Origin of the sequence: Larkinella humicola, from assembly GCF_008727875.1 — a bacterium.
In the GTDB taxonomy this organism is placed as follows: Bacteria; Bacteroidota; Bacteroidia; order Cytophagales; family Spirosomataceae; genus Larkinella; species Larkinella humicola.
This window is the reverse complement of record NZ_VTWS01000005.1, coordinates 519,044-700,530: the sequence shown is the minus strand read 5'-3', so window position 1 is coordinate 700,530 and position 181,487 is coordinate 519,044. Positions and strand designations below refer to the sequence as shown.

115 protein-coding genes and 1 riboswitch (1 of these 116 cut by a window edge) are annotated in these 181,487 nt (G+C 53.4%); of the genes, 65 read left to right on the top strand and 50 right to left on the bottom strand.

Annotation, left to right across the window (positions count from 1 at the left end):
- The first annotated feature begins 276 nt into the window (after positions 1-276).
- Entirely contained in the window at positions 277-618 is a 342-nt protein-coding gene (locus F0P93_RS21550; protein ID WP_150879770.1) for a hypothetical protein, read from the top strand.
- Between the two features lie 99 nt (positions 619-717).
- On the opposite strand, the gene F0P93_RS21545 is transcribed toward F0P93_RS21550, so the two are convergent.
- Positions 718-1,065 (bottom strand): hypothetical protein, encoded by a 348-nt coding sequence (locus tag F0P93_RS21545; protein WP_150879768.1) that lies wholly within the window; start codon positions 1,063-1,065, stop codon positions 718-720.
- A 416-nt stretch (positions 1,066-1,481) separates the two neighbouring features.
- Here F0P93_RS21545 and F0P93_RS21540 point away from each other — a divergent pair, with 416 nt between their 5' ends.
- The 11 genes from F0P93_RS21540 (at position 1,482) to F0P93_RS21490 (ending at position 19,213) form a co-directional block, all read left to right on the top strand.
- Entirely contained in the window at positions 1,482-2,108 is a 627-nt protein-coding gene (locus F0P93_RS21540; protein WP_150879766.1) for an RNA polymerase sigma factor, read from the top strand.
- Positions 2,109-2,190: 82 nt separating this feature from the next.
- Complete coding sequence (locus F0P93_RS21535) at positions 2,191-3,294, top strand: FecR family protein (protein ID WP_150879764.1); 1,104 nt, start codon at positions 2,191-2,193, stop codon at positions 3,292-3,294.
- Positions 3,295-3,420: 126 nt separating this feature from the next.
- Positions 3,421-6,918 carry a SusC/RagA family TonB-linked outer membrane protein gene (locus tag F0P93_RS21530; RefSeq protein ID WP_150879762.1) on the top strand — a complete coding sequence of 1,166 codons (3,498 nt, stop codon included), beginning with the start codon at positions 3,421-3,423 and terminating at the stop codon, positions 6,916-6,918.
- A gap of 129 nt (positions 6,919-7,047) precedes the next feature.
- A complete protein-coding gene (locus tag F0P93_RS21525; RefSeq protein ID WP_150879760.1) occupies positions 7,048-8,562 on the top strand; it encodes a SusD/RagB family nutrient-binding outer membrane lipoprotein in 1,515 nt (504 codons plus the stop codon).
- Between the two features lie 28 nt (positions 8,563-8,590).
- The gene (locus tag F0P93_RS21520; protein ID WP_150879758.1) at positions 8,591-9,379 is read left to right on the top strand and encodes an HpcH/HpaI aldolase family protein; all 789 of its coding nucleotides are present in this window, start codon (positions 8,591-8,593) and stop codon (positions 9,377-9,379) included.
- 115 nt (positions 9,380-9,494) lie between these two features.
- Positions 9,495-10,928 carry a GntP family permease gene (locus F0P93_RS21515; RefSeq protein ID WP_150879756.1) on the top strand — a complete coding sequence of 478 codons (1,434 nt, stop codon included), beginning with the start codon at positions 9,495-9,497 and terminating at the stop codon, positions 10,926-10,928.
- A 118-nt stretch (positions 10,929-11,046) separates the two neighbouring features.
- On the top strand, positions 11,047-11,919 hold the full coding sequence (locus tag F0P93_RS21510) for a 2-hydroxy-3-oxopropionate reductase (RefSeq protein ID WP_150879754.1): 873 nt from the start codon (positions 11,047-11,049) through the stop codon (positions 11,917-11,919).
- 158 nt (positions 11,920-12,077) lie between these two features.
- On the top strand, positions 12,078-13,196 hold the full coding sequence (locus F0P93_RS21505; RefSeq protein ID WP_150879752.1) for a mannonate dehydratase: 1,119 nt from the start codon (positions 12,078-12,080) through the stop codon (positions 13,194-13,196).
- A 30-nt stretch (positions 13,197-13,226) separates the two neighbouring features.
- Positions 13,227-14,549, top strand: coding sequence for an enolase C-terminal domain-like protein (locus F0P93_RS21500; RefSeq protein ID WP_150879751.1), 1,323 nt, complete (start codon positions 13,227-13,229; stop codon positions 14,547-14,549).
- A 102-nt stretch (positions 14,550-14,651) separates the two neighbouring features.
- Entirely contained in the window at positions 14,652-18,791 is a 4,140-nt protein-coding gene (locus F0P93_RS21495; protein WP_150879749.1) for a hybrid sensor histidine kinase/response regulator transcription factor, read from the top strand.
- 74 nt (positions 18,792-18,865) lie between these two features.
- The gene (locus F0P93_RS21490) at positions 18,866-19,213 is read left to right on the top strand and encodes a helix-turn-helix domain-containing protein (protein ID WP_191908884.1); all 348 of its coding nucleotides are present in this window, start codon (positions 18,866-18,868) and stop codon (positions 19,211-19,213) included.
- A gap of 136 nt (positions 19,214-19,349) precedes the next feature.
- Here F0P93_RS21490 and F0P93_RS21485 read toward each other — a convergent pair whose 3' ends face one another.
- Positions 19,350-20,552: a glycoside hydrolase family 88 protein gene (locus tag F0P93_RS21485; protein WP_150879746.1), complete on the bottom strand. Its 1,203-nt coding sequence runs from the start codon at positions 20,550-20,552 to the stop codon at positions 19,350-19,352.
- Positions 20,553-20,565: 13 nt separating this feature from the next.
- Positions 20,566-21,738 carry an alginate lyase family protein gene (locus tag F0P93_RS21480; protein ID WP_150879744.1) on the bottom strand — a complete coding sequence of 391 codons (1,173 nt, stop codon included), beginning with the start codon at positions 21,736-21,738 and terminating at the stop codon, positions 20,566-20,568.
- 429 nt (positions 21,739-22,167) lie between these two features.
- Here F0P93_RS21480 and F0P93_RS21475 point away from each other — a divergent pair, with 429 nt between their 5' ends.
- Together F0P93_RS21475 and F0P93_RS21470 are read left to right on the top strand one after the other, a co-directional pair.
- A complete protein-coding gene (locus F0P93_RS21475) occupies positions 22,168-25,212 on the top strand; it encodes a SusC/RagA family TonB-linked outer membrane protein (RefSeq protein ID WP_150879742.1) in 3,045 nt (1,014 codons plus the stop codon).
- 26 nt (positions 25,213-25,238) lie between these two features.
- A complete protein-coding gene (locus F0P93_RS21470; protein ID WP_150879740.1) occupies positions 25,239-26,678 on the top strand; it encodes a RagB/SusD family nutrient uptake outer membrane protein in 1,440 nt (479 codons plus the stop codon).
- A gap of 214 nt (positions 26,679-26,892) precedes the next feature.
- On the opposite strand, the gene F0P93_RS21465 is transcribed toward F0P93_RS21470, so the two are convergent.
- Both F0P93_RS21465 and F0P93_RS21460 read right to left on the bottom strand, forming a co-directional pair.
- Positions 26,893-27,669: a hypothetical protein gene (locus F0P93_RS21465; protein ID WP_150879738.1), complete on the bottom strand. Its 777-nt coding sequence runs from the start codon at positions 27,667-27,669 to the stop codon at positions 26,893-26,895.
- Positions 27,670-27,693: 24 nt separating this feature from the next.
- Positions 27,694-28,488: a hypothetical protein gene (locus tag F0P93_RS21460; RefSeq protein WP_150879736.1), complete on the bottom strand. Its 795-nt coding sequence runs from the start codon at positions 28,486-28,488 to the stop codon at positions 27,694-27,696.
- A gap of 157 nt (positions 28,489-28,645) precedes the next feature.
- Between F0P93_RS21460 and F0P93_RS21455 the strand changes: the two genes are divergently transcribed.
- From F0P93_RS21455 to F0P93_RS21435, 5 genes are all read left to right on the top strand, one after another.
- Entirely contained in the window at positions 28,646-28,972 is a 327-nt protein-coding gene (locus tag F0P93_RS21455; protein ID WP_150879734.1) for an ArsR/SmtB family transcription factor, read from the top strand.
- A gap of 69 nt (positions 28,973-29,041) precedes the next feature.
- Positions 29,042-29,929, top strand: a complete 888-nt coding sequence (locus tag F0P93_RS21450; protein WP_150879732.1) for an arsenite methyltransferase — start codon at positions 29,042-29,044, stop codon at positions 29,927-29,929.
- Between the two features lie 28 nt (positions 29,930-29,957).
- Entirely contained in the window at positions 29,958-30,410 is a 453-nt protein-coding gene (gene arsN2, locus F0P93_RS21445; protein ID WP_225309585.1) for an arsenic resistance N-acetyltransferase ArsN2, read from the top strand.
- Positions 30,407-31,471, top strand: coding sequence for an ACR3 family arsenite efflux transporter (gene arsB / locus F0P93_RS21440; protein ID WP_150879730.1), 1,065 nt, complete (start codon positions 30,407-30,409; stop codon positions 31,469-31,471). Before arsN2 ends, arsB begins: the two co-directional genes overlap by 4 nt.
- A complete protein-coding gene (locus F0P93_RS21435) occupies positions 31,468-32,271 on the top strand; it encodes a metallophosphoesterase family protein (protein WP_150879728.1) in 804 nt (267 codons plus the stop codon). Before arsB ends, F0P93_RS21435 begins: the two co-directional genes overlap by 4 nt.
- A 143-nt stretch (positions 32,272-32,414) precedes the next feature.
- On the opposite strand, the gene F0P93_RS21430 is transcribed toward F0P93_RS21435, so the two are convergent.
- Complete coding sequence (locus F0P93_RS21430) at positions 32,415-33,095, bottom strand: class I SAM-dependent methyltransferase (RefSeq protein ID WP_150879726.1); 681 nt, start codon at positions 33,093-33,095, stop codon at positions 32,415-32,417.
- Between the two features lie 477 nt (positions 33,096-33,572).
- Here F0P93_RS21430 and nhaA point away from each other — a divergent pair, with 477 nt between their 5' ends.
- Together nhaA and F0P93_RS21420 are read left to right on the top strand one after the other, a co-directional pair.
- Positions 33,573-34,763, top strand: a complete 1,191-nt coding sequence (nhaA, locus tag F0P93_RS21425) for a Na+/H+ antiporter NhaA (protein WP_150879724.1) — start codon at positions 33,573-33,575, stop codon at positions 34,761-34,763.
- 24 nt (positions 34,764-34,787) lie between these two features.
- On the top strand, positions 34,788-35,846 hold the full coding sequence (locus tag F0P93_RS21420; RefSeq protein WP_150879722.1) for an ArsO family NAD(P)H-dependent flavin-containing monooxygenase: 1,059 nt from the start codon (positions 34,788-34,790) through the stop codon (positions 35,844-35,846).
- A 46-nt stretch (positions 35,847-35,892) separates the two neighbouring features.
- On the opposite strand, the gene F0P93_RS21415 is transcribed toward F0P93_RS21420, so the two are convergent.
- Together F0P93_RS21415 and F0P93_RS21410 are read right to left on the bottom strand one after the other, a co-directional pair.
- Positions 35,893-37,665 (bottom strand): ABC transporter ATP-binding protein, encoded by a 1,773-nt coding sequence (locus F0P93_RS21415; protein ID WP_150879721.1) that lies wholly within the window; start codon positions 37,663-37,665, stop codon positions 35,893-35,895.
- A gap of 70 nt (positions 37,666-37,735) precedes the next feature.
- Positions 37,736-39,985, bottom strand: a complete 2,250-nt coding sequence (locus F0P93_RS21410) for a monovalent cation:proton antiporter family protein (protein WP_150879719.1) — start codon at positions 39,983-39,985, stop codon at positions 37,736-37,738.
- Between the two features lie 107 nt (positions 39,986-40,092).
- Between F0P93_RS21410 and F0P93_RS21405 the strand changes: the two genes are divergently transcribed.
- The 5 genes from F0P93_RS21405 (at position 40,093) to F0P93_RS21385 (ending at position 45,388) form a co-directional block, all read left to right on the top strand.
- Complete coding sequence (locus tag F0P93_RS21405) at positions 40,093-41,112, top strand: Gfo/Idh/MocA family protein (RefSeq protein ID WP_150879717.1); 1,020 nt, start codon at positions 40,093-40,095, stop codon at positions 41,110-41,112.
- Between the two features lie 227 nt (positions 41,113-41,339).
- Positions 41,340-42,692: a Gfo/Idh/MocA family protein gene (locus F0P93_RS21400; RefSeq protein ID WP_150879715.1), complete on the top strand. Its 1,353-nt coding sequence runs from the start codon at positions 41,340-41,342 to the stop codon at positions 42,690-42,692.
- Between the two features lie 50 nt (positions 42,693-42,742).
- Positions 42,743-44,065 carry a sugar MFS transporter gene (locus F0P93_RS21395; protein ID WP_150879713.1) on the top strand — a complete coding sequence of 441 codons (1,323 nt, stop codon included), beginning with the start codon at positions 42,743-42,745 and terminating at the stop codon, positions 44,063-44,065.
- A gap of 184 nt (positions 44,066-44,249) precedes the next feature.
- Positions 44,250-44,807, top strand: a complete 558-nt coding sequence (locus F0P93_RS21390) for a cupin domain-containing protein (RefSeq protein ID WP_150879711.1) — start codon at positions 44,250-44,252, stop codon at positions 44,805-44,807.
- Positions 44,808-45,157: 350 nt separating this feature from the next.
- Positions 45,158-45,388 (top strand): hypothetical protein, encoded by a 231-nt coding sequence (locus F0P93_RS21385; protein WP_150879709.1) that lies wholly within the window; start codon positions 45,158-45,160, stop codon positions 45,386-45,388.
- 92 nt (positions 45,389-45,480) lie between these two features.
- On the opposite strand, the gene F0P93_RS21380 is transcribed toward F0P93_RS21385, so the two are convergent.
- Positions 45,481-46,587 (bottom strand): DUF5700 domain-containing putative Zn-dependent protease, encoded by a 1,107-nt coding sequence (locus F0P93_RS21380; protein WP_225309584.1) that lies wholly within the window; start codon positions 46,585-46,587, stop codon positions 45,481-45,483.
- Positions 46,588-46,690: 103 nt separating this feature from the next.
- Between F0P93_RS21380 and F0P93_RS21375 the strand changes: the two genes are divergently transcribed.
- Positions 46,691-47,239 (top strand): hypothetical protein, encoded by a 549-nt coding sequence (locus F0P93_RS21375; protein WP_150879707.1) that lies wholly within the window; start codon positions 46,691-46,693, stop codon positions 47,237-47,239.
- 21 nt (positions 47,240-47,260) lie between these two features.
- Here the strand turns inward: F0P93_RS21375 and F0P93_RS21370 are convergent, their stop codons facing one another.
- The 5 genes from F0P93_RS21370 to F0P93_RS21350 all read right to left on the bottom strand — a co-directional run bounded on the left by F0P93_RS21370 (position 47,261) and on the right by F0P93_RS21350 (position 57,924).
- Positions 47,261-48,562 carry a vanadium-dependent haloperoxidase gene (locus F0P93_RS21370; protein WP_150879705.1) on the bottom strand — a complete coding sequence of 434 codons (1,302 nt, stop codon included), beginning with the start codon at positions 48,560-48,562 and terminating at the stop codon, positions 47,261-47,263.
- Between the two features lie 85 nt (positions 48,563-48,647).
- Positions 48,648-52,016: a VCBS repeat-containing protein gene (locus F0P93_RS21365; protein ID WP_150879704.1), complete on the bottom strand. Its 3,369-nt coding sequence runs from the start codon at positions 52,014-52,016 to the stop codon at positions 48,648-48,650.
- A 37-nt stretch (positions 52,017-52,053) separates the two neighbouring features.
- Positions 52,054-52,788 carry a hypothetical protein gene (locus F0P93_RS21360; protein ID WP_150879702.1) on the bottom strand — a complete coding sequence of 245 codons (735 nt, stop codon included), beginning with the start codon at positions 52,786-52,788 and terminating at the stop codon, positions 52,054-52,056.
- A gap of 86 nt (positions 52,789-52,874) precedes the next feature.
- The gene (locus F0P93_RS21355) at positions 52,875-54,722 is read right to left on the bottom strand and encodes a RagB/SusD family nutrient uptake outer membrane protein (RefSeq protein WP_150879700.1); all 1,848 of its coding nucleotides are present in this window, start codon (positions 54,720-54,722) and stop codon (positions 52,875-52,877) included.
- Positions 54,723-54,744: 22 nt separating this feature from the next.
- Positions 54,745-57,924 (bottom strand): SusC/RagA family TonB-linked outer membrane protein, encoded by a 3,180-nt coding sequence (locus tag F0P93_RS21350; RefSeq protein ID WP_225309583.1) that lies wholly within the window; start codon positions 57,922-57,924, stop codon positions 54,745-54,747.
- A gap of 932 nt (positions 57,925-58,856) precedes the next feature.
- On the opposite strand from F0P93_RS21350, the gene F0P93_RS21345 reads away from it, so the two are divergent.
- A complete protein-coding gene (locus F0P93_RS21345; RefSeq protein ID WP_150879696.1) occupies positions 58,857-61,250 on the top strand; it encodes an ABC transporter permease in 2,394 nt (797 codons plus the stop codon).
- 38 nt (positions 61,251-61,288) lie between these two features.
- On the opposite strand, the gene F0P93_RS21340 is transcribed toward F0P93_RS21345, so the two are convergent.
- On the bottom strand, positions 61,289-61,756 hold the full coding sequence (locus tag F0P93_RS21340; protein ID WP_150879694.1) for a Uma2 family endonuclease: 468 nt from the start codon (positions 61,754-61,756) through the stop codon (positions 61,289-61,291).
- 43 nt (positions 61,757-61,799) lie between these two features.
- Between F0P93_RS21340 and F0P93_RS21335 the strand changes: the two genes are divergently transcribed.
- From F0P93_RS21335 to F0P93_RS21325, 3 genes are all read left to right on the top strand, one after another.
- A complete protein-coding gene (locus tag F0P93_RS21335) occupies positions 61,800-64,154 on the top strand; it encodes an ABC transporter permease (RefSeq protein WP_150879692.1) in 2,355 nt (784 codons plus the stop codon).
- Positions 64,155-64,225: 71 nt separating this feature from the next.
- Positions 64,226-64,831 carry a hypothetical protein gene (locus F0P93_RS21330; protein ID WP_150879690.1) on the top strand — a complete coding sequence of 202 codons (606 nt, stop codon included), beginning with the start codon at positions 64,226-64,228 and terminating at the stop codon, positions 64,829-64,831.
- 173 nt (positions 64,832-65,004) lie between these two features.
- Complete coding sequence (locus tag F0P93_RS21325) at positions 65,005-67,470, top strand: ABC transporter permease (protein ID WP_150879688.1); 2,466 nt, start codon at positions 65,005-65,007, stop codon at positions 67,468-67,470.
- A 283-nt stretch (positions 67,471-67,753) separates the two neighbouring features.
- Here F0P93_RS21325 and F0P93_RS21320 read toward each other — a convergent pair whose 3' ends face one another.
- A complete protein-coding gene (locus F0P93_RS21320; RefSeq protein ID WP_191908883.1) occupies positions 67,754-68,233 on the bottom strand; it encodes a Uma2 family endonuclease in 480 nt (159 codons plus the stop codon).
- 133 nt (positions 68,234-68,366) lie between these two features.
- Positions 68,367-68,459: riboswitch (TPP riboswitch) on the top strand.
- Positions 68,460-68,543: 84 nt separating this feature from the next.
- Here F0P93_RS21320 and thiM point away from each other — a divergent pair.
- The 4 genes from thiM to F0P93_RS21300 all read left to right on the top strand — a co-directional run bounded on the left by thiM (position 68,544) and on the right by F0P93_RS21300 (position 71,527).
- On the top strand, positions 68,544-69,332 hold the full coding sequence (gene thiM / locus F0P93_RS21315) for a hydroxyethylthiazole kinase (protein WP_150879684.1): 789 nt from the start codon (positions 68,544-68,546) through the stop codon (positions 69,330-69,332).
- A 103-nt stretch (positions 69,333-69,435) separates the two neighbouring features.
- Entirely contained in the window at positions 69,436-70,062 is a 627-nt protein-coding gene (gene thiE / locus F0P93_RS21310; protein ID WP_150879682.1) for a thiamine phosphate synthase, read from the top strand.
- Positions 70,059-70,880, top strand: coding sequence for a bifunctional hydroxymethylpyrimidine kinase/phosphomethylpyrimidine kinase (gene thiD, locus F0P93_RS21305; RefSeq protein WP_150879680.1), 822 nt, complete (start codon positions 70,059-70,061; stop codon positions 70,878-70,880). Before thiE ends, thiD begins: the two co-directional genes overlap by 4 nt.
- Complete coding sequence (locus F0P93_RS21300) at positions 70,877-71,527, top strand: TenA family protein (protein WP_150879678.1); 651 nt, start codon at positions 70,877-70,879, stop codon at positions 71,525-71,527. The genes thiD and F0P93_RS21300 overlap by 4 nt, the downstream gene beginning before the upstream one ends.
- On the opposite strand, the gene nhaD is transcribed toward F0P93_RS21300, so the two are convergent.
- Positions 71,528-72,823: a sodium:proton antiporter NhaD gene (gene nhaD / locus F0P93_RS21295; protein ID WP_150879676.1), complete on the bottom strand. Its 1,296-nt coding sequence runs from the start codon at positions 72,821-72,823 to the stop codon at positions 71,528-71,530.
- Between the two features lie 90 nt (positions 72,824-72,913).
- A complete protein-coding gene (locus tag F0P93_RS21290; RefSeq protein ID WP_150879674.1) occupies positions 72,914-74,215 on the bottom strand; it encodes a M20/M25/M40 family metallo-hydrolase in 1,302 nt (433 codons plus the stop codon).
- Between the two features lie 277 nt (positions 74,216-74,492).
- Between F0P93_RS21290 and F0P93_RS21285 the strand changes: the two genes are divergently transcribed.
- The 5 genes from F0P93_RS21285 (at position 74,493) to F0P93_RS21265 (ending at position 85,923) form a co-directional block, all read left to right on the top strand.
- A complete protein-coding gene (locus F0P93_RS21285; RefSeq protein WP_150879672.1) occupies positions 74,493-76,931 on the top strand; it encodes an ABC transporter permease in 2,439 nt (812 codons plus the stop codon).
- A 143-nt stretch (positions 76,932-77,074) separates the two neighbouring features.
- Positions 77,075-79,453 carry an ABC transporter permease gene (locus F0P93_RS21280; protein ID WP_150879670.1) on the top strand — a complete coding sequence of 793 codons (2,379 nt, stop codon included), beginning with the start codon at positions 77,075-77,077 and terminating at the stop codon, positions 79,451-79,453.
- A 466-nt stretch (positions 79,454-79,919) separates the two neighbouring features.
- Positions 79,920-80,936 carry an OmpA family protein gene (locus tag F0P93_RS21275; protein WP_225309582.1) on the top strand — a complete coding sequence of 339 codons (1,017 nt, stop codon included), beginning with the start codon at positions 79,920-79,922 and terminating at the stop codon, positions 80,934-80,936.
- A gap of 151 nt (positions 80,937-81,087) precedes the next feature.
- Positions 81,088-83,436 (top strand): ABC transporter permease, encoded by a 2,349-nt coding sequence (locus tag F0P93_RS21270; RefSeq protein WP_150879668.1) that lies wholly within the window; start codon positions 81,088-81,090, stop codon positions 83,434-83,436.
- A 69-nt stretch (positions 83,437-83,505) separates the two neighbouring features.
- The gene (locus tag F0P93_RS21265) at positions 83,506-85,923 is read left to right on the top strand and encodes an ABC transporter permease (RefSeq protein WP_150879666.1); all 2,418 of its coding nucleotides are present in this window, start codon (positions 83,506-83,508) and stop codon (positions 85,921-85,923) included.
- A 95-nt stretch (positions 85,924-86,018) separates the two neighbouring features.
- On the opposite strand, the gene F0P93_RS21260 is transcribed toward F0P93_RS21265, so the two are convergent.
- Together F0P93_RS21260 and F0P93_RS21255 are read right to left on the bottom strand one after the other, a co-directional pair.
- Entirely contained in the window at positions 86,019-86,462 is a 444-nt protein-coding gene (locus tag F0P93_RS21260; protein WP_150879664.1) for a hypothetical protein, read from the bottom strand.
- A 34-nt stretch (positions 86,463-86,496) separates the two neighbouring features.
- Positions 86,497-86,946, bottom strand: coding sequence for a hypothetical protein (locus tag F0P93_RS21255; RefSeq protein ID WP_114409862.1), 450 nt, complete (start codon positions 86,944-86,946; stop codon positions 86,497-86,499).
- A 54-nt stretch (positions 86,947-87,000) separates the two neighbouring features.
- Here F0P93_RS21255 and F0P93_RS21250 point away from each other — a divergent pair, with 54 nt between their 5' ends.
- Together F0P93_RS21250 and F0P93_RS21245 are read left to right on the top strand one after the other, a co-directional pair.
- Entirely contained in the window at positions 87,001-89,382 is a 2,382-nt protein-coding gene (locus F0P93_RS21250) for an ABC transporter permease (RefSeq protein WP_150879662.1), read from the top strand.
- Positions 89,383-89,466: 84 nt separating this feature from the next.
- On the top strand, positions 89,467-91,875 hold the full coding sequence (locus F0P93_RS21245; RefSeq protein WP_150879660.1) for an ABC transporter permease: 2,409 nt from the start codon (positions 89,467-89,469) through the stop codon (positions 91,873-91,875).
- Positions 91,876-91,896: 21 nt separating this feature from the next.
- Here the strand turns inward: F0P93_RS21245 and F0P93_RS21240 are convergent, their stop codons facing one another.
- Complete coding sequence (locus F0P93_RS21240; protein ID WP_191908882.1) at positions 91,897-92,484, bottom strand: DoxX family protein; 588 nt, start codon at positions 92,482-92,484, stop codon at positions 91,897-91,899.
- Positions 92,485-92,667: 183 nt separating this feature from the next.
- Between F0P93_RS21240 and F0P93_RS21235 the strand changes: the two genes are divergently transcribed.
- Together F0P93_RS21235 and F0P93_RS21230 are read left to right on the top strand one after the other, a co-directional pair.
- Positions 92,668-95,031, top strand: a complete 2,364-nt coding sequence (locus F0P93_RS21235) for an ABC transporter permease (RefSeq protein ID WP_150879658.1) — start codon at positions 92,668-92,670, stop codon at positions 95,029-95,031.
- A 119-nt stretch (positions 95,032-95,150) separates the two neighbouring features.
- Positions 95,151-96,284, top strand: a complete 1,134-nt coding sequence (locus F0P93_RS21230) for a mannonate dehydratase (RefSeq protein WP_150879656.1) — start codon at positions 95,151-95,153, stop codon at positions 96,282-96,284.
- Between the two features lie 70 nt (positions 96,285-96,354).
- Here the strand turns inward: F0P93_RS21230 and F0P93_RS21225 are convergent, their stop codons facing one another.
- On the bottom strand, positions 96,355-96,825 hold the full coding sequence (locus F0P93_RS21225; RefSeq protein ID WP_150879654.1) for a hypothetical protein: 471 nt from the start codon (positions 96,823-96,825) through the stop codon (positions 96,355-96,357).
- 118 nt (positions 96,826-96,943) lie between these two features.
- On the opposite strand from F0P93_RS21225, the gene treF reads away from it, so the two are divergent.
- The gene (gene treF / locus F0P93_RS21220; RefSeq protein ID WP_150879652.1) at positions 96,944-98,518 is read left to right on the top strand and encodes an alpha,alpha-trehalase TreF; all 1,575 of its coding nucleotides are present in this window, start codon (positions 96,944-96,946) and stop codon (positions 98,516-98,518) included.
- A gap of 96 nt (positions 98,519-98,614) precedes the next feature.
- On the opposite strand, the gene F0P93_RS21215 is transcribed toward treF, so the two are convergent.
- Positions 98,615-99,850 (bottom strand): alpha/beta hydrolase family protein, encoded by a 1,236-nt coding sequence (locus tag F0P93_RS21215; RefSeq protein WP_191908881.1) that lies wholly within the window; start codon positions 99,848-99,850, stop codon positions 98,615-98,617.
- A gap of 215 nt (positions 99,851-100,065) precedes the next feature.
- Here F0P93_RS21215 and F0P93_RS21210 point away from each other — a divergent pair, with 215 nt between their 5' ends.
- The 8 genes from F0P93_RS21210 to F0P93_RS21175 all read left to right on the top strand — a co-directional run bounded on the left by F0P93_RS21210 (position 100,066) and on the right by F0P93_RS21175 (position 118,655).
- Complete coding sequence (locus tag F0P93_RS21210) at positions 100,066-100,404, top strand: PadR family transcriptional regulator (RefSeq protein ID WP_138993641.1); 339 nt, start codon at positions 100,066-100,068, stop codon at positions 100,402-100,404.
- A gap of 121 nt (positions 100,405-100,525) precedes the next feature.
- Positions 100,526-103,162, top strand: coding sequence for a permease prefix domain 2-containing transporter (locus F0P93_RS21205; protein WP_225309581.1), 2,637 nt, complete (start codon positions 100,526-100,528; stop codon positions 103,160-103,162).
- A 129-nt stretch (positions 103,163-103,291) separates the two neighbouring features.
- On the top strand, positions 103,292-105,898 hold the full coding sequence (locus F0P93_RS21200) for an ABC transporter permease (RefSeq protein WP_225309580.1): 2,607 nt from the start codon (positions 103,292-103,294) through the stop codon (positions 105,896-105,898).
- A gap of 108 nt (positions 105,899-106,006) precedes the next feature.
- Entirely contained in the window at positions 106,007-108,652 is a 2,646-nt protein-coding gene (locus tag F0P93_RS21195) for an ABC transporter permease (protein WP_150879648.1), read from the top strand.
- Positions 108,653-108,726: 74 nt separating this feature from the next.
- On the top strand, positions 108,727-111,330 hold the full coding sequence (locus F0P93_RS21190; RefSeq protein ID WP_150879646.1) for an ABC transporter permease: 2,604 nt from the start codon (positions 108,727-108,729) through the stop codon (positions 111,328-111,330).
- 115 nt (positions 111,331-111,445) lie between these two features.
- Positions 111,446-114,097, top strand: a complete 2,652-nt coding sequence (locus F0P93_RS21185) for an ABC transporter permease (RefSeq protein ID WP_225309579.1) — start codon at positions 111,446-111,448, stop codon at positions 114,095-114,097.
- 120 nt (positions 114,098-114,217) lie between these two features.
- On the top strand, positions 114,218-117,526 hold the full coding sequence (locus F0P93_RS21180; RefSeq protein WP_225309578.1) for a PAS domain S-box protein: 3,309 nt from the start codon (positions 114,218-114,220) through the stop codon (positions 117,524-117,526).
- Between the two features lie 37 nt (positions 117,527-117,563).
- On the top strand, positions 117,564-118,655 hold the full coding sequence (locus F0P93_RS21175) for a hybrid sensor histidine kinase/response regulator (RefSeq protein WP_150879644.1): 1,092 nt from the start codon (positions 117,564-117,566) through the stop codon (positions 118,653-118,655).
- A gap of 129 nt (positions 118,656-118,784) precedes the next feature.
- Here the strand turns inward: F0P93_RS21175 and F0P93_RS21170 are convergent, their stop codons facing one another.
- The 5 genes from F0P93_RS21170 to F0P93_RS21150 form a co-directional block, all read right to left on the bottom strand.
- Positions 118,785-121,442 carry a permease prefix domain 2-containing transporter gene (locus F0P93_RS21170; RefSeq protein WP_150879642.1) on the bottom strand — a complete coding sequence of 886 codons (2,658 nt, stop codon included), beginning with the start codon at positions 121,440-121,442 and terminating at the stop codon, positions 118,785-118,787.
- A gap of 142 nt (positions 121,443-121,584) precedes the next feature.
- Positions 121,585-124,257 carry an ABC transporter permease gene (locus F0P93_RS21165; protein WP_150879640.1) on the bottom strand — a complete coding sequence of 891 codons (2,673 nt, stop codon included), beginning with the start codon at positions 124,255-124,257 and terminating at the stop codon, positions 121,585-121,587.
- A 113-nt stretch (positions 124,258-124,370) separates the two neighbouring features.
- On the bottom strand, positions 124,371-127,025 hold the full coding sequence (locus tag F0P93_RS21160; protein ID WP_150879638.1) for a permease prefix domain 2-containing transporter: 2,655 nt from the start codon (positions 127,023-127,025) through the stop codon (positions 124,371-124,373).
- Between the two features lie 102 nt (positions 127,026-127,127).
- Complete coding sequence (locus tag F0P93_RS21155) at positions 127,128-129,791, bottom strand: ABC transporter permease (protein WP_150879637.1); 2,664 nt, start codon at positions 129,789-129,791, stop codon at positions 127,128-127,130.
- Between the two features lie 123 nt (positions 129,792-129,914).
- On the bottom strand, positions 129,915-130,253 hold the full coding sequence (locus F0P93_RS21150; RefSeq protein WP_114409941.1) for a PadR family transcriptional regulator: 339 nt from the start codon (positions 130,251-130,253) through the stop codon (positions 129,915-129,917).
- Positions 130,254-130,590: 337 nt separating this feature from the next.
- On the opposite strand from F0P93_RS21150, the gene F0P93_RS21145 reads away from it, so the two are divergent.
- The 3 genes from F0P93_RS21145 to F0P93_RS21135 all read left to right on the top strand — a co-directional run bounded on the left by F0P93_RS21145 (position 130,591) and on the right by F0P93_RS21135 (position 137,897).
- Positions 130,591-132,975: an ABC transporter permease gene (locus tag F0P93_RS21145; RefSeq protein WP_150879635.1), complete on the top strand. Its 2,385-nt coding sequence runs from the start codon at positions 130,591-130,593 to the stop codon at positions 132,973-132,975.
- 4 nt (positions 132,976-132,979) lie between these two features.
- A complete protein-coding gene (locus tag F0P93_RS21140; RefSeq protein ID WP_150879633.1) occupies positions 132,980-135,379 on the top strand; it encodes an ABC transporter permease in 2,400 nt (799 codons plus the stop codon).
- A gap of 91 nt (positions 135,380-135,470) precedes the next feature.
- The gene (locus F0P93_RS21135) at positions 135,471-137,897 is read left to right on the top strand and encodes an ABC transporter permease (protein WP_150879631.1); all 2,427 of its coding nucleotides are present in this window, start codon (positions 135,471-135,473) and stop codon (positions 137,895-137,897) included.
- A gap of 5 nt (positions 137,898-137,902) precedes the next feature.
- Here the strand turns inward: F0P93_RS21135 and F0P93_RS21130 are convergent, their stop codons facing one another.
- Positions 137,903-140,227: a tetratricopeptide repeat-containing sensor histidine kinase gene (locus F0P93_RS21130; protein ID WP_150879629.1), complete on the bottom strand. Its 2,325-nt coding sequence runs from the start codon at positions 140,225-140,227 to the stop codon at positions 137,903-137,905.
- A gap of 513 nt (positions 140,228-140,740) precedes the next feature.
- Here F0P93_RS21130 and F0P93_RS21125 point away from each other — a divergent pair.
- From F0P93_RS21125 to F0P93_RS21115, 3 genes are all read left to right on the top strand, one after another.
- Positions 140,741-141,781 carry a DUF4097 family beta strand repeat-containing protein gene (locus tag F0P93_RS21125; RefSeq protein WP_150879627.1) on the top strand — a complete coding sequence of 347 codons (1,041 nt, stop codon included), beginning with the start codon at positions 140,741-140,743 and terminating at the stop codon, positions 141,779-141,781.
- Positions 141,782-141,997: 216 nt separating this feature from the next.
- Positions 141,998-144,379, top strand: a complete 2,382-nt coding sequence (locus F0P93_RS21120) for an ABC transporter permease (protein WP_150879625.1) — start codon at positions 141,998-142,000, stop codon at positions 144,377-144,379.
- Between the two features lie 120 nt (positions 144,380-144,499).
- Positions 144,500-145,192 (top strand): ABC transporter ATP-binding protein, encoded by a 693-nt coding sequence (locus F0P93_RS21115; protein ID WP_150879623.1) that lies wholly within the window; start codon positions 144,500-144,502, stop codon positions 145,190-145,192.
- A 9-nt stretch (positions 145,193-145,201) separates the two neighbouring features.
- Here the strand turns inward: F0P93_RS21115 and F0P93_RS21110 are convergent, their stop codons facing one another.
- Positions 145,202-146,023 carry an aminotransferase class IV gene (locus F0P93_RS21110; protein WP_191908880.1) on the bottom strand — a complete coding sequence of 274 codons (822 nt, stop codon included), beginning with the start codon at positions 146,021-146,023 and terminating at the stop codon, positions 145,202-145,204.
- Between the two features lie 67 nt (positions 146,024-146,090).
- Here F0P93_RS21110 and F0P93_RS21105 point away from each other — a divergent pair, with 67 nt between their 5' ends.
- The 3 genes from F0P93_RS21105 to F0P93_RS21095 all read left to right on the top strand — a co-directional run bounded on the left by F0P93_RS21105 (position 146,091) and on the right by F0P93_RS21095 (position 150,318).
- Positions 146,091-147,605 carry a TolC family protein gene (locus F0P93_RS21105; protein ID WP_150879619.1) on the top strand — a complete coding sequence of 505 codons (1,515 nt, stop codon included), beginning with the start codon at positions 146,091-146,093 and terminating at the stop codon, positions 147,603-147,605.
- A gap of 109 nt (positions 147,606-147,714) precedes the next feature.
- Positions 147,715-149,133, top strand: coding sequence for an efflux RND transporter periplasmic adaptor subunit (locus F0P93_RS21100; protein ID WP_150879616.1), 1,419 nt, complete (start codon positions 147,715-147,717; stop codon positions 149,131-149,133).
- Between the two features lie 186 nt (positions 149,134-149,319).
- Entirely contained in the window at positions 149,320-150,318 is a 999-nt protein-coding gene (locus F0P93_RS21095; protein ID WP_150879614.1) for an NAD(P)H-dependent glycerol-3-phosphate dehydrogenase, read from the top strand.
- A gap of 1 nt (position 150,319) precedes the next feature.
- Here F0P93_RS21095 and F0P93_RS21090 read toward each other — a convergent pair whose 3' ends face one another.
- The gene (locus tag F0P93_RS21090) at positions 150,320-150,709 is read right to left on the bottom strand and encodes an HIT family protein (RefSeq protein ID WP_150879612.1); all 390 of its coding nucleotides are present in this window, start codon (positions 150,707-150,709) and stop codon (positions 150,320-150,322) included.
- Between the two features lie 96 nt (positions 150,710-150,805).
- Positions 150,806-151,279: a transcription elongation factor GreA gene (gene greA / locus F0P93_RS21085; RefSeq protein ID WP_150879610.1), complete on the bottom strand. Its 474-nt coding sequence runs from the start codon at positions 151,277-151,279 to the stop codon at positions 150,806-150,808.
- A gap of 297 nt (positions 151,280-151,576) precedes the next feature.
- Here greA and fmt point away from each other — a divergent pair, with 297 nt between their 5' ends.
- A complete protein-coding gene (gene fmt / locus F0P93_RS21080) occupies positions 151,577-152,503 on the top strand; it encodes a methionyl-tRNA formyltransferase (protein WP_255472306.1) in 927 nt (308 codons plus the stop codon).
- A gap of 3 nt (positions 152,504-152,506) precedes the next feature.
- Positions 152,507-153,001 carry a dihydrofolate reductase gene (locus F0P93_RS21075; protein ID WP_150879606.1) on the top strand — a complete coding sequence of 165 codons (495 nt, stop codon included), beginning with the start codon at positions 152,507-152,509 and terminating at the stop codon, positions 152,999-153,001.
- 3 nt (positions 153,002-153,004) lie between these two features.
- On the opposite strand, the gene F0P93_RS21070 is transcribed toward F0P93_RS21075, so the two are convergent.
- From F0P93_RS21070 to rimP, 6 genes are all read right to left on the bottom strand, one after another.
- Positions 153,005-153,604: a Uma2 family endonuclease gene (locus tag F0P93_RS21070; RefSeq protein WP_150879604.1), complete on the bottom strand. Its 600-nt coding sequence runs from the start codon at positions 153,602-153,604 to the stop codon at positions 153,005-153,007.
- Between the two features lie 36 nt (positions 153,605-153,640).
- Positions 153,641-155,716, bottom strand: a complete 2,076-nt coding sequence (locus F0P93_RS21065) for a BatA domain-containing protein (protein ID WP_150879603.1) — start codon at positions 155,714-155,716, stop codon at positions 153,641-153,643.
- A gap of 115 nt (positions 155,717-155,831) precedes the next feature.
- Complete coding sequence (locus F0P93_RS21060) at positions 155,832-156,569, bottom strand: metallophosphoesterase (RefSeq protein WP_150879601.1); 738 nt, start codon at positions 156,567-156,569, stop codon at positions 155,832-155,834.
- Positions 156,570-156,643: 74 nt separating this feature from the next.
- Positions 156,644-160,081: a translation initiation factor IF-2 gene (gene infB, locus F0P93_RS21055; RefSeq protein ID WP_150879599.1), complete on the bottom strand. Its 3,438-nt coding sequence runs from the start codon at positions 160,079-160,081 to the stop codon at positions 156,644-156,646.
- A 103-nt stretch (positions 160,082-160,184) separates the two neighbouring features.
- Positions 160,185-161,429: a transcription termination factor NusA gene (gene nusA, locus F0P93_RS21050; protein ID WP_150879597.1), complete on the bottom strand. Its 1,245-nt coding sequence runs from the start codon at positions 161,427-161,429 to the stop codon at positions 160,185-160,187.
- Positions 161,430-161,532: 103 nt separating this feature from the next.
- Positions 161,533-162,012, bottom strand: a complete 480-nt coding sequence (gene rimP, locus F0P93_RS21045; RefSeq protein ID WP_150879595.1) for a ribosome maturation factor RimP — start codon at positions 162,010-162,012, stop codon at positions 161,533-161,535.
- Between the two features lie 243 nt (positions 162,013-162,255).
- On the opposite strand from rimP, the gene F0P93_RS21040 reads away from it, so the two are divergent.
- Positions 162,256-163,425, top strand: a complete 1,170-nt coding sequence (locus F0P93_RS21040) for an endonuclease/exonuclease/phosphatase family protein (protein WP_150879593.1) — start codon at positions 162,256-162,258, stop codon at positions 163,423-163,425.
- 193 nt (positions 163,426-163,618) lie between these two features.
- Here the strand turns inward: F0P93_RS21040 and F0P93_RS21035 are convergent, their stop codons facing one another.
- The 12 genes from F0P93_RS21035 to F0P93_RS20980 form a co-directional block, all read right to left on the bottom strand.
- Positions 163,619-165,274, bottom strand: a complete 1,656-nt coding sequence (locus tag F0P93_RS21035) for a glycoside hydrolase family 28 protein (RefSeq protein WP_150879591.1) — start codon at positions 165,272-165,274, stop codon at positions 163,619-163,621.
- 60 nt (positions 165,275-165,334) lie between these two features.
- On the bottom strand, positions 165,335-166,981 hold the full coding sequence (locus tag F0P93_RS21030) for a RagB/SusD family nutrient uptake outer membrane protein (protein WP_150879589.1): 1,647 nt from the start codon (positions 166,979-166,981) through the stop codon (positions 165,335-165,337).
- Positions 166,982-167,000: 19 nt separating this feature from the next.
- Entirely contained in the window at positions 167,001-170,252 is a 3,252-nt protein-coding gene (locus F0P93_RS21025) for a TonB-dependent receptor (protein WP_225309577.1), read from the bottom strand.
- A gap of 114 nt (positions 170,253-170,366) precedes the next feature.
- Complete coding sequence (locus F0P93_RS21020; protein WP_150879585.1) at positions 170,367-171,404, bottom strand: FecR family protein; 1,038 nt, start codon at positions 171,402-171,404, stop codon at positions 170,367-170,369.
- Positions 171,405-171,576: 172 nt separating this feature from the next.
- Positions 171,577-172,173: an RNA polymerase sigma-70 factor gene (locus F0P93_RS21015; protein ID WP_225309576.1), complete on the bottom strand. Its 597-nt coding sequence runs from the start codon at positions 172,171-172,173 to the stop codon at positions 171,577-171,579.
- Positions 172,174-172,392: 219 nt separating this feature from the next.
- Entirely contained in the window at positions 172,393-172,803 is a 411-nt protein-coding gene (locus tag F0P93_RS21010) for a molybdenum cofactor biosynthesis protein MoaE (protein ID WP_150879581.1), read from the bottom strand.
- Between the two features lie 80 nt (positions 172,804-172,883).
- Positions 172,884-173,132, bottom strand: coding sequence for a molybdopterin converting factor subunit 1 (gene moaD / locus F0P93_RS21005; RefSeq protein WP_150879579.1), 249 nt, complete (start codon positions 173,130-173,132; stop codon positions 172,884-172,886).
- Positions 173,133-173,179: 47 nt separating this feature from the next.
- Positions 173,180-174,079, bottom strand: coding sequence for an FHA domain-containing protein (locus F0P93_RS21000; RefSeq protein ID WP_150879577.1), 900 nt, complete (start codon positions 174,077-174,079; stop codon positions 173,180-173,182).
- 19 nt (positions 174,080-174,098) lie between these two features.
- Positions 174,099-178,082: an FtsW/RodA/SpoVE family cell cycle protein gene (locus tag F0P93_RS20995; RefSeq protein ID WP_150879575.1), complete on the bottom strand. Its 3,984-nt coding sequence runs from the start codon at positions 178,080-178,082 to the stop codon at positions 174,099-174,101.
- A 16-nt stretch (positions 178,083-178,098) separates the two neighbouring features.
- Positions 178,099-179,397, bottom strand: coding sequence for a serine/threonine-protein kinase (locus F0P93_RS20990; protein WP_150879573.1), 1,299 nt, complete (start codon positions 179,395-179,397; stop codon positions 178,099-178,101).
- Between the two features lie 7 nt (positions 179,398-179,404).
- On the bottom strand, positions 179,405-180,991 hold the full coding sequence (locus F0P93_RS20985; protein ID WP_150879571.1) for a serine/threonine protein kinase: 1,587 nt from the start codon (positions 180,989-180,991) through the stop codon (positions 179,405-179,407).
- A protein-coding gene (locus F0P93_RS20980; protein WP_150879569.1) for a PP2C family protein-serine/threonine phosphatase crosses the window boundary here: on the bottom strand, positions 180,991-181,487 show its end. The gene runs 955 nt beyond the window's last position; 497 of the gene's 1,452 nt are visible here — the last part of the coding sequence; its start codon lies beyond the right edge, outside the window; it ends in the stop codon at positions 180,991-180,993. Before F0P93_RS20980 ends, F0P93_RS20985 begins: the two co-directional genes overlap by 1 nt.

Here is a 181,487-nt window from a genome sequence, read left to right as displayed (position 1 = left end):
GCCCCCCAGCCCCCTAAAGGGGGAGTTTTCTCGCGCTCCAAGCTCCCCCTTTAGGAGGCTGGGGGGCAAAAGCGCGGCAGAACGGACCAACCCGGCCCTTGAGAGGGAGCCTTCAGGAGGGCAGAACGGAACAGCCGTGCCTAACACCGAATCACGGGAATATTCAAAATGGTTACCATTCTTTAATTCCCGGTAGCTAAGAGTTCGCGATCAATTCGGGGTTAAAAACAATATTGTGTTACCGATTTGCGTAGAGTGGTAAACACCACCAGCACAATGATGACACCCCTGAAGCCCAATCGATACTATGTTGTTCAGAAAGAACCGGTTTTATTGACTGAAAAACACATCAAAGAGCTCCAGCCGCCGAATGAACCCCAGCCGATCAAACTGACCAAACCGTGGCTGCTGGCCTTCGGATTTGAACCCGATAAAGCATCGAACGTGTGGAATTTCGAAAATGCGCGCCTGGTAGCCGGGATGAACTGCTGGCTGTGCGTCAAGTCGCGCCGGTATATTCAGTTCGTTCACGAGCTTCAGGATCTGTTTGAGGAACATTTCCGGGAAACGACTTTGGTCCTCAAATCGCACAGTTTCTACATTTCCGGCCCGGTTTAGCCCCGGTTTTCCGGTCATACAAAACCCCGACACGAGCCGGGGTCTGTACGATTATATCCTAGTATGTATGAAGTTTTGCGTTATGCATTCGTTGACTGACTAGTCATCGTCTTCATCCGTGCTTTCGTCCGCGGCATCCCGCATCACCTGATACAGACTGACCAGGTCATCCGTTGAAAGCTCGTCCAGTTCAACGTCGCTGTCGTCGCTGAAACTGAGCGTCAGCGGATCGCTTTCGTCGTCGTTCAGGGTGATGGCCGTTATTTCCAGATCGGATTCGGCGAGGGTTAGCGGCAAAAACCGCAGATCGAAATCGGACGCATCGGCATCGTCGCCCAACTCCGTCACCACCTGCACAATGGCGTCTTTAATTGTATCGCGGAAATCGTCCAGCCGGGACACGAGTTCGTCGGCCGTTGGTAAAGCAGAAAAATCGGAAGTAGCCATAAAATCGAAAGTTGAGGGAGAAGTTGTCCGTTCGAATATCACGGGCCGAAGTTCCGGCGAATCCCCCAATTCCGGCCTTTTCCGAGGTTATGTTTTCGTGAAATTTTAACTGGCGACAAGAGAGCAAAGACAAGAGAATAGAGACGCGGATGGAATGATGCGAATTTATGCTATTCAGGGTTATAACCGATACGAAGGGAAAATGAAGAATGAATATCGAATAACGAATGTTGAATAACGAATATCGAAAGCGGGCCGGATCTTTCTTCTCTACTTCGATATTCGTTATTCAACATTCGTTATTCGATATTTTTCTTTCTTCATATCGGTATTCTCTAACTTTTTAAAAAAATAATCTTAAAACAGAGGTTAGGTTTTCCGGAAAAGAGGCTCTTGCAGGTATAGCATCTGAAACTATGAGTAGACGGCTACCTTCGGAAGAAGCACAACAACTGTGGCAGGAATACCGGGCAGGGGATATGTATGCGCTCGCGAAGATCATGCAGAGCTATTATGCCGACCTCTTTCACTGGGGAATGCGGCTGCATGCCGACCGGGAGTTTGTGAAAGACTGCATTCAGGAGTTGTTCCTTAATCTGTGGAAACGGCAGGATTCCGTTTGTTCGGTCGACAACGTCCGGGCCTATCTGCTCGTCGTACTCAAAACCCGCGTCCTGCGGGAGCTTTCCCGGAAACACACGACGCACCAATCAACGCTTTCGGACGAATACGCGTTTTCGGTCGAGTTTTCGGCCGATGTGCAGTGGATCGAAGAAGAAAACGAGGTCTACCAGATTCGTAAACTGGAGCGTGTGATCAATCACCTGCCCGACCGTCAGAAGGAACTGATCTACCTGCGGTTTTACCAGAACCTGAGTTTCGAACAAATTGCGGATGTGATGCACCTGGGCCGCCAGTCCGTCTATAATCTGCTCCAGAAGTCCCTGACCAGCCTGCGGAAAAACTGGACCGTGCAAGGCGTCGGGTTGCTGTTAGCTCAGTTTACGGTATACGGTTTTCAGTCTACGGTATTCGGTAGCTGACGCATTCTGGCTCACAACTACCGAATACCGTAAACTGAAAACCGTAGCGACGGCCCGGCGTATACCGAATACCGATACACTTATGAAAAACTACGAAACCTATACCGTGGAGGATTTTATTCGGGACGAAGATTTCCAGGACTGGGTGCGGGGTCGTGGGAGTCGGGATGAGTTCTGGCGCTCTTTTCTAAAAAACTACCCTGGAAAACAGACGGCTTTTCAGCAGGCCGAACAGTTCATCCGGGCTATCAACGTGGCTCCCGAGCGACTCAGCGAAGCGGAGATCCGAAAAGAAACGGAAACGTTCATTGACAAAGCCAGTGCGTATAGTCCAAAGCGTTATGCTTTTCCAGAACCAGAGCCGGTAGCCAGCCGACCCGATAATCCAGTTCGCTGGCTCCCGGCGATTGCCGCCGTTTTCGTGGCGGTGATGGGATTTGGCTGGTATTTTTTCGATAAAAAACCGGAACAGCCAGCCGCTCAGGTGTCGGGTAACTCCGCCATTCAGTTGGTAGAAACCACCAATGATTCTCACCAACTTTTGCGGGTAGTGCTCAACGACAGTTCGGAGGTGTTGCTGAGTCCCCAAAGCCGCCTTCGGTATCCGTCCCAGTTTTCCGGGAATTCCCGCATTGTGTATTTGCAGGGCGAAGGCAGTTTTTCGGTCAAGCGTCAGCGTCAGCCGTTTATGGTCTATACCGGCGAAATGATCACGCAGGTGCTCGGCACGCGTTTCGTCGTGAGAGCCTTCGACCGCGACCAGAAAATTACAGTGCAGGTATTGTCGGGGAAAGTGTCGGTTTACAAAAAAAAACCGGAGCAGGTTCCGGATAATAAGGAAGTCAACGGGCTGATTTTGAACGCGAATCAGGCGGCTATTTTTGAGAAAAGCGATGGGAATCTGACCAAAACGCTGGTGGCCAAACCGTTGCTGATTGCGAAAAGAGCCAAAGAAATTCCCTTTGTCTACGATGAAGTTCCCCTGCCGGTGATTCTGCACGAACTCGAAAAGAGCTACGGAATTCCGATCCAGTTCGACGAACAGCTGTTCGAAAGCAGCAAGATTACCGCCATTCTGTCGAGTGAGTCGCTCTACGAAAAGCTGGATCTGCTTTGCAAGGCCTCGTCGGCGAGTTACGAAATAACCGATGGTCAAATTGTCATTAGCCGAAAGGGATACCGATAAAACCGTAAAAAGAATTGGCAGTGACAACGCCACTGCCAACCGGTCTATTCACTGAGTGTCGCTCGCCAAAGTAACCGCTCAGGGAAAAACGTTCCGAAAACAGAACTAGTCAACCTTAACAAAACTATGAAAAAACACCTTGCCGGACAACTCTGGTTGAAGCTTATGCGGTTTTCATTAACACAAAGTTTGGTTATGTTATCGCTGGTGGGCGTGTCGTATGCCCACACGAGTAACGCTCAGGAATACCTGAGCCGACGCCTGACGTTACACGCTGATAACCAGGATATAAAAAGGGTGTTGGCGGATATTGAAAAAGCAACGGATGTACAGTTTGTGTACAGCTCGCAGGTGATTGAGAAGCGGCAGAAGATCAGCATTCAGGCCAACAACTCGACGCTGGAGGAGGTGCTTGTGAAGTATTTCAAACCGCTGCCGGTCAACTACGAACTGGTCGGCCGAAAGGTGGTTCTATCGGCCAGCACCGCGCCGGTCTACGAATCCGGCCTGGTTGATCTCATCGAAAAAGCCGCAACACTGGCTCCCAAACGCATGGTGTCGGGCAAGGTGACTGACGAAACCGGCGCGGGCTTGCCGGGTGTCAATGTACTGATCAAAGGCACGCAAAAAGGAACCACCACCAACGCCAGTGGCGCGTTTCAACTCGATGTGCCGGATGGTTCGACGGTATTGGTTTTTAGTTATGTCGGCTACGTGAACAAAGAACTGTCCGTCGGCAATCAAACCACCATCCAGATTGCGCTGACGCCGGAAAGCAAGGCGTTGAACGAGGTGGTAGTGACGGCTTTGGGAATTAAGAAACAGACCAAAAGCCTGGGCTACGCAACGGCAACGGTGGGTTCGGACGAGATGACGATTAACCGGACGGCGAACTTCATGAATGCCTTGCAGGGGAAAATGGCGGGTGTCAACATCACCTCGCTGGGTTCGGGACCGGCTGGCACCAGCAAAATCCGGATTCGCGGGCAGTCGTCGTTTGGGGGTAACAACTCGCCCCTGATCGTGGTCAATGGGGTGCCGATCGACAATACGAACTACGGGGCGCGGGGCGATGCGTCGGACCGGGGCAGCAACCGGACGTCGGACAGCGGGGATGGTCTGAGCAGCATCAACCCCGACAACATCGAAACCATGACAGTTTTGAAGGGGGCGGCCGCTTCGGCCCTCTACGGGTCGCGCGCCAAAGACGGTGTGATCATGATTACGACCAAAACCCGGGGCAGCGGCAACGGAATTGGTCTGGAATACAACTCCAATTTTACGTCCGACACGCCCCTGGATTACACCGATTACCAGTATGAATACGGACAGGGCGAGAACGGCGTCCGTCCGACAACGCCCTTCCCGACGTCGGGGCAGTGGAGTTTCGGGGAAAAATTCCAGCCCGGCATGACGCAGGTTTTGTTCGACAACATCACGGTGCCTTACCAGCCGGTGCGGAATCAGATCACCGATTTTTACCGGAAAGGCAGCACCTGGACGAACACGCTGACGCTGTCGTCGGGAAATGAAAATGGCGGTTTTAGCCTGTCGCTTTCCAATCTGGACAACACCGCCATCCTGCGCGGGTCGAACTACAACCGCAGAACCGTCAACCTGGGCTTCACCCAAACACTGGCCAAAAAACTGACGGTTTCGGGGAATATCAACTACTCCAAAGAATTCCGGAAAAACCCGCCCAACATCGCCGAGCAGGATTACAGTCCGGTAATCATCTTTAGCATGGCGAACTCCATGCCGTTGGATATTCTGGAAAAATACGCGTCGGATGCCAATGGCAACGAGACGGTCTGGTCGCGGTTCACGAACCGAACCAATCCGTATTTCGCCCTGAAACGCTTCGAAAACATCAGTACCGACCGGGTTTTCGGCAACCTGACGGCCAAATACAATTTCACGAACTGGCTGTTTCTGCAAGCCCGGATCGGGCAGGATTTCTACGCCCGCGAACAGGATTACAACCTGCCGACCGGTACGCAGCGGCAACCCGCAGCACCCGCCGGTTTTGTCAATGGGCAGTATGTGCAGGACGTTCGGCACGTTCGCGAATTGAATGCCGATTTCCTGCTGAATGCCAACAAAACCTTCGGCGTTTTTGGCATCAATGTGAACCTGGGCGGCAACCAGATGTACCGCAAAATCAGCCGTCACAATGTGCTGGTGCAGGATTTTTACGTCCGGGATTTGTATACCATCGGCAACGGCCGGCAACGCGATGCCATTTACGACTTTTCGGAACGGCAGGTGAATTCGCTCTACAGTTCGGCGGAAGTCTCGTTTAAGGATTATTTATTCCTGAACGGAACCGTCCGCAATGACTGGTTCTCTACCTTGTCGCCCGAAAACCGGAGCATTCTCTATCCGTCCATCACCGCCAGCTTCGTGTTTTCTCAGGCTTTTGCCAGTTCGTTACCCACCTGGCTAACGTTTGGGAAAATCCGGGCTGCTTACGCGGAAGTTGGCAGTGACACCGATGTGTCGCCTTACGCCAATAACCTGTTCTACGGCATCAACGCCCAGCAGTTTCCGTCGCCGAGCGGAACGGCTCAGCCCCTGGCCAGCATCAGCGGAACCACCGTTCCCAACGCCGATTTGCGTCCGATGCGGGTTTCCGAAAAGGAATTCGGTCTGGAGCTGAGGATGTTCAACAACAACCTCAGTCTGGATCTGACGTATTACGACAAACTGTCCTCCGATCAGATCCTGCGCGCCCAAACCTCCGACGCGGGCGGTTATCAGACCCAGTTGATCAACGTGGGCAAAAGCAGCAACAAGGGGCTGGAAATGCTGGTGACCATTTCGCCGGTGAAACGGCCGAATTTTAGCTGGAACACCACCTTCAACGCGGCCTATAACGTCACGAAAGTGCTCGACCTGGGGTCGAGCGTCAGCGACAACATGATTACCGTCGGAACCGGCGATTTCACGGGCGAACTCCGGCAGGTGGTTGGCCTGCCGATGGGCCAGCTTTTCGGCTTCGGCTATCTGCGGGATGCGCAGGGTCGGCAGGTTTTCGACGCCGGAAACGGACGTCCGCTGCGCACGCCAACGCAAATCAGTTTTGGCAGCGCCCTGCCCAAGTGGGTGGGCGGGATTACCAACAGCTTCAGCTACAAAGGCATCAATCTGTCGTTCCTGATCGACTTCAAACTGGGGCACAAGATGATTTCCGGAACCAACCACAACGCCTGGCGGCACGGGTTGCACAAGGCCACGCTGGTGGGTCGGGAGCAGAATTTCGTGATTGGCACGGGCGTCAACCCGAACGGGGAAGTCAACCAGACCAAGTCGGGCGTGCAGGCCTATTACGAAACCGTCCGTTCGCAGAACATTGCCGAAGAGTTTGTCTACAACGCCGGGTTGTGGCAGTTGCGGCAGATTACGCTGGGCTACGACTTTACTAAATTTCTGCCGACCAATGCCAAGTTTATCAAAGGACTGCGGCTCAATGCTGTGGCTAACAACGTGGCCGTCATCAAGAAATGGGTGCCGAACATTCACCCCGAACAGTTCGGGTTCCCGTCTGATAACCTCGTCGGTCTCGAAGCCACCGGTTTGCCGGTTACGAGGAGCATTGGTTTTAACTTGAATGTGAGATTTTAAGTATCAAAAAAGTTTCGCAGAGTTAAGCGGAGAAAATCAGAGTTAAGCAGAGAAATAAATAACTCCGCTAAACTCTTTTTAGACTCCGCTCAACTCCGCGAAACGAAACAATTCTCTAAATCACTAACAATGAAAAAGATACCTGTTTTTCTGATAGCTCTTCTCCTCAGTGCCTGCGACGACGGTTTCGATGAAATGAATGTCAACCCCATTGCCCTGACGGCGGTGGAACCGGCTTTTCAACTGAACACGGCCATCGTGTCGAGTGCGCCGGGCTATGGCAACCTGAGCTACGAAACCACCATCGTGAAGCAGATGATCACGCCGTTCAGCGGTTCGGGCTCGGCGGCCAACTTTAACCAGGACAACCGCACCGTCTCAAACGGCAACTGGAACACCTATTACCGCACTATTATCCGGGAACTGGTCGATGTCATTGCCCAAACCAAAGACGATCCGGCGCGTGTCAATCTGTACAACATGACGCGGATCTGGAAAGCGTACTCGTTTATGGTGATCACCGATACGTACGGCGACATCCCGTACGCTCAGGCCGGAAAGAGCTATCTGGAGGGCATTGTCAAACCGGTTTATGACACCCAGGAGTCGGTTTATACCGATATTCTGACCGAACTGGATGCGGCTTCGGCGGCTCTCGACGCATCGAAACCCAAAGTCGCCAGTGATGTGCTCTACGACGGTGATGTGGTCAAATGGAAGCGGCTGGGGTATTCGCTGCTGCTGCGGGGCGCCATGCGGCTTTCCAAAGTGAACCCGACCAAAGCCGCCGAATACGTGGCCAAAGCGGTGGCCGGTGGCGTGATGCAGTCCAACGCCGACAATGCAATCATCCGGCACACCGCCAGTTTTACCAACCCCGTGGGCAGTCAGTTGAACGGGGGGCAGTCGGCGTTTTTCTACCTGGATCAGGAGTTTGTGAATTTCCTCCAGAAAAACAACGACCCGCGCCTGGCCTCCATTGCGGTCCGGTATGTCGGTGCCATCAGCGGGGCGCAGCAGGTGGAGTCGCGGGCCAACCGGACCCCGGCGGTTCAGATTGGCGCTCCGCAGGGATTCGACAATACGACGATTGGTACGGCTGTAACGGCCAGTAAATTAGCCAGTTTGTGGGATTACAGCCAGCTCGACAAAACCCGGATGGCGGGCCTGACCGCGCCCAGTTTTCTGGTAACCCACGCCCAGACGCAGCTTCTGCTGGCCGAAGCGGCTTTTCGGAAATGGACGACGGGCAATGCCGCTACGCTCTATGCCAACGGGATTCGGGCGCACATGCAGCAACTGGCGACCTACGGAGCCAACACCGCCGTGGCGGAAAGCGCCATTACGGCGTATGTGGACGCCAATCCGCTGGCGGCAGGCAAAGAACTGGAGCAAATCAACACGCAATACTGGGTGGCGTCTTTTCTGGTGGGTCCTGAAACCTGGGCCAATTTCCGCCGGAGCGGTTTCCCGGTTTTGACGCCCAATCCGTATCCCGGCAGTGATCTGAAAACGGAGGGCTTCATTCGCCGGTTGACCTACACCGATGCGGAGTTGAACGTGAATAAAGCCAATGTCGATCAGGCCATTAGTCGACAGGGGGCCAATCTGCTGGACACGCGCATTTGGTGGGATAAGAAGTAAAGTACCCTTTTTTTCGCCTTTCCTGTACATGAAAAATCTAAAAAAACGACTGAAACAAGGCGAAACCCTCAACGGGTGCTGGTTAAATCTGGGAAGTTCACTCACGGCAGAAATTGTCGGTCAGTCCGGTTTCGACTGGGTGCTGATCGATCTTGAACACGGGGCAGGTTCGGAAAAAGACGTTTTGTATCAGTTGCAGGCGCTGGAGCATACCGCTGCGGGGGCTATTGTGCGGGTCGAAAGCTCTGAAAGCCAGCGCATTCACCGGGTGCTGGACATGGGCGCGGAAGGCATCATGTGTCCGAAAGTTCACAATCCGGAAGAAGCCCGAAAAGTCGTACACGGGTTGCATTATCCGCCCCACGGTGGTCGGGGGGTGGCCAAAATGGTACGGGCGACCGGTTTTGCGCAGAACTTTCCGCAGTATTATGCGGAGGCTCAGGAAACCATTCTGGGCGTGGTGCAGATCGAAACCGTGGAGGTGCTGAATCACCTGGACGAAGTGGCGGCCATCGATGGCGTCGATGTGCTGTTCATCGGTCCCGCCGACCTGTCGATGGAACTCGGTATTTTCGGGCAATTCGATCATCCGCGTTTTAAGGAAGCCTTGCGGGAAACGGTCAACGCTGCCCAAAAAGCCGGGAAAGCCACCGGTATTCTCTTTTTCAACCCCGACGATTACAAACTATATCATGACCTCGGCATCCGGATGATTGCCTGCGGGGCTGACGGAACCTTCGTCGCCGACGGTGCCCGCAATCTGGCGAAAAAGCTGGATGCATTCCGGGCGGTTGAAAAAACTATTTCGCAGAGTTAAGCGGAGAAAAAAGGGAGTTAAGCGAAGAAATTAATAATAAAACTCTGCTTGACTCTCTTTTTCCTCCGCTCAACTCTGCGAAACAACTCCTTAAATCCTAAACCTGAAACTCTGAATGTCTGATCCCCTGTTAATCTTAGCCGTAGGTGTTTTAATTGTCGTCGGTGGCATCATCGGATTGAAGTTGCATCCTTTTCTGGCACTGTTGCTCGGTGCGTTTGTCGTCGCGCTGATGACGCCCGCGTCGGCCATCGAGCAGTTTGCCCTGGCGAAGGGAACCGCCCCGGCGGCTGCGCAGGCCCTGGCCAAAAAAGGCATTGGCGAGCGGATTGCCACGGAGTTTGGGGCCACCTGCGGCAAAATCGGCATCCTGATTGCCATGGCCGCCATCATCGGCAAGTGTATGCTGGAAAGCGGGGCCGCCGAGCGCATCATCCGTTCCATGCTGAAACTGACGGGCATCGGCAAAGCACCCATCGCCTTCCTGGTCAGTAGTTTTTTTATTGGAATACCGGTTTTTTTTGACACCGTTCTTTTCCTGATGATGCCGCTCGCCAAGGCCATGACCTTGCGAATTGGTAAAAATTACCTGTTGCTGGTGTTGTGCATCATGGCCGGAGCCGCGATGGCCAACTCCCTGGTTCCGCCCGCGCCGGGGCCGCTGTTTCTGATCGGCGAAATGCACATTCCGATTGGCCTGATGATGATTGCCGGGACCATCGTAGGACTTTTTACGATCACTGCCGGGTATTTCTTTGCGCTATGGGCCAACCGGAAATGGCCGATTCCGTTGCGGGATTCGCTGGATGCCAAACTGGAAGACATCAAACTGATTGCTGCCAAAGAAGACGTTCACCTGCCCGGTTTGGGGGTGTCGTTGCTGCCCCTGTTGATTCCACTGGTTTTTATTTGCGCCGATACCGTGCTGAGCACGCTGGCCACACCCGGAGACGCCCTGACGCAATCGGCGGTTTTGAAGGTGGTGAAGTTTTTTGGTGACAAAAATATTGCCGTCGTCACCGGCGGAATTGCTGCCTTGCTGATTCTGGCCGCCCACAAGAAAAGCGGCAAAGAAGGCTTGACGCCCTTTGTGCAGGCGGCTCTGATGAGTGGGGGCGGCATTATCCTGATCACGGCAGCGGGCGGTGCTTTTGGGGGCATGTTGCAGCAAACCGGCATCAGCACGCGGATTGCCGAGATGACCAAAGATTACCAGATGGCCCTGATTCCGCTGGCGTTCCTGATTGCCGCCGTGGTCCGAACCGCCCAGGGTTCCGCCACCGTCGCGCTGATCACAGCATCGGGGATTCTGTCGGGCATGGCGAGCAATGCGAACCTCGAATTTCATCCGGTGTACCTGGGGCTGGCCATCGGCTGCGGTTCCAAGCTGGTGCCGTGGATGAACGACGCCGGTTTCTGGATCATTTGTAAACTCAGCAATTTGACCGAACAGGAGGCCCTGAAAACCATCTCGCCCCTGCTCGTGGTCATGGGGCTGACCGGTTTGGTCATCATTATGATCGGCGCGCAGTTGTTCCCGTTAATTTAACTAACGGTTTACGGTTTTGGGTTTTCAGTTTACGGTTGGCTGACGCACGAATACAGACGCGTCAAGTCACGCGTCAGCTACCGAAAACGGAAAACCGTAGACCGAAAACCGTCTACTTATGGAAAAAATAGGATTCATTGGCTTAGGAATTATGGGGAAACCCATGGCGTTGAATTTGATCAAAGCCGGTTATCCGGTATCGGTTCTGGAAAAAAGCAGCGCGGCTGGCGAGCTGGCTGAGGCTGGCGCAAAAGTGTTTCCGGGGAATAAAGCCCTGGCGCAAAACGCCGACATCGTCATCACGATGTTGCCGGATTCGCCCGATGTGGAGCAGGTCGTTTCCGGCCCGGATGGCGTTCTGGAAGGCATTCAGCCGGGCGCGTTGTTCATCGACATGTCCACGATTGCACCTGCCACAGCACGGACGATTCACCGGTTGATGCAGGAAAAAGGCGTGGAAGCACTGGATGCGCCGGTATCCGGTGGTCAGGTGGGGGCGGTTTCGGCCGCGTTGTCGATCATGGTGGGCGGGAGCGACGCGGCCTTTCAACGCGCACTGCCGGTTTTTCAGGCGATGGGCAAAAACATCGTCCTGATCGGCGAACCGGGCGCGGGGCAAACCACCAAAGCCTGTAACCAGATGATTGTCGGCATCACCATTCAGGCCGTGGCCGAAGCGTTTGCGCTGGCGAAAAAAGCCGGGGTTGATCTGGAGAAAATGCGGGAGGTGCTGCTGGGCGGTTTTGCCCAGAGCCGCATTCTGGACCTGCACGGCAAACGGATGATCGAGCGCAATTTTACGCCCGGTTTTAAAATCAAACTGCACAAAAAAGACCTGGGAATCGCGCTGCAATCGGGCGAGGAGTTTTTGGTGCCGCTGAAAGCCACCGCGCTGGTCGCGGGGCAGATGCAAGCCGCCATTGAGGCAGGGAACGCCGAACTGGATCACAGCGGAATTCTATTGGAATTGGAAGCTCGTCAGGATTTATAATCCTGACGCACTCTGTCGCGGATTTGCAATCCGCAGAGGCAGGCGGTTTGTATTTATAGTAAACTCAGTGACGATGCTGCGGATTGCAAATCCGCGACAGAGGAGTTCGAGATATTAAATCTCGAACAGCACGAATAAAACCTAAATCCCTTACCAACATGAAACGGAAAAGTTTTATCAAAGTCATGGCCGCCAGTTCCGTTGGAGCGGCTGCGTTTGGTTCCGAACAGGCCCGGGCAGAAATGAAAGCCGCGCCCAAAAAAGTACTCATGAAAGTCGGCTGCCAGTCGGGCGGCACGTCCGTGGAAAACCTGGAGTTCAAGGCGCGGCACGGCGTATTTAACCTGGATGGCGGTTCGCCCGTAACCATACCGGGCAAAGGCTGGGACCTCGACGATTCGATGAAAAAGCGGGAAGCCTGCGAAAAATACGGCATCAGCCTCGACGCCTACCACTACCCTTTGACCTCCGCCGGAATCGACAAGGTGCAGTACCCGAACATCATGCTCGGAAAAAGCCCGGAGCGGGACCGCGAAATTGAAATTCTCCAGCAAATGATTCAGGTGGCCGGCAAAACCGGGATCAAAGTCCTGAATTACAACACCACGATTCTGCCGGTTTTGCGCACCGGGCGGTATACCGACCCCAAACGCGGCAATGCCGATTACAGCGTCTGGAATTATGAAGAAGCGCTCAAGCAAAACCACCCCAAAACCATTGCGGGCGATGTAACCATTGAGCAGATGTTCGAACGGATTACCTACCTGCTCGACCGGATTCTGCCGGTGGCCAAAGAATATAAAGTCAAGCTGGCCAACCACATCGCCGACCCCCCGACGCCCGTTGGGTACCGTGGTATCACTCGCTGGAACAGTCCCGACGTGTTCAAAGGGATTCAGCGGTTTGCGAAATTGTACGACAGTGAATACCACGGTTTTAACTTTTGCATCGGCTCGATTGCGGAAGGATTGAAAGATCCTAAAACCGAGATTATGCCGATAATCAAGTGGGTAGGCGAGCGAAATCAGATTTTTAACGTTCATTTGCGGAACATCAAAGGTGGCTGGAACAATTTTCAGGAAGTGTATCCCGACAACGGCGACATGAACTTCCTGCACGTGGTCCGGGCTTTGCGCGATGTCGGTTTTTCCGGAATGGTGATGCCCGATCACGTGCCGCACCACCACGATCCGGCCAGTACACCACAGGCGTTTTCGTTTGCGTATGGCTACATCAAGGGACTGCTCCAGGCGGTTTCCGACGAAGTGAAGAGTTAGTTTAATGACAACAGAATCCCGCATTTCACAATGACGTTTACAACCCCTTTTTCCGACAAGGCCGGGCCGAGAATTAAAGCGATTACCGTTACACCGATTGCCGTTGTCGATCCGCCCTTGCTGAATGCCGCCGGTTTGCACGCACCGTATGCCCTCCGCACCATTGTGGAACTGGTAACGGACGACGGTATTTCGGGCATCAGTGAAATTCCGGGCAACAGCGACATCGATGCCGCTCTGGAAGCATCCAAACCGTTGCTGATCGGGCGCGACGTGTTTCAACTCCATGAAATCCGGCAGGTTCTGGTCAATCATTTTGGCACCGACACGGCGGCCCAGCGGGGCGATGCGCCCTGGGATCAGCGGAAAATGGTGCATATTTTTAGCGCTATCGAAGTGGCTTGCCTGGACATTATCGGGAAAGTGGTGGGTCGTCCGGTGGTCGATCTTCTCGGCGGCAAACTACGCGATCGGGTGCCGTTTTCGGCCTACCTGTTTTACAAATACGAAGGGGCGGGGGGGAAGCTGGCGTTCGATACCGACCCGAATGCGGAAGGCTGGGCCGCGGCCCGGCAAGCCAGCGCCCTGAATCCGACCGAGATTGTGGCGCAGGCCAAAGCCATGTGTGCCGAATTCGGATTTCAGTCGATCAAGCTGAAAGGCGGGGTTTTTGAACCCCGGCAGGAAGTCGATGCGATGTTTGCGCTCTACGAAGCCTTTGGCCCGAATGTGCCGCTGCGGATCGATCCGAATGCCCTTTGGAAAGTCGAAACCGCCATTCAGTATGGCCGGGAAATGGAGCCGATTCTGGAGTATCTCGAAGATCCGGTTCGCGGACAGGCGGCCATGGCGGAGGTTCGCAAGGCCCTGAAAACGCCCCTTGCCACGAACATGTGTACGACCTCGTTTGAAGACATTCCGAACAGCATTGCCATCGGTTCGGAGGATATTATCCTGAGCGATCACCACTTCTGGGGCGGTTTGCGGGCTTCGATGACACTCTCCGGCATTTGCGAAACCTTCGGGCGTGGCTTGTCCATGCACTCCAACAGCCACCTCGGCATTTCGCTGGCGGCCATGGTTCACCTTGGCGCGGCTTTACCGCAGGTTCCGTACGCGCTGGATACGCATTATCCGTGGCAGTCAGACGAGATCATCACTGCCGGGCGGTTTACCTTCGAGGAAGGGGCGGTTCTGGTTCCGCAGGAACCCGGTTTGGGCGTCGAACTGGACCGGGAAGCGCTGGTCCGACTGCACCAGAATTACCTGGATTGCGGGTTAAAAAAACGGGACGACGAACCGGAGATGCAGAAAAAACAGCCCGGCTGGAAATTTCAGGCCGTTCGCTGGTAAAGTAGAAGAACGTGAGGAGGAACGATCGGTTGTTGTCTTTATAAGATAATTCCATTCCGATATGCAATTTATCCAGCATGGGAATGGTTTAAGATTGCGAAGATGACTCATCACAAACTCCGCGCCCGGTTCTGGCTGGGTGTTCTCTATCCATTTCTTCTGATACCGGCTGCCATCGGGCAAACGTTCAGCCACCTCAGTGTGGAAGAAGGCCTGTCGCAAAGCAGCGTGTACGCCATCGCGCAGGATCCCAGTGGATTCATGTGGTTTGGCACCCGCGACGGGCTGAACCGCTACGATTCCCGCCGGGTGGTGGTCTACAAAAACCAGAACGGCAATCCGCACAGCCTGGCTTCCAATACGATCAACAGCCTGCTGGTGGATAAAAAGGGGCGGCTTTGGGTCGGCACCACGAAAGGCTTGTGTCTGTTCCGGCCCGATCAGGGTGATTTTCAGCGATTTTCGTTCAACGATTCCCAGGATTCCACCATCATCAGCCTGGCGGAAGACCGCCGGGGCAATCTCTGGGTTGCCACGTTTCACGGATTATACCGCTTGCAGGCCGATCAATCCCGGCAGTTTGAGCCGCTGGCAAACCTGACAGAAAACCGTCGGGAGTTGAAAAACCGGCAAGTCCGAACCCTCTTCGAAGACCGTAACCGCAACCTCTGGGTCGGAACCTCCGGCGGTTTGGTGCAACTCCGGCCGATGCCTTCGGGAAAATTCCAACTGACACATCATTTCCTGGAATCCACCGATGCGGTCTATCACAACGCCTTCAACAGCATCAACGCCATGGCCGAAGATCAGACCGGACGGCTCTGGCTGGGCACCGAGCGACACGGTATTGCGCTGTTCGACAGGCCATCAAAACGCGTTATTTCGTGGAATACCGCACCCGGACTGGACCTGAGCACCCAAACCATCCGAACGATTCAGGCTGACGGGAAAAGTAATTTCTGGGTGGGAACCATGTCGGGACTGCACATCGTGGCGCAGGATGGCGGCCGGTTTCGCACCCTGACCAATCAGCCCGCCGACCCCGGTTCGCTGAGCGATAACTCGGTGCGCTCCATTTTTCGGGATCGCGATGGCTCGGTCTGGGTCGGTTCCTACTACGGGGGCGTCGATCTCTACAGTCCGCTGGCCCGGCAGTTTGGGTCCTACCGCCCGATCAGTCGCGAAGGCGGAATGCCGTTTAAAATTGCGGGGCCGATGCTGCCCGCCAACGCATCGAACCAGCTCTGGCTTGGTACCGAAGACCGGGGGCTGTTTCTGCTCAATGCCGATAAAACCGTTGCCCGGCATTACGTCCACAATCCAAAAAACAACCAATCCTTGTCCAACGATAAGGTCAAATGCCTGCTGGCCGATGGGCCAAACGGCCTGTGGATCGGCACGTTGCAGGGGTTGAACTACCTGGATTTGCGCCGACAAACCATCACCCGGTATTTGCACGAACCCAACAACCCGCGTTCGTTGCCGAATGATCGCATTTATGACCTCAAACGGGATGCGGAAGGAACCCTCTGGATTGTGACAAATCTGGGCGGTTTATGCCGGTTCGAGCCTGAAACCCATTCTTTTGTGCAGTTGGGGCACCGGGCCGATCGACCTCATTCGCTCAGTTCCAACAACGCGATGAGTTTGCTCATCGACAGCCGTCAACAGGTATGGGTCGGCACCACCAACGGCCTTAACCGGAAGGTGCCGGGCCGGGATGCCTTCGTCCGGTTTGTTCACCGCGACACCGATTCGACCTCGATCAGCAGCAGCCACATTACCTGTTTTCTGGAAGACCGGCAACACCGGCTCTGGATCGGTACGCGCGACGGCGGTCTGAATCGGATGCTTCCCGACAACCGCTCATTCCGGCACTACACGATGGCGCGGGGGTTGCCCAGCAACACGGTTTTCGGGATTCGCGAGGATCAGCAGGGGCGTTTGTGGATCAGCACCGACAATGGCCTGGCCCAACTCGATCCCGACCAGTCGAAGATCATTTCCTACAACAAACACGACGGGCTGGTGTGCAAGGAGTTTACCTCCAATTCAACGCATCGGGACGCGAACGGCTATTTTTATTTCGGGGGCTACGATGGCATTATCTATTTCCACCCCGACAGCATTCGCCGGAACACCGCCCCGCCCCGGCTGGCGTTCACCCAGTTGCGGCTGTTCAATGAGCCGGTCACCAGCCTTTCCTCCGCTGGCATCGACTACCAACAGGGGCTTACGTTTACGCACCAGCAGAATGTTTTTTCGCTGGATTTTGCGGCTTTCAATTACATCAATTCCTTCAAAAACCGGTATGCCTACCGGTTGAAAGGCTTTGACAAAGGCTGGAATTACGTGAACGAACCCCGCGCCATGTACATGAATCTGGCTCCCGGTGCGTATGTTCTTCAGGTAAAAGGGGCCAACAACGACGGCATCTGGAACCCCCAGCCGCTGGAACTGAGCATCACGGTTTTGCCGCCGATCTGGAAAACGGTCTGGGCATACATTCTCTATGCGCTGATTTTTGTGGGATTGCTGGGACTCTGGTCGCGGTTTAACCGAAACCGGCTTCGACTGGCGCATGAACTGGAGGTGGAGCAGATCGAAAAAGCCCAGCAGCAGGCGCTTCACCAGACCAAACTGAACTTCTTTACGGAAATTGCGCACGAAATCCGAACACCCTTAACGTTGGTGATGGGGCCGCTTGAGGTCTTGACCGCCCACCGGACCGACGATTCTTTTCTGCAAAAACAACTGGCCGTCATGCGGGGCAGTACCGACCGGCTGTTGCGGCTTTTGAACCAGCTTCTTGATTTCAGAAAGCACGAAACCGGGCACGTTCAGTTGCAAAAACGGCAGACGGATCTGGTGGTTTTTCTGGAAAGAATCACGGATTCGTTTCTGGAACACGCCCGCTCGCGTCAGGTCGTCCTGCTCACGGAGTCGGAAGTGACCGCCCTGCCGGTTTGGATCGATGCCGGAGAAATGGAGAAGGTGATCTACAACCTGCTGCTGAATGCGTTTAAATTTACCCCGGCGGGCGGCACCATTTCCGTGCGGTTGCAACAGGATTTTGGCGCGTCGGACGCGGCCAATCGGGCGGTTATTACCGTTGAAGACACAGGCAGCGGCATTCCGGCGAATGAACTGGACCCTATTTTTAACCCATTTTATCAGGTCAACCGCTCCAAAACGCGGGATTCCGGCTTTGGGCTGGGATTGGCGCTCAGCAAATGCATTGTGGATCAGCACCAAGGCCAGATCACGGTCGAGAGCCGGGAGCAGGTGTGGCAAACGGCTGGTTTTACGCGCTTTACGATCACCCTCCCCGTCGGTTTGCCGGGTTTGTTCGAACCCGTACCGGCCGACTCACCGGCAGAACCGGACTTTCAGGTGCTTCGGCCAGCGGCTTTGATCGTGGCCCAGGAAAGCGCGAAGGAATTGGAAGCAGTATCGTTTTCCGGCAAAAAACTTGTTCTGGTGGTGGAAGACCAGGACGATATCCGGGCGTACATCCGGGATTTGCTGGCCGACACCGCTCAGGTGATCGAAGCGGCTGACGGACTGACGGCGTGGGAAAAAGCATCGCAGGTGTTGCCCGATCTGATCATTACCGACGTTGCCATGCCGGTGATGGACGGTTTTGCGCTGACCCACCGCATCAAATCCGATCCGCGGACCAGCCACATTCCGGTGATTATGCTCACGGCCAAAGGCACGACCGACGATCAGTTGGTGGGGCTGCAAACCGGTGCCGACGACTACGTGACCAAGCCCTTTCACCCGGTTTTGCTCCAGGCCCGGGTTCGCAACCTGCTGTTGCTGCGGGAGCAGTTGCGGGCCAAATACCACCGGATCGTGACGCTGCAGCCACAGGCGCAGCAACTGGATCACCCCGACGATAAATTTTTGAACCAACTGATGACGGTTCTGGACGCGCACCTCAGCGATGCCGATTTCAACGTGACCAGTCTGGTGGGCGAAATGGGCATGAGCCGCCCGGTTTTGTTCCGCAAAGTGAAAATGCTGACCGGTTTGTCGGTGATCGACCTGTTGCGCACCACGCGGCTGAAAAAAGCGGAGAACCTGCTGAAACAGAAGAAAGCCAGCGTATCGGAAATCGCCTTTGCCGTCGGTTTCAGCGACCCCCGGTATTTCAGCCGCGCTTTCCGCGCCCAGTTTGGTGTCACGCCGACGGAGTATAGCAATCAAATTGGTGAGTCGGTGGAGGTGAAGGTTTGAAGGAATTTCACAGTAACGATTTGAACAATAGCTCTATGAACGCGCCCAAAAACGAAACGGATTACCGGGAGTTGATGAACCATATCGAAACTTTTTTGCAAAAAGCCACGATCGGTAAAGGCTTCGCCAGTCTAACGCCTGAAGAGGCCGACCAATTGGCTCAACTATCCCAACTGGCGGAAGCCTACGAAGACCGTATTCCGCTGATGCCTATCAAGATGCCTCAATCTCTGGTTGAGATGATTGAGTTTAAAATGTACGAAAAAAAGCTCAAACAACGGGATATGGCCCATTTGCTGGAAATACCGGAAACACGTTTATCGGAAATCATCCGGGGCAAACGCCGGATTTCACTGGATATTGCGAAGCGTTTATACACAAAGTTTGATATTGACCCGGCTTTTATTCTTCAACATGCTTAATTGCTTTACCGGGTTTTTATAAATCAAGAGATTGGGTTTGATGATACTTCAAGAGAACCGATTATTACACAATCTTATTAACACTTCAATTGCAAAGCTGAACCGGTAAGAGGTGATGGTTTAAGCGGAAAATGCTTCAGAACAGCGGTTTCTTTTCATTCAGCTTCTTCGCCCGCAGCAACGCTTCCAGGTAATAATAATCGGCGTAAACCAGCGGCACATCGCGCTCGAACGTCTTCGCGCCCGTGCTGTGCAGGAGCAGAAAACCGTGGTTTTTTCCGACCGGTGAGGCATAGCTTTTCGACAAACTGGCGATGACCTGGTCGGCTTTGGCCCGGTAGTGCGCGTTACCGGAACCGTAGGTACTCAGTTCATACAGTGCCGAAGCCATCACCGCAGCCGCCGAAACATCGCGCAGTTCGTTCGGAATGCCCGGCGCATCATAATCGTAATACGGCACCCGATCGGCGGGCATCCGGGGGTGATCGAGCATAAACCGGGCAATGGCTTCGGCCTGTTTCAGAAACTGCGGATCGTTGGTTTCGCGGTAACAAAGCGTGTAGCCGTACAATCCCCAGGCTTGGCCCCGCGACCAGGCCGACGCGTCGTTGAAGCCCTGGTGCGTGTTTTTCTTCAAAACTTTCCCGGTCAGCGTATCATAATCGACCACGTGAAAGGAGCTGTGGTCGGGGCGGTAATGGTTTTTCAGCGTCGTTTTGGCGTGCGTAACGGCAATCTTGTAGAACGTCGAATCGCCCGTCAGGCGGGTGGCCGCAAACAGCAGTTCCAGATTCATCATGTTGTCGATGATCACCGGACACTGCCAGACCTCCTTGTGGTGGTCCCACGACCGGATGATGCCCGCCGTCGGTTTAAACCGTTTGCTCAACGATTTCGCCCCCTGAATGATGACCTCGCGGTACGCCGGATCGCGCGTCAATCGAAAACCGTTGCCGTAGCTGCAATAGATTTTGAAACCCATGTCGTGCGTACCGGCATTCATCTTCTCGGCTTCCAGGTTGACCGTGTAGAACCGGGCCTGGGTAGCCCATTCTTTTTTACCGGTAAATTCGTAGAGGTACCACAGTTCGCCGGGGAAAAAACCGCTCGTCCAGTCGCGGGCGGGAACAAGCTGCAACGCACCGGCTTCATTCAACGTTCGGGGTGAGACCAAAAGCGGTTTGTTGTTGCCCGGTTTTTTATCGGCAGCGTCTACTTCGCTCAGCATCAGCCGCGTTTGCTGTTCCGCCTGGTCGAATAGGGATTTGATTGAAGAGTTTGGTATGAAGCTAGTCAGCAGACCCAGCAATGCCAGTAGTGAGATGGTTATTTTTTTCATAGGTACGGGGAAATTAAAGCCAGATAAGCGGATTGCGAATGGGTAGGTTCCGCAGCACTTCCTCAACCTGCGGACGATGTTCCAGTTTTTGCCAGGTTGCCAGCCAGGCCGGTTGGTCGAAAACCACGGCCCCAAATACCAGAAACGGATGCGCCACCGGCCAGTCGTTCCAGTACATCACATCGGGTTTCAACGGCCATTCCGCCTTGTTCTGCACAAACGGAACCAGATAAGAAATGCCTTTCTGAATACCGCGTCCGTCGGCGGTCTGGTACGTCCAGAGGTTGTCGGTTTTGGTGGATAAAATCTGACAGATCATCGTCATGGCATCGAGGTTGAACAGCGAATACCCGTACGGTTTGGTCCGGCGAAGTTCCAGCGGAAAACTGCCGTCGGCGGCCATCTGGTCGGGGAGCAGCACGATTTTGTAGCGGTTTCGGCAGAACGCCAGCAGCGAGTCGTTGTTCGTGAGTTTGGCAAATGCCGCCACCTGCATCACCCAGCAGGTGCCGTGGTTGTTCTTCGCATTCATTTCGTCTTTGCCGTACGGATGGGTCGTCAGCCAGGTCAGGTAGTCGGCAAACCATTGGCGTACAGTCGCTACAGATCGTTTATCGCTGCTTCGGGTGGTTTCCATCACCCGCAATCCCTGCGCCACTTCCATCAGGTGAATGGTGTCAATGATGCCGATGCCCCGGCCCGTTGCCCGACCTTTGATGGCCTGGGTGTAGAGCAACGACGGATTCATGCGCGTGGCCGGATCGACAAACCAGGCGTTGAGGTGCCGGAAAGCCTGCCGGACGTAGGTTTCGTCGCGGGTAATGACGTAGGCCGACGCCAGCGCCCCCACCACCCGGCTGAAGCGAATCATGGCCTGGCGGTGGGCCACAAAATTGTCGGGGTTGGTCATGCCGTCGCGCTGGACATACGGCCCCTGGGGATTGGCGGAATCGGGCCACCAGTAGTCACCTTCCGAAAAGAAATCGTGTTTGCCGCCCGCGCTCCGGGGCGAGGTTTGCGCCGTCACGGTGATGGGCTCCTGCTGCATGGCCCAGCGGGCTTCGGCCAGAACGGCGGACTTCAACGTGGACACAACGGCTTTCGGCGGTTTGGGCAACTGTCCATAAACCACCCCTGCCAGCCAGTGGCAGATCAAAACCGGAAAGAGGAGTAACCGTGTTTGCATCGGTATCACTTAAAAAGTACGGACTTGTTTGGCAACCCCGAAACTGGGCTGCCGTACGCGTGAAATCAGAGCAGGATCGAAAGCAAATATAGGAGAAAGGAGACGAGTACGACGATGGACCCGACTTCAGCAATGGATAGAATAAGTCTGTTTTTTCTCACAGGAATCGCTCCTACGGTTTGGAAGTGCAAGTTTAGTTACGTCCAACTTTTTCTTGATAACGTCTAGTGGTCAAATTGGTGGACAAATCGTTCAGGCCGATCAAAAACCGTTCAAAGAGGTGGACAAACCGTTCGATTTAGATTATTCCGACATTTTATAGGCTCCTGGCAATTAATATTGCTTTATGTTTAACCAATCAGCTTTGTCAACCCGATCAACTAGCATGTGGGCGTCGAGGGTACAACCTATTCTACAATTCTAAATCCTATGAAAAAAAACGGTACAAAAGCCAGCCGATGGATCTGGTTCGCCCTGCTGGTGGGCCTGCAGTTTCCAATCCTGCTCATGGCGCAGCAAACCGCCCCGGTTTCGGGGAAAGTAACGGGAGCCAACGGTGAGGCCATTCCCGGAGCCAACGTGGTTGTGAAAGGAACGACCACCGGAACCTCCACCAATGCACAGGGTACGTTTAGTTTGAACGCGCCGTCCAACGGCACGCTGGTCGTTTCGTCGCTGGGGTTCACCTCGCTCGAAGTGAACATCGGTGGTCGGAGCCAGCTTACGATTACGCTGGCCGAAGACCAGAAAGCGCTGGAAGAAGTCGTGGTGGTGGGCTACGGAACGCAGCGAAAAAGCGACGTGACGGGTTCGCTGTCGTCTGTTACGGCGAAAGACATCAAGTCCGTTCCGGTGACGGGCGTCGGGCAGGCTTTGCAGGGCCGGGCGGCCGGGGTGCAGGTAACGCAGGCATCCAATGCGCCGGGCGGTGGGGTAACGATTCGGATTCGCGGGGGCAACTCCATCAATGCCGGGAATGAGCCGCTCTATGTCATCGACGGTTTTCCGGTATACAACGAAAGCGGTGCCAACCTGAACCCGAACGACATCGAGTCAATGGAAATCCTGAAAGATGCGTCGGCGACGGCCATTTACGGGTCGCGGGGTGCTAATGGCGTAGTGCTAATTACGACCAAACGGGGTAAATCGGGCCAAAACCGCATCGAATTTGAGACCTATTACGGCATTCAGCAGGTGCGGAAGAAACTGCCGATGCTGAATGCGACGCAATACGCGACGCTGGTGAACGAAGCCAACACGAATGCGGGCCGGGCGCCGGTTTTCACGGATGCGCAAATCGCCGGTTTTGGCGAAGGCACCAACTGGCAGGATGAAATTTTCCGGGAGGCCCCGATTCAGAATTACCAGTTGACGGCGTCGGGCGGTTCGGACAAAACGCGCTATGCAGTTTCGGCCAATTACCTGAATCAGCAGGGTGTTATCATCAATTCCGAGTACGACCGCGCTTCGTTCCGGTTCAATTTCGATCATAAAATCAACGACCGGTTCAACATCGGAACCAGCCTGAACGTGATCCGGAGCCGCAACAATGCCGTGCCGACGGACGCCGATGGCGGAACGAGCGGAACCGTCGTCTACAGTGCGCTGAACTTCTCGCCGACGCAGCCGGTTCGCAACCCGGACGGAACGCTGGTGGTTTTCAACACGCCCGGCCGGATTCAGATTGGTAGCCCGGTGGCGCAGGCGCTGGGAACGTTCAACAAAACCGTTGGGACGCGGATGATCGGGAGTGTATTCGCCGATTACAAAATCATTCCGGGCCTAACGTTCCGGACGAGCTTCGGAGCCGATGTCAATTATTCCAAACGGAGTCTGTATCTGTCGCGCAATACGGCCACCGGTACGCAACTGAGCGGTCAGGCGTCGATCATCAACAACCAGTCGTCGACCTGGCTGAACGAAAACACGCTGACCTACAACAAAACGTTTGGCAACGTGCATAACCTGACTTTTCTGGCGGGCTACACCATGCAGGGAAACCGGTTCGAGAGCGTCGAGGCCCGTTCGCAGGGATTCGCCAACGACATTCTGACCTACGAAAACCTGGGTTCGGCGTCAACGGCACTGGTGCCGGCGTCGTCGGCCAGCAACTGGCAGCTTAATTCGTACATTGGTCGCGCCAACTACGATTATGCCGGCAAATATTTGCTGACCGCAACGGTTCGGGCCGACGGTTCATCCCGGTTTGGTGCCAGCAACAAATGGGCGGTTTTCCCGTCGGCTTCGGTGGCGTGGCGGTTGTCGGAAGAGGATTTCCTGAAAGGCAATGCCGTGGTTAATGATCTGAAACTGCGGGTGAGCTACGGCCTGAGCGGAAACCAGGAAATTACGCAATACCAATCCCTGGCGACACTGGGAACGCAAAATGCCAACTTCAACAACGGGGTTGTGATCGGCATCGGGCCGTCGCGCGTGGCCAACCCGGATTTGCGCTGGGAAACCACCGCGCAGTTCGATATTGGTGTCGATGTGGGCGTTTTGAATAACCGCATCACGCTGACGGCGGATTATTACAACAAGAAAACGACCGATCTGCTGCTGTCGGTGCCGCTGCCTTACGTTTCGGGGTATGCGTCGGCTCTGCAAAACCTGGGGAGCATCCGCAATCAGGGGGTTGAGCTGGGCATCAATTCCACCAATTTGACGGGGGCGTTCAAGTGGACGACGGCGTTCAACATTGCGGCTAACCGCAACGAAGTGCTGAATCTGGGCGATCAGACGGAATTTGCGTCGGGCGACGCCAGCGGTCACCTCCAGCTTCCGAACTCCGGGCTGGTGCGCGTGGGCGAGCAGATTGGCTTGTTCTACGGTTATAAAACGGACGGTATTTTTCAGACGCAGGCCGAAGTTGATGGATCGGCGCAGAAAACCGCCAAACCCGGTGACCGGCGTTACGTCGATCAGAACGGCGACGGTGCCATCAACGCCACCGACCGCGTGATTCTGGGATATGCCCAGCCGAAACTCTACGGCGGGTTGACCAACACGTTCTCCTACAAAGGCGTCGAACTGAGCATTTTCATGCAGGGAACCTCCGGCAACAGCATCTTCAACATCAACCGCTTTGAGCAGGAGTCGCTGACCGGCGTGAGCAACCAGTCGACGGAAACGCTGAACCGCTGGACGCCGACGAATCCGAGCAACACCATTCCACGCGCCAATGCCGTTGGCAATGCCTACGTGCTGTCGAGCCGCCAGATCGAGGATGGTTCGTATTTGCGGGTGAAAAACATCAATTTGTCGTACACCCTGCCGTCGTCGCTGGTCAGTAAAATCAAGCTGTATAACGTCAAGGTCTACGTAAGTGCACAGAACTGGATTACGTTCACCAAGTACAGCGGTTTTGATCCGGAAGTAAACCGGTTTGGACAAAGTACGCTGAGCCAGGGCAGTGACTACGGGAGCTATCCGGGCAATAAAATGATTCTGGCCGGTCTGAACATTGGACTCTAATCCGACCTTAAATTTTTTGTACGATCATGAAAATCAAACCTATCCTTGCTGTTGCCGCGTTGACTTTCGGGCTGGGAGCGTGTTCGCTGGAAGAAACGCCCCCGTCGTCGCTGGCTCCGGTCAATTTTTATACGAATGCGAACGATGCCACGGCGGCCGTCAATGCCGTGTATGACATCGCCAACCAAGTGGGCGACCAAAGCCGGAATTTCATCATCATGGGTGATTTGCCCTCGGATGATATGGACCCCCTGCTGAACAATGCCGACCGGGTTCAACTCTGGAGTTTCCAGACCATTCCGACCAACAGTGTGGTGACGCAGAGCTGGCAGGTGATTTACCAGGGCGTCAACCGCGCCAACACCGCCATCGACCGGATTCCGGGCATTACGATGGACGAAACACTGAAAAAGCGGCTGATCGGGGAAGCCAAATTCCTGCGGGCCTACTACTATTTTTACCTCGTGCGCTGGTATGGCGGGGTGCCGCTGATGCTGACCGAAACCCAATCGCTGAGTGCCGGGAAAGACGTGGCCCGGGCCAGTGCCGATGAGGTCTATACGCAAATCATCAAAGACCTGACCGAGGCCGAAACGTCGTTGCCGGACAAGTTTACGGGTGCCGATCTGGGTCGGGTTACCGCCGGTGCCGCCAAGTCGATGCTGGCACGGGTGTACCTCACCAAAAAGGATTTTGCGAACGCGCGGGCCAAATCCAAAGAGGTGATCGACAATGCCGCCAAATACGGCTACGGTTTGTTCGACAAGTACATTGACGTATTCGCGATTTCGAATAAAAACGTCAAAGAGTCGGTTTTCGAGATTCAGTTTGTGGGTGGCGGCAGTGGCCAGGGCAGCGGCATGGTGACGTATTTTGCGCCGGAAAATTCGCCCATCACGGGCCGGGGTTTCGGGTCGTTCATTCCGACGATGGACCTGTACAATAGCTTCAAAACCGGCGATAAACGCAAGGAACTGTTCCTGAATTCGTACGTCGACGGGGCCGGAAAAACCGTTAACACCTTCCAGCACTTCAACAAATACGTCGATCCGTCGGCGCGGGCGTTTGGCGATGCCAACAACAACTTCCCGATCATCCGGTATGCCGACGTGCTGATGATGTTTGCCGAAGCCGACAATGAGATCAGCGGCCCCACGGCTGCGGCTCTGGATGCCATCAATCCGGTTCGGCGCCGGGCTTACGGTTTTCCGTTGACCGGAGCTTCTTCCGCCGACTTCACGGCGGCCTTAACCAAAGAGGCTTTCCGGCAGGCGATCTGGGACGAACGGCGCTGGGAATTCAATGCCGAAGGCCACCGCTGGTTTGATCTGGTGCGGACCGATCGGCTGGTGCCCCTGCTGAAAGCCAAAGGAAAAACCAGCATCACCGAAACGCACAAGCTGTATCCCATTCCGCAGCGTGAACGCGATCTAAACCCGAATCTGACACAGAATCCGGGCTATTGAAGCCAATGAATAAGCAGGGATTGCCCCGGAGGGGCTCCCTGTTCATAGAAAATACGTACGAATAGGCGATAAGCTCCGGAGGAGCGTCCTTCTTTTTCAGGACGCTCATGACCGGATTGCTACCAGGCTATTGACAGAGGGCTCCGCTGGAGCCTGATCAACTCTGACTCACATTAACATACTGCTTAGAAAGTGCTCCTTCCAACCCGTAGCTTCAAAACGGATAATGAACATTTTTCGGTAAGGCTTCCACCGCCAGTTTCATCCATTTTCCATTGATTTTGATCACGACGATGTTGTTGTCTTTATCATAGAAGATCGTTCCGTTTTCGCTGTTTTTCAACGCTTCATAATTGACGTGTTTCGCATCTTCGGCATAATTCGTTTCCGCATCCGCCGTCGGTTTTTCCGCCAGCAGATTATCGCGGCCGATGTTGCCCAGCGTCAGCGCATTGGTCATTTTCAGTGAACCGTAGAAAACCGCTTGATCCCGACTGAACAGAAACGAGTGTTGCCGGACATCGGAGCCAATCCTGAACCAGTTGTAAGCCGGTTCGGCGTGGGTATACACCGTGCTGTAATAGTAGAGTTCGGCGACCGGTTTTTCTTCTTCCGTGTGTTTATTGACCAGCATCGTAATGCGGGATTTGTCGTCTTTGGCGTAGCCTTCAAACACGTGATAGCCCCAGCGTTTGCGGTTCCGTTCGTTTTCGTTGCCCCGCACCTGAATCATGTAGGGCGTACTGAGAATCCCGTTGACGGTGGTGTACATTGGCGTGATCTGCGGATTGAAGCCAAAGTTATACCCGCGTTCTTTCCAGCGGTTCCAGGTCGTGTCGATGTCGGACGAAATTTCTACCCGTTTATAAGCCGATTGCTCCGAACCGGGAATGAGTTTCAGGTAATCCGTGCCGTTTGCACCCGTGGAATTTTGGGCATTGGCCCGGTCGGTGAGCAGAATAAAACAGGCGATTGCAAGTGATTTTTTCATAGAAAATACGGAAAAAATGAGTGCTTAATTGATGTTGATGCCCACCATCAGACCCAGCCAGGGTTTCTGGCGGTACACCCACAGGCGGTTGTTGCGGTCGGCCAGATTCTCAAATCCCAGGACCAGCCCCGCCGTAACCCGCTTGTAGCCGAAAATGGTAGCCAGACCATAATTGACTCCCAGTGCCTCATACTCGTCGGTTACACGGCCGGCCGTGTTGAAACCGTTCACCAGCACCGGATCAATGCTCAACACCGTTCCGATCCCGAAACTGAACGACTGGATGTCGGAATGCTGGTCGCGCCGGTAATAAATATTTCGGTAGCGGCCCAGATCGAAGCGAATCCCGGCATACACGCCTACATTCGCACTGGTCGAAAGCTGACCCGGACGCCCGGCTGTCGAAAAGCGGTATTTGAACGGAATTGTAAACAGATCGATGTCAAAGGTGGTCAGTTGGTAATAAAACCAGGGGCTTTTTTCTTCGACGAAATTAACCCGGGGGTTGTAATGTACAAACAGGGTCTTCATCGAATCCGCCTGATCGATCGTTGTCGGATCGTTATCCGAAGCGCGAAGTGTGGTCGATACAAACTCGGCATAAAGCGTATCCTGCTCCTGATAGAGAGCCGCCTTCGCTGGATAGTTCAGCGTCTTTTTGGTAACCTTGCCGTGGGAATCCTGGGTAAAAAAGGTCTGATTCGCCCGCACCCGGAACACCCGGTTTAGTTCGGTAATCTGATAACGCCGGGCTACACTGGCACAACCGGATGCAAAGCCCAGCAGGACAAAAAGGAGAAAGGCTTGGCGGATGCGCATGGGCGGGTAAAGGTGAAAAACAGGAACAAAACCGTCAGAAAGCCAACTTACAAAAAAACAGATTGTTTTTAGGCCCGGCTTCGCGCTGAAGTCAATTCCATACTATTTTTTTCTATCGTAATATTGCGATTAATAAAAAGCCTGTTACCTTTGCGACATGGGACTCACCAAAACCGAAATATTTTCTGACCAGCAAAACCGGATCGCCGACCTGGCCAAAGCCTTTGCCCATCCCGCCCGGGTGGCCATCCTGCAAGTGCTGATTGCAAAAAAAGCCTGTGTCTGTGGCGATCTGGTAGACGAATTGCCGCTGGCACAACCCACGGTTTCCCAGCATTTGAAGGAACTGAAACGCATCGGAATCATTAAAGGCGAAATCGATCCGCCCCGCGTGTGCTATTGCATCAACGAAACCGTTTGGGAAGAAGCCCGGCAAACGTTTGGCACCCTGCTGGATTCATTCGTGCCTGCGACCTGTTGCTAAAACCAGCGTCGCTCTTTTTTTACCTGAATCAATCGTAATATTGCAATAAACAAATCAATAAACGTAAACATGGAAACGGCTGAACAACTAAAAGAAATCGTGCGCCAGACCTACGGCGCTATTGCCGAAGGGGGGCAGTCTGAAGCGGCTGGCTGCGGGTGTGGTCCTACATCGTGCTGTGGCCCCTCGAATGACGTGCCCATCACCATGGCCGTTGGCTACGACGGATTGAACGGCTACGTGGCTGAAGCCGATCTGGGGCTGGGCTGTGGCCTGCCGACGCAATTTGCGCAGATCAAACCCGGCGACGTGGTGGTCGACCTGGGCTCAGGAGCGGGCAACGACGGCTTTGTGGCCCGGGCCGAAACCGGCGAAACCGGCCGGGTGATTGGCCTGGACATGACGCCGGCCATGATCGACCGCGCCCGCCGGAACGCCAAAACGCTGGGGTATACCAACGTCGAGTTTGTGTACGGCGACATCGAAGACATGCCGCTGCCCGACAATCTGGCCGATGTGGTGGTGAGCAACTGCGTGATGAACCTGGTTCCCGACAAGCAGAAAGCGTTTTCCGAGACGTTCCGGATTTTGAAGCCCGGCGGTCATTTCAGCATTTCGGACATTGTGCTGAAAGGCGATTTGCCCGCGGGCGTCATCAAGGATGCCGAATTGTATGCGGGCTGTGTGTCGGGCGCTATCCAGAAAGATACCTATTTGCAGATTGTTCAGGAAGCCGGTTTTACCGGGATCATCCTGCAAAAAGAACGCGAAATTATTCTGCCCGACGAACTGCTGCAAAACTACCTGACTGCGGACGAAATCGCTGACTACCGCCAGCAGGACAAAGGTATCTACAGCGTTACGGTTTATGCCGAAAAACCTACCGTACCGGTTGTCGAATTGGCCCCGGCAGCGACCAATGCCGCTGCCTGCTGCGGACCCGACTGCTGCAATTAGTTTTTTAACAACGCGTTCAATGCTGAAAATGATGGCTTTATCAATTGAAAATGCCCGCCCGGAAGACCGGGAAGCCGTTATGGCGCTGTTGCAGCAGGCGGAGTTGCTGACCGATGATTTGCCACCCGAACTACCCGGTTTTGTGATTGCGAAAGAACAGGAAATCGGCGTTGGCGTGGCCGGTCTGGAACGTTTCGGAACCGTGGCGCTGCTGCGTTCCGTGGCCGTTGATCCGCAGTACCGGGGCCGGCAAATCGCTGCGCAACTGGTTGACCGGCTGCTGGAAACCGCCAAAGCCGATGGGTTGGCCGATGTCTATCTGATCACGACCACCGCCGACCGCTATTTTGAGCGGCACGGTTTTCAGCCCATCGACCGGCAGGACGTACCTGAAGCGATTCAGCAAACGCAGCAGTTCAGTGATCTCTGTCCGTCTTCAGCCATTGTGATGAAGCGAACCGTAAACGACAATGCCGCATGAACACCCCCCGCCTTTCGTTTCTCGACCGGTTTTTAACGCTGTGGATTTTCCTGGCCATGCTCACCGGCGTGGGCATCGGCTACTTTTTTCCGCAGTCGGAAGGCTTCATCAACGGGTTTAATTCCGGTTCGACCAACGTGCCGCTGGCCATCGGCCTGATTCTGATGATGTATCCGCCCCTGGCGAAGGTGCGGTATTCCGAATTGCCCTCCGTGTTTGCCAATACCAGAATTCTGGGGCTGTCGTTGCTGCAAAACTGGATCGTTGGCCCGTTGCTGATGTTTTTTCTGGCGGTGATCTTCCTGCCCGACAAACCCGACTACCTGACCGGTTTGATCCTGATCGGGATTGCCCGCTGCATCGCGATGGTCATCGTCTGGAACGATCTGGCGGGGGGCGACCGGCTCTACGCGGCCGGTCTGGTGGCTTTCAACAGCATTTTTCAGGTGCTGTTCTATTCGCTTTACGCCTACGTTTTCATCACCGTTTTGCCGCCCTGGTTTGGTTTACAGGGCTTCACGGTCGATATCACGATTGGCGAAGTGGCGCAGAGTGTTTTTATTTATTTGGGCATTCCGTTTCTGGCCGGTTTGCTGTCGCGGCTGATTCTGACGCGCGTTTTCAGCCGCCAGTGGTACGAAGGGACGTTTTTACCGGACATCAGCCCGCTGACTCTCATCGCCCTGCTGTTCACGATTGTGGTGATGTTCAGCCTGAAAGGAAAACTGATCGTTTCCATTCCGCTCGATGTGCTCCGGATTGCCGTTCCGCTGACGATCTATTTTGCCATCATGTTTTTTTCGGCCTTCTACCTGTCCAAACGGGCCGGTGCCGATTACGCCAAATCCACCTCGCTGGCTTTCACGGCCGCCGGGAACAACTTTGAGCTGGGTATCGCCGTGGCCATTGCGGTGTTCGGCATCGACTCCGGGGCCGCTTTTGCCGCCGTCATCGGCCCGCTGATCGAAGTGCCGGTGTTGATCCTGATGGTCAACTTTGCGCGTAAACAGAAGAATGCATTTGGAATTTCCTCCCAAAAGCCGTCCCCAAAAACCGTATGAAAATTGCCCTGTTTTCCGACATCCACGCCAACCTGCCCGCTCTGGAAGCGGTTTTAGCCGACATCGACCGTCAAAAACCGGACGCCGTGTATTGCCTTGGCGATTTGGTGGGCTACAATACCTGGCCCAACGAGGTGATCGCCGAAATCCGCCGACGGAACATTCCGACCATTGCCGGTAATTACGACTACGGCATCGGCCGCTCGTCGGACGATTGCGGGTGCGCCTACAAAACCGACGACGAAAAAGCCAATGGCAAGGTTTCGATTGCCTACACCAACAAAACCGTAGGTGACGACGAACGGGCGTATCTGCGGACGTTACCCACCCACCTTCGCGTCGAGTTTGAATTGGGCAACGATCCGGAACACCTTTGGCAGAAGCAAACGCCGGTTTCCCTGTTGCTGGTACACGGCAGTCCCCGGCGCGTCAACGAATACCTGTTTGAAGATCGCGGAGACCGCAGTCTGGCGCGCGTTCTGGAAGGTGCCAGCGCTGATATTCTGTGTTTTGGCCACACGCACAAACCGTATTACAAAGTGGTGAACGCGCTGGGCGAAGACGAAACGCCGTATTACCGGCACGCCATCAACATCGGTTCCGTCGGCAAACCCAAAGACGGTGATCCGCGTGCGGGGTACGTTTTGCTCACGATCGACGAAACCGCCCGGCCCGGTTCTGCCGAAGGCGTTCACGTCGAGTTTGTTCGGGTGCCCTATGATGTGGAACGGGCGGCTCTGGCCGTTGAGCAGAGTGAATTACCGGACGTGTATGCCCAGGCGTTGCGGTTGGCGAAATGAGTAAGAACGCTTGTTTCCAGTCGTATGTCTGGTACAATCAAACCTGACCTACGGCCGGGAGAATCTCTACGTGACGGTATTTTCCCGTTACTACCGAGGCCGTTTCCCAAGGCACTCACCAGAGCCAGAGGAGCCGAACGGGCTTAAGGCTTTTTCGTGCATGAAATGATGAACTGGGCCGAAAAGATGTGTTTTAAACCCGGAATTTTTTCCAGAAAAGGCTGTAAGAAATAGATCACCTTGGCAGGGCCGGTTGGGAAAAAGAACGGGACGTAACCCACATATTTCCACGCATCAACTTGTCCGCCCGCATTGCGTATCCAGCGTTTCAATTCCCATTCGAAGAACGATTGTTCTTCGTGTTCGATGTGGTATTGGGACGTTTTTTCGATGACTTTCAGAACGGGATTGTTGCCATTCGGTTCCATGATAATCAGGTGGTCGGCGAGCCGAAATGCATTGGTGATGGCTTTTTGCTGATCGGAAAGGTGGTGGAGAACGCCCCGAATGACGGCTACATCGTATTTTTTAGCTGGAACCGGCAACTGGTTGTCCAGCAAATTAATGGTATCAAACTGTACCGATGGGTAATTTTTTCGGGCGATTTGTATGGCCGAAGCAGCAGGGTCAAAGCCGTGAACGTTCAAATGCGGGAAGTTTTCCTTGATATTATTCGTGTACATGCCGTCGCCACAACCAATATCCACCAGGGTTTTGTAGTGCGGTTTGATGAGCTTGAAGATCTCATCCGAAATGCGTTTGTTGGCAACATGCGACGAAAACTGCGCATTGGTGGTGTAGAGAAATCCGCCATTTTCGTTCACATTCCGGTTGAACTCCTGGACGTTTTTTTTTCAGCGTCGTATTCATGGTGATGGAGGTTAGATGGAGAAAAGTAAAAATGCTATTGATCTCTGATCGGAAGATCAGGGTGGAATACGGTGTAGCATGGCTAAAACGAGATTTACAGCTTTTCTTCCGCGAAATGGCAGAACGGAAAAGCCAGATCGGCCAGCCGCAAAACGGCTGAACACTGCTCGAAAACTTGGAAAAAAGAGGAACTCCCCGGCCCTCGATCAGGCCGCGTCAACGATCTAGCCCAGGGCTGGGGCTAGCGAAAAATCGTCGTCAGGGGGGAGTAAGTTGCAGCATATTTTGAATGTGACCCGCTTTCTTTGGGCCGGTCAGCGTATACAAAGATTAAAAAGAAATTAAAAAAAGCAAGACGATGTATTAAAAACAGATTCAATGGCCCGCTTCATTTTTCTTCTTACTATTGCAGTTGATCAATTGAAAAACCGATGAAAGCAACGCTGCTGAAACACTTCCAGGAATTTTTTACATCGGGTTCAACAGGCGGTATTCTTCTGTTTCTCTGTGTGATGATCTCGCTCGGTGTTGCCAATTCGCCGTTGGGCACGCCTTTTGAAAGCCTGCTGGCCGCCCGTCTGGGAACAGATTGGGCCGGTCTGGATTTACAATACTCTGTTCTGATCTGGATCAACGATGGCCTGATGGCCATCTTTTTTCTGATGGTGGGCCTGGAGATCAAAAGGGAGTTGATCGAGGGGGAACTGTCGTCCATCCAAAAAGCGGCTTTACCCATTTTTGCGGCCATCGGTGGCGTGGTTGCTCCGGCGTTGATTTACAGTGTGCTGAACCGCGGAACCGAAACCGCCGTGGGCTGGGGGATTCCGATGGCAACGGACATTGCGTTTGCCCTAGCCCTGATCACCTTGTTGGGAAAACGGGTTCCGGCGTCGCTGAAAATCTTTCTGACTGCTCTGGCTATTGTGGATGATCTGGTCGCCATCGTGGTGATTGCCATTTTCTACAGCACGGATCTGCATGTCAATTACCTGGCGTATGCAGGGGGCGTTTTTCTGGTATTGATTATTTTCAATCGGATGGGCGTAACGAATCTGGCCTTTTACCTGATTCCCGGCCTGTTCATCTGGTATTTTATCCACCATTCGGGCATCCACGCCACCATTGCCGGGGTGCTTACGGCCTTTACGCTTCCCACGACGCCCGACGACACCGAGTCGGCACTGGAAAAACTGGAACACAGGCTGATCAAACCGGTCAATTTTGCCATCATGCCGCTGTTTGCGCTCGCCAATACCAACATCCGGTTTGAATCCGGTATGCTGCAAGGCTTGTCGACCCCGCTGGGGCTGGGCATTCTGGTGGGGCTGGTGGTTGGAAAACCGCTGGGCATTACGCTGCTTTCCTGGTGCTCGGTAAAAGCGGGTTTGTGCACCTTGCCGGACGGTGCCCGCTGGCCCCATATTATCGGATTAGGCCTGTTGGGCGGCATCGGCTTTACCATGTCCATTTTTATCGCACTTCTTTCGTTTGCCGATCAGCCGGTTTTTGCCGCCGGAGCCAAGTTTACCATTCTCATTGGATCGGTTTTGGCCGGCGGTTTTGGCTATCTCGTTTTGAGGGCCGTCGCCCGGAAAGACGATTTGTTAATCGCTGAAGAGTAAGTTCACGAATACGACAACGGCTCCATGAACGAATCACCGGTACGGGATCTCATTATTATCGGAGGGGGGCAATCCGCTCTGGCAACGGCCTACCATCTGCAACGCAGTTCCCTCGATTTGATCCTGCTGGATGAGCAATCGGCCCCCGGTGGGGCGTGGCTGCACGGCTGGGAGTCGCTGCGACTTTTTTCGCCGGCAGATGCCAGTTCCCTGCCCGGCTGGCTGATGCCCCGTACCGCGTCGCTCTATCCGTCGCGGCTGGAGGTCATCGAGTACCTTACGCAGTATGAGAAACGGTATTCGTTTCCCGTTCACCGCCCGGTTCAGGTACAATCCGTGGAGCGTGCCGATTCGTTGTTTCGGATCACGACCAACCGGGGCGATTACCGCGCCCGGGCACTGGTGTGTGCCACCGGAAGCTGGAGCAATCCGTACATGCCTGCGTATCCCGGAAGCGAAAATTTTCAAGGCCGGCAACTCCATTCGGCACACTATCGCTCCCCCGAAGAATTTGCCGGAAAACGGGTGCTGGTGGTGGGCGGAGGCAACTCGGCGGCCCAGATTCTGGCAGAAGTGTCGAAGGTGGCGAATGCGACCTGGGTTACGTTGACCGAACCCACTTTTTTGCCGGACGAAGTCGATGGACGGTATTTGTTTCAGGCAGCCACCCAGCGGTTTCAGGCGGGGGACACCAAAACCGGAGGCAGTCTGGCCGACATCGTCATGGTCGCACCCGTGAAAGAGGCCCGCAGCCGGGGCGTTCTGCATTCCGTTCGACCCTTTATCGCCCTCACCCCAACCGGAGTAATCTGGTTCGATGGAAGAACCGAAGCGGTCGATGCGGTGATCTGGTGTACCGGTTTCCGGCCCGCCCTCGCGTTTTTAGAACCGCTTGACGTGCTTAAGCCGGATGGAAAGGTCGAGGTGGCCGGAACGCACTCGGTTCAGCAGCCGGGTTTGTGGCTGGTGGGCTACGGCAGTTGGACCGGTTTTGCTTCGGCAACCCTCATCGGCGTCAATCGGTCCGCCCGCCAGACGGCGCAGGAAGTCATCGGTTTTTTGCAAAAAGATCCGTCTCCTTAACGAAAAAACCGGAGTTGAGCCCCGGTTTTTTCGTAGAAATCCGTGATTACACCGTCGCCATTTCCTTGCGTTCGCCGATTTGCTGCCGCCACATGGCGTAATACAGTCCTTTCTGCAGCAACAAATCCGCATGACGCCCCTGCTCGGCGACGTGGCCTTTTTCCAACACAAAAATCCGGTCGGCGTGCAGAATCGTGCTCAGGCGGTGGGCAATCAGAATCGTGATGTGCTGCCGCGAACCCGAAAGCTGGCGGACGGTTTTGCCGATTTCCTCCTCCGTCAGCGAATCGAGGGCCGACGTGGCCTCGTCGAACACCAGCAGGGTCGGACGGCGCAGCAACGCGCGGGCGATGCTCAACCGCTGTTTTTCACCCCCGGAAACTTTCACCCCGCCTTCACCAATCACGGTATCGAGCCCTTGTGGAGCGCGACTCAGCAGGGTGTCGGCGGCCGCCTGGTGGAGTGCCGTGAGGCATTCGGCGTCTGTGGCATTGGGCGCAACGAACCGCAGGTTTTCGCGAATGGTCCCCGCAAAAAGCTGCGTATCCTGCGTCACAAAGCCGATTTGTTCGCGCAATTCGTCCAGATCGACTTCCGAACTGGGGATGTCGTTGTACAGAATCCGGCCTACCAGCGGGGGATACAGACCCACCAGCAGCTTGACCAACGTCGTCTTCCCGGAACCGGACGGCCCGACAAACGCGATGGTTTCGCCCAGTTTGACGTCGAATGAAATCCCGTCGAGGGCCGGGTTATCGGCAGATAAGTGTTTGAAACGGACGTCCTCGAACGCCAGGGTCTGAATCTTTTTAATGGGGATCGGATGGGCCGGTTTGACATCGCGGGGCGTGTCGAGAATCTGCTGGAAATTCGCCAGCGAGGCTTCCGTTTCCCGGTAAATGTTGATGATGTTGCCCAGTTCCTGCAAGGGGCCGAAAATGGCGAAGGAGTAAATGAAGAGCGAGAAAAATTCGCCCACCGTAATGCGTCCCTGCACCACCAGAAACAGCATCATCAGCATGATCGCATTCCGCAGTAAGTTGACAAACGTGCCCTGCACGAACGATAGCGAACGCACGTAACGGACTTTTTTGAGTTCGAGCCGCAGGATTTTTTCGGTAGTCGCATTCAGCCGTTCGGTTTCCTGCTGGGCCAGCCCGAGGCTTTTCACGAGTTCGATGTTGCGCAGGCTTTCGGTGGTCGAACCGGCCAGCGCGGTGGTTTCGGCCACGATGTTCTTTTGAACAACCTTGATTTTTTTGCTGAGCAGCGAACTGACAAATCCGAGCAGCGGAATGGTCAGAAAATAGGCGGGCGCAATGGGCCAGTATACCGTGCTGGCGTACCACATGACGAAAATAATCCCGACTACCGATGTGAACAATACGTTGACAAATGACTGGATGAGTTTTTCCACATCCGTCCGCACTTTCTGGAGTTTGCCCAGTGTTTCGCCCGAACGCTGGTCTTCAAAAACCTGATAGGGGAGGTCGAGTGAGTGGCGCAACCCGTCGGAATACAGCCGGGCGCCGAGTCGCTGCGTGATGACGTTGACGTAATAATCCTGGAAGTTTTTGGCGATGCGGCTCACCATCGCAACACCCAGTGCCTGCAAAATCAGCAGCCCGGCACCGTCGCTCAGGAAGCTCACAAAATCCAGTCGCTGGATGGCCGAACCCGGTTTGACGACGTACTGATCGATGATTTTTCGGAAGATGTACGGATCGAGCAGCGAAAAAATCTGGTTGATTGCGGCCAATAGCAAGGCCAGAATGAGGAGTGGCCAGAAACCGCGTAAGTAGCTGTACAGTAATTTCATAAAGTAAAAGAAGAGGTTTGGTTTCGACCGGGCTGCGTACGGTTTTCAAAACAGGACAACCCGTGGCGGGTCACTGCATCGTCCGCAAGCGGTTTTCCCGCTGAAACTCCTTGATGAGTTTTGTGTTCCCGGCCAGCCAGATAACATCGCCCGGGAGGAAAAAGGTCGTTGAATCCGGATTTAAAATGCGTGTTCCTTTGCGTTCGATACCCACAATGAGCCCCTGGGTTTTTTCCCGAATTCCGGAATTTCGAATACTCTGGTCGATGTACGGAAACGACTCATCGACGGCAATTTTCTGGAGTGATATTTCCTGCGCCGTCGTGGTCTGAACCTTCTCTTTTTTAGCCGGTTCGATCAGGCTGATAAAATGTTCCAGTTGCTTGTCGGTGCCAATTACGGCAATTTTATCGCCCGGAAACAGCCGTTCGTTGCGGCCCGGCACCAGCATGGTCACGCTGCCGCGTGCAATGGAAATGACGTTGACGCCGTATTTTTCGCGAAGCGCCAGCTCAGCGAGCGTAGACCCGACACCCGGCGATTCGGCATTGACTTCGAAATAGGAAAGGTGGGCGTCCCACGGCAACAGATTCCGCCCCATGCGGTTTTCCTGGTAAATCTGGCGGGAATTGAGGTTGACCAGAAACCGCTTTTCGATCAGTTCATAAATCAGGGGAAGCCGCTTGCCCAGCACAAGCCAGCCGCCGGTCAGCACGACGACGACGAAAAGCAGCAGGCTAACGGAGAAAAACTGTTGCAGCAACAGCAGCACCAGCCCCAAACCGATGACGCCACGGGCAATCGCCAGTGTCACCAGCGGCCCCCGATACGCGCGTCGTTCGGTCCAGAGCCGGGTATAAACCGGTCGGTTGATTCGTTTCAGCACCAGCGCCCACAGGAACGGAGCCATCAGCAGAATGGACAGAAAACCGGTCAGGATATCGGCTCCCGGACTGCTGATGATTTCTGCCGAAACAAGGGGCATCAGCCAGCGGGATGCCAACAGAATGATGCCCAGAATGACGGCGGTGTTGACAATGATGATCTGAATGTGTTCGCGAAGGAGTTGATACCAGTCACTGACGCTGCCGATGGTTTGCGCTCCGGAGCTGTAGGCCGTCAGGAAGAGTTTGGTTCGCGGGCTCAGTTTGCTTTCCACCCAGGTACAGAGCGGGCCGGAAGCCTTGATCATGTAGGGTGTGGTGAAGGCCGTCAGGGCGGAAACGGCAACGGCAATGGGATACAGAAAACCGCTGGTGACTTTCAGATTGAGGCCCAGTGTGGCGATGATGAACGAAAACTCCCCGATCTGCGCCAGACTCATCCCGGTCTGGATCGACTGTTTCAGCGGCTGGCCCACCACGAGCGCACCGAGGGTAACAAAAATGGATTTGCCGAGAATAACGACAAGGGTAACGATTGCAATCGGTCCGGCGTATTCGACCAGAAGGGCCGGGTCGATCAACATGCCGACCGAGACAAAAAATACCGCCCCAAACAGATCCTTGATGGAGGTCAGCAGGTGTTCGATGCGTTCGGCGTAAATGGTTCCGGCCAGAATCGAACCCATGATGAAAGCACCCAAAGCGGGCGAAAAACCGACGCTCGTTGCGAAAACCACCATGAGCAGACACAGCGCCAGCGAGATGATCAGCAGGGTTTCGTCGGTGATGAATTTTCGGCCGCTTCGTAACAGGGAGGGAACGAGAAAGATACCGCCCAGAAACCAGATGACCAGAAAGAACGCCAGTTTCATGATGGCGACCAGCATTTCGGCACTGAAAAACTGCTTGCTGACGGCCAGCGTAGAAAGCAGCACGAGCAGCAAAACCGCTACGATGTCTTCGATGACCAGAATCCCGAAAACAATACCGGCAAACTGCTGGGTTTTGATGCCCAGTTCGTCGAACGCCCGGATGATGATGGTGGTGGAAGAAATGCAGACAATGCCGCCCAGAAAAATGCTGTCCATCGTCGACCAGCCCAGGCACATGCCGGTGAGGTAACCCAGAAGAACCATCGCCGAAATTTCGATGACGCCCGTCATGGAAGCCGTGCCGCCGACCTTGACGAGCTTTTTGATGTTAAATTCAAGCCCGAGGCTGAACAGCAGTACAATGACGCCAATGTCGGCCCAGATGCGAATGGTGGCCGGGTCGGAAATGGTCGGGAATAATGAAAACTTTGGCCCTACGAGCACTCCGGCCAGAATATAACCCAGAACGAGGGGTTGTTTAAGCCATTTGAAAAGAAGCGTCGTTACGGCTGCGGTTCCCAAAATGATCGCCAGATCAATGATCAGGTTTGGTAAATGAGCCATATCTGGAAAAAACCGTATTTTTATCGACCTACCCTTGAAACGGCAGAAGGATAAAACGAATAAAATTGCTATTCTTACAATAATACGACCTTTTTAGCCCGAATCGGATGAATCAATTGCTTAACCGTAGAAAATTTCTGGGTGTGACAGCCACTACGGGACTCTCGCTCAGCCTGCCGCACACCCTTTTTTCGATGCCCGAACCGACTCCGTCGGCAGAGGGAAAACGGGTGGGTATCATCGGTCTGGACACCTCGCACAGCACCGCTTTCACCAAAGAACTCAACAGCCCGACCGCCGGTCCTGAACTGGACGGCTACCGCGTCGTGGCGGCTTATCCGAAGGGCAGCAATGACATCGAATCGAGCGTCAGCCGGGTGGCAGGCTATACGGAAGAAGTGAAAAAACTGGGCGTTGAAATCGTCGGTTCCATTGACGAACTGCTCCGCAAAGTGGATGTGGTGTTGCTGGAAACCAACGACGGCCGGTTGCATCTGGAGCAGGCGCTGAAGGTGTTCAAGGCCGGGAAGCGGGTGTTTATCGACAAACCGATTGCGGCTTCGCTGGCCGATACAAAAGCTATTTTTGAAGCCGCTAAAAAGGCCAACGTGCCGGTTTTTTCGGCCTCATCGCTCCGCTATATGACCAGCGCGCAGGACATCGCGCAGGGAAAAACCGTCGGGAAAGTGCTGGGGGCTGACACCTACAGTCCGTCGCCCATCGAGAAAACCCATCCGGATCTGTTCTGGTACGGCATCCACGGCGTCGAAACGCTTTTCACGGTGATGGGGCCGGGTTGCAAGCAGGTGAGCCGGACGCACACGAAGGATATGGACGTAGTGGTTGGTGTCTGGAATGATGATCGGATCGGGACTTTCCGGGGAATCCGTTCCGGAAAAACCGGGTATGGCGGCACGGCGTACGGCGAAAAAGGCATCGCACCCATCGGTCCCTACGAAGGCTATAAAGCCCTGCTGGTACAAATCGTAACCTTTTTCAATACCGGAAAACCGCCGGTCAGTGCCGCCGAAACGCTGGAAATTTTTGCCTTTATGGAAGCCGCCGAAGAAAGCAAACGGCAGGGCGGAGCCACCGTGACGCTGGAAAGCGTGCTGCGAAAAGTGTAAAGACGGTTCTTTAGATCGTAGTTCAAAACCGGATCAAAACAAAAATACCCCGGAGGGGTGGAATGTTAATAGATACACGAAGTTAGCGTCAAGTCCAAGCTCCGGAGGAGTGTCCTCAAAGCACCATCAGGGCGCTCCTCCGGAGCTTAAAAGATAAGTTTAGCTGATTGGGCTATTAACATTTTACCCCTCTGGGGTATGTTTCACAACCTATAACCCTTCAATCCATGCAATCATCGAATAAAACCCGTCGGGCGTTTATCAAAAAAACCGTGTCGGGCACAGCCGCGTTGTCGCTGGGCGGTATTCTGCCCGGTTTTAGTGCCAAAAGTTACGCCAATATTCTGGGGGCCAACGAGCGAATCAAGGTGGCCGTGATGGGCGTCAACTCGCGGGGGCTGGCGCTGGCGAGCAACTTTGCGCTTCAGAAAAACTGCGAGGTTTTGTACATCTGCGATGTCGATTCCCGGGCTGCTGATAAAGCCATTGCGACGGTGGAAGACCTGCAAAAAAGCCGCCCGAAAGCCGCTCCCGATTTTCGCAAAGCTTTGGAAGACAAGGATCTGGAAGCCCTGGTGGTGGCTGCGCCCGACCATTGGCATGCGCCGGCGGCTATTTTGGGCTGCAAAGCTGGCAAGCATGTGTACCTCGAAAAACCGTGTAGTCACAATCCGCATGAGGGAGAACTGCTGCTGGCCGTAACTGAAAAATACAAAAAGGTCGTGCAGATGGGCAACCAGCGCCGGTCGTGGCCGAACGTGGCCAAGGCGATTCAGGAAGTGAAGGGCGGCATCATCGGTCGTCCGTATTTTGCGAAAGGGTGGTATACCAACAACCGGGCGTCGATTGGTGTCGGGAAAGAAGCCCCCGTTCCGTCGTGGCTGAACTACGATTTGTGGCAGGGTCCGGCTCCGCGCCGACCGTTCAAAGACAATCTGTTGCATTACAACTGGCACTGGTTCTGGCATTGGGGAACGGGCGAAGCGCTCAACAACGGCACCCACATGATCGACCTGATGCGCTGGGGCCTGGGCGTCGAATACCCGACGCGGGTTTCCTCCGCGGGTGGGCGGTATCGCTACAAGGATGATTGGGAAACGCCCGATACGCAGGTTATTACGCTGGAATTTGACAACAACACCAGCATCGTTTGGGAAGGTCGCAGTTGCAACGGCCGCACGGTCGAAGACAACAGCGTGGGCGTCGAATTTTACGGCGAAACCGGTTCGGTTGTCATCGAAAGCGGGAATACCTACAAGGTGTATGACTTGCAGAGCAAACTGGTCAAGGATGTCAAAAACGATTTTGTCATCGATGCCCGCGACCGCATGAACCCGTCGCAGGCGCTGGATGCGATTCACATTCAGAACTTCTTCGACGGTATTCGGAAAGGCACGGCTCTGGCTGCCGAAATTAAAGGCGGGCACCAGAGTACGCTGCTTTGCCAGTTGGGCAACATCGCCCTCCGGTCCGGCGAAACGCTGAACATCGACCCCAGCAACGGCCACATCAAGAACAAAGGCCTGATGAAAAAATACTGGCAGCGGGACTACCAATCCGGCTGGGAACCAACGGTTTAACCACTGTTATTTACTCATTTACTCAATCGCCCATTCACTCATTGAATTAGATGAAAGCAACTCTGGCGGCTGTCGAGGTCAGTTCGTTAAGCAAGCGGGACACGCTCATTTCGATCCTGATCATCGGCCTGTTATTTTTCATATTTGGTTTTGTGACCTGGGTCAATGCGATCCTGATTCCGTATTTCAAAATCGCCTGCGAACTCACCAATTTTCAGTCGTATCTGGTCACGTTTGCGTTTTACATCTCGTATTTCGTCATGTCGGTGCCGTCGTCGTATCTGCTGAAAGCCACCGGTTTCAAGAAAGGCATGATGATCGGTTTCTGGATTATGGCGGTGGGGGCGTTCATTTTCGTACCGGCCGCTCTGACCCGAACCTACGGGATTTTTCTGCTGGGACTGTTCATGATCGGCGTCGGACTGGCGGTTTTGCAGACGGCGGCCAACCCGTTCATCACCATTCTGGGGCCGCAGGAACGGGCCGCCCAGCGAATCAGCATCATGGGCATTTGCAACAAAGGGGCTGGGGTGCTGGCCCCGATTCTGTTTGCCGCCGTGATTCTGAGGGCGACCGACACCGATCTGTTTGCGCAACTGCCAACGATGTCGGCCGTGGAGCGGAGTGCGGCCCTGGATGAGCTGGTTCGGCGGGTGATCGTGCCGTATTCGCTGATGGGCGTGGTACTGATCGGCCTGGGGTTGCTGGTGCGGTTTTCGCCTTTGCCGGAAATCGATACGGAGCAGGAAACCTCCGAAGTGGCGGCTGCCAATTCCGGAAAAACCTCAATTTTCCAGTTTCCGCACCTGATTCTGGGTGCCGTGGCTATTTTTCTGCACGTGGGCAGTCAGGTCATTGCCATCGATACGGTGATCGGCTACGCCAATTCCATGGGAATCAGCCTGCTGGAAGCCAAGACGTTTCCGGCGTATACCTTAACGGCGACGATCTGCGGGTATATTCTCGGCATTTCGCTGATTCCGAAAACCATCAGCCAGGTAACCGCTTTCCGGTTTTGCACGTTGTTGGGCGCGGTTTTGACGTTGCTGATCATCTACACGAGCGGGCCGGTTTCGATCTTGGGTCATCAGGCCGACCGCTCGATCTGGTTTGTGGTGTTGCTGGGGCTGGCCAATTCGCTGGTTTGGGCGGGCATCTGGCCGCTGGCACTCGACGGTCTGGGGCGGTTTACCAAACTGGGCGCGGCCATCCTGATCATGGGACTCTGCGGGAACGCCATTATGCCCCTTTTCTACGGGTATTTTGCGGATTTGTACGGGGTCAAACTCGCGTATTGGGTGTTGTTTCCGTGTTATTTGTATCTGGTGTACTATGCGTTTTGGGGGCATCGGGTGCGGAGGTGGGTAGGGTGAGTTGACCACTCACTCTGAGCCGACTATCCCTGACGCCCCATCAGAAAACGTTGGCAACCTCGCCGAAACCTGAAGACTGGAAAACGACGCTTCAGGGATTGCTTTTTCCGGTTGAACCGAACCGGCGTTTCAGCGTGGTGGTTGGGTGGTGATCTTTGTTACCAAACAACAAATATCAATTACCATGAACATTACCTACCCCCACACGATTGAGAACGGCCACGGCGAAAAATTGGTCTTTCTGGGCGTGACCCAGGAGCCGGACGGTGACCGGGTCGTCGGAGAAAACTTTGTGACACCCGGCAGTGGCCCGCCCATGCACGTTCACTGGCTGCAGGATGAGGGTTTTACGGTGGTTAAAGGCAAAATTGGCTACCAGATTCAGGGGCAAAAAGAGCAGTATGCCGGTGAGGGAGAGTCCATTGTGTTTAAACGCGGTGAACCCCACCGGTTCTGGAATGCAGGGACCGAAACGCTCCAGTGCCAGGCCTGGATCAAGCCGGCTAATACCATTGTGTTCTTTCTCTCGGCCATCTTTGCGGCCCAGGCCAAATCGGGCAGGACCCAGCCGGAAGCCTTCGACGCAGCCTACCTGCTGACCCGGTACGCCAGCGAATACGACATGCTGGAAATTCCCACATTCGTCAGAAAAGTAATGATTCCCATTACCTATGCCCTCGGAAAGCTGCTAAATAAGTACGAACATTTCAACGATGCCCCCGAAGCCGTGAAACTGCGTTAATCCAACGCGTTTGACGCCAGAACGAACGACAAATCCGGTCCATCTTTTAGGCCCGAAAGTTTATTTCACCGTCTATCGTTACTTTTTTCATATTCACCGTCTTACTACAGGATAGGTGATCATTCTTTCGCCTGGAGAGTGGGCATACTTTGTTAGAGTTAGTACGGTTCCGGTCGGGGTTCTTGACGCCGACCGGACTTTATTTTTCCGGTTTATACGAAAATACTACCCCGGGAAATGAAAAAATACCGGAGCCACACCCTCATTTTTTGTTTTTACTGACAACCTTCCGGAAACATTCCTTGTCGATACAGGTAGAGTAGATGGAGAACCTGGAAAACGAATTTCACATGACAGCACGACTGGAACGACTTGAAAAAGGGGTAATGGAGCAACTGGCGTCTAATCTGATGAATGTATCAAACCGAAACCCGACAGAGGTGAACCAGATGATTCAGCGAATCGCTGACATTGTACAGAACGCTACAGGGGTTCGGCTAACGTGGGAACTTCCCTCTTCTGACAAACCCACACAACAGGAACAACTGGATCAATTGGCTGCCCTCTATCTGGGTGCCTGATCGACCCCTTCCAGTCAGGAAAGTGTTGAAAGTACGGGCCGATGCCGTTCTGCAAGCAGATTGAGCGATCGAAATCGCCTTGTGATTTCGGGCTACAGTTTATCGTTCCAGGCTTCCATCCGGGTCAGAATTGCTTCGGTTGAGCCGCTAAACTCGATGATGTTTCTGTCTGGAAACTGCTTGTAAATCGCTCGGTATACCCGACAGAATTCGATGGGATTTTGGGTGATTAACCCGGCCAGGACGTCTTTACCCCGGTATTCCTCAATCACTTTCGCCATCCGATACCCCATAAAATAACTGGTTTCATCGAAGGCAACCGTAAAACCAATGTTGTAAAGCTCGCTGAGATTGGCGGTGGAGTCGTGAAAAGCGGAAAATAACAGGCTCTCGAAGAGTGCAAAATTCTGCCGTGAACGCTGCCCGTTGCGGTCATACTGTTCCTGCTGCTCTTTTGAGAAACCGCCCGGCTGTTTGATTTTTGTAAAATCACCGACCAGACTGGCGGAGCCTTCGGCCCACAGATTGGCCAGGAGCGTATAGGTATTGTCAATATTTTTCGGCGGATTTGCTGCGGTTTTTCCGTTCGTGCGATGGTGTTCGCCCACCTGTTGAATGGTATGATAAAGTTCATGGGCAACCAGATAAACCAGTCCTTCATAATCATCGCCAATTTTCTGCAAAGCTACATTGAAGGTGTCGTCGCCCCCAAAGGTGAAGCCCAGTGCTCCCCCGCCGACCAGGAAACAGGCCCGGGCTTTTACGGGCAGCGTAGCCGGTGAATACGGCGAAATGAGGGCTTTTACGTCCTCAATAAACGATGCCTTCGTTTCCAGTTGACGAACTAACGCTCTGATTTCCGGAAGTTTGGCTTTGACGGCTTTCCACTCAAATGGGTCGTTGCCTTTCACGGTTCCCGTTTCGACGATCTCCCGCAAGGTTTGTTTAAAAGCGGCCTCGGTTCCTGTTTTGTTGTAACTGGTGACCTTTCGGATCAATTGCTGACTACCGTAAAGTTTCGCAATCCCGTCCAGTTCGGCATCGGTCGTTTTCGTTTTGGCCAGCAGATTCGTAACCGCCTGCGCACTCCCGAAATCGAGCTGAATGGCCATGTCGGGTTGTGGAGACGGTTTTTTACGTTCCTGACCAAAAGCCTTCGGATTGATCAGTAAAAGCAAAATACACGCGACTATTTTCATTCTGTAGAGAAAATTGGCCAGGCATCTAATGAAATGTTCTGGCTGGAATTAGCTATTTTAGAACCTGGTATGAAAATATAAAAATAGTATTTGCTACGAATGTATGGCTAACCGTACCCGTAAAGTTGTCGTTTCACTGGATACGTACCTGAGTATTCTGGCCGTCGTTTCCAGCTTCTGCGCCATCGGCATCACGTTTTACCAGGCGTATCTGCAACGAACGCAGCAATATGCCTCGGTGATGCCGATTCTGGACAGTTACAATACCTCCAAATTAGGAGATGGAAGTTCGGGCTATGCGATTATGATTGATAACAATGGACTAGGACCCGCTTTTATCGAGGAAGCGTCCTATTATTATGCCGGAAAAAAATACGATACGGTCTCTGATTTCGAAAACGCTATTCTGAAGCAGGCCGGCATTATCGATAGCACGAGCATGGTCAGCGATCTCTGGAAAGGCCTCGTGATCCCGCAGGGTGGAAAGGTTACTCTCATCGAGTTGCACAGCCGAACGGCAGAGCGGGCGATTCGTCAGAGTATGAGTGACGCCAGGATCTCCATTCTATACAAGTCCGTTTATGGTGAAAAATGGCGTCATACGTTTCCACCGGGCCGAAACCCGGAACAAAATGCGAAGGTTGATAACTAATACGGTTTTCTTCTGCCGATTTTACCCCACTTTCTTCACCACCCATTTGCCCACTTTCAGTCCCTGCGCCCGTCCCTGATCGATGGCATCCATGAAGTGAATACCGCCGTAAAACCGGGAAAGCCCGGCCTCCGTGGCTGCTTCGCGGAACGAATGGAACGTGCGGGCTTTCAGGCCATACGGCTCTTCGACGGTGTCGGTATACTCAAAATGATCGCCGAAATAATGCGTCAGAATCACTTCCGAAGCCGCCGATATGGTGGAATGTCCGCTCAGGTATTCGGGAAACGGGGGCGTTTGCAAAAACGGTTTCCAGTCGGGATCGATGAGCTTGCGGATGGCGGTTTCGGGTCGGACGCGGTTGCTGCGGTATTTTTCGTCCCAGCAACAGATAAAACCGTCCGTTAATCCGATGGCTACGGCCGTGTAGATCTTCAGCGATTCGGCGAAGCTCTTTTTCGCTTTGGTGCAGGCAATCCCGGTGATGCCCAGCCAGTGAGCGCCGGGGGAGATTTTTTTGAGACCCACCATCATGTGGCCGTTGTTTTCGAGCGCAAACGGATTGCAGTCCCAGAAAGCCGCAATCTGCCGGTGTTCTTCCGTCAGGCTGTTGCCACCTTCCTTCTGATTTTGCAGCAGCATCCGGTAAAAAGACGAGCTTTTATCGGTGGAATAAGCCGCTGGCGGAGCGGGTTTGAACTGGGCCGCCGAGTCCAGCGTGAACGGGCGGACGGTGTTGAAATACGGTTCGACCGGGGCAAAATACCCCGGCGGGGTCGGATACCAGCTTCCGGCCTTTTCGGAGGGCGTATACCGCGGGTAGTTGCTGATCCGGTTATACTGGTCGGCTTTGGCGTATTTCAGCATCTGTTTGCTCACCTCCAGCGCATAGGTTGCCGACTGCTCGATCACTTCGTCGGAAAACCCCACGGTTCGGCACGAATCCAGCAACTGCTTTTCCAGCTTTTCCAGCCGCTTGCCCGAAGGCTGCATTTTCTGGGCGGTTTTGAGCATCGCCAGCACCGCGCTGAGGTGTGTGGAGTGTCCGCTGACGTTCGGCTTTTCCATCGCCGGGTAACCGTTCAGAACGCCTTGCATGCTCCGGTAAGCCTTGTCGTTCTGGGCAACCACTTCGTAGCCAGCCAGACAGGCGTAAGTGAAAAACCGGGCGGCCAGGGGGGGATTGGTTACGTCATGGATCATGACCTCGGTCATCTCGGCAATGACGCCGGTGATCTCCCGGTTGCCCAATTCCGGTGTTTTTTCAGTCTGGCAACTGCTTATTAGGGCTATAACGAAAAGAGAGAGGAAGATTTTTTTCATTGAAATTGAAAGGTTGTTACACAGAGTTGATCAGAGGAAATCAGAGAAAAACTTTGATAACCTCTGATCAACTCTGTGTAATAACTCATTTAAACCCATACGCTTTTACGCCAACCTGGTTAATCCCAATTAAAACCGTGTTTCCAACTGGCAGCACACTCCGGACATCGCCTTTCAGCAGAAAACCGGATTGGGGCTGCGGCACATACGAAAACTGGCCTTTCCCGTTGCCTTTCAGCAAAACACCGTAGTTGGCATCATACTTGCCGAACCGCAACCGCGCCCGGCTGATGTTGCCGCACAGAAGCAAGTCTTTTTTGCCGTCGTGATCGTAATCGAACGCCGTGAGTGCAAAAACCGGGGAAACCTGCACCTCCGCCGGTAACGCTTTTTCCTGCCATTTCCCCTGGGATGTACTTTCAAAATAGCTTGTTTTCAGGTGATTGGCTTCCAGTTTATTCGCGCCTTTCAGTTCGTCTTCCGTGAAAATATCCTTCATCGTCGCATCGGCGTAGCTTTTGTAATCCGGGAAGCGCGTTCGCATGATGCTGAGCTGATCCAGTAATTCGTCGCGGGTGACATAGGGATAGGTTTTGCCCTGGATGTAAAAACACAGAATCGGATCGACCGAACCGTTGTCGTCAAAGTCCTTGTAAAACAGTTCGGCGGGCTCTTTGTCGCTGGCTTTACACTGCGTGTTCAGGCCCTGATTGCCCACCACCAGATCCGGTTTGCCATCGCCATTCAGGTCATCAACCAGCAGTTTATTCCACCAGCCCCGGTATTCTTTGTCAAAATAGGTCTTGGTCTGATCCGTAAATTTGCCATCGTCGTTGCCGAAAACCGTCACCGGCATCCACTCGCCCACGACCACCAGTTCCGGTTTTTTATCACCGTTGAGGTCGGTCCAGGCGGCATCGGTCACCATGCCAATGCGCTGGAGATCGGGAGCCAGGCTCGCCGTCTGGTCGGTAAATTTCCCCTTGCCGTCGTTGATCAACAGAAAACTCGGGGGCGTTTCGGGATAGCGGCCCGGAATCACCCGCCCGCCCACGAACAGATCCGGTTTGCCATCGCCGTTGAGGTCGGCCACCCGAACGCAGCTTTTGCTGGTGCGCATGACGGGCAAAGCCGCCGGATTTTTAGTGAAATTCCCCTTGCCATCATTCATGTAAAGCCGATCCTGCAACAAGGCGTCGTCGGGCATGAAGTTCGCGTAACCACCGCTACACACGTACAAATCCTTCATCCCGTCGCCGTTGGCATCGAAGAAAACCGCGTCGGCGTCGTCGCTGGCTTTGTCGGTTTCCAGCGCGGGTTGGGCTTTCTGTAAAAACTGCTGGTTGGCTTGCTGGAGAAAAACCGCCCCGGCCTGCCCGCTGCTCCCGCCCACGAACACGTCTTCCAGACCATCGCCGTTGACGTCCGCTTTGGTCAGACACGGCCCCACAAACGACGCCGGATTGACCAGCAGTGGTTGCCGTTTAAAATCATTGACGGTATTTTTGGGGTGCTGATACGCCACCGGGGATTTCAGTTCCGTAAACACAGCCGGAGCAGAAGGCGTTGACCGCCGGGACGTTTTGGCATTCTTTTCCGAAACCGCCAGTACCTGATCGACCTTGACGTTGGTCAGCAGTTGTTGTTTGTCGCCCGGCCACACAATGCGCAGCGAGTCGATGGTAGATTCTTTTCCCAGTCCGAAGTGCAGAATGGGCGATACGCTCGACTGATAGCCGCGAGATGGCATCTGCTCCAGATACTGCTGCCGGCCGTTCCGATACAGGGTCACTTTGGTGCCCAGTCCAAACCGGTTTGCTCCGGCACCGTCCAATTTGACGTTCAGGTAGTGATTTTTGAGTTGGTTGCTGGCTTCGTTGCGGTAGATAAAAGCCGGTTTGTTGATGTTGTTGATGGCTAGATCCAGGTCGCCATCGTTGTCGAGATCGGCATACACCGCGCCGTTGCTGTTCGAAGGCAGGTTCATGCCCCACGCCCGGCTGACGTCGGTGAAGGTAAGGTCGCCGTTGTTTTTAAAGGCGTAATTAATCACATCGGAAGCCGGTATTTTATAGACGAGTTCCAGCAAATCCTGGCGCATGACCTTGCGGTTGAGCAGGAAATCACCCATGTATTTCAGGAAATCCTGGTTGGTATAATCGCGCAGATACCCGTTGGTAACGAACAGATCTTTCCAGCCGTCGTTGTCGTAGTCGGCCAGGAGGGGAGCCCAACTCCAGTCGGTGTTGGAAATCCCGGACAACTGCCCCACTTCGCTGAATTCGGGAATGCCCCCGGTTCCTTTTTTGCCATCCGTGCCGACGTTCAGTTGCAGCATGTTCCGCATGTGCTGGTAATAAAACCCCGAATTGACGGCCAGATCGAACTTTTCGTAATTGTCGGGCGACATCAGGAGTTTCTGCCGCCGGTTGTCTTCGGGCAGCATGTCGAGCGTCAGAATATCGGGCCGGGCGTCGTTGTTCATGTCGGCAACATCGTTTCCCATCGAGAAGTGGGAAATGTGGCCGATGCCGGTTTGCAACTGGTTTGTAAAGGTCCCGTTGCGGTTATTGAGGTACAGAAAATCAGGAACGTTGTAGTCGTTGGAAACGTACAGATCGGGCCAGCCATCGCCGTTGAGATCGGAGACGCCCAATCCCAGGCCATAGCTCAGCACCGAATTGAGCAGACCCGCCCGTTCGGTTACATCCTCGAAACGGGTGCCGGTATTCCGAAGCAGGCAAACCCCGATTTCCGGGCTTTTTTTCTTCATCAGCTCCGCCGTGGCATCCGGGTCGAGGATGGGCAGGAGCCGGGGGTTGTGGTTGAGCAGAAACAAATCCAGATCGCCATCGCGGTCGTAGTCGAAAAACGTCCCCTGGGTCGTCTGACCGGGTTTGTCCAGCCCCCATTGGGCGGTTTGATCGGAGAAACGGGGAACGCCCTGCGCGTCGGGGCCGTCGTTGATAAACAGTTGGGGCGTTCGTTTTTGGGGCGGCAGACTTCCCGAATAGGAGAGAAAGAGATCAAGCCGACCGTCGCCGTTGACATCGGCCATCGTCACGCCCGTTCGCCAGGGGCCTTCGCGCCCGGCTACGCCCGCAGTGGCGGTAATATCGGTAAATTTCAGATTGCCTTTGTTGAGATACAACTGGTTCGGAACCATGTTGCCGCTGAAATAGATATCTTCCAGGCCGTCGCCGTTGAGGTCACCAACGGCCACGCCACCACCGTTGTAAAAATATTCGTACATGAGCACGTTGGTATTTAGCCCCTCGTTCAGCGTATTGACAAATGAAATGCCGGTTTGCTCAGGAGCCAGCAGCGTAAAGAGCGGAGGGCCGCTGTTGGGTGCCGTCTGCTCGGTAGAAGCCGGTTTTTTCTGGCAACCCGTTGAGAACAAACCCATTGCAATGATGAGGCAACTCCAGAAAGCACGTAAAAAAAAACTCATAAATGAAAGAAGGAGTGAAAAGGCACGGAGAGCTAAGTTAGGGGAATTCACTGCAATAGTTCAGGAGTTTTTTCAAATCATCCTCCTGTTTAAAATTGATGGATTCTGTTTCCAGATAGGCCAGTACCTGTTGACGATGTTTAGCAAATACTTTTAATAGACTGGCTTTGTTGAGGGGATAAGAACGGTCATTTCGGTCAATAATAAAATAGTCACGGCCTTTTATCACCACCAAATCCCCTTTCCAGTCCAGTTTACTAACGGACGTGTTTCCGGAAGAATAGGACTGGTAGGTGGTTGTGGCGGCTGTGCCAGACGATTGATCGTACCCGCCCGCCTTCTCGTTTCTAGCCATTTTCAATCCCTGTTTTACCACTAGTTTCAGGGTTGTATGATCGGCAAGCACCTCCAGGTAACCTTTTTTGGGATCATACAGAAAGACCGTTTGCCGGGGAGCCCCTGCGGATGTGGGTTCACTGAGGTCGACCTGTCGGACAACAGGTTCGTTGGCCAGGGCCAGCGTGTCTCCGCTGGCATTGATGAACTGCATTTCGCCCAGCAGAATATTGTAGTTGAACCGAGCCGTGGCCATGGTTCCATTCCGGTAGATCACCTTCCCGGCGCAAAACTGATCATAGCGGTATCGAACCGGGACGGAGACGGCTTTTTCGCCCCCCGATCCGCCTTTAATCCGAATCACATCCGATGATTGCGCCTGGAGTGTACACGGCGTAACAAACCCGATTCCTACCGCAAACAGTATTGTTTTCATGGCTACCGAATGAAGTAACACCAAAAACTGGTGCCAACGCATGACGATACGTTGGCACCAGTTCCGTAAACAGGCAGAAGAGAACCTTAATAACCGGGGTTTTGTATCAATTGCTTATTCCGGTTAATCTCGTCCCGACTGATCGGCAGGAAGTAGATTTTATCAGCCCACTTCCGGTTTTCCTTACCGGTTCCCAAATCCTGAACGCTGTAGGAATACGTATAATTGTCTTTGCTGTACTTATACGTCGTCACAGTTTTACCGGGTTTCAGTTTACCGGTGATGACAATGATCTGGGCTTGTTTGCCCAATACCGTTGGGGCGATCATCCAGCGCCGAACGTCGTAGAACCGTTGATCTTCAAACAGCATTTCGATGTTCCGTTCGTTCTGATACCGGGCAACGAGGGCTGCTCCGGTTTCCGTAATGGCGGGCATCCCCACCCGGAACCGGACTTTGTTCAGCCAGGTTTTGGCTTCAGTTTCCTGACCTAGTGCCAGACAGGCTTCCACGTAGTTTAAGACCACTTCCGTAAACCGGATCTGGATGGAAGGGACTTCCTGACGGATGTTCTGATCGACAAGCGTTGGATCCGGGTCCATGAACTTCCGGATGGCATACCCTGTCCAGGTTCCGTTCCAGTTTTCGATGGAGCTGTTGCGGGTATCCAAACCGGAGTATTTGGTGGGAGCAGACGAGCTACCTACTTCATACTCACCCATCTGAATCTGTCCGGCCGGGTCAATACCGGCTCCGTCGGGCGTGCGGGGTTTCCATTGGGCTCCGTCATACAGGATAGACGCATAGAAACGCGGATCGCGGTTTTCATAAGGCGTTGCCGCGTGGGCGGGATTCTTCCAGTCGAACTTCGTGCCGTCCATCATTTCGTAGTTATCCACCAGATTCTGAGTGGGTTCACTCGATGTCCAGCCATGATAACCGTTCGGCATGTTGTTCCGTGGATACCACGAACCCCAATCATCGAACGAAGCGCGAATGTAGTATTTCAGGAAGATACCGTCGGCTTCACCACCGTTGCGCGACAGATACATGTTGATGTAGTTCTGTTGCCCTTCGGCCGCAGAAACCGGTGCAGTCAGGTTCAGTTTATAACCATACTGGTTCAGATCGATCACTGCTTTGGCGGCATCCCGGGCTTTCGTCCAGCGGGCAACCCGGTCACCACTGACGTATCCCAGCAGTTCGGGTTTGTTAAAACCGGCAAGTACCGTCGACTTGGCTTTAGCCGTTGGAACGTCATACAGGTCACTGGCAGCATACAACAACACGCGGGCTTTCAGGGCCATGGCGGCACCCATCGTGGCGCGGCCGCTGGTCAGGGTTTTTCCTTTCAGCAGGATCGCGGCCGAATCCAGGTCACTCACGATGGAGTTTACGCACTCTTCGTAGGTATTCCGGGCGATGGTAAAATCGGGGTTATCCAGCGTATAAGGCGACTTGATCAGTGGAATAGCACCGTAATAGCGAAGCAGTTGGTTGTAAAAATAGCCCCGCATGAAGTACATTTCACCCCGCATCCGGGCAGCAACCGTAGCATTGTCAAACTTGGGCTTGGCCAGGTTGGCCAGCGCAATGTTAGCCGCCCGAATCCGGGAGTACATCGCACTCCATTCCATCGTGTTTTTTACCGTTCCCAGGTTCGATGGACTCACGTTGGCTTCGTTGACATCCTGTTTCCCAAAACTGTAGAGGGCATTGTCGGTCTGACAATCGAAACTCATCTGGTCCAGAATCCCGTCCCGAATCCCGTTGTAGACGTCCGTCACAAACGCTTCGGAGAGGGCCTGATCTGCCCAGACCGCATCCCCCGATACTTTATCGAGGGGTTTGGTATCCAGAAAATCGCTATTGCAAGCTACCATCGTCATCCCTACGAGTAAACTGGACGACAGGCATTTTACGATATGGTTCATAAGAGAATGATTGAGCATTTAGTTAAAAACTGACTGATAAACCGGCGTTAAGTACCCGGGCCTGCGGATAGTACTGGGCGCTGCCGCTGGTCGATTCCGGATCGAACAGGCCTTTCATGGCTGGTGCATACGTGGCCAGGTTCAGTCCGTTTACATAAACCCGCAGGTTGTTCAATCCCACTTTGCTGGAGATCAGCGCGGGCAACGTATACCCGATTTCAACGTTTTTCAAACGGATGTAATCGGTCTTTTTCAACCAGTAGCTGGTACCGTTGGAGAAGTACTGGTTGCTACGGTCAACGATACGGGGATTTTCCGTGCTGGGGTTGTCCACCGTCCACCGGTTGTCATAACTCCATTTCAGGAAGTTACCGATCGTTCCCGACTCGGTTTGCAGGAAGATCTGACCACCTGCCGACGCCTGAACCAGGATGCTGAAGTCGAAGCCTTTGTAAGACATCGTTCCATTAAAACCGCCCTGGAACCGGGGTTGGTTGTTGCGGTCGGCCCGGACGCGGTCATCGCCGTTGATTTTTTTATCCCCGTTGATGTCTTTCAGTTTCATATCGCCGGGGCGCAGCAAGCTGGCTCCTACACCGCTGTAATCCAGGGTATTCTGGTCGATGTCAGCCTGTGATGTGAAAATACCGTCATATTGATACAACAGCGTACCGTTCTGCTGGTTTGGATCGTTGACGTTGCTCGGAATGGGTTTTCCGGTTGAACGCTGCCATTCGGGTGCTCCCGGGGTTTCGTCCCAGAACGTGATTTCGTTTTTGGCATACCCGCCGTTTACACTCACGCTGTATTTCAAAGCACCGGCCTGACCGTTGTAACCCACCCGGAATTCATAGCCTTTGTTGGTTACTTTCCCGATGTTGGTGGCTGGCAGGGTCATCCCCGTGGTTTGCGGAATGGAAGCACTTTTGCGCCACAGGATGTTCGACCGCTTGTTCTGGAATACGTCGAACTCGAAGAAAATCTTCCCGTTCAGGGCGGAACCTTCCAGACCGATGTCGGCGTTGTTGGCTACTTCCCAGGTGAGCGTGGTGTTTGGAACACCGTTCTCATACAGCGTTTGGGCAACCTGACCGCCCGTTACATAGCCCCAGTTTGCATTGACGGGGTCTCCATAGGCATAGGTAGGCAGGTAGTCATACTCGCGCAAGGCACCGTTGAAATACACCTGGTCGTTCCCCAACTGACCCCACGATGCCCGCAGTTTCAGTGAATTGATGGCTGGAATGGCATTTTTGAAGAAGTTCTCTTCGGAAATCCGCCAGCCCGCCGACACGCCGGGGAAGAAGCCCCACCGGCTTGCTTTCGGGAACATGTACGAACCGTCATACCGCCACAGGAATTCGGCGAGGTACTTTTCTTTGTAGTTATAGGCAGCCCGACCGAAGTAGCTCATCCGCGCCCGTTCCCAGGCTGCCGTTGTGTTGCTGTTTTTCTCGGCACTACCACCGGCAAACAATTGATCGATGGCTGTGGAGGCAAAATACCGCCGGAAACCGGAGAAACCGGCTGAATTCGACGCTTCTTTGGTGATCCCCGCCAGCAAAGTGATGCCGTGGCTACCGCCGAATACGTGATCGTAGGTTAGAATCCCCGACAGCAGCGAGTTGAACTGGTCGTTTGTGTATTGATTAAGCTCTGCCTGAGCGGGACCTTTTGCCACCCGGTTCAGGATGGGCTGCTTGTTGGCATCATAGGACGTGTAGTCCCAGCTATAGACGTACCAGGGCGTCTGCCATCTCTTGCCTTGCTGGATGTATTTGTCGAGGGCAACGCTGCCGCTGAATTTCAGACCCGGAATCCAGGGGTTAGTGATGTTGACGGTGGCATTACTTTGCATGTAGTAGCGTGTATCCCGGTCGTAGCCGGTAGCATCCGTCGTGACCAGAACGGGTTGCTGACCGTTTTCGATGTCCGGAGCGGGAAGCCCATTCGGCCAGAAAGCCGGTTTGTTCGGATAGCCCCGCATCAGCATCCGGAAAATAGCCCCGGCACCCACCGTTGGGAAAAACCGGTTTTCCTGACGACCGACCACACCCACCACCGTGTTGATGTACTTATTAACTTTGGCGTCCAGGTTCAGGCGGAAGTCATACTGCTTGTAACCCGTTGCGGAGTTTTTGTAGTAGCCATCCTGATTCTGGTAGTTGGCCGACACCAGGTATTTGATGTTTTCGCTACCGCCAATCAACTGGAGTGTGTGCTTCACCTGAGGAGCCCAGGTTTTCAGCGCTTCGCCGAACCAGTCGGTGTTGGGGTGTCCCCACGGATCAGAGCCATCGTTAAACTTCTTGATGTCATCCGGCGTAAAAGCGGCTTTGGCAATCGCTCCGTTGTCGGGGCGGGTGAAGCTGCCCGTGGTTTTGAAAGCATCCGAAGCGGCTTTCCAGTACTGCGGAGGCAGGTTATAGACGTTGATCTCGTTGTTCAACTGGGCATATTCAGCCGCCGTCGCCATTTTGGGAATAACCGTCGCCTGTGAAAAGCCCTGGTTGAAGCTGTAGGAAAGTTCCGGTTTGCCGGTTTTTCCCCGCTTGGTGGTCACCAGGATAACCCCGTTAGCCGCCCGTGACCCGTAAATGGCCGCTGCGGCATCTTTCAGGACGGAAATGCTTTCGACATCCTGCGGGTTGATCCGGTCGAACCCCCCGGCCCGGGCCGGAACACCGTCGATAACGATCAGGGCGTCGTTGTTTCCCAGAGTATTGGAACCCCGAATCCGGATGGCCGAACCGTCATAACCCGGTTCGCCACTGGAGTTGGTAGCAATAACGCCCGGCATCCGTCCCGCAATCGAGTTACTCATGTTCATGGCCGGTGACTTCACCAGATCGGTTCCTTTTACGGTGGCAACCGAACCCGTAATGGTTTCTTTCTTTTGCTCACCATACCCCACAACGACCACTTCGTTCAGGGTACTGATGTCGTCAGCCAGCTTCACGTCGATCACCGACCGGCCGCCGATGGCTAATTCCTGGCTCACATATCCAATGAATGAATACACCAGCGTTGCATTCTTGTTCGGAACGTTGAGCGAATACGTGCCGTCCGAAGCCGTCGTGGTTCCCTGCGTGGTGCCTTTGACCACGATACTCACGCCAGGCAGTGCGTCTCCCTGTCCACCGGTCACTTTCCCTTTTATGGTCGAGTTTTGAGCAAAGGAAAGGGTGACAGAAGCAATCATCAGATAAAGCACCAATAGGTACCTGTTTTTTGGAGGTACCCGATGAGTAGACTTTTTCATACGCATAAGACGGATTAGATTAAGTAAGTAATAGAGTTGGTAAGATTTAACAGGCAACACTCTTTCAGGTGTAGGGAAGCGTGGACAGCAAGAAGACTATAGGTGTCACTAAGACCCCCGGCGTCTGGTAATACCGGGGGTGCTAGTCAAAAAAGAATGGGAAATGGGTTAAACAGGGGGAAAACTTGAATGATTGTAGTAAGTGTTTATCATAATTAATAGAGATGGTTTGAAACAATTGAATTATGCAAAGAAAAAATTATTTCCCAAATTTTTTCGTCAATTTGTAACAGAATACGGAAGAATAGTACCATCCTATTGCCTGTTACAGCGACCAAAATTGGTAAAATGAATTGCCTGCCGAATTCAGATTGAAAAAGTCCTGCGTGGGGGCGTGGATCGTATTTCAAACGTTAAGTTAATAATAGAATATAAATAATAAAATATTGGAACAATAAAAGTCAAAACGAAGTCAAAACCGGTTAAAAATCAGTCACTCTCCGGTGACTGCCGTTCCGGATTTGACGGATTTATGTCGGATAAATAAGACAAATGATCCTAAGTTGATGGGTTGTCCGTTGCCGCACGAAAATTTACCCATTTGCGGACAGAAAGCAGCGGTTTGTTTTGATTCCGCTTACCCGCTTCGCCGGAATGAAGGAGTACTATCGACTATTGAAGAACGAAAACCGAATCAATCGTTTCAAAATTCGTTGTTCAATGGTCCGTATTCAATATTTTAATAGTTACCGCACGTCGAAGTTGTTGGTTTCTTAACTTTTTTTAACAGGCTGTTTATAAGGCAGAACGATGCTTGGAAGGGGATAGCCAGTACCTTTAGGGCAACCAAATCAGGCTTGCCAACGGGGCTTATGCTACAGAACTACTTCAAAATCGCCTGGCGGAATTTAACTGCGCAACGGAGCTATACCCTGCTCAACATCCTGGGGTTGTCCATCGGAATGGCCGGCGGACTGCTCATTTTTCTATTCGTCCGCTACCACCTCAGCACCGACCGGCATCACACCCAATTTGACCGCATTTTCCGGGTGGTGACAGACATGCACCTCGACGACGGTTCCGTCGAGTACTACCCCGAAGCTCCGCTGCCGATGGCGCAGGCGTTGCGTACGGATTTTTCGCAGGTCGACCAGGCGGCTTTTCTGATCATGAACCGCGAACTGACCGTAACGTACCAGAAGAACGGGAAACCGCTTCGCTTTATGGAGCACAAAGGAACCGCTTTTGTTGAGCCGGAATTGTTTAAGATTTTCGATTATCAATGGCTGCGCGGCAACCCCAAAACCGCCCTCCGTGAACCCAACAGCATCGTCCTGACCGAGTCGTGGGCTAAAAAGTATTTCGACAACACCGACCCGATGGGCCAAACGCTGAATCTAAAATCCGGAATCGATGCCAAAGTAACCGGTATTCTGGCCGAGCCTCCCAAAACGACCGACACCGATATTCGTTTTTTTATTTCCCTTGCAACCCTCAAGGAGTTTAGTCCGGACTTTAATCAGGCGGATTGGAGCTGGCTCAATAGCAATTACCGGCTTTTCGTGACGTTAAAAGATCCCCAATCGGTCGGCAGTCTGGAAGCTGCCATGCCCGCTCTGGCCAAAAAGCATTTGGGTTCCAACGTCCTTCACTTTCATTTCCAGCCGCTCCGGGAGAGCCATTTCGATGTTCGGCGCATTTTGGGTGGTGCCACGGCCATCCGCCCGTCGCTGCTCTGGTCGCTGGGTCTGGTAGGCCTGTTTCTGGTGCTGACGGCCTGCATCAATTTCGTCAATCTGGCGACGGCCCAGGCACTCCGGCGGGGCAAAGAAGTCGGTATTCGCAAAACACTCGGCAGTACGCGGGGGCAACTGGTTCGGCAGTTTTTGCTCGAAACCGCGCTGATCGTGCTGGCCGCAACCGCGTTGGCCCTCCTGATGGCCGCAGGGAGTCTGCCGGTTTTCAATCGGTGGGTCAACATCGGTTTGTCGCTGCGTCCGGACGGTTTGACGCTTGGTTTTACAGCGCTACTCGTTCTGGTCGTCATTCTGCTGGCGGGTGGTTATCCGGCCGCAGTGTTGTCGGGGTTTAGTCCGTGGGCGGCTTTGAAAGGGAAACTGTCGGCTAAATCGGGGGGTAGTTATTCCGTACGGCAGTCGTTGATCGTCCTGCAGTTTGTCATTTGCCAGGCTTTGATCATCGGCTCGCTGGTGGTAGCCACGCAGGTTCGTTACATCCAGACGACCGATGTGGGTTTTACAAAAGACAATGTCGTGATCGTGAACTTGCCCGACCCACAGAAAGCGTCACGGGAAACCTTTAAGAATGAGTTGCTTCAGTATCCTGAAATTAAATCAATCAGTGCCAGCCACCGCCCGCCATCCGCCCTGATTATGAACGGCGGTTCGTTCAAATTTGGCGACAGGGCCGAATGGACGGATTTCCCGATTCGGGAACGGCTGGCCGATGCCGATTACCTCAAAACGTATGGCTTACAACTCGTTGCGGGCCGTAACCTGACCGAAAGCGATACGATTCGGGAATACCTCATCAACGAAGCACTTCTGCGGAAGCTGAACATCCGTGATCCACAGCAGGTGCTGGGCCGCAAAATGCAGTATTACCTGTCGCCGGTTGCGCTGCCGATTGTGGGGGTGGTGAAGGACTTTCACCTGCGGTCGCTGCGCGACGAAATTGCGCCCTGTTTCATTGCCAGTTACTTTAAAATGTATCAGCGGATCGGTATTCGGATTTCGGGTCACAATCCGCAGCAAACCGTTCAGCGCATTCAGAAGGTTTGGGAGAAACAGTTTCCCGATGCGGTTTTTGAATACGAATTTCTGGACGAGCAACTGGCGCAGTTCTACGAAACCGAGAACCTGATTTTCCGGCTGGTCAACACCTTTGCCGGCATCGCCATCCTGATTTGCGGACTCGGGTTATACGGTCTGGTGTCGTTGGTAGTCGTTCAGCGGACGAAGGAAATCGGCATTCGAAAAGTGCTGGGCGCGTCGGTGGCCGGCATTGTTGCGCTGCTCTCGAAAGACTTCCTGAAACTGGTGGTGGTAGCCATGGTGATTGCCAGCCCGATTGCGGGATACGCCATGAATCAATGGTTACAGGATTTTGCCTATAAGATCAGTCTGGCATGGTGGATGTTCGCGCTGGCGGGTGGTTTGGCGGTTTTGGTCGCTCTGGTGACGGTTTCATTCCAGAGCATCAAAGCGGCTTTGGCGAATCCGGTGAAGAGTTTGCGCACGGAGTAAAATTGAAAGAAAGAACACAAAGTCGGTTCGGTCGAAGACTATTCTTGAAACAGGGAAGCAGGACTCAATTCAATACCCGTCAGCTCATCGCGTAAAGTGCCATCGGTAAAGACCTCCTGTTGAGTAGGGGATAACACGGTTACTTGCTTGAACTGAGGAATAATAACCCAGACAGTTGTTACGCCGGACGGGAAATACACGTCCAATGCCTTGTCGGTGAGGTCCGACAACGCCTGCCGGGGGGACAAAATCTCAATGGCGATCAACGGTGGAGTTGTGGGACGAATGATGTCTTTGAGCCAGTTTGCTTTTCCAGGGAGACAAATGGCAACATCCGGTTTTGCCCGACCGTGCGAAAGATCAAACTCCAGTTCCGGCAGAATATCGAATAGTTCATCATACTGACCAAGGCTTTTCGTGAGACGATACGTAAGCTTAGCGTGGTTGTACGACATGACATCTTCCGTTTGAAACTCCTCGAATACATCATACGGGGGTGTTTCCATAGCGCTTTGAGTTTTTATCAAATGTAACAAAAATAGTAAGAGTATGCTGAGCAATTACCTCAAAATCGCCCTGCGCAACCTCTGGCGCAACAAACTCTACACCGGTTTGAACGTCGGTGGGCTGGCCATCGGGCTGGCGGCCTGTCTGCTGATGGCGCTGTATGTCGACCACGAGTTTTCGTATGACGGCTACCACGCCAACGCCCACCGCATCGTGCGCGTGACGACTGATATGAAAACGCCGGAGTCGGTTTTGTCGATTGCCTCCAGCCCGGTTCCGCTGGCGGAAGCGCTGAAACGCGATTACCCGGAAGTCGAAACCGCCGTGCGTTTGCTGCCTACGGATGCCGTCATCCGCCATGAGGATAAGTTGCTCAAAGAATCGAACGTCTATTACGCCGACAAGGAAGTGTTCTCGGTTTTCTCGTATGCATTTCTGGCGGGAAATCCGGCGTCGGCGCTGGCAAATCCGAACAGCGCGGTTCTGACCGAAGGGCTGGCAAAAAAGTATTTCGGGAAGACGGATGTGCTGGGAAAAACCCTCGAATTCAACAAGCAGCTTTTTCAGATCACCGGCGTGGTGTCCGATGCGCCGAGCAATACCGATTTGCCCGTGAGCGCCCTGCTTTCCAAAGTGTTCACCGGAAGCCGGTCGTGGGTGGAAGATGATTTTCCGTGTTATACCTACGTTCTTTTCCGGGACGAACCCAATCTGGCGGGTTTCGGTAAAAAACTAACCCAGCTTGCGAATAAATACGCTAACCCGGAACTGAAAAAAATGGGCGCGGAGGGCTACTCGCTCAGCTTCCCGGCGGAGGTGTTGCAAGACGTCCATTACAGCCAGGGCAAAATGGCCGATACGCCCAAAGGCAACAAACAGTACGGGTATCTATTCGCTTTTCTGTCGGTATTTGTCCTGGCCATTGCCCTGCTGAACTACATCAACCTGCTGACGGCCAAAGCCACCGAACGCGCCAAAGAAGTCGGGATTCGGAAGGCCAACGGCGCCCAACGCGGTCAGTTGATCCGGCAATTTCTGTTGGAATCGTTTTTGTTAAGCGGTTTTTCGGTCGGTATTGCCGTGGTGCTGGTGTATTTGGCCCTTTCTTTTTTCAATGAACTGTTACAAATCCGCCTGTCAATCGTCTTCGCAGAAGCCGTGCCGCTGATCGGTTTTACGTGGCTGCTGATCACGCTGGCAGGCGGTTTATACCCGGCTTTTGTGTTGTCCAATTACCGCCCGGTCGAGGTGTTGAAAGGGCGGCTGGGCAGCTACGGAAAAGGCGCGTGGTTGCGAAAGTCCGTGATTGTTTTTCAGTTTGTGCTAGCCGTCGGCATGATCGCCGGGGTTCTGGTAATTCGCCGGCAGATGAATTTTCTGCAAACCAAAGATCTGGGTTTTTCGAAAGATCGCATTCTGAGCGTTCACCTGCCCGACGACTCGACGGCGCGGGCGGCCGCCACCGCGTTTGCCAACAGCCTGAAAAACCGCAGTGAGGTCGGCGCGGTGACGCTGGGCTCCGGTTTGCAGCCATCGGGTTTGCTGCCCATGGCCTCCACGACCTTCCGGAGCAATGGACGAAAACGGGAACTGATGAGTAATTTCCTGTTTGTGGATGACCAGTTTTTACCCTTACTGAACATGAAGCTGAAAGCCGGGCGCAACCTGTCGTCGCAATCGAAAGCCGATTTGAAAGGGGGATTTCTCGTCAATGAAGCGTTTGTTAAACTGGCGGGTTGGAAGGACGGCATCGGGCAGACAATCGACGGATTTGGTCACAAGGGGAAGGTGGTTGGCGTCGTGAAGAATTTCCATTATCGCTCCCTGCACAACCTGATCGAACCTTTGGTGCTGGTGTACAACACCGTTCCGGCCAGCAGCGTTATGCTGAACCTGCGGGCCGATCAGTTGCCGGTGGTGAAAACCATCTGGCAGCAACATTACCCGCTCTATCCGTTCGATTATGAATTTCTGGACCGATCGTTTGAGGCTCAATACCACAAAGACCGGGTGTTGGCAACAGTTTTTAATGGTTTCGCCACATTAACCATCCTGGTTTCTTGTTTAGGACTATTCGGTTTTGTTACCTTTACAACCGGGCAACGAACAAAAGAGATCGGGATACGCAAGATTTTAGGTGCGTCCGTCGTTAACGTGGTGTTATTGCTCTCCAAAGATTTTCTCAAGTTAGTTCTCATTGCCTTTTTCATTGCTGCTCCGGTTGCCTGGTATGCGCTGGATCGCTGGTTGCAGGATTTCGCGTACCGTGTCGGATTGGAAGGAGGACTCTTCGCAGCAGCGGGTGGTCTGGTCACACTGATTGCCGTGCTGACGGTGTCGTTTCAGTCTATCAATGCCGCATTAATGAATCCGGTTAACAGTTTAAAATCAGAATGAACACCCTGAACCGCCCGGGTAGCCTTTGGAATGGTGCGGGTTCAGGGTACTCTCCCTAAAACAGTAAACACATGAAAACAGCAATTACCCTCGCACTCTTCGGAATCAGCGTCGCGGCTGTCGCCCAGGAACGCTCGTCGATCAGCCGGAGCATCAATGACAATGGCAAAACGTTGCGTATAAAGATCGACGTTGAACAGCCCAGCCGCAACATTCACTACGATCAGGAGTTCGATGCGATGGGGATGAGCAAGGAAGAAAAAGAAGCATTGATCAGCTCGATTCAGGATTCACTGGGCGTCCATGTCGTGGTCAGTCCGCCCCGCGCGCCCAAGCCGCCGGTGGCCCCCCGGGGTGGTGTCCGACCAACGCGCTATGAATCGGGCGAAGTGGCCGTAGCTGCGCGGGGAACCGGCATATCCGGCAACCGGTCGAAAAATGAGGACAGTCAGTTGCCGAAAAACGTGATTGTGGCACCGGATGGAACGCCGTATACCAAAACCCTTATCGAAGATCCCGAAAATAACCGCCTGAAAATGAAGTATGAATACAAGCTCGACGGCGAAGAACACGTTTTCGAGCGGACGATCAACTTACAGGGCAAAAGCGAATCCGAAAAACAGCAGCTCATTGCCGAAACGGAGCGAACGCTGGGCCTGTCGAATGCGCGAAAGTGAGCAGTGAACGATAAATAACTGATCCGGTATGGATTGAAAATCCCGACTCAAGGCTCGCGTCTTCAGCCGGGATTTTTTATTTCATTCGAAAACGAATCGACGGTGCAACACGCGTCCACTTCAATCCGTCTATTGAAAAATGGCCCGAAAGAGGTGCTAAAACGTCCTGAACCATGCTTCAAAACTACCTCAAAGTCGCTCTCCGCAGCCTCCGGCGCGATCCGGTTTATTCCAGTATCCATTTGGCGGGTTTGTCCGTTGCCCTGGCGTTCGGCCTGCTGACCTACGCCTTTGTGCGCCATGAACGCTCGTTCGACCGGTTTCAGGCCGACGCCGACCGCATCTACCGGTTTGAATCGACCGATTTGTTTGATTTTGAGGGGAAGCCGAAACGGCACCCGCTCAACCTGCCGTTTTTTCCGGCCGAAGAACACCGGAGTCTGATCTTTCCGGTGGTTTTCGGGATGGAAATCAAACAGCAAATGCCGGAATTTCAGGACATCGTTCGAATGACAAGGCTTCAGGAAAGCATCGTGAAATACGGAACGAACGCGGTGTATGAAAAGGCCATTCTGTTTGCGGATTCCAATTATTTCACGTTTTTCTCGATTCCGTTGACGGTGGGTCGCCCGGAGCAGGTGCTGGCCGGTTTGCACAACGCGGTGATTTCGGAACGGCTGAAGCAGAAACTGTTTGCGAACGATCATCCGGTGGGCAAAACCATCCGGTACGATGGTAAATTCTACACGGTTTCGGGCGTGATGCAAAACCCGCCGTCGAACACGGCACTCACCGCCGAACTGGTGGTGCGATTGGAGAGCGATGACTACTACAAGAAGCAACTCGAACAACGGTACAACACGAGCAATGTCCATACATTCGGTAAACTGAGTCCGACGGCTTCGCTGCCGCAGGCTACGGCCAAACTGGCTAATCTGGGACCGAAACTCTTCAACGAAGTGATCGGTGATATGCTCAAATCAGCGTCGCCTGAACACAAAGACCGCCTGACCAATAACCCGTTTTTACTGACCATTCGCCCGCTGACCGATACGCATTTTTCGTTCAGCGAACGCTGGAACCGTACGGTTTCGCCGACGAATGTGTACCTGCTGGTGTCCATCAGTCTGTTGATTCTGCTCGTGGCCGGTCTGAATTACATCATCATTTCGCTGTCGAAACTGGCGGGGCGTTTGCAGGAAGTGGGCGTTCGGAAAGTGGTGGGGGCGGCTCCGCAACACCTGGCCGTGCAGCTCTGGCTGGAAACCGTGCTGGTTGTGGGCCTGGCGTCGGTCATCAGCCTGCTGCTGGCGTTGCTGCTGTTGCCGACCTTCAATGGCCTGACCGACCGGACGCTGACGGTTTTCGACGTTTTTCAGGCGGGTAATTTGCTGGGCTTGTTGAGCATGGTATTGGCGGTCAGCGTAATCGCGGGAATTTATCCGGCGTTGCTGTTCGCCCGTCTACGACCGAATTTGTTTCTGGGTCAAAACCGAACCTACAAAATCAATCCGCTGGTGATTCAGGCGATGATGGGAACGCAGTTTGTGTTGTCGCTGGTGCTGGTGACGGCGGCCATTACGATGCATAAACAGTTGAGTTTTGTGCAGGAAAAGGAACTGGGATTGACGAAAGAACTGGTTCTCAAGGTCAAAAACCTGCAACCGTTTGAGGACGGCAGCGGCCCCCGGATTTATGAACGGTTGCTGCGGTATCAGTCGGCGAACCCGGACGTATTGCTGGTAGCGAGCAGTGCGGGCGGTTACGGCGAAGACGGTTTTAACCGCAACGGCACCACGATCAACGGACAGAAATACTGGGCCTTGCAACAGGCCATCGATTACAACTTCTTCACGTTGCTGGGAATCAAACTCAAACAGGGCCGGATTTTTTCGCCGGCGTTTCGATCGGATACGGCAAAAAGCGTCAAGGCGGTGGTGATCAACGAAACGCTGGCGAAGTTGCTGGGTCAGGAGCTGGTTTTCAACAAACCGCTGGAAACCTTGAATGGGCGGACGGTGATTGGCGTCGTGAATGACCACAACATCGAACCGCTCACCAAAGCCATTCAGCCCGCATATTACAAACTGGATCTGGGCTTTCAGGGCGTGTTTTACCTGAAACTGACGCCCGGCCATCTGTCCGACAAAGTCGCCCGCATTGCCCGCGACTGGCCGCAGCTTTCCGACGGGCAACCTTTCGAGTATTCTTTTCTGGATCAGGATCTGCAAGCCCGGTATCGCGACTACCAACGCTGGACCACGCTGACCCAACTCGCCACCGGCATTGCGTTGCTGATCGCGGCTTTGGGATTGTTCGGGCTGGCGGGCATTCAGGCCATCAACCGGATGCGGGAAGTCGGTATTCGCAAAGTGATGGGCGCCACCGTGGGGCAACTCTGGGTCTTGCTCAACCGCCGGACGCTGACGCTGGTGGGGCTGGCTTTCGCTCTGGCCATCCCGCTATCGACCTGGCTAATGAACCGCTGGCTGGATAGTTTTGCCTACCGCATTCCGCTGAACTGGCCCATTTTTGCGCTCGCGGGAGCGTTGGGCGTTTCTGTCGCGCTGGCTGCGGTCAGCTACCACTCCATTCGAACGGCTTTGATGAATCCGGTGAAGTCACTGCGTTCAGAATAATGCGTTAAGAATGAAGAGTTAAGAATTAAGAGTGAGGAATTGAGAGTATAGAATAATGAGTGATCAGTTAAGCGTGAGGAGTAAGGAATCGTTCGGGTGAAGGCCGGAGGCCTGTCCTGTCAATAGAAACGCTGGTCACCTACATATTGCAAGCTCCGGAGGAGCGGTCTAAAAAACATGCTTAAACCGCTCCTGCTGAAACCGAGATTTTCTATTAGCAGATCACCCTTCCAGAGGGCTTTTAGGTTAATTGGAATGGCTATCTGAACTCAATACCCCTGCTTTATCCTTCAAAAATCTCAGCTAACTGAAGCTGAATACCGGTTTCGGGATCGGTAATCGTCCCTTCCGTAAAATTGATCTGTTTGCGGTTGGGCAACAAAATGGAAACGATTTGCAGCGCTGGTATGATTAGCCAGACGGTTTTGACACCGGCTGGAAAATGTTTTTTATAAATCCGTTCGAGCAGACTATTTAGACTTTGATCAGGAAAAAGAATCTCAATAATAGTCAGCGGAACATCGTGAACGATTGGTTCATCATTCAGCCAATCCGCGGTTTGCTTGGGAAAGATGCATAGATCGGGACTAATTTTGCCATTGGCAAAGCTAAGGTCTAAATTGGTTAGAACACTGTATTGCGTCCGGTATGACAAACGCAGTAAAAAAGCCAACTGACTTTGTAGCTTAGAATGGTTCCGGCTTGACACTTTTGTGTCCTCGGATTCCTGATTAGAAAGTTTTTGGTCAGCAGTGGCTTTCATAATCAATGTAAGTTTTCCAAATATACTTTTATCCTGGCTTAACAGAGTAAACCGCCTACTCATCATTCCTGCTGACGAGAAAAACGAAAAATCACTTTCGGACCTAACTTTAAACCGCTATTTTAGCGGCCATGAATGGCTTTGGGGGTGTCCCGTGCGGACTGAGATAATACCCTTCGAACCTGACACAGTTGAGACTGTCGTAGGGAAAAGCTGGAGAGAGCGCTTGCTTCTTTCTTTTTGATTTCCGTACCGGGAAACGCACCCACGCGTCCATTCAGCTTTTGCTCACGTCAAAACCCGGTACGTTGTGAATACCCTCGAACACGATTTAAACGCCCTGCGGGCCACGGCTCCGCTGGTGCATAACATCACCAATTACGTGGTGATGAACTACACGGCCAACGCCCTGCTGGCCGTCGGCGCTTCACCGGTGATGGCCCACGCCATCGAAGAAGTGGAAGAAATGGCCGGCATTGCCGGCGCACTGGTCATCAACATCGGGACGCTCTCGGCACCCTGGGTGCAGGCCATGAAACTGGCGATGAAAAAAGCCGCCGACCTCGGAAAATCCATCGTGCTGGACCCGGTCGGTGCGGGCGCGACGGGCTACCGAAATACCGTCTTGTCCGAACTGCTGGAAACCGCTGCGCCGACGGTGATTCGCGGCAATGCGTCCGAAATTCTGGCGCTGGCCGGTTTGGGCGGGCAGACCAAAGGCGTCGACAGTACGGCATCGTCCATGAGCAGTCTGGACGCGGCCCACTCCCTCAGCGAGCGGTTGGGTTGTGTCGTCAGCGTCAGCGGAGCCATCGATGTCATTGTGCAGAAAAACCGCGTTGCGTACGTGGAAAACGGCCATCCGCTCATGACGAAGGTGACGGGCATGGGCTGCTCGGCTTCGGCGATTGCGGGTGCGTTTTGTGCCGTTCAGCCGGATTCGTTTCAGGCGGCCGTGTCGGCTGCCGCAACGATGGGCGTTTGCGGGCAACTGGCTTTCAGCAAAGCCACCGCGCCCGGTAGTTTCCAGATCGCGTTTCTGGATGCGCTGGCTGAATTGGCCCCCGAAAAACTGGTTGAACTGGCGCGGATTCGATAAGAAACAGAGAAAAGAGTAGAGAAGTGAGACAAGAGACCATGAAAACCGGGTCAGTCGGAATCCTCGTCTTTATTCTCTTGTCTCACCTCTTTCATCTAGAAACATGCAACTCTATTTAGTAACCGACGAAACCGCTTGCCTGGGCCGGGATCTCTTTTGGGTCGTTGAAGAAGCCGTCAAAGGCGGGGTGACAATGGTGCAATTGCGTGAAAAATCGCTCGGCACGCGGGCTTTTGTGGATCGGGCGATCCGTCTGAAGGCGTTGTTAAAACCGCATAATGTTCCGCTGATTATCAACGACCGGGTCGATGTGGCGCTGGCCAGCGATGCCGACGGTGTTCACATCGGGCAGAGCGACATGTCGTACGAAACCGTACGCGCCCTGCTACCACCCGGTAAAATCATCGGCTTATCGGCTGAAACGAAAGAGCACGTTCAGGAAGCCGAGGATTGGGATCTTTCCTATCTGGCGTTAAGTCCGTTGTACGCAACGCCTTCCAAAACCGATCATGCCGAACCGTGGGGGCTGGCCGGTTTGCAGTGGGTTCGGGCCAACAGCCGCCATCCGCTGGTGGTCATCGGTGGGTTGAATGTACTGAATACCGCCGAAGCGATTGAAAACGGAGCCGACGGCATTGCGGTTATTTCCGCGATCTGTAGTGCCGAATCGCCCCGGACGGCGGCTTTTAAATTGAAGAAAACGTTACAAACCGGAGTGAAAAAACGATGAAACGCTATCCAACGGTGTTGACCATTGCGGGTTCGGACAGTGGCGGAGGGGCCGGTATTCAGGCTGATTTGAAGACGATTGCAGCATTGGGGGCCTACGGAACCTCGGCCATTACCGCGCTGACGGCCCAGAATACGCAGGGCGTTCGGGCCATTCACGCGGTTCCGGCGGTTTTTCTGCAAGAACAGCTCGAAGCGGTTTTTGAGGACATCACCATCGACGCCGTCAAAATCGGGATGATCAATACCGTTGACGTGGTGGAGGTCATTGCCGACGTTCTGGATCGGTTTCAGCCGCCGTTTGTGGTTTTTGATCCGGTGATGGTGGCCACGAGCGGAGCGAAACTGATTCTGGACGAAACCGTTGACGTCCTGAAAAATCAGCTTTTTCCGCGCGCTACCCTGATTACCCCCAACCTGGACGAAGCCCGGATTCTGCTGAAAAAACCGATCGAATCGGTTGAGCAGATGCAGGAAGCGGCCGAAGAATTGATCGATCAGGGCTGTCGGGCGGTTTTGCTGAAAGGCGGTCACCTCATTGCGGCCCGGTTGTATGATGTGCTGGCGGTTCGGGATGAACCAACGCAGGTTTTTGAGTCGGACTACATCGAAAGCAGGAATGTCCACGGGACGGGGTGTACGCTTTCGTCGGCGATTGCCACGCATCTGGCATTGGGATACGCGCTGACCGAGGCCGTTTCACTAGCGAAAGCGTATATATCCGAGGCTATTCGGGCTGGAAAAGACGTCACCACCGGGCGCGGTTCCGGCCCTTTGAATCATTCCTTTTCTCCAAAACCCCTGGTAATCCGGTCATGAAATTCACGGAACAGCTCTGGAATGCCGCGTTGCCGGTGTACGAAAAAATACAGGCGCATCCCTTTAATGAAGAACTAAAAACCGGGACGTTACCGGTGGAAACGTTCACGTTTTATATTTACCAGGATTCGCTCTATCTGGCAGATTTTGCGAGGGCGCTGGCTGTTGCGGGAACCCGGTCTTCGACGAGTGAAGAGTTGCTGGAGTTTCTGCAATTTGCCCAAAACGCCATTCTGGTAGAACGCGCGCTGCACGAAAGTTACTTTGCTGCGTACAACATCGGGTTCACCAGCGGCAAGGCACCGGGCTGTTTTGCGTATACGAATTACCTGCTGGCTACCAGCACGTTCGAGTCCTACGAAGTGGCTGTAGCCGCGCTGCTGCCCTGTTTCTGGATTTACAAACGGGTCGGGGATTTTATTTACGCCAACCAGACCACGCCCAATCCCTATCAGAACTGGATCGATGCCTACGCCGGGGAGGAGTTTGGCGTAGCCGTGAACAAAGCCCTTGCCATCTGCGACCGTCTGGGCGAACAGGCTTCCGAATCCACCAAAAACCGCATGACCGAAGCCTATCTGACCTCGTCCCGGCTGGAATACAGTTTCTGGGATAGCGCCTACCGTCGGGAGAACTGGCCGGTTTGATCAGTGTGTGAGTCCGTAGACGGCAAAGTAGGTCAAAGCACCGGCGATGTAGCCCAGCAAGGCAAGTCCGCTGATCCGGCGCAGATACCAGCCAAATTCCAGCTTTTCCATGCCCATAACCGCCACTCCGGCGGCTGAGCCAATGACGAGCAGACTGCCGCCCGTTCCGGCGCAGTAGGCCAGAAATTCCCAGAGTTTGGCATCGGCCGGGTAGGTCGTCAGATCATACATGCCCATCGCTGCCGCCACAATCGGGACGTTGTCGACAATGGCCGATGCCACCCCGATGATCATTACAATGAGGTCGAGATCGCCGACAGCTTCATCGAGTGCGAAAGCCACACGCGAAAGAATTTCAGTCGATTGCAGGGCACCGACGGCCAGTAAAATGCCCAGAAAGAATAAAATACTGGGAATGTCGATTTTACTGAGGGCATAAGCCGCCGTAAATCGCTGGCGGTGTTCTTCATCTTTATCGGCATGAATAATCTCCGAAACCACCCAAACGGCTCCTAAGGCCAGCATCATGGCCATGTAGGGCGGGAGGTGGGTGACGGTTTTGAAGATCGGAACAAAGAGAATGGCGGTTAATCCGGTGGCAAACATAATGCGCCGGTCGCGCCGTTGAAGCGGGGTAACGTAGGGGCGGCTGATGCCTTTTTTCGTCGTGGCAATTTCGGTTTCGGAGGTCGGTTTGATGGTGAAAGTCAGCCACACCAGCGGCACCAGCAAACAGACCAAACTGGGCAGAAACAGTTGCGAAATGATGTTCATCGTCGTGACCTGGCCGCCAATCCAGAGCATGGTGGTGGTGACGTCGCCGATGGGTGACCAGGCGCCCCCGGCATTGGCGGAAATGATGATCATACCGGCCATCAGCCGCCGTTGTTCCGGGTCTTTCACCAGTTTGCGGGTGACCGAAACCATCACGATGGCCGAAGCCAGGTTGTCGAGCATGGCCGACAGGAAGAACGTCAGCCCGCAAATCAGCCAGAGCAAAACCCGCGCATTGCGGCTGGCAATGCGGTCGGTGATGATGGAAAAGCCATCGTGAATATCGATCAGCTCCACAATGGTCATGGCGCCCATCAGGAAGAACAGAATCTGGGCAATTTCGGCAAGATGGTGCCCCAGACGCTCCAGCACCGGCTCCGGTTCCGGAACATGCAGGATGTAGAGGGTCCAGCAAAGCACGCCCGTAATGAGGGCCGTAGCGGTTTTGTTGAGCCGGATGGGATGTTCGAGCGTAATTAAAAGATACCCAATTACGAAAACGAGGATGATGAGTGTGGTCATGCAGCGGATGGACTTGTCCAACCCAAAGGTAATGTAAACGTGGTAGTTAGGGCGAAACCGGACGATTAGATTATGCTTAGAATGCGTCGGCTAGTTGGCTACACCGGCTTCGGCCAGCAACACCAGCAGGACGTTTTGAAGGCCCAGAACGCCCTGGTCGTTCAGCCACCATTCGTTCAGCGCATGGACGTTTCCGCCCTTGCCACCGCTGCCAATCGTGACGGCAGGAACGCCCAGCGAAATCGGCGTGTTGGCATTGGTCGAGGAAACATCCAGTTGGGGCGTGGCACCCAGGTGTTTGGAAACCGCCATTGCCCGTTGCACCAGCGGCACCGTCGGCTCGATTTTGCCGGAAGGACGGTCGCCGATTTTCTTCACCTCGACCGTCAGATCGGGGCCGCTGCGTTTCAGTCCATTTTCTTCTTTCAACGCCCGTTGAACGGCGGCTTGCAGCAACTGATCGATGCCCTTGAGCCGTTCGGGGCTTTCGGAGCGCATGTCGATTTCCATCCACGACTCAAACGGAATGGCATTCACCGACGTGCCTCCGCCGATGACACTGACGCTGTAGGTGGTTTTGATGCCCTGCCGCGTGAATTTATCGGCTTCGTTGGTGAAATAATAAATAGCTTTTCCGAGCGCACTGTGCGGATTCACGATGCCGAACGCGCCGTAGGAATGCCCGCCCGGCCCTTTGAACGTGATCCGGTAGCGGTAGGAACCCAGACCGCGGTGAACAATTTCGCTGATGCCGTCGCCATCGACGGCGATGTATGAGTTGATTTTGGAACCGTTCGTTTTGAACAGATGCTTGACACCCCGCAAGTCGCCCAGGCCTTCTTCGCCCACGGCCCCGACAAACCAGACATCCGCGTCGGTTTCGATCTTCGCCTTTTCCAATCCTTTCAAAACCGTCAGAATGGCCACCAACCCCCGGGTGTCGTCGCCGACACCGGGCGCGTAGAGCGTGTCACCTTTTTGCTTTACTTTCACGTCGGTGCCTTCCGGAAAAACCGTGTCCAGATGTGCTTCGACCACCACGGTTTTCTGGCCGGAGCGGCCTTTGCGTTTGCCGATCACATTCCCGATTTCGTCGATCCAGACCGAATCGACGCCCGCTTCTTTCAGCATGGCGGCATATTTTTTGGCTTTCACCGATTCCTTGAAAGGGGGAGCCGGGGTTTCGGTGAGTGTAATCAGGTCCTGCTTCGTCTGCGGTTCCCACGCCACAAAATGTTGAAAAACCGCCTTCACCGCCGGGCGATTTGCCAGGGTTTTGATTTCATCCGTGTAGCGTTTCTCGACGGCAACAGACTCCTGCGCGTGGAGGGCATGCGAATAGGTGAAAATAATTACGAAGCTAAAAACCGCTGCTTTGAAAAGATGCGTCATGGATTTTGTGATGAAGGAAAACCGTGGAGATGGCCTAAAAATAGCAATTCTAACCCAGAAATCGCCATTGTGGCTGCAAATACCGGCTTCGTTATGGGTACCTCTATACGTCGCCATATACGTTTTTACAGGCTTGTCCGAAAGCGGAAAACAGGTCGTCCGTTTGCGGACAAAATGCTTTTTGTCTGTAATGTAATTATTTTATAATCAGGAGTTTATTCTTTCTGGTACAGCGTTTGGACTGAATAAGTCATCCATTTTAGAAACCTAAACGACCATGCTCAAAAACTACTTCAAAATTGCGTTTCGAAACCTTTGGAAAAACAAGGTTTTTTCGGGCGTCAATATGGCCGGGCTGGCGCTCGGCATTGCCGCTTTTGTGCTGATTCTGGAGTACATCAGTTTTGAGAAAAGCGTCAACGGATTCCATGCCAACCTGCCGACGCTCTACCGGATGTTGTGGCAGAACAAAGCCGGCGAGGTCTGGCCGGATATGGCTCCGGCGGTGGCAACGCTGATGAAGCAGCAATTTCCCGAAGTGAAAACGTATTGCCGGGTGGTCGACAATTCGATCTCCGGTATCGTTTCGGCTTCTGATGGGAAAAACCGCCTGTCGCCGAAGGCCTTCCGGGAAACCGACGTCGCCTATGCCGATGCCAGTTTTTTTACCCTGTTCACGTTTCCGCTCCTTCAGGGCGATGCTGCCACCGCGCTGACCCGGCCCAATACGGTAGCCGTGTCCGAATCCTACGCCCGGAAGTATTTTGGCGATGCGAAGGCGCTGGGGCAATTGGTGACGATGAACAATCAGTTTGGAACAACGCCTTTTACAGTTTCGGCGGTTTATGCCGACATGCCCCAAAATTCGGATATGCAGTTTGGTATGGTGTTTTCGCTGCAAACGCTGGCGAACCCGGCCAACCTCAACGGCAACGACTGGGCGCGGCTTGACAGTTTCGACGGGTCGTACCTGATGACGTATCTGCAATTGCCCGAAGGCACGGATACCCGAAAACTGGAGGATAAATTTGATCAGTTGAAGCAGAAAATCCGCCCGCCGGACGAGAACCGGATGGTGTTGCAACCGGCCGCGACCATCCACCTGGGTGCGTCGCTCAGCGATCCGTATCCGACCACGGGCAAGCTGGCTTTTGTCTACTTGCTGGGCGGGATTGCCGTGCTGATTCTGGCGATTGCCTGGTTCAACTACATCAACCTCTCGACGGCGGGGGCCTTGAAACGGGCGAAAGAAGTGGGCGTGCGGAAAGTCGTTGGCGCTGGTCAGCGACAGTTGATCGGCCAGTTTCTGGGCGAATCGTTCCTGCTCAACCTGCTTGGTTTTGGTCTGGCGATTCTGCTGATCAGCGGCTTGCAAACCGTATTCAATGAACTAATTAAAAAAGAATTGTCGCTCCGTATTCTGACTTCCAATAGTTTCTGGCTAATCGGATTGTGCCTGTTGCTTGTCGGTGCGCTGGCGTCGGGCGGATATACGGCTTTTGCGTTATCCTCTTTCCAGCCACTTCAGACCTTGAAAGGCGCCTTTGGCAACCGTGCCAAAGGCGGCTCGCTGCGGAAATCGCTGGTTGTTTTTCAATTCAGCGTGTCGGTGGTCCTCATCATTTGCACGTTCGTGCTGTACCGGCAGTTGCAGTTTATGCAAAACCAGCATCTGGGCGTCAGTTTGGAGCAACGTGTCGTGATTCACGGCCCGGAAGTCGGAAAAGACGAGTCGTTTCAAGCGCGGACGGCGGCTTTTCAACACGAGCTGGAACAAGTACCTTCCATCAAAAATTTTTCCAGTTCGGGAACCGTACCGGGGAATTTTTACAATTTCTCGACCAGCGGTATTGTCAAGCAAAATCCGCAGGCAGAGGCTGACAAAATCGTGTATTCGATGGGTTTCATCGATCACCGGTACTTGACGACGTATGGTATTGCCCTGGCGGCCGGTCGGAATTTTCTGACTACCGAATGCGAGGCTGGTTACGTGAAAAGTGGCAAACTGATGGTGAACGAGACGGGTGCCCGGCGTCTGGGCTTCCCGTCGGCGGCCGACGCGGTGGGGAAAATCATCAACTGGGGGCAAGCCTTTGAAATTGTGGGGGTTGTGAAAGACTACCACCACCAGTCGCTTCGGGAAGCCATCGATCCGATTATTTTCATGCCCAGCCGCTACGGGAACTGGCTCACCATTCAGTTGGGCACTGATCAGATTCAGGCGAAAATGGGAGCTCTGGAGCGGCTTTACAAAGCGACCTACCCCGGCAATCCCTTTGAATTCTTTTTCGTTGACGAGAATTACAACCAGCAATACCAGACCGAGCAGCAATACGGGAAGATTTTCGTCACGGCGTCGCTGCTGGCGATTTTCATTGCCTGCCTGGGTCTGTTCGGACTGGCAACGTTTATGACCGAGCAACGGACGAAAGAAATCGGTGTCCGGAAAGTGCTGGGTGCTTCGGTGGGCAGCATCGTGACGCTGCTGTCGAAAGATTTCATGAAGCTGGTGCTGATCGCGTTTCTGATTGCTTCGCCCATTGCCTGGTATGCCACCCGGCAGTGGTTGCAGAATTTCGAGTACAAGGTTGATCTGGAATGGTGGGTCTTCGGGTTGGCGGGCGGAACCGCCGTGCTGGTGGCGCTGGCAACCATTTCGTTCCAAAGCATCAAGGCGGCTTTGATGAATCCGGTTTCCTCACTTCGTTCGGAATAGAATTAAGAGTGAAGAGTTAAGAATGAAGAGTTATGTATGCGTCAGCCAACTCTTCATTCTTAACTCTTCACTCTTAACTTTTTTTAACGCCCTACTTTTGTGGGTTGTCCGTACCTTGAAACACCATCAAGGACGAACAGCTTATGCTTCAAAATTACTTCAAAATCGCCTGGCGCAATCTGCGTAAAAACAAGGGGTTCAGCTTGATTAACATCCTGGGTTTGGCCGTCGGCATGGCGGTTGCCATGCTGATCGGCATCTGGGTCTGGGACGAACTGACCTTCGACCGGTTTTATAAAAACGAAGCGAATCTGTACCGGATTATGCTCAACCGGACCGCCAACGGCGAAACCACCACCCAGGCCAACGGCGCTCTCCCGCTGGGAAATGTGCTGCGAACCGAAATTCCGGAGTTCAAGCGGGTTGTTGAATCGCTGAATACCAATTTGCGAGCCGAAGACGGCTTGAAAGTTGGAGATAAAAAGCTGATTCGCAAAGGCCAGAATGTCGGAAAAGCGTTTTTACAGCTGTTCGATCTGCCGATGAGGCAGGGCAGTTCGGCGACGGCGTTGCAGGACCCGAATTCCATTGTCCTGACCGAACAAACCGCCAACGCCCTGTTTGGCCAGACGGACCCGATGGGGAAAACCGTTCGGCTTAACGACGCGTTTGACCTGAAAGTGACCGGTGTTTTGAAAAAGCTCCCGACCAACACCGCCTGGGATTTTCATTTTCTGGTCCCGTTTAGTCACCTGGAAGCCAATGCGCCCTGGATTGAAAGCAGCCGGACCAACTGGAACAACAACGTTATCGAATACCTGGTCGAACTGCATCCGAATGCGGATCCTGCGAAGGTCAACCAAAAACTGCGGGGCCTGATCAAGCGGCATAACCCGGAATCGGTTTTTGAGGCTTTCCTGCACCCGGTTGAAAAATGGCATTTATACGGCGAGTTCGAGAACGGCAAAAATACCGGCGGTTTCATTCGCTACGTGCGGCTTTTCGGCATCGTTGGTCTGGCGGTTTTGCTGATTGCCTGCATCAATTTCATGAACCTGGCCACCGCCCGGTCCGAAAAACGGGCGAAAGAAGTGGGTGTTCGGAAGGCCGTTGGCTCGTTTCGGTCGCAGCTCGTTGGCCAGTTTCTGAGCGAATCCTTGCTGATTGCCGGTCTGGCGCTCGTGCTGGCGTTGGTTTTGGCGTTGCTCTTTCTACCGGTTTTCAACGAAATCACTCAGAAACAACTTTCGTTTCCGTGGGCCAAACCTGGTTTCTGGCTGCTGTCGCTGGGCTTTACGGTGCTGACGGGCGTTTTGGCGGGGAGTTATCCGGCTTTTTACCTGTCGTCGTTCAAGGCCGTGCGGGTGTTGAAAGGCAGCGTTCGCGTTGGGCGAAACGCGAACTGGCCGCGCAAGGTGCTGGTGGTCGCTCAGTTTACGGGCTGTATTGCCTTCATCATCAGTGCTATCTTGGTCTACCAACAAATTCAATACGCGAAAAACCGCCCGATCGGCTATAATCCCGATCGGTTGCTAACGGTTTCGCTAACCAACGATCTGAACCGGAATTACGAGGCTGTTCGGAATGCGTTGCTGGGTTCTGGCGCGGTGGAAAGCGTGACGAAAGCGTCGAGTCCGGCCACCACCATCACGGGCGACACGCGGGTGGACTGGTCGGGCAAAGCCCCCGACGAAATCATGCGGCTCAACCTGATTGCCGCTTCGCCGGATTATCTGAAAACGATGGGAATTGAACTGAAAACTGGTCGCGATTTTTATGCCAACGGCACGGATTCGGTATCGGCCATTCTAAACGAAGCAGCCGTGAAAGCCATGCGGCTGAAGAATCCGCTGAACCAGGAGTTGAGTTTTGTCTGGGACCCCGGCACAAAGCTGCGAATCGTCGGCGTGGTCGAAAATTCGATCATCGAATCGCCGTATACGCCCGTCAATCCGCTCATTCTGATCACCGGCCGTCCGTTTGAACGTTACGTGATTTTTCGGTTGGCTGCGAATCTCAACACGACCGAAGCCCTGGCGCGGATCGAACCGATTTTTCAGAAATTCAACCCGGCTTTCCCCTTCGATTACCAGTTTGTCGACGATGCCTACAACCGCAAGTTTAAACAGGAAGAACTGATCGGCAAACTGGCGGGCGTGTTTGCGGTTCTGGCCGTTTTCATTGCCTGCCTCGGGCTATTTGGGCTGGCGGCTTCTCTCGCCGAACAAAGGACCAAAGAAGTCGGGATTCGCAAGGTGCTGGGGGCCAGCGTCGTGAGTTTATGGGGGTTGTTGTCCCGCGAGTTTGTCGGGCTGGTGATCGTCGCCTGTCTGCTGGCATCACCCCTGGCGGCTTATTTCCTGAACGACTGGCTCTCACAGTTTGATTACCGCATTAGCCTGAGCGTCGGGGTGTTTGTGCTGGCGGGCGGGCTGGCGATTCTGATTGCGCTGCTGACGGTTTCGTTCCAAAGCATCAAAGCCGCTTTGATGAATCCGGTGACCTCGCTGCGGTCGGAATGAAAAGATGGAAGCGCCCGTACAGAATGGAAGGCGTCATTCGGGTGAAGAATGGAAGGCGTCGTTCGGGTGAAGGCCGGAGGCCTTTCCTGTTAATAGTAATAAATGAACCCTGGGTAGTCGAAGCTCCGGAGGAGCGGCCTAAAAGACACGCTCAGACCGCTCCTCCGGAGCTATCGGTAAATGGGCGAACCGCTTTCTATTGACAGGCAAGGCCTCCGGCCTTCACCCGAACGACGCCTTCCATTCTGCACGAGCACTCCCGTCATACTTCTTTAAAGGGGCGACTCGCTTTCTATTAAAAGGCCTCCGGCCTTCACCCGAACGACGCCTTCTATCCTTCACCGAACGGGCGCTTCCATCTTACCTCTTCATTCTTAACGGAATAACAGCCGTCTGTACCAAAACGAAACCATTAAAAACCGCTCGCATTTATCTTTAATACATCCGAAACTTAACTGCTGAAGCTATGGTCGCGAGGTGTTTGATTGGGGGGATGATCGGCCTGTTTGTGGTGCAAAGTGCCAATGGTCAATCGACAGCTACGGCAGGAAATGGATTAAGGGGAGACTATTTCGATGGTACGAACTTCGAACGAAAAGTGTTCACCCGGATGGATCCGCAGATCGATTTTGATTGGGAGGGCCGCCGACCGGGGCCGGGGCTTGGGCGCTCGTATTACTCCGTTCGATGGACCGGGAAATTGTATGCACCCACGACCGGCGTTTATAAATTTACGGCTACGGTAGACGATGGAATCCGCCTTTGGGTGGGGGGCAAGAAGGTGATCGACGTGTGGCGATTAAATGATAATCAGACCTTTAAAGGCGATGTTTATCTGAAAGCGGGTCAGTACTACGACTTGCGGGTCGATTTTTTCAATGATCCGCTGGGAGGAAGCATCAGTTTGTTTTGGATACCACCCAACCAAACCGCACCCAGCCCCGTTACCGGTAACTATCTGTTCAGGCCCGACTTTCAGCCGCCAAAACCCGCTGCGCCGAAGGTCGTGCCTAAACCGGTGGCGGTAAAACCCAACGTTCAACCCGCAGTGGCCCGTAAACCGCCGGTTGTACGAGCGACTCCGAAAGATACGGTCACCCGCGTTCCGGTTAAAACGCCGGAGCGTTTTGAAGGCTTGAAAACGGGGGATAAACTGGTGCTGAATCAGGTGTTCTTTGCGCAAAGCGAATACCGTCTCTTGCCGGAATCGTACGCAGAACTGGATAAACTGGTGCGGGCGATGACGAAGAACCCAACCCTCCGAATTGAAATTAGCGGCCATACGGATAATGTGGGTGATCCGCGCCTGAATCTGGCATTGTCCGAAAACCGGGCCAAAGTCATTACGACGTACCTGATTAGGAACGGCGTTGCCGACGGGCGAATTGCAACCAAAGGTTACGGCGGAACCCAGCCCATCGCCGACAATACGACGGAAGAGGGCCGGGCGAAAAACCGCCGGGTCGAGTTCAGTGTGAAATAATCCCTTGTCCGCAAATGGCCGGAAAACCGTCCGTTTGCGGACATTTTATTTTATTTGCTTTCCAGTAAGAAATTGATTGTGAATGTCTTACTGATTCTGGTATGCCATTTGGGAGTAAGCACAGATACGTCTTTCTATTCTGCTGAAACCGATGCTAACGAGCTACCTTAAAATTGCCTGGCGGAGCCTGCTGAAAAACAAGCTCTTTTCTTTTATCAACATTTTTGGCCTGGCTCTCGGTATGTCGTGCAGCCTGATGATTGGTCTTTGGGTGAATGACGAGTTGAGCTACGACCGGTTTTTACCCCATCTCGATACCATTTTCTTCGTACGGACCAATAGCACCAATCAGGGTATCATTTATACCAATACCGTCACACCGGGCCCGCTGGCTGAGGTTTTGAAACGCGATGTGCCGGAAGTACGCTACGCGGCCAAAGTGCAGTTTCCGGAAGAAAAACTCCTGAAAGTGGGCGAGAAATCGGTGAAGCAACAGGGGTTTTATGCAACGAAAGACTTTTTTCTGCTTTTCGATTATCCCGCCGTTGTCGGGAGTCCACTGGTGGCGCACTCGAAGCTGGATCAGATTATTATTACGCGGAGGGTGGCAGAGAAGTTTTTCGGCACGACTCAGGTGCTCGGAAAACGCCTGCAATTTGACAATAAAACGTATTATACCGTTGGCGCGGTTATTGAAGATTTGCCCGGCAACTCGACTTTTCAGTTCGACTGGATCATCAATTACGACGTGCAGGAGGAGGATTGGAAAAAAAAATGGGGCAACAGCTCGTTTATGACCTTCGTCCGGCTGGACCCAAAGGCCGATCCGGCCAAAGCGGAAGCCGGAATGAAGGGGATTTACCGACGCAATACCGACTGGAAGGAAGTGCCTGTGCCAACGCTTCAGCCCATGAAGGATGTGCATTTATACGCTAAATATGAGAACGGAAAGGCCGTTGGGGGCAAGATCGAATATGTGCGGATTTTTGCATTGGTAGCCCTCTTTATTCTGCTCATTGCCTGCGTCAATTTCATGAACCTGGCCACGGCCCGCTCGGCCATGCGGGCGAAGGAAGTGGGCGTTCGGAAGGTGGTCGGCGCGTTGCGGTCTTCGCTGATCGGGCAGTTCATGAGCGAGTCGGTACTGACGAGCCTGTTGGCGGTTTTTCTGGCCCTGAGCATCGTGAGCGTAGTTTTGCCGACCTTCAATGCCGTTTTCTCCAAACACCTCACGCTGAATCTGGCAGACCCGACGCTGTGGCTGGGCATTCTGATTCTAGTATTGATCACCGGTTTTGTGTCGGGCAGTTATCCGGCTTTGTTCCTGTCGTCGCTGCAACCCATCCGCATTCTGAAAGGCACCCTGAAGTTTGGTTCCGGAGCGGTTTTGTTTCGCCGGACGCTGGTTATTTTTCAATTTACGTTATCGATTTTTCTGATCATCGGTATGCTGGCCGTGGCGCATCAGATGGACTATATCCGCACTAAAAATCTGGGTCTCGACCGCGAAAATGTCCTCTTCGTACCGCTGGAAGGGGATACCTATGCGAAAATGGAGGCCTTTCGGCAGGAACTGATTCGCACACCGTCGATTGCTTCGGCCTCGGTAACGATGAGCTTACCCGTCAATATTGAGTCTACCTCCGGCGATTTGACCTGGCCGGGTCAAAAACCGGATCAGAATTCGAATGCAGCGACCATGTCGGTGGGCTATGATTTTATCAAGACCATGAATATTCAGCTCGTGGAGGGCCGGGATTTTTCGAGTGCCCGCAAGGCCGATTCGGCGTCGTACATCATCAACGAAGCGGCCGCTAAAATGATGGGCATGAAGAATCCGGTGGGCCAGCAGGTCGGCTTCTGGATGGGCAAAGGCCCAATCATCGGACTGATGAAAGATTTCCACCTGCAATCGTTGCACAGTCCGATTACGCCCCTGATTTTAACCCTGATTCCGGGCAATACGAGCTATCTGCTGGTACGGACGGAGAAGGGAAAAACCACCGAAGCCATCGACGAACTGGAACGGGTTACGCGGAAATTTAATCCGAGTTATCCGTTTGAGTATCATTTTCTGGACGATGCCTACGAGAAACTGTACCGCGGTGAACAGCAGGTCAATACACTCATCAATTACTTTGGAACACTCGCCATCCTGATTTCCTGTCTGGGACTGTTTGCGCTGGCGGCTTTCACGGCGGAGCAGCGGATGAAAGAAATTGGCGTTCGGAAAGTGTTGGGTGCGTCGGTATCCAGCATTGTCTCACTGGTTTCAAAAGACTTCCTGAAACTGGTTCTGGTCGCGCTGCTGCTGGCCTCTCCGCTGGCGTGGTGGGCGATTTCACAATGGCTGGACACGTTTCAATACCGGGTCGACCTGTCGTGGTGGCTGTTTGCGGTGGCCGGGGTGCTGGCGGTTTTCATCGCCTTCCTCACCGTGAGCTATCAGTCGATCAAAGCCGCCCGCATGAATCCGGTAACCTCACTTCGTTCGGAATGAAGAGTTAAGGGTGCGTCAGCCAACTCTTCACTCATAACTCTTCATTCCGAACGCATAATTCAAACAACAATGCTAGAAAGTTACTTCACCACCGCCCTCCGCGCTTTCCGGCGCAACTGGAATTATTCCGTCATCAACGTCGTCGGCCTGGCGCTCAGTCTGGCGTGCTGTATGTTATTGTTTATCGTGGTTCGGTATGAACGGAGTTTCGACCGGCACCATGCCAACGCCGACCGGACCTACCGGCTGGTGACTCACTATACGGCACCGCAAGACGGTTTTAATGTGGGAATGCCGCTGCCGTTTTTGGCTGCGATGCGAAACGATTTTTCGGATCTGAAACACCAACTAACGCTTATTCATGACGTTCGTAACCCGTTGGTGGCAACCGAAGACGGGCGGGCGAAGGGAACGGTGCGCCGGTTTCAGGAAACGGGCGGGGTGGCTGCTTTTGTCGAGCCGGAGTATTTCGGGTTGTTCGACTACCAGTGGATCAGCGGGAATCCGGCCACGGCACTCAACCGCCCGGGTACGGTGGTATTGACGGAAGAACTGGCCCGCAAGTATTTTGGAGACACCGATCCGATGGGGCGCACGCTGAAAATCGATAATAAGCTGACCGTTCTGGTGTCGGGCGTGGTGCAAAACCCGCCGGTCACGAGCAGCATCCCGTTCAAAATGCTCATCTCGTTTGCTTCGCTGAAAGAATACGGGGCCAACACCAATTGGGATGACTGGGTCTCTTCCTACACGGGCGCACAACTGTATCTGACATTGCCGGAAACCACGCCAGCGGCCCAAATGGAACAGAAGCTGGTGCCTTTTCTTCGTAAATATGTCAGTGCGGAAGATGCTAAAAACCAGCGATTTGAACTGCAACCGCTGACGGAAATTCACTACAGCACCGAAATGAGTAACTACAGTGGCCGAACCATCAGCCGATCCATGATCTGGGCGATGGCGCTGATCGGGCTTTTTCTGCTGGTAACCGCCTGTGTCAACTTCGTCAATCTGGCCACGGCGCAGGCCATCCGGCGGTCGAAAGAAGTGGGTGTGCGGAAGGTTTTGGGCAGTTCGCGGATGCAGTTGGTGCGGCAGTTTCTGGGCGAAACCGGTTTCCTGACGGGTCTGGCCGTTCTGCTGGCCTTGCTGATTGCCAATTTCTCGCTGGCATCAGTGGCTGATTTACTCAACATTAAACTCCAAACAACGCTCTTCAGTGATCCGCTGGTACTGGGCTTCCTGCTGTTGCTGGCGGTCTTTACCACGGTTTTGGCGGGTTTCTATCCGGCCCTGGTTTTGTCGGGTTATCAGCCGGTTCTGGCCCTGAAAGGCAAGATTCGGGGTTCGGGCAGCGGGCAGTTGACACTTCGCCGGACGCTGATTGTGCTCCAGTTCACGATTTCGCAAACGCTCATCATCGGTACCGTGATCGTTTACAACCAGATGGATTATTTCCGGAATGCCGATCTGGGTTTTCAGAAAGACGCCATCGTGATGATTCCGATTCCGGAGAAAAAACCGGGAAAAATGGAATCGTTGCGGGCTAAACTGACGGGCTTGCCGGGCATCAGCTCAATGAGCTTCGGGATTTCATCGCCTTCGGCCCGGGGCAACTGGTGGACCGGTTTTCGCTATGAAAACCGCGAAAAAGATGAGGAGTACGGCGTCGTCATGCGCCCTTCCGACACGTCCTACGTCCGGACGTATGGGCTGAAACTGATGGCCGGGCGGATCAACCTGCCCGCCGACACGATGCGGGAAGTGCTGGTCAACGAACGGTTTATGACGAAGCTGGGCATGAAGAATCCCAACGAGATTCTGGGCAAAACGGTTCTGCTGAACGGTCGTCGGCTGCCCATCGTCGGCGTAATTAAGAACTTCAACACGTTTTCGCTGCATCAGGAAACCGAGCCGTGTATTCTAACTACGCATCGGGATGCCTATTCAAGTCTGGGTATCAAAGTGTCGGGTAATTCGGCGCAGGTAAGCAAAACGCTGGCGGAAGTGGAAGCGGCCTGGGCGGCTACTTTTCCGGATTTTCTGTTTAAATACGATTACCTGGACAAAACCATCGCCGATTTTTACGCGGCTGAGGAACGCTTGTATGCCTTGTTCCGGTTGCTGGCCGGTATCGCCATTTTTATCGGCTGTCTGGGTTTATACGGCGTTGTGGCTTTCATGGCGGAGTCGCGGACGAAGGAGGTTGGCATTCGGAAAGCGTTGGGCGCATCGACTTCGCACATTTTTGGGCTGTTCTCGTTCCAGTTCCTGAAACTGGTGCTGATCGCCCTGCTGATTGCCGCGCCCATTGCCTGGTATTTCACAAACCAGTGGCTTCAGGATTTTGCGTATAAAATTGACATCGAGTGGTGGATGTTTGCGTTGGCGGGTGTGATGGCAACTGCGATTGCGCTGGTGACGGTCAGTTTCCAGAGCATCCGGGCGGCTTTGATGAATCCGGTAAAAAGCCTGCGGGCGGAATGAAAATGAAAGGAATAAAGAATAATGAATATTGAATAACGAATATCGAAATGGGCGTCCGCAGAGCTACTTCGAAGTTCGCTATTCAATATTCGTTATTATAAAAAGCTATTCAAATCGAGTTGCAGGATTTCGGAGAAGGAAGAATTTTCGGTCAAGCCACCGTCGCCTTTGCGGTAGCGGAACCATTGGCCGGTTCGGTAATCGTAAATGAATCCTTCGCGGATACCGTAAAAACCCTGATCGATTAACTGAAAAACTTTATGCAGATCACCTTGCAGTCCGTTGGTATGACATACTTCGATAATGATTGGCGTTTGAGCCGTTTCATTGTCGCGTAGTAAAAGATCCGGTATGAGGCTGGCTTTGCCTTCATCGAGCATCGTTTCGGGGAGGGGTTCCAGATGGATGGTTTTTTCGCGGTGAAAAAGCACGCCCAGCCCCATCATCAGCTTGGCAATAACGCGTTGGTGATCGACAGGCGCCCAAACACCCTGATCTTCATGAACGCTGGATAGAGGATTGGTGGATGGAAAATACATACTATTACGGTTTTAAGGGATCACGATGGGAAAGTCATAAAAAGCTATTCAGGTCAAGTTGCAGGATTTCGGAGAAGGAGGAGGGTTCGGTTAGTCCGCCATCGCCTTTGCGATACCGGAACCACTGATCGGTTTTGTAATTGTAAACAAAGCCTTCAAGGACGCCATAATCATCTTCGTCGATTAATCGAATCGTTTTGGCAAGGTCATGTTTTAAACCACTAGTATGACAGATTTCAATAATGATGCGGGTTTGATCGGCTTCATTATCAAATAAAATAACATCCGGTGTTGGACTGCTGTAGGTAAAATCCAACATCATTTCGGGCAAGGGTTCTAACGGAATACTGTGGTTGCCGTGGTACAAATTTCCCAAGCCTATAGTCAATTTTGCAATGATACGTTGGTGAATGACCGGCGCATTGACGCCCATCTCATCTTCATTGACAAAAAACTTGCTGGCGCGTGGTGGAGGGATATACATGGCTATTCAGAGAAGTTAGACTGATTTGATTAAACAAACATACCGAAAAAGCACATGCTTCGCAATTACCTCAAAACCACCTGGCGCAGCCTGATTCGCAACCGGAATTACGCCCTTATCAACCTCACCGGGCTGACCCTGGGACTGGGCGTTGCCATCGTGTTGTTCTGGATTGTGCGGTTTGAATACAGCTTCGATGCATACCACAAAAAAGCCGACCGGCTATACCGGCTCATTGCGGTCGATAAGTACGGCGAAAAGGGCACTTCCGTTCCGCACGGCGTCATCAAGGCGCTCAACGAGCAGATTCCGGGGGTCGAAAATGCGGCCAATGCCTATGGCTACAGTTCCAACGGATTGCGGGTCGGGCAACAGCTTTTTAACGTCAAACACCTCTTTTTTGCGCCACCCCGGTTTCTGGAAATGATCGATGTGGAGTGGGTGAAAGGCTCTCCGCAGCAGTCGCTTAGCCAGCCGTATCAGGTGGTGCTGGACGAACCGACGGCCCGGCGGTTTTTCAACGAAAGCGACCCGATGGGCAAAATTATCCGGTTCAATAATCAGACGGATCTGGTGGTGTCGGGCATCATTCGCAAAGCGCCGGTCAACTCGGAATTTCAGTTTCAGGTGCTGGCTTCCCGCGAGACGCTGAAACGCATTGCGCACGAGTATACCAACGAAGAATACTGGGGCGGGGGCGATTCGATGCACCACGGCTACGTTGTTCTGAAACCGGGTGTTTCGCCTTCTGCCATCGAAGCCGCCCTCAAAAAAGTGGCTATCCAGCACCAGAAATACTCCGCCCTGACCGGATTCGAGCTTCTGCCGATTAGGGAGGTACATCGCAATACGGAAACCGACCCCGACCCGTTCAATTACGTCATTCCGCAGTGGATGCTCAACACGCTGGGGGCTATCGGTCTGTTTCTGGTGATCATCGCCTGCATCAACTTTGTCAATCTGGCCACGGTTCAGGCAGTTCAGCGGAGCCGCGAGATTGCCGTTCGGAAAGTGCTGGGCAGCAGCCGGAAACAGTTGATGGCGCAGTTTTTCGGAGAAACCGCTTTTCTGGTTTTTGCCGCCATCGGCCTGGGCGGTTTGCTGGCCACGCAGTTGATTCAGTACGCCGACCAGTTGCTCAACACGCAGGTCGCACTGTCGAACGTTTGGGACGCCGGAGCTATTGCATTTCTGCTGGGCTTGGGGGTTGCCGTAACGCTGCTGGCGGGCTTCTATCCGGCCTTGGTGTTGTCCGGTTTTCAGCCGGTGAAGGTGTTGCGGGGGCGGTTTTATGTCGCCAATCCCAAAGGGATTTCGTTGCGCTCGTCGCTGGTTGTAACGCAATTTGTGATTGCGCAGGTGCTGGTCATTTGCACGTTGATCGGCAGCAAACAAATCCGGTATTTCTACGAAACTGATCTGGGTTTCGATAAAAAAGCGATTGTGACGGTTACCATGCCGGAGCGAAGCAACGGGGTTTTGCGGGAACGGTTTCGGCAGCAGTTGCTGGAACATCCGGAAATAAAGGATGTGGCGTTTGCCCTGACCACACCCTCGAGCAACCGCAACTGGTGGTGGCGCACGATTCATCACCGGAATCTGCCCAACGGAGCAGGCGAGTTTCGGATGCAATACGTCGATACGAATTACTTCCACTTCTTCAAAATTCCACTGCTTGCCGGTCGGTCGTGGACCCGCGTCGATACGAACACGGTCGCGATGATCAACGAAAAAGCCGCCCGGGATTTGGGATATACGAATCCTGAAAAAGCGATTGGCGAACGGATTAATCTGGATGGAAACCAGCCGTTTACGGTGATGGGTGTCGTCAAAGATTATCATTCGCAAAGCCTGCGGTCGTCTATTGTTCCCCACGTTTTCCTGTATGCCGACTGGAATTTCCAGGAAGCCAGCATTCGGATCGATCCAAAGCAGCAGACCAAAGCGTTGCAATACATTGAGCAGCACTGGAAAGCGGTTTTTCCGAACTATTATTTTGAAGCCAAATTCCTCGATCAGGACATCCGGGCGTTCTACGACGACGAACGCAAACTGACCAACTTCCTGACGCTCTTTGCCGCCGTCGGCATTCTGATCGGCTGTCTGGGTTTGTTTGGTCTGGTCTCGTTCGTCGTAACGCAGCGCACCAAGGAAATCGGAATTCGGAAGGTGCTGGGCGCCACCGTCGCGAGCATCGTCTCGCTGTTGTCGAAAGACTTTCTGAAGCTGGTTCTGGTCGCTTTTGTGATTGCTGCGCCCATTGGCTGGTACGCCATGAGCCGGTTTTTGCAGGAATACCAATACAAAATCGACCTTTCCTGGTGGGTGTTTGCGCTGGCCGGCGGTCTGGCCGGACTGATTGCCCTGCTGACGGTTTCGGTTCAGTCGGTGAAAGCCGCGTTGACGAACCCGGTTACGTCACTTCGTTCGGAATGAAAAAAGAGAGTTAAGAGTGATGAGTTGGCTGACGCACGCTTTTAACTCATCACTCTTAACTCATCACTCTTAACTAAAAAAATTATGCTACAAAACTATCTCAAAATCGCCTGGCGGAATTTGTGGAAAAACAAGGTTTTTTCAGCCATCAACATCATCGGACTGGCCATCGGAATGGCAGCCTGTATTCTGATTATGCTGTTCGTATCGTACGAAACGAGTTTTGACGGGATTCATAAAAAGAACATTTACCGGCTCGATGAAGTGCAGAAATTCCCGGGCATGGTGGCCCCGCAAAATGTGGCGTTATCGATGTTTCCGATGGGACCAACATTGACCAAGGAATATCCGGAAATCCGCAGTTTCGTCCGGGTTCGGCCCAATAAGGAGGTGCGGCTGACGTATGGCGATAAAAAGATCGTGATGCCCCAAATGCTGTGGGCGGATTCGTCCTTTTTGCAACTCTTCGATTATAAACTGCTCCAGGGTGACGCGAAAAGTATTCTGAAGAGTCCGAATAGTGTGGTGCTGACGGAAGAAAGCGCGGTTAAATTCTTTGGTAATGCGAATCCAATCGGGAAAACGCTCGTGCGGTATGATTCGGATACGATCAGTTTTAAAGTGACCGGTATTCTTGAAAATGCCCCCAAAAACTCGCACTTGCAGTTCGACGGTTTATTCTCGTTTAATTCGTTTGTCAAAGCCGACGCCATGAATAACTGGGGCGGAAACTGGCTGGTGACGTATCTGGAACTAGCCAAAAATGCCGACGTTGCGGCTCTGGAGAAAAAATTCCCGGCTTTCCTCAAACGGCACATGAGTGGCGAGGGCTGGAAACACTACGAACTGTTTCTCCAGCCGCTGAATGAGGTACATGATAATTCGATGGCGATCACGCATGATTACCTCAATTTTCAAAAATTCGACAAGAATTATACGTACATTTTTCTGGTCATCGCGGTGATCGTTCTACTGATTGCCTGCATCAATTTCATGAATCTGTCGACGGCCAAATCATCGGGTCGGGCGAAGGAAGTCGGAATTCGGAAATCGGTGGGGGCGGAGCGAACGCAACTGGCGGCTCAGTTTATCGGCGAATCCATTCTGCTGTCGTTTATCGCTTTGGTTTTTGCGGTTGTGCTGGTGAAACTCTGTCTGCCCTTCGTCACCGAACTCAGTCAGCGGGAATTGGAATTAGCCCTGTTTAGTAACCCATCGGTTTTGATTTTATTCATCGCCTTTGCCATTTTAATCGGCGTCATTTCCGGTAGTTATCCTGCCTTTTTCCTTTCGTCGTATCAGCCCACAAAAGTCTTGAAAGGCAGTCTGGAAATTGGCAAAAACAAAGGGTCGTTCCGAAATATGCTGGTGATCGGCCAGTTTACGGGGGCGGTTTTTCTGATCATTGCCACGGCTTTTGTGGTAAAGCAACTGCGGTTTATGCAGGAGCGGGATCCCGGTTTTTCCCGTGATCAGGTGATGGTCATTCCGCTGAATTCCACGACAGAGCCGAAATACGATGCGCTTAAACAGGAACTCCTGTCCAATTCGCTGATCACGGCGGTGACGGGTTCGCAACAACGGCTGGGGAATAACCTGCACCAAACCGGGGTTAAGTTTCACGGCGACGGGCCGGTTCGTGAATTGGCGACCTCGCAGGTGATTGTCGATCCGGATTACCTGACGCTGTATAAAATTCCGATTCTTTTCGGTCGTAACTTTCTGAAGGACAGCAAAACCGACAACGCCCGGGCGTATATCATCAACGAAACGCTGGCGAAAGAGCTGCTGAAGGAACAACCAAAAGCCACGATGCAATCGCTGATCGGCCGGAATTTCGGTTTCGGCGGGATGGATTCGCTGGGCCGGATTGTCGGGATTTCGAAAGATTTCAATTTCAACTCGCTTCACCACAAAATTGAAACGCTCTGCATTTTCAACCAGAAGGATTGGGGATACAACGAAATGTCGGTTCGGATCAGCGGTAAAAACGCCCCGGAAGCCATTGCCTACGCCAAATCCGTCTGGGCCAAACTCGCACCCGATCAGCCGTTCGATTACTCCTTCCTGGACGAGCATTTCGCCGAACTCTACCGCGCCGATGGTCAGGTGAGCGAAATCGTCGGCATTCTGGCGTCGCTGGCCATCATCATTTCCTGTCTCGGCCTGTTCGGGCTGGCGTCGTTTTCGGCCGAACGGCGCGTCAAGGAGATCGGCATTCGCAAGGTGCTGGGCGCTTCGGTGGCGGGGATCATTGCGCTGCTTTCCCGGGATTTCCTGAAGCTGGTGCTCATCGCCATCCTGATTGCGTCGCCCATCGCCTGGTATGCGATTCATCGGTGGTTGCAAGACTTTGCCTATCGGATCGACATCTCCTGGTGGGTGTTTGTGCTGGCTGGGGCGCTGGCGGTTTTGATCGCCCTGCTGACGGTTTCGTTCCAGTCGGTGAAAGCGGCTTTGACGAATCCGGTGAAGAGTTTGAAGAGTGAGTGAAACACGGACGCTTTGGGGAAATTACGCCTGACGGGTCTTGGCGGGTGTTGACAGGGTGGGTTTGAAAACCGGATCAGGGCCGTACACACCCGGAATTCGTTTGAAAAGCGTGCTCTTCATGCTTTTGGGTTCTGAAACAATGCGCGCTCCCGTCCAGGTGGATGCAATAATCAAACCGGCGGCAATCAGGATAATATCCTTGATGATGTACTGGGCGGCCAGGGTAGGCGCATGGAGGGGGCCTGGGAAAAGCTCCGCCGGATAAAGAACCAGGGGGGACATGGCCCCCAGCATCTGGGCGCCCATCAGCCAGACCCCAACGCGCAGGAACCGACCTGTAATGAAACACACGCCAATGATGCATTCGAGCGTGGCAACCAGATCCATGGCACCGTGTCCACGGAGCTGACCCAGGGTGAGAACGGTCGTGGTTTTGGTCGCTAGAACTTCGATTGGGCTAATTCCGGGAAAAAATTTCAGGAAGCCAAAACCGAGAAAAACCAGCCCCATGCTGACCCGCAGGATGGGAATGCTGTAGGTGACCAGCCAGCGGTTCATGCTGGTATCCAGATGATCGAAACGGTCGAAAAGATTGGCTAAGATTTTCATAACGTTGAGTAGTCAGGGTTATTTCCATTCATACTAACGATCCGTCCTGTACTCTGGATTGCCGGGCGCGCTGGAGGTCCTGTAAGAATTTGATAGTCAGAGAATATAGTTAATGACGCATGCAACGTCGATCCTGAAAAAGCATCTTTTGATCATGTGTTATCAATCCATCCATCCCTGTGTATGTTTCGCAACTACCTCAAAATCGCCTGGCGTAATCTTAAACGCAACAAAACGTTCTCGCTGATCAACATCCTCGGTCTGGCGCTCGGCATGGCCTGCAGTCTGGTTATTCTGCTGTGGGTGCAGGACGAACGCGCAATGGACCGGTTTCATGCGAACGACGACCGGATTTATCGGGTCATGGAAAACCAGGCCTGGGCGGGTCAGGACGTCAGTACAACGCCCTCGACACCCGGTATTCTGGCCGAAAACCTGAAAAAGGATTTCCCGGAAGTCGAGAAAGCCGCCATGATGACGTGGGAACAAAACATTCTGCTGACGGTCGGCAACACGTTCGGCAAAGAAAAGGGACGGTTTGCCAGTGGCGATTTTCTGACCATTTTCTCGTTCCCGCTGAAACAGGGAGACGCGCGAACCGCCCTGGCGCGTCCGGACGGTATTGTGATCTCCGAAAAGCTGGCGCAGAAATACTTCCCCCATCAGGATGCGCTCGGGAAAGTGATCCGGGTGGACAATACCGACGACATGATGGTGACGGGCGTGATGGCGGAAGTGCCGGAAAACAGCTCGCTGAAATTCGATTACCTGATTTCGTGGGAACGGTTTGTGAAATACAACGCCTGGGTGAAAGAATGGGGTAACAATGGCCCCCGGGCGTTCGTGTTGCTGAGTGCAAAGGCCGATCCAGATAAAGTATCGGCCAAGATCAAGGATTACATCAAGCAAAAGACCAACAAGCAAACCAACAACATCGAGTTGTTTCTGCAAAAAAGCAGCGAGGCTTATCTGCATTCCAATTTCAAAAACGGGCAGCTTGACGGCGGTCGGATCGAATACGTGCGGTTGTTTATCATCGTAGCGGTTTTTATTCTGGTCATTGCCTGCATCAACTTCATGAACCTGGCCACGGCGCGTTCGGTCAAACGGGCGAAGGAAGTGGGTGTTCGGAAAGTGGTGGGCGCCGAGCGGGGGTCTTTGATGGGGCAGTTCGTGGGCGAATCGCTGCTCATCTCGTTTCTGTCGCTGTTCGTAGCGGTTTTGGTGGTGGCGCTGACGCTGCCCATTTTTAATGAGCTGACGGAAAAACACCTGACGTTTCAGTTTGCCGATCCGTTTTTCTGGCTGGTTTTGCTGGGTCTGACGCTCATAACCGGGTTGGTTTCGGGCAGTTACCCAGCCTTGTTCCTGTCGTCACTGAAACCGGTTGTGGTCCTGAAAGGCGTGCTGAAATTCAAACCGAGTGCGACCATCTTCCGCAAGGGGCTGGTGGTTTTCCAGTTTTCGCTGTCGATCATTCTCATCGTCGGGATGATCATCATTTACCGGCAGATTCAGTATATCCAAACCAAAAACCTGGGGTTCGACAAGGGCAATCTGGTGTATATGCCGCTGGAAGGTGATCTGAAAAAGAACTACCAGACGTTCCGCAGCGAATTGCTGACCCAGCCGGGCATCCAGGCGGTTTCAGCTTCGTGGGCCGACCCGCTGGAGGTCGGCAGTTCGACCATCGGCGTTGGCTGGCGGGGCAAAGACACCACGCAGCGGATTTTGTTCAACCAGACCGCCGTGCATTACGACTACCTCAAGGCAATGGGTGTCCGGCTGAAAGAGGGGCGCGAATTCTCACCGGATTACGGCACCGATACCACCAACTACCTCATCAACGAAGCGTCGGCCCGAAAGATTGGCTACAAAAATCCGGTGGGGCAGGAGCTGACGTTCTGGGGTCGAAAGGGCATCATTGTGGGCGTGGTGAAAGACTACCACATCAACTCGTTGCACGTGGCCATCGAACCGCTCATTCTGCACATGCAGCGGAATGAATTCGACGGGGTTGTGCTGGTGCGCACCGAAGGCGGCCGCACCAAAGAGGCCCTTGCCAATCTGGAAAGGACTTTCCGGAAGTTCAATCCGCGCTATCCGTTCGAATACAAATTCACGGATCAGGAGTTTGGCAATAACTACAAGAGCGAAAACATCATCAGCAAACTGTCGAACTACTTTGCGTTTCTGGCCATTTTCATCTCTTGTCTCGGACTGTTTGGATTGGCGGCTTTCACGGCGGAGCAGCGTACGAAAGAAATCGGCATCCGGAAAGTGCTGGGGGCCAGCATTGTCAATATCGTGCTGATGCTTTCCAAAGATTTTCTGCTGCTGGTTTTGCTGTCGTCGGTGGTGGCACTTCCGGTGGCCTGGTGGGCGATGAATAGCTGGCTGGAAAAATACGCCAACCGCATCGAAATCGAGTGGTGGATGTTTGTAGTCGCCGTGCTGGCTTCACTCGCCATCGCCCTCTTTACCATCAGTTTCCAAAGCATCAAAGCGGCTTTGATGAATCCGGTGAAGAGCCTTAAGACCGAATGATGCATTATGACGGGGCCGCCCGCGCGGTTATGAACGATGAATTGTGTCAGCCCATTCATCGTTCATAACTCATCATTCGGTGTATAGGTAAATAACAGGCGTGGTTTTCTTTCGCTTACATGGAAACTTCACGTCGCGACTTTCTTAGAAAAAGCACTTCCCTGGCTGCCCTGACAGTCGGTGGAATCACATCGGCTCAGGCATCTGAACAAGCAGTCGGGGCAAAACCGGCTGTTGATAAGGCGGTGCTCAAGGATGCCGGGATGCAGCTCTGCGAAGCGTATTTCAGCGGGATGAACGAACAGAAAATCGCCCTGACGAAGCAGATGGCGGTGTTGGGGGCGGTGGGTGGCATCAATCCCGGCATGGTCGGCCTGAAAGACGTGAAGCCCTGGGAATCCAAGGCGGTTTTGGCGGTGAAGGAAGCCTGGGACAAGGTGGGTCTTCAACTGCGCGTCATCGAAGGGCCGCCCGCGCTGGGCGAAAAAACCAAGCTGGGACTGGCCGGTCGGGATGAAGAAATTGCCAATTTTATTACCCTGATGAAAAACCTGATGCAGGTCGGGATCGATACGATTTGCTACAACTGGATGCCGGTGGTTGGCTGGTATCGCACGCAGAACGACCGTCCGGGTCGGGGAGGGGCGCTGGTCACAGCATTCGATTACGAAGCTATCAAGAATCTGCCGTTGACGCAATACGGCAAAGTGTCGAAGGAAACGCTTTGGAAAAATCTGGCCTATTTTCTGAAAGCCGTCGTGCCGGAAGCGGAGAAAGTCGGCATGAAACTGGCCATGCACCCCGATGATCCGCAGGTAGACAGCGTTCGGGGCATCGCCCGCATCATGAATACCGTCGATTCGTTCAAACGATTGCTGGAACTCTACCCCAGTCCGAGCAACGGCATTACGATGTGCCAGGGCAATTTTGCGCTCATGGGCGACGATAGCGGGATTCCTGCGCTCATCGACTACTTCGGGAAACGGAAGAAAATCCATTTTGTGCATTTCCGGAATGTGCGGGGCGACAAGTTTGCCTTCGAGGAAACCTTTCACGATGAGGGCATTATCGACATGTACCAGGCCATGAAAGCGTATTATGCGGTCGGTTTCAAAGGCCCGATTCGCCCCGATCACGTTCCGACCATGTACGGCGACAGCAACCAGAACCCCGGTTACAGTACCATCGGCACCTTGTATGCGCTGGGCTATACGCGGGGTTTGATGGAAGCCGTGAGTAAGCGGAGAACTTAATGATGAGTTATGGATGATGAACGATGAATGCCCTGCGTTAGCCCATTCATCGTTCATCATCCATAACTCATCATTCTTTTCTAAAAACTAAAAGTGTGCCGATTTCGGCGATGAGGAGGCTGAAATGGGTGGCGGATAAACCGCTCATCTCGTAGGCCAGAAAGAACTCATCGGCGAGGATGAAGGCCGCCCACAAACCGATCGTGACGGTGAGCGCCTGGTAGGCCGCCTGCGGGTAGTGTTGTGTTTGCCTGACGGTGGCCGCGAACGCTCTCCAGAGCAGCACCGCGCCAACCGCCTGCCAGACGAGAACGCCGGTGTAGAAGAGCCCTGCCACCCAGACCGGCGGGTGATAGATCCCGACAACCGTTCGAACCATCGCATAATTGCCCGAAGCAAAAACCCAGTCGGTCGGCAGCAGGCCGAGGGCTTTGAGGGCGTCGGTGCTGTTGCTGCCCAGCACGAGGGAAAAATAGAGCGCCCAGAAGAGGAGCAAAACCGCCTGGATGGTCTTGCCGGAGTGTGGGGAATTGGTCCACATAACGATGTTTCTAACCGGTTTAACAAATAAAAGTAGAGGAGAAAACAGGGGACTTATTCCGGAAATTCGTGAACCAACCCGATTGCGCGGGGTTTATTATTAAACGCAATTTGATTTTATGGCAGACACGACTCCCCAACTTCCCCCCCAAATATACAGTGTAGTACCGGCCATATTACCTCCCGATCAACTATTTGGCCCTTTGTTTCACGACGTGCAGATGCTGCCGGTTTTTGCCGACTCCATCACCTTTGCCGACTGCTATCCCCGGCGGGCACCGGAAGAAATTCTGAGCCAGTATGAAATTGAGAAACACCGGGAGGGATTTCGACTGGAGGACTTTGTTCATGCCTATTTTCACCTGCCGAAAACCCTGGAAACCGATCACATCAGTGACCAGTCGTTGCCGACGTCCGTGCATCTGCATCGGATGTGGCCGGTTTTGACGCGGCAGTCAGAATCTTCCTGCTCCATGTTGCCGGTTCCCAAACCGTATATTGTCCCCGGCGGGCGTTTTCGGGGGCTCTATTACTGGGATACATACTTCACCATGCTGGGGCTGCGGGTGTCGGGCGAAAACGAACTGATCCGGCACATGGTCGCTAATTTTGCCCACCTGATCGATACCTACGGCCACATTCCGAATGCCAACCGGAGCTATTACCTGACCCGCTCGCAACCGCCGTTTTTTGCCCTGATGGTCCGGCTGCTTTCCGAAATCGACGGTCCGGACGTCCTCGTTCGCTACCTGCCCCACATGCAGAAAGAATACAATTACTGGATGGATGGCTACTTTCGGCTCGACGATCACGAAGGCGCTTTCCGGCGCGTGGTGGTGTTGCCCGACGGCAGTATTTTAAACCGCTATTGGGATGACCTCTCCGCCCCTCGTCCCGAATCCTACCGGGAAGACGTGGAACTGGCCCGCGAAGCGGCACCCTACGGCGTTGCACCCGGAACGCTGTACCGACACATCCGGGCCGCTTGCGAATCCGGCTGGGATTTCAGTTGCCGCTGGTTTGGTGATCCGGAACATCTGGCCACCATTCACACCACGGATATCATTCCGGTGGATCTGAACGGCCTGATGTATGATCTGGAAATAACCCTGTCGGACGCCTACTTGCAGAGTTCTTTTCAGGAACCGTATGAGCATTTCAGGCAAAAAGCCGAGGCCCGGCGAAAAGCCATCATGACGTATCTCTGGGACGAAAAAAGTCAGTTTTTCATGGATTACAACGTCGTTTTGCATAAGCCAACGCCGGTCTGGTCGCTGGCGGCTCTGTTTCCGCTGTTCTTTGGGCTGGCGACCGACGAACAGGCAGCTCAGGTTCACGGGCATGTCCGGAAAAGCTTTCTGAAAGAAGGCGGAGTGGTTTCAACGCTTCTGCGAAGCGGGCAGCAATGGGATTCTCCGAATGGCTGGGCACCGTTGCAATGGATCGCGCACCAGGGTCTGTTGCGGTATGGGTTTACGCAGACAGCCGCTGAAATCAGGCACCGCTGGATGGCGCTCAATGACAAGGTGTTCCGGGAGACCGGCAAAATGATGGAAAAATACAACGTCGTGGACATCGATTTGCCGGCGGGCGGGGGAGAATACCCCAATCAGGACGGTTTTGGCTGGACCAACGGGATTTATTTAGCCCTGCAAGCCAGCGACGGCGTAACACCGGGTAATGAGAAACACTAAGAAGTTGTTTGAATTAAGGCCGGAGGCCTGTCCTGTCAATAATTGACAGACCGCCCTTCCAGGGCTCTCCCCGGTTAACTCAAACAGCTTGTAAGGTTATTTCACGAGGAACGGGCTCGAAACTGCAACGTTCCGGTGGTCTTTCAGATAGAAAAAACCGTATTGAAAACCTTCTTTCGGCATGGGGCTGGTCACGGTTCGGGCGTTTCGATCGAGGGTCGCTTTCTGCTTCGACCAGACCCGGTTCTCATTCACCGAGGTCGTGTCATTGGAATAATAAAACTCGGCGGTATAGACCGTAACCGGTGATTGGTAGGACAAACGGAGGGTCGAGTCCTGTACGGAAACCGGCGCAACGGCCGCCAGCGGAATGCCGTCGTTGAGGATGCTTTCGAAGAAATACCGGATTTCGTGCGGTTCCCAACCCGCTTCGTGGCCGTGCTTCATGTCCGGGATCAGGCACATCGTCCGCTGCTTTGGAGGAATCAGGCTGTAGGTTTTGTGGTAGGGAACGACGTTGTAAAACCGGTCTTTGTTGCCATTGACGAACAGAAACTGCGGTTTAGCAAACGGCAGATACACCGACGGATCGAAATACCGCATCCACTTCTGCTGACCGCTTGGCGAAAGCTTGCGGATGGAGGTTTTGAAAACATCGGATTCGTCGTAATACGCGCAGCCATACACCGGCGCGGCCACCTTAAACCGGTTGTCGAGACTGGCAACGAGGCAGGTCAGATAACCGCCCCAACTGATGCCGGTAACCGCCGTTTTGGTGGCATCGACTTCGGGAAAACTCAGCAGCAGCGAATGCGCCAGAATCGCTCCTGAAACAGCGTGATAGGTCCACATGTCGCGCAAAGCGGCTTTTTCCAGTTTCGAGAATTTATCGACTTCGCCCTGATCGGGTCCGGCCTGCGCGAGCCGTTTTCCGTCCTCCCCCTTCCCCGCCAGATCCATCGCGATGGCTGCGTAGCCGTCGGCAGCCCATTTTTCCACCCATTCTTTAAACGCTTTTCCGCCCCCGCCGTGGATCAGGACAACGCCCGGAAATTTCCGCTTGCTGACCGGTTTTCCCCGGATCAAATCCGGATTGGAGTAATACGCAAACACCTGCGTCGGTTTGCCTTCGTAATCGACGCTTTTGTATAAAAGCGCACGAACCGGTCCGGTTTGGCTGAGCCACTCCACCGCCGGGGCCTTGCTCAGCGCCTTCAAATCCCACAGCAGCGAGTCGACTTTGATCACGCTGGCATCGATGACCGGTGCGGTTTTCGTTTGGGCAAACCCGGCACTTGTGCTAAGGAGCAGCAGAAAAAGGAAGCGTTTCATGGGTAAAGTCGGATTCAGGAACCGGAAACCAATGTAAGACATTCGGGAGCAGTTTTTACCCGTCAGCGCCGATCCATCTCCCTGTACATTAGCGGACAGGAACTGTCCGAAATCGTACAGCTTCCCCGTCTACAATCCGCCTAAAACCGCTGCTGAAGCCAATTTTGGAAGTTGGCAAGGCATTTGATCAGCAAAGATAGAACTAATTGACAGCGATGAAACGCAGCTACTTGGGCGAGTTTGAAGAAATCGTATTACTAACCGTGGCCGTCATGGAAGGCGGGGCGTATGGCGTAGCGATCACCCACGAAATCAGCGAGCAGACCGGTCGTGCGGTGCGGCTGAATCAGGTCCACGCGGCTCTGGAACGCCTGGAAGACAAGGGCATGCTGAAATCGGAAATGGGCGAACCCACCGCCGAGCGCGGAGGCCGACGGAAACGGCTGTTTACGGTGACGGCCTATGGTCGTCGGACGTTGCAGGAAATCCAGGAAGTCCGCGTCAGCTTCTGGGCGCGTTTGCTGAATCCGTTTAAGCCGGCGACGAGCCTTTGAAAGAGCAAAATGAACAATGATAAAATATGAATACTGAATGTTGAATAACGAATAATGAACACCGGGCGCTGGCGAAGCCGCTTCATAATTCGGTATTCAGTATTCGATATTAAAAATTTATATGAAACCGCCCCGTTTAGCCGACCGTTTCCTCAAATTTTTCTGCGCTCCCCACCGGCTGGAGGAAGTGCAGGGGGATTTGCACGAGGAGTTTGATTATCAGGTGAAACGGATCGGCGAACGACGGGCCAGAATACGGTACTGGCGGGATGTGCTGGGATTTCTGAAACCCCCGGCTGGATGGCCGTTCGCCATCAAACGAAAAGCAACTGCGTATTCAACAACTCATACAATGAACCCAACCATGATTAGCAATTATTTCAAAATTGCCCGGCGGAATCTGATTAAAAACCAGACTTACGCCTTGATTAATGTCACGGGCCTGGCATTGGGCATTGGCGCTGCGCTGCTGATTTTTTCGCTCGTTCGCTACCATCATACCATTGATACACACCACCAGAAATACGCTTCCATTTACCGGGTAACCACCGAGTTTGTTACGCCTGAGGGCAATTTTAACGTAACCGGCGTTCCTTACGAACTGGGGAAGGCCCTTCGGAATGATCATCCGGATATCGAAAACCTGGCGATGATCGAGCTTTACCGGGACCCGTTGGTGGCCATTCCCGTAGCCAATGAACCTGACCGAAAATTTAAAGACGCTCACAAAATGGGGGCCTTTGTGCAGCCTTCCTATTTTAAAATCTTCGATTACGAGTGGCTGGCTGGCGGACCAACCGGGCTGGCTCAACCCAATACGGTAGTTCTCAGTGCTGAAAATGCCACCAAATACTTTGGGACGACGGAGGTACTTGGCAAAATCATTAAGATCAATGCAACGCTGAATGCCCGAATTGTTGGGGTGTTCAAGGACTACCGGGATAACACCGATTTTGCCTATTCCCTGATGGCATCCTGGGCCAGTTTGCCCGAATTTCATGACCGCCCGCTGAACGTAGATTTTGACAATGTCGACAGTGGTACGCAGTGCTTTGTGAGCCTGAACAGCCACTTTACGAAAGCCGACTGGGATCGGCAGATGCTGGCTTTTGTGAAAAAGTACAAACCGCACGGCCTTAAAGATACCCGGTTTCCGATGCAACCCCTGCGGGATATTCATTTCTCGACCGAAACCGGTGGGGTCAGCTCGGGCTTGATCTGGTCGTTGTTTGCCATCGGCATTTTTCTGCTCATCACGGCCTGCATCAATTTTGTCAATCTGGCCACGGCGCAGGCCCTGAACCGATCCCGGGAAGTGGGCGTCCGGAAAGTGCTGGGCAGCACGCGGCCCCAATTGTTCTGGCAATTCATGGGCGAAACCGCCTTGTTAACCCTCACGGCCACGGCCATTGCACTCTTCTTTTTCCAGGTTGGTCAGCAGTTGGCTCAGGAATATTTACACGGGGTCTTCCGGTTCACTTTCTATTACGATCCATCCGTCATTGGCTGGTTGGTACTGATCGTGACGGGGGTCATTTTCCTGTCCGGTTTTTATCCCGCTCTGGTGCTGACGGGCTTCAAACCGGCCTTGGCGTTGGCCGGACGGATCACCTCCCGGCAGGTGGGTGGTTTTTCCATACGCCGGAGTCTGGTGGTCACCCAGTTTGCCATTTCACAAATGCTGATTGTGGGTATGGTCGTGGTCGCCAATCAGTTGCAGTACATTCAAACGAAAGACCTCGGTTTCCGGCAAAAGGCCATTCTTACGGTTCGGTTGCCTTCATCACCCCAGCAGGAGGTCGGCAAAATGGCGGACTTCCGTCACCGGGCAATGGCCATTCCCGAGGTTGAGAAATTAAGTTATTCTATGAGCGGCCCACCCCAGACGGGCTGGATCAGCCAGACGGTTATCAAATTTGACACCCGCCCCGAGCCGGAAAAATTCACACCCCAGCAAAAGTTCATCGATGCTGCTTACGTCGATGTGTACGGGTTGAAACTGGTGGCCGGGCGAAATCTTCAGCCTGCGGATACGTCCCGGGAAACGCTGGTCAATGAAACCTTCGTCAAGCAGTTGGGCATTCGTAATCCGGCCCAGGTGCTGGGAAAAATCCTGCATACGTCCCGAAAACTGGAAATCGTGGGCGTTGTGAAAGACTTCAATGAGCGCGATCTGAAAAGTGGGATTTTTCCGCTCTTCATGACCACCCGGGCGACCAAGTACTATTATGCCAGTCTACAATTACACAACGGCAATTTTGAACGGGTTATCCACCAACTGGAAAAAGAGTATAACCAGATCTATCCCGACAGTTATTTCACCGCACAGTTCGTCGATGAGCAATTGCAGGAATACTACGTTCAGGAACAGACGATGGCCAAGCTGATCAATTTCTTCGCCGGAATCGCCGTGGTGATCGGTTGTCTGGGGCTGTATGGACTGGTGTTGTTTATGGCGAATCAAAAAACGAAGGAAATCGGCGTCCGCAAGGTGCTGGGAGCCAGCATCAGTAACATCTTGTGGCTGTTTGGCAAGGAGTTCGCCCGGTTGATTGCCGTGGCCTTCGTGGTGGCAACGCCCGTGGCATGGTGGGTGATGACGCACTGGTTGCAGGATTTTGCCTATAAGATCGAGATCGGTCCCGGCATTTTTGGAATGGCTTTGCTGGCGACGATGATCGTGGCAGCCCTGACGGTCAGTTTCCAAAGCGTCAAAGCCGCATTGATGAATCCGGTGAAAAGCCTGAAAAGTGAATGAAAGAAGGGGAATGATAAATAGTAAATTTCAAATGATGAATGTAAAAATTTGATAATTGAGGAGACGGTGACGTGCTGAGATATTTTATCATTCATCATTTGAAATTTACCATTTGAAATTATAAACCCAATGAAACCGCCCCAACTCGCCGACCGTCTCCTCAAATTTTTCTGTGCTCCCCACCGGCTGGAGGAGGTGCAGGGGGATTTGCACGAGGAGTTTCAATACCAGCTCCGGCGGATGGGCGAACGGCGGGCTAAGAGGTGGTATTGGTGGGGTGTCCTGGGCTTTCTGAAACCATTTGCGATCAGACGAAAATCAATGAAATATCCAACAACAACTCAACCGATGAACCCAACAATGATCAGCAACTATTTTAAAATTGCCCGGCGGAATCTGGTTCGCAACAAAGCGTTTTCGGCCATCAACATCCTCGGGCTGGCCCTCGGCATGGCGTGCAGCCTGCTCATCCTGCTGTGGGTGCAGGACGAACGCAGCGTCGACGGCTTTCACGCCAACGGCGACCGACTTTTTCAGATCTACGAACGCGGTTTTTATGACGGCAAGGTGGAAGCCTCGTATTACACGCAGGGCCTGCTGGCGCAGGAATTAAAACGCGTGGTTCCCGAAGTTGAGTGGAGCAGCAGTCTGGAGCAGAGCCGAACCGCCACGTTTGAAGTGGCCGGGAAAATCAACAAGGCCGATGGATCGTTTGCGGGTGCCGACTTTTTCAGCATGTTCAGCTATCCGCTGGTGCAGGGAACCCCCGAAACCGCCTTGAACACGCCGGAAGGCATCGCCATTTCGCGAAAGATGGCCGAACAGTTTTTTGGAAAACCGGAGAAGGCCATCGGTCAGACGATTCGCTACCAGGACCAGGACGACCTGATGGTGACGGCGGTTTTCGAGGATCTGCCCGCCAACTCGTCGCAGCAATTTGATTTTTTGCGAAGCTGGAAAGCGTATGTGAAAGAAAACCAGTGGGTGAATAACTGGAGCAACACGAGCCCTTTTACTTTCGTGCAGCTTCGTCCGGGAGCCGATCCCGCAAAAGTTGAGGCTAAAATCAAGGAGTTCATATACCAGTATACGACGAAAACCGCCGGATCACATACCGAACTCGCCTTGCAGCCTTATCCCGAAAAGTACCTGAATGCGACTTTCAAAAACGGCCAGGTCGATGGCGGACGGATTGAGTACGTGCGGCTTTTTAGTATCGTAGCGGTTTTCATTCTGCTCATTGCCTGCATCAATTTTATGAACCTGGCCACGGCCCGCTCCACCAAACGGGCGAAGGAAGTGGGTGTTCGGAAGGTGGTCGGGGCCGTTCGTTCCGCCTTGATCGGGCAGTTTATGGGTGAGGCCATTCTGCTCACGTTTTTCGCGGTGGTGCTGGCGGTAATGCTGGTGCTCATCCTCCTGCCCGCCTTTAATGAACTGACCGGAAAGCGCCTGTTTTTGCCGTTCGGACAACCGGTTTTCTGGGCCAGCCTGGTCGGGCTTCTGCTCCTGACGGGTCTGGTGTCGGGGAGTTATCCGGCCCTGTTTCTGTCTTCCATGAATCCGATCCGGGCTTTGAAAGGACGAATGCTGTCGGCGCGTCTGGGATTTGGCGCAACGTTTTTCCGGAAAAGTCTGGTGGTTTTTCAGTTTTCGCTTTCCATGATTCTCATCGTGGGCATGATCGTGATCTACCGCCAAATGGGCTATATCCAGTCCAAAAACATTGGGTATGACCGCGAAAATCTGCTTTATATTCCCATCGAGGGAGATTTGGTTCAGAAATACAATCTGTTCAAGGACGAAGCGGGGAAACAGCCGGGCATCCTCACCATTTCGAGGATGAAGGAATCCCCCACCCTGATTGGCCACCACCGGAGCGACATCGAATGGGTTGGTAAAGATCCGGGCCTGTTGGTGCCGTTTGCCGACGCCGTGGTGGGCTTCGATTTCCTGAAAACCATGAACCTGAAACTGGCCGAAGGGCGCGATTTTTCCCGCGAATTCGGCACCGATTCGGCCAGCTACCTCGTCAATGAAGCGGCTGTTCGGAAAATTGGCTACAAAAATCCGATCGGAAAGTCGATGTGGTGGGGAAACCGGGAGGGCAAGATCATCGGCGTTTTGAAAGATTTTCATTTCAATTCCATGCACCAGACCATTGAACCGCTGATTGTCCGGCTGGACGAACAGCAAAAATGGGGCAGTATTCTGGTTCGGACCGAAGCCGGCAAAACCCGGGAAGCGCTGGCTAGTCTCGAAAAAATCTGCAAAGAGCTGAATCCCAATTTTCCGTTTACCTACCAGTTTTCGGATCTGGAATACGCCAAATTATACCACAGCGAACAGGTGGTCAGCCAACTCGCCAATGCCTTTGCTTTTCTGGCCATTTTCATTTCCTGTCTGGGTTTGTTTGGGCTGGCGGCTTTCATGGCCGAGCAGCGCACGAAAGAAATCGGCGTTCGCAAGGTGCTGGGCGCATCGGTTCCGAACATTGTGGTTCTGCTGTCGGCCAACTTCCTGAAACCCGTCGCCATCGCCATGCTGATCGCTTTTCCGGTTGCCTGGTATGCCATGGACCGCTGGTTGCAGGGGTTTGCGTATCAGGTTGATCTCGCGTGGTGGGTCTTCGCGCTGGCGGGTTTGCTGACGGTGGTGATCGCGCTGCTGACGGTCAGTTTTCAGAGCGTCAAAGCCGCTTTGATGAATCCGGTGAAGAGTCTGAAAAGTGAATAAGAAGAGAATATCGAACACTGAATATTAAATAACGAATAACGAAGTGGCTCCGCGGACGACACTTCGGCTTTCGTTATTCTCTATTCATTATTCGATATTAAAAGCAATATGAAACCGCCCCACCTCGCCGACCGACTTCTGAAATTCTTCTGCGCCCCCGGTCGGCTGGAAGAGGTACAGGGCGATTTGCACGAGGAGTTTCAGTACCAGCTTCGGCAGGTGGGCGAACGGCGGGCGAGGGAACGGTATTGGTGGGATGTGCTGGGGTTTATTCTGTCGTTTGCGCTTAAAAGAAAGTCAATTGAGTATTCAACAACGCATCTAACCAACCCGACGATGATTCAGAACTACTTCAAAATTGCCTGGCGGAATCTCTGGCGGAAAAAAGCGTTTTCGGTCATCAACATCGCCGGTCTGGCCGTCGGTCTGGCCACCTGTCTGCTCATTGTGCTGTTTGTGCAGGACGAGCTGAGTTACGACCGCTACAACGCGAACGCCGACCGGATTTTTCGCATGACGCTGCAGGGCAGCATAGGCGGCAAGGAACTCGATATCGCGTATGCCCCCGCCCCCGCCGGACCCGCCATCCAACACGATTATCCGGGTGTGGAAGCCTTTACCCGCCTGGAAGAACAAGGGACGTTTGTGATCAAATACGGCAACGAACGGTTCAAGGAAGAACGGGTGGTGTTTACGGATTCCAGTTTTTTTACGATTTTTTCGATCCCGCTGTTGAAAGGAAACCGTCTGACGGTTTTGACCGAACCCAATACCGTCGTTCTCACCCAATCGACCGCCCGGAAGTATTTTGGCACTCAGAACCCCGTCGGCAAAAGCCTGACGATGGGAACCATGGGCCTTTTTCGGGTAACAGGGGTTTGCCAGGATGTGCCGTCCAACTCGCATTTTCATTACGACTTTTTTGGCTCCTACCGCTCGCTTCACGCGCGTGAAAAGTGGATGTCGAGCGGTGCAAACACGTACTTCCTGCTGCGGAAAGACTATTCGATAGACAAGCTGGCAGCTCAGAGCCCGCAGATTGTCCGGAAGTATCTGGGCCCGGAAGTGCAGGAATTTCTCGGCATGAGCTACGACGAATACCTCCGCAAAGGCGACCGGTTCGAGTTTCAGTTCCAGCCGATTACGGACCTTCACCTGAAGTCGGACCGGGAAGGTGAACTGGAGCCAAACAGCGATGAGAAATACGTTTACATTTTCTCGGCCATTGCGGTTTTTATCCTGTTGCTGGCTTGCATCAATTTCATGAACCTGTCGACGGCCGGGTCGGCCAACCGGGCCAAGGAGGTCGGCATTCGCAAGGTGCTGGGTTCGGTGCAGCAGCAGTTGATTCGCCAGTTTCTGGCCGAATCGCTGCTGATCACGTTTCTGGCGCTGCTGGTAGCCTGCGGTTTGGTGATTGCCGTACTGCCGACATTCAATCAGCTGGCGACCAAGACGTTCGGTCTGGATACGCTGTTGAACGTCCGGATGATTACGTACACGCTGGCGGGCTGTCTGGTGGTCGGGTTGCTGGCCGGCAGCTATCCGGCTTTTTTCCTGTCGTCGTTCAAACCGGTTAGCGTGCTGAAAGGCAAACTCGCGTCCGGGGTGCGCAGCGGCTGGTTACGGAATACGCTGGTTACGATCCAATTCGTCGTTTCCATCGGCATGATCATCGGAACGCTGGTGGTCCATCAGCAACTGCGGTTTATTCAGAACAAGAAAGTGGGCTTCGACAAAGAACAGGTGTTGATTCTGCACGATACCTACGTGCTGGGTAACAAACTGAATGCGTTCAAAGCCGAACTGGCGAAGCAATCGCAGGTCGCGAGTGTCAGTCTGGCGGGTTATCTACCCGCCGGGAATTCCAACAGTGGTTTTGACGGGGTTCGGGATGTGAATGCCCCCGCAGAAACGAGCCCCTATCGGCTGAAAACCTACCGGATCGACGAGCAGTATTTGCCGACTCTGGGCATTCGGCTGGCACTGGGCCGCAACTTCTCCAAAGCGTTTTCGGGCGATAGCGCTGCGGTGCTGGTCAACGAAGCTACCGTTCGGCAATTTGGCTGGAAAAACCCGATTGGGCAGCGCATCGCAACCGTGGGCGACGGCAGTCCGGGCGACCGGCACACCTACACAGTGGTTGGCGTCATCAGAGACTTTCATTTTGAGTCCATGCACCAGCACATTGCGCCCCTGATTATGGTGTATGGCGGAGATGGGTACCAGTTGGCCCTGCGCATCCGGACGGAGAATTTACCGGCTTTTCTCAAAACAGTAGAACAGAAATGGAAAGCCGAAACCGATAATCCCTTCTCGTATTCTTTTCTAAGTGAGCGGTTTAACAGGATGTACGAGTCCGAACAACGGATCGGGGAACTGTTCGGCATTTTCGCGGGGCTGGCGGTTTTCATTGCATGCCTGGGCCTGTTCGGTCTGGCGGCTTTTACCACTTTGCAGCGTACCAAGGAAATCGGCGTTCGCAAGGTGCTGGGCGCATCCGTTGCCAGCATTGTAGCCCTGCTATCCAAAGACTTTCTGCGGTTGGTGTTTGTCGCCATCCTGATTGCCACGCCCATCGGCTGGTATGCCATGAAGGAGTGGCTGGCGGATTTTGCCTACCGGATCGATCTGGAATGGTGGGTTTTCGGGCTGGCCGGTTTGCTGGCGGTGGCCGTGGCACTGCTAACCGTCAGTTTTCAAAGTATCAAAGCGGCTTTGGTGAATCCTGTTCGCTCGCTGCGCTCGGAATGAAGAATTAAGAGTGAAGAATTATGAGTTAAGTGCGTCAGCCAACTCATAATTCTTCACTCTTCACTCATAACTCTATGCAACCACCCCAACTCGCCGACCAGCTTCTGAGCTTTTTCTGTTCTCCCCACCGGCTGGAGGAGATTCAAGGCGATTTGCACGAGGAGTTTGCCTTTCAGGTAAAACGCATGGGCGAACGGCGGGCCCGGTTGCGGTATTGGCGGGAAGTGCTGGGATTTGTGCTGTCGTCTGCGAGTAAAAAAAGGTCAAAAAAAGAGTCAACAACGCATCGAACGAACCCGATTATGTTCCGGAATCATGTCAAAATTGCCTGGCGAAATTTGACGAAAGACCGTCAGTTTACGGCGCTTAACCTGGTCGGTTTATCCACCGGTTTGGCGTGTACGTTGTTGATTTATCTGTGGGTGAAGGATGAATTACGCATGGATACATACAATGAAAAAGACGAGCAGCTTTTTCAGGTCATGGCCAATCATTTTCACGAAGATGACGTGAACACCATCAATCATACGCCCGGTTTGCTGGCGGATGCGCTGGCGGCCGAAATGCCCGAAGTCGAGCACGCTGTTACGGTGGTTCCGGCGTCCTGGTTTTCCAGCAAAGGGATCATTTCAGTGGGCGAAACCCGGCTAAAATCGGGTGGGCAGTTTGTTGGGAAGGATTACTTTAATGTCTTTACCTGCCCGTTTCTCCAGGGAGATCAAAACAGCCTTTTTTCGGATAACCATACCGTTGCGCTTTCCGAGGAGGTGGCTATAAAACTGTTTGGTACTACGAAAGATGTGCTTGGCAAGGCCGTCAAATGGGATCACGAGGAATTCAGCGGAACCTACCGGGTGGGTGGTATTTTCGCCAATAGCCCGGCCAATTCGACCGAACCGTTTGACCTTCTGTTCAGTTTTAACGTCTTTTTTGTCAGACGACCCGGTATGGAAAACTGGGGGAATAGTGATCCAAGTACGTTTCTGGTTTTGAGGGAAGGTACTGATTTAGATCGATTTAATGCAAAAATCAGGAATTATTTACAGACAAAAGATAAAACGAAGACGCAATTATTCGCAATCCGGTATTCCGATAAATACCTCCACGGACAATTTGAAAATGGCAAGCCAGTTGGCGGACGGATTACCTATGTAAAACTGTTTTCGGTCATCGCGGTCTTCATTCTGCTCATTGCCTGCATCAATTTTATGAATTTATCGACGGCGAAAGCGTCGGGGCGAATCAAAGAAGTAGGCATCAAAAAAGTGGTGGGAGCGCTGCGCAGTTCGCTGGTTTTTCAATACCTGGGCGAATCTCTTTTGATGGCTTTTCTGTCGCTCATTATAGCGGTTTTTCTCCTGATCCTGTTGCTTCCACAATTCAATTTGATTACCGGCAAACACATCAGTCTGGAGTTTGACGGCACGCTGCTGCTGGCGATTGTCGGCATCACGGCACTGACCGGTTTAATCGCCGGGAGTTACCCGGCTTTGTATCTTTCCGGTTTTAATCCGACGGCGGTTTTGAAAGGCAAACTCAAAACGTCGGTCGGCGAGTTGCTGGTCAGAAAAGGCCTGGTGGTTTTTCAATTCACGGTTTCCATCCTGTTTATCGTCTCGGTTCTGGTGGTGTATCGTCAGATTGAGTATATCCAGACCAAAAATCTGGGCTACAACCGGGAGAATATCATTCATTTCGAAATTCCGCTGGAAATGGATTCCGTCAAGCTGAAATCGGCAGAGGGTTTTCTGGCCGAAATCAAAACGATTCCGGGCGTGGTCAACGCGTCGAGTTATTACCACAACCTGACCGGCGACCACGGGGCCATTTCCGGTTTTCAGTGGCCGGGAAAACCGCCGGGTAAAGACATCGAGTTTTCCAACCTGGAAGTGGGCTATAACTTCATCGAAACCCTCGGCATGGAGCTGAAAGAAGGGCGCGGTTTTTCAAACAACCCGGGTTCGTACAACGAAATTATTTTCAACGAAGCGGCTATTAAAAGCATGGGATTAAAAGATCCGATTGGCAAAACCGTCAAGTTCTGGGATCGGGAGCGGCAGATTGTGGGCGTGGTCAGAAACTTCAACTTCGAATCGCTGTATGAAACCGTGAAACCGTGCTTTTTCCAGGTCTATCCAGTCATGCCCAACATCATGGTGAAGATGCAGGGCGGCACGGAACAACAGACGATTGCGCGCATTCAGAAGGTATTCGAAGCCCACCACCAGGGCCTCGTTTTTGACTACCAGTTTCTGGACGAAAACTACCAGGCGCTCTATGCCGCCGAGCGCCAGATCGGGGTTTTATCCCGGTATTTTGCCGGACTCACCATCCTCATTTCCTGTCTGGGCCTGTTCGGTTTAGCGGCTTTTACGGCCCAACGGCGGCAGAAGGAAATCGGCATTCGGAAAGTGGTGGGTGCCACAGTCGGCAATGTCGCCGTCATGCTGTCCATGGATTTCCTGAAGCTGTTGTTGATCGCGCTGGTGATCGCTTTTCCGGTCATCGGCTGGGTGCTGCAGCAGTGGCTGCACAACTTTGCCTACCATGTCGATCTGGAGCTGGGGGTATTCATCATCGCCGGATTGTCGATTACTGTAATTACTTTATTGACGGTCAGTTATCAGGCGATTAAAGCGGCATTAATGAATCCGGTGAAGAGCCTGAGAAACGAATGAAATAAGGAAATAATAAATAGTAAATTTCAAATGATGAATGTCAAAGGAGTTAGGCGGTACTTATCCTTTTATATTTAATATTCATCATTTAACATTTTAAATTAAAAAGGTTGACGTGATACCTGCTCCCCCAAAACTCGCCGACCAGCTTCTGAAATTCTTCTGTTCTACCCACCGGCTGGAGGAGGTACAAGGCGATTTGCACGAGGAGTTTGCCTTTCAGGTAAAACGCATTGGCGAACGGCGGGCCCGGTTGCGGTATTGGCGGGAGGTGCTGGGATTTGCAAAGCCCCGACCGGGCCGACGTTCGGCCGGATGGCCGTTTAAATCGGATGATTCTTCTTTAATTTCTATTCTAAACCCAACTATGCTAAGCAATTACCTTCTGATTTCCCTGCGCAATCTCTGGCGAAACCGCCTTTCGAGTGCCATCAGCACGGTCGGATTGGCCATCGGTCTGGCGAGTGGCCTGATGATTTTTCTGCTGGTCGACTGGCTGTTCAGCTTCGACCGGTATCACGCCAAGGCCGACCGGACCTACTGGGTCGTGACAGACATTCGGCACGATCAGGTGGTTCCGAGCGATGCCACGCCCCGGCCGCTGGGCGATGTGCTGCGCCGGGATTATCCGTTTGTGGAAACCGCCGTCCGGCTGGAACTGGCGTTCCGGAAAATCATCGGAATACCGGACGGAAAAGGCGGTTTGGCAAAGAAGTTTGAAGAATCGCGGAACATCGGGTTTGTCGAACCACAGTATTTTGAGGTATTCGGAACGGAATGGGTAAAAGGAAGTCCGGAAACCGCCCTGAACGCGCCCAATACGGTTGTTTTATCGGAACGCTACGCCCACAAATACTTCGACAATGCCGACCCCATCGGCCGTACACTGCGGTTTGATAACCAGACGAGCCTGACCGTTACGGGCGTTATCAAAAACCCGCCGTCCAATACCAAGCTGCCCCTGGAGATGCTGGTTTCCTACACGACTTTTCCCGTGTTAACGGGCGATTCACACGCCATGCAACGCTGGGATGCCCCCGCTGCCCTGTGCTTTGTAACGCTTCGGGAAGGAGCTTCCGTTGGTCAGTTGACCCGGGCCTTTCCGGCCATTCGCCGAAAATACCTGGCCGGGCCGGAAGCGAAACGGCTGGACTTTCGAGCCTTGCCCCTGAGCGACCTGAACCACAATCCCCAATACGGCGGTCATGCCCCGCGCCCTATTCTGTATGCGCTGATCATCCTGGGCCTCTTTCTGGTTGGGGCTGCCTGCATCAATTTTGTCAACGTCGCCACGGCCCGCGCCATCAAACGGTCGAAAGAAGTGGGCGTTCGGAAAGCGATCGGGAGCACGCGCGGGCAGTTGATCGGCCAGTTTCTGACCGAAACCACCCTGGTGGTGCTGGCGGCAGTCGGGCTGGCCTTACTGTTGACTCAACTCAACCTGCCCCTGTTGAATACGGCTTTGGCGAAATTGAATGCGGATCTCTCGGTGCTGAATGTGTTTCGGCCCGACGCGTTGTGGTGGTTTGGTGGGCTGATTCTGGCGGTCATTCTGCTGGCCGGTTTCTATCCGGCCCTGATTCTGTCGCGGTTCAATCCGGTCATGGCGTTGCGCGGACGGCTGACGACGCAACAGATCGGTGGCGTTTCGGTTCGGCGCGGTCTGGTGGTCGTTCAGTTTTTCATTACGCAACTTTTCGTGATTGGGGCCATTGTCATGACGAGGCAGGTGCAGCACATGCAGCAGGCCGATCTGGGTTTTAGGAAAGAATCGGTGCTGACGGTTCCGGTGCCGACGAACAACCCACTGAAACAACAGACCCTGCGCGAGCAACTGGCTCAGCTCCCCGGCGTTGAACAGGTGGCGCTGGCGGGCGATCCCCCCGCTTCGTATCGCCGGCCGCCGGTTCCGTTTACCTACGACAGTCATCCGGAACCGGAGAAATTCCCGGTTAATGTGAAAGTAGGCGACAAAGACTACATTCCGCTGTTCGGCCTGAAGCTGGTTGCCGGGCGGAATTTCCGCACCAACGATTCGACGAACAACGAAGTGCTGGTGAATCAGGCCATGATCAAACAACTGACGCTGCCAACCCCCGCGGCTATCCTGGGCAAACGGCTCACGGTTTTTGGGAGAACCCAAACCGTGGTGGGCGTAGTGAATGATTTTCAGATTGGCAAAGTCCACGGCAGTGTGCCGCCCATGGCCCTGCTCAATTCGCATACGGATTTCGCCATAGCCGCTTTAAAAGTAGTTCCGGACAACCGGACTGCTACGGTTCAGGCGGTTGAGAAAGTCTGGAATGGGCAGTTTCCCGAAAACATCTTCAAGCCGGTTTTCGTAGACGACCTGGTGAATGAGTTTTACGTGACCGAACGGATTTTGCTGGGACTGATTCAGGTGTTTTCGCTGGTGGCCATTCTGATTGGTGGTCTGGGCGTCTACGGTTTGGTGGCGTTCATGGCCGAATCGAAGACGAAGGAAATCGGCGTCCGGAAAGTGCTTGGAGCCACTCAGGTGCAGCTTTTGTGGCTGTTTGGCCGGGAGTTCGGCAAGTTGGTTTTGCTGGGCTTTCTGGTGGCTGCTCCGCTGGGCTGGTGGCTGATGACCCACTGGCTCCGGAGCTACGAATACCGGATTGAGCTGAGCTGGTGGATTTTTGCGCTGGCCGCGCTGCTGACTATGGGCATTACCCTGCTCACCGTGTCTTATGAGTCTGTCAAAGCCGCTTTCAGGAGTCCCGTGAAGTCGCTGCGTTCCGAATAAAGTGAGCACGCAATGATTACGGAGTGAGCCCGCTATCTGGCTCAATTTTTGCCGTAATCAGGTACTTACCTCTTTGTAGGCCAGACCCCTACAGGCTTCCAAATGGGGTACTCAGCGTGTATGATTTTTCAGGACGAAACCGTTCGGGCACAACAACTGGAGAGTTTTCAGGATGTCATCCCGGTTGCGGTGTTGTATTGCCAGCCTATTTTTCAGAACGACCAGGTAGCCGACTTTCGCTACATTTGGGGGAATCATGCTGCCCTGACGATGTCGGCCCTGACGCCCGGCGAGATTGGTCAGAGGACGATGCTCCAGGTTTTTCCCAGTTTTGTCGATACGGGCGTATTTAGCCGGTACGTTCAGGCCTGGGAAACCGGCATCACCCAGCGCTTTGAAAGGCCACATCCGATTGGCAGCCACATAAACTGGGTGGATGTCACGGTGAGCAAAAAATACGAAGGGATCATCATCACCTCCCTCGATATTACCGCGTCCAAACAAGCCCAACTGGCGCTGGAGCAACAAACCCAGTTGCTGAAAACGATTGTGGAACATTTACCGGCCGGCCTGACGTTGTTTCATCCGGTTCGGAACGAGGCTGGTAATGTTACGGACTTTCGCTATGTCTTAACTAATCCGGTCAACGCCCGGACGGTGGGTCTCTCCGTTGAGCAACTGATCAACCGCAGCGTCCTCGATATTTTCCCTTCGGCCCGCGAACAGGGTTCTTTGGGGCGACTCGTGGAGGTGTTACAAACCGGAATTCCCAAACACTACGAAACGCATTACCAGGCCGATGGGCTGGATTTGTGGGTGGAAGGCCATCTGACCCGGATCGGAGACGGGGTGTTGCTGACGTATCTGGACAATACACCCCTGCAAAAGCAGCAACAGGCACTGCGGGAGCAGGCCGATCTGCTGCACCAAAAGAATGAACAACTGCACCAAATCAATCAGGCATTAACCCGGACAAACCAGCGGCTTCAGGGGTTTCAGGCCATTGAACGGGCCTTGCTCAACCAGAGCTTGACCGAACAGGGCCCCGAAGCGGCCGCCCTTCTGCACATCCGGGAACTGGTTCCGTGCGAGCAACTGGTGGTTTTTCGGTTCAACCACGCGACGGGACTGGCGCAGGCGGAAAGCTGGCTGGTGGGCAATGAAAGGGCTACCCGAACGGCTTCCGGATTGCCCAGCCACCTGTTTCACGTCGAACCGTTGCTGAGTGGGCAATCCTGGCTGCTGGATCACCTGCAACCGGATTCTGTGGGCATTCCGCCGGAACTGAACCTGTATAAACGGGGGTTTCGGTCGCTGCTCGTTATTCCGCTGTTCAGCCAGCAGCAATACATCGGCGCTTTTGTGCTGCTGTCGCACACGCCCCGGTTTTTTACGGAAGAATACCGCCAGATTGCCGGCGAGGTGGCCAGTCAGCTAGCCATCGTTATTTACCAGCAGCATCTCAACGAACAGCTTCAGCAGCATACTGAACAGCTCGAACAACGGGTGGCGGAGCGAACCCGGGAAATTGGACAACTCCTGGCACTGCAAAACGCCATCCTCAAAAATGCCGGGCAGGCCATCATCTCAACCGATACGCAGGGCGTGGTTCTGACGGCGAATCCGGCCGTTGAACAGGTGTCGGGCTACCGGGCCGACGAACTCATTGGAAGACACCCAAGGACGCGTTTTGACGTTTCCGAAGCACCGGTTCCCATTCTGACCTACCAGGCCGAACTACCCAGTGCCCCGCCTACTTTTCTGATTCAGCCGATCCTGCAAGAACAGGGGTTTTTTCAGACCGAATGCCTGATTGAGGGCAAAGGCGGAAAGCGGTTTCCGGTTTTGTTAACCACCAGCACGCTGCAAAATGAAGAAGGCGAGATCACGGGGTATGTGGGCATGGCGACGGATATTTCGTTGCTCAAGGCGGCTGAAGAAAAACTGAAACAGAAAAACCGGGAGCTGAACACCTTCTTTGTGGGGGCGCTGGACATGCACTGCATTTCCGACAGCCAGGGCAATATATCGAAAATCAACCAGGCTTTTCAGGTTGCGCTGGGGTATACGGAAGCTGAGTTGATGGCCATTCCGTTTTTGCATTTGCTGCATCCCGATGAACAGAAGTTTGTTTTTCAAAATCTGCTGACAGGCATTCTGCACCGACCAGTTCGCAACCAGATTAACCGGTTTCGCAAAAAAGACGGCACCTACCGGATCATCGAGTGGAATGCCATTGGAATCGATAATCTGGTATACGGGTCGGCCCGTGATATTACCCAGCGAAAACTGGCCGAAGATGCCCTGCGGGAGAGCGAGCAGCGGTTTCGCGAGATTGCCGAAAACGTGGATGAGGTCTTCTGGATTCACGCGGTCGAGCCGTTCAAGTTGCTGTATATCAATCCGGCGTATGAGCGCGTGTTTGGGATTGTACGCCAGCAGGTGCCCGGGAACGAGCATTCTTTTCTGGACACGATTCTGGAAGAAGACCGGGCCGCAACGCTGGCCGAATTTGAAAAATACCGGCAGGGGCAGGAAGTGACGGTTCAATGCCGCGTGAAAGGGACGCACCAGGCGATTCGGTGGCTCCTGATCCGAACGTTCGTCATGAAAGACAGCCAGGGCGTGCCGGTTCGGTATATCGGGATTGCCAACGACATCACCAGCCAGAAAGAAAAGGAATTGGTGTTGCAGCAATCCCTGGCCCGCGAACAGGAACTCAGCAAGCTCAAGTCGCAGGTTGTTTCGACGGCGTCGCACGAATTCCGGACGCCCCTGGCCACGATCCAGACCAGTGTCGATTTGATTCGTCTCTATCTGGAACAACCGCCGGAAACCGCCAGGCCGGCCATTAAAAACTATTTGGGGGTGATTCAGCAGCAGGTTCAGAATTATACCGGCCTGCTCTCAGACATGCTCACCATCGGTAAGATTGAATCGGGCAAAGTGGCTTTCAATCCCCGCTGGGTCGATGTGCTGGCGTTGTGTCAGCAGATCATCGGCAGTCATTTTAGCCATCAGCCCGACGGGCGAACCGTCCGTGTTTCGTTGGTCGGGCCGTCGTCCCGCGCATACCTGGATGAAAAGCTGATGACCCACGTTTTGGTTAATTTACTTTCGAATGCCTTTAAATTTTCAAAAACCAATCCCGGTCTGGCGATCCGGTTTGAGAAACAGACGTTGGTCATTGAGGTCACCGATGAAGGCATCGGCATCCCGGCTACCGAGCTTTCGTCGCTCTTTCAAACCTTTTTCCGGGCTAGCAATACCGCCAGCATTCAGGGCACCGGACTCGGTCTGGTGATTGCCCGTCAGTTTGTAGAGCTTCACGGGGGGACGCTCACCGTCGAAAGCCAGGAAACACAGGGATCAACGTTTACGATCCGGTTGCCCATTGAACCCGACAGTCATTCTATCCCATCGGCGTAATCACGGCCTGTTCATTCCCACTAAAAATCCACCCTTTATGGCTACGCGAATCGTACTGATTGAAGACGAAACCCCGATTCGGGACAATGTAACCACCTTACTCAGTCTGAAGGGCTACGATGTGGAATCGGCTCCCAACGGGCGGGAGGGCATTAGTCTGGCGATGGTGTCGCAGCCTGACCTCATCCTGTGCGACATCATGATGCCGGAGATGGATGGATACCAGGTGCTGGAAGCGGTTCGGAGCAACCGTTCGCTGGCAACGGTACCTTTTATTTTTCTGACGGCCAAAACGGAGGAAGCCGATGTGCGCCGGGGCATGATCTCGGGGGCCGATGATTACCTCACCAAACCGTTCACGCTGGAAAGCCTGTTGCTGGCCATCGAAAGCCGTCTCCAGCGCGAAGCACTGCGGGAGTCCGATCTGCAAAGTCGGTTGGGAGAACTCCGCCGGACCATCACCCGGATGTCCAATCATGAATACAACACCCCCCTGAGCGGCATTCTCGGTTTCGTTACGTTGCTGATGGAGCATTACAACGAATTCGATCAGGAAGATAGCCTGTCGATGCTGGGCATGATCAAGACCTGTGGGTTGCGGCTGAAACGTTCGCTGGACAACCTGCGGCTCATGGAAGATCTTCAGGAAAATCCGGCTTCCACCGAGTTTGTCAATGGGGTTGCAAACCTGGATTCGGAGGTGATCCGGCAGCAAATCCAGACCGTGAATGAGCGGCACGATCAGATCATCCAGAATCAGATTGAGGTGACCGGAGCTCCGGTTCGTATTTCGGAAACCGGTCTGCGGATTGTGCTGGATGAGTTGATCGACAATGCACACAAGTTTTCCAATGGGTCAAGTCCCATTCGGATCACGGGTCACCGGGAGGGCGATTCCTACCGATTGACGATTGTAAACCGTGGACAACCGTTCAAACCGGAAGACATCGCCCGCATTGCGCCGTACGTCCAGTTCGACCGCAAGAGCTACGAACAGCAAGGCTCCGGTCTGGGTCTTGCCATCGTTAAAAAAGTGCTGGAAGTAACGGGAAATGCCCTCGAAATCGAAAGCCTGCCAACGGGAGAGACGTCGGTAATGGCTGTTTTTCAAGGAGTGAATAGTGAATAGTGAATATTGAATAGTGAATAATGAATAACGAAGGTTGGACGTCGGCGAAGCCTCTTCGTTATTCAATATTCGTTATTCACTATTCAGTGTTCCTTATTCATTATTCACTCTTCGCTATTCCCTTAATTTTCATTCACTTCGCAGACTTTTTACCGGATTCATCAGCGCGGCTTTGATGCTTACCAACGAAACTGTCAGCAGGGCAATGGCCAGGATGACCAGCCCGGCCAGCCCAAAAATCCACCAGTGAACGTCAATTTTGTACGCAAAACCCTGTAACCATTGATCGGTTGCATACCACGTAATCGGCGAGGCAATCAGAATACCGATGATCACAAGTTTCAGAAAGGAGCCGGAAAGTAGCGATACCAGACTGCCAACGGAAGCTCCCAGTACCTTCCGAATCCCGATTTCTTTGGTCCGTATTTTGGATTCGTGCGCAACCACGCCGAATAGGCCCAGGCAGGAAATCACAATCGCCAGACCGGAAAACGCGTTCAGGATCGTGCTCATGTGGTCTTCTTTCCTGTACAAAGCCGCCATCCGTTCGTCCAGAAAGCTGTAACTGAACAGCGTGTTGGGAGCCAGGTTCTCGACGGTATTTTTCAGGAAAGCGATCGTTTCCTGCGGATTTCCAGGCTTGATTTTTACCAGTAAATTCCCGGTCCATTGCGGTTTGTATTCCAGCACCAGGGGTTCGACCTGGTTGTGTAGCGACGCAAAATTGTAATCCCGGATCACGCCGACGATCTTGCCCTTCAGGTTCATCGACTTATTTTCCACGAAGGCACCAACGGGGTTTTTCAGGTCGAGGATCTGGGCGGTTTTCTCGTTGATGATGAACGAAGCAGAGTCGTTGAACTGGCGGGAAAAATTGCGGCCTTCTTTCAGTTTTATATTCAGGACGGTCAGGTAATCCGCATCGACCCGGGTTACTTTTACGGAAGGATATTCTTTTCCGGCGGGCGGATTTATGGGCGTCACCGACTCCACGCTCAAGTCATCGCCGATGAGGTTAGACGACTGCCCGACGGCCAGAATCGCCGAATTTCGGGCGATTTCGTTCTTAAAAAGATCGGGATTGAGCAGTAGTTTTTCTTTCAGTTTTCCGTACAGCTTCACCACGAGCACTTGCTCTTTGTCGAAACCGAGTTGCTGGTTTCGGAGCAGATTCATTTGCTGATAAATTAGAACCGTTGAAATAATCAGAAACGCCGACACCACAAACTGCACCACGATCAGGCTTTTCCGCAACGCATTGGCGGAGGATTTGGGCAGTTTATCCGCTTTTAGCGATGTAATGGGCTCAAACCGGGCGATGAACAGCGACGGAAATAAACCGGATAGCAATCCGACAAAAAGCACAATCAGGCCGATGATTATCAAATTTTCGGGCCGGGCGATTTCCCAGCCGGAGACCTGCTTTCCGGCGATGTCGTTGTAAAAAGGCAGGGCAATTTCGTACAGAAAAACCGCCATCAGACTGGCCAGTATCGTCAGAATAAACGCTTCGCCCAGAAACTGCCCGACCACCTGCATCTTGCGCGCCCCCAGCACTTTCCGCATGCCCACTTCCTTCGCCCGTTTCAGTGCCTGGGTCGTAAAGAGGTTGATAAAATTGACGCAGGCAATCACCAGGATCAGAATTTCGACTGCCAGGAAAACATAGATGTAGAGAATGTTGCTGTTGGGACCCATTTCCTGAATCAGATTCGACTTCAGGTGAATGTCGGTCAGCGGCTGAAAACGAACGGTTTTGGCGAATTCCATTATTCCATCCATTTCGTCTTTTGGCCATCCGCCATAATACTGCTTAAAAAAATCCAGTAGCCGTTTTTCGGCTTTGGCTACCCCGGCTTTGTCCCGAAACAAAACGTACGTCCAGCCAAACATCCAGCCTTTGTTATTCGTCGCGTTTTCTGGTACGTCTTTATAAAAAGTCGGCATCGAAACCAGGTAGTCAAATTTCAAATGGCTATTTTCGGGCAGCTCTTCGATGACGGCATTCACCCGCAATTCTTCTTTGTTGTCGAAAATCAGTTTCCGGCCAACCGGGTCTCGTTTCCCGAAAAACTTTTCGGCCATCTTGCGGGAAATGACGATGGAGGAACGCTCGGCCAGTGCCCGAACCGGATCGCCGGCAACCCGTTTAAGGCTGAAAACCGGGACCGCCGACGAATCGGCATAAAAACCGGTGCTTTCGCCCTGCTCGTTGAATTCCGAATTGACAACCTGCGTTCCCCGGCTGGCAAACCGGGTGATGTGTTCGATATCCGGAAAAAAGGGCTTCATTTCACCCGCCAATGGGGGAGAGGACTTCGACCATTCCGTGGAGACTACCCGGTAAATCCGGTCGTGATTCGGAAACCCCTTCTCGTAACTAAGTTCTTCCTTGATGTGCAGCGTCAGCAGCAATCCGCACGAAATGCCCAACGCCAGGCCAACCAGATTGAATGCACTGTAAACCTTCTGTTTGAAAAGGTTCCGTATGGCGATTTTGAAGTAATTCCGGATCATAGCAGGACTCAGGAAAAAAGGTTGGGAATAGTCGTTTGATGGTTTTCGTTTGGCCAGTGGCCGCAATAACTTCAAGATACTCAGAGTATACCGCCAGCGCGCTTTACGCTCGCCCACGGTTTTCACCCAATACGCATACAGTTCCAGCAAATCACCCTGCACCTCTTCCACCGTATTGGGATCGCCCAGCCAGCCGAGCAGGGTGGTGGCCCAGCGGGGTGGCGGTCCGACGTTTCGGTTTGGATGATCTGGCCGTTTGATGGGCTTCATGTTTTTGAATATCAAATGTTAAATGATGAATGTAAACTCATAAAGTGGCCACCCGCGCGGGGACGAATGATAAGGGATCCGGGCTGCATCCGCCCTTTATCATTTTACATTCATCATTTGATATTTATCATTCATTAGCTTTTCATTCCGAACGCAGTGACTTCACCGGATTCATCAAAGCCGCTTTGATGCTCTGGAAACTGACGGTCAGCAGGGCGATTCCCGCCATCAGCAGGCCCGTCAGTGCAAATACCCACCACCTGATCTCAATCTTGAACTCAAAATTCTGTAGCCATTGGTTCATGGCGTACCAGGCAATCGGTGACGCCAGAACGATGGCAATCAGAATCAGTTTCAGGAAGTCTCTGGAGAGCAGCGTAATAATGCTGGCTACGGATGCGCCCAGTACTTTACGAACGCCGATTTCTTTGGTGCGCTGCTCGGCAGTAAACGTGGCCAGACCGAACAAACCGAGACAGGCAATCAAAACCGCCAGAAACGTCGATGCATCAATGAGTTGTGCCGTCCGGGTTTCCGACTTGTAGGCCTGCGCCAGGGTTTCGTCCAGGAAACTATACTCAAACACCTGGTTCGGGAACGTGGCTGTCCAGACTTTTTCAATGTGTGCCAAAGCCGCCTGTACGGTTTCGGCGGTTGGCTTCTCGCTTTGCAGTTTGATACCCGCCTGATAAAAATTCTTTGGTACGACCATAATCAGTGTCGGGTCGATTTTCTGGTGCAGTGAGTTGACATTGAAGTTTTTGGTTACGCCAACAATCGTGGCGAACTCCTGACCGTCTCCAAAATAGACTTTCTGTCCAATGGCCTCGGCGGGTCGGCTAATGCCCGATCGGTTCAGGAAAATCTCATTGACGATGACTTTGAGCGACGCGGAAGAGGTATCGGTATCCCTGAGTTTTTCCCCGGCCAGCAATGGGATGCCGTAGGTATCCAGGTAACGGGAATCGCCCATTTTCGTCTGGGTCCTGATGTCGATGGCTTTGGTACCTTTTCGGTATTGCATGCTCTGCATCCAGTTGCTTTCTGCGGATGCGCTGTTGAACGAGAAACTGACGTCCTTGATCTGCGAAGACCCGACCAGTTGATGGCGAAGGGCTTGTAGTTTTTCGGGTTTGTTTTCGGGTAATCCGACGGTAATAATGGCCGCTTTATTAAAACCCAGATCCGCGTTTCGGAAGAGAGTAAGCTGCTGGTTGATCAATAGCGCACTGCTGATGAGAATCAGCGAAACCGTAAACTGAACGACAACCAAACCCTGCCGCAACGAAAACCACTGCTTTCTCTGCGTCAGCGTATTGTTTTTCAACGCCCAGATCGGTGCCATGCCCGACAGCCGGAACGCCGGATAAACGCCCGCCAGCAACGTAGTCAGGCCCGCCAGGATGAAAGCAAACAAACCGGTTTGCCACGAGAACAAATCCGAGGTGGCAAGGGGAACCGCCAGCATACCAGCGACGGTCGAGAGGGTAATTTGTGCGAGCAGGATGGCTAGCAAAACCGCCAGAAACGTAATCAGCCCGGCTTCCGTCAGAAACTGATAGACCAGCGACCAGCGGTTACTGCCCACCGCTTTGCGAATGCCAACCTCTTTCGCCCGTTTGAATGCCTGGGCGGTGCTGAGGTTAATGAAGTTGAAGCAGGCAATCAGCAGCACCAGCACGCTAACGAATGACAGGGTCTTGAGTAAACTGAGGTTGGCCGTCCGACCGCTCAGGTTGCTGCTGTAATGGAGTTGGGATAAGGGGGTCAGCAAAAAGTTTTTGGTGGACAGCGCTTCTTTATCCATGTATTTGAGTATGATCGACCGAAACCGTTTGTTCAGTTGCGCGGGGTCAATGTCTTTTTTTAGCAACACAAACACCTGGAAATTGTCGCCCCATCCGTTCCAGTTATTCAAATCGAAATCTGGACTGGTGTTTTTGAGGGTGGAAAACGAAACCAGCATATCGAACGGAAAACTGGATGTGGACGGCTGATCTTCCAGCACACCGGCCACCATCAAATCCTGTTTGTTGTCGAGTTGAAGGGTTTTGTTGAGGACGTCCGTGGTACCAAAATACTTTTCGGCATACGACCGGCTTAAGACAACGGTGTTGGGTTGCGAGAGAGCCGTCCGGGCATTGCCCGCAAGCCACTGATAGTTCAGTAAATGAAATAGCCTGTTGTCGGCAAATAGGAACGATTCCTTAAACCGTTTGTCGGTCGAGGGAACGGCAAAGGTGCTTCCCCTGACCTTGAACAGCGGAACGACGAGTTCTGCTTCGGGGACATCCGTTTGTAAAGCGTTCGCCATGCCGGTATAGGTACCCGGATAGGTGTGTTTCTCTTTGGTATTTTCGGTTTCAACGCGGTAAATCCGGCTTCCGTTGGTGTGGTTCCGGTCGTAGCTGGTTTCGTGCCTGATCACCAGAAAAATCACGACCGTACACGCCAGGCCCGCAGCCAGCCCGGCGATGTTGATAAATGAATACCCTTTGCTTTTGGCGAGGTTTCGGAGGGCGATTTTCAAATAATTCCGGATCATGTCAGGACGCAGTAAAAAAGGTGAAGGGTACTCAGCAGATGGTTTTCGTTTGGCCCGTGGCCGCAACAACTTTAAAACACTCAGGTTATACCGCCAGCGCGCTTTCCGCATCCCCACGGTTTTCACCCAATACGCATACAGTTCCAGCAAATCGCCCTGGACCTCCTCGACGGTGTTGGGATCGCCCAGCCAGCCGAGAAGGGTGGTGGCCCAGCGGGGTGGCGGTCCGACGTTTCGGTTTGGATGATCTGGCCGTTTGATAGGCTCCATGTTTTTTCAATATCAAATGTTAAATGATGAATGTAAAATGATAAAGTATTCCGGCTGCATTCGCCCTTTATCATTTTACATTCATCATTTGATATTTATCATTCATTAACTTTTCATTCCGAACGCAAACTCTTCACCGGATTCATCAACGCGGCTTTGATACTTTGGAAGCTGACGGTTAATAAGGCAATGCCAATCGCCACCAAACCCGCCAGGGCAAATACCCACCATTCCAGATCGATTTTGTAGGCAAAATCCTGTAGCCAGCGGTTCATGCCGTACCAGGCAATGGGCGACGCAATCAGGATGGCGATGCCCACCAGTTTCAGGAAGTCTTTCGACAGCAGGGCCACGATGCTGGCGACCGACGCGCCCAGCACTTTCCGGACGCCAATTTCTTTGGTGCGCTGCTCCGCCGTGAACGTTGCGAGCCCGAACAGACCCAGGCAGGCAATGAAGATGGCCATGCCCGAAAAGCCCAGAAAGAGTCCTCCTTTCTGCTCATCGGAGCGGTATTGTTCGGCGAATGTCTGATCCAGAAACGTGTATTCGAACGGCTGATTGGGATTGACCTCCTCATAAACCGTCTTCACATACGCCAGCGCAGCCGGGATGTTCCGGGGCATCACCCGAACCAGCAGGTTATCGCCCCGATCCGGGTGTAAAACCAGCACCAGCGGTTCGATTTTGTTGTGCAGTGAATGCAGGTGGAAATCCCGGATAACACCCGCGATCGGTATTTTTCTCGAACCCAGCTCAACGAGTCCGGCCGTACGGTTTTTCCAACCCAGGCGCTTGAGCATCGCTTCATTGACCAGAACCGCTCCGGTCGAATCGCTGGCCAGATCCGGTGAAAAATTACGACCCTCTTTTAGCTTGATCTGCAAGACACTGAGAAAGTCGTGGTCAATCGAAAAGTGTTCCGTGCTTACACTCTGTTCGGTGCCTCCCACATAAAAAGTGAAAGCACTCTTGTTGTTCATTTCGCTCCCCACCGTGCCGTTGGTCAGGCTGGCTCCTTTGATCATGGGGTTTTGCAGTAATTTACTTTTGAGCACAATGCCCGACTTTTGAGCGGAAGGCACTTTGAGCGGAATGGTGAGTACCTGCTCCTGATTGAGCCCCAGTTGGGTGTGCCGCATAAACTGCAACTGGCGATAAACGATGATCGTCCCCACCATCATGACCATCGAAATCGTAAACTGAACCACCACCAGCGACTGCCGCAGCAACGCGCCTTTTCCGCCGGCCGTAAAGCTCCCTTTCAAGACCACGGCTGGTTTGAAGCGGGAGAGAATGAAAGCCGGGTAAAGGCCGCTGACCAGACCGATGACCAGCGCAAAACCGATGAGTTGAAAACCGGTTTGTCCATTCCACAGAGCGAGCGTCAACGACTTGTCCGTCAGTTGATTGAAAAGTGGCAAAAGCATATACAACAGGAGCAGACTGAAGAATAAAGCCAGAAACGACGACAGAATGGATTCGGCCAGAAACTGCCCCAGAAGCTGCAAGCGAAGTGACCCGATGGCTTTCCGAATGCCAATTTCTTTTGCCCGACCGGCCGACCGGGCGGTTGCCAGGTTGATGTAGTTGACAACCGCAATCAGCAGGATGAATAACCCAATGGCCGAAAACGTGTAGACGTACGCCATGTTACCGCCATTCTCTTCACCCATCAAATGCGTTGACCGAAGGTGGATATCCGTTACCGGTTGAAAAGTGATATCGAATTTGACTTTGTTTCCGCCATCGTCTTTAAGAGCCTGGGCGATGTGTTTTTTATAAAAAGCGGGCATTTTGGCTTCCAACTTCCGTTGCTCATCCGCCCGGTTTAGCAGGACATACACCATCGAGTTGAAGCTATCCCACTTGCCCGGATTGATACCGCTGATGGCTTCATTCGCATACGGCAGAATGGCCTCAAATTTCAAGTGGTGGTTGGTGGGTACGTCCCTGATCACTCCAGCAACCATAACCGGTAGATGATCTTTTACCTGGATAACGGTGCCCAGTAAGCCATCCGTCCTGCCGAAGAGATTGACCGCCAGTTTTTGCGTCAGAACCACGCTATTGCGGTTGAGGAAGGCAGTTTGGGGGGTGCCCTGAATAAATTCATAATCGAAAAAGGTAAATAGCGTCGAGTCGGCGTAAATAACATTCTTCGCATACAGGACTTTTTCGCCCGCCCGAAACAGGGTTTCGTTGCTCTTTTTTACGCGCAGTATGTTGTTAACTTCCGGGTATTCCTGTTGCAAAGCGGGTCCCATCGGGGCCGATGTGATGCCCAGTTTGTATTCATTATCGGACCATTTGATGTATTGATTGACCCGAAAAATCCGCTCCGCGTGCTTGTGATAATGGTCGTAGTTCAATTCGTCGTGAACATACAGACCCAGCAGAATAGCGCATGTCATACCGGCAGCTAGTCCCAATAATGTCAGGGCGCTGTACACTTTGCTCTTAACCAGATTTCGAAAAGCGATTTTCAGGTAATTCCGTAGCATAGCAGGACTCAGGGAAAATGGGGTTGAATACCGTTCTTTTCGTTTGGCTAATGGCCGCAACAACTTCAAAACACTCAGGCCATACCGCCAGCGGGCTTTTCGTTCTCCCACAGTTTCAACCCAGTACGTGAAGAGTTCCAGCAAGTCGCCCTGGACTTCTTCGACGGTGTTGGGATCACCCAGCCAGTCGAGGAGGGTGGTAGCCCAGCGGGGTGGCGGTCCAATGTTTCGGTTTGGATGATCTGGCGTTTTGGCTGGCTCCATGTTTTTTAATATCGAATACTGAACGTCGAATATCGAAGGTTGGACGTCGGCGAAGCCTCTTCGTTATTTGGTGTTCATTATTCGATATTCGTTATTTATTTTTCACTCACTTCGCAGACTTTTCACCGGATTCATCAAAGCGGCTTTGATGCTCTGGAAACTGACGGTTAGCAACGTAATCACCAGCGCGCCGACACCCGATGCGGCAAAAATCCACCAGGAAAGCTCGGTGCGGTAGTCGTACTGCTGCAACCAGCTACGGAGGAAATACGCAGCGACGGGCGTGGCAATCCCGAAGGCAAGCAAGACCAATACCATGAAGTCTTTCGACAACAAACGCCACAGGTTGAGCACCGATGCGCCCATCACTTTCCGCACGCCAATCTCCTTGGTGCGCTGCTCAGCCACGAACGACGCCAGCCCAAACAAACCCAGGCAGGAAATAAAGATGGCCAAAACCGCAAAGAAGGTCGCCAGCTTGCCAATCCGTTCTTCGGCCCGGAACTTGGCGTCATATTCTTCATCAGCAAATTTGTACTCAAACGGGGCTGCCGGAATCAGCTTTTTAAATACCGCTTCAATTTGGGATAGCGCGTTGCCGGCATCAGCTCCGGGCCTGATTTTGATGTTGATCCAGTTGGGCGAGCCAAACAGGAAGAAAACCGTGGGTTTGATCGGCTTGAAGGGCGACTCCATCACCATGTCTTTCACCACCCCCAAAATCCGGAATTGTTTTTCCACATTGTTGGTCATCCATTGGCTCTTCCAGCGGACGAATTCGCCCACGGGTTGCCGAAAACCCAGCAGTTTGGCGGCTGTTTCGTTAATGATAAACCCGGCGGAATCGGACGCCAGTTCTTTCGAGAAATTCCGGCCCCCACTAAATTGCCAGCCGACGGTTTCGGCGTATTCGGGCGAAACCGTTAGCGTAGCAAATCGCTCGTTCAAACCGGGCGGCATGCCTTTCCAGCTAAATCCCTCATTCGACGACCAGACACCCGTAATCGGGCTTTGCGACTCGGCCACTTCGCTCACCACGCCGGTGTTTTTCAGTTCATTTCGCAGCAACGCAGTTTTTCCGTAAAAATCGTCCGACTGCATCGGCACCAGCAACAACCCGTCGCGGGCGTAACCGACCGGACGGCTTTTCGCAAACTGAATCTGCCGGTAAACGACCAGGGTGCTGATGATCAGCGCAATGGAAACCGTGAACTGCGTCACTACCAGAATCTGGCGGGGTATGGAAGCCGACCGACCCCGCTGCAACCGCGCCGATCCACCCCCCTTCAGGACCTGAATGGGCTGAAACGAAGTCAAATACAAGGCCGGATAGCTGCCCGCCAGGAAACCCGTTATCCCAATGAAACCAAGGCAGAACAACCCAAAATAGCCATTCGCCCAGGGAATCGTCATCTGCTTGGCGGCCAGGTTATTGAACCACGGCAACGAAACCGTCGCCAGCAGCAGGGCAATCAGAAAGGACAGGAAAACCACCAGCAGGGATTCGCTGAAAAACTGACCCATCAACTGGGAACGACGCGAACCGACGGTTTTCCGGATGCCCACTTCCTTGGCGCGTTTTTCGGAGCGGGCCGTCGAGAGGTTCATGAAATTGATGCAGGCCAACAGCAGCACGAAAAAACCGATCAGGCCCACCATCCAGACGTATTGAACCGGCCCTTTCCCAACCACACCGTTTTTGAAATCCGAATACAAATGCCAGTCGCGCATCGGATGCAGCCACATTTGCGGCCGGGTTGCGGCTTCTTCCTTCATACTCTCAAGGTGCCGAATGGCGTTCAGTTCAGAGTCTTTGATGGTCGCCGTGGCCTTGTCAAAGTCAGTATTCGGCTGAATTTCCACGTAAATTAAAAGGGCGTGGTTATCCCATTTTTTGTCTCTCATATACCGGTTATTGGCCACAAAATATTCCCAGGACGCCAGAAACTGCGCATCATGGAACTGGGTATTTTGGGGTAAATCTTCATATACTCCGGTCACTTTTACCAGCCAATCTGTATTGATTTTCACCGGTTTATTGATTGGATCAGCGTTGCCGAACAGGGCTTTCGCCGTTGAAGCCGACAGTAGAATGGATTGGGGGTCCTGCAAACCCGCCCGGGTGCCTTCTACCATCTTCAACGTCAGCATTTCCGGGGCTTCGGCGCCAATGAATTGCCCTCGTTTCGAGAGCTTCGTTTCACCTGCCGTTAAAATGTGATCGTCCAGATGCGTTGCGGTTACGATGTGTTTAAAGGGACTGCTGTAGTTACTTTTCAGTTCCTGAATAAACGGATACGGCAGGGATTGCGACGTGTGCAGTTCGCCATTTACCACCTGATTCTGCATTACCAGGGCAATGCGGTCGTAATGCTGGTGATACCGGTTAAACGATAATTCATCGTAAATCCAGAGACCCGTCAACAGGGCCACCGCCATCCCTACCGCCAATCCTCCCATGTTGATACCCGAATACCCTTTGTGTTTGAGCAGATTGCGGAGGGCAATTTTGAAATAGTTTCGTACCATAGCAGGATGTAGGAAAAATGGATTCGACTCGGCTTTTTTTCGGTTGGCCAGCGGCCGCAACAATTTCAACGCACTCAGGACATACCGCCAATCGGCTTTCCGTTCACCAACGGTTTTCACCCAATACGCATACAGTTCCAGCAAATCCCCCTGGACCTCTTCGACGGTGTTGGGATCACCCAGCCAGTCGAGCAGGGAGGTGGCCCAGCGGGGCGGTTTTGGGGTTGGTGGTTTCATAAGGTTTTAATATCGAATAATGAACACTGAATAGAGAATAACGAAGTGAGTGCTCCGGATTCTGGTGTTTGATTTCGATATTCAGTGTTCAATATTCAATATTCGTTATTCATTTTTCATCAGTTATCCTCCCATCAACTGCAACGTCTGCGGAGGCAGGGCATCCCACAACTGCTCACGGATGCTTTTCACTTCCATGAGTGCTTTGCGACCAGCGGCAGTCACCGTGAAAAACCGCTTCCGACGACCACCGCGCTCGGCCGTGGCTCCGCTCATTTTCGACGACAGGTATCCTTTTTCTTCCAGCCGTTGCAGCGTCGTATGAACCGTGCTGAAGCCCACCGCCCGCCCGGTTTTTTGTTCGATTTCCTGCGTAACGGTCACGCCGTACGCGCTTTCGTCCAGCACGGCCACCGTCAACAAAACCACCTCTTCAAATTCTCCTAAAAAAGCCCTTTTCATGGCGCAGTGATATGATACGATAATGCCGATCAAATGCAATGCCAATTGATAGAAAACCGCTTTAACAGCCGTTAAACGCGGATTTTAGATAAGCCGGATGGGAAACGTGTCCGGTTTTGGACATTGTGACGTACCAAAACGGACAAGCCGGATGACGAGCAGGCGCCGGTGGCGTGATGAAGGCCGAAGCCCTGTACATCGGCGGACAAACGATTGTACGATTTCGGACAAAGAAAGAAGAAATCATTTTGTAAAATACTGTTAGTCAGTGATATAATAGGCTCGGCATGGAAGTTGAGCGACCCAAGGCAACCGAACCGCTTTTCTAACTGGACCTATGCTGAAAAACTACCTGACCATCGCCTGGCGGAATATACTGAAGGACAAATTCTACAGCCTGATCAATATTCTGGGCCTGACCATCGGGGTCACCTGCGGCCTGTTGCTGTTGCTCTACGTTACCGATGAGTTGAGTTTCGACCGGTACCACAAAAAAGCCGACCAGATTTACCGCATCGTCTCGTACATCACCGAACCCGACAAAATCAACAAGTGGCAGAGCACGCAGCCGCCCCTGGTGACCTCACTGAAACGGGACTATCCCTTCGTGGAAAACTACGTGCGGTTTTTTCCCAACGGCCGGGTGGCCTTCCGGCAGGGTGAGAAGCGGTTTTACGAAGAAGAGGTCTACGCGGCTGACTCCACGGTATTCGACGTCTTTACCCACAAATTTATCGAGGGCGACCCCAAAACCGCTTTGGCCCGGCCCGGCAGCGTGGTGCTGACCGAGAAAACCGCCCGGAAATTCTTTGGTGAAGGTACTGCCCTGGGGCAGACGCTGCGTACCAACGACACGACTTCGTATCAGGTCACGGGCGTCATTGAAGACGTGCCCCGAAACTCGCATTTTACGTTCAACGCGCTGCTGTCGCTGAGCCCGAACGAGCGGAAGGCCGACGGCTGGGGCGGTTTTTACATCGTCAGCTACCTGGTTTTGCCGAAAAACTTCGACACCAGCATATTGGAAAGCAAGTTTCCGCAACTGTACGACAAAAACATGGCGTCGATCTTCAAGCGGATGGGCATCAAGATTACGTACCAGTTGCAGCCGCTGACGAGCATTCACCTGTACTCCAAACTCGACGGCGAAGCCAACGGCGATATCAGTTACGTCTACATTTTCAGCGCCGTCGCCTTTTTCATGTTGCTCTTGGCCAGCATCAATTACATGAACCTGGCAACGGCCCGCTCGGCCAAACGCTCGAAGGAAGTGGGGCTGCGGAAAGTGATGGGCTCGCTCCGGAGTGCCCTGATGGCCCAGTTCCTGACCGAGTCGGTGCTGATGACGGTTTTGTCGCTCCTGCTGAGTCTGCTGTTTGTGGCGTTGCTGCTCCCGTTTTTCAATTCGGTTTCGGGAAAAGAGATTCAGTTTCGGGAATTGATTCAGCCGCAGTTCATGCTGATTGCCCTTTCCATTGTCGTTTTTACCGGTTTTATCAGCGGCAGTTACCCGGCTTTTTATCTGTCGTCCTTCGAACCGGCCACGGTGCTGAAAGGCTCGTTCAATGCCAAAGGTGGCAGTTTTTTCCGGAAAACGCTGGTGGTGGTTCAGTTCGCCATTTCGCTGATCATGCTGATTTGTACCTGGATTGTGTACGATCAATTGAACTACATGCGGGACAAGGATCTGGGGTACAACCGCGAGCAGGTGTTGACCATCGATTACCAGGACCGCCAGCCCCGCGACCGCTACAACCGGCTGCGCAGCGACCTGTTGGCCAATCCGAACGTCCGCAGCGTGGCCACGGCTTCGTCGCCCACCAGCAACATTGGCGGGCGGGTTATTTTCGGCATTGAATCCAACGCCGGACTGAAAGAAATGGGCTTCAAACCGATGGGTATCGACCACGATTACCTGCAAACGATGGGGATGAAAGTGGTTGCCGGCCGGGCTTTTTCGGATAAAATTCCGGCGGATACGTCCAATGGTGTGCTGGTGAACCAGGCCGCCGTCAAACGCATGGGCTGGAAAGAACCGCTGGGCAAAAAAGTGTTGCTGGGCGGGTTGCCGCAGGCCGGTCAGTCGGCTCCGCCGGAGGCTAAGGTCGTGGGCGTGGTGAAGGATTTTCACCAGCAGTCGCTCTACATGCCCATCGAACCGATGATTATGCTGTATCGGCCGAACAATGGGGTGATTCACATTAAAATCGATGCCAAAAATGCCGATCAAACCGTTGAATTCATTGGCCGGAAATGGCGCGAAACTTACCCGGATCGCCTGTTTGAATACCGGTTTCTGGACCAGGATTTCGAGTCGGCCTACAAAGCCGACGAACTGCGGGGCCGGATTTTTACGGCGTTCTCCGGTCTGACGATTCTGATTGCCTGCCTCGGTTTATTTGGCTTGGCGACATTCACGACCGAACAGCGGGTGAAGGAAATCGGCGTTCGGAAAGTGATGGGCGCGTCGGTTTCGAGCGTAGTGCTGCTGCTTTCCAAAGATTTTACGAAGCTGGTCCTGTTCTCATTCCCGATTGCCATTCCGGTCGCCTGGTATTCGATGGACCGCTGGCTACAGCATTTTCCGTACAAAACCGACATCGGCATATGGGTGTTTGTGGTCGCGTGTGTGCTGACGCTACTGATCTGCTGGATAACAGTGGTGTATCAATCCGTCAAAGCCGCCATTGCCAACCCGGTGAAGTCACTTCGTTCGGAATAGAGTTATGCTAAAAAACTACTTCAAAGTGGCCTTCCGCACCTTGTTGCGGCACCGGACCTACAGTCTGCTCAATGTAATTGGGCTGGCGGTCGGGCTGGCGTGCGGTATTCTGATTTTTCTGGTCGTCGGGTTTCAGCTTGGATTCGATGCCTACCACCAAAAGGCCGACCGGATCTACCGCGTGGTGACGGAGCTGACCTACGAAACGACTACCTATTCGCGGGGAACGCCGAAGGCACTGGCCGGGGTGTTGCGTCGTGATTATCCCTTCATCGAAACGGTCGCCCGGATCAAACGGCTGCGGGGAACTTTGCTGAGCATACCCCGGGCCGATGGCGGTTTTCTCCGGAAGTTTCAGGAAGAGCGCACGGTCGCGTTTGCCGATCCTGATCTGTTCGAGGCATTTGATTTTCAGTGGAAAACCGGTACGCCGAAAACCGCCCTGACTGCGCCGAATTCCGTGGTGCTGACGGAAAAATACGTCCACAAATACTTCGGAGACGCCAACCCGATTGGCCGGACCCTGCGACTGGACAACAACCTGAATCTGACGGTGACCGGCGTTCTGAAAGATCATCCGGTGGCAACCAATCTGAGCGATGAGGTGTATATCTCTTACAGTACGGTGTTGGGTTTGGAAGCCCGGTCGTTGCAGAACTGGGATGACCTCAATAGCGAAGAAATGACCTACGTTACGCTGCCGGAAAATACGCCGGTCGGCCAGTTGGAAGCGGTTTTTCCGGGCATTATCCAAACATATTACACCCCTGAAAATGCCCGATTCTATCATTTTCACGCCCAACCTCTGCATGACATTCACTTCAATACGACCTACGGCGGTCGGATGCAGCTAAAACTGCTGTATGCGATGGCGATTGTTGGGGTATTTCTGGTGCTGGCAGCCTGCATCAATTTCGTCAATCTGGCCACGGCTCAGGCACTCCGGCGTTCAAAAGAGGTGGGCGTTCGGAAGGCACTGGGCAGCACCCGGGGGCAGTTGTTCCGGCAATTTATGACCGAAACCGCCCTGATTACGCTGGCGGCTGTGGCGCTGGCCCTGGCCCTGGCGCAGGCCGGGCTGCCGTTGGTTAACCAGACGATGGCGATTTTCAACGCCGATTTTTCGCTGACAGACCTGCTGCAGCCAAAGTCGTTGCTGCTTTTCCTGCTGCTGATTGGGTGTGTGATCGGGCTGGCCGGTTTTTATCCGTCGCTCATTGTGTCGGGGTTTAATCCAATAGCGGCTTTGCGCCGGAAAATGACAACCGAGCAGGTGGGCGGCATTTCGGTACGTCGCGGGCTGGTCGTGGTACAATTTTTCATTACGCAACTCTTCGTCATCAGTGTGCTTGTGATGATGGCGCAGTTGCGGTATGTTCGCAATGTCGATTTGGGTTTTACGAAAGAAACCGTTCTGACCATTCCGGTTCCGACGCCTGATCCGCTCAGGCAGGAAACGCTGCGGAGTCGGTTGCGGCAAATCGGGGCGATTCAGGACGTAGCCTTCGGCAACGCTCCGCCCGCGTCTTCCATCATCAACAAGAGCCCGTTTACGTTTGACAACCGGGCCGAGCCGGAAAAATTCGAAACCCAGACTAAAATTGGGGACGGAAACTATGTGCCCCTGTTTGGCCTGAAACTACGGGCCGGTCGTAATTTTCTATCCGGCGATACCGTCGCCAGGGAAATCATTGTCAATGAGATGCTGGTGAAGCGGCTGGGCTTGCCCTCGCCCGATGCCATTCTGGGGAAACACCTCAACGTGCTGGGCATCGACCGGACGGTGGTGGGTGTGGTGAACGATTTCCAAGTCAACTCGCTGCGGATGGCGGTGGCACCGACGGTTATTTTTAAAGCGTTTAGCGAAAACCGCATGGCCGCCCTGAAAGTCAGTCCGGCTCACCTCGCCGAAACGCTGAAGCAGGTCGAAAAAACCTGGAACGGTTTATTTCCCGAACTGGTCTTTCATTACCAGTTCATGGACGAAATCATGGATCGCTTCTACACCGCCGAAACCATCATGCTGGGTTTTGCGCAGGTGTTTTCCCTGATTGCCATCCTGATCGGTTGCCTGGGTTTATACGGTCTGGTGTCGTTTATGGCTGAATCAAAAACGAAAGAAATTGGCGTGCGGAAAGTGTTGGGGGCGAGTGTCGGGCAGATTCTCTGGCTGTTTGGCCGGGAATTTGGTCGGCTGGTGCTGTTGGGGTTTGCGGTAGCCGCGCCGTTGGGGTGGTGGCTGATGAGCACCTGGCTGCAGGACTACACCTACCGAATCGAGATTGGATGGTGGGTGTTTGGCGCAACCGGTTTGCTGGCCAGCCTCATTACGTTGGCAACGGTTTCGGTTCAGTCCGCAAAAGCCGCATTAATGAATCCTGTTACTTCACTTCGTTCGGAATAGAGTGAAGAATTAAGAGTGATGAGTTAAAAATGCAGTCGCCAACTGCTCAAGCCGTTTTAATTCTTAACTCTTCACTCATAACTAAAAAGTTATGCTCAGAAACTACCTCAAAATCGCCATCCGAAACCTCCGCAAACAGCGGGGCTTTACGTTCATCAATATCTTTGGTCTGGCTACGGGCCTGGCCTGCTGTCTGCTGATTACGCTTTATGTCGTGGATGAACTGAGCTTCGACCGGTTTCACGAAAAAGCCGACCGGATCTACCGGATCAATACCGATATCAAATTTGGCGGCAACGACATGCACATGGCCGTTTCGCCCGATCCGATGGGGCCAACCTTGCTAAAAGATTATCCGCAGGTCGAAAACTTTGTGCGGATACACGGGCGCGGTACGTTTCTCGTCAAGCAGACGGGGCAGACGAATAGCCTGCGGGAAAACGACATCATGTATGCGGATTCGACCCTGTTCGATGTGTTTACGCTGCCGCTGGTGGTCGGCAACGCGAAACGGGCGCTGGTGGAACCCAATACGGTGGTGATTAGTGAATCGGCGGCCAAACGGCATTTTGGCAACCAGAATCCGATCGGGAAAACGCTGCTGTTTGACAATGCGTTTACCTATCGGGTAACGGCTGTCATGCGCGACATGCCGACCAACTCCCATTTCCATACCGATTTTTTTGTCTGCATGCGAAGTGACAATTATGAGTGGGGAAGATGGCTCAGCAATAACCACCAAACCTATATTCTCCTGAAAGAAGGCGTTGACCCCCAACGGTTTAGTCAGAATTTTGAAACCATCATTCAGAAATATGTGGGGCCACAGGCTCAGGAGTTTGTCGGTACGACGATCGACCAGTTGCGTAAATCCGGAAACCGGATCGACTACTCACTCATTCCGATGCCCGACATTCACCTGCGCTCCAAACAGAACATTGAACTGGCCCCCAACAGTGACATTCAGTACGTATATACGTTCTCGGCGGTGGCGATTTTTATTTTGCTGATTGCCTGCATCAATTTCATGAACCTCTCGACGGCCCGTTCGGCCAACCGGGCCAAGGAAGTTGGGGTTCGGAAAGTGCTGGGATCGGTGCAACGGCAATTGATCGGGCAGTTTATGACCGAATCCGTGCTGATGGCCATTCTGGCGATGGGGCTGGCGCTGGTGATCGTCGCGCTGACATTACCCTTTTTCAATGACATTTCAAGCAAACAACTGACCATCGATCACCTGTTTATGCCGCAATTTCTGCCGGTTTTGCTCGCGTTGCCGCTGGGCGTCGGCTTGCTGGCGGGGAGTTATCCGGCTTTTTTCCTGTCGTCGTTCCGGCCCATCAGCGTCTTGAAAGGCAAGATCAATCTGGGGCTGAAAAGTGCGGGTTTGCGGAGCGGGCTGGTGGTTTTTCAGTTCATGATGTCGGTGATTCTGATTGTGGGAACGATGGTGGTTTATCGCCAGATCAATTTCATTCAGACGACCAAAGTGGGGTTCAACCGCAATCAGGTGCTGACCATCAACGAAGCCTATGCGCTGGGAAAGCAGACGCAGGCCTTTAAAGACGAGGTGCGAAAACTGCCCGGTGTGACGAACGGTTCGGTGTCCGGCTATTTGCCCGTGCCTTCGAACCGGAGCGACAGTCCGCTGTTTCCGGAGGGACAGCGGGAGCAAAGCAAAGCGGTTTCGACGCAGCAGTGGGGTGTCGATTATGAGTACATCCCGACCCTGGGCATGGAACTGAAAGAAGGCCGGAATTTCTCGCGGGAGTTTGGGGCCGATTCAACCGGAATCATTTTGAATGAAACCGCCGTCAAGGTTTTCGGTTTTAAAGATCCCATCGGAAAACGGGTGTGGCGGATGCTGGACGATGAGGGTAAAGTTTTCAAAACGTACACGGTGATTGGCGTCGTGAAAAACTTCCATTTTGAGTCTCTGCGGCAGAATATTGGTTCGGTGGCGTTGATGATGGACCCCAATCAAGGTGCCGTATCGTTCCGGCTCAGTAGTCAGGATATCCCCGCGCTGGTGAAGCAGATCGAAGCCAAATGGAAGCAAATGGCCCCGGGAATGCCGTTTAGTTATTCTTTTCTGGACGATAGTTTCGATGCCATGTACCGCGCCGAACAGCGCGTCGGGCAAATCGTGCTGACGTTCTCGGTACTGGCCATTCTGGTTGCGTGCCTGGGGCTGTTCGGGCTGGCGGCTTTCATGGCCGAGCAGCGGACGAAGGAAATTGGCGTTCGGAAAGTGCTGGGGGCCACCACCGCCAGCATTGTGGGTTTGCTGTCGAAAGATTTTCTCCGGCTGGTGCTCATTGCCATTCTGATTGCGTCGCCCATTGCCTGGTATGGCATGAACGCGTGGCTGAAAGACTTTGCCTACAAGATCGACGTGCCGTGGTGGGTGTTCGTACTGGCCGGCACCGTTGCGGTTTTCATCGCGTTTGTCACGGTGAGCTTCCAGTCCATCAAAGCCGCATTGATGAATCCGGTGAAGAGCCTGCGGAGCGAATAGCCCGGCTAGGAACCGGTTTGCCAACTGAGTGTAACTGTAGTGCCTTTGCCCAACTGGCTATCGATGCTGAGCCAACCGCCGTTGCGGATCATCAGGTCTTTCGATATCCGCAAACCCAGGCCGGTGCCCCGTTCTTCCGTAGCGGCCTGGGTAACGCGGTTCCTGTCCATGCCAATGCCGGTATCGGTGACGATCAAGTGGATCTGGGTAGGTTCCTGCCGGATGCTGACCCGGATGGCACCGCCCTCCGGCGTAAACTTCAACGCATTGTGCAGAATGTTCCGGAACACCAGCAACGTCAGGTTTTCGTCCATGCGGACCATGAAGTCTTCGAGGTCGGCGGTAACAATGAGTTTTTTGAGCCGGATCATTCCCTCGAAAGATTCCAAAACGTCGTAGGCAATATCCGACAGGTTAACAGACCGGGACACGACCCGGATTCCCTCCCGCTGGTTGAGCGACCAGTACAGCAAATTGTCCAGCGTGTTGTATAAGCCGTTGACCTGGTATTCCATCTCGTCCAGTTCCTCAACGGGCTGGTTCTTCAACCGGATCAGCATCAGCGAACTTTTCATACTCGCGACGGGGCTGCGGAGGTCATGACCGATGATGGCAAAGAGCTGATCTTTCAGGGCGTTGGTTTCTCCAAGTTGTTGCGCCTGAATTTCAATTTTCCGTTTTTGCCGGGTTCGCTGTCTCAGAAAGAAGACGATAACCCCCAGAATGAATGCCAGGGCTCCCATACCCAGTAACAAAGCAAACCGTTGCTGGTTGGCGATAACCAGCTCTTTCTGTTGCTGCTGGGCGTTCAGTTTCTGAAGCTGGGCATTCTTGTTAAGCAGCAGGATGGTAGCTTCCTTTTTCTCCAGGTCATACTGAGATTGGATCCGGGCAATCTGCTTCGCACGTTCAACGCTGTTGGTGCTGTCTTTCGCAGCGTGGTATTTTTTATAGGTAGCCAGTGCCTGGCGGTATTGGCCGGTCGCTTCCTGCACCGTGGTCAGGGTGGCATACGCCATCGATAAATCATAGGCATTGTCGAATTTCATAGCGATAGCCAACGCCTGGTTGGCGGCCCGCAGTGCCTGCTGAGGTTGGTTGAGCCGGGCCAGATTTTTCGCCATTTCCTGTCCGACATAACACTGCCAGTACGTTACCTGCATCTGATTGGCCAGTGAAAGGGCTTCTTTCAGGTAAGGAAGAGCCTCCGACGACCGGTTTTCGTTGCGAAGTGCGGCTGCGGTCCAATACAGCGCATCGAGGGTATACACCGGAACCTGGGTTTTTCGCATGAGCTTCAATCCCTGAATTCGATAGGGCAGGGCTTTGCCATACTGTTTCTGGTCTTCAAAAATCTCGGCTTTCAGTTTATACGCATTCGCGTTCAAAATAGCATCGTCTGTCGTTTTAACCAGTTGCATGTATTTTTCTGTATACAAAGCACGCATGCGCTCGTTCAGGCCCCGGTAATTGGCCACCAGCATCAGGTAGACATTCAGCGTATTGGCGGTATGACGGGTTTCCAGGTAGGTTAAGCTCGTTAACAAGTGAGAGATAGAGCGTTGTTTGTCCCCATTGTAGCCATAGGTTGTTCCCAGCGCCATGTGGTGGTAGGCAATCTCACCGGCATTTTTTTCCTGCTGATGCAGCCGCAACGCCTGCTTGTGGTGTTCAATCGCTTGGCTGAAAACGCCTTTTGCCAAATAGTAAAAACCCAGATTAAGGTGAGCAAAACCGAGGTCGTACACCGAATGAAGCCGGGTGGCTAAACGAAGGTACTTCTGCGCCGTACTATACAGTGAATCATTTTGATCCAGTGTGTAGTAGATGGACGTCATTTCTTTGTACATTTTCAAAACCGACCGGGGGTCGTTCTGACGTTCAAGGGTGGCCACACTGGAATGCGCCAGAGCCAGTGACTTTTTGAACTCCTTGTCGCTCGAATACATCCGAACCAGGGCAAGGTGTGCGTAGGGCGTCCGTCCGGTTTTGCCACCCTTTTCCAGCAGCGCAACCGCCTTTCGCAGAGCCTCCTTCCCTTGAACCAGATCCTTCTTTTCCTTGTAAGAAACACTCAGGTAATAGTTGGCTAGGCCGGTATAGTCGGAATGCGGACGTTTCGAGGCCAGAGCGAGCAACTGCTGCGCCGAAAAGAACAACGAATCATACTGGTAATTCTTCCGATAGGCCTCACTCAGTTCTGTATATAGCCGCAGGCGGGTTGTATCCTGTTGTGCGGTTTTTAATTGAGTCAACAGTTGTTGGCTGGTCTGGCAATGGGCGGACAAACCCATCACCATGAATAACCCGGGAAAAAGAACGGTTTTCATTACTCCTGTTTACTAACGAATGGATTGGGTATTTGTGCAACGGGTTGGCAATCAATTGTGTACACTGTTTTGGACAAACCGTTAACTAAAGGTAACTGAATTAGTGATAACGTGCTGATGTATACGTCAACCCGGTAAGGGGCCGGGCCGGGTTAGTGTATCGGCGTTGATGGGGTAAAAAGTTCGGTTGGACCCCTGAAACCATCGGTTCATTTAATTTTTCTAAAAAATACGCCTGCGGACTTATTTCTCCGAATGATTTTTCCGATTGGCCCGAGCGGGAACGAATTGGATCGTTTCTTGGGTAACGACCGCGATCTACGGCTGGTTTGTCCTAAACAACCGTCCGTTCCCGGACAGTTTTGAAATTGAACGGTTTGGTAAGTCGTTGATAGATAGAAACTTGCTGGTTGTGGTATATTCTTTGATCGTCTTTCATCAGAAACGATGCAACTCCGTTCGTGCATTCTGCATCTTTTACCCAACTCTCCAACAATCTCAAACACAAATACCATGAAACGTTCATCTTTCCTCTTCACTGCTGCGTGTGCCATCGCCTTCTCCTTTCATTCTTTTGCCCAGGACAACGATGAAACCCCCTACGAGACCAAGAATTTCTCCGGTAGCCTGAACACCGTTCGGGTGGAAACCTCCGGCGGCAGCATCTCGGTAGAAGGCAATCAATCAAGTGGCGTCAAAGTTGAAATGTACGTACGGGGCAACAACTGGCCGAGCAACAAACTCTCCAAAGACGAAATCGAAGAACGGCTGAAAGAATACGACATCAAACTGGGCGTTGAAGGAAATACCGTCATTGCAACGGCCAAACGGAAAAACCGGGACAACTGGGACTGGAAACGGTCGATCAGCATTTCGTTTAAAGTATACACGCCCAAAACCTTCGCAACCGACCTGCACACCAGTGGGGGCAGCATCCGGCTGAGCAACCTGGTGGGGAGTCAGAACTTTGCCACCAGTGGTGGAAGCCTGCACCTGACCGGTGTCGAAGGGCTGATCAAAGGCCGGACGTCGGGTGGGAGCATTCACCTGGATCGCTGCCGGAAAGACATCGACCTGTCGACCAGTGGCGGGTCCATCCACGCCGAAGATTCTGACGGCAACCTGGATCTGCGGACCTCGGGTGGCAGTGTCCATCTGGCCAACCTGAGCGGCCGGGTCAATGCGCGCACCAGTGGCGGCAGTGTGAAAGGCGAGGGCATCAAGGGCGAACTCGTGGCCGGTACGTCTGGCGGTTCGGTTCGGCTGTCGGGTATTTCGGGCAGCGTTGAAGCCAGCACCAGCGGGGGCGGAATGGACGTTGAAATTACCAAACTGGGCGAATACGTCCGGCTGTCGGGTGGGCCGGGCAGCGTGAAAGTCCGGATGCCGCTGGATCAGGGTATCGACCTTGATTTGTCCGGAAACCGGGTCGATATTCCGCTGAGTAAATTCGACGGAACGGTGGAGAAAGACCGCGTCCGGGGCCGTCTGAACGGAGGTGGTGTTCCCGTCCGCATCTCCGCCGGGAGCGGGAGTGTGTATGTGAACAGGTAAAAGTTAAGAGTTGTGAGTGAAGAGTTGGCTGACGCATATAACTCTTCACTCATAACTCTTAATTCTTCACTCCCCTTCCTGTCCGTTTGTGAACAAAAGAGTGTCCGTCACCGGACACTCTTTTGTTTTTAATGCGCGTATGGCGTTAATTATCAGCCTTTTGGTTTTCTGGCATAAGCCTTGAGTCTTTCTAGGCAGTCTGATCCTCTGAACGCCATGTTCCGCAATTACGTCGTCATCGCTTTTCGCAATCTCTGGAAGCACAAGCTGTTTTCCGTCATCAATGTGGTGGGTTTGTCATCCGGCATCATGGTGTGCCTGCTGGCCTTGATCGACATTAAAGGCGCGTTTGATTACGGGAAATTTCATCCGAACCCGGAGCGAACGTACCGCATCCTGACCGATGTAACGAGTGGTGAAAATCAGGTAGTTGCTTATGCCAGCACGCCGATGCCGCTGGCCGGGGTACTGAAACGGGACTACGGATTTGTGGAACAAACCGCCCGCGTCATTCGCACGTATGCCGAGTTTACGGTCGATCGGAAAATGCTTCAGGAATCCTATTGTGCCGTCGATCCGGCGTTCTTTACGGTTTTAGGCTACAAACTGGCCAGTGGTCAACCGGCTATGGAACCCCATACCGCCGTGCTGACGCCCCAAACGGCTGAGAAGTTTTTTGGCCGGTCGAACCCGATTGGTAAAACCATCCACCACAAAGAGTTCGGTACGATCACGGTGACGGGCGTGTTCAAACCGCTGCCAATCCGGTCGCACCTGCGGTTTGGTCTGGCACTTTCCATGGCGACGCTTTCAGCCGAAAACCGCAAGCAGCACACGGACTGGAAACACTATGCTGCCGGTTATACCTACGTCGCTTTGAAAAAAGGCACTTCGGTCGAATTGCTCGAAAAAGCGTTGCCCGCAATTGCCGCGCGTGCCACAAAAGACCTTCGGTTTACGTCCGAGAAAGGCTACACTTTTCGGGCGCAACCCCTGACCACGCTTTCTCCCTCGCGCAATGACCTGCAAATGGGCACCTGGGAGGTAAGCTGGGGCAAGTTGGCGACCGAAATGGCCGTTGGCCTGGTCACCTTGTTATTAGCGGTTTTCAACTACGTCAACCTGACACTCGCCCGGTCGCTGAGCCGCGCCCGCGAAGTCGGCATTCGGAAAGTATCCGGAGCCGTGCGCTGGCAACTGATGGCCCAGTTCATGGCCGAGTCGGTGGTGTTGTCGGTGCTGGCGCTGGGCGTTGCCTATCTGCTCCTGTTGCTGATCGAACCGATGCCGTTTGTGCAGCAATGGCTCATTGGCGGGGTTCAATTGAATGGCACGATGTGGGCGGTTTTTGTCGGGTTTAGCATCACGGCGGGCTTGCTGGCGGGCTTCGTTCCGGCCCGGGTGTTGTCCGGTTTCCGACCGGCCCAGGTGTTGCGGAGCCAGACAGGCTTAAAGGTTTTTAAAGGAATTACCCTGCGGAAGTCGCTGATTGTCGCGCAGTTTTCGATTGCGTTAATTGCCATGATTGCGCTCCTTTCGATGGCGCGGCAACAGAACTACATGGCAACGGCGGATTACGGTTTTCGGAGCGAAGGCATTCTGAACATTCCACTCCATGGTGTGCCGTATCAGCGGCTGGCGAATGAATTAAACCGGGTGTCGGGCGTCGAGCGGGTGTCGGCCACGTCGGAGTTGTTTGGCGGCCACGGTGGCGATTTGATAAGAGCCCGCCGACAGCGATCGGGGGGCGATTCAGTCCTGATTTTCAGTTCTGCCGTCGATCAGTATTTTGTAGCCAACATGGATCTGACCTTGCTGGCGGGTGAGAATTTACCCGAAATGACCGCGAATGCAACCGGTGACGGTGCGTCGGGGCGGTTTATTCTGGTCAATGAAGAAGCTGCAAAAGCCTTTCGGTTCAGCAACCCGCGGGAGGTGGTAGGGCAATCACTTTGGCTGAACGACAGCACGGAAGTGCAGATTGCCGGCGTGTTGAAAGACTTCCGGTTTACAACGTTCAACTGGGCTATCAAACCGCTTATACTACGGTATCAGCCGAAGGAGTTCCGATATCTGAATGTAAAAATCGCTGCCGGTGCCGAAGCCTCCGCGCTGCCTGCTATTCAACGCATCTGGAAACGACTCAATCCGTACGAACCGTTTGCCGCGCAATGGTATGCTGATTTTTTATACGAACGCCATAGCCACGAAGACGACATCGATTTCATGAGCCTGCTGACGGGGCTGGCGTTTTCCATTGCCTGTCTGGGTCTGCTGGGCATGGTTACGTACACGACCGAGACCCGCATCAAGGAAGTGGGCATCCGGAAAGTGATGGGCGCCGAGGTTCGTCAAATTATCTGGCTGCTGTCGTGGGATTTTGTTAAATTACTGCTCCTTGCCGGAGCAATTGCCATCCCGCTGGGGTATCTGGCCGGAATGGCTTTTCTGATTAATTTTGCCTATCACGTTTCGATCGGTTTTGAAACCCTGGGCGGCTGCATTGGTTTGTTGCTGGGGCTGGGTGGGCTGACCATCGGAATCCGGACCTATCGGGCTGCCTTGTCGAATCCGGCGGATAGTTTGCGGAGTGAATAAAAAAGTTAAGAGTTAAAAGTGAAGAGTTAAAAATACGTGTCGACGAATAACTCTTCACTCATAACTTTTAATTCTTCACTCCCAAAGGGAAGAGTTTACGGTTTTCAACTATACCAAATTATGATTTCACTACAGAACGTTTCCAAGTACTACCCCGCCGGTTTCGGTAAGACGTACGTACTTCGTAATATCACGCTCGATATCAACGAAGGCGAGTTTGTCTCCATCATGGGGCCATCGGGATCGGGAAAATCCACCCTGTTGCACATTCTGGGGATGCTGGAGGAGCCGTCGGAAGGGGAGTACCTGTTTTTTGACCAGCCGGTACAGAAATTGTCGGAGAAACGTCGCACCGAATTGCACCGGAATTACATCGGATTTGTGTTTCAGGCGTATCACCTGATCGACGAACTGACGGTGTATGAAAACATCGAAACTCCTCTGCTCTACAAAGGCATGTCGTCGTCGGAACGGAAAAGCCGGGTGGCCGAATTGCTCGACCGGTTTAACATGGTGGCGAAAAAAGACCTTTTTCCGTCGCAACTCTCGGGCGGTCAGCAGCAGTTGGTCGGTATTGCCCGCGCCGTGGCATCGCAGCCGAAGGTGATTTTTGCCGACGAACCGACCGGCAACCTGCACTCCGACCACGCAAAGGAGATCATGGACCTGTTTAAAAAACTGAACAAGGAAGACGGCGTGACCATTGTGCAGGTGACGCACTCGGAAGCGAACGCCGAATACGGCAACCGAATTCTGCGGCTGAAAGACGGCTGGCTGGAATCGTTTCAGGTACCATCGCTGGAGCGGGAGTAAATAGCCGCGCTACAAATCCGCAAAAACCGGTCTGATTCGATTCATCAGCGTCTCGTCAAACACGGTTTCGCCAATGCGCCGAATCCACTGAATGCCGCTGATGTTGGTGCAGAAAACCGCATCGGCCCTGGTGAGCACTTCGGGCAAAAAGAGTCCTTCCTGCACCGAAAGGCCGTGGTGCGGAGCCCGCCGGATCAGTTGCCGGCGCAGAATGCCCTCGATGCAGCCACTGGTGGGCGATGGCGTGAAGAGCACGTCGCCCACCAGCCAGAAGAGGTTCGACGCGATGCACTCCGCCAGGTGGCCGTGCGTATCCAGCAGAATCAGGTCGTCGGCCTGTTGCTGCTGTTTGGCAATCCCGGCCAGCACATAGGGCAACGCATTGAGGGTTTTATAGGCCGAAACCGTTGAGGGTGACAGTCGGACGGCGTCGAAGAAGCCCACTATGGTTTTTTCAGACAGGGCAAAAGCCGAACCGGTTCGGGCGGTAATCAGGTAGTGGGGCTGAAAACTCGTTGGCGTGTATAGACCTCCGGTTTGTCGCCAGACCTGGAGTTTGATGCGCGACGTCTGATCGAGCAGGTGGTTGGCTTTCAGGAGTTCAATGACCTGGCTTTGGAGCCTGTCGGAAGTGAATTGGGGAGGCAACCGGATCGAAAGGGCTTCCATTCCCCGGGTGAGCCGGTCGTAATGATCTGCCCAGAACCGGACTTCATGGTGTTGGTAACGGAGGGTCTCAAACAAGCCGTCGCCGTACTGAAATGCCCGGTCGTTGAGGGGTAACCCAACGGCCTCTTCCGGCACTACATCCCCGTTTAAAACCACGTTCATTTGCATTTTCACCGTTTATCTAAAATAGTTAATGAGTACGCAAGATACTTTGTAACATTGAACAACCATGAAGCGATTTACTATCAACAACGGTCCGGCGATCCGGTTTAGAACAACGATCCTGGCATCGCTACTGGGGCTCATCGTGAACGCAACGAATGCCCAGACAACGGTACAGACCAGCCAGACGGCACCGGTTTCCCAGCGGTATTCATTGCGGCAATGTATCGACATCGCCTTGCAAAACAACCTGCAAATCAAGCAGGGCCAGTTAAACGTGCAGAGCAGTGAACTTCAACTTCGTCAATCGAAATTAAACCTGTTGCCCAGTATCAATGGCTACGCCGGTCAGTCATTCAGCTCCGGGCGCAACATCAACCCGGCAACGAATACATTCATCGAATCATCTGTCAGTTCCAACAACTACCAGCTTCAGGGGCAGGTGACGGTATTCAATGGATTTGCCCTGCAAAAGGCGATTAAGCAAAATGATTTGTTTCTGCAGTCGACCCAAATGAATTTGCAGGCCATTCAAAATAACGTCTCGATTCTGGTCGTACAGAACTACCTCAACGTACTGACGTATCAGGAACAGCTCGACATTGCCCGTCGCCAGGTAGAAACAACCCGCGGTCAACTGGACCGCACCACGAAACTGGTCAATGCCGGAACCCTGGCCGAAGCCCAGTTGTATGACCTTCGTGCGCAGGTGGCCAACGACGAACTGACCGTTGTGAATGCCCAGAATAACCTGGATTTAGCCAAACTGGCGTTGCTCCAGGCCATGAACGTACCGGCGGGGAATAGTGGCGCACCGTCACCCGGTACGCTGGAAGTGGAAAAATACCAGCTTGATGATCCGACCTTGGAACCGTATTCTGCTACGGCACAGGGTGTTTATGAAACGGCTCTCCAGTTTATGCCGGACGTGAAAGCCGCCGAATTGCGGGTACGGAGTGATGCCGAGGGGGTAAAAGTAGCGAAGGCCCAATTGTTCCCGACCTTGTCACTGAGCGGAAGCCTGAGTACCTTGTATTCAAGTGTGGGGCGGCAAAAACAGTTTGAGAATGGAACCACCCTGGTTCCGCTCAATGTCATCATGAATGGGGTCCAGACCACGATTTCGGTGGTTCAGACGGCTTACCGGAATGAGAATTTCACGTATGGCGAACAATTGAATAACAACCTGAACCGGGGAGCTTCACTCAACCTGAACGTTCCGATTTTCGGACGGTTTATAGCTCGCAACCGGATCACCAACGCGACCATCACGCAGAAAACCTCGGAAATTAATGCCGACAATACCCGGCTGACGCTCCGTCAGAACATCGAAACGGCCTACACCAACATGCTGGCAGGCGCGAACCGCTACCGGGCTACCCAGATTCAGGTGGAATCGCTTGAGAAAGCGTTCCAGGCGGCCGAAAGCCGGTTTAATGCCGGGGCTTTGAACTCGGTGGATTACAACATTGCCAAAAATAACCTCGACCGTTCGCGGGCCAATTTGGTGCAGGCCAAATTTGATTACGTTTTCCGAACCAAGATTCTTGATTTTTACCAAAATAAACCGTTGTCTTTTTAACGAATAATGGACAATGAATAATGAATATTGAATAATTTGCAAGTCCTGTTATTTCTGGCGTTTGCGTATTCAGTCTCACATTCATGCTCATTATTCATTGTTCATCTCTATGAAACGCAAATCGAACCGCATCTGGTGGATATTAGGTGGTATTGTTATTTTGTTGGTGGGTGGTCTGGTGGCTGCCAAGCAAGCCGGTCTGATCGGGAAGGAAAAACCGGCCGAAGTGGATTTTACCGCCGTCAAAAAAGTTGACATCATCGAACGGGTGAGTGCTTCAGGACGGGTGCAGCCCGAGGTGGAGGTCAAAATCAGTCCGGATGTTTCTGGTGAAATTATTGCCCTGTACATCGCCGAAGGGGATTCGATCAAGCAGGGGCAATTGCTGCTCAAAATCCGGCCCGACAACTACGAGTCGCTGCTGGCCCGCGCCCGTGCTACCGTCAACTCCAGCCGCGCTCAGTATTTACAAACCAAGGCCCTGGCTGCGCAATCGGAAGCCCGTTTGATTCGGGCGAAAGCCAATTACGACCGGAACAAGAAACTGCTGGCCGACAAGGTGATTTCGACCTCTGATTTTGAACAGATTGAGGCCGACTACAACGTTGCCAAACAGGACATCGAATCCGTTCAGGCGAACATCAAAGCCGCCGAATTCAACGTCGCCGGCGCCGAAGCCGGTTTGCGCGACGCCACGGAAAACCTTCGCAAAACGACTATCTACGCACCGGTGAACGGTACGGTTTCCAAACTCAATGTCGAATTGGGCGAACGCGTCGTGGGAACGTCGCAGATGGCCGGTACTGAAATGCTCCGGATTGCCAACCTTAACAACATGGAAGTTCGGGTCAACGTCAATGAGAACGACATTGTCCGGGTCAGCCTGGGTGATACGACGGACATCGACGTCGATTCGTATTCGACCACGGGTCGGAAGTTCAAGGGAATTGTTACCGAAATTGCCAATACCGCTAATGGGTTGACCGGAACCGGTACCTCTACAGCGAGCATGTCGACCGATGCCGTGACCGAATTTGAAGTCCGAATCAAGGTGCTGAACAGTTCGTACAAAGATTTGATGGCACAGCGGGCCAAACGCAGCTATCCCCTCAAACCGGGGATGACAGCCTCCGTTGAAATCATAACGGATCGCCGTCCGGGTGTGCTGGCTGTTCCCATTGCGGCCGTTACCACGCGGGGAGCCGCCCAGGAAGCCATGAACCGCAGCCCGAACGAGGATAACAACAACAATAATAACAACGGGAACAAACCGGCTAATCAGGCGCCAGCCAAGAAAGAAGAGATCAAAGAGATTGTGTTTGTTCACCAAAACGGCAAAGTGGTTCAGCGGGAAGTCAAAACCGGCATCAGCGATTTTGAAAATATTGAGATCAAATCGGGCCTGAAAGCGGGTGATGAAGTGATTTTCGGGCCTTTCATTGCGGTTTCGAAGCGCCTGAAAGACGGCGATCCGGTGGTGAAACGCGACCCGAACAAGGACAAAAAGACGGAAAAACCGGAAGAATAAATTCCGCTTAAACGATACGGTTGAAAAAGCGAAAACGCCTGCCCGGTTAAAGGTGCAGGCGTTTTTCGTATTTTGCGGAATCAAATTTCAAGAAAAAGGACAATCGAGTTGAGACAAAAGACTTCATAACGGGTTGTAGAAGTCTCTGGTCTTTATTCTCACCTCACTTGTCCACCATAAACACCTATGAATCAACCCGCTCGGATTACCGTCGTGGGCGGTGGCAGTTGGGCCACGGCGATCATTAAAATTCTGTCGGAAGGAAACAACCACATTCGCTGGTGGCTGCGGAGCCAGCGCGATGCCGGGCATATCCGGAAATTTCACCACAATCCGAGCTACCTCAGCGATGTTCAAATCAACCCCCGCAAGGTGCGGGTGTGTACGAAAATCAAAGATGCACTCAGTACCAGCGACTACATTATTCTGGCGGTTCCGGCGGCTTTCGTCAGCGACGCCCTGCAAGGTGTCAAACCGGAGCAACTGGCGGGGAAGAGCATCGTTTCGGCGATCAAGGGCATGATTCCTGAAAAAAACCAGTTGATTACCGATTGGGCCGAGCAGGAATTTGGGGTGCCGTCGGGCCGGGTCGCCGTCATTGCCGGACCGTGTCACGCGGAGGAAGTGGCCCTTGAGAAACAGTCGTATCTGACCATTGCATCGCAGAACCTGGAATTCGCGTCAGAAGTAGCGCAGTTTTTGAACGGGCGGTTTGTCCAGACCTCGGCGCTCGATGACATCTATGGCGTGGAATATTGCGCCGTCATGAAAAACATCATTGCGCTGGCCTGCGGCATCACACATGGGTTGGGCTACGGCGACAATTTTCAGGCGGTTCTGGTCTCCAACGCCATGCAGGAAATCCGGCGGTTTGTCGACCGGGTGTATCCCATGCAACGCGATCTGAGCGCGTCGGCGTACCTGGGCGATCTGCTCGTAACGGCCTATTCGCCTTTCAGCCGCAACCGGACGTTCGGGCATCTGATTGGGCGGGGCTACAGCGTGCAGTCGGCCCAAATGGAAATGAATATGATTGCCGAAGGGTATTATGCCGTGAAGAGCATTCACGAAATCAACCGACACTACGGTGTTCTGATGCCGATTATGGAAATGGTATACACGGTTTTGTACGAAAAAACGTCGCCGGTCCTGGCGACGAATGCGTTAAAAACCGTATTGAAGTAAGTTAGAGGAAACTCCGGATGCGGGCGGCTATTTCGGTAAACTCTTCCGGGCTCACTTTCAGCTTATTGTTGAAATTCATGTCCGCCATGCTGTTGATCGGAATCAGGTGGACGTGCGCGTGCGGCACTTCCAGCCCCACCACCGCCACGCCAATCCGCTGGCAGGGAACAGCTTTCTCAATGGCGGGCGCAATCTGTTTGGCAAATTTCATCAGACCGAGATACAGATCCTCATCCAGATCAAAGAGGTAATCGACCTCTTTTTTCGGAATGACCAGCGTATGGCCCTTCACCGTTGGGAACACGTCCAGAAAAGCCAGGTAATCGTCGGTTTCGGCAATTTTATACGCCGGTATTTCGCCACTGACAATACGGGAAAAGATGGAAGCCATGAGGGGAAGGAATAATGAACACTGAATGGTGAATATCGAATTACGATGTAGCTCCGCATTCGATCCAGATTCGAAATTCAGTGTTCATTTTGAAACTTATCGTCCGATTTCGAGAACTTCAAACTCCAGCGTTCCGGCTGGCACTTTGATTTCAGTGGTATCGCCCACTTTTTTGCCCAGCAGCCCCTTGCCGATGGGAGAACCCACGGAAATCTTTCCTAATTTCAAATCGGCTTCTTCTTCCGAGACCAGCGTGTAGGTCATGGTTGCGCCGTTTTTTCGATTTTTTATTTTAACCGTCGATAGGACCGATACCTGCGAAGCATCGATCGACGATTCATCCAGCAGCCGGGCGTTCGAAACAATTTCTTCCATCTTCGAAATCTTCATCTCCAGCAGTCCCTGCGCATCTTTGGCCGCGTCGTACTCCGCATTTTCGCTCAAATCTCCTTTGTCGCGTGCTTCGGCAATCTGGCGGGACATATCGCTCCGGCCTTTGGTTTTCAGGTCGTTGAGTTCAGCTTTCAGCCGGTTTAGACCTTCTTCAGTGTAATACGAAATTTTACCCATGTTACATCTACTCTATAAATTTCTTTGCCTTTGGTTTCGCTGCTCCCAAGACCCTACAATTCCCACTATAGCCGCTTATTTGGTGGTAAATGGCTACAAAAAAGAAAAGAACGGTTCGCTGACCGTTCTCCATACAAAATCTTGTTTCTTTGTAGGAAGCGTCAGGAGCCTTTCTGCGGAATTGTATGTATAGCTGTTCGACTACTCATAGTGGAACTCAGGAAGACAAAAATAACAATTCCGTGGCATTCTCCCAATGTCCTAATCAGCAATTCGAGCAAATAACCCGTTACTGTTTTGAGAAGTGATTCTTTTCGCATCGTATTTATGGGCACGCCCGATTTTGCGGTCGCCAGCCTGAGCAAACTGCTCGGCGACGGCTGCCAGGTCGTGGCCGTGGTAACAGCGCCCGACCGACCATCAGGGCGGGGGCAACAAGTGACGGAATCGCCGGTGAAGCGGGCCGCCGTTGTTGCCGGTATTCCGGTTTTGCAGCCCGAGAAACTGCGCGATCCGGCTTTTTTGGAACAATTGCAACGCTACCAGGCTGACTTGCAGGTGGTCGTGGCCTTTCGGATGTTGCCGGAAGTGGTTTGGGCGATGCCCCGGATTGGTACCTTCAATCTGCATGGATCTTTATTGCCGCAGTATCGCGGAGCGGCCCCGATCAATTGGGCCGTTATCAATGGTGAAAAAGAAACCGGTGTAACGACGTTCTTCATCGAAAAAGAAATTGACACCGGCCAGATGATTTTTCAGGAAACCGAACCCATTCATCCGGATGACACCGCCGGAACGCTCCACGATCGGTTGATGGAAAAAGGAGCCAATCTGGTGCTGAAAACCGTTCGGGCAATTGAAGCAGGTACGTATCCGCGAAAACCGCAACCACAGATTGGCGAAATGAAACTCGCTCCGAAAATTCACCGCGAAACCTGTGAGATCAACTGGTTTCAGCCCGCCGAAGCCGTTCGGAATTTTGTGCGGGGAATGTCGCCCTATCCGACGGCCTGGACGAAAATCAACGGGAAGGTGTACAAAATCTATGCGGTTTCGTTTGCCGATCATTCGCCCCTTCCGGCCGAACCGGGTGAAGCCTGGTCCGATGGCAAAAAAACGCTGCTCATCAAGGCTACTGACGGCTGGTTGTCGGTGGACCAATTGCAGGCCGAGGGAAAACGGAAAATGGCTGTGGAGGAATATTTTCGGGGGAATAAAATTTAACGTATGCTAATCAGTTTAATTGCAGCCGTGGCAGAAAACGGCGTTATTGGTCAGGATAATGACCTGGTCTGGCGTTTGCCCGATGACTTTCGATACTTCAAACAAACGACGTCTCATCACCCGATCCTGATGGGCCGAAAGACGTTCGAATCCCTCGGCAAACCGCTGCTGAATCGGCTTAATGTCGTGATTACCCGCAATCCGGACTACCGGCCCGACGGTGTTGTGGTGGTCGATTCGTTGGAAAAAGCAATGGATGAAGCCCGAAAAACCGGTATCGATGAAGCCTTTGTGATTGGGGGTGCCGAAATTTACCGGCAGGCAATTGACTCGGCCGACCGGCTGTATCTGACTGAAGTGAAAGCCTCTTTTGAAGGCGATGCCACCTTTCCGGATTTTGACAAAAGCCACTGGCAGGAAATCAGCCGTCGGCATCATGCCACCGATGAGCGGCACGCCGTGGCGTTTGATTTTGTGGTTTGGGAGCGAAAACCGTAATTCTTAGCGTAACAGACTGAGATTGAACGTAAAATCCGGCAGTATGTTCTTGCCAGAAAGGGTGTTGTCGAAGCCCTGGATAACCTGCACCGAACCGTCAAACCGGTAGATTCGGACGGTTTCGGTTTTTGGGTCAATGAGCCAGGCCAGGCGGCAACCGTTGTCGATGTATTCACGCATTTTGTCTTCTGCCATTCGCAGGACGTCTGATTCGCTCATGAATTCAACGAGGAATTCGGGGCAGAGGGGCGGGAATTTTTTACGTTCGTCGGATGACAAGGCATTCCAGCGTTCAGCCGTAACCCAGGCCGCATCCGGCGAACGGACGGCGCTATTTGGCAGTATAAACCCCGTTGATGAATCGAACACAAAACCGAGTTTAGTACTCCGGTTCCAAATTGCTAAATCGGCATTCAGTTCGCTGTTGCGTTTTCCGGTTTCTCCGCCCGTTTGTCCCGTTACAATGATTGTTCCGTCGGCAGCGCGCTCAAATTTATGATCTGGATTTTCCTGACAGTAGTAGAAAAACTCATCGTCTGTCATGGGACGAAAACCCCGGGGCATCTTCAGTACAGAAAACCCGTTGGTGAGTAGCATATTCATAGCCTGATGAGTTGAATACGAAAATACGATTTCCGACTATCCTTTCATAAACCGGATCACGGCCACCTCGGCCAGCAGAAACGCCAGGGCGGCAATGACGAAATATTTCCAGAGATTGGTGCCCAGATTTTGTTGCCGGAGCTCCTCCACAAAATCATCGTCCTGAATGCTGTCGAAAACCGCCACGTTAGGCTGGTTGGCAAAAATTCGCCGGAGTTCGTCGGGTTTGTAAAACTCCATCTGCGACTCCCGGTTGCCGTGGTTAAAAGCCAGCAGCTTCTCGGTTTTGCCATTCAATTGCAGTTCATAATAGCCGGAGGCCAGTTGCTGTCCGTCGTTCAACTGGTTGCTTTTCGGGAGTTCCATCAGCAGTTGTTGCCCGTTGACGCGCTGTACGGGAATGATCTCCAGTTTATCCCGCATCAATTTATACACCGCATTGGGCGACGCATTGCTAACGGGGACTTCAATGGTATTGTCATCGAACGAATACGCCGTGCGTTGTGGCCGAACGCTCTGGGCGGCAATTTTGTACATAATCGGCACAAAAAGAGCATGTTGGGCGACATTCCCGTATTCGGTATTCAACGGGCTGGCGAAAATGTAAACCTGTCCGGCTGTGGAGCCGCCCGTTCGGGATTGCGTCAGGTACGGGGTGCCGTTGCGTAGTGTCAGGAGCCGCTCACCCACCACGCGCCATTGCCAGACCGGAACCGCATTCGGCAGGTTTTCAATGCCCTGTTGATTGGTCTGTTCAAAAATGTCGCGGAAAAACGGGTTCTGACGATTCGGAGCCGAAAGCGGCTGCTGGGGTGGCAGGGGAGGAGCCTGCGTTTGCAAACCGCCAACGCCTAAACCGGCAAAAAACGGCGACCAGGTGGCTGCATCCGGCGTTGTTGGCGGAATGATCACCAGACTGCCGCCCTGCCGCACAAACCGTTCGAGTTCGCTCCGCAGCGTTCCATTCACCTGATTGACGCCCTCCAGAACCACCAGGTCGGCGGTTTTCAACTGGCCCACGTCCACGTTTTGCGCATTGAAACTCCGGCGAACAAACAGGCTGTCGTTGCCATAAACATTCTCGACGTAATTGGCTTCCGATTTTTGGTCGAACAGGTGCAGAACCCGAATCGAGGGCGATGCCTGAATGACAAAGTAATACTCGTTATCGAACGTAATCGGGTAATCTTCGAAGGTGATGCGCCCCCGGCGGAACCCTTTCTGGGTCACGTTAAAATTGAGCGTGGCCGTAGCGGCTCCTTTGCCCGGCAGCGTGACGGAAGCCGTGGAAACCTGCGTCTGGTCGATGAAAAGTTTGATGGGCAAATTGCGAACCGACTCATCGCCACTGTTCCGGACGCGGACGTTGAGCGTGTTGTTTTGCAGTTCCCGAATGAACGGCGTACTGAGCCAAACGGAGTCGACAAAAACGTTTTTGGTCGGCTGGGTTTCCAGCGGAACGAGAAAAAGCCGGTTGGTGGTGTCTATTTTCAGGCGGGATAAATCGCCGGTGGTGCTTTTCTGAAAGTCGGAAAACCAGAACAACTGATTGGGGCCGGTCGGATTGTGTGAGGCAAGGAGGTTCAACTGCCGGCGGTAGACATCGGGCAACGTGCGGGGCGTGTGGGCAAACCGGACGGTGGTGACGCGGTCGCGCAGGGCGTCGGCGGTTCCGACGGTTTGTTCCTGGCTGCTGAAATCATTGGTGACGAGTTGCAGCGAGGTGGCGTTGCGAAACAAACCCAGCAGTTGATCCAGTTTGCTGGTCGCGATATCCAGATACCGTTTCTCGTTTAACTCATTCTGCATACTGTACGAATTGTCGAGGTACAGACTCGTCAGACCCTTCCGCGACAGACCCAGCTTGCTTTTGCTGGGCAGAAACGGTTGAGCAAAAGCCAGCACGAGACAGATCACGAACAGCGACCGGAACAGCAGAATCAGGTAATGTTTCAACCGCCGGAACGACTTGGTTTCGGTCTGGACGGTTTTGAGCAGGGCGACGTTGGTAAAAAACACCCGGCGCGTCCGGCGAAAATTAAACAGATGGATGGCGACAGGGACTGAGACCGCCAGGAGCCCAAAGAGAAACGAAGGATATAGAAAACTCATTCAAACGGGTCGTTGTAGCGATTATTTTCTTTTATAACGGCCAAATAAACCAATGTTGTTCTGACCGTTACGAATTTAACAAGAATAGCACGCGGATAACACGAATTGAACGGATTTACCCGGATAAATCGACAAACGCCTGGTTTATATCGTCGAAATCAACGGTGTAAAACGCTTCCTGCGTCTGCAAAACGTCGGTGTACGTAATCGACCCGGTTTCGTCGCCAATGGTGGTAAATTCCGGAACGGGCGTATGGCCCACAATTTGATGCAAACCCGGCAGGTAATCCGTCGATGTTTCGCGTTGATCAGCCCACAATGGCCCACCGGCTTCGTCAAAACCGCCCCGCAGGGAACTGACGTCAAACAGCGATGTTCGCATCATCCGGTCCTGGTGCATTTTGTTGATGGCATCGGCCAATTGACCCAGGGCCTGCAAATTTAGTTCCAGTTTTGCGCCTGCACCGCCTTTGGGGACATGAGCCAGCCAAAGATTGGTCACGCCCGCGTGGGTGAACAGATACGAATCGACCTGGTATGCAATTTGAAACGATGATTTGTGTTCCGTAAACAAGGCGCTTAGTGCGGGTTGCATCGACGGCCGGAAGCCGGAGCAGCGGTAATGCGGGAAATGCAGGTACTGGGCATCGTGGTTGCCAATCAGCAACACCACTTTATCGGGGTAAAGTTGTTTAAGCTGAACGATTTGTTGGAGATTTTCCAAAATAAGCTCATCGCTTAGATCATAACTATCGGTATAGTCACCCAAAAAGATCACCTTGTCGTAGCAATCGACATCAATTTGAAGCCAGTTATTCCGTCCGTGGAGGTCAGAGATCGTAATAATTTTCATGGAACTCCAATATATCGAAAAAGCCTTTCCTGCAAATCGCAGGAAAGGCTTTTTTATCGTGTTACCGGAATGGTTTACAACGTCCGCTTCACTTCTTTCAGTTCGAAGCTTTCGATGATGTCGCCAACCAGAATATCGTTGAAATTTTTGATACTCAAGCCGCACTCGTAGCCAAACCGTACTTCGTTGACGTCTTCTTTGTACCGTTTCAGGGCACTGATTTCGCCGGTATGAACCACGATGAAGTCGCGGACCACGCGGACTTTGTTGTTCCGTTTGATGGTTCCTTCTGTCACCATACAACCGGCTACCGTTCCAACGCGGCTGATCTTGAACACATCGCGCACTTCGATGTTGCCAATAATGACCTCTTCGGTGGTTGGCGCCAGCATGCCTTCCATGGCATCCCGGATTTCGCCAATCGCATCGTAGATGATGGAGTACAGGCGAATTTCGATCTGCTCCTGTTCGGCCAAACGACGGGCACTGACCGAAGGCCGTACCTGAAAGCCCACAATGATCGCATCCGACGCCGACGCCAGCAGAATATCCGATTCGGAAATCTGACCCACGGCTTTGTGGATGATGTTGACCTGTACTTCTTCCGTCGAAAGCTGCAACAGCGAATCGGAGAGGGCTTCTACCGAACCGTCCACGTCACCTTTCACAATCACGTTCAGTTCCTTGAAGTTACCAATGGCTTTCCGGCGACCGATTTCTTCCAGCGTAATGTGCTTGCGGGTCCTCAGATTTTGCTCACGCAGCAACTGCTCCCGTTTGTTGGCAATTTCGCGGGCTTCTCGCTCCGTTTCCATCACGTTGAACTTATCACCGGACTGCGGAGCACCCGGCAGACCCAGGATTTGCACCGGCGTCGAGGGACCGGCTTCTTTCAGGCGCTGACCGATATCGTCGGTCATGGCGCGAATGCGGCCAAAGTGCGCACCCACCAGCACGATGTCGCCCTGTCGGAGCGTACCGGTTTGCACCAGCATCGTGGTCACATAGCCCCGGCCTTTGTCCAGCTCGGCTTCAATGACGGTACCGGTTGCTTTTTTGGTCGGATTGGCTTTCAGATCGAGCAATTCGGCTTCGAGCAACACCTTCTCCAACAGTTCCGAAATACCCAAACCGGATTTTGACGAGATTTCCTGTGTCTGATATTTACCACCCCATTCTTCAACGAGCATGTTCATCTGCGACAGTTCTTCCCGTACTTTTTCGGTATTGGCACCCACTTTATCGACCTTGCTGAAGGCAAAGACAATCGGCACCCCGGCGACCTGCGCGTGGTTGATAGCCTCGCGGGTTTGCGGCATGACGCTGTCGTCCGCAGCAATAACGATGATAACAATGTCAGTTACCTGCGCACCCCGTGCCCGCATGGCCGTAAAGGCTTCGTGACCCGGCGTATCGAGGAACGTAATCATGCGGTCGTCCGTGGTTTTTACGCTGTAGGCACCAATGTGCTGCGTAATCCCCCCGGCTTCTCCGGCCGCAACGCGCGTCCGGCGGATGTAGTCAAGCAGCGAGGTTTTCCCGTGATCGACGTGCCCCATGATGGTTACGATCGGCGCGCGGTGTACCAGATCTTCTTCGTTATCCGGTTCATCGACCAGACCCGATTCGATCTCTTCCTCGGCTGATACAAACTGCACTTCGTAATCGAACTCATCGGCAATAACCGTAATCGCTTCGGCATCGAGACGCTGGTTGATGGATACAAACATCCCCAGGCTCATACAGGTGGCAATCACTTCGTTGACCGACACATCCATCAGCGACGCAAGGTCATTGGCCGATACGAATTCGGTTACTTTCAGGATTTTTGCTTCTTCATTTTCCTGGTCGATCCGTTCGCGTTCGCGTTCGGCGCGTTCCTGGCGACGATCCCGGCGACGGTCAGCACCCCGATTCGGTTTGTTACCGGTCATCCGGGCCTGCGTTGCCTTGATCGAATCTTTTACTTCGCGTTGGGTTGGCTCCTCCCGGCGGTCACGCGTACCTCCACGGGCTCCGGCTTTCCCTTTGTTGGCTGCTCCGGCACCCGCAGCCGTTCCCGTAGCTGGCTTGTTAGCCTGCCCCGGTGGTTGATTGCGGTTGGTGGGTGCGTTCGCATCACGAGTGCGCGGGGCGCCACCCTGACCTTGCGGTTGGGTTGCACCGCCGGTTGCCGGGGCACCACCGACCGGGTCACGGCGCAGGCGTTTGCGTTTGCGTTTTTTATCCCGTTCGTCGGTTGACGCAACCGGGCCATTTTGTTTCTTCGAGCGTTCAGAAGGCAGTTCGATGGTTCCCAAAACCGTCAGACCACGCAGTTGTTCACCCCGGGCGCGGATGGTTTCGATGGGCTCATCGACTGGCAGATCAGCAGCGGGTTCAGGCTGAACCGGTGTTTCTTCCATCCGGGGCGTAACGGGCCGTGGCTCGACGGGACGCGGAGGCTGTTGGCCCCGGTTGTCCTGCGGACGGTTCCGGTCACGATCCGGCGGGCGATTGCCACCCTGTCCCTGGCCTGGAATACCGGCCCGGTTTTGGTCGCCGGGACGATCCGGGCGCTGACCATCCGGTCGGGCGCCCATATTCCGTTGATCATTCCGGTTCGGTTGTTGACCGGGCCGCTGGCCATCCGGCCGGGAACCCGTATTCCGTTGGTCGTTCCGGTTGGGTTGTTGCTGCCGCGCATTCGGGTCGTTAGCTCGTTGCGAAGGCTGAGGAGAGGGTTTCCTCTCCAGGTCGATTTTACCCAAAACCGTCAATCCCGGCAAGCGGGGACTGGAAATTTCCGGCTGATCGGGTTCTTTAATTTCCGGTGAAGTCACTTGCGGACGGGTTTCAACCTGAGGTGTTTCGATTGGGCGTGGGGGCTCAACCGGTGTTGGTGCCACAGGCTGAATGGGTTCCGGTTTATTCTCTATAACGGGTACAGGAGCTACTGCTTCCGGTCTAGGGGCAGGTGCTGGTGTCGGCGCAGGAGGAGTTTCCTTAGGTTCCACCGGTGCGGGCTGCTGACGGGCTTCAACAGGAGCAGGCTGGGGCGTAGCCACGGGTGCCGGGGCCGGTTCGGGCTTGGGCTGGCTTGGCTCGGGTGCCTTTTCTGCTACAACGGGTTCTGGTTGGGTAACCGGCTGCGGTTTCGGGGGGACCGGCGCTTCCTGTACTGGGACAGGTGCGGGCGCAGGAACGACCGGGTTGGCAACAGGCTGAGGTGGCACCGACTGGGAAGGCCGGGCGGGTTCGCTGCGGAAATATTGCGGCAAATCATCATCTTCCCGACGCTTGGGTTCGGGCACAAAAGTCTCTGAAGCTGGTTTGCGAACAGCTCCACCATTCAACAGTTCAGTATTACCGAATTCTTTCGCCAAGATTTCCACTTGATCCGTAGAAATCTTGCCGTTAGGGTTACTATCAACCTTAATCCCTTTGGCAGAAAGACGACTCACCACAGTAGACGAACCTACTCCGAGTATTTTTGCCACTTGGCTAAGGCGCATGGATTTATCTTCTGCCATACAAATGGTTTAGAATGAAAAAAGCATTTTAATGATACACTATGCATGATGAACGATGAATGGATCGACTTAATTCATCGTTCATCCTCAATCGTTCATCATTTTACTCAAATTCCTGGCGTAAAATCGCCAGAATCTCTTCAACTGTATCTTCTTCCAGATCGGTCATCCGGACAAGTTCTTCTTTTGAACGGGCCAGCACGCTCTTGGCGGTGTCTAACCCAACCCGGCGCAGTTCCTCGATCATCCAGTTGTCGATTTCGTCGTTGAATTCTGACAAATCAACGTCCTCATCGTCTTCCTGCCCTTCAACATCCCGGAATACATCGATCTCCATACCCACCAGCCGACCGGCCAGTTTGATATTCTGACCACCTTTTCCGATGGCCAGCGAAACCTGATCGGGTTTCAGGAAAACCGATACGCGTTTGGCTTCGCGGTCGACGGTCATCGTACTGATTTTGGCCGGACTCAACGCCCGGCTGATCAGCAGCTCAAAGTTGTCGGTGTAGTTGATAACGTCAATATTCTCGTTCCCCAGTTCCCGAACAATGCTGTGAATCCGCGATCCTTTCATCCCGACGCATGCCCCCACCGGATCAATCCGGTCGTCGTACGATTCTACGGCGACTTTGGCCCGCTCACCCGGTTCGCGAACGATCCGGCGAATGGAGATCAACCCGTCGTAAATCTCCGGAATTTCGTTCTCAAACAGGCGCTCCAGAAAAACCGGTGACGTCCGGGATAAAACGATCTTGGGCGTGCCATTGATCATTTCAACCCGGTGGACGACGGCCTTGGTGGTTTCCCCTTTCCGATACCGATCTTTCGGAATCTGCTCGCTTTTGGGAAGGCTGATTTCGTTGCCTTCATTGTCGAGCAAAATTACTTCATTTTTAAGCAATTGGTAGACTTCTGCGTTCAGTAAATCACCAACCTGGTTTTTGTATTTATCGTAAAGAATCTCTTTTTCCAGATCTTTGATCTTCTGAATCAGCGTTTGGCGGGCAGTTTGCACAACCCGGCGGCCAAAATCTTCCAGCTTCACTTCTTCGGCTACCTCCTCACCCACTTCAAAGTCGGACTGAATCTTGCGGGCTTCTGCCAGCGGTATTTTGTCATAATCCCAGATGTCTTCCGAATTGTCATCCACAATCTCGCGGGTGCGCCACATTTCGAGGTCACCGCTCTCGGCGTTGATGATAACGTCAAAGTTTTCGTCAGTGCCGTATTTTTTGCGAATCATCGTCCGGAATACATCTTCCAGAATTTTGATCATGGTCGGGCGGTCGATATTTTTCGACCGTGCAAACTCTGCAAACGACTCAATGAGTACTCCGCTATCCATAATTTCAGTTCTCAGTTTTCAGTGTAGGGATCCAGTTATAGGTTTCCAGTCAGAATAAACAGAAACTACGAACTGAAAACGCGACTTAGAAACCGACCTTCCTTTATTTAAATGAAACTTGTATTGTGCTCTTCTTTATTTCGGTAAACGGGATGGCCGTCGGTTCGATCGGAGGATCGTTTTTCTTCGGTTTTTTAAGCGGTATTTCGGTCATCACAAGATGGTCTTCCCCGATGCTCTCCAGTTTCCCTTTCCGAATCTGACCGTCGTTCAGCAACACTTCCACTTCACGACCTACGTTTTTCAGATACTGCCGTCTCAACACCAAGGGTTCATCGACACCCGGTGATGATACTTCCAAGGTAAAAGCCTGTCCGTCAAATATTTCCAGTTCTTCCAGTTGGTTGCCCAACTGACGGCTGATTCCCGCACATTCTTCAATAGTGATCCCGGTATCGCTATCCAGCAAGACGGTTATTTTAGCACGAGTACGGGAAGGGGATACCTGAATACCAACGACAAAATACTGATCTTCGTTCAGATACGGCTGTAACAGTTCGTTGACTTTCGCCTTTACATCCATAAATTAACAAAAAAGGGAGTCAAAAACTCCCTGCCATGCACAAATGCTGATAAGTGGTGCAAAGATAAGTATTTTATGAATTGTTTCCCAATCAAATTGCCGAACTGCCTGTAACAATTTTTACGGCTGATTAAACGGGCTATTTTCCGAACAAACGTTCGTAACTTTGTACTCCTACGCCCTACATCTGTCGTTACTGAAAAAAGGCGGTCTGCGTGACCCGCACCCATCTGATTCGTTCGTATGAAATTTTCGCTTAGGCTTGGCGTACTGGTTTCTTCGTTTTTTTCGTCGCTGCTCTGGTCGCTGAACCTGTTGTTGTTTCTGTATACGCTCCTGGTTTATTACCTGCTCTACGAAGTGCCGATTGGACACTGGACCGCCAGTATTCTAATGATTTCGTTGCCCGTCGTCTGGGCCTGCAACCTGTTTTTTATCCTCTTCTGGGTGTTGGTTCGCCCCTGGCGGGCGGTGCTTCCCGTGCTCACGATGCTGATTGGCATTCCGTTCTGGCGACGCACCCTGACGTATAGCCAACCGGGCAGCAACAGTGAGAAACGTCCGACGCTGCAGGTTATGAGCTACAACGCGATGGGATTCAATAAATACGACATTGTGGATACCCAGCGTCCCGATGATGCCAACAACATGATTGAATGGGTCCTGAAAGAACCGTCGGATGTGAAGTGTTTCCAGGAATTTTACAACGACAACAGTTCGGTCGTCTTCAAAACCATCCGGCGGCTGGAAAAAGCCGGGTATCCGTATTATGCCGTGCTGCATCCGCCGGAACGGGAAGGACCGGGGAAGTTCTTCGGCGTGGCGGTTTTTTCGCGTTACCCCATCGTAAAGCGGGGTGATGAGGTTTTCGATAATTTCAACGGACTGGTTTGGGCGGATGTCAAGGTGGGAGCCGATACCGTCCGGATCATCAGTGTCCACATGCAGTCGATGGGCATTCGGGTGGGTGGGATGCTGGATCAAACGGAGACCAACCGGGTCAAAAGCAACACGCGGACGGTTCTGCGGCAGCTTCGGCAGGGCCTGACCCTGCGTCGAAATCAAATTGTACGGCTCGAAGAGTACTACCGAAACAGCCCGCACCCTATTATCATCTGTGGTGATTTCAACGACACGCCCTACAGTTATACGTACGGAAAGCTGCGTCGGCTGCTGCGAAATGCCTTTGAAGATGCGGGGCGCGGATTTGGTTTTAGTTACAACAAAGCCCCCGGTTTTCTCCGCATCGACAACCAGTTTTACAACGCCCGGTTTCTGGAACCGCTCAACTACATCACCTACCGCGACGTCAAATTCTCCGACCATTACCCCATTATGGCCCAATACGCCATCAAACCGCGCGAAATCAGCAAAGACCGGACGCCCCGCACTCACGTGGAGTTTGATTTCTAGCGTTTAATCAGACGATTCATCGAGTCGGGTATTTCTTCATGGAGCTGTCTATGATTTCATTGGAAAAGAATGATAAATATTAAATGTAAAAGTGAAGAGTGCCTGGATACTTTTACATTTAATATTCATCATTTGATATTTATCATTCCTCTTGTTACTTCTAATCTGAAGAGGAATCAAATCCAAAACAGCTCTATTTCTTCGCTGCCAGGGTGAACTGTTTTTCTTCCGCTCCGTGGGTGAATTCCGCTTTCGTTTCGGCGGTGGTGGTATCGGTGTTCGTGACCCGGATCGCCTGGCTGCGCCCCCCGTCAATCTTGAAAAGCAAACCGGTTTTGGTCGGATACTGAATGGCGTTGAAGGTTAGCTGGCTGCTGTTTTCAACATAAATCACCGGTTTTGTCTCTTTGGTAACCAATTTTACGTTGTTCAGGTTGATGCCGCTGGCATCGATGAGTTCAACGCCTTTTTCGGCCACCAGCACCAGGTTTTCCATGTTGATATTTTTAACGGCCATTTCGGGCAGCCCGCGAATGAAAATGCCCTTTTCTGCCCCATTGCAGACGATATTCTCAAAATGCATATCCCGGAAAACGGGCGTGCCTTCGTTTACAACCGGGCGCTCATCCCGTTGTCCATCCGTGGCAAACTTGACGAAATAATACAGATCGAAGAAAATCGCTTCCTGCGCGATGTCTTTCATGAAAATGTCCTTAGCGTAAATGTGCTCGACTATCCCGCCCCGACCACGTACGGACTTGAACCGCAGGCCTTTATCCGTCCCCATAAAGGTGCAGTTCGACACGAAAATGTAGCGGGCTCCGCCACTCATTTCGCTGCCGACAACAAATCCGCCGTGACCATTGTAGACGGTATTATTTCGGATAATGCCATTTTCAGTCGGCATACCGCGTTTGCGCCCTTCTTCGTCTTTGCCCGATTTAATGCAAATGGCATCATCCCCTACGTCGAGCGTACAGCCTTCGATCAAAAAGTTTTTGCAGGATTCGATATCCATGCCGTCCCCGTTGTGGGCATATTCCGGATTCTTGACGGTCACATTCCGGATCGTAAGATCCTGACACATCAGGGGATGCAGACACCAGGCCGCCGAATTCTGGAACGTAACCCCTTCCAGCAATACTTTTTGGCAACCCGTCAGGACGATCAGGTTCGGTCGCAGGAAATCTTTCATGTCCGCAAAACTCGAAAGCGGTTTTTCCGGCGTCAGCAGCATGCTGCGGTTTTCGGTACTGACCTTCTTGAACTGCTCACTGGGATACCAGGTTTTGCCATCGTCTTTCAGCACCCCGCCCGAAGCTATTTTTTCCTTCCACTGGCTTTCCGTGAGCTGGCTTTTATGGACGGCCCGCCATACATCGCCATTTCCATCCAGAATTCCCTGTCCGGTAATGGCTACATTCTCCAGGTTCGTTCCCGATAGGGGCGATTGGTTACGGGCCGCCCGTTTGCCTTCGTAGACTCCTTCTGCCAGCGCATACTGGCTTTTGTCGGTGGTGAAAAGGAGCGTCGCCGATTTTTTAAGGTGCAGATTGACATTACTTTTCAGTTCAATCGGCCCGGTCATCCACAAGCCGGCCGGAACCAGCACAACGCCCCCGCCTTTCTGGCTACAGGTCCGGATGGCCGCGTTGATGGCCCCGGTATTCAGGGTGACGCCGTCCGGTTTTGCGCCGTGGGCGAGAATAGAGATCGTGTCTTTTTGAAACGCTGGCTGCGCAATTTTGGGCAGGTTGCTCCAGCTATACAGCGGGGCAACCTGTGCCGATGTGGACGGGCCAGCCAGGGCCAACAGCACAAGACCGGCAAAAAAAGAAGGTCGAATCATTTTTATTGATAACGGCTGCATAACCAGGCCGACTGTTTACGCGTGAACGGTTTTTAGCCTCTACTGATATCCCGGGTTTTGGGTAAACTCGGTTTTATTGGTTACCGCATCCAACTGCGTTTGCGGAATGGGCCGAAGAACGTGAAAATCCTGGAGATTGACCGCATTATCGGGCGCATACGCCCGGATGCGTTCCAGCAGCTTCCCGGTCCGCTTGAGGTCGAACCAGCGAATTTGCTCCCCGGCCAGCTCGCGGGCGCGCTCATCCAGAATGAAATCGATCGTAACCTGCGATGGAATGATCTGCATCGCAGCGGTTTTTCCGGGTTTGGCCGCCCGGGTGCGCAGCACGTTGATGTAGTCCGCAGCCGCCTGCAAATTGCCGAGCTTCATCTGGGCTTCGGCGGCAATCAAATACACCTCCGCCAGCCGAATCACAAACACATCGCGGGCGCTTTGGGCTTCGTTCAAACTGGCGCGGGTGGGGTCCATGAACTTAGACAGGCTGGGGTAGCGCAGGTTATCTTTCACCGTTCCGTTGGCATTATAAACCTTGCTGCGGTCGTAGTTCTGGTATTTGCGGGTTGTCTCGAACGCATCCGGGATTTCTTTCCGGGTACAATACACCGCCGTGTCGCCCAAGCTCATGCCCGCGGGCCGGGAGGCCGAATTGGCATACCAGACCTCATTGAAGGAGCCTTCATACCGGGCATCGTTTTCACTGTACAGGTCCAGCAAAAAGCGGGTTGGCATGTAGCGGTTGAAGGGACGCCCGTTCAGAATGTCGCGGGTCATACCGGGTCGGTCATCATACTTCATGATATACAGCAGGTGCGTACTGTTGCTGCCGCGCCCGTGTCCATACGGATTGAAAGTCGTGTTAACCAGATCGTTGAGGGCCAGATTGGCTGAATAGTCCACCACGTAAATGGCTTCTTTGGTTTTCAGGTTACTCATCTTCCAGAGGTCGGCGTAATTGGCTTCCAGTTTGTAACCGTAGTTGCCCGTCAGCACCGCCTGCGCCATTTCCAGGGCCTCCTTGTTCATGCCCCGCGTCAGATACATCCGGGCCAGAAACGCCTGAGCCGCCCCTTTAGTCACTTTACCGTATTGCGGTTGGGTGATGGGCAAGGCAGCGACGGCTGCTTTCAGATCCTCAAAAATCTGGTTATAAAACGTTTCTACGGGCGTCCGGTTGGCCGTCGAGATAATGCCGTTGGTTTCCTGCGTCGTGAAGTGAACGCCACCCCAGGTTTCGACGACGTGCCAGTAATAAAAAGCGCGCAAAAACCGGAGTTCACCTTCGCGAATGGGCCGGAGCGTGGCCGAAAGTCCGGCTTTGTCGATGCGGTTTATCCCCGCGTTGCAGAGATTGATGGCGGCATAAAACTCCCGCCATTCGGTGGTGAGGTAGGCATTACTGCCCTGCAGATTCTGGTATTGGGTAAGCCCCCGATCGGTTTCCCCGGCTCCACTGGTCCAGATGTCGGTACCGGTTTCCACGATGTTGTGTGCTTCTTCCTTGCCATACCACCAGCGTTGGTACGAATAGGCCGCGTTGACCAGGGTTTCAAAACCTTCGGGGGTTGAATACACGGTTTCGGCTGTCAGTCCGCTCGGGTTATATTCTTCCAGGACATCCTTACACGATACGAGGGTCAGCAGCGACAGTGTCAATACCCCCGTTTTAAAAACAAATGACTTCATGATGGCTAGCGGGTTTGGGTTAGAGATTGACGTTCAGGCCAACTACGTAAAGTTTGGTCATCGGGAAACTTTCTCCCCCGCCCCGCTCCGGATCGTAATTGAGTTTGGTGAAAGTGACGAGGTTTTTCCCCGTTACATAGACCCGAACCCCGCGAATGGCTTTGGGCAGTACGTTCGCCGGCACGTTGTAGGCCAGGGTAATGTTCCGAATCCGGGCGTAGGAACCGTCCTGATACGCCAGCGTCGACAGGTATTTCAGACCGCCGTTTTTATTGGGACGCGGATAGTCGTTCGTCGGGTTTTCGGGCGTCCAGTAGTCCAGCCCCGCCGTGCTGTTGCCTACGCCCTGCTGGTCGAAACGGGCCGAACGGTCGGAGTTGATCATCTGCCCCAGCCGGGCATACAGGAAAAAGTTGAGATCGAACCCTTTGAATTTGACCGTATTATCAAAACCGCCACTCCATTTGGGGCGCGGTGTTCCCAGAATGACCCGGTCGTTAACCGCATCGATCTTCCCATCGCCGTTCTGATCTTTCACCTTGATTTCGCCGGGCAACTGGATGGGCAACAGCTTGGCCGCCTGATCGGCTTCGGACGTTTGCCAGATACCCAGTTTCTCGTAATCGTAATGGACACTGATGGGCGAGCCGATGAACCAGCCATTTCCGATGTCGTTTCCGCCCGTAACCAGATCCGTAATTTCCTCCTTGTTGCGGGTGAAGGTCACATTGCTGGTCCAGCTCAGGTTGGGGGTTCGGATGTTGGTACTGGCCAGTGCGATTTCAAGGCCCCGGTTTCGCGTTCGGCCAATGTTTTGTTTAACGGTCGTTACGCCGGTGGTAGGCGGCAAACCCCGGTCTAACAGCAAGTCTTTGGTGCGGGTGTCGTAATAGTCGACGGAGGTATTGACCCGGCCATTGAACAACCCAAAATCAACCCCCAAATTCTTCGTGTACGACAGTTCCCAGCCCAACTCCGCATTTCCCACGTTGCGGGAAAACGTATACGCCGGAGCCACCACATCATCGTAGCCAAAGGCGATCCGGGTTAGCGTCGTCTGGGTCGCATACGGTCCCGAGGGGTCATTGCCCGCAATGCCGTAGCTGGCCCGGAGTTTCAGATCACTCAACCCCTTGATACCCTGCATGAAATTCTCGTCGATCACCCGCCAAGCAAAGGCGGCCGACGGGAAGAAGGTCCATTTGTTACCTACCGCCAGTTTCGACGAACCGTCCTGCCGGGCGGTTACCGTCAACAAATACCGGTCCCGGAAGGCATAATTGAGCCGACCGGCATAGGATACCAGGCTGTTTTTGGAATAGGCCGAATTGATCTTGATTTCCTCGGTGGCGCTGCCCAGCGAATAGAACAACTGCGACGGTAACAACTGGTTAACGCCCGAAGCCGACGCATTGTCCGAGGAATTATTCAGGTAACTGGCAATCCCCGTCAGCGTCAGGCCGTGCTGACCAAAGCTCCGCTGATACGTGACGACGTTTTCCCAATTGATGCTTCGGCCATTGCTGGTGTTATACGTCGCCAGCGACTTCCCTGTGAGCGACCGGGTGATGGATCGCGGGGATGAATATTCCCCATCCCGCAGCGACGACAGGTTCACCCCCAGCGTACTCCGGATCATCAGGCCCTTAATTGGGGTTAACTCAACGTAACCGTTTGTCAATACGCGGGTTGTTAAAACCGTGTTGTTAAACACATTGGGTTGCTCATCAGAAAGGGGATTCGCCGTTTGCCCATCCAGCATGATGTAGTTAAAATTGCCATTCGCGTCGTAGAGCGATCCGAGGGGACTTATTTTATTGGCCTGGTTCAGCGGGTCTCTCCGCACACTCTGGTTGTAATACGTAAGCTGGCTTTGCAACCCGATTTTCATCCAGTCGTTGATCGTAAAATCAACATTGAGCCGGCCCGTATACCGTTTCAGTTCATCCAGTTTCAGAATCCCCTTTTCGTTGAAATAGTCGATGGAAACATACGATTTCAGCCGGTCGGTTCCGGCCCGAACGCCAAGCTGATAATCCTGTTGCAGGCCATTGTGAATCAACTCATCCTGGTAATCCGTCCAGACGCCGTCCTGCAAAGCCTTGTATTCCGCTACGTTGGTGAAAATAGAGGGGTCATCGGCCGGGCTTTTCCAGACACCCGCGGCCCGCCAGGCTTCCCGCTTAAAATCCCGAAATTCGTTGATATCCATCGCCTTGGGATACATGGTGACCTGCGAAACCCCGGAGTAAGCATTGAAAGAAATATCCGGTTTTCCGGTTTTCCCTTTTTTGGTGGTGATCAAAATAACCCCATTGGAACCCCGTGATCCGTAGATAGCAGTAGACGACGCATCTTTCAGGATGTCCATCGATTCAATGTCATTGGAATTGATATCCTCCAGGTTGTTGTACTGAATTCCGTCGACAATGATCAGCGGGGAGTTGTTGCCCCCAATGGAGCGGTTTCCGCGAATCGTAATGTTCACCCGCGCACCGGCCTGTCCACTGCTCCGGGTAATGTCGGCCCCGGCAATTTTGCCCTGAGCCGCTTCCAGAACATTCGCCGTCGGCACTTCTTTCAGTTGATCGCCTTTGAGCTGAACCACGGAGCCCGTCAGATCCCGTTTCCGAACGGCACCGTAGCCAATGACCACCACTTCGTCCAGGGCACTAACATCGGGCGTCATGGAAATGGCAAAGGTCGTTTGAGTCCCCACAGTCACATCCTGACTCTGGTAGCCCACAAACGAGAACGTCAGCACCGCGCCACCCCCGTCCGGGACGTTGAGCGTGAACTTCCCGTTTCCGTCCGTCGATGTCCCCCGGTTTGTTCCTTTCAGAACGACGGTGACGCCCGGCAGTCCGGCCTTTTTTTCGTCGGTTACCGAACCCGTTATGGGGCGCTCCAACGCGTTCGGAGCCGCATCCGGCACCTGGCTTTCTGACTCCGGTTCCGTATCCAGCACGATCTGTCCGCCAACGATCCGGTAGGTCAGTTTCAGCGGTTTGAGCAGCTCCTGGAGCGTTTCTCCCAGGCGTTTATCGGTCACGGTAATCGTTACCGGCTGGTTGACGTTGATCGACTTTGAACTGTAGACAAACCGGGCGGCTGTTTGCTGCTCAATCTGCGCGAGCACGGCCCGCAGCCGCTGACCTTCAATCTTCAAGGTGACGGAACGGTTCAGTACCTCCTGAGCCTGACCATCGTGAGCGAGCGAGAAGCCCGCAAACGCAGTCATGAACACGAGCTGGATAAGGGATACATTCATAAGACGCAGAAACAGGGAGGCATAGCGGCCTGGTGAGTAGCCTGCACGCATTGGCGGCATTGGTTTCATGGAGTTAAGGAGTTAGAAAATAAAAATGACACGCATCAGGGGCGGTTATTGACTGCACCCCTTCCCATCGAGTACAATCGTGGTACCCTGAATTTCATAAGTGGCTTTCAGTGCCGCACAGATGATCGCCAACTGCGTCTCCAGCGGTTGATTCGTCAAATCCGCGGTGAGCGGACAGTCCTTCAAGCCGGGATTTTCAACTTCGATCGCAATGCCATACGACTTTTCCAGTTGCGCGACGACTTCCGAAACGGGCGCATCGTCGAACAGAAAACGGGATTGTTTTTTTTCATCCACGGCCGGTTCAATAAGCCGGGGTGTGGCGACGAGACCCGTTACAAACTTCTGTTGATCTGTATAATACGTAGCGGTTTGGTTGGGCGTAAGCACCACTTCCCGGGTGGCTGGCTGATTTTCCTTCGGCTGGTCATACACCGCCACCCGCCCCGTAACGACCTCAACCCGAACTTGTTGGGTGGCGGGCTGGGTTCGGATGAAAAAGCTTGTTCCCAGAACCTTCGTCACAACCGTGCCGGTATGGACATAGAAAGGCCGGGAGGGCATCTTTTGAATGGCAAAAAAAGCATCCCCCGTCAGGTAGACGGTTCGGTTTTGGGAGGCAAAGTGTTTAGGAAAACGCAGCGTGCTGTGAGCCGCCAGTTGAACCGTGCTGCCATCTTCCAGCCGGACGAGCAGCGGTTTTGCGGACGAATTGGTCTGTTCCGTCCAGTCCGGGCGGGTGTCGGTTTTGAGCGGATTGAACGCTGAAAACCGGTCAGGCTGCCACTGTGCGAAAAGCCAGATGCCCGCCAGCAGGAGGGAAGCCGCAATACCGATCCAGCGATACCGGGCGCTTTGCAGAGGCACAACCCGGCCCGAAACGGCGGATTCCTTCGCGTCCATCTTCCGCTGGATCTGGTTCCAGAGCCGGCCTTCTACGGTGGACAAATCAACCTCCTGGCCAGCTTCGCCCGGGTCGGTTTCCAGCAAGCCGTACCAGTGTTCAACAAAGGTTTTCTCTTCCGGTGTACATTCGCCCCGCAGGTATTTCTGCAGGAGCTGCCCAAATTCTTTTCGGCTCATAGCCCGTCGTGGTGGTTTCTACTGCCTAAGCCAAGAAACCGGGCACTGAACCGCAATGGATTTCATTTATTCTTTGAAAAGTCTAATAAATATAGAAGTAAACACAAATTATTCTTGATACTATTATATCAAAGAACGGTTTAAACGGAAGCGGTTTTTAGGGAATGCAGAATTAAAGAAGGGGAAATAGGAACAGGCCCACCAGCAGGTAATCGCTCAGGTGAACCCGCAGCACTTTGATGGCCTGGCTGAGGTGATACTCGACGGTTCGCTCCGGAATGTTGAGTTGGGAGGAGATTTCTTTTACGGATTGGTGCTGCAGACGGTTTAGCCGGAAGATCTGCCGGGTTTTTTCGGGAAGATCCGTCAATTGCTGCTCAACGGCATTCATCAGGTCCTTCAAGTCCAGTTCTTCGTCGGTGGTATACGTCGCTTCGTTGAACTGGAGTTGGGCGTGGAGCGCATATTTCTCCTGAACCAGTTTCGACTTGAAGTAATTAATGGTTTCATACCGGGCGGCTGTAACCAAATAGGCTTCCAGGCACTGTACGCGGAGGGTGTCGTGATGCTCCCACAGGCGCAGAAAGATATTCTGCACCACTTCTTCAACCGCATCCAGCGATTGAATTTTGCGCCGGGTTATGGCATACAGTTTCTTCCAGTAGCGCCCATAAATCTCCCGAAAAGCCTCCGGATCGCCCGACCGAAGATAGAGAAGCAGCATTTCGTCGGACAGTGATTGATACGTCATGGTAAAAGCCGTGCGCATTGTCAAAAATGCCCACTAAATAGGTCGGTTTATCACCCAGGATTACATCGGCCCGTTCAGCGTAGAAGGTAGGCTGAGAGTAGATTAAAATTTGGCAGAAAAATGGCAACGAACAAGTAATGGATTGACTTTTTTTACGCAATCGTTGCCGGGAACGTTGCCAAAGAGGAATTTTTAGGGGATGAATGGGAAAAATCGTAGACAGGGTGTTTTCAAAAGCTAGGGGTGGGCATCGACCCAAACCTGTCCGTCTTCAAAAATTTCCTTTTTCCAGATGGGCACCTGTTGTTTGAGGGTGTCGATGAGGTAGCGGCAGGCATCGAACGCGTCGGCCCGGTGGGGCGTGGCCACGGCAATCAAAACCGCGATGTCACCAATGGCCAGATTACCTTTGCGGTGAATGATCGTGTACTTCCGGACGTCCCAGCGTCGGCAGGCTTCGGCGGCAATCTCCTGCATTTTGGTTAGCGCCATGCGGTCATACGCTTCGTATTCCAGCCGCTCGACCGCGCGCTCGTTGGTGCTGTCGCGCACCGTTCCGAAGAAAAACGTAATGGCCCCGGCCGAATCCGTCGAAACGTATCGGTAAGCCGCATTCATATCGATGGGATCAGTCGTAATCGAAACCATAAGAAAATGATGGATTATGAACGATGGGTTATGAACGATGGCACTAGCCCATTCATCGTTCATAACCCATCATTCTATTTTCAGCCTCCGCTTACGGGCGGGATGAGGGCGATTTCATCGTTGGGATGGATCGGTTGATCCGCTTCAGCGTATTCGCCGTTGACGGCCACCAGCAAAGACCGGAGGCCATTCAGCGCGGGATAGTGTTCTTTCAGATTGTTCAGTAATTCGCCCACCTGACCGGGTTGCGGCAAGTCGAGCGTGAGGGCCGAAGAGCCGACAATCTCGCGGGTGATGCCAAAAAGCTGAACAGAAATTCGATTGCTCATGCTCAAAGATACAAAACAGAACGCGGGTTTGGAAATGGCGAAACCGCTTACCGAAGTTCGAACAGCAGAACCACCTCGCCCCCCAGTTCGATCTGATCGCCATGCTGAAGCGGGTAGCCCATCCCGGCAATATCGGCCCGCTCGATGGTATTGTCGGGGTGCATGATTTTCGTCTTGTTGCCGCTGGCGGGCAGCCCCCCCGGATCGACCAGCAGGGAATATTGTTTCTGCCCGGAATCATAGCGGATCGTGGCATGCGCCCGGCTAACCGCCCCATTTCCGGCACCTTGGTCCGGGTCAAAACCGGCATCGTCGTCGTTGAGAATCACGATGTCATTGGTTCGCACCCGGCCCGAGTTGGTTTGGGCGGTATGCCCGCGTCCGATGCAGAACGTGCCTTTCTGGGACGAATCGAGGAGATACTCTGCCTGCTCCGTTTGCCCCACCAGCGCCACAATCCGGGCCAGCAGCGGGGTGGTGTCGGGTTTTGACTGATCCTCGACCAGCAAACCCAGGTTACCTTCCCGGTAGGTCGTAGTGGGCCATTCATCCGCAAAAAGTGCATAGTCGAATCGCCAGTTTTTGGGCAAAACAATGTAATTGTCGGCCAGCAGGCGGTTTAATTCGCGCTGGAACTTCCCCGGCTGATTGGTCCATAAAACCACGCGGTAGAGTTCTTCTTCCTCCGGGCTTGCACAAAAAATCACAAGCTTGAGTCCCACGGGAGCGGTTTCCGGCTCGTTCTGATAAGCCCGCAGTTTGTTGACCACAAACCGGATGAGCTGATCCCGTCGCGGAGCAGCCGGGGGAGGTCCGGACGGAGCCGGTTTGGGCAAAACAGGGGCCGGTTCGACGCGCCTGACCACCTCCGCCGGACGTTCCGCAGTGGCTGGCGGTTCCGCCGGTGTAAATCCGAATAGTTTCTTTACCGTGTCCAGGATGCTCATAAAAAAGGGTGGTTTGGGGTTAAAAACTACCCAGATACCGGCGTTGTTTTAAAATGGGCGCCACAACGGTGTTGGCCAGGTTGACTGCATCGGCGGAGGATTTTCCCAACTCGATGCGCACCGTCACCACGGTATTCGACCGGCCGTCGGGTGTGGGTGCAAAAAAGACGTACCAGCCGTCATTCTCCTGAACGCCCTGCACAATCCGTTCGGGCGTACCGGTTTTGCCCGCCACCCGCGCTAGGCTGATCTTGCCGCGCCCCGCCGGGTTCGACTGTTCGATCATGAATTCCTTCAACTGCCCGGCGTAATCGGAACTTCGGGCTACGGATTTGCCGGTTCCAATCGGCTGCGGTTTGCCGGCTTTGGACACCACATAGCGCGAGGGCTGCAAAACGCCTTTGTTGGCAATCGCTCCCGCCATCCGGGCCAGGGCTGCGGGTGTGGTGCTCAGTTGCCCCTGCCCCCAGGCCAGTCCCGAAAACTCACCGCGGTACCGTCTCGGATACTGCAAACTTTGGTAGAGCTTCCGGCGAACGACAAACGAAGAATCGCGCCAGTGCTGTCGAATCTGAACGCGCTCGGCCTCGGTGTGCGTATCCGAAAAGGAGTAGCCGCCAATGTAATCGACATTCATCCCCGTGGCTAAATACAAATCGGCCAGTTCTTTATCGAGGGCCTGGTCGTTTGCCAGCCGGATAAAATAGACGTTACTCGACCGAACAATGGCCTTCCGCATATCGACCGATTCCCCGCAGGGCTCCGACTCCCGCTCACCCCGCCGGATGATCTCCTGACACGAAATGGAATACCGAACTGCCGACGCCGACGAACCCAGTTTGTTAAAAGCCGCCATCGCCGTCAGAATTTTGGCGGTCGAACCGGGGGCGGTTGGAAAGGTCATGCCCAGATCCCGTTCCGTCACCAGATACGGCAGTTGCAGCCGGTCCCGGTCCGACAGCAGCATGGCTTCCGGGGTTTTCAGATTGGGTAAGGGGTGCATGGCCGACGCCAAAACGTCGCCCGAAGCCGCATCCAGTACCACCACCGAAAGCCGCTTGTCCCGGTATTCGGATTGGGCCAGTGATTTTTGCAACGCCACCTGAAGATCCGCATCGACGCTCAGGAACAGATCCCGGTTTTTGGATTTTCGATTCGCGACCTCCCGACTATCGACCCCCGCCCGCAAAGCCGGTGCCAGTTCCCGGTAATCGTAAACCGACAGCGTCCGCGTTTGCTCGACCGTCGGGCTGAAGCGGTCGGCCCGGTAGCTGGTGGCGACGAGGTTGGTTTTGCGGGGGCGGCTGTTGAAACCGCGCAACTCGCTGAAGTGGGTGGCTTCTGCATAATACCCGTTGCTTTGGCCCCAGAACAGTTGCGTATTCAGATCACCCGTCCAGAAAAACAGGTGTTCGCCGAAAGGATAATACCGTTGCAGCCGTTTCTGGCTCATGGCTTTCACCTGATCCGGTTCCAAACCGCTTTTTTTCAGCCGGGACAATTGCCGGGTAACCCGCTCCGGCGAACTGGTGGCCAGCACCAGACCTTTCCGGTCGTAAAGGGTGCCCGAAGCCAGAACGCGGGTCAGTCGCTCGATGCGGGGATTATAGCTGTAAATGGGGTCGCCGTTGCGGGTGATGACCCGGGCGGGTCGTACAATATACTCGTTCCCGCGCCAGCCCACAATCGGCAACAACCGGCCAATCAAAACCGCTACGCCCAGCAGAAAACCGGCAATGCCGGCCATCAGCACCACATCGTAGTTTTTTTCCAGGTATTCACGCTGTTCGGCCTGGCCGGGTCGGTGGGCCACGCTGAAGACAACGCCCATCGCCATGAGGTTGATGATGAGCGAAATTTTTCCGTAACTCAAAAACGGCACGCTGATACCGGTCAGGGGCAGTAGCCCGATGGAGCCACTCGCAATGATCAGAAACTGCACCCCCGTTGCGATGGCAATACCGGCGACCAGAAAAAAGCTGAACGGCTGACCTGCCCGGCGGGCGTGCAAAAAAGTCCGGTGCAGCAGAAGGCCCATCAGCAGAAATACCGCAATGACCCCTAATCCACCCAACTCTTCGCCTACACTGGGCAGAATCATGTCGGTGTGGGCGGCTGGCATCGCATTCGCAAAACCTTTGCCCAGACCCTGTCCCGTCCAGCCGCCCGACGCCAGTGTCCAGAAACTATGGGCCAGGTGATCACCGCCGTACACGTCGTTGTTCCAGGGACTGAGCCAGATCGCTTTGCGGTCGGCCAGGCGGCTTCCCACAAAGGGCAACTGATCGCCAAAGGCAAACATCGCGATCACCATCAGCAGCAAAACCGGCGCTTCCGTCAACAAAGCGGCCCAACCCAGGGCGGTTTTGGAGCGGGCCTCTCCCCGCCAGAACAGGTACCCCATCAGCACCACCAGACTGAGAAGGGTGGCGATCCAGCCCGGCAAAAACCACAGGGCAATGCCGTAGCCGACTCCTGTCGCAAGTGTCAGCGGCAGGTTACCGCGCGCGATGCTGTAAAACAGCAAAAATGTGAAGCAGACGACCAGCGCGGGACCCATATCGCCCAGCAGCAGGTAAAGCAGCATGAGCAAACCGGCACCGGCCAGCGCGCCAAAGCTCACCGCAAACCGCCAGCGCAAATCCGGGAGTTGCCGGATCTGTTGTTCATTTGCAGCAAAAAAACCGGCGAAGAAGACCAACAATAGGTACTTGGTGATCTCGCTGGGTTGAAACGTCAGTCCCAAAACCGACAGGTTCACGCGAACACCACTGCCTTCCGGCCCCGAACCGATGAACAGGGTCAAAGCCGCCAGACCGAGGGCGAGTACCAGCCACGTCCAGCCCGACAAACGGACGGAAGAGCGGTTAAAAAACGTAAACAACCAATCAAACCGCCAGTCGGCATACAGTCGGCCGATGTTGATCTGGGATACGATGAGCAAGCCGAATAGCCCAGCCGCCACGCCCTGCAAGGTTTGCCAGGCGTATAAGGTGTCCTGCAACGGGTCCTGAATGGCTAATAGTGTCAGGACGGAAATACCGGTGAGCAACATAAGAACCGACAGCAGCAACGGATCGGGGTAAAACCGCCGGAGCATCCAGACGCCCTGCACGGCCCAGAAAGCCCCGATAAACAGCCCGACGATGGTCCAGAATTGTACGGTAAATGCCGTTGGCGTGCGAACAAGGAAAGCGTGATCTGACTTCAGTTGCCCGTAAACGACGGAGCCAATCAGCCGCAGTTGGTGGGGGCGGGCCGTGAAGGTATAGGATTGGTCGCTGGTCAGTTGACTCGTTCCCCGGCGGCTGCCGAACTCGAAACCGGGTTTCAGGGCGACGACGCTGTAGCCAAGATCCGTCGTCAGGCCGGTGAACGAAAACCGCCCCCCGGCATCGGTGCGGGCGTAGGTAAACTGGTTGGGAAGCGTGTCGGGCTGGGCGGTGGCGGGGTGGCGTTTGAGTTGCACCAGCACATTCGCCACCGGTTGCTCTGTTTCCGTAAGCGCAACCTGTCCCGAAATGGTGGCTGTTCCGCTCCCCGCGCTCACGGTGGCCGGATACGGTTTCGGATTGCTGAGTTCGCGGACGTACAGAATGGAGTCGAAGCCCATCTGCTGGCGGGACAGTTGCAGGCGGTTCTGAAAATCCGCTCCGCCAATCCGGCTGCGCCACGCCACCGGCGCCCGGATCGAAAACTGCCGTTTGTTGATGGCTCCCAGGTTGTCGGGTGAGCCATTTAGGCCCAGTTTAGCCGCCAGGGAATCGGCTACCAGCGTCCGGTCGGCCGGATCGCTGTAGTAATTACCGCTATTGAGTAAACGCTGGATCGGTGTGGATTTCAAACCGGGCTGCAACGTGATGGCCTGCCCGCTGGCAAGGGCTTCTTTGGCCTGATTCAGACCGGGAAGCAGGTTGATGTACAAACGCACAAACAGCAGCAGCAGCAGGATGGATGCCCCCAGTAAATACAAACGACCAGACGATACAGACGTACCTTTCATGCAATGGGTTGAGTAGTTAATTTCCCGTCTTTGTGGTGTCAACGACGGTTTTCGATGAATCCGGTGGCGATGCCGGAACGGTCGGAATTTCGGGTTCCGTCGTTGTTGCGGGACTGCTGTCCGATCGGGTCGAATCGGTGGGGCTTTCGATAAAGCCCTCCGACGGCGTCGTTGCGGTATCCTCGACCATCTCGCCTGGTGTTTCCGACGCGTTGGAGTCGGTTTCCATCCGCGTCGAATCCGGTGCCGCCGTTGTGTTGACGTTGGTTTCCCGGGCCTGGTACGTATAAAAAACCGCCAAACCGATCAGAATAACGACCAGAATGCCCAGGCCGATGTACCAGCCCGTCAGGCGGTTTGCGGGTTCTTCTTCCGGCTCTTCGGGTAGCTCCAGTTGTGGCAGCGGTTCGGCGGCCACCAGCGTGCGCGACGACACCGGCCCCCGGCGATCGTTCGACCGGCCGACCTGCAACTGTTCCACATTCGCCTGACCGAACAGTAACACCAGCTCGTTGACATCACTCAGCCGTTCCGCCGGGTTTTTGGTGAGCATCCAGTCGAGGAGCGTGTTGAGGCTGGGCGGCATAAACTGCCCCGTTGGCAACACCAACGCTGGCGGGGGCGTGCGCAACACCTGCCCCATAAAGGTGGCGATACCGGCGTTATCGGCCATCGAAAAAGGCACCCGGCCCGACAGGCATTCGTACAGAACCACGCCCAGCGAATAGTAATCCGTGGATACATCCACGCCCCGGGGGTTGTCGAACTGCTCGGGGGACGCGTATTCGTACGTCATCAGCGATTGCCCCGTCATAGTTTGCGACTGTTCGCGCAGCCGGGCCACGCCGAAATCCGTCAGCAAAAAATGCAGTTCACCACTGGGCAGGAGTCGAAAAAGGATGTTCTCCGGTTTCAGGTCGCGGTGGATAATGCCCTGCGGGTGAATCGCTTTGAAGGCTTCGGCCATTTGCAGCCCCAGCCGGATGACCGTTGGTATTTCCAGATGTCCTTTTTCCGCCAGGAGTGTCCGCAGGTTGCCGCCCTCGATCCATTCCATGACGATGAAGGGCATGGGCATGTCGAGTTGAACCTCCCGCACGCGCACCACGTTCGGGTGACGGATGTCGGTCATCAACTGCGATTCGAGCCGAAACCGCCGGAGTGTTTCGGCGTCGGTGTTGAGGGTAAAATGTTTAATTGCCACCAGATCACCCGTTGCCAGGTGACGGGCCTTCAGAACGCGGGCGTTCGAGCGGCCCAGTTCGCCGATAATTTCATAACCCGGAAAATGCGTATTGACGCTTACGGTTGGCATGAGTCGATTAAAGTAACGAGTCGGTTTTGACGGGCATCACCTGCATCAGAGAGTCCAGATTCCTGGGCAAATCATACTTTAAGATTTTGCAACTGATCCGGATGCCCCGGTCACTGTCCGGAGCAATCCGAACGGGAGATGAATTGGGCTTTACATTCATAAAAAACATCTTCTCGGTTTTGTAAAGACCGCCTTTCTCCTTGAAATAGCTCACCTGAACCGCCACCGCCGGAAAGGGAATGGCACTGGGGTTGTTGAGTTGAATCTGCGCTTTCTTGATTCCGCCGAAAAAACCGACTTTAAAATCGAGGGGCTCGACGGTCAGGGTTTTCCCGGCCGCCAGAACCTGCGCCCGGAGTTGTTCCCGTCGCCGGGCTTCTTCCGCCAGCCGCAGGCTTACCGTGTCTTCCTCTTGTTCCTGATCACCCGGCACATCCGTCCCCGCAGTCTGATCCCCGGTTGGCGTATGGGTTGTATCGTTTGGTGTCAGCACGCTGGCGATGGGTTTGGCTCCAAAATCGGTAAGGACATAGTATAGCCCCGCTCCACCTGCCACAATCACCAGCACGAGAGCCGCCAGTTTTAGACTCCTGCCCGACGACTGGCTTTGGGGCGGTTTAGTCGGTTCGGGTTTTACAACGACTGGATCGGGTACCGGAACCCTGGCTGCTTCGGGCTCGGGCTTCGCCGGATTCTGCTGCGTAACCCGGGTGATCGGGGCGGTTTTAGGGCTGATCCGACCGGCCTGCAAATAATTCAGTTCGGCCCGTTTCAGCAACCACGTCAATTCGTCCGGATCGTTCAGGCGCTCACTGGCTTTCTTTTTCAATAAACCCTCCAGAAGCTCCGCGAACAGGCCCAGAGTTTGGTCCTGGCTGGTCACGGTCAGGGCGGGTGGCGCTTCGGTCAGCACCTTGTTCATGAACGTCACGATGCCCGAATGATCGTCCAGCGCAAACGGGACGCTTCCGTGCAGGCATTCGTACAAAACCACGCCCAGTGAATAATAATCCGTGGCCGCCCCAACGCCTTTCGGGTCGTTGAACTGCTCGGGCGACGCATATTCGTACGTCATCAGCGATTGCCCCGTCAGCGTACTTGATTGTTCGTGGAGCCGGGCAATCCCGAAATCGGTCAGCAAAAAATGCAGTTCACCACTGGGCAGCGGGCGGAAAAGAATATTTTCCGGTTTCACATCCCGGTGAATAATGCCCTGCGGATGAATCGCCTTGAAAGCACTGGCCATTTGCAGCCCCAGCCGGATGGTGGTCGATACGTCGATGCGTTGCTGACCGGTAATGAGCTGTTTCAAGCTCCCGCCCTCAATCAGTTCCATCACGATGTAGGGCAGTTCGGCTTCCAGTTGCACCTCCCGAACCTTGACCACGTTGGGGTGGGCGATGCTGGTCATGATGGCCGATTCCCGCTGAAACCGCCGGAGCGTTTCGGCATCGGTGTTGAGGGCAAAGTGCTTAATGGCCACCAGATCGCCCGTAGCCAGGTGACGCGCCTTGAGAATCCGGGCGTTGCTGCGGCCCAATTCACTCAGCACTTCGTAGCCGGGAAACCGTGTATCAAACCGGGTGGTAGACATCAGCGAGGGGGTGTTTTGGATGAATCAGTCTGGTTCTGCAAGGTAACCACAATAACGGCATCGCGGAAGGTGTCCTGTCCGATAACGGCCTGAACGGGCTGGCTCACGTTGCGAAAAGAGACCTTTGACAGATGCAGCTTCGTTCCGGGACTGGTCTCAATCCCGGTCTTGAAACCGCTAATGATCAGGTTTTGAAGGTCAACCGGCCCCGAGCGGGTGATCCGTAATGCCACCTGCGCCTGTGCCGTATCGGCAGGGACGAAAACCGTCAGCCCGGTTGCGCCCACAATGCTTTGCAGCGAGTCGGTAAGCAGCAGGGGCTGCGTGAGCCGAACCGTATCAGCGGGCAGCATCAGCCGGTGATCGGTGCTGCGATACGCCGTCTGCAACAATGAATCAAAGCGAGAAACCGTTGGCGCGATAGCCTGCGTCGAATCAGCCGGATCGCTGACCATCGGTGGATTATCGGAAACCAACGGATCGGATTGGCTGGGAG

Bases quoted from the DNA above. Each gene is read 5' to 3' on its own strand.
- F0P93_RS21550 (WP_150879770.1), top strand. From the start codon at position 277: ATGATGACACCCCTGAAGCCCAATCGATACTATGTTGTTCAGAAAGAA.
- F0P93_RS21545 (WP_150879768.1), bottom strand. From the start codon at position 1,065: ATGGCTACTTCCGATTTTTCTGCTTTACCAACGGCCGACGAACTCGTG.
- F0P93_RS21540 (WP_150879766.1), top strand. From the start codon at position 1,482: ATGAGTAGACGGCTACCTTCGGAAGAAGCACAACAACTGTGGCAGGAA.
- F0P93_RS21535 (WP_150879764.1), top strand. From the start codon at position 2,191: ATGAAAAACTACGAAACCTATACCGTGGAGGATTTTATTCGGGACGAA.
- F0P93_RS21530 (WP_150879762.1), top strand. From the start codon at position 3,421: ATGAAAAAACACCTTGCCGGACAACTCTGGTTGAAGCTTATGCGGTTT.
- F0P93_RS21525 (WP_150879760.1), top strand. From the start codon at position 7,048: ATGAAAAAGATACCTGTTTTTCTGATAGCTCTTCTCCTCAGTGCCTGC.
- F0P93_RS21520 (WP_150879758.1), top strand. From the start codon at position 8,591: ATGAAAAATCTAAAAAAACGACTGAAACAAGGCGAAACCCTCAACGGG.
- F0P93_RS21515 (WP_150879756.1), top strand. From the start codon at position 9,495: ATGTCTGATCCCCTGTTAATCTTAGCCGTAGGTGTTTTAATTGTCGTC.
- F0P93_RS21510 (WP_150879754.1), top strand. From the start codon at position 11,047: ATGGAAAAAATAGGATTCATTGGCTTAGGAATTATGGGGAAACCCATG.
- F0P93_RS21505 (WP_150879752.1), top strand. From the start codon at position 12,078: ATGAAACGGAAAAGTTTTATCAAAGTCATGGCCGCCAGTTCCGTTGGA.
- F0P93_RS21500 (WP_150879751.1), top strand. From the start codon at position 13,227: ATGACGTTTACAACCCCTTTTTCCGACAAGGCCGGGCCGAGAATTAAA.
- F0P93_RS21495 (WP_150879749.1), top strand. From the start codon at position 14,652: ATGACTCATCACAAACTCCGCGCCCGGTTCTGGCTGGGTGTTCTCTAT.
- F0P93_RS21490 (WP_191908884.1), top strand. From the start codon at position 18,866: ATGAACCATATCGAAACTTTTTTGCAAAAAGCCACGATCGGTAAAGGC.
- F0P93_RS21485 (WP_150879746.1), bottom strand. From the start codon at position 20,552: ATGAAAAAAATAACCATCTCACTACTGGCATTGCTGGGTCTGCTGACT.
- F0P93_RS21480 (WP_150879744.1), bottom strand. From the start codon at position 21,738: ATGCAAACACGGTTACTCCTCTTTCCGGTTTTGATCTGCCACTGGCTG.
- F0P93_RS21475 (WP_150879742.1), top strand. From the start codon at position 22,168: ATGAAAAAAAACGGTACAAAAGCCAGCCGATGGATCTGGTTCGCCCTG.
- F0P93_RS21470 (WP_150879740.1), top strand. From the start codon at position 25,239: ATGAAAATCAAACCTATCCTTGCTGTTGCCGCGTTGACTTTCGGGCTG.
- F0P93_RS21465 (WP_150879738.1), bottom strand. From the start codon at position 27,669: ATGAAAAAATCACTTGCAATCGCCTGTTTTATTCTGCTCACCGACCGG.
- F0P93_RS21460 (WP_150879736.1), bottom strand. From the start codon at position 28,488: ATGCGCATCCGCCAAGCCTTTCTCCTTTTTGTCCTGCTGGGCTTTGCA.
- F0P93_RS21455 (WP_150879734.1), top strand. From the start codon at position 28,646: ATGGGACTCACCAAAACCGAAATATTTTCTGACCAGCAAAACCGGATC.
- F0P93_RS21450 (WP_150879732.1), top strand. From the start codon at position 29,042: ATGGAAACGGCTGAACAACTAAAAGAAATCGTGCGCCAGACCTACGGC.
- arsN2 (WP_225309585.1), top strand. From the start codon at position 29,958: ATGATGGCTTTATCAATTGAAAATGCCCGCCCGGAAGACCGGGAAGCC.
- arsB (WP_150879730.1), top strand. From the start codon at position 30,407: ATGAACACCCCCCGCCTTTCGTTTCTCGACCGGTTTTTAACGCTGTGG.
- F0P93_RS21435 (WP_150879728.1), top strand. From the start codon at position 31,468: ATGAAAATTGCCCTGTTTTCCGACATCCACGCCAACCTGCCCGCTCTG.
- nhaA (WP_150879724.1), top strand. From the start codon at position 33,573: ATGAAAGCAACGCTGCTGAAACACTTCCAGGAATTTTTTACATCGGGT.
- F0P93_RS21420 (WP_150879722.1), top strand. From the start codon at position 34,788: ATGAACGAATCACCGGTACGGGATCTCATTATTATCGGAGGGGGGCAA.
- F0P93_RS21415 (WP_150879721.1), bottom strand. From the start codon at position 37,665: ATGAAATTACTGTACAGCTACTTACGCGGTTTCTGGCCACTCCTCATT.
- F0P93_RS21410 (WP_150879719.1), bottom strand. From the start codon at position 39,985: ATGGCTCATTTACCAAACCTGATCATTGATCTGGCGATCATTTTGGGA.
- F0P93_RS21405 (WP_150879717.1), top strand. From the start codon at position 40,093: ATGAATCAATTGCTTAACCGTAGAAAATTTCTGGGTGTGACAGCCACT.
- F0P93_RS21400 (WP_150879715.1), top strand. From the start codon at position 41,340: ATGCAATCATCGAATAAAACCCGTCGGGCGTTTATCAAAAAAACCGTG.
- F0P93_RS21395 (WP_150879713.1), top strand. From the start codon at position 42,743: ATGAAAGCAACTCTGGCGGCTGTCGAGGTCAGTTCGTTAAGCAAGCGG.
- F0P93_RS21390 (WP_150879711.1), top strand. From the start codon at position 44,250: ATGAACATTACCTACCCCCACACGATTGAGAACGGCCACGGCGAAAAA.
- F0P93_RS21385 (WP_150879709.1), top strand. From the start codon at position 45,158: ATGACAGCACGACTGGAACGACTTGAAAAAGGGGTAATGGAGCAACTG.
- F0P93_RS21380 (WP_225309584.1), bottom strand. From the start codon at position 46,587: ATGAAAATAGTCGCGTGTATTTTGCTTTTACTGATCAATCCGAAGGCT.
- F0P93_RS21375 (WP_150879707.1), top strand. From the start codon at position 46,691: ATGGCTAACCGTACCCGTAAAGTTGTCGTTTCACTGGATACGTACCTG.
- F0P93_RS21370 (WP_150879705.1), bottom strand. From the start codon at position 48,562: ATGAAAAAAATCTTCCTCTCTCTTTTCGTTATAGCCCTAATAAGCAGT.
- F0P93_RS21365 (WP_150879704.1), bottom strand. From the start codon at position 52,016: ATGAGTTTTTTTTTACGTGCTTTCTGGAGTTGCCTCATCATTGCAATG.
- F0P93_RS21360 (WP_150879702.1), bottom strand. From the start codon at position 52,788: ATGAAAACAATACTGTTTGCGGTAGGAATCGGGTTTGTTACGCCGTGT.
- F0P93_RS21355 (WP_150879700.1), bottom strand. From the start codon at position 54,722: ATGAACCATATCGTAAAATGCCTGTCGTCCAGTTTACTCGTAGGGATG.
- F0P93_RS21350 (WP_225309583.1), bottom strand. From the start codon at position 57,924: ATGATTGCTTCTGTCACCCTTTCCTTTGCTCAAAACTCGACCATAAAA.
- F0P93_RS21345 (WP_150879696.1), top strand. From the start codon at position 58,857: ATGCTACAGAACTACTTCAAAATCGCCTGGCGGAATTTAACTGCGCAA.
- F0P93_RS21340 (WP_150879694.1), bottom strand. From the start codon at position 61,756: ATGGAAACACCCCCGTATGATGTATTCGAGGAGTTTCAAACGGAAGAT.
- F0P93_RS21335 (WP_150879692.1), top strand. From the start codon at position 61,800: ATGCTGAGCAATTACCTCAAAATCGCCCTGCGCAACCTCTGGCGCAAC.
- F0P93_RS21330 (WP_150879690.1), top strand. From the start codon at position 64,226: ATGAAAACAGCAATTACCCTCGCACTCTTCGGAATCAGCGTCGCGGCT.
- F0P93_RS21325 (WP_150879688.1), top strand. From the start codon at position 65,005: ATGCTTCAAAACTACCTCAAAGTCGCTCTCCGCAGCCTCCGGCGCGAT.
- F0P93_RS21320 (WP_191908883.1), bottom strand. From the start codon at position 68,233: ATGAAAGCCACTGCTGACCAAAAACTTTCTAATCAGGAATCCGAGGAC.
- thiE (WP_150879682.1), top strand. From the start codon at position 69,436: ATGCAACTCTATTTAGTAACCGACGAAACCGCTTGCCTGGGCCGGGAT.
- thiD (WP_150879680.1), top strand. From the start codon at position 70,059: ATGAAACGCTATCCAACGGTGTTGACCATTGCGGGTTCGGACAGTGGC.
- F0P93_RS21300 (WP_150879678.1), top strand. From the start codon at position 70,877: ATGAAATTCACGGAACAGCTCTGGAATGCCGCGTTGCCGGTGTACGAA.
- nhaD (WP_150879676.1), bottom strand. From the start codon at position 72,823: ATGACCACACTCATCATCCTCGTTTTCGTAATTGGGTATCTTTTAATT.
- F0P93_RS21290 (WP_150879674.1), bottom strand. From the start codon at position 74,215: ATGACGCATCTTTTCAAAGCAGCGGTTTTTAGCTTCGTAATTATTTTC.
- F0P93_RS21285 (WP_150879672.1), top strand. From the start codon at position 74,493: ATGCTCAAAAACTACTTCAAAATTGCGTTTCGAAACCTTTGGAAAAAC.
- F0P93_RS21280 (WP_150879670.1), top strand. From the start codon at position 77,075: ATGCTTCAAAATTACTTCAAAATCGCCTGGCGCAATCTGCGTAAAAAC.
- F0P93_RS21275 (WP_225309582.1), top strand. From the start codon at position 79,920: ATGGTCGCGAGGTGTTTGATTGGGGGGATGATCGGCCTGTTTGTGGTG.
- F0P93_RS21270 (WP_150879668.1), top strand. From the start codon at position 81,088: ATGCTAACGAGCTACCTTAAAATTGCCTGGCGGAGCCTGCTGAAAAAC.
- F0P93_RS21265 (WP_150879666.1), top strand. From the start codon at position 83,506: ATGCTAGAAAGTTACTTCACCACCGCCCTCCGCGCTTTCCGGCGCAAC.
- F0P93_RS21260 (WP_150879664.1), bottom strand. From the start codon at position 86,462: ATGTATTTTCCATCCACCAATCCTCTATCCAGCGTTCATGAAGATCAG.
- F0P93_RS21255 (WP_114409862.1), bottom strand. From the start codon at position 86,946: ATGTATATCCCTCCACCACGCGCCAGCAAGTTTTTTGTCAATGAAGAT.
- F0P93_RS21250 (WP_150879662.1), top strand. From the start codon at position 87,001: ATGCTTCGCAATTACCTCAAAACCACCTGGCGCAGCCTGATTCGCAAC.
- F0P93_RS21245 (WP_150879660.1), top strand. From the start codon at position 89,467: ATGCTACAAAACTATCTCAAAATCGCCTGGCGGAATTTGTGGAAAAAC.
- F0P93_RS21240 (WP_191908882.1), bottom strand. From the start codon at position 92,484: ATGAAAATCTTAGCCAATCTTTTCGACCGTTTCGATCATCTGGATACC.
- F0P93_RS21235 (WP_150879658.1), top strand. From the start codon at position 92,668: ATGTTTCGCAACTACCTCAAAATCGCCTGGCGTAATCTTAAACGCAAC.
- F0P93_RS21230 (WP_150879656.1), top strand. From the start codon at position 95,151: ATGGAAACTTCACGTCGCGACTTTCTTAGAAAAAGCACTTCCCTGGCT.
- F0P93_RS21225 (WP_150879654.1), bottom strand. From the start codon at position 96,825: ATGTGGACCAATTCCCCACACTCCGGCAAGACCATCCAGGCGGTTTTG.
- treF (WP_150879652.1), top strand. From the start codon at position 96,944: ATGGCAGACACGACTCCCCAACTTCCCCCCCAAATATACAGTGTAGTA.
- F0P93_RS21215 (WP_191908881.1), bottom strand. From the start codon at position 99,850: ATGAAACGCTTCCTTTTTCTGCTGCTCCTTAGCACAAGTGCCGGGTTT.
- F0P93_RS21210 (WP_138993641.1), top strand. From the start codon at position 100,066: ATGAAACGCAGCTACTTGGGCGAGTTTGAAGAAATCGTATTACTAACC.
- F0P93_RS21205 (WP_225309581.1), top strand. From the start codon at position 100,526: ATGAAACCGCCCCGTTTAGCCGACCGTTTCCTCAAATTTTTCTGCGCT.
- F0P93_RS21200 (WP_225309580.1), top strand. From the start codon at position 103,292: ATGAAACCGCCCCAACTCGCCGACCGTCTCCTCAAATTTTTCTGTGCT.
- F0P93_RS21195 (WP_150879648.1), top strand. From the start codon at position 106,007: ATGAAACCGCCCCACCTCGCCGACCGACTTCTGAAATTCTTCTGCGCC.
- F0P93_RS21190 (WP_150879646.1), top strand. From the start codon at position 108,727: ATGCAACCACCCCAACTCGCCGACCAGCTTCTGAGCTTTTTCTGTTCT.
- F0P93_RS21180 (WP_225309578.1), top strand. From the start codon at position 114,218: ATGATTTTTCAGGACGAAACCGTTCGGGCACAACAACTGGAGAGTTTT.
- F0P93_RS21175 (WP_150879644.1), top strand. From the start codon at position 117,564: ATGGCTACGCGAATCGTACTGATTGAAGACGAAACCCCGATTCGGGAC.
- F0P93_RS21170 (WP_150879642.1), bottom strand. From the start codon at position 121,442: ATGAAGCCCATCAAACGGCCAGATCATCCAAACCGAAACGTCGGACCG.
- F0P93_RS21165 (WP_150879640.1), bottom strand. From the start codon at position 124,257: ATGGAGCCTATCAAACGGCCAGATCATCCAAACCGAAACGTCGGACCG.
- F0P93_RS21160 (WP_150879638.1), bottom strand. From the start codon at position 127,025: ATGGAGCCAGCCAAAACGCCAGATCATCCAAACCGAAACATTGGACCG.
- F0P93_RS21155 (WP_150879637.1), bottom strand. From the start codon at position 129,791: ATGAAACCACCAACCCCAAAACCGCCCCGCTGGGCCACCTCCCTGCTC.
- F0P93_RS21150 (WP_114409941.1), bottom strand. From the start codon at position 130,253: ATGAAAAGGGCTTTTTTAGGAGAATTTGAAGAGGTGGTTTTGTTGACG.
- F0P93_RS21145 (WP_150879635.1), top strand. From the start codon at position 130,591: ATGCTGAAAAACTACCTGACCATCGCCTGGCGGAATATACTGAAGGAC.
- F0P93_RS21140 (WP_150879633.1), top strand. From the start codon at position 132,980: ATGCTAAAAAACTACTTCAAAGTGGCCTTCCGCACCTTGTTGCGGCAC.
- F0P93_RS21135 (WP_150879631.1), top strand. From the start codon at position 135,471: ATGCTCAGAAACTACCTCAAAATCGCCATCCGAAACCTCCGCAAACAG.
- F0P93_RS21130 (WP_150879629.1), bottom strand. From the start codon at position 140,227: ATGAAAACCGTTCTTTTTCCCGGGTTATTCATGGTGATGGGTTTGTCC.
- F0P93_RS21125 (WP_150879627.1), top strand. From the start codon at position 140,741: ATGAAACGTTCATCTTTCCTCTTCACTGCTGCGTGTGCCATCGCCTTC.
- F0P93_RS21120 (WP_150879625.1), top strand. From the start codon at position 141,998: ATGTTCCGCAATTACGTCGTCATCGCTTTTCGCAATCTCTGGAAGCAC.
- F0P93_RS21115 (WP_150879623.1), top strand. From the start codon at position 144,500: ATGATTTCACTACAGAACGTTTCCAAGTACTACCCCGCCGGTTTCGGT.
- F0P93_RS21110 (WP_191908880.1), bottom strand. From the start codon at position 146,023: ATGAACGTGGTTTTAAACGGGGATGTAGTGCCGGAAGAGGCCGTTGGG.
- F0P93_RS21105 (WP_150879619.1), top strand. From the start codon at position 146,091: ATGAAGCGATTTACTATCAACAACGGTCCGGCGATCCGGTTTAGAACA.
- F0P93_RS21100 (WP_150879616.1), top strand. From the start codon at position 147,715: ATGAAACGCAAATCGAACCGCATCTGGTGGATATTAGGTGGTATTGTT.
- F0P93_RS21095 (WP_150879614.1), top strand. From the start codon at position 149,320: ATGAATCAACCCGCTCGGATTACCGTCGTGGGCGGTGGCAGTTGGGCC.
- F0P93_RS21090 (WP_150879612.1), bottom strand. From the start codon at position 150,709: ATGGCTTCCATCTTTTCCCGTATTGTCAGTGGCGAAATACCGGCGTAT.
- greA (WP_150879610.1), bottom strand. From the start codon at position 151,279: ATGGGTAAAATTTCGTATTACACTGAAGAAGGTCTAAACCGGCTGAAA.
- F0P93_RS21075 (WP_150879606.1), top strand. From the start codon at position 152,507: ATGCTAATCAGTTTAATTGCAGCCGTGGCAGAAAACGGCGTTATTGGT.
- F0P93_RS21070 (WP_150879604.1), bottom strand. From the start codon at position 153,604: ATGAATATGCTACTCACCAACGGGTTTTCTGTACTGAAGATGCCCCGG.
- F0P93_RS21065 (WP_150879603.1), bottom strand. From the start codon at position 155,716: ATGAGTTTTCTATATCCTTCGTTTCTCTTTGGGCTCCTGGCGGTCTCA.
- F0P93_RS21060 (WP_150879601.1), bottom strand. From the start codon at position 156,569: ATGAAAATTATTACGATCTCTGACCTCCACGGACGGAATAACTGGCTT.
- infB (WP_150879599.1), bottom strand. From the start codon at position 160,081: ATGGCAGAAGATAAATCCATGCGCCTTAGCCAAGTGGCAAAAATACTC.
- nusA (WP_150879597.1), bottom strand. From the start codon at position 161,429: ATGGATAGCGGAGTACTCATTGAGTCGTTTGCAGAGTTTGCACGGTCG.
- rimP (WP_150879595.1), bottom strand. From the start codon at position 162,012: ATGGATGTAAAGGCGAAAGTCAACGAACTGTTACAGCCGTATCTGAAC.
- F0P93_RS21040 (WP_150879593.1), top strand. From the start codon at position 162,256: ATGAAATTTTCGCTTAGGCTTGGCGTACTGGTTTCTTCGTTTTTTTCG.
- F0P93_RS21035 (WP_150879591.1), bottom strand. From the start codon at position 165,274: ATGATTCGACCTTCTTTTTTTGCCGGTCTTGTGCTGTTGGCCCTGGCT.
- F0P93_RS21030 (WP_150879589.1), bottom strand. From the start codon at position 166,981: ATGAAGTCATTTGTTTTTAAAACGGGGGTATTGACACTGTCGCTGCTG.
- F0P93_RS21025 (WP_225309577.1), bottom strand. From the start codon at position 170,252: ATGAATGTATCCCTTATCCAGCTCGTGTTCATGACTGCGTTTGCGGGC.
- F0P93_RS21020 (WP_150879585.1), bottom strand. From the start codon at position 171,404: ATGAGCCGAAAAGAATTTGGGCAGCTCCTGCAGAAATACCTGCGGGGC.
- F0P93_RS21015 (WP_225309576.1), bottom strand. From the start codon at position 172,173: ATGCGCACGGCTTTTACCATGACGTATCAATCACTGTCCGACGAAATG.
- F0P93_RS21010 (WP_150879581.1), bottom strand. From the start codon at position 172,803: ATGGTTTCGATTACGACTGATCCCATCGATATGAATGCGGCTTACCGA.
- moaD (WP_150879579.1), bottom strand. From the start codon at position 173,132: ATGAGCAATCGAATTTCTGTTCAGCTTTTTGGCATCACCCGCGAGATT.
- F0P93_RS21000 (WP_150879577.1), bottom strand. From the start codon at position 174,079: ATGAGCATCCTGGACACGGTAAAGAAACTATTCGGATTTACACCGGCG.
- F0P93_RS20995 (WP_150879575.1), bottom strand. From the start codon at position 178,082: ATGAAAGGTACGTCTGTATCGTCTGGTCGTTTGTATTTACTGGGGGCA.
- F0P93_RS20990 (WP_150879573.1), bottom strand. From the start codon at position 179,397: ATGCCAACCGTAAGCGTCAATACGCATTTTCCGGGTTATGAAATTATC.
- F0P93_RS20985 (WP_150879571.1), bottom strand. From the start codon at position 180,991: ATGTCTACCACCCGGTTTGATACACGGTTTCCCGGCTACGAAGTGCTG.